General features: G+C 46.1%; 207 protein-coding genes, 4 tRNA genes, 3 rRNA genes, 9 pseudogenes and 3 riboswitches (2 of these 226 only partly in view). Of the genes and pseudogenes, 74 read left to right on the top strand and 149 right to left on the bottom strand.

Going from position 1 to position 230686, the window contains the following annotated elements:
- A protein-coding gene (locus tag QRX25_RS03805; protein ID WP_003155578.1) for a type 1 glutamine amidotransferase domain-containing protein crosses the window boundary here: on the bottom strand, positions 1-250 show its 5' end (the start). It extends 266 nt beyond the left edge of the window; the window shows 250 of its 516 coding nt (coding positions 1-250); the start codon lies at positions 248-250; the stop codon falls past the left edge of the window.
- Positions 251-470: 220 nt separating this feature from the next.
- On the opposite strand from QRX25_RS03805, the gene QRX25_RS03800 reads away from it, so the two are divergent.
- The 3 genes from QRX25_RS03800 to QRX25_RS03790 all read left to right on the top strand — a co-directional run bounded on the left by QRX25_RS03800 (position 471) and on the right by QRX25_RS03790 (position 6856).
- Positions 471-4763 (top strand): multifunctional 2',3'-cyclic-nucleotide 2'-phosphodiesterase/3'-nucleotidase/5'-nucleotidase, encoded by a 4293-nt coding sequence (locus QRX25_RS03800; RefSeq protein WP_212100647.1) that lies wholly within the window; start codon positions 471-473, stop codon positions 4761-4763.
- A 195-nt stretch (positions 4764-4958) separates the two neighbouring features.
- The gene (locus QRX25_RS03795; protein WP_212100644.1) at positions 4959-6098 is read left to right on the top strand and encodes a YibE/F family protein; all 1140 of its coding nucleotides are present in this window, start codon (positions 4959-4961) and stop codon (positions 6096-6098) included.
- On the top strand, positions 6095-6856 hold the full coding sequence (locus QRX25_RS03790; protein ID WP_013351379.1) for a YibE/F family protein: 762 nt from the start codon (positions 6095-6097) through the stop codon (positions 6854-6856). Before QRX25_RS03795 ends, QRX25_RS03790 begins: the two co-directional genes overlap by 4 nt.
- 35 nt (positions 6857-6891) lie before the next feature.
- On the opposite strand, the gene QRX25_RS03785 is transcribed toward QRX25_RS03790, so the two are convergent.
- The 4 genes from QRX25_RS03785 to treP all read right to left on the bottom strand — a co-directional run bounded on the left by QRX25_RS03785 (position 6892) and on the right by treP (position 11606).
- A complete protein-coding gene (locus QRX25_RS03785) occupies positions 6892-7557 on the bottom strand; it encodes an NAD(P)H-dependent oxidoreductase (RefSeq protein ID WP_065980936.1) in 666 nt (221 codons plus the stop codon).
- Positions 7558-7689: 132 nt separating this feature from the next.
- On the bottom strand, positions 7690-8406 hold the full coding sequence (treR, locus tag QRX25_RS03780; RefSeq protein ID WP_115998055.1) for a trehalose operon repressor: 717 nt from the start codon (positions 8404-8406) through the stop codon (positions 7690-7692).
- Between the two features lie 23 nt (positions 8407-8429).
- The gene (treC, locus tag QRX25_RS03775; RefSeq protein ID WP_212100640.1) at positions 8430-10115 is read right to left on the bottom strand and encodes an alpha,alpha-phosphotrehalase; all 1686 of its coding nucleotides are present in this window, start codon (positions 10113-10115) and stop codon (positions 8430-8432) included.
- Between the two features lie 75 nt (positions 10116-10190).
- Positions 10191-11606 (bottom strand): PTS system trehalose-specific EIIBC component, encoded by a 1416-nt coding sequence (gene treP, locus QRX25_RS03770; RefSeq protein ID WP_014469890.1) that lies wholly within the window; start codon positions 11604-11606, stop codon positions 10191-10193.
- A gap of 269 nt (positions 11607-11875) precedes the next feature.
- Here treP and QRX25_RS03765 point away from each other — a divergent pair, with 269 nt between their 5' ends.
- Genes QRX25_RS03765 through QRX25_RS03755 form a run of 3 tightly spaced genes read left to right on the top strand, consistent with a single transcriptional unit; the run spans position 11876 to position 12840 of the window.
- Entirely contained in the window at positions 11876-12136 is a 261-nt protein-coding gene (locus tag QRX25_RS03765) for a spore germination protein (RefSeq protein ID WP_007408496.1), read from the top strand.
- A 14-nt stretch (positions 12137-12150) separates the two neighbouring features.
- Positions 12151-12393, top strand: a complete 243-nt coding sequence (locus tag QRX25_RS03760) for a spore germination protein (RefSeq protein ID WP_013351373.1) — start codon at positions 12151-12153, stop codon at positions 12391-12393.
- 15 nt (positions 12394-12408) lie between these two features.
- Positions 12409-12840, top strand: coding sequence for an Hsp20/alpha crystallin family protein (locus tag QRX25_RS03755; protein WP_212100637.1), 432 nt, complete (start codon positions 12409-12411; stop codon positions 12838-12840).
- Positions 12841-12849: 9 nt separating this feature from the next.
- Here QRX25_RS03755 and QRX25_RS03750 read toward each other — a convergent pair whose 3' ends face one another.
- Complete coding sequence (locus tag QRX25_RS03750) at positions 12850-13227, bottom strand: DnaJ family domain-containing protein (RefSeq protein WP_065521592.1); 378 nt, start codon at positions 13225-13227, stop codon at positions 12850-12852.
- A gap of 245 nt (positions 13228-13472) precedes the next feature.
- Here QRX25_RS03750 and ltaS (QRX25_RS03745) point away from each other — a divergent pair, with 245 nt between their 5' ends.
- Complete coding sequence (ltaS, locus tag QRX25_RS03745; protein ID WP_115998057.1) at positions 13473-15410, top strand: lipoteichoic acid synthase; 1938 nt, start codon at positions 13473-13475, stop codon at positions 15408-15410.
- Positions 15411-15449: 39 nt separating this feature from the next.
- Here the strand turns inward: ltaS (QRX25_RS03745) and QRX25_RS03740 are convergent, their stop codons facing one another.
- Both QRX25_RS03740 and nagE read right to left on the bottom strand, forming a co-directional pair.
- Entirely contained in the window at positions 15450-15893 is a 444-nt protein-coding gene (locus tag QRX25_RS03740) for a YfmQ family protein (RefSeq protein ID WP_013351369.1), read from the bottom strand.
- 131 nt (positions 15894-16024) lie between these two features.
- Positions 16025-17398: an N-acetylglucosamine-specific PTS transporter subunit IIBC gene (gene nagE, locus QRX25_RS03735; RefSeq protein WP_115998058.1), complete on the bottom strand. Its 1374-nt coding sequence runs from the start codon at positions 17396-17398 to the stop codon at positions 16025-16027.
- A 164-nt stretch (positions 17399-17562) separates the two neighbouring features.
- On the opposite strand from nagE, the gene map reads away from it, so the two are divergent.
- The 4 genes from map to QRX25_RS03715 all read left to right on the top strand — a co-directional run bounded on the left by map (position 17563) and on the right by QRX25_RS03715 (position 19231).
- Positions 17563-18312 carry a type I methionyl aminopeptidase gene (gene map, locus QRX25_RS03730; RefSeq protein WP_115998059.1) on the top strand — a complete coding sequence of 250 codons (750 nt, stop codon included), beginning with the start codon at positions 17563-17565 and terminating at the stop codon, positions 18310-18312.
- Between the two features lie 56 nt (positions 18313-18368).
- Complete coding sequence (locus QRX25_RS03725; protein ID WP_003155607.1) at positions 18369-18680, top strand: DUF3243 domain-containing protein; 312 nt, start codon at positions 18369-18371, stop codon at positions 18678-18680.
- Positions 18681-18761: 81 nt separating this feature from the next.
- The gene (locus QRX25_RS03720) at positions 18762-18917 is read left to right on the top strand and encodes a hypothetical protein (protein ID WP_115998060.1); all 156 of its coding nucleotides are present in this window, start codon (positions 18762-18764) and stop codon (positions 18915-18917) included.
- 179 nt (positions 18918-19096) lie between these two features.
- Positions 19097-19231 carry a YflJ family protein gene (locus QRX25_RS03715; RefSeq protein ID WP_003155609.1) on the top strand — a complete coding sequence of 45 codons (135 nt, stop codon included), beginning with the start codon at positions 19097-19099 and terminating at the stop codon, positions 19229-19231.
- 38 nt (positions 19232-19269) lie between these two features.
- On the opposite strand, the gene QRX25_RS03710 is transcribed toward QRX25_RS03715, so the two are convergent.
- Positions 19270-19929, bottom strand: a complete 660-nt coding sequence (locus QRX25_RS03710) for an MOSC domain-containing protein (protein WP_212100634.1) — start codon at positions 19927-19929, stop codon at positions 19270-19272.
- 67 nt (positions 19930-19996) lie between these two features.
- Here QRX25_RS03710 and QRX25_RS03705 point away from each other — a divergent pair, with 67 nt between their 5' ends.
- A complete protein-coding gene (locus QRX25_RS03705) occupies positions 19997-20269 on the top strand; it encodes an acylphosphatase (protein ID WP_115998062.1) in 273 nt (90 codons plus the stop codon).
- Here QRX25_RS03705 and nosA read toward each other — a convergent pair.
- The 9 genes from nosA to QRX25_RS03660 all read right to left on the bottom strand — a co-directional run bounded on the left by nosA (position 20263) and on the right by QRX25_RS03660 (position 35224).
- Entirely contained in the window at positions 20263-21354 is a 1092-nt protein-coding gene (gene nosA, locus QRX25_RS03700; RefSeq protein ID WP_212100631.1) for a nitric oxide synthase oxygenase, read from the bottom strand. The genes QRX25_RS03705 and nosA overlap by 7 nt on opposite strands.
- Positions 21355-21477: 123 nt before the next feature.
- A complete protein-coding gene (locus QRX25_RS03695; RefSeq protein ID WP_212100628.1) occupies positions 21478-22272 on the bottom strand; it encodes an MBL fold metallo-hydrolase in 795 nt (264 codons plus the stop codon).
- Between the two features lie 51 nt (positions 22273-22323).
- Positions 22324-23622 (bottom strand): Mg(2+)/citrate complex secondary transporter CitM, encoded by a 1299-nt coding sequence (gene citM, locus QRX25_RS03690; protein ID WP_115998065.1) that lies wholly within the window; start codon positions 23620-23622, stop codon positions 22324-22326.
- Positions 23623-23817: 195 nt separating this feature from the next.
- Positions 23818-24780, bottom strand: coding sequence for a tripartite tricarboxylate transporter substrate binding protein (locus QRX25_RS03685; RefSeq protein ID WP_212100625.1), 963 nt, complete (start codon positions 24778-24780; stop codon positions 23818-23820).
- A gap of 12 nt (positions 24781-24792) precedes the next feature.
- Positions 24793-25473, bottom strand: a complete 681-nt coding sequence (locus QRX25_RS03680) for a response regulator (protein WP_014469885.1) — start codon at positions 25471-25473, stop codon at positions 24793-24795.
- Positions 25470-27074 (bottom strand): sensor histidine kinase, encoded by a 1605-nt coding sequence (locus QRX25_RS03675; protein WP_212100622.1) that lies wholly within the window; start codon positions 27072-27074, stop codon positions 25470-25472. The genes QRX25_RS03680 and QRX25_RS03675 overlap by 4 nt, the downstream gene beginning before the upstream one ends.
- Before the next feature lie 241 nt (positions 27075-27315).
- Complete coding sequence (locus tag QRX25_RS03670; RefSeq protein ID WP_115998068.1) at positions 27316-27969, bottom strand: class A sortase; 654 nt, start codon at positions 27967-27969, stop codon at positions 27316-27318.
- Between the two features lie 109 nt (positions 27970-28078).
- The gene (locus tag QRX25_RS03665; RefSeq protein WP_212100620.1) at positions 28079-33991 is read right to left on the bottom strand and encodes a SpaA isopeptide-forming pilin-related protein; all 5913 of its coding nucleotides are present in this window, start codon (positions 33989-33991) and stop codon (positions 28079-28081) included.
- A 156-nt stretch (positions 33992-34147) separates the two neighbouring features.
- Positions 34148-35224: a response regulator gene (locus QRX25_RS03660; protein ID WP_212100617.1), complete on the bottom strand. Its 1077-nt coding sequence runs from the start codon at positions 35222-35224 to the stop codon at positions 34148-34150.
- 247 nt (positions 35225-35471) lie between these two features.
- Between QRX25_RS03660 and QRX25_RS03655 the strand changes: the two are divergent.
- Both QRX25_RS03655 and QRX25_RS03650 read left to right on the top strand, forming a co-directional pair.
- A pseudogene (locus QRX25_RS03655) lies at positions 35472-37340 on the top strand (sensor histidine kinase); the annotation flags it as partial.
- Between the two features lie 72 nt (positions 37341-37412).
- Positions 37413-38489: a sensor histidine kinase gene (locus QRX25_RS03650; RefSeq protein WP_258415562.1), complete on the top strand. Its 1077-nt coding sequence runs from the start codon at positions 37413-37415 to the stop codon at positions 38487-38489.
- Positions 38490-38687: 198 nt separating this feature from the next.
- Here the strand turns inward: QRX25_RS03650 and QRX25_RS03645 are convergent.
- The 4 genes and pseudogenes from QRX25_RS03645 to QRX25_RS03630 form a co-directional block, all read right to left on the bottom strand.
- Positions 38688-39070, bottom strand: a pseudogene (locus tag QRX25_RS03645) (hypothetical protein); the annotation flags it as partial.
- Between the two features lie 105 nt (positions 39071-39175).
- A complete protein-coding gene (locus QRX25_RS03640) occupies positions 39176-40612 on the bottom strand; it encodes an anion permease (RefSeq protein WP_013351349.1) in 1437 nt (478 codons plus the stop codon).
- A gap of 124 nt (positions 40613-40736) precedes the next feature.
- On the bottom strand, positions 40737-42002 hold the full coding sequence (locus tag QRX25_RS03635) for a pectate lyase (RefSeq protein WP_065980917.1): 1266 nt from the start codon (positions 42000-42002) through the stop codon (positions 40737-40739).
- Positions 42003-42162: 160 nt separating this feature from the next.
- A complete protein-coding gene (locus QRX25_RS03630) occupies positions 42163-42510 on the bottom strand; it encodes a YflT domain-containing protein (protein ID WP_003155650.1) in 348 nt (115 codons plus the stop codon).
- A 191-nt stretch (positions 42511-42701) separates the two neighbouring features.
- On the opposite strand from QRX25_RS03630, the gene QRX25_RS03625 reads away from it, so the two are divergent.
- Positions 42702-43052: a DUF3212 family protein gene (locus QRX25_RS03625; protein ID WP_065982849.1), complete on the top strand. Its 351-nt coding sequence runs from the start codon at positions 42702-42704 to the stop codon at positions 43050-43052.
- 129 nt (positions 43053-43181) lie between these two features.
- Entirely contained in the window at positions 43182-44189 is a 1008-nt protein-coding gene (locus QRX25_RS03620) for an NADP-dependent oxidoreductase (RefSeq protein ID WP_212100614.1), read from the top strand.
- Between the two features lie 35 nt (positions 44190-44224).
- Here the strand turns inward: QRX25_RS03620 and QRX25_RS03615 are convergent, their stop codons facing one another.
- Positions 44225-45355, bottom strand: a complete 1131-nt coding sequence (locus tag QRX25_RS03615; protein WP_212100611.1) for a DEAD/DEAH box helicase — start codon at positions 45353-45355, stop codon at positions 44225-44227.
- A 170-nt stretch (positions 45356-45525) separates the two neighbouring features.
- Between QRX25_RS03615 and QRX25_RS03610 the strand changes: the two genes are divergently transcribed.
- A complete protein-coding gene (locus QRX25_RS03610) occupies positions 45526-47082 on the top strand; it encodes an ABC-F family ATP-binding cassette domain-containing protein (protein WP_071348518.1) in 1557 nt (518 codons plus the stop codon).
- Between the two features lie 43 nt (positions 47083-47125).
- On the opposite strand, the gene QRX25_RS03605 is transcribed toward QRX25_RS03610, so the two are convergent.
- Both QRX25_RS03605 and QRX25_RS03600 read right to left on the bottom strand, forming a co-directional pair.
- Positions 47126-48310: an MFS transporter gene (locus QRX25_RS03605; protein WP_013351342.1), complete on the bottom strand. Its 1185-nt coding sequence runs from the start codon at positions 48308-48310 to the stop codon at positions 47126-47128.
- A gap of 63 nt (positions 48311-48373) precedes the next feature.
- Positions 48374-48796: a MerR family transcriptional regulator gene (locus QRX25_RS03600; RefSeq protein WP_013351341.1), complete on the bottom strand. Its 423-nt coding sequence runs from the start codon at positions 48794-48796 to the stop codon at positions 48374-48376.
- A 137-nt stretch (positions 48797-48933) separates the two neighbouring features.
- On the opposite strand from QRX25_RS03600, the gene QRX25_RS03595 reads away from it, so the two are divergent.
- Entirely contained in the window at positions 48934-49107 is a 174-nt protein-coding gene (locus QRX25_RS03595; RefSeq protein WP_193551607.1) for a hypothetical protein, read from the top strand.
- Positions 49108-49158: 51 nt separating this feature from the next.
- Here the strand turns inward: QRX25_RS03595 and QRX25_RS03590 are convergent, their stop codons facing one another.
- The gene (locus QRX25_RS03590) at positions 49159-51048 is read right to left on the bottom strand and encodes an ABC-F family ATP-binding cassette domain-containing protein (protein ID WP_065980914.1); all 1890 of its coding nucleotides are present in this window, start codon (positions 51046-51048) and stop codon (positions 49159-49161) included.
- 158 nt (positions 51049-51206) lie between these two features.
- Here QRX25_RS03590 and QRX25_RS03585 point away from each other — a divergent pair, with 158 nt between their 5' ends.
- Positions 51207-52292 (top strand): glycosyltransferase, encoded by a 1086-nt coding sequence (locus tag QRX25_RS03585; protein WP_065980913.1) that lies wholly within the window; start codon positions 51207-51209, stop codon positions 52290-52292.
- Between the two features lie 28 nt (positions 52293-52320).
- On the opposite strand, the gene QRX25_RS03580 is transcribed toward QRX25_RS03585, so the two are convergent.
- The 3 genes from QRX25_RS03580 to yfmT all read right to left on the bottom strand — a co-directional run bounded on the left by QRX25_RS03580 (position 52321) and on the right by yfmT (position 55677).
- Positions 52321-53220: an SDR family oxidoreductase gene (locus QRX25_RS03580; RefSeq protein ID WP_212100607.1), complete on the bottom strand. Its 900-nt coding sequence runs from the start codon at positions 53218-53220 to the stop codon at positions 52321-52323.
- 129 nt (positions 53221-53349) lie between these two features.
- Complete coding sequence (locus tag QRX25_RS19805) at positions 53350-53754, bottom strand: methyl-accepting chemotaxis protein (protein ID WP_373418726.1); 405 nt, start codon at positions 53752-53754, stop codon at positions 53350-53352.
- A gap of 465 nt (positions 53755-54219) precedes the next feature.
- The gene (gene yfmT / locus QRX25_RS03570) at positions 54220-55677 is read right to left on the bottom strand and encodes a benzaldehyde dehydrogenase (protein WP_212100604.1); all 1458 of its coding nucleotides are present in this window, start codon (positions 55675-55677) and stop codon (positions 54220-54222) included.
- A 244-nt stretch (positions 55678-55921) separates the two neighbouring features.
- On the opposite strand from yfmT, the gene bcaP reads away from it, so the two are divergent.
- Positions 55922-57307, top strand: a complete 1386-nt coding sequence (gene bcaP, locus QRX25_RS03565) for a branched-chain amino acid transporter BcaP (RefSeq protein WP_212100601.1) — start codon at positions 55922-55924, stop codon at positions 57305-57307.
- A gap of 119 nt (positions 57308-57426) precedes the next feature.
- The gene (locus QRX25_RS03560; RefSeq protein ID WP_212100598.1) at positions 57427-58656 is read left to right on the top strand and encodes an MFS transporter; all 1230 of its coding nucleotides are present in this window, start codon (positions 57427-57429) and stop codon (positions 58654-58656) included.
- A gap of 28 nt (positions 58657-58684) precedes the next feature.
- Here QRX25_RS03560 and QRX25_RS03555 read toward each other — a convergent pair whose 3' ends face one another.
- The 7 genes from QRX25_RS03555 to QRX25_RS03525 all read right to left on the bottom strand — a co-directional run bounded on the left by QRX25_RS03555 (position 58685) and on the right by QRX25_RS03525 (position 69265).
- Complete coding sequence (locus QRX25_RS03555) at positions 58685-59623, bottom strand: putative nucleotide-diphospho-sugar transferase (RefSeq protein WP_212100595.1); 939 nt, start codon at positions 59621-59623, stop codon at positions 58685-58687.
- A 15-nt stretch (positions 59624-59638) separates the two neighbouring features.
- The gene (locus QRX25_RS03550; RefSeq protein ID WP_212100593.1) at positions 59639-60799 is read right to left on the bottom strand and encodes a glycosyltransferase family 2 protein; all 1161 of its coding nucleotides are present in this window, start codon (positions 60797-60799) and stop codon (positions 59639-59641) included.
- Positions 60800-60827: 28 nt separating this feature from the next.
- Positions 60828-61739, bottom strand: coding sequence for a putative nucleotide-diphospho-sugar transferase (locus QRX25_RS03545; protein WP_212100590.1), 912 nt, complete (start codon positions 61737-61739; stop codon positions 60828-60830).
- A gap of 24 nt (positions 61740-61763) precedes the next feature.
- Positions 61764-62732 (bottom strand): GDP-mannose 4,6-dehydratase, encoded by a 969-nt coding sequence (locus QRX25_RS03540; RefSeq protein WP_012117042.1) that lies wholly within the window; start codon positions 62730-62732, stop codon positions 61764-61766.
- Positions 62733-62738: 6 nt separating this feature from the next.
- Entirely contained in the window at positions 62739-63503 is a 765-nt protein-coding gene (gene rfbF / locus QRX25_RS03535) for a glucose-1-phosphate cytidylyltransferase (RefSeq protein ID WP_212100587.1), read from the bottom strand.
- Positions 63504-63722: 219 nt separating this feature from the next.
- Positions 63723-65651: a lipoteichoic acid synthase gene (ltaS, locus tag QRX25_RS03530; protein WP_212100584.1), complete on the bottom strand. Its 1929-nt coding sequence runs from the start codon at positions 65649-65651 to the stop codon at positions 63723-63725.
- 428 nt (positions 65652-66079) lie between these two features.
- A complete protein-coding gene (locus QRX25_RS03525; RefSeq protein ID WP_212100581.1) occupies positions 66080-69265 on the bottom strand; it encodes a bifunctional cytochrome P450/NADPH--P450 reductase in 3186 nt (1061 codons plus the stop codon).
- Positions 69266-69429: 164 nt separating this feature from the next.
- Between QRX25_RS03525 and QRX25_RS03520 the strand changes: the two genes are divergently transcribed.
- A complete protein-coding gene (locus QRX25_RS03520) occupies positions 69430-70500 on the top strand; it encodes a DUF3900 domain-containing protein (RefSeq protein WP_115998077.1) in 1071 nt (356 codons plus the stop codon).
- A 35-nt stretch (positions 70501-70535) separates the two neighbouring features.
- Here the strand turns inward: QRX25_RS03520 and QRX25_RS03515 are convergent, their stop codons facing one another.
- Positions 70536-71657, bottom strand: coding sequence for an FAD-dependent oxidoreductase (locus QRX25_RS03515; protein WP_212101641.1), 1122 nt, complete (start codon positions 71655-71657; stop codon positions 70536-70538).
- Positions 71658-71807: 150 nt separating this feature from the next.
- On the opposite strand from QRX25_RS03515, the gene QRX25_RS03510 reads away from it, so the two are divergent.
- The gene (locus QRX25_RS03510; RefSeq protein WP_212100578.1) at positions 71808-72320 is read left to right on the top strand and encodes a MarR family winged helix-turn-helix transcriptional regulator; all 513 of its coding nucleotides are present in this window, start codon (positions 71808-71810) and stop codon (positions 72318-72320) included.
- A 97-nt stretch (positions 72321-72417) separates the two neighbouring features.
- Here QRX25_RS03510 and yqgA read toward each other — a convergent pair whose 3' ends face one another.
- The 5 genes from yqgA to QRX25_RS03485 form a co-directional block, all read right to left on the bottom strand.
- Positions 72418-72771, bottom strand: a complete 354-nt coding sequence (gene yqgA, locus QRX25_RS03505; RefSeq protein WP_212100575.1) for a cell wall-binding protein YqgA — start codon at positions 72769-72771, stop codon at positions 72418-72420.
- 173 nt (positions 72772-72944) lie between these two features.
- Entirely contained in the window at positions 72945-73589 is a 645-nt protein-coding gene (locus tag QRX25_RS03500; protein ID WP_013351323.1) for a Bax inhibitor-1/YccA family protein, read from the bottom strand.
- A gap of 91 nt (positions 73590-73680) precedes the next feature.
- Positions 73681-73983 (bottom strand): FMN riboswitch-binding regulator RibR, encoded by a 303-nt coding sequence (gene ribR / locus QRX25_RS03495; protein ID WP_045507889.1) that lies wholly within the window; start codon positions 73981-73983, stop codon positions 73681-73683.
- A 29-nt stretch (positions 73984-74012) separates the two neighbouring features.
- A complete protein-coding gene (locus tag QRX25_RS03490; protein ID WP_065523198.1) occupies positions 74013-74189 on the bottom strand; it encodes a YezD family protein in 177 nt (58 codons plus the stop codon).
- Positions 74190-74478: 289 nt separating this feature from the next.
- Positions 74479-75345 (bottom strand): STAS domain-containing protein, encoded by an 867-nt coding sequence (locus tag QRX25_RS03485; protein WP_212100572.1) that lies wholly within the window; start codon positions 75343-75345, stop codon positions 74479-74481.
- A 161-nt stretch (positions 75346-75506) separates the two neighbouring features.
- On the opposite strand from QRX25_RS03485, the gene QRX25_RS03480 reads away from it, so the two are divergent.
- A complete protein-coding gene (locus QRX25_RS03480) occupies positions 75507-75869 on the top strand; it encodes a VOC family protein (protein ID WP_212100569.1) in 363 nt (120 codons plus the stop codon).
- Between the two features lie 84 nt (positions 75870-75953).
- Positions 75954-76280 (top strand): antibiotic biosynthesis monooxygenase family protein, encoded by a 327-nt coding sequence (locus tag QRX25_RS03475; protein ID WP_212100566.1) that lies wholly within the window; start codon positions 75954-75956, stop codon positions 76278-76280.
- Positions 76281-76312: 32 nt separating this feature from the next.
- On the opposite strand, the gene QRX25_RS03470 is transcribed toward QRX25_RS03475, so the two are convergent.
- The 9 genes from QRX25_RS03470 to QRX25_RS03430 form a co-directional block, all read right to left on the bottom strand.
- A complete protein-coding gene (locus tag QRX25_RS03470) occupies positions 76313-77002 on the bottom strand; it encodes a DUF421 domain-containing protein (RefSeq protein WP_065980898.1) in 690 nt (229 codons plus the stop codon).
- Positions 77003-77114: 112 nt separating this feature from the next.
- Positions 77115-77393 (bottom strand): YesK-like family protein, encoded by a 279-nt coding sequence (locus tag QRX25_RS03465; RefSeq protein ID WP_013351316.1) that lies wholly within the window; start codon positions 77391-77393, stop codon positions 77115-77117.
- 30 nt (positions 77394-77423) lie between these two features.
- Positions 77424-77957, bottom strand: a complete 534-nt coding sequence (locus QRX25_RS03460) for a GNAT family N-acetyltransferase (RefSeq protein ID WP_065980897.1) — start codon at positions 77955-77957, stop codon at positions 77424-77426.
- A gap of 88 nt (positions 77958-78045) precedes the next feature.
- Complete coding sequence (gene cotJC, locus QRX25_RS03455; RefSeq protein ID WP_065980896.1) at positions 78046-78615, bottom strand: spore coat protein CotJC; 570 nt, start codon at positions 78613-78615, stop codon at positions 78046-78048.
- 14 nt (positions 78616-78629) lie between these two features.
- On the bottom strand, positions 78630-78893 hold the full coding sequence (gene cotJB, locus QRX25_RS03450) for a spore coat protein CotJB (protein ID WP_013351313.1): 264 nt from the start codon (positions 78891-78893) through the stop codon (positions 78630-78632).
- Positions 78877-79125: a spore coat-associated protein CotJA gene (gene cotJA, locus QRX25_RS03445; protein ID WP_003155704.1), complete on the bottom strand. Its 249-nt coding sequence runs from the start codon at positions 79123-79125 to the stop codon at positions 78877-78879. Before cotJA ends, cotJB begins: the two co-directional genes overlap by 17 nt.
- 109 nt (positions 79126-79234) lie before the next feature.
- Positions 79235-80104, bottom strand: a complete 870-nt coding sequence (gene ant(6), locus QRX25_RS03440) for an aminoglycoside 6-adenylyltransferase (RefSeq protein WP_212100563.1) — start codon at positions 80102-80104, stop codon at positions 79235-79237.
- A gap of 198 nt (positions 80105-80302) precedes the next feature.
- Entirely contained in the window at positions 80303-80587 is a 285-nt protein-coding gene (locus tag QRX25_RS03435) for a hypothetical protein (protein WP_212100560.1), read from the bottom strand.
- Positions 80588-80766: 179 nt separating this feature from the next.
- The gene (locus QRX25_RS03430) at positions 80767-81486 is read right to left on the bottom strand and encodes a YebC/PmpR family DNA-binding transcriptional regulator (protein WP_014469866.1); all 720 of its coding nucleotides are present in this window, start codon (positions 81484-81486) and stop codon (positions 80767-80769) included.
- A 298-nt stretch (positions 81487-81784) separates the two neighbouring features.
- Here QRX25_RS03430 and QRX25_RS03425 point away from each other — a divergent pair, with 298 nt between their 5' ends.
- From QRX25_RS03425 to QRX25_RS03395, 7 genes and pseudogenes are all read left to right on the top strand, one after another.
- Complete coding sequence (locus QRX25_RS03425; RefSeq protein WP_212100558.1) at positions 81785-83665, top strand: ribonuclease YeeF family protein; 1881 nt, start codon at positions 81785-81787, stop codon at positions 83663-83665.
- A 5-nt stretch (positions 83666-83670) separates the two neighbouring features.
- Entirely contained in the window at positions 83671-83970 is a 300-nt protein-coding gene (locus QRX25_RS03420) for a contact-dependent growth inhibition system immunity protein (protein WP_212100555.1), read from the top strand.
- A gap of 147 nt (positions 83971-84117) precedes the next feature.
- A pseudogene (locus QRX25_RS03415) lies at positions 84118-84597 on the top strand (T7SS effector LXG polymorphic toxin); the annotation flags it as partial.
- A gap of 29 nt (positions 84598-84626) precedes the next feature.
- On the top strand, positions 84627-85025 hold the full coding sequence (locus QRX25_RS03410; RefSeq protein ID WP_212100553.1) for an immunity 22 family protein: 399 nt from the start codon (positions 84627-84629) through the stop codon (positions 85023-85025).
- A 267-nt stretch (positions 85026-85292) separates the two neighbouring features.
- Positions 85293-85916, top strand: a pseudogene (locus tag QRX25_RS03405) (DNA/RNA non-specific endonuclease); the annotation flags it as partial.
- A 6-nt stretch (positions 85917-85922) separates the two neighbouring features.
- Positions 85923-86396 (top strand): antitoxin YezG family protein, encoded by a 474-nt coding sequence (locus tag QRX25_RS03400; protein ID WP_212100550.1) that lies wholly within the window; start codon positions 85923-85925, stop codon positions 86394-86396.
- The gene (locus QRX25_RS03395; RefSeq protein WP_115998084.1) at positions 86386-86856 is read left to right on the top strand and encodes a TIGR01741 family protein; all 471 of its coding nucleotides are present in this window, start codon (positions 86386-86388) and stop codon (positions 86854-86856) included. The genes QRX25_RS03400 and QRX25_RS03395 overlap by 11 nt, the downstream gene beginning before the upstream one ends.
- Positions 86857-87233: 377 nt before the next feature.
- Here QRX25_RS03395 and QRX25_RS03390 read toward each other — a convergent pair whose 3' ends face one another.
- The 4 genes from QRX25_RS03390 to QRX25_RS03375 all read right to left on the bottom strand — a co-directional run bounded on the left by QRX25_RS03390 (position 87234) and on the right by QRX25_RS03375 (position 94228).
- The gene (locus QRX25_RS03390; protein WP_212100548.1) at positions 87234-88400 is read right to left on the bottom strand and encodes a hypothetical protein; all 1167 of its coding nucleotides are present in this window, start codon (positions 88398-88400) and stop codon (positions 87234-87236) included.
- Between the two features lie 95 nt (positions 88401-88495).
- The gene (rlmD, locus tag QRX25_RS03385) at positions 88496-89875 is read right to left on the bottom strand and encodes a 23S rRNA (uracil(1939)-C(5))-methyltransferase RlmD (protein ID WP_212100545.1); all 1380 of its coding nucleotides are present in this window, start codon (positions 89873-89875) and stop codon (positions 88496-88498) included.
- 145 nt (positions 89876-90020) lie between these two features.
- On the bottom strand, positions 90021-90932 hold the full coding sequence (locus QRX25_RS03380; RefSeq protein WP_061520231.1) for a diacylglycerol kinase: 912 nt from the start codon (positions 90930-90932) through the stop codon (positions 90021-90023).
- A 152-nt stretch (positions 90933-91084) separates the two neighbouring features.
- A complete protein-coding gene (locus tag QRX25_RS03375) occupies positions 91085-94228 on the bottom strand; it encodes an efflux RND transporter permease subunit (RefSeq protein ID WP_212101638.1) in 3144 nt (1047 codons plus the stop codon).
- 129 nt (positions 94229-94357) lie between these two features.
- Here QRX25_RS03375 and QRX25_RS03370 point away from each other — a divergent pair, with 129 nt between their 5' ends.
- Positions 94358-95212, top strand: a complete 855-nt coding sequence (locus QRX25_RS03370; RefSeq protein ID WP_212100542.1) for a TetR/AcrR family transcriptional regulator — start codon at positions 94358-94360, stop codon at positions 95210-95212.
- Positions 95213-95245: 33 nt separating this feature from the next.
- On the opposite strand, the gene gatB is transcribed toward QRX25_RS03370, so the two are convergent.
- Genes gatB through gatC form a run of 3 tightly spaced genes read right to left on the bottom strand, consistent with a single transcriptional unit; the run spans position 95246 to position 98452 of the window.
- Positions 95246-96676: an Asp-tRNA(Asn)/Glu-tRNA(Gln) amidotransferase subunit GatB gene (gene gatB / locus QRX25_RS03365; RefSeq protein WP_003155730.1), complete on the bottom strand. Its 1431-nt coding sequence runs from the start codon at positions 96674-96676 to the stop codon at positions 95246-95248.
- Between the two features lie 13 nt (positions 96677-96689).
- Positions 96690-98147 carry an Asp-tRNA(Asn)/Glu-tRNA(Gln) amidotransferase subunit GatA gene (gatA, locus tag QRX25_RS03360; RefSeq protein ID WP_065980886.1) on the bottom strand — a complete coding sequence of 486 codons (1458 nt, stop codon included), beginning with the start codon at positions 98145-98147 and terminating at the stop codon, positions 96690-96692.
- A gap of 14 nt (positions 98148-98161) precedes the next feature.
- Positions 98162-98452: an Asp-tRNA(Asn)/Glu-tRNA(Gln) amidotransferase subunit GatC gene (gene gatC / locus QRX25_RS03355; RefSeq protein ID WP_003155732.1), complete on the bottom strand. Its 291-nt coding sequence runs from the start codon at positions 98450-98452 to the stop codon at positions 98162-98164.
- 421 nt (positions 98453-98873) lie between these two features.
- On the opposite strand from gatC, the gene putP reads away from it, so the two are divergent.
- Both putP and QRX25_RS03345 read left to right on the top strand, forming a co-directional pair.
- Entirely contained in the window at positions 98874-100352 is a 1479-nt protein-coding gene (putP, locus tag QRX25_RS03350; protein WP_065523182.1) for a sodium/proline symporter PutP, read from the top strand.
- Positions 100353-100472: 120 nt separating this feature from the next.
- A complete protein-coding gene (locus QRX25_RS03345; protein ID WP_115998091.1) occupies positions 100473-101165 on the top strand; it encodes an MgtC/SapB family protein in 693 nt (230 codons plus the stop codon).
- A gap of 36 nt (positions 101166-101201) precedes the next feature.
- Here QRX25_RS03345 and QRX25_RS03340 read toward each other — a convergent pair whose 3' ends face one another.
- The 5 genes from QRX25_RS03340 to pcrB form a co-directional block, all read right to left on the bottom strand.
- The gene (locus QRX25_RS03340) at positions 101202-102197 is read right to left on the bottom strand and encodes a phosphotransferase enzyme family protein (RefSeq protein WP_115998092.1); all 996 of its coding nucleotides are present in this window, start codon (positions 102195-102197) and stop codon (positions 101202-101204) included.
- A 237-nt stretch (positions 102198-102434) separates the two neighbouring features.
- Positions 102435-103631, bottom strand: coding sequence for a CamS family sex pheromone protein (locus QRX25_RS03335; protein WP_013351295.1), 1197 nt, complete (start codon positions 103629-103631; stop codon positions 102435-102437).
- A gap of 15 nt (positions 103632-103646) precedes the next feature.
- The gene (ligA, locus tag QRX25_RS03330) at positions 103647-105653 is read right to left on the bottom strand and encodes an NAD-dependent DNA ligase LigA (RefSeq protein WP_115998093.1); all 2007 of its coding nucleotides are present in this window, start codon (positions 105651-105653) and stop codon (positions 103647-103649) included.
- 24 nt (positions 105654-105677) lie between these two features.
- The gene (pcrA, locus tag QRX25_RS03325; protein WP_115998094.1) at positions 105678-107897 is read right to left on the bottom strand and encodes a DNA helicase PcrA; all 2220 of its coding nucleotides are present in this window, start codon (positions 107895-107897) and stop codon (positions 105678-105680) included.
- 57 nt (positions 107898-107954) lie between these two features.
- On the bottom strand, positions 107955-108644 hold the full coding sequence (gene pcrB, locus QRX25_RS03320) for a heptaprenylglyceryl phosphate synthase (protein ID WP_013351292.1): 690 nt from the start codon (positions 108642-108644) through the stop codon (positions 107955-107957).
- Positions 108645-108839: 195 nt separating this feature from the next.
- Here pcrB and QRX25_RS03315 point away from each other — a divergent pair, with 195 nt between their 5' ends.
- Entirely contained in the window at positions 108840-110414 is a 1575-nt protein-coding gene (locus QRX25_RS03315; RefSeq protein ID WP_115998095.1) for an FMN-binding glutamate synthase family protein, read from the top strand.
- A gap of 36 nt (positions 110415-110450) precedes the next feature.
- Here the strand turns inward: QRX25_RS03315 and QRX25_RS03310 are convergent, their stop codons facing one another.
- The 3 genes from QRX25_RS03310 to QRX25_RS03300 are packed head-to-tail and all read right to left on the bottom strand — an operon-like array spanning position 110451 to position 113527.
- Positions 110451-110762: a YerC/YecD family TrpR-related protein gene (locus tag QRX25_RS03310; RefSeq protein ID WP_003155745.1), complete on the bottom strand. Its 312-nt coding sequence runs from the start codon at positions 110760-110762 to the stop codon at positions 110451-110453.
- Between the two features lie 2 nt (positions 110763-110764).
- Positions 110765-111760 (bottom strand): DUF3048 domain-containing protein, encoded by a 996-nt coding sequence (locus tag QRX25_RS03305; RefSeq protein WP_115998096.1) that lies wholly within the window; start codon positions 111758-111760, stop codon positions 110765-110767.
- Positions 111761-111784: 24 nt separating this feature from the next.
- Positions 111785-113527 (bottom strand): adenine deaminase, encoded by a 1743-nt coding sequence (locus QRX25_RS03300; RefSeq protein ID WP_115998097.1) that lies wholly within the window; start codon positions 113525-113527, stop codon positions 111785-111787.
- A 114-nt stretch (positions 113528-113641) separates the two neighbouring features.
- On the opposite strand from QRX25_RS03300, the gene QRX25_RS03295 reads away from it, so the two are divergent.
- A complete protein-coding gene (locus QRX25_RS03295) occupies positions 113642-113872 on the top strand; it encodes a YgaP family membrane protein (RefSeq protein ID WP_045508019.1) in 231 nt (76 codons plus the stop codon).
- A 21-nt stretch (positions 113873-113893) separates the two neighbouring features.
- On the opposite strand, the gene QRX25_RS03290 is transcribed toward QRX25_RS03295, so the two are convergent.
- Positions 113894-115132 (bottom strand): APC family permease, encoded by a 1239-nt coding sequence (locus QRX25_RS03290; RefSeq protein ID WP_065980876.1) that lies wholly within the window; start codon positions 115130-115132, stop codon positions 113894-113896.
- Positions 115133-115277: 145 nt separating this feature from the next.
- Between QRX25_RS03290 and QRX25_RS03285 the strand changes: the two genes are divergently transcribed.
- Positions 115278-115700 carry an Lrp/AsnC family transcriptional regulator gene (locus tag QRX25_RS03285; RefSeq protein ID WP_014471543.1) on the top strand — a complete coding sequence of 141 codons (423 nt, stop codon included), beginning with the start codon at positions 115278-115280 and terminating at the stop codon, positions 115698-115700.
- A 41-nt stretch (positions 115701-115741) separates the two neighbouring features.
- Here the strand turns inward: QRX25_RS03285 and purD are convergent, their stop codons facing one another.
- The 32 genes and pseudogenes from purD to QRX25_RS03125 form a co-directional block, all read right to left on the bottom strand.
- A complete protein-coding gene (purD, locus tag QRX25_RS03280) occupies positions 115742-117010 on the bottom strand; it encodes a phosphoribosylamine--glycine ligase (protein WP_065980875.1) in 1269 nt (422 codons plus the stop codon).
- Between the two features lie 14 nt (positions 117011-117024).
- Complete coding sequence (gene purH, locus QRX25_RS03275) at positions 117025-118563, bottom strand: bifunctional phosphoribosylaminoimidazolecarboxamide formyltransferase/IMP cyclohydrolase (RefSeq protein ID WP_065980874.1); 1539 nt, start codon at positions 118561-118563, stop codon at positions 117025-117027.
- A complete protein-coding gene (gene purN / locus QRX25_RS03270; RefSeq protein ID WP_115998099.1) occupies positions 118560-119147 on the bottom strand; it encodes a phosphoribosylglycinamide formyltransferase in 588 nt (195 codons plus the stop codon). The genes purH and purN overlap by 4 nt, the downstream gene beginning before the upstream one ends.
- The gene (purM, locus tag QRX25_RS03265) at positions 119144-120184 is read right to left on the bottom strand and encodes a phosphoribosylformylglycinamidine cyclo-ligase (RefSeq protein WP_013351282.1); all 1041 of its coding nucleotides are present in this window, start codon (positions 120182-120184) and stop codon (positions 119144-119146) included. Before purM ends, purN begins: the two co-directional genes overlap by 4 nt.
- Positions 120185-120275: 91 nt before the next feature.
- Positions 120276-121706 carry an amidophosphoribosyltransferase gene (gene purF, locus QRX25_RS03260; RefSeq protein ID WP_065980872.1) on the bottom strand — a complete coding sequence of 477 codons (1431 nt, stop codon included), beginning with the start codon at positions 121704-121706 and terminating at the stop codon, positions 120276-120278.
- On the bottom strand, positions 121682-123910 hold the full coding sequence (purL, locus tag QRX25_RS03255) for a phosphoribosylformylglycinamidine synthase subunit PurL (RefSeq protein WP_115998100.1): 2229 nt from the start codon (positions 123908-123910) through the stop codon (positions 121682-121684). Before purL ends, purF begins: the two co-directional genes overlap by 25 nt.
- Positions 123894-124577 carry a phosphoribosylformylglycinamidine synthase subunit PurQ gene (gene purQ, locus QRX25_RS03250; RefSeq protein ID WP_065980870.1) on the bottom strand — a complete coding sequence of 228 codons (684 nt, stop codon included), beginning with the start codon at positions 124575-124577 and terminating at the stop codon, positions 123894-123896. Before purQ ends, purL begins: the two co-directional genes overlap by 17 nt.
- A complete protein-coding gene (gene purS / locus QRX25_RS03245) occupies positions 124574-124828 on the bottom strand; it encodes a phosphoribosylformylglycinamidine synthase subunit PurS (RefSeq protein ID WP_013351278.1) in 255 nt (84 codons plus the stop codon). The genes purQ and purS overlap by 4 nt, the downstream gene beginning before the upstream one ends.
- Positions 124828-125547 (bottom strand): phosphoribosylaminoimidazolesuccinocarboxamide synthase, encoded by a 720-nt coding sequence (purC, locus tag QRX25_RS03240; protein ID WP_115998101.1) that lies wholly within the window; start codon positions 125545-125547, stop codon positions 124828-124830. The genes purS and purC overlap by 1 nt, the downstream gene beginning before the upstream one ends.
- Positions 125548-125622: 75 nt before the next feature.
- Positions 125623-126915 carry an adenylosuccinate lyase gene (gene purB, locus QRX25_RS03235; RefSeq protein ID WP_065980868.1) on the bottom strand — a complete coding sequence of 431 codons (1293 nt, stop codon included), beginning with the start codon at positions 126913-126915 and terminating at the stop codon, positions 125623-125625.
- Positions 126915-128096 carry a 5-(carboxyamino)imidazole ribonucleotide synthase gene (gene purK, locus QRX25_RS03230; protein WP_212100539.1) on the bottom strand — a complete coding sequence of 394 codons (1182 nt, stop codon included), beginning with the start codon at positions 128094-128096 and terminating at the stop codon, positions 126915-126917. The genes purB and purK overlap by 1 nt, the downstream gene beginning before the upstream one ends.
- On the bottom strand, positions 128050-128538 hold the full coding sequence (gene purE / locus QRX25_RS03225) for a 5-(carboxyamino)imidazole ribonucleotide mutase (protein ID WP_007609846.1): 489 nt from the start codon (positions 128536-128538) through the stop codon (positions 128050-128052). The genes purK and purE overlap by 47 nt, the downstream gene beginning before the upstream one ends.
- A gap of 129 nt (positions 128539-128667) precedes the next feature.
- A riboswitch (purine riboswitch) is annotated at positions 128668-128769 on the bottom strand.
- Positions 128770-128847: 78 nt separating this feature from the next.
- Positions 128848-129045 (bottom strand): NETI motif-containing protein, encoded by a 198-nt coding sequence (locus tag QRX25_RS03220; RefSeq protein ID WP_013351273.1) that lies wholly within the window; start codon positions 129043-129045, stop codon positions 128848-128850.
- On the bottom strand, positions 129042-129596 hold the full coding sequence (locus QRX25_RS03215; RefSeq protein ID WP_014469850.1) for a DUF2179 domain-containing protein: 555 nt from the start codon (positions 129594-129596) through the stop codon (positions 129042-129044). Before QRX25_RS03215 ends, QRX25_RS03220 begins: the two co-directional genes overlap by 4 nt.
- 140 nt (positions 129597-129736) lie before the next feature.
- On the bottom strand, positions 129737-129910 hold the full coding sequence (locus QRX25_RS03210; RefSeq protein ID WP_012116994.1) for a Fur-regulated basic protein FbpA: 174 nt from the start codon (positions 129908-129910) through the stop codon (positions 129737-129739).
- 137 nt (positions 129911-130047) lie between these two features.
- Entirely contained in the window at positions 130048-130830 is a 783-nt protein-coding gene (locus QRX25_RS03205) for a DUF6574 domain-containing protein (protein ID WP_212100536.1), read from the bottom strand.
- A gap of 196 nt (positions 130831-131026) precedes the next feature.
- The gene (locus QRX25_RS03200; RefSeq protein ID WP_003155780.1) at positions 131027-132349 is read right to left on the bottom strand and encodes an NCS2 family permease; all 1323 of its coding nucleotides are present in this window, start codon (positions 132347-132349) and stop codon (positions 131027-131029) included.
- 130 nt (positions 132350-132479) lie between these two features.
- Positions 132480-132581: riboswitch (purine riboswitch) on the bottom strand.
- Between the two features lie 123 nt (positions 132582-132704).
- Positions 132705-134147, bottom strand: a complete 1443-nt coding sequence (locus tag QRX25_RS03195) for a DUF4179 domain-containing protein (RefSeq protein ID WP_212100533.1) — start codon at positions 134145-134147, stop codon at positions 132705-132707.
- Positions 134129-134662 (bottom strand): sigma-70 family RNA polymerase sigma factor, encoded by a 534-nt coding sequence (locus QRX25_RS03190; protein ID WP_014469846.1) that lies wholly within the window; start codon positions 134660-134662, stop codon positions 134129-134131. Before QRX25_RS03190 ends, QRX25_RS03195 begins: the two co-directional genes overlap by 19 nt.
- 104 nt (positions 134663-134766) lie before the next feature.
- Entirely contained in the window at positions 134767-136308 is a 1542-nt protein-coding gene (guaA, locus tag QRX25_RS03185; protein WP_115998106.1) for a glutamine-hydrolyzing GMP synthase, read from the bottom strand.
- A 163-nt stretch (positions 136309-136471) separates the two neighbouring features.
- On the bottom strand, positions 136472-138679 hold the full coding sequence (locus QRX25_RS03180; RefSeq protein WP_065980862.1) for a DUF4129 domain-containing transglutaminase family protein: 2208 nt from the start codon (positions 138677-138679) through the stop codon (positions 136472-136474).
- An 18-nt stretch (positions 138680-138697) separates the two neighbouring features.
- Positions 138698-139882, bottom strand: a complete 1185-nt coding sequence (locus QRX25_RS03175) for a DUF58 domain-containing protein (protein ID WP_065980861.1) — start codon at positions 139880-139882, stop codon at positions 138698-138700.
- On the bottom strand, positions 139882-140844 hold the full coding sequence (locus tag QRX25_RS03170; RefSeq protein ID WP_065980860.1) for an AAA family ATPase: 963 nt from the start codon (positions 140842-140844) through the stop codon (positions 139882-139884). Before QRX25_RS03170 ends, QRX25_RS03175 begins: the two co-directional genes overlap by 1 nt.
- A gap of 91 nt (positions 140845-140935) precedes the next feature.
- Positions 140936-141348: pseudogene (locus QRX25_RS03165) on the bottom strand (cation diffusion facilitator family transporter); the annotation flags it as partial.
- 333 nt (positions 141349-141681) lie between these two features.
- Positions 141682-143166, bottom strand: a complete 1485-nt coding sequence (locus QRX25_RS03160; protein WP_249199320.1) for an ABC transporter substrate-binding protein — start codon at positions 143164-143166, stop codon at positions 141682-141684.
- Positions 143159-143878 carry an aspartate/glutamate racemase family protein gene (locus QRX25_RS03155; protein WP_212100527.1) on the bottom strand — a complete coding sequence of 240 codons (720 nt, stop codon included), beginning with the start codon at positions 143876-143878 and terminating at the stop codon, positions 143159-143161. Before QRX25_RS03155 ends, QRX25_RS03160 begins: the two co-directional genes overlap by 8 nt.
- 133 nt (positions 143879-144011) lie before the next feature.
- A complete protein-coding gene (locus tag QRX25_RS03150) occupies positions 144012-145037 on the bottom strand; it encodes a TauD/TfdA family dioxygenase (protein ID WP_115998109.1) in 1026 nt (341 codons plus the stop codon).
- Positions 145038-145102: 65 nt separating this feature from the next.
- Positions 145103-146347: an ATP-grasp domain-containing protein gene (locus tag QRX25_RS03145; protein WP_065980856.1), complete on the bottom strand. Its 1245-nt coding sequence runs from the start codon at positions 146345-146347 to the stop codon at positions 145103-145105.
- A 25-nt stretch (positions 146348-146372) separates the two neighbouring features.
- Positions 146373-147617, bottom strand: coding sequence for an MFS transporter (locus QRX25_RS03140; protein WP_065980855.1), 1245 nt, complete (start codon positions 147615-147617; stop codon positions 146373-146375).
- Positions 147604-148872, bottom strand: a complete 1269-nt coding sequence (locus QRX25_RS03135; RefSeq protein ID WP_115998111.1) for an ATP-grasp domain-containing protein — start codon at positions 148870-148872, stop codon at positions 147604-147606. The genes QRX25_RS03140 and QRX25_RS03135 overlap by 14 nt, the downstream gene beginning before the upstream one ends.
- Before the next feature lie 86 nt (positions 148873-148958).
- Entirely contained in the window at positions 148959-150005 is a 1047-nt protein-coding gene (locus QRX25_RS03130) for an amino acid--tRNA ligase-related protein (RefSeq protein WP_065980853.1), read from the bottom strand.
- A 196-nt stretch (positions 150006-150201) separates the two neighbouring features.
- Positions 150202-150675: pseudogene (locus QRX25_RS03125) on the bottom strand (cation diffusion facilitator family transporter); the annotation flags it as partial.
- Between the two features lie 377 nt (positions 150676-151052).
- Between QRX25_RS03125 and gabP the strand changes: the two are divergent.
- From gabP to QRX25_RS03105, 4 genes are all read left to right on the top strand, one after another.
- Complete coding sequence (gene gabP, locus QRX25_RS03120) at positions 151053-152438, top strand: GABA permease (RefSeq protein WP_212100524.1); 1386 nt, start codon at positions 151053-151055, stop codon at positions 152436-152438.
- 109 nt (positions 152439-152547) lie between these two features.
- Complete coding sequence (cotA, locus tag QRX25_RS03115; RefSeq protein WP_065980850.1) at positions 152548-154086, top strand: outer spore coat copper-dependent laccase CotA; 1539 nt, start codon at positions 152548-152550, stop codon at positions 154084-154086.
- 196 nt (positions 154087-154282) lie between these two features.
- A complete protein-coding gene (locus tag QRX25_RS03110; protein WP_065982847.1) occupies positions 154283-154492 on the top strand; it encodes a cold-shock protein in 210 nt (69 codons plus the stop codon).
- Between the two features lie 98 nt (positions 154493-154590).
- Entirely contained in the window at positions 154591-154716 is a 126-nt protein-coding gene (locus QRX25_RS03105; RefSeq protein WP_258415561.1) for a hypothetical protein, read from the top strand.
- Positions 154717-154746: 30 nt separating this feature from the next.
- Here QRX25_RS03105 and QRX25_RS03100 read toward each other — a convergent pair whose 3' ends face one another.
- Positions 154747-155793: a TolB family protein gene (locus QRX25_RS03100; protein ID WP_212100521.1), complete on the bottom strand. Its 1047-nt coding sequence runs from the start codon at positions 155791-155793 to the stop codon at positions 154747-154749.
- 64 nt (positions 155794-155857) lie between these two features.
- Positions 155858-156226, bottom strand: a complete 369-nt coding sequence (gene walM, locus QRX25_RS03095) for a cell wall metabolism protein WalM (RefSeq protein WP_007408877.1) — start codon at positions 156224-156226, stop codon at positions 155858-155860.
- Between the two features lie 362 nt (positions 156227-156588).
- On the opposite strand from walM, the gene QRX25_RS03090 reads away from it, so the two are divergent.
- From QRX25_RS03090 to QRX25_RS03075, 4 genes are all read left to right on the top strand, one after another.
- Positions 156589-157629 carry a 2,3-butanediol dehydrogenase gene (locus tag QRX25_RS03090; RefSeq protein ID WP_013351258.1) on the top strand — a complete coding sequence of 347 codons (1041 nt, stop codon included), beginning with the start codon at positions 156589-156591 and terminating at the stop codon, positions 157627-157629.
- Between the two features lie 188 nt (positions 157630-157817).
- Positions 157818-158315 (top strand): RNA polymerase sigma factor SigV, encoded by a 498-nt coding sequence (sigV, locus tag QRX25_RS03085; protein WP_065980848.1) that lies wholly within the window; start codon positions 157818-157820, stop codon positions 158313-158315.
- A complete protein-coding gene (rsiV, locus tag QRX25_RS03080; protein WP_065980847.1) occupies positions 158315-159175 on the top strand; it encodes an anti-sigma-V factor RsiV in 861 nt (286 codons plus the stop codon). The genes sigV and rsiV overlap by 1 nt, the downstream gene beginning before the upstream one ends.
- Positions 159176-159446: 271 nt before the next feature.
- The gene (locus QRX25_RS03075) at positions 159447-161378 is read left to right on the top strand and encodes an acyltransferase family protein (RefSeq protein ID WP_212100518.1); all 1932 of its coding nucleotides are present in this window, start codon (positions 159447-159449) and stop codon (positions 161376-161378) included.
- Between the two features lie 40 nt (positions 161379-161418).
- Here QRX25_RS03075 and QRX25_RS03070 read toward each other — a convergent pair whose 3' ends face one another.
- From QRX25_RS03070 to gutB, 8 genes are all read right to left on the bottom strand, one after another.
- A complete protein-coding gene (locus QRX25_RS03070) occupies positions 161419-162423 on the bottom strand; it encodes an SPFH domain-containing protein (RefSeq protein WP_212100515.1) in 1005 nt (334 codons plus the stop codon).
- Between the two features lie 26 nt (positions 162424-162449).
- On the bottom strand, positions 162450-163211 hold the full coding sequence (locus QRX25_RS03065; RefSeq protein WP_212101634.1) for a TPM domain-containing protein: 762 nt from the start codon (positions 163209-163211) through the stop codon (positions 162450-162452).
- The gene (locus QRX25_RS03060; RefSeq protein WP_212100512.1) at positions 163211-164236 is read right to left on the bottom strand and encodes a TFIIB-type zinc ribbon-containing protein; all 1026 of its coding nucleotides are present in this window, start codon (positions 164234-164236) and stop codon (positions 163211-163213) included. Before QRX25_RS03060 ends, QRX25_RS03065 begins: the two co-directional genes overlap by 1 nt.
- Before the next feature lie 49 nt (positions 164237-164285).
- Positions 164286-164972: a PspA/IM30 family protein gene (locus QRX25_RS03055; protein ID WP_212100509.1), complete on the bottom strand. Its 687-nt coding sequence runs from the start codon at positions 164970-164972 to the stop codon at positions 164286-164288.
- Between the two features lie 72 nt (positions 164973-165044).
- Entirely contained in the window at positions 165045-165404 is a 360-nt protein-coding gene (locus QRX25_RS03050) for a DUF4306 domain-containing protein (protein ID WP_115998119.1), read from the bottom strand.
- A gap of 232 nt (positions 165405-165636) precedes the next feature.
- Positions 165637-166599 (bottom strand): carbohydrate kinase family protein, encoded by a 963-nt coding sequence (locus tag QRX25_RS03045; protein WP_212100506.1) that lies wholly within the window; start codon positions 166597-166599, stop codon positions 165637-165639.
- Between the two features lie 60 nt (positions 166600-166659).
- The gene (locus QRX25_RS03040) at positions 166660-168036 is read right to left on the bottom strand and encodes an MFS transporter (protein WP_212101631.1); all 1377 of its coding nucleotides are present in this window, start codon (positions 168034-168036) and stop codon (positions 166660-166662) included.
- A gap of 73 nt (positions 168037-168109) precedes the next feature.
- The gene (gutB, locus tag QRX25_RS03035) at positions 168110-169171 is read right to left on the bottom strand and encodes a sorbitol/xylitol/iditol dehydrogenase GutB (RefSeq protein WP_212100503.1); all 1062 of its coding nucleotides are present in this window, start codon (positions 169169-169171) and stop codon (positions 168110-168112) included.
- Positions 169172-169372: 201 nt separating this feature from the next.
- Here gutB and QRX25_RS03030 point away from each other — a divergent pair, with 201 nt between their 5' ends.
- A complete protein-coding gene (locus QRX25_RS03030) occupies positions 169373-171859 on the top strand; it encodes a tetratricopeptide repeat protein (protein ID WP_212100500.1) in 2487 nt (828 codons plus the stop codon).
- A 103-nt stretch (positions 171860-171962) separates the two neighbouring features.
- Here QRX25_RS03030 and QRX25_RS03025 read toward each other — a convergent pair whose 3' ends face one another.
- The 4 genes and pseudogenes from QRX25_RS03025 to groES form a co-directional block, all read right to left on the bottom strand.
- On the bottom strand, positions 171963-172562 hold the full coding sequence (locus QRX25_RS03025; RefSeq protein WP_249199319.1) for an alpha/beta hydrolase family protein: 600 nt from the start codon (positions 172560-172562) through the stop codon (positions 171963-171965).
- A gap of 210 nt (positions 172563-172772) precedes the next feature.
- Positions 172773-173070 (bottom strand): annotated as a pseudogene (locus tag QRX25_RS03020) (hypothetical protein); the annotation flags it as partial.
- A gap of 586 nt (positions 173071-173656) precedes the next feature.
- Positions 173657-175291, bottom strand: coding sequence for a chaperonin GroEL (gene groL, locus QRX25_RS03015; protein WP_013351186.1), 1635 nt, complete (start codon positions 175289-175291; stop codon positions 173657-173659).
- 41 nt (positions 175292-175332) lie between these two features.
- Complete coding sequence (gene groES / locus QRX25_RS03010; protein ID WP_013351185.1) at positions 175333-175617, bottom strand: co-chaperone GroES; 285 nt, start codon at positions 175615-175617, stop codon at positions 175333-175335.
- A 236-nt stretch (positions 175618-175853) separates the two neighbouring features.
- Between groES and QRX25_RS03005 the strand changes: the two genes are divergently transcribed.
- On the top strand, positions 175854-176588 hold the full coding sequence (locus QRX25_RS03005; RefSeq protein ID WP_115998124.1) for a CPBP family intramembrane glutamic endopeptidase: 735 nt from the start codon (positions 175854-175856) through the stop codon (positions 176586-176588).
- Entirely contained in the window at positions 176585-176776 is a 192-nt protein-coding gene (locus QRX25_RS03000) for a YdiK family protein (protein ID WP_003155975.1), read from the top strand. Before QRX25_RS03005 ends, QRX25_RS03000 begins: the two co-directional genes overlap by 4 nt.
- A gap of 39 nt (positions 176777-176815) precedes the next feature.
- Here the strand turns inward: QRX25_RS03000 and tatC are convergent, their stop codons facing one another.
- Genes tatC through moaC form a run of 4 tightly spaced genes read right to left on the bottom strand, consistent with a single transcriptional unit; the run spans position 176816 to position 178929 of the window.
- Positions 176816-177577: a twin-arginine translocase subunit TatC gene (tatC, locus tag QRX25_RS02995; protein ID WP_088612253.1), complete on the bottom strand. Its 762-nt coding sequence runs from the start codon at positions 177575-177577 to the stop codon at positions 176816-176818.
- Between the two features lie 6 nt (positions 177578-177583).
- Entirely contained in the window at positions 177584-177754 is a 171-nt protein-coding gene (gene tatAY / locus QRX25_RS02990; RefSeq protein ID WP_003155981.1) for a sec-independent protein translocase protein TatAY, read from the bottom strand.
- A gap of 18 nt (positions 177755-177772) precedes the next feature.
- Positions 177773-178420 carry a redox-sensing transcriptional repressor Rex gene (locus tag QRX25_RS02985; RefSeq protein WP_013351182.1) on the bottom strand — a complete coding sequence of 216 codons (648 nt, stop codon included), beginning with the start codon at positions 178418-178420 and terminating at the stop codon, positions 177773-177775.
- On the bottom strand, positions 178417-178929 hold the full coding sequence (moaC, locus tag QRX25_RS02980) for a cyclic pyranopterin monophosphate synthase MoaC (RefSeq protein ID WP_003155986.1): 513 nt from the start codon (positions 178927-178929) through the stop codon (positions 178417-178419). The genes QRX25_RS02985 and moaC overlap by 4 nt, the downstream gene beginning before the upstream one ends.
- A 139-nt stretch (positions 178930-179068) precedes the next feature.
- Between moaC and QRX25_RS02975 the strand changes: the two genes are divergently transcribed.
- A complete protein-coding gene (locus tag QRX25_RS02975) occupies positions 179069-180997 on the top strand; it encodes an ABC-F family ATP-binding cassette domain-containing protein (protein WP_065980836.1) in 1929 nt (642 codons plus the stop codon).
- A gap of 223 nt (positions 180998-181220) precedes the next feature.
- Here QRX25_RS02975 and tsaD read toward each other — a convergent pair whose 3' ends face one another.
- The 14 genes from tsaD to QRX25_RS02905 form a co-directional block, all read right to left on the bottom strand.
- Positions 181221-182261: a tRNA (adenosine(37)-N6)-threonylcarbamoyltransferase complex transferase subunit TsaD gene (gene tsaD, locus QRX25_RS02970; protein ID WP_065980835.1), complete on the bottom strand. Its 1041-nt coding sequence runs from the start codon at positions 182259-182261 to the stop codon at positions 181221-181223.
- Positions 182254-182709, bottom strand: coding sequence for a ribosomal protein S18-alanine N-acetyltransferase (gene rimI, locus QRX25_RS02965; RefSeq protein WP_013351179.1), 456 nt, complete (start codon positions 182707-182709; stop codon positions 182254-182256). The genes tsaD and rimI overlap by 8 nt, the downstream gene beginning before the upstream one ends.
- A 10-nt stretch (positions 182710-182719) precedes the next feature.
- Complete coding sequence (gene tsaB / locus QRX25_RS02960) at positions 182720-183409, bottom strand: tRNA (adenosine(37)-N6)-threonylcarbamoyltransferase complex dimerization subunit type 1 TsaB (RefSeq protein WP_013351178.1); 690 nt, start codon at positions 183407-183409, stop codon at positions 182720-182722.
- Entirely contained in the window at positions 183390-183866 is a 477-nt protein-coding gene (gene tsaE, locus QRX25_RS02955; RefSeq protein WP_115998128.1) for a tRNA (adenosine(37)-N6)-threonylcarbamoyltransferase complex ATPase subunit type 1 TsaE, read from the bottom strand. Before tsaE ends, tsaB begins: the two co-directional genes overlap by 20 nt.
- 15 nt (positions 183867-183881) lie before the next feature.
- Complete coding sequence (gene thiL, locus QRX25_RS02950) at positions 183882-184859, bottom strand: thiamine-phosphate kinase (RefSeq protein WP_212100493.1); 978 nt, start codon at positions 184857-184859, stop codon at positions 183882-183884.
- A 184-nt stretch (positions 184860-185043) separates the two neighbouring features.
- Positions 185044-185120: transfer RNA gene (locus QRX25_RS02945), tRNA-Asp, on the bottom strand.
- A gap of 11 nt (positions 185121-185131) precedes the next feature.
- Positions 185132-185208 (bottom strand) — tRNA-Met (locus QRX25_RS02940).
- A 19-nt stretch (positions 185209-185227) separates the two neighbouring features.
- Positions 185228-185343 (bottom strand): 5S ribosomal RNA (gene rrf, locus QRX25_RS02935).
- 51 nt (positions 185344-185394) lie between these two features.
- A 23S ribosomal RNA gene (locus QRX25_RS02930) occupies positions 185395-188324 on the bottom strand.
- Positions 188325-188498: 174 nt separating this feature from the next.
- A 16S ribosomal RNA gene (locus tag QRX25_RS02925) occupies positions 188499-190048 on the bottom strand.
- Together the 16S, 23S and 5S rRNA genes with 4 tRNA genes alongside form the textbook arrangement of a ribosomal RNA operon.
- 161 nt (positions 190049-190209) lie before the next feature.
- A tRNA-Gly gene (locus QRX25_RS02920) sits at positions 190210-190283 on the bottom strand.
- 8 nt (positions 190284-190291) lie between these two features.
- Positions 190292-190368 (bottom strand) — tRNA-Arg (locus QRX25_RS02915).
- Between the two features lie 307 nt (positions 190369-190675).
- Entirely contained in the window at positions 190676-192094 is a 1419-nt protein-coding gene (locus tag QRX25_RS02910) for a sugar porter family MFS transporter (RefSeq protein ID WP_212100490.1), read from the bottom strand.
- Between the two features lie 426 nt (positions 192095-192520).
- On the bottom strand, positions 192521-193522 hold the full coding sequence (locus QRX25_RS02905) for an NADPH:quinone oxidoreductase family protein (RefSeq protein ID WP_212100487.1): 1002 nt from the start codon (positions 193520-193522) through the stop codon (positions 192521-192523).
- 128 nt (positions 193523-193650) lie between these two features.
- Here QRX25_RS02905 and QRX25_RS02900 point away from each other — a divergent pair, with 128 nt between their 5' ends.
- The 6 genes from QRX25_RS02900 (at position 193651) to QRX25_RS02875 (ending at position 198310) form a co-directional block, all read left to right on the top strand.
- On the top strand, positions 193651-194118 hold the full coding sequence (locus QRX25_RS02900; RefSeq protein ID WP_212100484.1) for an SRPBCC family protein: 468 nt from the start codon (positions 193651-193653) through the stop codon (positions 194116-194118).
- 113 nt (positions 194119-194231) lie between these two features.
- Positions 194232-195086, top strand: coding sequence for a manganese catalase family protein (locus QRX25_RS02895; RefSeq protein ID WP_013351172.1), 855 nt, complete (start codon positions 194232-194234; stop codon positions 195084-195086).
- A gap of 255 nt (positions 195087-195341) precedes the next feature.
- Positions 195342-196904 carry an APC family permease gene (locus tag QRX25_RS02890; RefSeq protein ID WP_115998134.1) on the top strand — a complete coding sequence of 521 codons (1563 nt, stop codon included), beginning with the start codon at positions 195342-195344 and terminating at the stop codon, positions 196902-196904.
- A 109-nt stretch (positions 196905-197013) separates the two neighbouring features.
- Positions 197014-197595, top strand: a complete 582-nt coding sequence (locus tag QRX25_RS02885) for a TetR/AcrR family transcriptional regulator (RefSeq protein ID WP_065980828.1) — start codon at positions 197014-197016, stop codon at positions 197593-197595.
- Between the two features lie 71 nt (positions 197596-197666).
- Positions 197667-197996, top strand: coding sequence for a DMT family transporter (locus QRX25_RS02880; protein WP_065980827.1), 330 nt, complete (start codon positions 197667-197669; stop codon positions 197994-197996).
- Entirely contained in the window at positions 197996-198310 is a 315-nt protein-coding gene (locus QRX25_RS02875) for a DMT family transporter (protein WP_212100482.1), read from the top strand. Before QRX25_RS02880 ends, QRX25_RS02875 begins: the two co-directional genes overlap by 1 nt.
- 52 nt (positions 198311-198362) lie before the next feature.
- On the opposite strand, the gene QRX25_RS02870 is transcribed toward QRX25_RS02875, so the two are convergent.
- The 3 genes and pseudogenes from QRX25_RS02870 to QRX25_RS02860 all read right to left on the bottom strand — a co-directional run bounded on the left by QRX25_RS02870 (position 198363) and on the right by QRX25_RS02860 (position 201049).
- Positions 198363-199577: a CynX/NimT family MFS transporter gene (locus QRX25_RS02870; protein WP_065980825.1), complete on the bottom strand. Its 1215-nt coding sequence runs from the start codon at positions 199575-199577 to the stop codon at positions 198363-198365.
- The gene (locus QRX25_RS02865; RefSeq protein WP_212100479.1) at positions 199567-200253 is read right to left on the bottom strand and encodes a FadR/GntR family transcriptional regulator; all 687 of its coding nucleotides are present in this window, start codon (positions 200251-200253) and stop codon (positions 199567-199569) included. Before QRX25_RS02865 ends, QRX25_RS02870 begins: the two co-directional genes overlap by 11 nt.
- Before the next feature lie 122 nt (positions 200254-200375).
- Positions 200376-201049, bottom strand: a pseudogene (locus QRX25_RS02860) (GntR family transcriptional regulator).
- A 121-nt stretch (positions 201050-201170) separates the two neighbouring features.
- A riboswitch (purine riboswitch) is annotated at positions 201171-201270 on the top strand.
- Between the two features lie 55 nt (positions 201271-201325).
- Here QRX25_RS02860 and QRX25_RS02855 point away from each other — a divergent pair.
- On the top strand, positions 201326-202486 hold the full coding sequence (locus tag QRX25_RS02855) for an MFS transporter (RefSeq protein WP_212100476.1): 1161 nt from the start codon (positions 201326-201328) through the stop codon (positions 202484-202486).
- A gap of 52 nt (positions 202487-202538) precedes the next feature.
- Here the strand turns inward: QRX25_RS02855 and QRX25_RS02850 are convergent, their stop codons facing one another.
- Positions 202539-203105: a YdhK family protein gene (locus tag QRX25_RS02850; RefSeq protein ID WP_065521820.1), complete on the bottom strand. Its 567-nt coding sequence runs from the start codon at positions 203103-203105 to the stop codon at positions 202539-202541.
- 205 nt (positions 203106-203310) lie between these two features.
- Between QRX25_RS02850 and QRX25_RS02845 the strand changes: the two genes are divergently transcribed.
- Positions 203311-203484 (top strand): hypothetical protein, encoded by a 174-nt coding sequence (locus QRX25_RS02845; RefSeq protein WP_212100473.1) that lies wholly within the window; start codon positions 203311-203313, stop codon positions 203482-203484.
- Positions 203485-203532: 48 nt separating this feature from the next.
- On the opposite strand, the gene QRX25_RS02840 is transcribed toward QRX25_RS02845, so the two are convergent.
- From QRX25_RS02840 to QRX25_RS02825, 4 genes are all read right to left on the bottom strand, one after another.
- Positions 203533-204891: a serine hydrolase domain-containing protein gene (locus tag QRX25_RS02840; RefSeq protein ID WP_212100470.1), complete on the bottom strand. Its 1359-nt coding sequence runs from the start codon at positions 204889-204891 to the stop codon at positions 203533-203535.
- 89 nt (positions 204892-204980) lie between these two features.
- Positions 204981-205250: a hypothetical protein gene (locus QRX25_RS02835; protein WP_212100467.1), complete on the bottom strand. Its 270-nt coding sequence runs from the start codon at positions 205248-205250 to the stop codon at positions 204981-204983.
- Between the two features lie 211 nt (positions 205251-205461).
- On the bottom strand, positions 205462-206655 hold the full coding sequence (locus QRX25_RS02830; protein ID WP_212100464.1) for a macrolide family glycosyltransferase: 1194 nt from the start codon (positions 206653-206655) through the stop codon (positions 205462-205464).
- Positions 206656-206798: 143 nt separating this feature from the next.
- On the bottom strand, positions 206799-207482 hold the full coding sequence (locus tag QRX25_RS02825) for a GntR family transcriptional regulator (protein ID WP_212100460.1): 684 nt from the start codon (positions 207480-207482) through the stop codon (positions 206799-206801).
- A 181-nt stretch (positions 207483-207663) separates the two neighbouring features.
- Here QRX25_RS02825 and QRX25_RS02820 point away from each other — a divergent pair, with 181 nt between their 5' ends.
- Together QRX25_RS02820 and QRX25_RS02815 are read left to right on the top strand one after the other, a co-directional pair.
- Entirely contained in the window at positions 207664-208719 is a 1056-nt protein-coding gene (locus tag QRX25_RS02820; RefSeq protein WP_212100457.1) for a tartrate dehydrogenase, read from the top strand.
- A gap of 21 nt (positions 208720-208740) precedes the next feature.
- The gene (locus QRX25_RS02815) at positions 208741-209646 is read left to right on the top strand and encodes an alpha/beta fold hydrolase (RefSeq protein ID WP_212100454.1); all 906 of its coding nucleotides are present in this window, start codon (positions 208741-208743) and stop codon (positions 209644-209646) included.
- A 129-nt stretch (positions 209647-209775) separates the two neighbouring features.
- On the opposite strand, the gene QRX25_RS02810 is transcribed toward QRX25_RS02815, so the two are convergent.
- The 3 genes from QRX25_RS02810 to QRX25_RS02800 all read right to left on the bottom strand — a co-directional run bounded on the left by QRX25_RS02810 (position 209776) and on the right by QRX25_RS02800 (position 212469).
- Positions 209776-210393 (bottom strand): NUDIX hydrolase, encoded by a 618-nt coding sequence (locus tag QRX25_RS02810; RefSeq protein WP_212100451.1) that lies wholly within the window; start codon positions 210391-210393, stop codon positions 209776-209778.
- A 175-nt stretch (positions 210394-210568) separates the two neighbouring features.
- Complete coding sequence (locus tag QRX25_RS02805; protein ID WP_212100448.1) at positions 210569-211441, bottom strand: DMT family transporter; 873 nt, start codon at positions 211439-211441, stop codon at positions 210569-210571.
- Between the two features lie 206 nt (positions 211442-211647).
- The gene (locus tag QRX25_RS02800; protein ID WP_212100446.1) at positions 211648-212469 is read right to left on the bottom strand and encodes a MerR family transcriptional regulator; all 822 of its coding nucleotides are present in this window, start codon (positions 212467-212469) and stop codon (positions 211648-211650) included.
- A 153-nt stretch (positions 212470-212622) separates the two neighbouring features.
- Here QRX25_RS02800 and bltD point away from each other — a divergent pair, with 153 nt between their 5' ends.
- Both bltD and QRX25_RS02790 read left to right on the top strand, forming a co-directional pair.
- The gene (gene bltD / locus QRX25_RS02795) at positions 212623-213081 is read left to right on the top strand and encodes a spermine/spermidine acetyltransferase (protein ID WP_212100443.1); all 459 of its coding nucleotides are present in this window, start codon (positions 212623-212625) and stop codon (positions 213079-213081) included.
- Between the two features lie 161 nt (positions 213082-213242).
- On the top strand, positions 213243-213986 hold the full coding sequence (locus QRX25_RS02790; protein WP_115998175.1) for a sulfite exporter TauE/SafE family protein: 744 nt from the start codon (positions 213243-213245) through the stop codon (positions 213984-213986).
- A gap of 41 nt (positions 213987-214027) precedes the next feature.
- Here the strand turns inward: QRX25_RS02790 and QRX25_RS02785 are convergent, their stop codons facing one another.
- Entirely contained in the window at positions 214028-214867 is an 840-nt protein-coding gene (locus QRX25_RS02785; RefSeq protein WP_212100440.1) for a helix-turn-helix transcriptional regulator, read from the bottom strand.
- A 108-nt stretch (positions 214868-214975) separates the two neighbouring features.
- Between QRX25_RS02785 and fabF the strand changes: the two genes are divergently transcribed.
- Positions 214976-216211: a beta-ketoacyl-ACP synthase II gene (gene fabF / locus QRX25_RS02780; RefSeq protein ID WP_212100437.1), complete on the top strand. Its 1236-nt coding sequence runs from the start codon at positions 214976-214978 to the stop codon at positions 216209-216211.
- Between the two features lie 27 nt (positions 216212-216238).
- On the opposite strand, the gene QRX25_RS02775 is transcribed toward fabF, so the two are convergent.
- The gene (locus QRX25_RS02775; RefSeq protein WP_212100435.1) at positions 216239-217450 is read right to left on the bottom strand and encodes a Bcr/CflA family efflux MFS transporter; all 1212 of its coding nucleotides are present in this window, start codon (positions 217448-217450) and stop codon (positions 216239-216241) included.
- 155 nt (positions 217451-217605) lie between these two features.
- A complete protein-coding gene (locus QRX25_RS02770; protein ID WP_115998149.1) occupies positions 217606-218739 on the bottom strand; it encodes a glycerol dehydrogenase in 1134 nt (377 codons plus the stop codon).
- Positions 218740-219028: 289 nt separating this feature from the next.
- Between QRX25_RS02770 and QRX25_RS02765 the strand changes: the two genes are divergently transcribed.
- The 4 genes from QRX25_RS02765 to QRX25_RS02750 all read left to right on the top strand — a co-directional run bounded on the left by QRX25_RS02765 (position 219029) and on the right by QRX25_RS02750 (position 223282).
- Positions 219029-219886: a YitT family protein gene (locus QRX25_RS02765; RefSeq protein ID WP_065980808.1), complete on the top strand. Its 858-nt coding sequence runs from the start codon at positions 219029-219031 to the stop codon at positions 219884-219886.
- Between the two features lie 112 nt (positions 219887-219998).
- A complete protein-coding gene (locus QRX25_RS02760) occupies positions 219999-220526 on the top strand; it encodes a GNAT family N-acetyltransferase (RefSeq protein ID WP_065980807.1) in 528 nt (175 codons plus the stop codon).
- Positions 220527-220801: 275 nt separating this feature from the next.
- Positions 220802-222433 carry a ribosomal protection-like ABC-F family protein gene (gene abc-f / locus QRX25_RS02755; protein ID WP_212100432.1) on the top strand — a complete coding sequence of 544 codons (1632 nt, stop codon included), beginning with the start codon at positions 220802-220804 and terminating at the stop codon, positions 222431-222433.
- 126 nt (positions 222434-222559) lie between these two features.
- Positions 222560-223282: a gamma-glutamyl-gamma-aminobutyrate hydrolase family protein gene (locus QRX25_RS02750; protein WP_212100429.1), complete on the top strand. Its 723-nt coding sequence runs from the start codon at positions 222560-222562 to the stop codon at positions 223280-223282.
- A gap of 122 nt (positions 223283-223404) precedes the next feature.
- On the opposite strand, the pseudogene QRX25_RS02745 reads toward QRX25_RS02750, so the two are convergent.
- A pseudogene (locus tag QRX25_RS02745) lies at positions 223405-223565 on the bottom strand (hypothetical protein); the annotation flags it as partial.
- Between the two features lie 100 nt (positions 223566-223665).
- On the opposite strand from QRX25_RS02745, the gene QRX25_RS02740 reads away from it, so the two are divergent.
- Genes QRX25_RS02740 through QRX25_RS02720 form a run of 5 tightly spaced genes read left to right on the top strand, consistent with a single transcriptional unit; the run spans position 223666 to position 225983 of the window.
- A complete protein-coding gene (locus tag QRX25_RS02740) occupies positions 223666-223911 on the top strand; it encodes a spore gernimation protein GerQ (protein ID WP_212100426.1) in 246 nt (81 codons plus the stop codon).
- 17 nt (positions 223912-223928) lie between these two features.
- Positions 223929-224297, top strand: coding sequence for a spore coat protein (locus tag QRX25_RS02735; protein WP_212100424.1), 369 nt, complete (start codon positions 223929-223931; stop codon positions 224295-224297).
- 18 nt (positions 224298-224315) lie between these two features.
- The gene (locus QRX25_RS02730; RefSeq protein WP_212100420.1) at positions 224316-225452 is read left to right on the top strand and encodes a zinc-dependent alcohol dehydrogenase; all 1137 of its coding nucleotides are present in this window, start codon (positions 224316-224318) and stop codon (positions 225450-225452) included.
- Positions 225453-225470: 18 nt separating this feature from the next.
- Positions 225471-225668, top strand: coding sequence for a hypothetical protein (locus QRX25_RS02725; RefSeq protein WP_045508236.1), 198 nt, complete (start codon positions 225471-225473; stop codon positions 225666-225668).
- A 15-nt stretch (positions 225669-225683) separates the two neighbouring features.
- Entirely contained in the window at positions 225684-225983 is a 300-nt protein-coding gene (locus tag QRX25_RS02720; RefSeq protein WP_065980803.1) for a spore coat protein, read from the top strand.
- 41 nt (positions 225984-226024) lie between these two features.
- Here QRX25_RS02720 and pdxR (QRX25_RS02715) read toward each other — a convergent pair whose 3' ends face one another.
- Complete coding sequence (gene pdxR, locus QRX25_RS02715; RefSeq protein ID WP_212100417.1) at positions 226025-227413, bottom strand: MocR-like pyridoxine biosynthesis transcription factor PdxR; 1389 nt, start codon at positions 227411-227413, stop codon at positions 226025-226027.
- Positions 227414-227561: 148 nt separating this feature from the next.
- Between pdxR (QRX25_RS02715) and QRX25_RS02710 the strand changes: the two genes are divergently transcribed.
- Positions 227562-228458 (top strand): DMT family transporter, encoded by an 897-nt coding sequence (locus tag QRX25_RS02710; RefSeq protein WP_065980801.1) that lies wholly within the window; start codon positions 227562-227564, stop codon positions 228456-228458.
- A 51-nt stretch (positions 228459-228509) separates the two neighbouring features.
- Here the strand turns inward: QRX25_RS02710 and QRX25_RS02705 are convergent, their stop codons facing one another.
- Together QRX25_RS02705 and QRX25_RS02700 are read right to left on the bottom strand one after the other, a co-directional pair.
- The gene (locus QRX25_RS02705; RefSeq protein WP_258415659.1) at positions 228510-228653 is read right to left on the bottom strand and encodes a hypothetical protein; all 144 of its coding nucleotides are present in this window, start codon (positions 228651-228653) and stop codon (positions 228510-228512) included.
- Between the two features lie 660 nt (positions 228654-229313).
- Positions 229314-229934, bottom strand: a complete 621-nt coding sequence (locus QRX25_RS02700) for an FMN-binding negative transcriptional regulator (RefSeq protein ID WP_115998156.1) — start codon at positions 229932-229934, stop codon at positions 229314-229316.
- Positions 229935-230052: 118 nt separating this feature from the next.
- On the opposite strand from QRX25_RS02700, the gene pdxR (QRX25_RS02695) reads away from it, so the two are divergent.
- Positions 230053-230686, top strand: the start of a protein-coding gene (gene pdxR, locus QRX25_RS02695; RefSeq protein WP_212100415.1) for a MocR-like pyridoxine biosynthesis transcription factor PdxR. 749 nt of this gene lie beyond the right edge of the window; only the first 634 of its 1383 coding nucleotides appear in the window; it begins with the start codon at positions 230053-230055; its stop codon lies beyond the right edge, outside the window.

Raw genomic sequence — 230686 nt, 5'->3', positions numbered from 1 at the left:
CATCCGCGCGCAGCATGTCAGGTGAGAATCCGCCCGGAATCAGCAATGCATCAAAGTCTTTCGGATTCACATCATCGATGGACGCATCCACTTTCACTTCCGCTTCCCCTTGTTTGCCTTTTACTGTTTTTCCTTTTTCCTGTTCAATCACTGTTAATTCATGACCTGCATCTTTAAAAGCTTTCGCAGGTTCAGTATACTCGACATCCTCGAAATAATCCGTTAATACAACTGCAATTTTTTTACCCATAGTTACTACCTCCTGCTTGATGAAGTCTACATAAATCCATGTACCCCAGCCAGACTAATATCAAACATAGGAGACACGTTTGCCGCCCATCCGTATTACATAGGTCATTATCCTCATTTTTCATCTTTTTACAAGAATCATCATGAAATCTATATAAACTTTCACAAAATATTCTTACAATGGTACTGCATGACAAAATTTGTTGAAAGGTGGAGAACAGGTGAGAATACAGAAAAGACGATGCAGCGTCAATATGACACTCCGTATTCTGCTGCCCCTAGTTATGATACTTAGTCTAATCCTCCCAACATCACCCATTAAAGCAGAAGAAAACAAATCCTCCAGTGTGAATCTCAGCATTTTAGCGACAACTGACGTTCACGCTAACATGATGGACTACGATTACTACAGCGACAAACCGACAACGGAATTTGGGCTCGCCCGAACGGCTCAGCTTATTGAGAAGCACAGGCGCGAAAACCCGAATACGCTGCTGGTCGATAACGGAGACCTGATCCAGGGGAATCCTCTCGGTGAATACGCCGTAAAATATGCGAAAAATGATATTATCTCAGGTGCAAAGACCCATCCGATCATTCAAGTAATGAATAGTCTGCACTATGATGCAGGAACGCTGGGCAATCATGAATTTAATTACGGGCTTGAATTTCTGGACGGGACGATCAAAGGCGCTGAATATCCGATCGTCAATGCCAATGTAAAAACATTAAGCGGCGAAAACCGCTATACGCCTTATGCCATAAAAGACAAAACCGTTACGGATGAAAACGGCGGAAAGCATCAGATAAAAGTCGGCTACATCGGCTTTGTTCCTCCCCAAATCATGACGTGGGATAAGAAAAATCTTGAGGGCCGCATTCAGGTCGAGGACATTGTGGAATCCGCAAAGAAAACCATTCCGAAGATGAAAGCTGAAGGAGCCGATATTGTCATCGCCCTCGCCCACAGCGGCATCGAAAAGAAAGCGCAGTCTTCCGGCGCGGAAAATGCCGTTTTTGATCTGGCAACGAAAGTCAGCGGAATTGACGCAATCGTATCCGGCCATCAGCACGGGCTGTTCCCTGATGCCGAATACAAAGGCGCTGATCAATTCGACGTCGATAAAGGCACGATTAACGGCATCCCCGTTGTCATGTCCAGCAGCTGGGGTAAATATGCGGGCGTCATCGACCTCCGGCTCCAGAAAACAGACGGCGCGTGGCATGTGGAAGATGCAAAAGGCAGCATCGAGCCGATTGCCGGCAATGTGACTTCGGAAAACGAAACCGTCGTCAATACCGTCAAAAAAGCGCATGAAGGCACGCTCCAATATATCAGAGAACCTGTCGGCCAGACAAAAGCCGATATCAACAGTTTCTTCGCCCAAGTCAAAGATGATCCGTCCATTCAAATCGTAACGGATGCGCAAAAATGGTACGCCGAAAATAAGATGAAGGATACGAAATATAAAGATCTGCCTATCCTCTCTGCGGGCGCCCCGTTTAAAGCCGGCGGGCGGAACGGTTCAAACTACTATACAAACATTTCCGCAGGCGACCTCGCCATCAAAAATATCGGCGATTTATACTTGTATGACAACACGGTTCAGATCGTCAAGCTGAACGGAAGCGAAGTGAAAGATTGGCTCGAAATGTCCGCGGGGCAGTTTAATCAGATCGACCAGGCAAAAGGCGGCAGCCAGGCCCTCTTAAATGAGGCCTACCGCTCCTACAATTTCGATGTCATTGATGGCGTCACCTATCAGGTCGATGTCACAAAACCGGCGAAATACAATGAAAACGGAACAGTCATTCATCCCGACGCAAGCCGGATCGTCAACCTTTCTTATCAAGGGAAGCCCGTCAGCGCCAAGCAGGAATTTCTGATCGTCACAAATAATTACCGCGCTTCAGGAGGCGGAGGGTTCCCTCACTTAAGCAATGATAAAATCGTATATTCATCAGCCGATGAAAACAGACAGGTCTTAATGGACTACATCATCCAGCAGAAAACGATTAATCCGCAGGCTGATCATAACTGGTCCATCCTTCCGGTCAAAGGGACGAACCTGACATTTGAATCCTCCTTGGCCGCAAAGCCGTTTGCCGACCGCGCAGATGACGTTGCCTATATCGGAGAATCAAAAAACGCGGGCTACGGTCAGTACAAGCTCCAGTTCAAGGATGATGAACCGGGCACAGATCCGCCGAAAGATGATCCGTGGAAGCTCACCGTTATGCATACAAACGACACGCACGCCCACCTTGATAACGCGGCGAGGCGGATGACGAAAATTAAAGAAATCAGGAGCGAAACCGACCGCAGCATTTTGCTTGATGCAGGAGACGTCTTCTCAGGCGATCTCTATTTCACAAAGTGGCAGGGACTGGCAGATTTAAAATTGATGAACAGCATGGGCTACGACGCAATGACCTTCGGAAACCATGAGTTTGATAAAGGACCTGGTGCTCTCGCCAGCTTCTTGAGCGGTAACGGAAGCGCGGCTGATCCGTCCGGAAAATATAATTTCCAAGCGCCTGATTTTCCGCTCGTCAGCGCGAATGTTGATGTGTCCAAAGAATCAAAGCTGAGTCCATTCATCAAAAAAGCAGACACATTTACGGCAGGGAAAAAGAAAAAAGCAGGCATCTATCCATACATTCTGCTTGATGTAAACGGAGAAAAAGTCGCCGTATTCGGGTTAACGACAGAAGATACGTCCGTCACGTCAAGCCCGGGAAAAAGTATAGTCTTTAATGATGCCTTCCAATCCGCGCAAGATACGGTAAAAGAGATACAGAACAAAGAACATGTCAATAAAATTATCGCTCTTACCCATATCGGGCATCAGCGTGATCTCGATCTTGCCAAAAAAGTAAAAGGCATCGACTTAGTCGTCGGCGGGCATACGCATACGCTTGTAGATAAGATGGAGATTGTCAAAAACGAAGAGCCGACTATCGTCGCACAAGCAAAAGAATACGGTGAGTACCTAGGCCGGGTTGATGTTGCATTTGACAAAAACGGCGTCGTCCTGCCGAAACAATCCTCTCTTCAGGCGCTGCCTGTGAACGAGCAGACGAAAGAAGACCCGGATCTGAAAAAAGAGCTTGATCCGTTTAAAAAAGAGCTCATCTCAGTCAAAAATGAAAAAGTCGGCTCAACGAAAGTCGCGCTTGACGGCCAGCGTGAGCATGTCCGCTCCAAAGAAACGAATCTCGGGAACTTCATCGCAGACGGCATGCTTCAAAAAGCGAAGGAAGCGGCCGGCGCCCAACTCGCGATCACAAACGGGGGCGGCATCCGCGCAGGCATCGATAAAGGAGACATCACACTCGGTGATGTACTGAATGTGATGCCGTTTGGCAACACGCTTTACGTCGCAGATTTAACCGGAAAACAGATCAAACAAGCTCTGGAACAAGGGCTAAGCGGAATTGAGGCTCAAGGCGGCGCCTTCCCTCAAGTTGCCGGTTTGACATACACGTTTACACTGAATGAAAAACCGGGACACCGCGTTCTTCAAGCTGCGGCCGTGCAGGATGACGGCAGCTTAAAGCCGATTTCTGATAAGGAAACATACAGAGTCGCCACAAGTAACTTTGTCGGCGAAGGCGGAGACGGATATTCCGTCTTTAACGAAGCAGCACATAAAGAAGACCTTGGCTTTGTCGACTATGAGGTCTTCATAGAGCAGCTTGAAAAAGCAGGAAAAGCGGTTGAACCGAAAGTTGACGGCCGCGCACAAGAAGTGTACCTGCCGACGAAACAAAAAAACGGCTCATGGACGCTTGAAGATGACAGCGCATTTGCCGTCTATGCCAAAAACGCCAACACTCCGATCGTTTATTACGACAAGAATGACGGCGCCAAAAAGCCGATTGACCTCAGCGTGACCAAAAAACAGATCGGACTGTTAAAGGACAGAACAACTGATTCTTCCCTTACGCTCCTGCATGACAAGTTCAGCATGAAAATGCCGATGGCAAACGCAGCCGCAGCTGATACAAGGTTCGGCGTATCGCCGAAAGGAAAAGTAAGCGGCTCGCTTTCAAATGTATACGATTTTACAATGAAGCAGAAAAACAAAGAAGTAAAAACATTCAAAGCGCCGGTAAAGCTCACCCTGCGCATTGAGAATACGAAAAAAGCGAAACAGCCGGGCATTTATCATGTAGACCGGAAAAAGAACGTCTTTACAAAAACAGACAACGGTTCGGTTTCACACGATCTCGTCACGGGCTATACAAATCATTTCAGTGAATACACCATATTAAATGCAAACACGAAGAGCGCGCCGCCGACAAACGGAGATCACGGCTCCGGAAAGCAGCCAAACGGACAAAATCCATCACCCGGCCCTGCGCAGGACGGAGTATCGCCGGGCGGCCTGCTTCCTGATACGGCCACAACTATGTATACCATCCTCCTTGCAGGGTTTCTCATCAGCGCGCTCGGAACAGCACTGTATCTGTATCAAAGAAGAAAAGCAAAAAAAGTGAACGAAGCATAAAAAAACCGCTTTTATCGGGCGGTTTCGCCCAAAAGCTCCCCTGATCTGTTATCAGGGGAGCTTTTCTGTCGGTCCCCTTCTGAGTCGACAGCCGTAAGTCCGAATGATAAAATATCGCACAGATGTACGATCTATGGTTTGACAATTCACGGCGGAGCCTGGCTTTCCCGGCGCCGCCTGTTTGGAGGACTTTTTTTGAAGATAACAGGAAACATACGAAACAGCATGACTTACAAAAAAAAGCTGTTTTACGTAATGACAGCACTTTGTTTTATCGGCTCGCTGATTTTCGTCAATCACAACGCTTCTTTTTATGAGCGCCCGATTGCCAAAGTGACGAAAACCACATTGGAACATCAATCTGACGTGCAGGACATGCATAAAAACAAAGATAGGATTTTCAATCAGAGGATCACAGCCAAACTTGAAAACGGCAGTCAGAAAGGACAGCTCATTCATTTGTCCAATCAGTATTCATCCTCCGGAGCGAATGATCAGAAATATTCAATCGGCGATGAAGTATTCGTTTCTATTGATAAAGGAAACACGCCAAATAAGGATATATCGGGAAGCATTATAGATAAAAAACGGGATAAACAGCTTTTGCTGATCGCTTGGATTTTCATATTCACCTTACTTATCGTCGGCAAAAAACAAGGCTTCTTTTCAATCATCAGCCTGATCTTTAACGCTGTTTTGTTGTCGTTTGCGCTAGATTTATACCGGAAGCACCCGAACATCGGGCTTATTTTCATCTGCGGTATCTGTATTCTCATCTTTACTGTCATATCATTGCTGCTTGTCAGCGGCTTTCACGCGAAAACATATGCGGCCATAACAGCGACGCTCGCAGGCACTTTTGTTTCCCTTCTGATTACGTATCTTGTGATGGCGGCTGCCGGAGAGAAAGGTCTCAGATATGAAGAAATGCAGTATTTAACCCGCCCTTATCACACGGTGTTTATGGCTGGGGTATTCATCGGATCGCTGGGAGCGGTCATGGATGTGGCCATTACCATGACGTCATCTGTCTTTGGGTTATATGAAGAAAACAAGAGTATCTCATTACAAGCGCTTAAACGGTCCGGGATGGAGATCGGAAAAGACATAATGGGGGCGATGACGAACATTCTGTTTTTTGCTTATATAAGCGGCTCTATTCCGATGATGCTTTTGTATCTGAAAAATGATTCACCGATAGGATTCACTCTTTCTATGAACATTTCCTTGGAAATAGCCAGAGCATTGGCCGGGGGAATCGGAATTGTTTTAACCATACCTGCCAGTCTGTATGCTTCTATCTTTTTCATTAAACGAAAGAAGGCAAGCTCATGAATGTCATCGTAATTCTTGCGGCGATTTTATTTCTATTGATGGTCATGATCGGCGGCAAAAAGGGAGCGAGATCATTTATTGCGTTATTTTTAAATTTCGGTGTTCTCTTTCTCACCATCATCTTAATGACAGACCCGCATATCAATCCGATTGTTTTAACATTGCTCTCTTCCGCCGTGATTTGCAGCATTACACTTTTTTATATTAACGGGGGAAACGTCAAAACCGTAACCGCCTTTATTTCTGCAATGCTGACAATTGTATTGCTGCTGTTTTTTATTATGGCCGTAACGAAACATACTTCGATTCAAGGATTCGGTGAAGAAGAACTGGGTGATATCGGCATATTCACTCTTTTTGTCGGGGTGGATTTTGTGAAGGTGACCGCTGCGATGATCATTATGGGCACGATAGGGGCGATTACCGATGTGGCGATTTCCATTACCTCGCCCATGAGAGAAATTCACAGCCATAATCCGTCCATGAACAGAAAAGATCTGTACAAATTCGGTTTAAGCATCGGGAGAGATATTTTAGGAACGAATACGAATACTTTATTCTTTGCTTTTTTCGGCAGCTATCTGGCTTTAATTATATGGTTTAAAGACTTATCATACTCTGCTGAAAAAATAGTGAACTCAAAAGTCTTCAGCGCAGAAGCCGTCACCATTCTTTGCGCCGGGATCGGGATCGGCTTGATCATTCCCGTTACGTCCTGGATCACCGCCTATTTTTTAGCGAAACAAAATAAACGTTAAAAGCTGCCGGGAAACTTCCGGCAGCTTTTTTTATCTTATACCCACTTCACAACGTCTTTTGAGGCAGATCTTGTTTTCGGGCGCGGTTCTCTGACACGGTACCCGAATGCGGCCATGACGGAGATGTCGAAACTTCCGTTTTCAAGAAGCCCTTCTTCTTCAAGAATCCGGTGAATTTCTTTGTAGTTGAAGCCTTCTATCGGGCAGGAATCAATGCCGATCTGCGCAGCGGCTGTCATCATATTGCCGAGGGCGATATATGTCTGCTTTGATGCCCAGTCAAACAGCGCACGATCTGATTCAAGCAGATTGAAATCATGTTTCTGGAATTCTTCCGTTTTGCTGATATAGCCTTCATACATATCATCCGGCATTTTTTTGACTTCCCGCAAGTGGTTTTTGACATAGTCGGCGTCAAAACGGATATCCTTTGCCGTCCGGGCAAGCAGAAGAACGAAGTGGCTTGCGGTCGGCAGCTGCTTTTGCGCGCCCCACGTGAACTCGCGAAGTTTTTCGCGAAGCTCCGGATTTTGGACAACGACAAATCTCCAAGGTTCAAGACCGAGTGAGCTTGGGGATAATCTTCCCGTTTCTAAAATGAATTCAAAATCGCTTTCTGAAATTTTTTTCTCAGGATCAAATTCCTTTGTGGCGTGTCTGAATTGATACGCTTCGATGATCTCGTGTTTTTTATCTGACATTCTGATCTCTCCTTTACAATCTCGTATGTACTATTGTAGCCAACATTTTTGAAAGTACCAGTACGCACATTTTTGTTGGATAGTATCCATTTTGATACTGACAAAAAAACGGACTGCCGCGGCAGTCCGTTTTTATTTTTCTCTTCTTGCAAAGTCAACGAAACGAAATTTATCGAGCCTGTGCCGGCTTTCCGTATATTGAAAGAGGCTGGTGTCCTCCAAAAACACACGGTTTTTCACGACCGCCATATGGCTGAATCCGCCGAGATCCAAATACTTCCGGTCTTCTTCCCCTGCCGGCTCCACGACAATTTCTTTTTGCGCGTAGCTGATTGACAGGCCGAGTTCTTCTTCGAGATACTCGTAAATCGAATCTTCGCAAATCGCCTTCGTCAAAAGAGGAACGTGCTTTTTCACAAAGTAATCCTTGTCCAAAATAATGTGTTCTCCGTCAATCCGCCTTGATCTGACGACTTCCCACACCTTTTCATCCGCCTTTGTGCCAAGCTCTTTTGCGGCTTCGGCGGGAGGCGGAATCAGCCCGAGACGGTGAACCGTCGTTTTCGTCTCTTTTCCGAGCGTTTCCGAAAGCTCCTTGAAGCTGACCAGGCCTGAGACGGGAAAACGCATTTTTTCTCTGTCTAATATGACGGAGCCTTTGCCTTTGATTTTCTGGATGTAGCCGTTTTGCGCCAGCATATTGAGCGCTTTGCGGACGGTTTCTCTTGATGTGCCGTATTGATCGCACAAATCATTTTCAGACGGAAGAACGTCTTCAGCCTTCCGCATGCCGCTTTCAATTTGCTGCACCATGTCTTTATAGATTGTGATGTATTTATTCACTTTCATTCATGACCACCCAGATTAGTGTATCACGCTTTGGTCAGATGATAAACGATCGATTCATACGGACGGAGCGTCAATCGTTCCGGCCGCCCTTCCCTCGGTTCATCATTCGTCAACAGCACCGTAAACTGCCAGCCGGCCATGTCTTCAAGCGGAACCGTAAAATCCGCTTCTTTTCCATAGAAGTTGTTGATGCATAGGAGTTTTTCATCCTTGCCGTGTCTCACGTACGCCAGAACCGACGGATCGTCTTCAGCAAGCAGTTCAAACGTTCCTTCGGTCACGATGTCATATTCCTTTCTGAGCCTGATGAGCTTCTGGTAATGGTAGAAAATTGAATCCGGGTCCCGCAAAGCCGCTTCTGCGTTAATGTCCCGATAATCATCCGCCGCGGGAATCCAAGGCGTTCCCGTCGTGAAACCGCCGTGCGGTTCGCTGTTCCATTGAACGGGAGTCCTTGAATTGTCTCTTGATTTCTCTTTTAAAATGGCGATAATGTCTTTTTCGGGCACGCCCTCTGCCTTCATCTTCTTGTAAATGTTCAGTGATTCGACATCACGGTATGAGCCGATGTCCTCGAATTTCGGATTGCCCATGCCGATCTCCTCGCCTTGATAAATGTAAGGCGTTCCCTGCATCATATGAATCGCCGACGCCAGCATTTTGGCTGATTTCGTCCGGTATACGCCGTCGTCTCCGTATCTGGATACGACCCGCGGCTGGTCATGGTTGCACCAGAATAAAGCATTCCAGCCTCCGCCTTTTTGCATCTCCGTCTGCCAAAACGCTAAAATCCGTTTCAGCTTCAGAAAATCAAACGGAGCGAGCGCCCACTTTTCACCATTCGGATAATCCACTTTTAAATGATGAAAGTTAAAGGTCATATCGAGTTCTTTACTTTTCGGGTTTGTGTACCGGATGCAGTGGTCAGCCGTTGTCGAGGACATTTCACCGACCGTCATGCTGTCATATTTCGAAAACACTTCCCGGTTCATCTCATGGAGAAATTCATGCACGCGCGGACCGTCCGTATAATAAGGACGCCCGTCATGTCCGTCTTTGGCATCAGGAAACGATTGGTCTTTAGAAATGAGATTGATCACATCAAGCCGGAAGCCGTCGATCCCTTTTTGGAACCAAAAATGCATCATGTCGTAAACCCGTTTTCTCATCTCTTCATTTTCCCAGTTCAAATCAGCCTGCGACACATCAAATAAATGCAGATAGTGCTGGCCTGACGCCGGATCAAGCTTCCAAGCGGAGCCGCCGAATTTTGATTCCCAGTTGTTCGGCGCCTGGCCGTCTTCCTTTCCGTCTTTCCAAATGTAAAAATCCCGATACGGACTGTCAGGTGACGAGACCGCTTCTTTGAACCACTTGTGCTCGACGGATGTATGGTTTACAACAAGATCCATGACGACTTTGATCCCTCTTTTGTGCGCTTCATCGAGAAGACGTTCAAAATCCTCCATTGTTCCGTATTCTTCATAAATGGTGCAGTAATCACGAATGTCATAACCATTGTCATTCTGCGGCGAATCGTAAATCGGCGTAAGCCAAATGACATCAATCAAAAGCTTCTGTAAATAATCAAGCTTCTCGATAATGCCGTTAAGATCGCCGATCCCGTTTCCCGTCGTATCATTAAAGCTCTTCGGATAAATTTGATACACCGCTGCCTTTTTCCACCATGGTGTGCTGTCTGTTTTCATTTTTCTTCACCGCCTGTAATCATTTGAATTGAAAGGGAAAAGGGACAGCCTGAATGAAGGCGTCCCGCAGGTTATCTATTTTTTCCGCTTCAGCCGCGCATACCCGTATGTTCCCGCAAACGGGAGAATCAGCACGATCAGCATTCCGAGCGCAAACGGACCCCAGTACCGGCTCATGATGGAGAAAATCCCCGGCACTCCGCCTACTCCGACTGAGCTTGCCAAAACGCCTTTAACGGAGATGTACATCCCTGCGATTCCCGAACTGATCATGGCGATCACAAACGGAAATTTGTAACGCAGATTCACGCCGAAAATCGCCGGCTCGGTAATGCCCAAATATGCGGAAATGCCGGCCGTCAGTGAAAGCCCCCGCTGTTTTTTATCTTTTGTAATCAGCATCATGGCCAAAGCCGCCGATCCTTGAGCAATATTTGACAAAGCGAGCATCGGCCATAAAAATGTGCCGCCGAGCTTTGAACCGATTAATTGAAGATCGACCGCCAGAAACGTATGATGCATTCCCGTAATCACAAGTGCCGAATACAGCCCCCCGTACAGCAGGCCGCCGATGGCGGAGAATTGGCCGAAAATGGCGATCAATCCCGCTGTCAGCGCGTTTCCGATCGCAAAAGTGATCGGACCGATGATGACAAACGACAGAAAACCGATGACCAGCAGCGTCACAGGCGCGACGACTAACAGCTGAATGCCTTCCGGCGTCCGTTTCGTTAAAAAGAGCTCAAGCCTGGCAAGTAAATAAGACGCCAGCAGAATCGGAAGCACCTGACCTTGATACCCCACTTTCTGCACCTCCAGGCCGAAGAGATTCCACACCGGAATATCGCCGCTCTGCTCGGCAGCCCCGTAGCCCCATGCATTCAACAGATCAGGATGCACAAGCATCAGCCCGAGCACGATGCCCAAAAGCGGGCTTCCTCCGAACCGCTTCACTGCTGACCAGCCGATTAAAGCCGGCAGAAAAGCGAAGGCCGTCCCCGCGATCAGATTAATCATATTGGCGAGATCCGCCCATTGCGGATACACTTGAACAATCGATTTTGTGCTGAAGAAAATGCCTTCCGCCGTTAAGATGTTGTTCAGGCCCATTAAAAGCCCGGCTGTGACGATCGCCGGAAGGATCGGAATAAAGATGTCCGCAAGCGTTTTCACAGCGCGCTGCAAAGGATTCATTTTTTGTGCTGCCGCCTTCTTTACGTCATCCTTTGACGCTTCGCCTATCCCCGTTTCCTTCACTAACTCCGCATATACTTTGTTGACCGTCCCCTGCCCGATCACGACCTGAAATTGTCCGTTTACCGCAAAAGAACCTTTGACAATGTCTATTGCATCAAGCATTTTCTGATTCACTTTGGTTTCATCTATTAACGCAAACCGCAAACGCGTAACACAATGAGTTGCCGCCTCAATATTTTCGATTCCGCCGACAGCTTCAGCGATCTGCCGCGCAGCCCGGTTAAACTCACCCATGCCAACCCCTCCGTAACCGTTTTCATTTTATCTTGCAAACTTGTATATACATGTTTATAACTCTATTGTAATGATGTATATACATGTCGTCAATCTATTTTTATAGCGCTTTCATCACAAATATACTGCGAAAGACCCTTAAACAAAAAAATCCCCGCCGGGACGGGGTCTTGATTACTTGTTTTTCCCGGAACATGTCCAGGCGGAATCACAACAGGGGCAGCAAAAGCATACAGTACTGTACAACTAAGTTAAAGAGGTGTGAAGAGATGCCATCCACTGTTATCAACCTGTACTATTTGAAGATTAACAGTATTTCTGGCAACGGATCTATAACGATTGGGGAAGCGGCATACAACAGTCCCACCACAAATAACAAATCACAAGGACTGAACTCTTCATTCGGCGATACGTCACCTATAGAATCGATGATGGAGAACTTGTTAAATGATCCTGATGTAAACGACCAGACAGCCATCGGAACCGCAGATACCGCAAATATTACGCCGGTGCCGCCCATTATAGATTAAAGGGGTTTTTATGAATGCCTTACCAAATTAACGTCGTCAATATAAAAGTAAACGGAGCAACGCAAAACGGAAACGTCGATATCGGTCAGACCGTACAAAACAGCCACACCGCCAACAGTAAACTTGTCGGCGCGAACTTTTCTTTAGGAGACTTTTCGCCGGCCGCCGGATGTTTGAATTCGGGCCATCTTGACCCTGACGTAAGCGACCAGGATCAAATCGCCAACCCGTCAATGCCGATCGCAAATCAAATATAGGGGAGCTATAGTGAAGTGGATATCGAAAAAATGAGAAAGTGGCTTGAGATTACGAACGAGCACAAGCCCAGCGACTTTTGGACCAATGTCCTGAAACGGAAATCTCCCGAAGATTTTTTCTCCTTACAAAAAAACACCCTGATTTATGATATCTATCAGGATGAACAGCACACATTTGTCATTGTGGAAATGCCCGGTGTTTACGAAGAAGAATTAACATTGAGGCTGCTGTCAAGAACACGGCTGCATATAAAAGGAAACATCACGCCCCTTTTTCCCAAGGACATGGGAATCTGCCAAAACCGGTATTATGGGGAAATTGATGAGACGATTGATCTTCCTGAACCGGCTGATCCCCATCTTTTACAGGCGCAGTGCGTCAACGGCCTGCTCCACATTTCCTATCCGCGTCTGATGGAACACATTCCTTTTCAGAAAAAAATATAAGGAGCCGGCTTACGGGCGGTTCAGCCGTCTGTACACTTTCTCCTTATAATGAGAAGATGCGGGTTTTGAGAACATGGCTTTCTCCTCCGTCAGCTTGTCGAGCCTGACTTGTTTTTCCGTCCGTTTGTTCCGCAGGTGATCCAGCTCCGTTTCATTGCGGCACTTGGCGATCAAATAATCGAGCGTCATCAGCTCTTTCTTCAGCGCGCCCTCATCCTCGGCGATCCCGGCATTTTTCAAGATACGGTAGCCCATTCTGAGCGACTCCGGAAGATGTGCGGCATCGTCTTTCGGCAGGGGCTTTCCCATTCCTTTGATGCCGGCGAATTCTCCATCCTTAATGGCGCGCTTGATTTTATCTTCAGCCACGATATGGGCAATATCCATCATTTGTCACCTCTTTTTTTCAATTGAACCGAGTCATATCACACGGAAATGCCGATCCCAGTTTGTGCCATTTTTATTTTTAAAGCTGTCATTCAACAGATAAACCGCCTTTGCGACAGCGTTTTTCGCCCTTTTTCCGATGAGCCTTTTCCACCTTTTCTATTTGCTGGTTTCATGGTATATTGATTACGTTCGTTTTTTCTATCGTTCCGTGTAAACCGTGATCGGAAAAAAGGAGTGTAACAATGAAAACATTTATAAAAGAAAGAGGACTTGCCTTCTTCTTGATAGCGGTCGTGTTATTGTGGGTGAAAACATATGCTGCTTATATTTTAAACTTTAACCTCGGCATAGACAACACGATCCAGAAAATATTGCTTTTTGTGAATCCGCTGAGCTCCAGCTTGTTCTTTCTTGGATTTGGACTTCTTTTCAAGAAAAAATTACAGCAGACAGCCATTATTGTGATTCATTTTTTATTGTCTTTTTTGCTTTATGCAAACATCGTCTATTATAGATTCTTTAATGATTTCATTACCATCCCGGTCATGATGCAGGCAAAAACAAACGGCGGCCAGCTCGGAGACAGCGCGTTTTCATTAATGAGATGGACAGACGCCTTCTACTTCCTGGATACCGTCATTTTGATTATTTTGGCCCTAAAGATGAAAAAACCGGCTGAAAAACCGGCGAAGAAATCATTCAGAATCGTTTTGGCTTCCGCCGTGCTTGTGTTCCTGATCAACCTGGCCGTCGCGGAATCCGACCGGCCTGAGCTTTTGACACGCTCATTTGACCGAAACTATCTGGTGAAATATTTGGGCACGTACAACTTCACGATTTACGATGCCGTGCAGAATGTGAAGTCAAACAGCCAGCGCGCGCTTGCCGATTCAAGCGATGTAACGGATGTGGAAAACTACATGAAGGCCAACTATGACGTGCCGAACAACGTCTATTTCGGAAAAGCCGAAGGAAAAAACGTCATCTACGTCTCATTAGAGTCTCTGCAGTCCTTTATCATTGATTACAAAATTAACGGCAAGGAAGTGACGCCGTTTTTAAACAAACTGGCGCATGACAATCAAACATTCTACTTTGATAACTTTTTCCACCAAACGGGACAAGGTAAAACATCAGATGCGGAATTTATGATGGAAAACTCTCTGTACCCGCTGTCGCAAGGTTCGGTTTTCGTCAATAAAGCGCAAAACACGCTTCAGTCCGTTCCTGCGATCTTAAAAGGCAAAAACTATACGTCTGCCGCTTTCCACGGTAATACGCAGACTTTCTGGAACCGTAACGAAATGTACAAAGCGGAAGGCATCGATAAGTTCTTCGATTCCGCTTATTATGACATGAGCGAAGAGAATACGAAAAACTACGGCATGAAAGACAAACCGTATTTCAAAGAGTCCATGCCGCTCTTAAAGAGCCTGCCGCAGCCGTTCTATACGAAGTTCATTACGCTGTCCAACCACTTCCCGTTCGGAATGGATAAAGAGGACACAGACTTCCCGACAGGAGACTTTGGCGATTCAGTCGTCAATAACTACTTCCAGTCCGCGAACTATCTGGATGAATCAATTGAACAGTTCTTTAATGATCTGAAAAAAGACGGTCTGTACGATAAGTCGATTATCGTGATGTACGGAGACCACTACGGCATCTCTGAAAACCATAATAAAGCGATGGCGAAAGTGCTCGGCAAAGATGAGATCACTGATTACGACAATGCCCAGCTTCAGCGGGTTCCGCTCTTTATCCACGCTCCTGGCGTGAAAGGCGGCCGTAATCATAAATTTGCCGGCGATGTCGATGTCGCGCCGACCGTTCTTCATCTGCTCGGCGTCGATACGAAAGATTATCTCATGTCAGGTTCTGATATCTTATCGAAAGAGCACAGAGAAGTGATTCCGTTCCGTAACGGCGACTTTATCTCACCGAACTATACGAAAGTGGCCGGCAAGTATTACGATACGAAAACCGGAAGACTTTTAGATGATTCAGAAGTCGATAAAAAAGAAGACTCTCTCGTCAAAACCGAGCTTGAAATGTCTGATAAGATCATCAACGGCGATCTGCTTCGCTTCTATCAGCCAAAAGGCTTCAAGAAAGTGGACCCGTCACAATTCGATTATACGAAGCGTGAAGATTCTTCAGCAGATGATCAAAAAGAATAAACAAAAGCCAGATCATATTATGATCTGGCTTTTTTATGTTCAGCTTCCGGCTGCGGCCATTGAGCGCTTTTGCAGGCTGTCGGAAAGAACCGAATAAGCGACGACTTTCTTTTTCTGCTGTTTGACGACATCTACATGATCTTCATAGCTGTATACAAACACTGTCACATCTTTTTTTCCTTTTCTTGTCTTAATGACAAGCGGGTCGGCTCCGTTTTGCGGATGAAGATAACGCTCTTCATCACCCGGGTATATATAATGCCGTTCTATAAACACAGCTTCGTTAAAATCATCAATCACCCGGCGTTTGTCTTCGCCTTCCAGACGTTTTCCGCCGAGGGATACGGCAGCGGACTCGTCACTGAGCTTTGAATGGGTTTCAAATTTGCGGAGAATCCATTCCACCGCTCCAGTAGGAAGGCATGTCAGTACAATCTTAATCAGGCTTATGACAACAATTGAAACAACTGCAATCCATGTCACCTTACATCATCTCCATACTTGTTCTACATGAATCTTAACACAGGAGGAAACGTTGTTTTTTGTACATTATGTGAAACCTGATAGATATGCAAAAAAATCCGGATCACATATATGATCCGAATTTTTTAAGTCTACTTCTGATCGTCACGGCGGACGGCCTCTCTCAGCTCCTCCGCGACAAATTCGACGTTCGGGCCGATAATGACCTGCGCCGTTTTATTCCCCGTTTTGATAACCCCTTTTGCTCCCGCTTTTTTAAGTGCCGCCTCATTAATAAGAGACGTATCATGCACGGTCAGTCTGAGACGGGTCGCACAGTGGTCAATCGTTTCGAGGTTTTGTCTGCCGCCTAGCCCCTTGAGCATGGCATGTTCTTCAACGGAACCAGCCGTATCTTCACTAAGCACTTCCTCTTCCTCGTCATCTTCCCGTCCCGGTGTTTTTAAGTTTAACGTTTTGATCAGCACGTAGAAGACGACAAAATAGAGCACCGCATAACAAATCCCGACAACGAGCAGCAAAAGCGGTTTTTCGGCAATGCCATAGCTGAGGAGATAATCTATCGCCCCCGCTGAGAACGAAAAACCTGACCTGATTCCGAGAACATTGACGATAAATAAAGAGAATCCGGTTAATAAAGCATGAACCCCGTACAGAAGCGGTGATAAAAACATAAATGCAAATTCAATCGGCTCTGTAATTCCGGTAATAAATGCCGTCAGCGCGAGTCCGATCATCATCCCGGCCGTCGCTTTGCGCTTACTTGGCTTAGCCGCTGCAATCATTGCCAGACATGCGGCCGGAAGCCCGAACATCATAATCGGGAAGAATCCCGTCATATAAGTCCCGGCCGTCGGATCTTTTGCAAAGAAGCGGGCCAGATCTCCCGTTTTTCCGTGAAAATCACCAAATTGGAACCAAAAAATATTATTCAGCACATGATGAAGACCGAATGGAATCAAAAGACGGTTAAAAATACCGAAAATCCCCGCGCCGATACCGCCAAGCCCGATCATCCATTCTCCGAATGATGTAATCACTGACTGAATCGGCGGCCACACAAAGCCGAAAATCCCGGCCAAGATAATGGTGATCAGCGCCGTTACAATCGGCACGAGCCTGCGTCCGCTGAAAAATCCGAGATATTCCGGCAGCTTCGTATCCTTAAAGCGGTTATACGTGTAACCCGCAATTAACCCCGCGATAATCCCTCCGAAAACAGCCATATTATTAGTCGAATTGATGGATTTTACAGCCGCCTCAAGCATTATATAGGAAATTGCTCCCGACAGAGCGGCGGCCCCGTTGCTGTCTTTTGAAATCCCGATCGCGATCCCGATCGCGAAAATCAGCGGCAGATGATCAAATACCGCTGTCCCCGCCGCATAAATGAACGGAATATTTAATAAGTCCTCCCTGCCGATGGCCAAAATAATACCCACGGCGGGCAGAACGGCAATCGGAAGCATAAAAGATTTTCCGAGTTTTTGCAAAAATTGAAGCATTTTACCCATCCCCCTTCTTTTTTCTTAAATATAACACATAAGTTATCTAGTGATCTATACCAATTTTCCTTCATTTATTCAGACACGGTTTGTTGGTTTTCTATTTATAAACCAGTTGTGGTAAGCTTGAATAAGATGAATAAAAATAGAAAGCGGGAATGACAATGATTGTAACAAACGATCAAGAATTAGAAGGCCTAAAAAAAATCGGCAGAATCGTCGCGCTGGCACGGGAAGAAATGAAGAAAAAAGCCGAGCCCGGCATGAGCACGAAAGATCTTGACCTGATTGGAAAGGCGGTGCTTGACGAATACGGAGCCGCTTCCGCTCCGGAGAAGGAATATGATTTCCCGGGCGTGACGTGCATCAGCGTAAATGACGAGGTCGCTCACGGCATTCCGAGCGCCTCTAAAATCCTAAAAGCGGGCGATCTTGTAAATATCGATATTTCGGCGGAGTTCGGCGGTTTTTACTCTGATACGGGTATTTCGTTTGTGCTTGGCGAAGGTGACGAACTCCTGCACAAGCTCTGCAATTGCGCAGCTTCTGCATTTGAAAAAGGGCTTGAACAGGCGAAAGCCGGCAAACGCCAGAACCAGATCGGCAGAGCCGTCTACCATGAAGCCCGCTCTAACGGCTTTACTGTCATTAAAACGCTGACGGGCCACGGAATCGGCAGAAACCTCCACGAAGCGCCGAACCACATCATGAATTACTACGATCCGTTTGATAACGCGCTTTTTAAAAACGGAACCGTGATCGCGCTTGAGCCGTTTATTTCCACGAAGGCCGAAACGATTGTTGAAGCGGGAGACGGCTGGACGTTTAAAACGCCGGATAAAAGCCTTGTCGCCCAAGTGGAGCATACCATCGTCATCACAAAAGACAAACCGATTATTTTAACTGCATTGTAATGTTTCATCTCCCTCCCAAACAGGTATACAACAACTAACCCGAAGGAGGGAGACGCATGAAAAAAGATAAAGAAAAAATCAAAATCGAAAACGAAATACACGCCATGCACGGCGTAACGAAGCAGCAGATTTTAGAGGATTTCGAGGAATTTAAGGCGTACCTTCACCAGAAAATTTCCGCCGGAAAAAAACTAGGCCTGGATGACAGCAAAATCATCAAAAGCGCCGCCATCCTCGGGGACTATCTCGCCAAGCACGAGGAGCCCCGCAATGCGGAAGAAAAACTATTACAAGAGCTGTGGGACATTGCGGATGACAATGAAAAACAGCATTTGGCCCAGCTGCTTGTCAAACTTGCCGGACACTGATACAGTGCCCGGCTTTTTATGTTCCGTTACAAGAGATGTGCTACACTGGACATATGTCTGTGAAAGGAGCCATTTTTCAACATGTGGTTTATTATCTTCGGGTTTATTTTCTTTATTGAAAGCATCATTCTCACCGTTTACGGGGTGAAGAAAAAGAAGGGGCTGCTGACTTATTTCGGCGTCGTATTCGGAATCATGACACTCGGCACGGTGCTGTTAAAATTGACCGGCCATTAAGCATGAAAAGACCGCCCTTTACATATATATGTAAGAAAGCTTTACATCTCTGAATCCAAAGGCTCAGTTTTTGCTTTACCCCTTTTCAGCGTCTTTTTATAGATGTTACAATGCCAAAAGTTTGGCAAAAACTGAAGAAACTCTCCCAAGCGGGAGAACGGAGAAAGGAGTTTTCTGACATGCATTATGGCAGTAAAGGCTGGTATGTAGAAGAGTTAAAGAAAAAAGGAATTACCCACTATGAAGGAAGAAAGCTTCAAAGCTTCAAAAAGTATTTCCTTGCCAATCTGCTCGAAACAAAGAAACAAGCATAACGTAAATCAGCCGTGCTGTCAGTCAGCACGGCTTTTTTCTATACATTCATCAGCCTGTCTCTTTTTTTAAGGAAGGATTCCCTCCAGCTTTCTGACAGCGCTTCTTCCCGCAGTACTTCTTCGATCGCCGCCAGATTGCCGGAATCACGGTATTTCACTTCATTCGCATACCAGACGGAAATGCTTTCTTTGCCTCTCGACAGACGCTTGAGAACCGGACGCGGATCGACATATCCCTCTTCAAGCACCCTGAAATAAAAGCCGGTAAAGCCGGTCTGCTGTACGCGGAGCACCATATCCTTGATGTCATATTTGAGCGCGAGTTTGACGCAGGGCTGGCGCGGCTGGCTCACTTGGACGACGGCTTCCCCCAGCTGAAACACGTCTCCGATCCACACGTCTTGCTCGGCCAGCCCTTTGACCGTTACATTCTCCCCGAACGCGGCGGCGGGAAGTTTTCTCTCAAGCGTTGTTTCCCAATATGAATAATGCTCGGCGGGATACACGCACACCGCTTTATCCGGGCCGCCGTGATGCTTCAGATCAGCTTGTCCGTCCCCTAAAAAATGGGTTTTATACAGCATGACGGGGGAATCCGCGGGCCGCTTTACGATGCCGGAATTGATTTGTCTGCCGGCAAATTCATGAATGGCTGGCTTTCCGATATTGATAGATAAGACAGAATAGTCTTGCGTCACCTCGTTCACATCCTTTGCGAAATATCATATTTATCCTTTATCATAGTAAGAAAAAGGTGGTTTTTCCATGCTTCAATATCGTATGGTTGCAGACGGCCGGGTTCAGGGCGTCGGTTTTCGCTACTTCGTTCAGACGGAAGCAGACAGACATAAGATCGCCGGATGGGTAAAAAACCGTGATGACGGCCGGGTTGAAATCCTTGCCGAGGGCCCTGAAGAGTCGCTGAAAAAATTTGCCGAAGCGGTCAGAAAAGGGAGCCCCTTCTCAAATGTCACAGGCGTAACGGTCGAAGAATCACGCCATCTGAAAGGGTACCGCACCTTTTCCATCAGTTACTGATAAGGCTTGTCCTGGTAAAAATAATTCGGCTTCACAATCGTATTGTCATATGATTTATGGAAAATGTGGGTGGAAGCAGGCGAGATCGGCGGAATCAGCCAGGTCCAGTCTCCCGTCAGCTTTCTGCCCGCGTCTTGTTCCTGCTCTTCAAAGCGCTTAAATTGATTCGCCGCCGTATGGTGATCTACGATACTGACACCGTGTTTTTTATATGAATAGAGCACTGCCTTATTCAGTTCCACCAGCACCTGATCTTTCCACAGATCTGTATTCAGGCTGGCGGAAATCCCCATGACCGACGCGATTTTTCTGAGCAAATCATACCGTTTTTCATCAGCAAGGTTCCTTGCGCCGATTTCCGTTCCCATATACCATCCGTTAAAAGGCGCCGCGTTGTACGACAGTCCGCCGATTTCAAGCTTCATATCAGCGATAATCGGAACCCCGTACCATTTGAGATTCAAATCGGCAAACTCTTCGATATCCGGATGGGAGATCGGCACTTCTTTCACGAGTGTCTGGGGCAGGTCATACCAAACCGGCTGCTCGTCCCCTTTCATTCGGAAAAGCAGCGGCAAAATATCAAAATCGGTCCGCTTTCCGCGCCAGCCGAGTTTTTCACAGACAGCCGTCAGCTCATATGATGCCGGATCGCCGATTCTTCCTTGTTCTGTCTCATACCCCGCGTAGCGGATGAGCTGGTGATTCCAGATTTCCACTTGTTTCTCCCCATTCTTCTCAGGAGGAAAAATCGTAATCGTCGGTTTAATTTTTCCGCCGTTCGTCGCGATTTCGATATGTTCAAATAATGCATCGCGCACCTCTTCTTTCGTGCTCACGCCGCGCCGGTCAATGACGTTCAGCGATTGCCAAAAGAGACGTCCGATACAGCGGTTGCTGTTGCGCCACGCCATTTTCGCCCCGTGTTCAAGCTCTTCCGCCGTATGGACGTAACTTCCCGTCCGATCTATCTCATCTTTTATCGCATGAAGACGCGCATTGATTTGCGATTCCATGCCGAGTTCCCGATAGCAGACATCAATAAAAGCTTTCGCCTCATCCCAGAGTAATTCCGTATGTTTCAAAAAACTCTCTCCTTCAATTTACATCTGCTTCCCATTGTATCGTTTTTAGAAGTGAACACAATGGTTTTTTTGTATCATACTGGAAAGCACAAAGAAAAAACACCTGTGATTTTCGCAGGTGTTTTACAAAACGGAATGCAGTTTTTCAGCCAATGTAAGCAAATCCTCACGGTAGTTTTTTCCCGTCATCGGAATTCCGTGACCCGTCAAAAGCGCTTCCGGCTCCAGTTCGGCCAGTTTCCGGACGGATGCTGCCGCAGTCTGCGTATCTGCTGTGAAATATGCCGGCGGGCCGTGAAGCTCTTGCTTTTGAATGACAACGTCCGCAAGCGATTCCTGTTCAACAGTGATGACGGCATCACCGGCAAGCAGAACGCGGTCTTTTTGCCGGAAAAAAGAAACATGGCCTGGAGTGTGGCCTGGCGTATGCACCCATTTCCATTCTTCAAGAAACGGAACGATGCCGTCTGAAGGCAGGGTCTGAACGGACGGAATTCGGATCGCATGGCGCGGAAACAGCGGCGACAGCTTTGCGACAAGACCTTTTTTCGCATCGGGCCTGGCAGGCGGATAATCCGCTTTTCCCGTGACGTACGGAAGCTCCTGTTCATGAATGTAAACCGGCACATCCCACATTTCAAGCAGCTCTTCAATCGCTCCGACATGGTCAAAATGGCCGTGCGTCAACATGACCGCCTTGAGCTGATACCCATCTCCGAACCGGCGTTTCATTTCTTCTATAATCATCTCCGCTGATTGCGGCATTCCCGCGTCAACCAGAATGATTTCTCTCGGAGCTGAGGGATTTTCGATAAAGTAAACATTCGCAATCTGCACGGTCAGTCCGTAAACACCGTCTGCCGCTTTAAAACCGACACCGCTTTTCAATGAAAAGAGCGGCATAAACGGATCACTCATCATGGCACCTCCTCTGATGCCTTTAGTGTGCGACGAAGCGGATGTTTTATGTTAAAAAATCGTGATTGAGCCGATGATAAGCGCAAAGGCCGTCATGACGATAACGGCAAGAACCGCCCATTTCATCGCAAATTTCTGGTGTTCATCAATGGTTACCCCGGCAAGCCCGACTAATAAATGCGTCGACGGCACGAGCGGGCTTAGCATATGAATCGGCTGGCCGATAATTGAAGCGCGTGCGATTTCCACCTTATCCACGCCGTATGCCACGGCAGTCTCAGACAAAATGGGGAGCACGCCGTAAAAATAGGCGTCGTTGGGCATCAGAAACGTAAAGATACCGCTCGTTAAGGCAACAATCGCCGGAATAAATCCCCCCATCTGCTCCGGGATAAGCGATACGAGGGAAATGGCCATTTCATCGACCATCTTCGTCCCCGTTAAAATTCCGGTAAACACGCCGGCTGCAAATATCATCGAACCGATCGCAAGCACATTGCTCGAATGGGCTGAAATGCGCTCCCTTTGATCGTTAAGCTTCGGATAATTAACAATCAGCGCGATACAAAACGCAATGATGAACAGCACGGTTAAATTCACTTTTCCCGATACTAAAAACCCGACTAAAGAAAGCGTTAACAGTAAATTGAACCACCACAGTCTCGGCCGCTTCCATTCATCTTCCACAGCCGCAGCCGTTTCATTTGTATGGGACGGCTGCTTTAATTCGATCACCCCAAGCCGTTTCCGTTCTATTCTTCCGAGCACATAAGCGGACACCATCATACATACCATGCCGCTGGCAATGACAGGAAGCATCGGCCCCGTCAGCTCTGCCGGGTCCACACCGAGTGCGCTTGCCGCACGCGGCGTCGCGCCGCCCCATGGGATCGTGTTCATGATCCCCATGCCGACACCGGCGATTCCCGCTAAAATAATCGGACGGATTCCGAGCATGATATACAAAGGCAGCATCGCGCTTGTTGTAATCATATACGTCGTCGACCCGTCACCGTCCAGCGCGACAAGCATGGTCAGCACGGCTGTTCCGACAACAATTTTGAGCGGATCGCCTTTGACCAGCTTTAAAATACGCGCAACCATCGGATCAAATAAACCGGCATCAATCATTATGCCGAAATATAGAATCGCAAACATAATCATGACTGCAATCGGCGCCACCTGTTCAATACCGGAGATCATCATCTCGCCGACCCGGTTAAAAGAAAAGCCGGCAATCAGCGCGAACGCGATCGGCGTCAACACAAGCGCCGTTAACACCGAAAGCCGTTTTGTCATGATCAGCACCATAAAAACAAACATCATAAGAAAGCCTAAGATTGCTAACACAGTATGTCCCCCTTATCATGAATACGCTTACATTTTAAAGGCCCGATTCCCCTTTATCTGCCTTTTTGCTAATCTTATGAGAATTGCATATTGAAGTAAATATTTTGGATTTTAAAGATTTTTAATTTTTTATAACCTTTTTGATCATTTTGTTCAGTTATAAATAAAAAAGCATTCCGCATGTCTGCGGAATCCTTATTTTTCGCTGCTCATCATCTCTTTATAAAACTCGGCCTGTTCTTCTAAAAAGCGTTTTGCGCCGCTGCTGTTTTTATAAAAGCTCTCCCAATCCCGTTTTTTCATCATTTGCTTCCACTCCGCGGATGAGGTAATCTGTTTCAAAGCCTGATCCCAATAAGCGATCTCGCCTTCGGTCATGTCTTTCGGCCCCATGATGCCTCTCCAGTGCGCAAAGACAAACGGCACTCCTTGCTCTTTCCAGGTCGGGACATCGCTGAAGCCGGAGAGCCTTTTGTCAGAAGTAACGGCCGCTAATGTGATTTTTCCCTTCTGATAGGCGTTTCTCGCTTCTGAAATGGTCATTGAGGCCGCATCTATATCGTGACTGATAAGCGCTTCAATAACCTCATTGCTGCTCCCGTATTGAAAAAAGCGGATATCAAACAGAGAAATTCCGGCCATTTCCGCGGCTCTCGCAAAGGAGAGCTGGTCATCATTTCCGAGACCTGGCGCAAATCCGATTTTTATGCCGCCCGGATGTGTTTTAATAGCACCGAGCAGCTGCTTCCCGCTTTTTATCTTTGAATCTTTCGGAAGAGCGACAGTCTGCCACTCTTTTGCGATAATGGCCAAGGGCGTAAAATCAGCTGCCTTCAGCCGGCTTTGGCCCAAGATTTCATTGCTTAACAGCAGGCTTGAATTCATACTGATGACATCCGTTTTTCGTTCATTCACGTATTTCCACCCGCTGTCTCCGCCTCCGCCGGGCTTATAGACGATCTTTACGGGCCGTCCCAAAATATGTTTCCGCTCTATTACTGATTGCAAAGCTTTTGCCGTTACATCCCAGCCCCCTTGAGGCGCTGCGGGTACGACAATCTCAATCGGTCCCCCGTCTGAGCGGATGCCCGCCATTTGCCGTCCGTCCAATGAAACCAGCGCCGCCAGCATAATAAGAAGCACTCCAAACCGCTTCATTTCTCCCATCCCTTATTCATGTGCTAAATAATATTTTCGTTCCGGCCTGCCGATAATGCCGTATTCTAATTCAGCGAGCGCTTCTTCCCGAGAAACGAGAAACTCGGCGTAGCGCCGCGCGGTTGTTCTGGAGGCGCCCATTTTTTCGCCCAGCTCTTCAGCCGTCATCCCCTTTTGGGCAGTCCTGAGCGCGTTTTTGATTTTTTGAAGTGTAATAGAGTTAATGCCTGTCGGCAGATCACTGAGCTGTTTTTGTTCTTTCTGACTGCTTCCGAAAAACATGTCGATTACGGACTGGCTCAGCTCCGGCTGTGAGTGCAGCCATTCTCTTTTTTCACGGTACTGCAAAAGCACGTCTGTAAATTTACGTGCCGAAACCGGCTTTATGACATAGTGGGAAACGCCTGATCTGAGCGCTTCCTGCAGCAGCCTTGTTTCAGCAGAAGCCGTAATAATAATGATATCAACGGAAGGAAAACGGCGGCGGATGAGCGGGAGCAGATCTGTTCCCAGCTCATCCGGCATATAAATATCCAATAGCAGCAGATCAGGCTGCTGTTTCTCAAGCAGAGATAAGGTGTCTTTTGCGTTGATTGCTTTGCCGATGACATTGAATCCATCCAGATGTTCGATAAATTTTTCATGGATTTGCGCTATTCGAAAGTCGTCCTCTGCAATCGCGATGTTAATCACACGGATTCCCCCTTTGGCCTTTCTTTCGGTATAAACACCGTAAATACGGCACCGCCGCTCTTTTGCTGGGAAATCTCTATCCATCCCTGCAATTCACTGACGGCTTCCTTCAGATTGGCTAAGCCGTATCCTCTCCTTGTCCCCTTTGAAGAGTATCCCTTTTCAAATATCGTTCCTGTTTTTTCCTGAGGCACGCCGTCCCCTGAGTCCGCCACTTCTATGACGATATCCCTGCCGATATCGGTCATAAAAAAGGCTACCTCTTTTTTCTCTTTTTCGGCGACGGCGTCAAAAGCGTTATCAATAAGATTTCCGATGATCGTAATGAGCTGAGATGAACCCACATGCTCCGGCAGCGACTCTAAAAAGCTGTTTTCATCTATCGAAAGCTTCACTTTTTTCTCAGAGGCTTTTCCCATTTTTCCTAATAGTATGGCCTGAACCCGCTGGGAATGAATGTTTTGAAAAAGGATTTCATGCTGTTCATTTTGGATGGCATACTCTTCTTTAATCAGTTCAATGGCTTCCTCGTATTCTCCCAGCTCTAACAGACCGAGTATCGCGTAAAGCTTATTTGAGAATTCATGCGTTTGCGCCCGCAGATCCTCCGAGTATTTTTTCATTTCGGTCAGCTTGTTAATCAGCTTTTTGAGCTCCGTCTTTTCGCGGAAGCTTATGACCGCTCCGTATACTTGCCCGGCCTGCCTCATTTCTTTCACGTTTAAGATGAATACTTTATCTCCGGCCCGCACCTCCACATTCGGCGGTAATTCTCCCCCTGCCAAAACCGGCATGAGCTTCGCGCCGGGCATGATTTCTTTTATATGCCTTCCGATCATCGGTTCCGGAAGATGCAGCATATCAGCCGCGGATAAATTCATCATTGTTACCGCGCCCTCTTTGTTTACGGCGATAATCCCTTCTTTAATCGCCAGGAGCATCGCATTTCGCTCCCGATACAGCGCCGCAATTTCATGCGGTTCAAGGCCGAGTGTATCTTTACGGATGCTTTTTGCGAGTGCCGCCGCTCCCCCGATGCCGATAAGAAACACCAAACATGCAAAATAGCCTAAATGCCGCAGATGCGCTTTCATATCTTTTTCTATCTTATCTTGTAAAAACTCGACTGTCACCGTTCCGACCACTTCGTTATGATTTTTTTCCTCCAAAATAACCGGTGCGCTTCCCCGGACGGCCTTTATTCCCTCGGAAACCGGAGATCCGCCGAACATGACGGTTTTATTTTGCAGATTTTGATCTTCTTTTGGGATTCTGCTGCGGTCCGAATGAAATACAACATGCCCTTTTTGGTCAGTAATGCTGACGGCGTGCGCACCTGCCTGTTCTTTCATTTGTTCAATGACGTCTAACTTTGTAAAAGCATCTTCGTCCGCAAGCCGGAATGCCTCTTTTACAGGCGGCATGTAAGAAATGGTTTTTGCTGTTTGCACCGCCAGCTGTTCAGCCTGCTTCTGGCCTTCATTTAATTGCTGAAAGGCAAATATAACGGTGAGCGTTCCGATGACAAGTATTAATAAAGCCGTGATTAATCCGGCTATTTTCATTTGCAGAGAGACATAAAACCGCTTCTCTTCCAACACAGCACCCGCCGTCCTTTCCTCCTAAAATGATACCACTTTTCAAATCCTTATTTTTCATTTTTAAGAATTTTCGTGATCTTTTTCTCTTGTAATTCCTGTAAAAAAGTGTGATAGGTATCATTTTACTCAAGAGAGTGAAGCAGGACGGACTTTTTATAACCGCTGCGCAAAAAAGAGACTGACAGAAGCCAGTCTCGCGAAGTTTAATTACTGACGTATATTCAGTTGACAGAATGATTCTCTATGATGGCTGAGATACATTTGAATGACCGGCAATATCAATCAACTTTCCTTTGACGGCCAGACGTCCTTCGGTATTTACCGCTTTGTCACATGTGATTAAAGTAATCTCTTTTTCTTTTGTCTCCTGAATTATGTTTGCTTCTATTTCTGAAATCATGCTTTTTGATGTTACAGAATAAATATAGTCTTTTCTAAAATCAGTAATTACGATTTGCGCGCCTTTTTTTATGTGTAAAAGAGGGCCGAACAATAGGTTCTTCTGCCTTAGATGGTGACCTGCCAACGGGTAGTTTCCCTCTCCCATTTTCTGATCCGGGCGCATAGTTGCCGCGCCGATCAGCAGGTTTTCATTGGTTGTGCCTTTTAAAATCGGGAGCTCCAAATTGATGCTGCTGATGGTGATCCGTCCGATTATCGGTTTCGATTTGCGGTTAAAACTTGACTGAACGGTTTCCCTAAAACCGGGAGGATGAACTGAATCAAATGCATAGTCCGCTTTTTTCATGTTGTTTTTCCGCGCCTGTTCTGCGGTCAATTCAGATTCACTATGGCTTTTACTGAGGTGCGCGATAAGGCAGCCTTTCATGAGAGGAGAGGTGACAAGAAGCAGCCCGGATAGAATCAGAACAGCAATGATCGATTTTTTAAACATGAAGAAAATTCCTTTCTTGTACATAATACGGGATGGGTACTTGTTGTGAAATGACTTTCGTTTTAAAAAAGCACCTGATCGATTCTTACATGATCAGGTGCGATAACGTCTATCTATTTCTTGCCTTCTTCTTTCTTGATACAAGAGCCGCGGCTCCGCCGGCTAATAGCAGCAGAATACCGGCCGTCACCTGCATCATACCGTCCGTATCACCGGTTTTCGGCAGGTTTTTTCCTGTATCCGGATGATTGGCTTTATCATTGGTATCAGGGTGATGCCCGCCTTGCTTCGTTTGATGATTCGGTGTGTCTTTCCCAGGTGCGGGATTTTTTAATTTCTTATTAGAAACGACAACTTCAACAGCTTTTGACTGTCCTTTTTCAATTGTGAATTCAATTGGTTTTTCATTCAGCTGATAGCCGTCAGGCGCTTTTGTTTCGATAAATCGGTACTGTCCCGGTGCTAATCCTTTCACCGTAAACTGTCCCTTTTTATCCGTTTTCCATAACGCCGGCCGATCTTCGCTGCTTCCGTCCGTGTTTACCGGATGTCCGCCGGTATCTGTTATCTTGAATTCAGCACCCTCTAACACCTTATTTTTATCGTCATGATCCACTTTTGTCAGTGTTACATCGCCAGGCGTTAATTTGTTTTTCGCACTGATTTCGATTGGTTTTATGTCGGTATTTGTAACCTTGAATGATATTGGCGTTTGATCCAAACTGTAAAGTTCAGGCGCTTTTGTTTCGATAAATTGATATTCGCCCGCTTTCAGTCCCCGCACAATAATCCGCCCGTGCTCATCTGTAGTCAGACCCTCTGTCAGCACTTTGCCGTTTGCATCTGTCAGTTTGAACTCTGCATCTTTCAGTACTTTCCGTTTGTCGTCCTGATCGAATTTTGTGAGAACAACACTGTTCTTGATGTTAATTGCAGTCAGGACAGCCTGATCCGGTTTTCCGTTGTTCTCAGCCTTAATCGTAAACGGCACAGGGGTCGTTGACAGCAGATAACCATCCGGTGCTTGTTTTTCAACAAATTGATAGCTTCCCGGTGCCAAACCGCCGGCGTCAATCTTGCCGCCTTCTTTTGTCATCAGATCATCTCTTACAGTTTTTCCATCACTGTCAGTGATTTTGAATACTGCACCGTCTAAAACGTTTCCGTCTTGATCCTTCTTGACCAGCCGGACTGAGCCTTTATAGTTGACGGCCGTTCCTGCGTCTGCCGGGTTTGGCTTTCCTTCCGCTGATTCTGAGATGGTAAACTCCACTTTCTCTGTATTTAACACATAACCGTCAGGCGCTTTTGTTTCGATGAAGGCGTAACGCCCCGGTGCAAGACCTGAAGTTTCTACTTTTCCGTCCTGATCTGAAACCAGATCTTTTTGAACTGTTTTTCCATCCTGATCGATAATCTGGAAGACTGCACCTTCAAGTTTCCGGCCTTCCGCATCTTCCTTCGTCAGCTGGACAGAGCCTTTGTAGTTGACGGCCGTTCCTGCGTCTGCCGGCTTCGGCTTTCCTTCCGCCGATTCTGAGATTGTAAACTCCACTTTCTCCGTATTTAACACATAACCGTCAGGCGCTTTTGTTTCGATGAAGGCGTAACGCCCCGGTGCAAGACCTGAAGTTTCTACTTTTCCGTCTTGATCTGAAACCAGCTCTTTTTGAACCGTTTTTCCATCCTGATCGATAATCTGGAAAACCGCACCTTCAAGTTTCCGGCCTTCCGCATCTTCCTTCGTCAGCCGGACTGAGCCTTTATAGTTGACGGCGGAGCCGGCGTCAGCCGACTCCGGCTTTCCTTCCGCTGATTCTGAGATGGTAAATTCTTTTTTCTCCGTGTTTAACACATAACCGTCAGGCGCTTTTGTTTCGATGAAGGCGTAATGTCCGGGTGCAAGTCCGGAAGTCTCTACTTTGCCGTCCTGATCTGAAACCAGATCTTTCTGAACCGTTTTTCCTTCCTTGTCGATGATTTTGAAGACTGCACCTTCAAGCTTCCGGCCTTCCGCATCTTCCTTCGTTAAAGCGGCTTTTCCTTGATAATTAACCATTGATCCCAATTCAACATCAGGCACTTGATTCTTTTCGTTCTTTGCGACTGAGAAGTGAATCGCTTTTGTGTTTACGATAAACCCTGAAGGAGCTTTCGTCTCCATCAGTCGATAGTACCCCGCTGGCAGACCGTTTATTTCAACCTTCCCGTTTTTATCGCTTTCAATATTACTTCTTATTAATGTATAGGTACCGTCGCTTGATTTTTTCTCCAGCTTAAATAAGGCACCCGCCAAAGGATTGTTGTTTTCGTCTTTTTTGATAAGCGTCACCTTACTTTTTTGATTTATCACTTTGTAGGAAGCACCCGCACCGGAGGATTTACTGTCGACCGTTACAGAGACCCCGTTTACATAAGCGTCGCTGATCGTGTAGCCGTCCGGAGCCTTTATTTCTTTCAGTACGTAGGTTCCGTAACGGATATTCCCAAACGTAAGTTTACCGGCTTCATCTGTTGTGCCTGAACGCAGCAGCTGCTTGCCGTCTTTAGACCATAATTGAAAATCTGCTCCCGGAAGAGATGCACCGTCTGATCCTGTTTTGGATATCGTCATGCTTCCCTTCTCTCCTGATCCTGAACCGCCGCCGCTTGAAATGGCGACAAGCACTGAGCTGTTATTCTCCTGGGTCTGCTCCTTAACATTTGTCCCTGATATTGATACTTTGTTGTTGACCTGACCGCTGCTGCCGGAAATATTAATGAGAGAACGATATTGTATGACATACGCACGGTCTATTTGTTTATAGCTGCCTGTAAAGGTGAGGACAAATGATTGTTCACCGGTGACATTGTCGGTTTTAACATCTAATTTATAGTCCTTATCTTTCTCAAGCTGCACATCACCCGCAGCAAGGTTTCCGCTGCTGTCTTTTATAACGCCGTTCTCATTATATTTTGCTTGATATACTTTAAAAGAACCTTCATCTATTATTTGGTTCTCATCCGGGGTGTCTTTGACTTTTACGTCATCCAGTGTCGATTGGCTGGCATTGACATTGATGTTCCAATCGATATAGTTCCCGCTCTGTTTGCCGCCTTTAGAAACCAGGTTTCCGCCGTTTGCGATTGATACTGAACCCGTCAACGTTCGGTCTGCATGGTCATCATTATAGTACTCTGCTTTGTTTGTGTATTGATTCTGTTTAATGACCTGACCTTTCAGTGACGTTTTGAATTCAATCAGATATGGTACAGAGTCATCTGTTTTAAGATGTACGGTTAATGTATTTTTGTTGCCGTCTGACGGCTCTTCCACTTCGTACTTTGAAGGATCCAGCGCCTCTCCTTCAGTAATGGAACCGTTTTTACTGATGGTGTACTTTTTGACGGCAACCGATCCGTGCAAAAATTGCTGACCATCTGTTATCGCATCTTTTATATAAGGATTCTTTGAAGGTTCGCCATTGTAATTGATGCCGACTTTCCATGTGATTTCTTTTGATACGGCGTTGTATGAGCCGTTTTTGAATCCGTTATGGGAAGTCTGATTGTTCGGTGTGAAGCCGCTTGATTCCTTATTTGTGCGTTTGCCGCCGTTTTTATCGGTCCATGTCGACTCCGCCGTATTCTTGATGTTTTCGTTAGAAAAGTCAGTGTTGAATTTTGTCGTATACGTGATCTTAAACTGACTGTTTGTTTCTGCGTAATCCCCGATCAATGCTATTGTAAAGCCTTGATTTCCGGGTTTTTTTGTTATTGTATAATCTGTTCCTTCTTTCAGCGTTTTGTTATCAGTCGTATCTTGCATGTTAAATGAATCATCAATGAGCGCCAGACCTCCGCTGGTGAATTGATCATCCAGAGTCCAGTCTTTCATTGTGTAACGGTTTTTATTAATTGTGATTGTCCAATCAACCGTCTTCTTCTCATAGTCTGCGTTTGAATAATTTTTGATCAGATTCTGCTGAATGGCTGTCCCCGGAGTTTCCTTTGATTCCCCCGTATCTGTAACTGCTGTGTTGGTGTATTTGACAGGACTGTCAATAATGACCCCATCGTTGACTTGAGATTGATAAATGATCTTATATGCTCCTGTGACAGTTTGCTTGAATTTGATCTCAAAGCCGTTCCCGTTATCAGTCAGCGTATAATCCCCGCCTTCTTTTAATGGGGCGCCTTCTTGTTCGCTGCCGTTTTGGCTGAATGTAATCGGAAGGACTTTCAAAGATCCGGGAACAAGGTGCAGATCGTCTGATCCGAACGTATCCTTGATGCCGGCTTTGGATTGATCAATCTTTTTCTCACCGTAATTGTACATAACAGCCCAGCTGAACGTTTGGGTTTCCCCTTTATAACCGGTCGAAGATTTTTCAATCATTTTTCCGTAGCCCGCCGTTACGGAGGCTTCCGCAGAAATCGGCTCCGCATTATCCCCGCTGAATGCCGCCTTGTTTGTCAGCTTGATATTTCCGCCTTTAGCAGGCTTTGCATCGTCATCAATAACTGTGTCATATATGAGCCGATAGGCTGAATCAATCGTCCCGGCGAATGTGACATTTCCGTTGTCATCGACGGTAAAGCCTGACGTTATCTCACTTCCTTGACTCACCGAGCCGTCAATATTCACATCAAGTTCATACACTTTCACAGAGCGGAAGGTCAAACCGTCCGGAAGACTTTCCGTCAATTTTGCATTTTTGACTTCTTCTTCCTTTTTATTAAGATCAACCGTCCACGTTACCTTTCCGGGGTTAATGCCTTTATCCAATGACCCTGATTTATCAATGGTTTTATTGACATTCGGTTTAAAATAAACCGTTACTTCCGGGGTATCAGAGTTAACCGGAAACTTAATCTTTTGTGTGGTTGACCCTTTTATTTCTTTCTGATTGAATTGGGTGTTTATATACAATGACCCTTTGACATTAAAATCTTCTTTTACCTCGCCGTTAAACGTCATGATGACATGGCCGCTCGTATTAATGGAAAAAGTTCCGTACGTAATGTCGCCGTTGGTCAATGGCTGGTTCGTAATGTCATTGTGCATGATAAATTCTTTAGGCAGATCAAATTCATATCGATCACCGTCGTTTATTGTTTTCCCCAGCTCATTCGGGATCGCCCATTGAATGGTGATATTCGCCGGAGAATTCGTATTCGCACGGTTGTTTTTGTCAAATGGTTTTCCTTTTTCATCCGTCAATTTCACATCAGTTAAAATATTTTGCGTAATCTGGCTTCCGCCTGATTGAAGGCTTTTAACAGCAGGTTTGCTTGAAATCACCATTTTTGATTGACTGCGCTTAGCAGAAGTGCTTGATTTCATTGTCTGTTCTTCCTTATCCCTGCTGTCTGCAGATGTTGACTTTTTCTCTGCTTCTTCCTGAGGCTCAGCAGGTTTTGAAGAGGTGTTTTTTTCTGTTTCGGAATTCGTTGTCTCATCTTTCTTCACAGGTATGATCACCTGCTGGGTCTTGCCGGCGTCCAGTTGAAAAAGAGCTTTTGCCATATTCGTTTCATCTGTTACGTCAGGTGTAAACTTCGCCGACAGTGTAATGGAGCCTTTGACATCATCGGCATCCGCCTTTGCCTTGTTCACTTTCACCTCAAGAGTACTGCTTTTTGCTTCAGCTTTATATATACCGATAACCCGATCAGCTGATTTCAGCTCACCTTCGATATCGTTATCTAATGTAAAACTTTCAGGGATCTTTAAGGTGATATTTCGGTCACTTGCATCTTCTTTGTTTTTCAGTGACCATTCGTATGTCAGTGTCACTTCATCTTTCGGTGTTAAAGCCGGCTCACTGCCTTTTGATCCGTCAACGGTCTGCTGTTTGCCGTCTTTGACCGTGACTGAATCAAAGAACCCGCTCTCGCTTAGTTGTGATCCGGAAGCCGCTGCGATCGGAGTAAAGCTGACAACTTGGCTGAAGATGAAAAACAGCGAGAAGCATGTGATCAATGCTGTCCTCAGCCTTTTGCTTTTTTGCGGGCTGAACGAAAAGTTCCTCACTCCCAATGTCTTATTCCTCCCCTTTTATATAGACTTACGTTCGAACAAGCCCGTAAGCATGGGATTCTCCTTATCCGAACCAAACTACATTGTATGAAATCGACCTATACAAATTCTGTACATAGGATCATTTCAGAAATAACGCAAAAAAAAAGACCGGCATCAGCCGGTCCAGTCCTTCAATTGTTTATAGCGTTCATATTCTTTTATCGCCTCTTCAACTTTTCCCAATTTATTAAATAACTGCAGTTTGTATTGTATAATTTTATCGTCACGGGGCTCTATTTTCTCGACCTGCAGGCAAACGTCCATTGCTTGATGCTCGTTCTTTTCTTGAATGAGAAAATCAATCAGTTCGTACGCTTTGCTGAGCCACAGATGGGCCAGACGTGTTTTTTCCTGCTCCGCCCACAGATAGCCATTCTCCATCAGATAATGGTTCTCATATGACATGACAATGTCCATGTGCCGGGTTAATGCAGCTTGACTGAGCGGGGGAGCTTCTTTTAATGTATTTTCCCAGTCAACTGTATCAACCTTTACCCCGGAAAGCCGAAGAATATATCCTGTATCGGTATTTTCTATGGATTGGCTGAAGGGCAGCTGACTGATTAATTTCCGTATCTGATATATTGTCGAGTAGAGCTGGGTGCTCGCTTTTGAAACCTCATAAGCAGGCCAAAACATCTCAATCAGCATGTCTTTACTGACCGTGCGCCCTTGATTAAGAAGTAAAAATGCATACAGTTCACGCGCTTTGGATGTTCTCCACTTGACTGTTATGTATGTTTTGACACCATTTAACGATTGATAAAAGTCCAGGTTTCCAAAACATTGTATAAAATAATCCGTCCCTGTATTTTCGTCTGCCGTCCTGAGCTTTTTATTCATTCGGATTCGCTCAACGGTTGTCAGCAGCCTGGCATTGTCAACCGGTTTTAAAAGATAATCAACAGCATTTAACTCAAATGCTTTTATAGCGAATTCATTATAAGCGGTGATAAAAATAACTTGAATATTTTCATTAATCGCCTGAATTGATTCAGCAAGCTCAATACCGTTTATCCCGGGCATTTCAATGTCAAGAAACACCGCATCAGCTGCTGACAGCCCCGAATACTCCAGAACGTCCGCCGGATCTTGAAACATTAAAATAGATTGAAAGGCGTTTGTCCGCTCAAGCATATGATTAAAATGAAGCAATGCCAGTTCCTCGTCATCCACAATTAACGCTTTCAAAACGCATCCCACCCGTCAATATAGATATCTGAAAATAATTCCAATTATACCACGCCCAACGCCCTATATAGTTGGATTCTTTTTCTTTCTCTTGTTGTTTTATGAAGTTTAGGATTACAATATTTATACATTGAATAGGATAATAGAATGACCCTGAATGGGATAAAGGAGTAATGATGTGAAAGAAAAATTTATTTCTATTTCGATTATTTGCGGCTACGCTGCCTTCTTTATCATTTTTATAGCCATGGATCATTTCTCCGGAACAACTCTCCCTAAAGCAGAACAGGGAGTGATCAACCTGAAGAATTGGGATTTTCATAAGGACGGGAATGTCCAGCTGAATGGGAAATGGTTTCTGTATCCAAATCAAATGCTGTCACCGCGGGATCTTCATTCAGAAAAAGGAAAAAAACCTGTACTCGTTGATGTCCCTGTCAATGTGAAGCTGTTCAGAAAAACAGCCGATATCGATTACGGAACATACAAACTGACAATCCGTTCAAATAAAGAGAATCAGATTTTCGGAATCAGCACATCTTTTATCTACAGTTCAAACCGCCTTTATCTTAATGGACAATTGATCGGACAGAGCGGCAGACCTTCAGAGAAAGCTGATTTTGAGGCTCAGAACAAACCGTATACTTGCTTTTTCATGCTTCACAAGGGTGATAATGAACTTGTCCTGCAATTTTCGAATTTCGGAAAAGTGCCTGGCTGGGGGATCGCAAAACCGATAACGTTTGGGACTCAAGAACAAATTATACGCGAAAATCAAATTTCCTTTCTTAATGATTCTATTATGATCACGGCTTTTTTCATTACCGGTTTATATTTTCTCGGCTTTTTTCTGCAAAGAACAAAGGCTAAACATTTATTGTTCTTTTCTGTGATGTGTCTGCTTTTTTCAGCGATTATTCTTATGATCGGAAAAGAAAGAATGATCTTTCTCATCTTTCCGTCTATATCGTTTTCATTGCTGAATTTGTTGCGCAGCACCTCTACCGTGCTTGTCAGCATTGCGGTTTTTCTCTATCTCTTTTATGCATACAGAGAAATTGTGTCAAAAACGACAATAACCATTTTAACTGCTTTTTCGGGGATCATCTTGGTCACTGATTTTGTGTCCGTAAGTTTTATTGACCACCTCTCTTACATTTTACATTCTGTCCTTGCCGTTATGACTCTGTTTTATATTACATATATTTTTACGATTGCTGCCATACGGAAGATAAAAGGAAGCATGTACCTTACACTGGCATCTGTTTCAATGAGCGCTTTTGTGATTCTTACGACTATTTCAGCTTACAGCGGCAGAACGGCTGTTTCTTTTAATTCGATTTATTCATTGCCGACAGTCATTGCTTTATTAGCAGTGGTTCTTCTGATGGCGCAGCAATTCGCCGGGGCTTTCCGGGACAATGAAGTCCTGTCACGTAAATTAGTCAAAATGAATCAACTGAAAGATGAATTTATCGCCAAAACTTCACACGAATTCAAAACGCCGCTGAACAGCATTATTAATATATGCCAGACGCTTGTAGCCGGCAGAAAAAAGAAGACGATAGAGGAAGAGCAAGAAAACATGCAGCTGATCATCCGGATGGGCTACAGACTTTCCAATCTCGTCAATGATATTCTTGATTTGGAAAAAATGAAGCAGGGTATGCTTAAGATTCGTCCGGTTCCTGTTGATGTGCATGCCGCAATATGCAGTGAGATGAACTTCTACCGGCTTTTGTCCAAACATAAAAATCTCGACATTCTTAATCATGTGCCGGACGATCTCCCCTTGGTGCTTGCAGATGAAAACCGATTTCGGCAAATCTTAACGAATCTTGTTGAAAATGCAATCAAGTACACATCCGAGGGGAAAATTATTCTTTCTGCTGAAAGCCTGAATAACAGCATGATTCAAATAACCGTGGCCGATACCGGCAGCGGCATTCCTGAGGGTGATCTTGAAACCATTTTTGATTCCTTTCAGCAAGCGGGAGGAAATAAGGAGGATGGAACAGGTTTAGGTTTAAGTATTGTGAAACAGCTCGTCAAGCTCCAAAACGGGGACATCTGGGCAGAGTCAGAAGAGGCGAAAGGTTCAGCATTTCATTTTACATTACCCGCCGCTCAAATTGATTCTTTACCGGAAGCAAAGATCGGACTTCCTAAATCGCAGCCCGGACAGAAAATGCCGGATATTTCTTTGAGAACGCCTTATCACTCAAAAAAAATCGATGCTCCGACAATTCTGATAGTCGACGATAACATCGAGGGTTTAAAAATTTTAACTGATATGCTTGAAGGTGTTCCTTATAACGTAATCGCAGTAACAAGCGGAAAAGAAGCGCTTCAAGCTGTCTCTTCCTCGAAGCTTGATTTGGTGATATTAGACTTGATGATGCCCGACATGACTGGATTTGAAGTCTGTACAAATATCCGCGAAAGATTCAGTATGGTCGAGCTGCCGGTTCTTATCGTTACGGCAGCCATAATCAGCCATGACAAATACAAGGCTTTTCATGTCGGTGCAAATGATATTTTACAGAAGCCTTATCATTACTCTGAATTCACCGCGCGTATTAAAAATTTAATTTTGATGAAGCATACGGCTCACCAAGCCACAAATTTGGAAATGGCATTTCTTCAGTCGCAGATCAAGCCTCACTTTCTTTACAATGTATTAAATACGATCATCGCGCTCAGCCATTTGGATATTGAAAAAGCACGGGAAACCACTGCTGCATTTACAAACTATTTAAGGATGAGTTTTGATTTTCAAAATACTTCGGACATCAGCTCATTCAAAAACGAACTTTCTATTATTACGTCGTATCTGGCTATCGAAAAAACACGCTTCGGCAAACGGCTGGAAATTCTTTTTGACATCGATGAGGACATGGACTTCAGCCTTCCGCCTTTAATGATACAGCCATTGGTGGAAAACGCCGTTCATCACGGGATCAGCAAGAAAAGAGGCGGCGGATGGGTAAAGCTGACGGCAAAAAAACAAAGTGAAAACACATATTTAATCAAAGTGGAGGATAATGGAACCGGCATCATGCCGGACATACAAAAAGATATCTTGTCTTCCCATGTTGACCGCAGTGTCGGCCTGAAAAATATCAATCGGCGGCTGAAGCATTTTTGCGGAAGTGAATTGACTATCGAGAGCACGCTGGATGCAGGCACCGCAGTTTCGATGATGATTCACATCACCGGCACAACGGATGATTCAGACTCACTAAAAACATCGTCATCTGTTTAAATACTGATTAACTTCAGGATGAAATACTTCTGCCGGCTGTCGGGAAATTCCCGTCAGCCTTTATTTACTCAGAAAGACGAAAAAACAAAAAAGCTTGAAGAAAAGTGATACCTTTTCCAAGCTTAGATGATTCACACCAATCTGGCCGTTTTCACTTGAGAAATTGCAACTCCCGCGCTTGCATATCCCGCCGCTGTGTTGATCCGCCGGGGCATCTATCACAGTGCTTAACACGTTTATCGGTGTTCCTTCTAACGGAATCGTCATTTGTTCTGCATTATTTTGAAAAGCGACAGCCGGAACCGCTCCCGGCGGCCCCTCAGGCCCCGGAGGACCGGGCGTACCTGCCTCCCCTTGCGGACCGCGGGAGCCGGCGGGGCCTCTTTTGCCTTCCGGACCTCACAGCTGGGGTGCGCACAAGGCAGATCGATTTTCATCTAAAGACGGAAACTGTTTTTTCGTCACTATTTCCGGCTGTTCATTATCACATAGTATTGTTCATACCAGCGTTTCATATGTCTGCTCATATATTTGTAAGGCTTCTGTTTCAATATCATGTATTGATTACGGCTGCTGCTCATATTATCACCCCGGCAATATTGTATTCCCGCTGAAGTCATCATGTGCTGAGCCTTCCCATTCCTTATAGAAACAAAAAAAGGCAGACCTGAGTCTGCCTTTTTCTTCTACCACAAACCTAAAACTTTCCACCATAATCCGCCGATTACAAGCCATGTCACAATATGGACGATCGACAGGATAAAGCCGATGGACCACCATTTACTTTGCGATATATAGCCCGCTCCGAAAAAGACCGGAGCCGCTCCTGAGCCGTAATGCGTCGTCGAACCGAAGAGGTTGCTGAAAAACGCCAGGCTGAGCGCTGCCAATAGCGGCGGCGCGCCCGCTGCCACGATTACGGCGAGAAATGCCGCGTACATGGCGCTGATATGCGCGGTTGCGCTCGCAAAGAAATAATGAGTGTAATAATATACGACAATTAAAATCATAAATGCCACAATCCATGAAAAACCGGAAACAGAAGATTTCATCATATTGCTGAACCAAGATACCATACCGAGTTCATTCAGGAAATTCGCCAGCATAACAAGCGCCGCGAACCAAGTCAGCGTATCCCATGCACCTTGTTCCTTTTTGATGTCCTCCCATGTTAATACCTGTGACAAAAGCAAAACGGATAATCCGATCAAAGCCGTTGTTGTTGCGTCGATATTTAAACTTCCTCCGAAAATCCACAGCGCAAGCACCAATAAAAAGACGATGACCATGGAGAGTTCGGATTTTTTAAACGGACCCATTTCTTTCAATTTTTCCGTTGCGATTTTAGCCGCGTCCGGTGTTTCTTTAATTTCCGGCGGGTACAGCTTATAAATGACGAGCGGCGTAATGATTAAGCTCGCCAATCCTGGTACAATGGCCGCGATTGCCCAGCTTGTCCATGTGATGTCCACCCCTGCGACATCATGGGCCAGCTTGGCGATCAGCGGATTCGCCGCCATTGCCGTCAAAAACATCGCAGAGGTAATCAAGTTTCCTTGAAAACCGGTCTTTAATAAGAAAGCGCCGATTTTCCGCTCTGTTCCGTCTGCCGGCGTTGATCCGAATGTTTCGGATAATGATCTGATAATAGGAAAAATAATGCCGCCCGCCCGTGCCGTGTTGCTCGGAATGGCAGGAGATAAAATTAAATCACTGAAAAGCAGTGAATAAGAAAGGCCGAGTGTTTTCTTCCCGAACCGTTGTACGAATACGTAAGAAATTCTGGCGCCGAGCCCGGTTTTGATAAACCCCCGGGAAATAAAAAAGGCGATGACAATCAGCCAGATTGTCTTGTTTCCAAATCCGCTTAACGTATCTTCAATAGACAGCGTTCCCGTTAACGCGGTGACTGCCAATGCAAAAATTGCAATTGCGCCCATTGGCAAGGGCTTGGAGATAAAGCCGATAATTGTTGCGACAAAAATAGCGAACAAATGCCATGCTTTAGGTTCAAGTCCGGACGGCGCGGGAATAAACCAAATGATTAATCCCACAGCAACAGTAATAAGCAATGGAATGATTTTTACCGCCTGCTGTTTTTTTGCGTCTTTTTCTGAAGCCATTACAGGTCTCCTCCTATTTTGTTATCTTCCATCCCCTATCCCATTTTACTACTTAACTAAGTTAATAAATGTTTTTGTTAATTAAAAAACACAAAGAAATATTTTCCTTTGTGTTTCTCGTTTCTTATTTTAATATTCCCGCACCGGCATTAGATATAACATCGGATTTTACATTTGATGATGAGCCGATGGAGCCGTGCAATGACGGTGTCCAGCCGACGGACTGACTTAATCCGTTGGCGGCTGACGCGTTAATGGCGGCGCCGTTTAAAAGCGTGCCGTCTTCATGAAGCGATTTTCCGCCGCTGAAAACGCTGATGACCTTATCAGCAGCCAGTCCCGGCACTTCAAAGACATTATTCTGGGCATATATTTTTGACGCATGTCCCGCTCCCCATGCATAGCTGAACGGGTATGCGGCGCTTTTCGAGCCTGCGTAAAAATTATTATAAATGTGAACCTGCCCGTACCGGACCCGCGGTGCGCGCTGGACGATGTTCTGGTAATAGTTATGGTGAATGGTCACCTTCAGTTTTCCTTCATCTGACGTCTTACTGTCGCTGTTTCCGATGACGGAGCTTTTGTCATGGTCATTATATTTATTATAGGATAATGTCACATAATTCGCCCCGTTGGCCATATCCGTCTGGCCGTCATGGTGCTGATATTTTCTCCCGTAATAGTAGGGAAAACCGCTGTCTGGATTCGATCCGTCATTAAAGGTGCAATGATCGATCCATATGTGCGTCGCCCCGTTAATGGTGATATTGTCATATTCCGAGTTCCAGTTGCCGCTGTCCCCGTCAGTCGGGTCCCATTGCGGAAAATAGTCATAAGCGTCTTGAAATTCAATGTTGCGGATGATGACATTGTCGACGCCGTTCTTAATATTAAAATTTCCGCCTGTTACTTTGGCATTTAAGCCTGAGCCGATGATGGTCGTATTTGAAGGGATATCAATCACGACCCGCGCTTTCTGGTTTTTTTGGGATCGCTGTCTGGCATCTTCCTGGGTGCCTGACGGCGCTTTTTTCCCCCATTTAGCCGGGTCGTACGCCTTCAGATATGCGTTTAGATCATATGCCGGATCTTTATAATCATTAAAGCCGAGCGTTTTATTGTTATCGTTTGTATTCATATTGATTGTGCCTTGTATGTAAATGATCTTCGGCGTGCTGTTGGCGCTTCCCCCTAATGCAGAAACAAGCTGCTTTCTGTTTGATACGGTGTATACATTGGATGAAGAGGCTTTCGCTCCCCCAGTTGTTCCGCCGGAAGCAGCTCCCCAGCCGTCATTTGTTCCTAACGTCTGCCGGCCTAGGTCAGCGGCATGGACACCCGCTGGGATCATACATAAACAAACCGCCAGCATAAATAGCATTTTTTTCATGAATTGTGCTCCTCCTGATTGACATTCCAATTTATTGAAATATTGTATCAAATCAGTTGAGAAACAGCACCGCAAATGTACTGAAAGTGCCTTTCGGTTTTATTGCGGAACCCGCAAAAAAAACCCCAAGGGACCGAAAACCCCTTGGGATCTGTTCAGCTTACGCCCATGATTTTACTTTTTCGTTATCCGTGACAAACAGAAGAACTTTTCCTTCATCTAAGCGCTTTTCAAATTGTGATGCTTCCTCCTCTGAAAAGCCGATTTCGTGAATTTTGTTGCGGAGCTCATCGCCTTTTTTATTAAACATATTGCCGACCGCATGTTTAATGCCCGTTTCTTTCGCTCCGATGGTATTGACATCCGTATTGTCGGCCAGGCGATCCGTTCTGTCGTCATCATGAGAAAGCACATATACGTCTTCTTTTGCGACACCCAATTGCTGAAGCTCTTTTACGTCCTGCATCAGTTTTTGATCATTTGTATATTCTCTTACTACTGGTTTCATTGATAAGTCCTCCCTTTTGTTTTTGTATATTGGATGTTTACCCGCTTCATCGAGTATCAAACAAAAGAAAGAGAGTTCCGTGAAAAATCAGGAAGATTGTCAGTGGATATTTTCTTCCGGGACATGTTACAGTAGGAGGAGCCACTTTTATCAGAAAAATAAAAACCTTTATGAGCCGATCAAGCAGGGAGGTGGTTCCTATTCATTATTTTTCACCGGAACAGCAATTTAACGCTTGGGTTGTCAGTGATTTAGTGAAGCAGGTATTCCGCCGGCATACCCGCTGCCCGGACGGAATAAAAGAGCTTACGGTCTTTGCTGAAAATACCTTTCATATTAATATCGATTTCGTTTTCTCTATTATTATAAATATCGGTGATATAGAATCCGTTCTGCCGAAAGAAATTGAGAATACGCTCGGTTCTTATCTGACCGCGCTTCGGCCTGTGATCACCACTGATATGCTTCATTCTTCTAAAACGAATGCCTATGAATATTTGGAACATGAGAAAAACACCGACATATATCGGTTATTCTTTTAAATGACGCTTATGAAGAAAGAAGGGCCCCAGCCCTTCTTTTTTTTATGCCGGCTGACGGTTTGATTTTGTATTCGGGAAATGGTTCGTGTTACATTTGGAACAAACACTCATGTTGAAGGAGGATTTAGGATGACGAAAAATCAGCAGCAGATTCAATTGGCAAGACGCCCCCAAGGCGTTCCCGTCCATGACGATTTCCGCTTTGAAACGATTGCCGTTCCCGAACCGAAAGACGGCGAAGTGCTTGTAAAAACGAGTTATGTTTCCGTTGATCCGTACATGCGCGGACGGATGCAGGATACAAAATCATATGTCGAGCCGTTCGCTTTAGATGAGGCCATAACAGGCGGAGTTATTGCCGAAGTTCTGACAGACGGAAATAAGCTGAAAAAAGGCGATGTTGTGATCGGGAATCTCGCGTGGCAGGAATATTCAGCCGTCAATGAGTCCGCCCTCCGCAAATTGGATACAGATATCGCACCCGCCCAGGCCTATCTCGGCATTTTAGGGATGACCGGACTGACCGCTTACTTCGGGCTGCTTGATATCGGCCGTCCAAAAAAAGGCGAAACCGTCGTCGTTTCAGGAGCTGCGGGCGCCGTCGGCTCAACAGTCGGACAGATTGCTAAAATCAAAGGCGCGCGTGTTGTCGGTATTGCCGGATCTGACGAAAAAATCGCGTATCTGAAAGAGGAGCTTCAATTTGATGAAGCCATTAACTACAAAACGGCAGATGATATTCAAAAAGCGCTTGAACATGCATGTCCTGACGGCATCGATGTCTATTTTGACAATGTCGGCGGACCGATTTCAGATGCGGTGATGAACCTGCTGAATGAATTCGCCCGCATTCCGGTATGCGGAGCGATCTCTTCATACAATACCGAAAGTGAAGAGGAAGACATGGGCCCCCGCGTACAGCCGAAGCTGATCAAAACAAAAGCGCTGATGCAGGGATTCATCGTCAGTGATTATTCTGACCGCTTTTCTGAAGGCGCGAAACAATTAGCCGAATGGCTGAAGGACGGAAAGCTTCATTATGAAGAAACGATTACGGAAGGATTCAGCAATATTCCTGACGCGTTCCTCGGCCTGTTTAAAGGAGAAAATAAAGGCAAACAGATCATCAAAGTATAAATCAAAAAACGGAGGGCTTTTTCGCCCTCCGTTTCTTATTTCTCAGATAGTCTTCCGCCTGAATAGACAGCCTCTTTCAGCTCAATTCCGAGTGACTTGGCCATTTTTTTCAGTTTGGATTCTTCCATCGGTGTGACAAGGCTGAGTACGGTTCCTTCTTTACCGGCACGCCCCGTCCGGCCCGATCTGTGGATATACCCATCTTCATTCGGTATGTCCGCGTGAATGACATACGGAAGATCATCGATATCGAGTCCGCGCGCCGCAATGTCAGTCGCCAGAAGCAGCGGAAATTCGCCCCGTTCAAACGCTGATAATATGTTTGCCCGCTCCATTTTTTTCGCTTCCCCGTGCAGAATGCCGAGATCCACATGGTGATACGCAAGTTTTTCCGCATAGACGCTTAAATTCCCGATATCTCTGACGAACACGAGCGCCTGCATGCCGTTCAGCCGTGACAGCTTTTGCAGCAGCTTCACTTTATCCCGCTGATCGCAGACGAGATATTGATGCGTGACCCGCGCCTTTTCCTCCGTATTCCGCTTCACTTTCAAAACGGCCGGCTCGTGTGCGATCTCATTCAGCACCTCTTCTGTCTCCGGCTGCAGCGTAGCTGAAAAGCTTAAAAGCTGGCGGTCTCTCAGCGTCGTTTTAATGATTTTTTTCATCGTTTCGCGGTGTTCCTTTGTCACAAGCTGATCAGCTTCGTCAAGAACGATCGTCTTGACTTCATGCATTTTGAGCTTTTTCGCCTGAATCAATTCAAACACCCTTCCCGGTGTGCCTGCAATGATATGCGGTTTATTTTTGAGCTTTTCCACCTGCTTTTTCACGTTTGCTCCGCCGATCAAAGACAAAGCGCGAAGATCAGAGCCTTTTTTCCAATCTTGAATCACTTGGAAAATCTGCATCACAAGCTCGCGGGACGGCGCTAAGATAATCACTTGCGGATGTTTTTGCTCCGGGTTGATCCGCTCCAAAACCGGAAGCGTGTACGCCAATGTTTTTCCCGTTCCCGTCGGGGATTCGGCGATGACGTCTTTTCCTTCCATGATCACCTGAGCGGCTTTTTCCTGAATGACGGTCGGCTCCTGAAAGCCTGACGCCTCCCAGTTTTCGGCGATAAATGGTTGTGTATGCTGTAAAAATGGCCATGTTTGGGTCATGTCGTTCTCCTCAATTCTTAAAATCTACTCCATAGTATCTCAAATGCACGTGCCAAACGCAATTTTCTTTTTCCTTCCAAGCCTTTTAACAAACGGTCTCCTCCTTTATAATCATAAATGAGAAAGACACATGATTAAACAGCGTGTCTGATAACGATAGAGGTGTAATGATGAGTATTTTATCCGTAAAAGATTTAAGCCACGGCTTTGGTGACCGTGCGCTTTTTAACAATGTATCGTTCCGTCTTTTAAAAGGGGAGCACGTCGGCTTAATCGGAGCAAACGGCGAAGGTAAATCAACGTTTATGAATATTATTACCGGAAAGCTTGAGCCTGATGAGGGAAAAGTGGAGTGGGCGAAAAACGTGCGCGTCGGCTATCTCGATCAGCATACCGTGCTTGAAAAAGGGAAAACGATCCGCGACGTGCTGAAGGATGCGTTCCATTACTTATTTGCGATGGAAGAAGAAATGAATGAGATTTACAACAAAATGGGCGAAGCGGATCCTGATGAGCTTGAGCAGCTGCTGGAAGATGTCGGTGTCATTCAGGATGCCCTGACGAATAATGACTTCTACGTCATTGACAGCAAAGTCGAAGAAATCGCCCGGGGTCTCGGGTTGCAGGATGTCGGACTTGACCGTGACGTCACTGACTTAAGCGGAGGACAGCGGACAAAAGTACTGCTTGCCAAACTGCTTTTGGAAAAGCCGGAAATCCTTCTGTTGGACGAACCGACCAACTACCTCGATGAGCAGCATATTGAATGGCTGAAACGCTATTTGCAGGAATATGAAAATGCGTTCATCTTAATTTCTCACGACATTCCGTTTTTAAACAGCGTGATCAATTTGATTTATCATGTGGAAAACCAAGAGCTGACGCGTTATGTCGGTGACTATCATCAATTCATGGAAGTATACGAAGTGAAAAAACAGCAGCTCGAAGCCGCCTATAAAAAACAGCAGCAGGAAGTGGCTGAGCTGAAGGATTTCGTCGCCCGAAACAAAGCGCGGGTCAGCACGAGAAACATGGCGATGTCCCGCCAGAAAAAGCTTGATAAGATGGATATGATTGAACTGGCGGCTGAAAAACCGAAACCGGAATTCCATTTTAAGCCTGCGAGAACGTCAGGCAAGCTGATTTTTGAAACGAAGGACTTAGTCATCGGCTACGATACTCCGCTGTCACGCCCGCTCAATCTCAAAATGGAACGCGGCCAGAAAATCGCCCTCTACGGCGCAAACGGCATCGGGAAAACGACGCTGTTAAAAAGCCTGCTCGGTGAAATTCAGCCGCTCTCAGGCACGGTGGAACGGGGCGAGCATCAATACACAGGCTATTTCGAGCAGGAAGTGAAAGAAACCAATAACAATACGTGTATCGAAGAAGTGTGGAGCGAATTTCCTTCCTTTACCCAATATGAAATCCGCGCTGCCCTCGCCAAATGCGGCCTGACGACCAAACATATTGAAAGCCGCGTCTCCGTTCTCAGCGGAGGAGAAAAAGCGAAGGTCAGACTGTGCAAGCTGATCAATTCAGAAACAAACCTGCTTGTGCTTGACGAGCCGACAAACCACCTGGATGTCGATGCGAAAGAAGAGCTGAAACGCGCGCTGAAAGAATACAAAGGCTCCATTCTGCTGATTTCCCACGAACCGGAGTTCTACATGGATATCGCGACGGAAACATGGAACTGTGAGTCTTGGACGACGAAAGTGCTGTAAATACAAAAAGGAACTCCCGCCTGTGCGGAAGTTCCTTTTTTTCTTAATGTCCGGCTTTTATACCGGCGAGATGTTTGCGTCCCAGAAGCAAGATCAGCATACCCGCCAGCACGACCGCGCCTCCTACAAGGTACGGCGTGTGGGCTGTAAAACGCTCTGACAGCATTCCCGCAATCCACGGCGCAATGGCTCCCCCGATGAACCGGACAGAGCTGTACGCAGAAGATGCGATGGAACGGTCGACAGGTGCGGAGCCCATGACGGCAGTCGTCATAATGGTGTTGACCATCCCGAGCACAGCGCCTGCGATGACGATGCAAGTAATGACAAGCGCCATGTGTTCTGTCCAAATGCCCATAATAAACAAAATCACGGCAAAAGAGATGAACAGAACGACGAGCGAACGGACGGTGCCGAGCGCTTTATGCAAGGCCGGTGCTGTAAATACAGACGTAACCGCAAGCAATAAACCCCAGCCGAAAAAGACATAGCCGAGACCGTGCTCATCCAGATCAAGCACAAACGGTGAATAGGCAAGCAAAATAAAGAAACCGAAGTTGTATAAAAACGCCGCCGACGCCATGGTCAGCAATCCTTTATACTTGAGCGCCTTCATTGCGTCAAATACACCGACGCGTTTTGCCGGTTTCGGCAGCTTCGGCAGCATGAGCGAAATCGCACAAAGTGCGATTAACATGAGGACAGACACTCCGAAGAACGGAGCGCGCCATGAGATGCTGCCAAGCTCTCCGCCTGCAAGCGGTCCGACGGAAATCCCCAGTCCGAGCGCGGCCTCATACAAAATAATGGCTTTGGCGCTGCCCCCGACGGACACTCCGACGATGACGGCAAGCGCGGTTGAAATAAAGAGAGCATTCCCGAGTCCCCAGCCGCCGCGATAGCCGACAAGCTGAGCGATTGAACCTGAGCTTCCGCCAAGGGCGGCGAACACGATGATAAAAATAAGTCCGAGAAGCAGTGTCCATTTTGCGCCGATCCGGCTGGAAATCGCCCCGGAGAAAAACATCATAAAACCTGTCACGAGCAAATAACTTGTAAACAGCAGCGATACTTCACTAGGTGAAGCATGTAATTGTGCGGCAATTGCCGGAAGAATCGGATCGACAAGTCCGATACCCATAAAGGAAATAACACAGGCAAACGCAACCGCCCAAACGGCTTTCGGCTGGCTGAATAAGCCTGTTTTCTGTTGTGATGATGTATCCATTTGATCAGGCCTCCTATTTAATCCATTAAAAGAAACGCTATATCCATAGCGTTTACAGCGAAATCATTCGATTGATTGAATGGCGCGGTCAGCTTTTTCTTTCATTCCGTTAAGGCGCTCTTTAAAATGCAGGAATGTGCTGATCTTTTCATCAATCATCTCAAGCTGGTGATTCAAAGCGTGCTGAATCTCTTCCAGCTTTTCTTTCCGTTCCTTCGGATCCAGTGACAACAAGTACCCCTCTTTGTTTAATTCCAGCTGACGGCTCATCTCCATAAACTGCTGAAGCTCCTGAAGGGAAAAACCGAGCACTTCTTTTGTGCTTGTTACTTTTTCAAGCTCCTCCATATCATCCTCAGAGTAAAGCCGGACGCCGCCTTCTGTCCTTTTAGGAGCAGGAATCAAACCAATCTCCTCGTAAAACCGAATGGTTCGTTTTGTCAATCCGCTTCGTTTCGCAACTTGATCAATCTTCATCCATTCCAAGGTGAATCCCCCTCTTGTCGTATCTGTTACTATTATACATCTTTTGAACCTTAACGTAAACGTAAACTTTTAAAGAGAAGACTTTGTAATATGTTATCATTGGAAATAGTTTCATATCACTGGAACGGGGAATTTCGATGCGATTTGTGTTTGACTTGGACGGAACCATTGTCTTTAAAGGAAAGCCTGTATGCAAAGGCATTTCGGACGCTTTGCCGGGATTGCAAAAAGACGGACATGAACAAGAACATATCGCTCAAAAAATAAATGAATTCTCTAAGCGGTATGTGCCGGCAGACATCTGTTTATGACAAAAAAGCCGGTATGACCCGCCATCTTCTCGGGGGCCATACTGGCTTTTCTTAATTCTCAAGTTCTTCTATCATCAGTGACAGTTCAGTCCAGCGTTCCATCGCCGCTTCAAGCTCTTCAGCCGTTTTTGCCTGTTCGGCCATCAGTTCTTGAATCTTACCGAAATCACTTCCCGCTTCGGCGATCTCCGCTTCCAGACGCTGATGCTTCTCTTCAAGACCGGCGATTTTGTCTTCGATGCCGTCCCATTCGATCTGATCCTTATACGAAAGCTTTTTGCGCTTTTTCTTCGGCTCTTCCTCCGCCTTTTTCTCTTCAGCCGGCTGTTTTACCGCCGTTTTCTTCGCTTTTGCATATTCCATGTATTCGCTGTACGAACCTTGGAAACGGGAAATGACGCCTTGCCCTTCAAATACGATCAGGCGGTCAACAACGCGGTCAAGGAAATAGCGGTCATGGGATACGGTGATAACGACGCCAGGAAACTGTTCGATATAATCTTCGAGCACGCTTAATGTTTCTGTGTCCAGATCATTGGTCGGCTCGTCTAAAAACAGCACATTCGGCTCCTGCATCAGTACATTCAGCAAGTACAGACGGCGCTTTTCCCCGCCCGACAGCTTTCTGATATACGTCTGCTGCATCGGGCGCGGGAACAGAAAGCGCTCAAGCATTTGTTCCGCGGTGATGATATCGCCCTCCGCCGTTTTGACGATTTCAGCCGTCTCTTTTATATATTCAATGACTTTCATATCACCGTTCATTTCACTGTGATCCTGGGTGTAGTAGCCGATCCGGACCGTCTGCCCGATGGTAATATTGCCGCTGTCAGGCTGAATTCGGCCGGCGAGGCTGTTTAATAGTGTTGTTTTCCCGATTCCGTTCGGCCCGATGATGCCGATTCTTTCCCCCGGGATGACCAGCTCGTTAAATTGGCTGATCAGCGCTTGGCCGTTATAAGTAATGGTGACGTTTTCCGCTTCGATCACCTGTTTTCCGAGACGGTGGGAGCCGATCGCGAAATCGAGCGATCCGGAGACTGCCGGCCCTTTTTGCTCCTTGAGCGCCTCTGCTCTGTCCACTCTCGCTTTTTGTTTTGTCGAGCGCGCTTTCGCCCCTCTTCTGAGCCATGCCAATTCGCGGCGCAGAAGATTTTGACGTTTTGTTTCTTTCTGCTCTGCGAGTGCTTCCCGTTCGGCCCGCTTTTCCAGAAATACTTCATAGTTTCCCTTATACGTATAAAGGCTGCCTCTTTCAAGCTCGTAAATTCTGTTCGTCACCCTGTTCAGAAAATATCTGTCGTGCGTGACAAGCATGACGGCGCCCGGATATTGCGATAAGTAGCCTTCCAGCCATTCAATCGTTTCATTGTCCAAATGGTTTGTCGGTTCATCCAAAATGAGCAGGTCAGCCGGCTGGATGACGTTTTTCGCAATCGCGACGCGCTTTTTCTGGCCGCCGGACAGCTCGCTGACATCCTTCATCAAATCGGTAACGCCAAGTTTTGTCAAAACCGTTTTGGCTAACGTATTCGCTTCCCACGCATCATTCGCGTCCATTCTGGCCTGCGCATCAAGCAGGTGCTTCTGGCGCTGTTCATTTTCAGGCTCTTCATTCAGCGCCTGAAGCGCTTTTTCATACTCTCTCATCGTTCTCATGACTGCCGAGTCGCCGGAATAAATATGTTCAAGCACGGTTTGTCCGGCAGGAAGCTCGGGGTCCTGATGCAAAAATTCAATATGCACGCTTCCTGACGCCGTAATCTCGCCTTCTTCCGTTGATTCAAGGCCGGCAATGGTTTTCAGAAGCGTTGACTTCCCCGTTCCGTTCGGGCCGATTAAACCGATTCTTTCATTCTCTTCAATATGAAAGGAGATGTGGTCGAATAATGTCTTATCTCCGTATGTTTTATAAAGGTTTTCCGCTTTTATGATGCTCATGGTTCCTATCAATCCTCACGTAAGTTCATGTGTTCATTTTAAATCAGGCGCTGGAATAAAACTAGTAAAAGGGCAGACAAATTTCTTGGAAGAGATCATTTTGTCCGAAGAATGTTTCCGCCTCTCCTTTTATACACTGGAGGTGAAGAGGTGATGACATGATCAGCGTCAGTTTGTGCGTTATTGTAAAAAATGAAGAGGAAGTGCTTGCGGGCTGTCTTGATTCCGTCAAAGACATTGCGGATGAAATGGTGATTGTCGATACGGGCTCAACCGACCGGACGAAAGAAATCGCGGCCCGTTATACGGATAAGATTTATGATTTTGAATGGGTCGATCACTTTGCAGCCGCCCGGAATTTTGCGTTTTCCAAAGCGGAAATGGATTATATTCTGTGGCTGGACGCCGACGATATTTTTTTGGAAAAGGACCGCGAAAAACTGATTGAACTGAAGGCGTCACTTTCAAAAGAAGTTGACGCGGTATCCATGTATTATCACGTCGGCTTTGATGATCGGGGAGAGGTCAGCTTCAGATACCGCCGCAACCGTCTCGTCAAGCGGGAAAAAGGGTTTCGCTGGATCGGAGCCGTGCATGAATATCTAGAAGTATACGGAAACATCATAGAAACCGAGATCGCCGTCACACACCGCAAATCCGAGAAGCAGCATTCGCCTCCCTCAGACCGCAACTTGAGGATTTACGAGAAAATGGCGGAAAACAGTGAAACGATGACACCCCGTGATTTATTTTACTTTGCGAATGAATTAAAAGATCATGGCCAGTATCAGCGCGCCATTACGTATTATCACCATTTTCTTTCCACAAAACAGTGCTGGATCGAAGATGAGATCAGAACATGCCAATACTTATCAGATTGCTACAGGGCGGTCGGCCATGAAGAGGCAGCCATGACGTCTCTTTTAAAATCATTTCTGATCGATTGCCCGCGGCCGGAGTTCTGCTGCAGGCTGGGTGACTTCTTTGCTGAGAAACGGCAATACCGGCAGGGCGTATTTTGGTATGAGCTCGCCCTATCCGCCAAAGGCAGCGATGCAGGCTTTACCCAGCTCGAGTTCTCCACCTGGTATCCCCATCTGCAGCTCTGCGTCTGCTACTGGCAGCTCGGCGACAGAGAAAAAGCGAAGATTCATAACGACAAATCCGCCGCCTACCACCCGTCACATCCGAGCGTACTGTATAATCAAAACGTGCTCGGCACATCACATCAAAAAAAGAGCTGACCCCGTATGAAGGGCAGCTCCTTATTGATTACGCTGTCGGAATTCCTCCGCTTACACTGTAAATTTGGGATGTCACATAGCTGGATTCTTCTGAGGCCAAAAAGACATAAATCCCCGCAAGCTCCGCCGGCTGGCCGGCACGATTTAATGGAACGGCCGGTGTTTCCTTGCCGAATTTCGGAATGTTTTCACCGGGCTGTCCTCCCGAAATCTGCAGCGGTGTCCAGATCGGCCCCGGCGCTACCGAGTTGACTCTGATTCCTTTATTCGCCAGCTGCTTTCCTAAGCCGACGGTAAAACCGATAATGGCATGTTTCGTCGCGGCATAATCCAATAGCATCGGGCTTGGATTATACCCTTCTACGGACGTTGTCGTGATAATAGACGCGCCTTTTGGCAAATACGGAAGCGCCGCCTTGACGAGCCAATACAGTGAAAATACATTGACTTCGAATGTTTGATAGATTTGTTCTGTGGCAAGATCGCTGATATCATCCACTGCCTGCTGTTTGCCGGCGACAAGAGCGAGCGTGTCAAGACCGCCAAGCTCTTGATACGCTTTTTCCGCCAATTCTCCGCAAAACGTTTCATCGCTTAAATCTCCCGGCAGCAGAACGGCTTTTCTTCCTTCTTTTTCAATTAACGCTTTTACTTCTTCGGCATCCGGCTGTTCCTCAGGCAGATAGTTAATGGCCACATCCGCCCCTTCCCGGGCATACGCGATTGCGGCAGCCCGGCCGATTCCCGAATCGCCTCCGGTAACAAGGGCTTTTCTTCCCTTCAGCTTCCCTGCTCCTTTGTAGCTTGTTTCACCGCAATCCGGCACAGGCTTCATCTCTTTCTGCAAACCGGGCGGTTCCTGATATTGTTTTGGAAATTCATCATGGTCATATTTCGTCTGCGGGTTGTGCAGATTTGCATCAGACATACAAAACTCTCCTTTATCATTGGTGATGTATTCGTATGTGTACCCTTGAGCATGACGGGTCAAACGTGTGAGGCGCAGTTTCCGAACGCTAAGATAAAACAAAAAAAGGAGCCCGTAAGCTCCCCTTTTTTATGAATCTCCGAGCACGTTTTCAGCCATTTTCGCTAAATGCTGGGCGCTACCCGAAATTTCCTGCATCGTTGCGGAAATTTGTTCAACCGCCGCCGCCTGGCCGTCTGTGTTCTGGTTGATGGATTCAATAGAATCCTCCAGCCCTTTCAGCAGGCTGTGGATTTTTTTCGTAATCTGGTCAATTTGGCCGACATTGTCTTTTGAATGAGTGGCAAGCTTGCGGATTTCGTCCGCCACAACGGAAAAGCCCTTGCCGGATTCTCCGGCTCTCGCGGCTTCAATAGCCGCATTTAAACCGAGCAGATTGCTTTGATCCGAGATGCCCTTGACTGTGACGGAGATGTCTGCGATTTCTCCCGCGCTTTCACTGACTTGTTTCGCCTGAGCGGAAATCCCGGACATCTGTGACGAAAAGCCGTTGATGGATTCTGAAATATCTGCGACGGCTGAAGCCGTCTGTTCCACGACAGCGGACAGGCTTTCAGCGACATCATGAAGCTTGGCTGATTTTTCAAGGCTGGTGCCGAGGCCGACGCCGCCGATGACTTTTCCGTTTTCATCGTGAAGCGGAATCGCTCTGGCAATCAGCGGAAATCCGAACAGCTCTTTCGGCACCATGCTTGTCTTCTTCTGATTCATGCGGATCGCGTCTGTAATGATATCCCCTTTTTGCAGCGGGTCGCCCGGCTTTACGTTAAGAGAAAACGTTTTAGCCGGAATGTTCACGATTAATTTTTCCGTATCATAAATCCCGATGGTGATGTCATCTTGGATCAGACTGTTTAAAAAAGGCGCAACTTTGACAAAAGCGTCAAGCAGGCTGTGCGTTTGCTGCTCCGTCTGTATACTCATTTCTTTCACTCCTTCTTAATATGGGAATTGCCGTTTTTCATGCTGAACCGAAATCCATTTCAGCGTGGTGAATTCTTCAAGGCTCCATTCGCCGTTCAGCCTGCCGAGACCTGATTGCTTCTCGCCGCCGAACGCGACGTTCGGTTCATCATTAATGGTCGTATCATTGACGTGAATCATGCCGGTTTCGATCCGCTTTGCAAACTCAACGCCCCGCTCAACGTTTGCCGTATGCACGGCTCCGCTTAAACCGAACGGTGTCGCGTTTGCGATGCTTACCGCTTCATCCTCCGTTTCAAACGGCATGATGCAGACAGCCGGACCGAACAGTTCCTCCTTCGCGATGCTCATCTCAGGCTTCACATCTTTTAAGACGACAGGTTCAGCGACCGTTCCGCTGAATCGGCCGGACAAGACCGGAACCGCTCCCTCTTCTATCGCCTTTTCAACAGACCGTTTTAAACCTTCCGCCTGTCTCTCATTGATTAAAGGCCCGATAACCGTATCAGGGTCCATCGGATCGCCGACTTTCAGCGATGACACTTTCGCTTCGTAAAGCTCTGTAAATTTGTCATATACAGATGTGTGAACGAGCACGCGGTTCGCCGACATGCAGATCTGGCCCTGATGCGTAAACCGGCTGAATACGGCCGCATTGACGGCGTATTCGAGATCAGCATCTTCAAGCACGATCAGCGCGCTGTTTCCGCCAAGCTCCAACAGCGGTTTTTTAAAGTGTTTAACCGCAAGCTGTCCGATATAACTGCCTACCCCTGTTGAACCTGTAAATGAGATAATCCGCGGTACGGGATGCTCGACAAAGCTGTCGCCGATCTCCCCGATATCCGTAACGATGACGTTCAGCAGCCCGTCCGGTACGCCGGCCGCTTCAAAAATTTTCGCGATAAGCGTGCCGCCGCAGATCGGTGTTTCTTCATGAGGCTTCAGCACAACGCCGTTTCCCGCACCGAGTGCCGGCGCCACTGATTTCATTGAAAGGAAAAACGGGAAATTAAACGGGCTGATCACCCCGACGACTCCGGCGGGTATTCTGTACAGCCTGTTTTCTTTTCCGTCAATCGTCGACGGGAGAATTTTCCCTTCCATCCGCACCGGAAATGTTGCGGCTTCTTTTATCATATTTTTAACAAGTCCGATTTCAAACTCTGCCTTCAGTCTTGTTCCGCCAAGTTCCTCCATGATTAAGTAAACAATCGCTTCTTCATGCTCTTCGATGAAAGATACCGCTTTTTCCAAAATGGCCCGCTTTTTAAAAGGGTTTACTTTGTCCCATTCTTGTTTTGCAAGAGCCGCGGCCCGGTACGCCGCATCCACATCATCAGGCGTCGCTTTTCGGAATGAGGTGATGACTTTCTGAGTATAAGGATTTCTGTCTTCCAATACGTTCCGGCTGCTTCCATCCCTCCATCGGCCGCCGATAAACTGCTTATTTAGTTCTTCATATTGAAACATGTAAACATCTCCCTTTCACCGAAACTTGAAAATAGTTAATGGGTCATTTTTTGTATCGGTCTTAACGTAAGAAAATTGAACTATTTCACGATAAAATTACTTTCCCTTCTTCACATCGACGCTTTTGAGCTTTGTCCTTTTAAAGTGGGAAATTCTTTAATTGACTGCGCGAAATTTCGACAATATAATACAAACGTCAGTGTATATAATGATGAGAATATTATGAATTTTCAGGAGGACCCATATGTCTTTACTATTTCGGAAAAAGCCGCTGGCCGACTTAAAGGCTCAGAGCAGACAGACCAGTCTGGCCCGCTCGCTAAGCGCTTTTGACTTGGTTTTACTCGGAATCGGCTGTGTTGTCGGCACAGGGATTTTTGTGATTACCGGGACCGTGGCCGCGACAGGCGCAGGGCCGGCTTTGATTCTATCATTTGTGCTCGCGGGGCTTGCCTGCGCGCTCGCCGCGTTTTGTTATGCGGAATTTTCTTCATCCATCCCGATTTCAGGCAGCGTCTATACGTACTCTTATGTCACTCTCGGGGAATGCCTCGCGTTTTTAATCGGATGGGACTTAATGCTTGAGTATGTCATCGCGCTCGCCGCCGTCGCAACCGGCTGGTCATCGTATTTCCAGTCTCTTCTTGCAGGCTTCGGGCTGCATCTTCCGGAGGCGCTGACTGCCGCACCCGGAAGCAAAGCGGGCGCCGTGTTTAATCTGCCGGCCGTTATCATTATTTTGGTTATTACCGCAATTGTTTCAAGGGGCGTGAAAGAAAGCACGCGCTTTAATAATGTCATTGTATTGATGAAAATTGCGATCATTCTGCTGTTTATCATCGTCGGTTTCGGCTACGTGAAACCGGAAAACTGGTCACCGTTTATGCCGTTCGGAATGAAAGGCGTCATCACGAGCGCCGCGACCGTTTTCTTCGCGTATCTCGGATTTGATGCCGTGTCAAACGCGTCAGAAGAAGTGAAAAATCCGCAGAAATCAATGCCGATCGGAATCATCGGCGCGCTCGCCATCTGCACCATCCTTTACATTACGGTGTCGCTCGTTCTGACGGGAATGCTTCCGTACACCAAATTAAATGTCGGAGATCCGGTATCTTTTGCGCTCCAATTTGTCGGCCAGAACAAAATAGCGGGCATTATCTCCGTCGGCGCGATTATCGGAATTACAACGGTAATGCTCGCTCTGCTTTACGCTCAGGTGCGCCTTACATTTGCGATGAGCAGAGACGGCCTTTTGCCCCGCATGTTTTCCAAGGTTCACCCGCGCTTTAAAACACCGTTTCAAAACACCTGGGTGACGGGGATGGTCGCTGCCGGGATCGCGGGTTTTATTGATTTGGGAACCTTGGCGCATCTCGTCAATATGGGCACTTTGGCGGCCTTTACGGTCATCTCCATCGCCGTCATCGTTTTAAGAAAGAAACATCCGGAAATCAAATCTTCCTTCCGTGTTCCTTTCGTGCCTATTGTGCCGATCATCAGCGCATGCTTATGCCTTTATCTCGCATGCAGCCTGCCGGGCGTGACATGGCTCTCCTTTGTCATCTGGATCGCCGCCGGGATCGTCGTTTATATGGTGTATTCGAGAAAACACAGTTTGTTAAACAAATAAAAAAAGGGAGGCTCTTTTTTCGGTTTGAGAAAGAAGAGCCTTTTTTGCTCTTGATAATCCATTCACCTTATGAATAATATGGTGTATGCTTCGCTTACATAAAAAGGAGGAGAATAACTGTGGCAATTGCCGCCCCGCTGAAAGAAAAACCTGTCAAACGTCCCGATACAACCATGTATTCCATTTTATTGATTATCGGGATCTGTCATTTGCTGAACGATTCGCTGCAAGCGGTGATTCCGGCGATGTTTCCTATTTTGGAACGTTCCATGAGCCTTACCTTTACACAGCTCGGAATTATCGCCTTTACGCTGAATATGGTGTCTTCCGTGATGCAGCCCGTCATCGGCTGGTATACGGATAAACGCCCGATGCCGTATGCTTTGCCGCTCGGACTCACCTCAAGCATGCTCGGCATTTTAGGCCTCGCGTTCGCCCCGTCTTTTCTGACGATTTTATGCTGTGTATTCTTTATCGGCCTTGGCTCCGCCGTCTTTCATCCTGAAGGATCGCGTGTCGCTTACATGGCCGCCGGCAATAAACGCGGCTTGGCGCAATCAATTTACCAGGTCGGCGGAAATACCGGCCAGGCGATGGCGCCATTGATTACCGCGCTGATTCTCGTTCCGCTCGGTCAATTCGGCTCTGTCTGGTTTACGCTTGTCGCTGCAATCGCTGTGCTGTTTCTCATTTATATCGCCAAATGGTACAAAGACCGCCTGATTCATTTGCGCGCCGCAAGTAAAAAATCGCCGGCCGCCGCTGTACAGACCGTGATTACAAAACCGATTATTCTTGCCCTTATCATGATTATCTTCTTAATTTTCGCACGCTCCTGGTATGTGAGCGCGATCGGCAACTTTTATACGTTCTATGCGATGAATGCTTATCATGTCAGCATTCAGCAGGCACAGAGCTACATCTTCGTCTTTTTATTTTTCGGCGCTGTGGGAACGTTTCTCGGCGGACCGCTTGCAGACCGTTTCGGAAAGCGGAACGTCATCATCGTTTCGATGATGGCATCGGCTCCCTTGACGATTTTCCTTCCGTTTGCAGGCCCTGTCATCGCTTATGGCGTACTGGCCCTGATCGGCGTTGTCCTGATGTCCAGCTTCTCCGTAACGGTTGTCTACGCGCAGGAGCTTGTTCCGGGTAAAATCGGCACGATGTCAGGGCTGACGGTCGGACTCGCCTTCGGAATGGGAGCGATCGGAGCCGTTGCGCTCGGCGCCCTCATTGATTCGGCGGGATTAACGCCGACCATGACAGCCGTCGCCTTTCTGCCCGTTTTAGGCCTGCTCGCTTTTGTCCTGCCGAGCGACAAAACCTTAAAAGAATGGCACTCATAAAAAAATCCCTGCCAAAAAGGCAGGGATTTTATGTTTCAACCGTATAAAAATGAGTGTCAGGAACCGCATATCTCGGAATAAACCCGTCTCTGAAATCAGGAAACGCTTTTTGAATTTCATCAATCCATTTTTTAATATTTTTAATATACGGCACGTAAATCAAGCTGACTGTCGCCTTGTCATCAATGTGATAGTACCAGCACAGATTGAATTCGTTCTCCGTGACGAGTGTAAAACCGGAAAAATGATAAAAAATCAGCGGGGTGTCATTGACATATACAGCTCCGTCACGCAGGCTGACTTCGTATTGCTCAATATTCCACAGCGCCGTATTCGCGCCGATCGACTCCGTGACATGGACGTGTTCACATTGCGCGGGCCACTTTTCAACATACCTTTGATCACCGTATGTCTTTTTTTCTTCATTCATCTCCACCGTACAATAAGAGATGCAATCCTGTCTCCATTGCCAGACCGCCCGGTACGCTTCTTCAGTATTCCGCGCGCCGACAAACCCGGTGTTGTACTGCCCGGTCAGCTTGTAATAGGACGCAAACCGTTTTGAATTGCGGTGATCCGTCAGAAAAAGAGAAGCATCCGGCTTTTCCGCAAACAGCCTATCCACATCTGAAAAGAAAAAGAGATCGGTATCCAAATGGGCAAAATATTCGGCTTCCTTATACTCCGTCATCACATGGAACAGAAATGCCGGCTTCAGCGTCCAGCAATATTCATGAAACGTCCGGCCGCCCTTTGCTTCAAGCAGCTCCGGATCCTCCATTTCATGGAGCTGAACCGCCGTGACATGCTCCCACGGCACCTGCTGAAGCAGTTCATACGCCTTCAGGTCGACACACAGCACATACAGATGAAAATCACGGCAATGCTCATGGAGAGAATGAATCATCGGCATCAGTTTAAAGATATGCGTTCTTGAAACAATGGTTGAAAAATGATATTTACTCACCATATCACATCCAGTTTATTTAAGATCCACATGCAGTAAATCAGCAATCAGCGCTTTGAACGCCCTGGCAAAGTGCGTGACGCCCAGCTTTTTTTCCGCTTTTGACAAAAGCTTTTGGACCTCCGGCAGATGAAAGCTGTTCACCGTGATGCGCGGGCTTTTCGTCTTCCAGTCCGGGTCGAGGTTGCGGTCTTTAACCACGTGCAGCAGCTCGAGAAAGATGTGCAGCAGGCTTTCATATTTCTCATAATCAAGCAGTTTTTCGATGTCTGCCATAATGCTGTTGGTCAACTCCGCATCAAATGGGCCGTTAAACGCGAGGTGCACGTCAAGCGAATGAATATCATTGTACTTGTCGCACATGTACGCGATATTCGTCCTGATGTCGTCAACGGAAGTACAGTTGCTTGGATGCTCCTGATGGACGCTCATGATATCGCGCCGCAGCTGAAACGCCAATCCCGACTGATGAAGCCTGATGCCGAGATCATAATCCTCAAAGCCGTATCTGACAATGCCTTCATCAAACAGGCCGAGATCTTCCACGTGCTGTCTTTTGACTGATGAATTGTTCGTAATGAAAAAACGCCACGGCAGACGGTAGCCTTTCAAATCGTCCCCGTATTTTCCCAAAATACTTTTCAGCGCGCGGATAAAATCGGTATCTAAGTCAAAGCATTGGTCTAGAAAGCTTCCGTCTCTGATCGCACTTTCATCAAGAAGCGGCTCTTTATCTCCCGGCAGTTCTTCATACAGTTCGGCGAGCTTTTCCTTATGCTCTTTTTCAAAACGGTCATAATAAAAGCTGTACAGCCGCTTCCAGAACATACCGCAAACGACAAGATCGTCCCGGTTCTCATGAGCCTTGATATGCTTAGCCACCAAATCCTTTTCGGCAAGCATGTCACTGTCATGGAAAATCAAAATATCGCCTCTGGCATTGCGAACCGCCTGATTCCGTCCGTAAGCGATCCCTCTGTTTTCTTTAATTCTCACAAAAATCAGCGAAAAATTCGCGTTGAATGATTCAAGCATGGATAAGGTTCCGTCTTCTGAACCGTTGTCAGCCACAATCACTTCGAACGGCTCTGTGCATTCCTGTTCATTCAGTGAGAGCAGGCTGTTATACAGCCTCTCCTTGGAATTATATGCGGGAACAATGACGCTTGCCTTCACTTTTTGTTCACTTCCTGTATATGGTCATTTATTTGTTATCATCCTCAGATGCAAAGCCGCTGAACTCCGGGCAAACGGCGCTGACCGTCCCGATCACCTGCTTCAGAATGTCCTGGTAAAGCTGATGGACAAACGGCAGGTCGGTCCGGGTCGTCTCGTGAATCTGCCGAATGTCGCCGGCTGTGACGATCCGATATCCGCTGAAATGATAGAAAATCAGCGGACTTCCGTCTTCGAGCACAAGGCGCCCGTCCTTCCATGAAAACGTATGCCGCCCGTAATTCCAATGGCCGATATTCACGCCGGGCGTGGCAATGTCACACACATTCGGGAACAGATCAGACATGTAATCCAAATAGCCTTGATCTCCGAATTTTCCTTCCCCCGGCGCATTTTTACATTCTTCCAGGCAGCGTTCTTTCCACCACTTGAGACAATCTGTGCCGGCCCGGTCGGTTTTGAAGCTGAGAAAACCGGAATTATACCGGCCTAAAAGACGCTGCAGCATGTCAATTTCCTGTTTTTCAAATGAGGGGATGACGATATCGCCCCGTGACAGAAGCACCGAACAATCCGGCTGATTTTCAAAAATCGGGCGCGGATCAGCGAAGAAAAACAAATCGGCATCAATGTACGTGACACGCTCTAAGTCCGGATGTCCGTCCAGTACGAATTCGAGAAATACCGGCTTCACCGTCCAGCAGTATTCGCTCTGATCCCTCGTCCGCTTCAGTTCAAGGAGCTCCTCATTTTCCAGTGCAGACACCTGAATCAAGGTGACATTATCCGGCCGCATTGCTTGAAGCACGTCATAGGTGTCTTGATCCATGCACAAAGTAAAAATGGGGGCGTCCGCCTGAACCTCTTTCAATGAGCCGAATAAAGCGATGGCCTGATACAGCCTTCCTTTTGATAAAACTGTGCAATATGCGCTTGTCACGTCTTTATCTCACCTCTATTTTTGTTACTTTTGAAAAAAGGCTTTATACCATTCAATCGTTTTTTCCAATCCTTCATCAATGGTATGCGCGGGTGTCCAGTTCAGAAGCTTCCTCGCCTTTTCCGCCGACAAATATTGATGCTTGATTTCGTGGCTTCCCTGGTTGAGCACCTTCGGCTTCAGATCACTGTCCATGGCCTTAAGAATTTTTTCTACCAGTTCCAGCACCGTCAGCTGAATTTCATTGCTGAAGTTGAACGCTTCTCCCGCAAGATTGAGCTCCTCCATCTTTTCCGCCAGCAAAAGGTATGCTTCGACCGCATCCTCGATATAAAAATAATCACGGATAAACGTGCCGTCGCTGCGGATTTCCGGCGCTTCACCGTTCAGCACGAGCTGAATCGTCTGCGGAATGATCCGGTTGAAATTCAAATCCCCGCCGCCGTACAAATTGCCGCAGCGCGTAATACAAACCGGAAGGCCGTACGTATTAAAATATGTGTGGCTTAACAGATCGGCACAGCTTTTTGACACATCATACGGATGTTTGCCTTGAAGAGGCATGTTTTCATCGTACGGCAGTGTCGGCTGGTCGCCGTATGCTTTATCACTGGAAGCGACGATCACACGCTTGATAAGCGGATGTCTGCGGCACGCTTCAAGGATGTTCCATGTGCCGAGAATATTGGCTTCAAAAGTGGAAATCGGATTGCGGTTTGCGACACCGACGATCGCCTGTGCGGCTAAATGAAAGACCGTGTCAATTTCATATTCGCCAAGCGCCCGCTCAATCACATCCAGATCTTCAAGCGCGCCCTGCACGATATTCATTTGCTTCACTTGTTCTCCCTGATACAGATTTGATTTGGGCACAGTGTCACGGACAAGTCCTGTCACATTGGCCCCCTGATCGATCAGTTCCTTCACCAAGCAGCTTCCTAAAAGACCTGTACATCCCGTCACAAACACATTTTTATTTTTCCAGAAACTCAAACCTGATCACCATACCTTCCATACATGTTGTCCTTGATCCCACATCTTGTTGATTTCCAGCAGGTTTTTATACGTATCGATCGCCGTCCAGAATCCGTAATGCGGGTATACAGCTAATTCGCCGTCTTTCGCCAGCTCCTTCAGCGGTTCTTCTTCAAACATGACATCCCTGTCTTTCGGCAGATAATCGAATACCTTCGGGCTGAGCACGAAGAATCCGCCGTTGATGATGCCGTCGCTTGAGGTTTTTTCAGAAAAGCTTTTCGCCATGCCGTCTTCGACTCTCAGCGTCCCGAATTGCGAGGTCTTCTCAATACCGGTGACAGTTGCCGCAGCCCCTTTTGATTGATGATAGCTGATCAGATGAAACATGTTGATGTTGGCCAGTCCGTCCCCGTACGTCATTAGAAAGGTTTCATCCCCGATGATGTCCTTTGCCTGTAAAAGCCGCCCCGCCGTCTGCGTGTGTTCCCCCGTGTCTAAAAAAGTAATTTTCCACGGCTCGGATTTTCCCAATATCCGCACTTCTCCGGTAGAGCTGTCCAGCGTCATGCTGTGATTCTTCCAATCATAATCTAAGAAATATTCCTTAATCATCTCTCCTTTGAAACCAAGAAGCAGGATAAATTCGTTCACGCCATAGTATTGATAGAGTTTCATAATATGCCATAGAATCGGTTTTCCGCCAATCATGGCGAGCGGTTTAGGACGTTCATTGGTGATTTCGCTCATTCTCGTTCCTTTTCCGCCGCAGAGAATGACTGCTTTCATCTCTACCCCTCTTCTCTGTGAATACTGGATTCGAAACCGCCCGTACAAGAGAAACCCAACCCGATAATTTGTCCGATTCTCTATTACCGGTTTCAAAATCTACTGTAAGATATGAGAGATTGGCGCCCTTTGTGATCAAAAGCTCTCCCTTTTTTCAGATTAGTAAAGATACACACAAAAAAAGAACCTTACGGAAGATATTCCGTAAGGTTCTTTCTATTATTTATTATCCTGATTGAGCTTTTCTTTGCCGTAATGATATTTTGATGGATCAACCGGCGTAAAGTCGCTCATTTTGTGGAATCTGAGCAGGTCTTTGTACATAACGCTGTCAGACAGCTTCAGCTGCTCTGTGACTCTGGCTTTCAGGTTTTTCGTTTCCTGATTGCCTTTCAGTTCTTTTCCTGTCTTCGTATCGTATACGACATTTGAAATGGAAGTATATTTCGGCGTGACATAATCTCCGTTACGGAACGTCACCGTGTCATCATGGTCTTTCGAGAAGAGATCGGTACCGAAATTAATATATTTCTTAGAATCGATGCCTTCTAAGTGAAGGATCGTCGGCATTACGTCCATTTCACCGCCGTACGTATGGTTCACTCCGCCTTTTTTGCCAGGGACGTGAATCATAAGCGGCACACGCTGGTTCTGCGCATTTTGATAAGGCGTAATTTCTTTGCCGAGAATTTCTTTCATCGCGCGGTTATGGTTTTCAGAGATTCCGTAGTGGTCTCCGTAAATCATAATCACCGAGTTGTCATATAAACCGGACGATTTCAGGTCTTTAAAGAACTCTTCAAGCGCTTCGTCGAGATAACGTGCGGTCTGGAAATAGTCATCCACAGTCGCGTCTCCCGTTTTCGCTTTTTCGATCGTTGCGTCTTTTTCATCAAGCGTAAACGGATAATGGTTCGTCAGCGTGAGCAAATGCGCATAGAACGGCTGTTTCAGCGATTGAAGCTTCGGAATGGATTCTTTAAAGAATGGTTTATCCTTCAGTCCCATATTGACAAGGTTGTCGTCAGACATATCGTATGTGCTGGCGTCAAAGAATTTGTCATAGCCGATATGTTTGTAAATCTGGTCACGGTTCCAGAATGATTTGTAGTCACCGTGTAAAACGGCGCTTGTATATCCTTCACTTTGGTCAAGGATAGCAGGGAGCGATTGATACGTATTTTCTCCTTTTGTCACGAAGGCTGACCCTTCAGGCAGCCCGAACAGGCTGTTATCCATCATCAGCTCTGCGTCAGATGTTTTACCTTGGCCTGTTTGGTGGAAAAAGTTATCAAAGTACGTCATGTCCTCTCCGCCGCGGGCGAGTTTATTCAGGAACGGCGTGACTTCTTTACCGTCAAGTTTGTAATTGATCAAAAACGATTGGAAACTCTCCAAGTGAATCTTAATGATGTTTTTGCCTTTAGCCTTGCCGAAATACTCGGCGTTCGGCTTCGCGTAATGCGACGATGTGTAGTTTTCAACACTCGTCAGGTCATCGCTGCTTGCATATGCCCGCTGCGTTTCCGTCTGTGCCGTCTGCACGCCGTCATAAATCGTGTAATTATAAAGGCCTAAGTATTTCACAATGTAGTTGCGGTCAAATGTTCTTGTCAACAGCTCCGGGCGGTCCTCTTCGGCAATCGCCAAGTTAACGAAGAACAAAACGATACCCGTAACGATAATTAATGACGTATAACGTTTTTTCAGCTTGAATTCCTTCAGCTCACGTCTCCACACCAGCAGTGCGATTAAAATAATAATGTCAACAAAGTATAAAATATCATGGCCGGACATAATACTGAAGATGCCGTCTCCCATATTTCCGACATTACCGGATTGCTTTAAGTTAGGGAATGTCAAGAAATCATCGAAGAATCGATAGAATAGGATATTTGCATACAAAATAAACGTCATGATGAAATCAATAATCACCATAATAATCGCTGATTTGCGGCCTTTCGCAAACAATGCCAGTCCTAAAAAGAAAATGGCGCTTGAGAACGGATTGATCACAAGCAGAAACTGCTGTGTCGGACCCTTCACCCCAAGGTTGAATTCAGCATGATAGGCTAAATACGTTTTGGCCCAAAACAAAATAATAGCCAGTACAAAAAAACTAAGTCTGTAAGAAAATAATTTCTTCATGGCAACCTCTACTTTCCTAAACACTTTAAATCTGTATTCTTACTTTTTGCTTCAATTCCTGCTTTCCGAGCAAAACGAAAGCATCACACAGCCCCATAAACACACCATTTTAAAAAACGATATATTTATCATTCGTGTCATGCCCATTGAACATCTTATCCCGCCAGCCATTAGACGCAGGATATCCGTTCTTCGTTTCACATTTTTTTCTGACATTAAAAGGATACCGTATCAGACCGGTCTCCAAAATATGAGATACCAAATATAAGAATAACACAAACTTGTAAAAACGAAAAATGAATATCAAAGACAGCCGCCCACCAGGCGGGCTGAAGTTATTGTATGCAAAGGGTTTGAAAAACTTGAAGGTTTTTTTCGGCTGATGCAAAAAAAGGACTGGAGTGATCCAGTCCTCATATGCGTAATTTTTAAATTCCCGCCCAGACATCTTTTGCATAAATGCCTTTTGTCTGGAGATCCAAAAGCCACTCTTGTGCTTGCCTTTCGTCTGTTCCGTGAACCGACTGATATGCTTTTTGCAGCGTTTCCTCTACATCAGGCGCCATCTTGCTTCCGTCGCCGCATACGTATAGATGCCCTCCCCTGTCAAGGATCGAAATTAAAGTTTCGGCATCTTCCGCCATTAAGTGCTGCACATACGTTTTCGGTACACCTTCTTTGCGGGAGAAAGCCGTATGAAGCGTCACGATTCCTTCTTTTTCATAAGCTTCAAGCTCATCACGGTAAATAAAATCATGATCGTTTCTGCATCCGAAGTAGAGATGAGCCTCCCCCAGTTCTTTTCCTTCTTCCTTTAATGCCGCCCGCGCCTGCAAAAATCCGCGGAACGGGGCGACTCCTGTGCCCGGACCGACCATAATAATCGGTTTTTCCGAATCTTCCGGAAGCCGGAATTTTGTTTCCGGCGTGCGGACAAACATCACGATACCATCGTCAGGACTGCGGTCCGCCAAATAGTTCGAAGCGACTCCGCGATACTCCCCCAAACCGCTGCGGGCGGGACCGCGAACGACGCCGACAGTAATTGAAGCCTGCCCGGGATGTTTCCGCGGCGAGCTTGAAATCGAATAATAACGCGGTTTCAGCGGACGCAAAAGCTCCAGAAATCGTTCAAACGGAAGCTCACACGCTTCATATTTTTCAAGGAGATCGAGCATTGAGACGCGCAATGTCAGGATTTGCTCCTGATAGACGCCCTCCTCAAGAAGACCTTCCAATTCATGTTTGTGCGGCGGGCAGACGGTATAAGCGGCCATTTCACGGATTTGAGCCCTTGATGCCGCTTCCTGCAATTCAACGCAGCTGCTCAGAAGATCGTGCAGCCTGACCGGCCGATCGAGCGGGAGATGAGCCGCGCTCTGTCCGCTGGCCGTCAGCAGCACTTGGTCGTTGCCGTTCAGATTGTACCGGCGGAGAACACGGCTGACCTGCTCTTTGCTGTTTACAGGCAGAACGCCGAGATGATCTCCTTCATTGTAAGCAGCCTCCTTCGGCAGAATGATTTCAATATGCCTTGTGCTTCTGCCGCTTTCCGGCGCTTGGAGCTCCCTGTTTTCCGCAACGGATGCGTAAACCGCTTCATACGTCTGTGCCAAGGGAGAGCCGCCAAGCCCGCTCACAAATTGAAGGCCCAGCGTACTCCGCTCTTTTTCGGCATTTTCATTCAGCTTGAGACCGAACGCTTTCATGGCGTCCGCCCACATGCTTTTTTTCCATTCATCAAGCTTTCCTTCAAAATCGCCGCTGACATCACCTTCGCCTCGTGAGGAAAAGCGTTCCGCCCCTTTTTCAGCAAGCTTTTCATCAATAAGTCTCGGAACGGCCTGATATGTCGCCGCCCAGTTATGATCACCGCAGCCGAAGACGGCATATCGGACGCCTTCCAATTCCCCTTGTTTGACTTCTTCAAGCCATTGAACGAATTGTCCGGCGTTACTCGGAGGCTTTCCGTTATAAGAGGACGTAATGACCAAGAGAGCTCCTTCTTTCGGCAATTTTCCGATCCGGTCATTCAAGGGTGCCGTTTCAGTCCGGACGCCGTGCATCCCGGCAGTATCGGCAAGCTCCCGCGCAACGCCTTCTGCGGTCCCCGTATCTGATCCGTACAGAATCAGAAGCGGACGGTTGTCAAGCCCGATAATGGAAGCGCCTTTTGTCTCCTGTTTTTCTTTTGTTACGTCTTCCGCTTTTTCAGCCGTTGTTGTGAAAGCCGCAGGAACGGCTTCTTTGCTCCGCGGCCGCACCCGGATATGAAAGTCGTCGGGCTTGAGCGTTAACGTCTGTTTAATATCCAGCTCATAATCGGTATGGTCTGTAAAGGTAAAATGCTGAAGAATCATCCCCAGTACAAGAGTCGCTTCATGCAGCGCGAACTGCATGCCGATACACGCCCGCTGACCGTTTCCGAACGGCTTGTACGCATGGTGGGGCACTTGATCAGGGTGTTCAAACCGCTCCGGATAAAATTCCTCCGCATTGTCTCCCCACGCGTCTTTATCACGATGAAGCTGAGGAATTAAGACGGAAATTCTGTCTTTTGTCGTGATCGGATATTTCCCGCCGATCACCGTATCCTCTTTCGCATAAAGACTGAACGCAGGCGCGGTCGGCCATAAGCGCAATGACTCCTGCAAAATCATCCGGATATAGGTAAGCTCCAGCACTTGTTTATACGAAGGAACGGGATCGGTCAATACCCGATCGGCTTCTTCATAAGCTTTTTCCAAAACGCGGGGATGCTTCAGCAGAAAGTAGATGGCAAATGAAAGCAGGCCGCTTGTCGTTTCATGTCCGGCAATTAAAAACGTGATGATTTGAAACCGGATATTTTCATCATCAAGTTTTTCTCCCGTCTCCGGGTCTTCAACATTCAGCATCCTGGCCAGCAGATCTTTTTCATCCCGGCCGCCGTCTGACCTGCGCTCTGCGATAATACTGTCTACCAACGAAAACATCGCCTGAATATCATGATGAAATTGGCGCTTCGTTCTGATCATGAGCTTATCCTGAACATCAAGACGCTGCATTTGGTGCATCGCTTCATCAAGTGCGCGCACCATGCTGTTAATAAACGGATGAGGCGTTTCTCTGTAATAGCTGTTAAACCGATAGTTAAAACCGCACAGTCCGATCGTATCGAGCGTCAGCCGGGTCATATCAGCAGGCACATCAACGGCCTCATCAGGATTCAGCCTTGCCCATTTTTGAATCAGCTGCACCGCGATATCAGTCATCATCGAATGATAATCTTTCATCGCGCGCTGGCTGAAGGTCGGCATCAGAATATTGTGCGCCTTTCGCCAGTTAGGCTCGTGCGTCCAGCTTGTAAACAGCCCGTCACCGGAAAACGCGCGGACTTTTTCCAAAGCCCCTTCAATACTTTTATCAAACCGCTCTTCGTCACAAACCTCTTTCACCAGTTCATGGCCGGACACGACGATAATGGTGCCCGCCGGTGTATGCAGCTGAAAAATGGGCCCCTGCTCTTTGGCCAGTTTGATAAGCGACATTGTGGGCTTGTCTTTATCAAGCAAAGGGAGATTGCCGAGCGGTCCGAACGTCTTCGGCTGCGGAATCGGACTTGTTTCCTTCATTTATAACACCCTTTCTTAAACATTGATGCGTTCCTTCCAACTACAGTGCCCTTTTCACCGGCCGATTATCCGCCAGGACGGATCAATCCTCTGATTGACGATCGATTACGGTTTTTTCTATACTGGAGAGGCTTGTCAAATACAGAAATAAGGTGAGTTCACATATGGATTTTGAAATCAAGTTTTTATCGTTTTATGTCATTCAAGTGGAAGGAAAAGACGATCAGGCAAACAAACAGTTCAAACATTTCCAGACGCTTGATACGGAAGAATTTGAAGAAAGCGAGCTGAAGGATTTTCTTGACGGGGAATTGAAGAAAATCGTCAAACGGAAAGCCGAACGGCATCCGCAATCAGAGCAGGTCCCCACTAAAATCGGCCATTTTATCACGGAGCCGGGTCATGAGCTTGATTCAAATCCGAATTACAACCTTTTCAACCGTGCCCGGCTTGCGGATACGAAGGAAGCATTTATAGAAGCAAGTGAACAGTTCGTCCGCACTTACCTCGATACAAGCGCCGTTCGCGGCGGTGTTTTCATCGTGGCGTCGGCCGTGCCCCGCAAGTATTTTGAGGACAAATTCGTTTTTATGATGAAATGCGATTTCGAGCCGAAGGTCGCCCGCATCTCAGACGCCGCGTCTCTCATTAAAAAAGTCGAAATGGCCATCACGACAAAAAATATGAAAAGCATTCAATATCCGTATATGCCGGAAGAAGGCATGACCGAAGAGCACGAGCTGAAAATCCATCAGGCCTCGCACGCCCGTTATTTCGAGGATTTTCTCAAATTTGTCGAATACGGCGAATCGATGCCGGAAATCATGAAAAACCAAGTCATGAACATGGTGCAGGAACACGTGTATGAAACCTTTGAAGAAAACAGCGAAGAGCTTCAGCAGTTTGAGCACGACATCGAAATTTGGGAAGCGAGTGAAAAGCGCGAAATTCAGGAGCGCCTCGACACCCATCAAGTCATCGAGGCATCCGCGCAGATCATTGAGCATACGCCTGAAGCCGAGCTGAAAATGAAAGTCGGAGAAACAGAGATTAAAGGACTGCTGGCTGATTTCGGCGAATCCATCCATCTCGCGAAAGTGAACGGACGCTATGTCGCGCTCATTGAAGCAGAAACGATTTCGTTTGAGAAAGGCAGTTCACCGGTGGAGTTTCACAAGCCTGAGGGGCTGCATGAGGTGATTGAGCGTATCCGGAATAAATCTGAACAAGACTGACAAAAGTCCAGACGCCATGTTCTGGACTTTCTTATTTAATAAGGCTCTTTGAGCAACCGATGGCATTCACCGATGATGTCTTGGACGACGGGCGTTCCCTTTATCTCGCGGCGGACGATTTCAGATGACAGATTCTGTATCTGTAAAGCCCGCTCCGCCCGTCTTTCGAAGTATGTTTGAAATGCAGTTTCATGGTTTTCATCATTTTGCAGTTCTTCACTAAGAACGATCGCGTCTTCAATCGCCATCGCCGCTCCCTGCGCCAATGTCGGCGCTCCTGCATGAACGGCATCCCCGCCCAGAACGACGCGGCCTCTGTGCCACGGTTCTTTGACCGCCATCTGCTCAATTTTATGAAACAAAACAGGATATTCCTTCGACATATGATCTGTCACAAACTTCACTCCCGGAAATCCGTGCAGCAGGTCTTTCACCCGTTCAAAACGTGTATCCTCGTCATCCGTACAGTCAGCGTCATACGGCCGGATGATAAATACGTATCCTGTTTTTTCGGACAGCGGCACGACACCGACCTGCGTCTGCCCCTTTTTATACATCAGTGTCGAATCATGAAAAAGCGGCTCGGGAAAAGAGATGAAAAATCTGTGCGCTCCCATGCCGAGGTACTCCGTTTTCACTTCTCTTTGCAGCATTTGATCACGGACAACAGAGCGGATGCCGTCAAAACCGGCGAGAATGTCAGCTGTCATCACGGTTCCGTCTGCAAAATGCACCGTTATTTCATCAGCCGTTTCTTCGTAAGACACGACTTTTTTTCCCAGTAAAATCGTGGCCCCCGCCGCTTCAGCATGCTTTCTGAGGATATCGTTTAACGTTTGCCGCAATATATTATTCCTCCCCGGCAATGAATCATCTAAAAACGCCTCACTCACTTTAAACAATAACGACCCGTTTTCATCATGCTGCTTCAGCCATTCCGTTTGAAAACCATTTTGGCAGCATTCTTCATACACACCGATTTCACGCAGCACCCCGAGCGCATTTTGAGGCTGGAGAATTCCCGCTCCGCTTTTACGCATTTCAGAAGCCGCCTCGCAAAGGGTCACTTCAAACCCCGCTCTCCCGAGAGAAATCGCTGCACACAGGCCGCCGATCCCACCGCCCGCTATGATGATCTTTTTCACTTCATGGTTCATCACGATACCGCCTTCTCTATTTATTTATTATTCATTAACTATTAGCCACCTTACTATATTGGCTGAAAAACTGTCAATCTTTATAGGTTGCCTTTTGAATCCGGCAAGCTTATACTTTGAATCACTAAAATGGTACGGAGGCTTACAAAAATGGAGTTGAGACATTTGCCGGATTACTCGCAGATTGCCGGACACGCTGAGATTTACGCCGATATGGATGCTGAATCATTGAAAACATTTTTGACGTTATTAGATATGTCGAAAAAAACGAATCAGGTCATGGAGCATTATTTCTCAAGTCACGGATTGTCCGAAGGGAAATTCAAAATTTTGATGTTTCTATTTGACGCGCCCGGCCACAGCCTGAGTCCTACGGAGCTGGCGAAAGAATCCAATGTCACCAAAGCGACCATCACCGGATTGATCGACGGACTCGCCCGGGACGGCTTTGTGAACCGCACGCGGCATACCGGTGACAGACGAAAAATCACCATCGAGCTCACAAAGGAAGGAAAAGAAAAGCTGATGATGTTTCTTCCCGGCCATTTCTCCAAAATTTCAGATGCCATGGAAAGCTTCACCGCAGAAGAAAAAGCGGAATTGACAAAAATGCTTGAAGTTCTATTTGATAAGCTTCTGCTGTTTTCCGGAGACAGAACATAAAGAAGTATCGTAAAACAGAGGAAAATGATGAAGGGTATACAAAAACAGCCTGCACATCTGATTTGTCCAGGCTGTTTCAGAAGAAATGATTAAAAGATTACTTTCTCTTCACTATAAATGCAGGTGTTTTAATACTGGAAGTTACATTTGTATATCGATTCTTAGTCTTCAATCTCACTCTCACGCTATTTGATCCTTTTTTTAACGATTTTTGATTTGAGAGTTTAAATATTTTTTTAGGTGTTGAATGACTGAAAGAACCTTTCTTTGTTTCATTAGCCACCCATTTTGAACCGTTCCAAACATCAATTATCATGGAATAATCAAATGTTGCGATTGTACCGCCCCCATATGATGCTACACAATCAATGGAAGTAGCTTTTTCAGAATAAGAATCCGCATCGGTACAAACTCTCAATACATATGTTGCGTAATCTGTACTACAAGGCATAATATCCTTCCCCTTTCAAATTTTTAAAACAGGTTTGTTAATAACAAACCCTCCGTTCACTTCTAGCTGGCAAACGTATGACAAAGGGAACCTCATAAGCTTGTAGGATTAAAATTCAAAACTCTTAGAATTAACAAAAGGCGCCCCTTTTAGAGGGCGCCTTTTCCGCGCGATTAATCATCACTGTTTAAAATTCCGAAAAACCGGAGCAGGTTAATAAACAAGTTGATAAAGTCGATATAAAGCGTCAATGCCATCAAAGGAATCAAATCCGCCGTGATGTCCCTGTGTTTGATCTGGTTCAGATCGTATAAGATGTACATTGAAAACACAATCGTGCCGATGACGGAATACGCCATCATGGCCGCGGAATTCAGCGGGCTGAAAATATTAAAGATCCCCACCGCGAGAAGCGCGATAACAGCGACAAGCAAGAAGGACCATAAAAACGACAAGTCCTTTTTCGTCTTAGCGCCGATCGTGCCGAGCACCGCAAAAATCACAAATGAAGAGCCGAATGCTTCCAATACGACATAGGCGCCCGCTGCGGACGCGTAATGGCTGATAATCGGAAACAGCGTCATTCCTGAAATGAAAGCGAATGTAAAGACAAACGCATATCCGACGGCTTTTTTTCGGCGCAGCCAAAACGCAGCGAAGATCATGATAACCTCTAAGACCGACAGCGGAAGCATCAATGCCGGCGGAATGAACTGGCCGGTATACAGGCCGATTGTCGCAACTAACAGCGTAAACACAAATACCGTTATAATGCGCTGCATAATAGATTGTTTGCTCTCATAAGCAGCAGTTTGCATGTCAAAAGTCCTCCCAAAAAATGATCGTGATAGGTCTATTATAAATAAAATGGGAGAAATTTGTATGATTTTAAGAAGATTTTAAGGATATTCAAGCCTGGCGTTTTGCTGCGCACTCCTGCATATTCATGAAATCATGCAGTTTTTTCGTCAATCCCCCGTGCCCGAATCGGATATTCCCCTTCTGTCCCGGCGTTTTCGCAAAATCGAGAAACGCCAGCACATAAAGACGCCTGACGGGAATGGGAATGATGCCCGCATCATAAAACCAGCCGTCAATTGTGTTCAGCACTCCTTTGTTAATGCCGTATTGCTTCGTGCACCAATGCAGAAAGCGCACTTCAGGCAAGTGCAGATACCGGCTCTCCCGGAAAGGAACAGTTGAATGCTTCATATGTACCGCCTCCTGTCATCGGCTGTTTTTTAAGATTGCTGTTTAGCTTCTTTGCTCTTCAGGGAAAAGCGGTATTTCTCCACCTTATCAATTTGTGTTACTTGGGAATTATGAACCGTAATCTGAACAGTCCCGAAATCGATGGTTTCCAGTGCACTGATAATCTTTTCAATCACATGCGGATCTACGTTTCCTTTGGACGTCATCATGCTCCCCCTTTATGTCTGGCCGTTCGTCTTTTGACAATGACTTTTCAATTCATACTATTCTGATAAGAAATATATACTTATACTATTATGTTTTATTTCAGAAATCAATAACAATTACACAATTTTTGGAACTGATTTCTCCACTCTTTTCCTGCTTAAAAAAAGAAAATCAGTTGACTGGCGGGCAATTGTACCGGCAGCGATGTGGCTGCCTAATTAAGTTTTTGAACATTTAAATTTCCCACCATTAAAAAAAGCGCCCCGCCTCTGGCCGGAGCACTTTTTCTCACACTTTTGTTTCTTCAATAATACATGTGACACCCATGCTGGCGAGCGCTTGCTCCAGGCTGCCGTAGGTTTGATACTCTGAAAAATCAAGCCCCAATTGGATTGAAGTCTGTGCCACATCAGGCCGAATGCCGGAAAATACGGTTCTGATGCCGAGGAGAAATAACGTTTTCGACAGCATGTACAATTGCTGCGCCACCATCGTATCGACAATGGGCACACCGGACAGATCAATCACAAGGTTGGTGATCCGTTTTGCGACACAGTTTTCCGGAACTGTCTCCAAAATCACGCGCGCCCGTTCCGTATCAATCGCACCGATGAGCGGCAAGGTGCCGATCGTATCCGCGATCAAAATAACCGGACAGCTCAATTCGGAAATAAGCTCCTGCTGAGATGACAGCCTCGCAATCATTAATATCTGATACTGTTCGGTAAAATCCGTCATCAGCTGATCAAATGAGCCGTTGACAAGGTGATTCCAGCGGCGGGCATCCTCGCTTGTTACGATGTCCTGATGCTCATCCATAAAACGGGTGACCGCTTCCCAAAAGACGGTTCTCGAATTGCCGATCGCCTCAACGACCTCATGAACCTGAGCGTCCTGCTCCACTCTGCTTTTTGCTACCTGTGCGGCCCATTTTTCTTTGTTCTGCTGAAAAACGGCCGGATCTTCCAGTAAAGCGCTTGCGATGGCCGTGTTCGTAAAGGTATGCTGCTCAATCAGCAGTTGTTTCTTTGCTTCACTTAATTGAACCTCGGAATAAAACCGCCCTTTCAGCTTCCGTCTCAGCCTGAGCCATTTTTCCGTCAGCTCGGCCGAATGTGTAATGATATAATCATGAAGTAATTGGTCTTTGTTCACTGCCGTCTCCTCTTTCAAGAATATGTACTTTTATAAATTATAAATCGGAATCGCCGTTCGTACTAGAGGAATTAAAAAAACCCGGCACATTAAAGCTTTTGGTTGCTTTTTTCGTTTGCGGGATACAATATAAATAGAAATGAAACAGGAGGTCGGTATGGATGATTAAAAAAATCGCGACAGTCGCCGTATACACTGATGATCAGCAAAAAGCGAAAACATTCTGGACGGAAAAAGCGGGGTTTGAAACCGTCGCTGAGCATCCGATGGGCCCGAACGCCTTTTGGCTTGAGGTAGCGCCTAAAGGAGCCGGCACTCATTTGGTTATCTATCCGAAAGCGATGATGAAAGGGGCCGAGCATATGAAGGCTTCTATCGTATTTGAGTGCGAAGATGTGTTTGCCGCGTACGAACAGATGATAAAGAACGGCATCACCTTTTTAGATGAACCGAAACAAATGGAATGGGGCACCTTCGTGCAATTTAAAGATGAGGATGGTCATGTTTTTCTCCTCAAGTCATAATCCGTCAGGCACTCTAATTGACTTTGAGAATCATTTTCACTTAAAATATTGGATAAAGCGTGAAAATGATTGGAGAGATGCCAGATGTTCGTGCAAATCAGAAAAATGACCGTAAAAGAAGGACATGCCGACAAAGTGATCGAACGCTTCAGCTCAGAAGGCGTGATCGAAAAACAGGAAGGTTTGATAGACGTAACGGTTCTGGAGAAAAAAGTCCGCCGCGGCGATGAAGAAGTCGTCGTGTTAATCCGCTGGGAGTCAGAAGACCATTGGAAGCAATGGGAAAAAAGCGAAGACCACATCGCGGCCCACAAAGCAAACCAAGGCAAGCCGAAACCCGAATATATGCTTGGTACGGATGTCGGTATGTATCATGTCAAAGCCGTTAAGACAGGCGTGCACGGAAAATAACAAAGAGCATTTGCCCCAGGGCAAAGCTCTTTTTATTTTTTCTCCTCATATGGAAGGACGAACAGCGGTTTATCATGCTTCCATTCCGCATAAAATACATCCTCTGTTCTTTTGATGTTCTGCTTTTTCAAGTCCTGAATCAGCTGTTCTTCCTCTACCCCTGCTTCTTTCAGATTTTCATACAGCACTTCACCGTCAATGATCAGTGTGACCGGTAAAGAGACCTGCTTCGGCTTGATTTGCATGTCGCCGTTTTTCGTCGTGTCATACGGAAATTTCGGCAGGACGCTGACCATCCCGTTTGTTTCTAAAATCGCGTATTCCGCTTCCTGTATGGAAAAGCAATTCGCCTGTCTGAGAAGGCTTTGCAGCTGATTAATATCCAGTTTATTCTTTTTCAGCACATCATATTTCAGTTTTCCTTTATGGATAACAATATTCGGCTCGCCTTCCAACAGCTTTCTGGAGCTTTTGACTTTCTGCGTAATCAGTTCGATGAAATAAATTAAAATACCCCATAACAGAGAAGCAAAAATGATTTCGACGATCCTGACGCCTTTATCATACACCGCATTTCCGACCAATTCTCCGAGGATGAGCGCGGAAATAAAATCAAACGGTGTAATCTGCGAGAATTGAGTTTTTCCTAGCAATTTTAGAATCACAAATAAAATACCCAAACCGCATACTAATTCCCAAGCCACTGTAAATAAATGTCCCATATCTGCACCTTCTTCTTAAAAGTCATTACCATTATGGACATTCGCCTGTTTTCTATACAGCGGCTGACAAACACAAAAAAACGCAGCCGAGGCTGCGTTTCTCTATTTCTGTTTAATGTTTTTGATTCGATCTCACGACCCTAACACACGCCTCAGCGGCATAACCGGCGGCCGCTCCGAAACCGGCAAACATCGCGGCAAGACCCAGGCCCATCCCTTCCCAGCCGCCGACACCGACCATACTGTAAACAACCGTACCAAATGCAGCAAGGCCGAGCACCGCCAAAAGACATTCGGGCCACATCTTTTTCGGCCATTTCTTACGGAGTAAAGCAGATATCCCAAAATTAAGACAGAACGCGGCCAGACAAATCAGATAAAAATACCACATGTCTTTTGCACCTCCGTCGTGAGGAGCTTTTTATTTGCTCATCTCTTTTTCAAACAAATGATAACCTGACGCCAATCCCTTTGATTCATATCCCATCCCGCTGTAAAACGACTGAAGCGCCTTGTTTTCGGACACGCAATCGAGCCGGATTTTCGTTTTTCCCGGACAAGACACCCCCGTCTCCGCCCATGTCATGATCGTCCGTCCGAGCCCGGCGCCTGCAAACCGCCTGTCAATCGCCAGCCGGTGCAGATACACGGACTCTCCGTGGCCCTCATCGCCCCAAAGACGTCTGTCCCACTCGCTTGCTTCGGGAAGCATCATGACGACGCCGGCCAGCTCTGCTTTCTGCCTGAATAAAAAAACATGGCCTTGGGCGATCGCCTCCCGCATATTGTGGGTATCTTCCCCTTGTAAAAGGCCGCTCCACTGGCTTGACCCTTTATCCCGAAGCCATTCTGCCGCTGACACGAGCAGATCCATGACCTCTTTTGCATCATCCTTCCGGGCGGGGATGACCCGGAATGCCCCCGCCGTCTTCTCTGTGATCGTAAATGGTGTCATAAAAGCCTCCTGTAATCAGAATATTCGACACCTTTATTATAGACCAAGCGCAGGACGGAAAAAAACAGCCGTCATGTTTGAGGGCCGTTTAAAAAATCTTCTTCTTATCACGTTCTTCTTTTAAAATCTCAACCGCTTCCCTGAAGCGCATGGAGTGAACGATTTCACGCTCACGCAGAAAACGGAGTGAATCATTCAGATCAGGGTCATCGGAAATATCAATAATCCATTGATACGTCGCTCTCGCCTTTTCTTCAGCCGCAATATCTTCATATAAATCAGCGATCGGATCTCCCTTCGCCTGTATGTAAGACGCTGTGAACGGAACTCCGGCCGCATTGTGATAAAACAGCGCGCTGTCATGGTTGACGTAATGATCGCTGAGCCCTGCATCACGCAGCTGCTGCGGGGTCGCATCTTTTGTCAGCTTATAAATCATCGTCGCAATCATTTCTAAATGCGCAAACTCCTCCGTGCCGATATCCGTCAATAGGCCGATCACTTTATCAGGAATCGTGTAGCGCTGGTTTAAATACCGGAGCGCTGCGGCTAATTCGCCGTCAGCCCCGCCGTATTGTTCAATCAAAAACTTAGCCAGCATCGGGTTGCATGTGCTCACTTTAACCGGATATTGCAGCTTTTTTTCATATATCCACATTTACAGATCCCTCCTTATACTTGCCATGGCCAAGGACCGCGGCTCCAATCCCACTGTGCGCCGACCTGACTCACGCCGAATTGCAGAAGCGGTCCGTACTCAGGCTCAAACCGCTTTCTCAGCTGCCTGGAGTACCGGGAATATTCATGAAACTGCTGAAGCGCGAGGCGGTCATGTGGATGCGTATCCAGATAAAGCGTCAGCTCCACCAGCACAAAGTCCGCCGCCTGGATTTGCTCCAGCAGCCGATAGTATTCATCATCAATCTTTTTCGCCATATTCGATTCCCCCCCGATAAGGATTATCATAGAAATCGTAAAGATCCTTCCAAAGGGTCCCTTTTCTCAATGCCTCCATCGGAGAAAACTGCTCCAAGTGATACGGCTGAAACCGCATATAAAGATGCGGCGGCGTTCTGTAGTATTTTCTCCCGATCGGCGGGCAGGGATCAAAGCGGCTGTGGAAGGGCTTATAAGATTTGACCGGTGTAAACGGCTGATTTTCTTTCATTACGATCCTCCTTTCCTAAACACATGACCTTAATAGGTATGAATCCGTATCAGCTTTTATGCTCCGCCTGCAATAAAAAAGCCCGTTAAGAACGGACTGAAGAAAAAAATCACAATGACAACTCTGATTGAAAACGCTGATAATGTGTCAACGTATATTCCGTAATTTGTTGATCATATTCAGGATATTCATATCTCAATAAAACAGCGACTGACTTTGAATATGATCTAAAGAGATCCTGGCAGTCAAACAATGCCTTCCACACGCTTTCATAAGTATTGCCGACATAAGTATTCAGCAGGATTTCCCAATCTTTCGCATTCATGTAATTTTGAATATACTTATAATTCTTCCCTACACTTAATGAAAACTGATTCTCTATCCCGATATTCCACGCAATCATACGCAAAACATTAGGCCTTAGAATGTCATTCATATGATCCAGCGCAAACAGTATTTCTTTACGCATTAATCCTTTAATAACATAGGTTGAAACCATCCAAAATTCATTGCAGCAATCATCAAACTCTCTGGGAGTCGGTTTCTTTATATGATATTGTTCATCACTTGCAATAATCTTGCGCTTGATCCGACCATCCTTGTCCAATAATATTTCCGCCAAACCATCACTCTGTGTAAAATAATGCTCTGTTTGATTTACAGGGATCAAGGTTAAGTCTATTTTATGATGATCTTTAAAAAGCATTAAGTAGGAAAACCAGCCGCCGAGCTCTGGAGGGAAAAGTTCCATATCTTCAGGTTTTTGCATCATCATTCTTTCGCCAAAATGACCCAGCCAGCTTTCGTCAGATGTGAAAGAGTCCATATCAGTCACAAAATAAGAAATATCATAGTCTTGAAATCTGTCCCTCGGAACATTTTTATTGGTTCTTGATCCTTCCAAGGTCACAAGCCGGATTCGCTCGTCCTTCATCGCAATATCAAGAATCAATTTCATCATCTCGTTTTCACTTCTCACATGTAAAACCTCCCACATAAAGAGAGCTTTTTAGGGATGCTGTAAACGGCGGTTAAAATTCATAGAAAGAAAAGGTTTGTGAGCTTGCTTATAATTTACAGAAGAGCCCTATATACTCGTGATTTTGCTCAATCGTAACACAGCTGCAAGAACATGAGAAGGGCACTCCTGCTGCTCAAGAGTGCCCTTCTCTTATGGTCAGATATATTGACTGTCCCGATGATGGAATGGGTAGCCTCCGCCATAGCCTCCGAAACCGTAGCCCGGGTAGCCGCCGCCGAAACCGTAGTGCGGATACCCTCCAAAGCCTCCGTAGCCGCCAAAACCGTAGCCCGGGTAGCCTCCGTAGCCGCCGCCGAAACCGTACCCCGGATAACCTCCGAAGCCTCCGTAGCCGCCAAAACCGTAGCCCGGGTAGCCGCCTCCGAAGCCGCCGTAGCCGCCGCCAAAGCCTCCGCCGTAAATCGGTCTTCTTTCATTCATGATTTATCGCTCCTTCACATAGGTTACAGTCCAGTTTATGACATCCGGAACGAAACGTATGGGCATCCGCCCATTTTTAACGAAATAATCAATAAACGCTTTACGGAGGAATGCGACACAGGGCGGCCGCATAGGCAAAATAAAAAGCCGGAACAAATGCCGTCCCGGCCTTTTCGTCTTTATTCGCCTAAATCTACATTGTGATAAACCTGCTGTACGTCTTCCAGGTCTTCCAGCACATCAATCAGCTTTTCAAATTGAGCTTTCGCATCTTCCGGAAGCTCGATTTCATTTTGCGCAAGCATCGTCAGCTCCGCAACTGTGAACTCTTCAACGCCGGCATTTTTGAATGCCTCCTGCACGGCATGGAATTGATCAGGCTCGGCATACACGATAACACTGTCATCCTCTTCCAAAATATCGCGAACGTCCACATCAGCTTCCATCAGCAATTCCAGCGCTTCATCAGCCGTCTTGCCTTCAACACCGATAACGGCGGTCGCATCAAACATGTAAGCGACAGACCCGCTCACACCCATATTTCCGCCGTTTTTCCCGAATGCGGCGCGCACTTCAGGCGCCGTGCGGTTTACGTTATTCGTTAACGCATCAACGATGATCATTGAACCGTTCGGCCCGAAACCTTCGTAACGCAGCTCGTCAAAGTTCTCCTCCGCGCCGCCTTTCGCCTTTTCAATCGCACGCTCAATAATATTTTTCGGCACACTGTACGTCTTCGCGCGCTCAAGCACCACTTTTAACGCCTGGTTCGATTCCGGATCAGGCTCGCCCTGTTTTGCCGCCACATAAATCTCACGGCCGAACTTCGCATAAATCCGGCTCGTATTTGCGTCCTTTGATGCTTTCTTTTCTTTAATATTGTTCCACTTACGGCCCATTTTGTTCCACTCTCTTTCACGAATTGAATCTGTATGATAAATACTCTGTTTCTATTATACCTCAGCGGTTGGGTTGTTTCGAGTGTAAGACTTTAGAAAAAGCAGGCACTCTTAAAATAACCGCGGTGCACTAAGCCGAATCTGAGGGTTACTGTCCAAAACATAAAAACCCTCCTTCCATACAGGAAGTAAGTCGCAAGCCAAAAGATTCATTTTATTCTCATTACCTATTTCCTACACTGTATATCCCGACTCACGTGGTAAAATTTTGATAACGAACAAAAGAAAGGATATGATCATGAAAGTTTTCGAAGCAAACACCCTCCTTGCCGCCGCCAAGCAGCGTGCGAGTGAATATAAAGAACTGCGCGGCCAGATGGTTAATCTGAAAAAAGCATTTCAAGGCATGGCTGATCTCGGTGACGGCGATTTCTCAGGCCGGGGCGCAGCTAACATCAAAGCCTTTTTCCAGGACCACTCCGGTGTCGCAGACAGCTGGATTGACCTGATCGATATGAAAATCGCATTTCTTACAAGCCTTCCCGGCAAAGTTGAAGACGCAGGTCTTTCCGAATCTCATGTAGAAGAATCATTTCTGGAGCACGAGCTCACCCACGCCCTCAGTAAATCAAAGGCGATTATGGAAGAGCAGAAAAAGGACATGCGCTCCATCCTCGGAGAAATCGAAGACATCATCTCGCTCGAATTGTTTTCAACCGAAAGCACAGATCATAAGCTTTCTTCAGCTGACAAAAAAAGAAGCGAAACCATACATAAACTCGGCAAGCTCGATCACGATCTAACGAAAGAATACACAGAAACCGAAGCGAACGAACAGTTCATCCAAGCTGACTTTCAGCAGCTTCAAAACGCAACAGGCAAAGGAAAAAGCGCCACGCCGCTTCACTACAACGCCAAGGCGTACCGAGAAAGCGACATCCATAAGAAAAAAGACGATATCGCAAGACATTCGGATGCTTATTTGACGATTAAAAAGGAAGAAGCGAAAGAGCGGGAAATCAAGGATCTGAAGAAAAAGCTGGCTGATGGTGTCACCGATCCGGATGAATACTTGGAGATTGCGAAGAAGATCGGCTATGAAAACCTTGAACCTTCTCAGGTACAATATGTTATACAGCTTGAACAAGCTAAACAGCTCGAAGAAGTCGGCGAAACGGCTTGGGATATCGTCAAAGGAATAGGCGTCGGCCTTTATGATGTCGGGAAAGATACAATAACAGGCGTCAAAGATCTGGCTGTCGGCGCGTGGGATTTTTACCATCTCTCTGATGAACAAAAAGTCGCTAAAACCATATCAGCTGTATTGAACACGCCCTCCTACGCAAAAATCATATGGACAAACCTAGCGGATTCATGGAATGATAAAATGGTTAACGGGGATGCGTATTCAAGATCCCATTACATCACCTACGCTATCGGGAGCATTGTCGGACTAAAAGGTTCTGGCTCAGCTGTAAAAGTAACAAGCAAGCTCGCGAAAACAGGTGCCGCCAAAGTGGATAACGTCTTGGAAGCCGGAGAAAAAGCAGCTGCAAAACATGTAAAAACCGGGATTGAAAAAGGACAAAACTACACCAATTCCTTTTTGAAAAATAAGTATGAACCCGCACTTGCCGGAATAGCACAGGATATTGAAAATACTCACAATGTGAAGAATACGCCTTTGTTGAAAAATATTATTGAAGGTCAAAAAGAGAGTGTGCTCAGTAAGTCTGTGACTTCTGGCAATAGCGGTATACATAGTGTTAAACAAGGAGACAGCAGCCCTCTCGCACCTGGCGGGGGTCTAGCTGCTCATGAAGCAAAAGGCGGACACCTTATAGAAAGACATGTTGGGAAGAGCGACCAAGAACTCATGAAAAGGCTTGAAAAAAGCAAAATGAGTAACAAGAAAATATCCGGATCATCCTCTTTTAAGGATAGAGCAACTGCAGAAAAGGTTGCTAATATTACTTTATCAGATAATAAAGATAAAATAGAAAAATGGTTAAATAGTGATGTAAAAAAACCTTTGGTACTCTCCTATAAAGGATCAGAAGTGTTAGGAAGAGGAATTACCAAAGGCACAGTCGAAATTTCTGACTTAACTAATGCTAAAATTATATTGAAAAAGAATAATGATGGTAGCTTTATATTAACAGGCTATCCTACGAGGTGAGATAAATGATTGAAACAAATATTTCTGAACCTGTATTTCAATTTTTAGGAGGCATTTTCCATCAAGATATAGACACTCCTGAGTCAGCACTTGAAGAATACTTAGAAGAAATACCTAAAAAGGAACAAGAAAACGATGTAGAAGCACTCAAAGCGTTTATAAATAGCGATTATTCAGATGAAGAAAAAAATAATTTTATAGACGAGTCTGCAGATGGTGTAGATATCAATAGTTACGGACTATCCCCAATACTATGGCTGGGACAAGTCATTCAAAAAATCGAAAAGAATATTGAGACTTTGTAACCCCCTCGAGTTTTTATGATTTTTCGGTATCTCACAAAGCCTAAAGCTGTTGTTTTTAGTTTTATGAAATGTTTGCATAATCCCTGATAAGTTCTCAATCTTTTCCTCTAAGACTGAAAGAATAACCCCAAAAGAAAGGATATGGTCATGAAAGTTTTCGAAGCAACCACCCCCTTGGCTGCCGCAAAACAGCGCGCGAGTGAATACAAAGAACTGCGCGGCCAGATGGTTAATCTGAAAAAAGCGTTTCAAGGCATTGCTGATCTTGGTGACAATGATTTCTCAGGCCGGGGAGCAAATAACATCAAAGCCTTTTTCTAGGACCACGCTGGCGTCACAGACAGCTGGCTTGATCTGATCGAGATGAAAATCGCGTTTCTTACAAGCCTTCCCGGCAAAGACGAAGATGCCGGACTTTCCAGTTCGCATGTGGAGGAATCATTTCTGGAACACGAGCTCACTCACGCCCTGAGTAAATCAAAGGCGATTATGGAAGAGCAGAAAAAGGATATGCGCTCCATACTCGGAGTGATCGAAGACATCATCTCGCTCGAATTGTTTTCAACCGAGAGCACAGATCAGAAGCTGTCTTCAGCTGACAAAGGTGGAGTGGAAGCCCTGCCAAAAGGATTGAGGATTAAATAATAGGAGGTTATATGGAACGCCAAAATTACGTATCATTATGGATCGGAAGTATAAAAGATAATGAATCATTAAGTAAATATGTTGAATTAGTTTACAATGAAGATGAAGGTGATTTTTTTCCTTCCCAATTTTTAATTGACTTTGATATAGATATCGATGATTTAGATGAAGATTTTATAGAAAAAGTTGCTCATGAAAATAATCGTAACAATTTACCTGCACTAATTGACGGCTGTTCATACGATAGTGTCATCTTACCTCGTTTCGAAGACATGGTAGGAGGTACCACACTCCCTGAACAAATCAATGCCGCTGTTCTTTTATATAATTTTGAATATGACGGCAGGGAGAAAGAAATAAACGCAAAAAACTATTCATTTAAATTTATTGGAGCAGTTTCCTATGTATAAAAGAAAAAATAATAATAAAAAATAATTCAGAATTACATTTTCATAATGTAGAGATTTTATTAGATGGTTATTCATACTACTTGGAAGAAGATAAAAAGTAGGATGACTAGAAGAAGGCTCTCTTTTTTTCAGAGGCCTTTTTTGTTTGCATGTAAAACCTAACTATAAATATCCATAGATAAACAAAAGGAGAGGCGTTCTCTCACAAACAAAGTAACTATAACTGGAGGTTATTCTTCACTATCATCCACTCTATGCACCGTCGAAGGAGTGCCTTACAACACAGTTAACAGCAAAAGTTTAAAAGAAGCACTACAAGCATTCGCCAAAGTGGTACTGCCGAAACCGTACGGAACTTCCGCAAGCGGCAGACGGACACCGGCACGCATGTACCGCCGGTAACGGTCAAATACGGCGAGCATTTTGCGAACTGGAACAGAAAGAAAGTATTGAAGCCGAATGTCATCTACAAAACAAAAGAAGGCTACACATACACCACCTGACAACTATGGTAGAATTACAAGTGTCAAAGCAGACTTGCAGCTGGAAGAAGCAAAACGCAACCAATATGCGCAGTCAAAAGCAGGTAAACCAGACCGTCTGACAGATGACGACGGAGGCCACCTAATCGCCACTCAATTCAAAGGCTCAGGCCAGTTCGACAATATCGTGCCGATGAACTCTCAGATTAATAGGAGCGGCGGGAAATGGTATAAGTTAGAACAGGCATGGTCGCAAGCGCTTAAAGAAGAGCCTCCAAAAAAGGTTACGATCACAATTGAAAATGTGTATGAGGGTGATTCGTTAAGACCCACTTTATTTGATATAACATATAAAATTGGAGAAGAAAGAACAAAGAGCATCACAATTAGAAACCAAATTGGAGGCTGAGTGAAAATGGAAACTACAAAAATGGAACAACTATATCAAAAGATTGCTGAAAAAATAAATGATATGATTCCCTCCGAATGGATGAGGGTTACTTTATATGCCGAAATTTTGGACGACTCCAGAGAAGTTTATTTTTTCTTTAACACACAAGAAGACGAAGAATATATTTATTCACACGATATTCCAGAACATTTTCAAGTAAGTAATCGAATTTACAAAAATATGCTACTAGACCTTCAAGATTTATTTGATGAATTAAGGGATGAATTTAAAAAGCAATCCTCAGATATTTGGACTAACCTCACACTAAATTTAGATAGAAACGGTGAATTCTCAATTGATTATGATTATGAAGATGTACTCGCTTCAAAATATACTGATACTGAGCGACAAGTAATTTGGGAATATAAGCACTTGGGAATTACGCCAATAAGCGAGAGCAGCAGAAAGTTCCTTGAACAATATCTAAATGAACAATGAAAAAATGGGTGAACTATATCAAAAGATTGCTGAACATCTAAATGAAATGATTCCATCTCAATGGGAAAAGATCGTTTTATATGCTGAAATACTTGATGACTCAGCGGATATATACTTTTATTTTACAACACCAAATAACAGTAATTATTTATTTTCTCATTATATACCTGAACACTTTGATGTGAGTGAAGAGATTTACGATCAACTGCTAATTGAACTTCAAGAGCTATTTGAAGAATTAAAAGAAGAATTTAAACTAGGCAACCAAGATATTTGGACTAATCTCACTTTAAAATTAGAAAACACCAGAAAGTTTTCAATTGATTATAATTATGATGATGTTTTATCATCTGAACTTGATGACCTTCAAAGACGAGATGTTTGGAAATATCAAAATTTAGGGATATCGCCTAAAGATGAGGACGACAAAGAATTTGTAATAAACTACTTCGGTCTATAAATTTAAAAATAGCTCAGCTCTCTCTGCTGGGCTATTTTTTTATAAACCCATCTAATATAAAAATTTAAACTATTATATGTATTGCCGTAATAATTTAAGCACACACGAAAAGCGACAACCTATTGTGAATTAATAAAATTCGGATTATAGAGCCAAATTTTCAGGTAAAGTGGCTCATTTAATCTTTTCATCTGCTGAGACCAAGATTGATAAACTTCTATATTTCCTCAAGAATTAAACGAGAATACCACATCGGAGAATTGCGTCAGTTACCAGTAGAAATAGGGACATCCATAACTTTACATTGTCTCTATTGTTACGACATACACGGACTTTCTTTTTGTTTAAAAATGGATTTGCCATAATCATACCCTCGACTATTCGGGAGCATTACTCCATTTATACAATACTTTCTCTGCAACATACTTGATAAGTGATATTTCCTTATCTATTATTTCATCATTAAGATTAGGTATGAAATTAACATCATTAGGTGCTTCTTTTGAATGAACCAACGAACACCTTATTAAATAAATCCGTTTTGCTACTGACTCAACAATTTCTGTAGCTTCCAAAGGAAAAAGTGCAGGGTATTTCTCCGAAGGTTTTGTATAGTGCTTACCCCTGCTCTTAATGTCGTCAAGCCATGTAACTACTTCTAATTCAGTTATTGAATTAGTTGCTATGTATTTTACTATTAAGAGTTCGTTTGGTTGAGGAAACCTCGCTTTCCTGACGGCTCTTGTAAAGAAAAATTCAATAACCTGATAATAAGCTAAGTATTTATGTCGTGGTATCTTAGTATAGTTAGCAAAGTTAAAATATCTTAGGGGGGTTTCCTCTAATTCAATATTACTTAAGCATAGTTTAGTATTAGACGTATGCCCTTTTAATTTACTTTCATTTTCAAATCTTGACATCTTGAAACCAAAGCCTAGATTAACATTACATTCAAACAAAATCTGTTCAATGAATTTGTAAAACTGCTCTGTATTTTCAAAAACTTTGTCATTCCAAACTTGTAGGGTAATATCCTTGCCATTGTTTCTCGCATGCTCTATTGCACCATAATCCTCTACAATATACTGGTCATAAAACGTGTGCCAAAAAAGGTCACTCATTTGACCAATATGTCCTATCACTTCACCATTCTTTTCTAATGTTATTCCGCCTGTTTGTACATAGTCATAGCCCTTAATTAACTTTTTCTTAGTTAATTCATCAGCAAATTCAATCAACACTTCATAATAATTACCACAATAAGCAGTTGAACTGTCATATCTAAAATAGCAATAAAACATTTCAGGAGTCATATATTTCATGACTTCATCGAACAAGTATCTATCCTTTGAAACAGTGATACTTGAAGACTCTTGTATCACTAGTTCAACTTGCTTAGCCAAAGAGTCTTTAAACTCAGCGTTCATTCCGACTCCGTAATAATTACTAAAAAAATGAATGTAATTCTCCGCTTTCCACGTTTTTATCCATTCCTTTAATCGCTCATCTTCAATATTTCTGTGTCCATATAAACCGCCGCCCATGTGTACCACTCCTAACTCATTTACATTATAATCCCCTACACAAACATAGAACCCTTCCACTATGTTGGAAGGGTTCTGACACTGTGACATCTCGTTTAATCTTTTCTCACTAGCAGTGAACAACACTCCACATGATTCGTATGCGGAAACATATCCACAGGCTGCACTTCGAGCGTCTGATACCCGCCGTCCTCAAGCACCCGCAGGTCTCTTGCAAGCGTGCCTGGATTACATGACACGTACACCACCCGCTTCGGTTTCATCTCGACGATCGTCCGCAGAAGCGCTTCGTCGCAGCCCTTTCTTGGCGGATCGACGACCAGCGTATCTGCCGTGATGCCTTCTTCGTACCACTTTGGAATCACGGTTTCGGCTTCTCCGACTGCGAATTCGGCGTTTGTGATGCCGTTCAGCTCAGCATTGCGTTTCGCGTCCTCAATTGCTTCCGGCACGATTTCGACGCCGTATACTTTTTTCGCCTGCTTCGCCAAGAAAAGAGAAATGGTTCCGATGCCGCAGTAGGCGTCGATGACGGTTTCTTCCCCTTGCAGCTCCGCGTACTCAAGCGCTTTGTCGTAGAGCACCTTTGTCTGTTCCGGGTTGACCTGATAGAACGATCTGGCGGAGATGGCGAATTTGACGTCTCCGATGAGGTCATAGATGTATTCTTCGCCCCAGATGACGTTTGTTTCGTTGCCGAAGATTACGTTTGTTTTGTTTGGGTTGATGTTTTGCACGATTGATTTGACGTGCGGAAATTGCGCCGTGATGTCTTCGATGATCTTCGCTTTGTGCGGAAAATCGCTTGTTCTTGTGATGAAGACGATCATCATTTCGCCTGTGACGACGCCGTATCTGACCATGATATGGCGGAGCCAGCCTTTGTGGCGTTCTTCGTTGTAGGCTTTGACGCCGTATGCTGCGCAGATGTCTTTAACCGCTTGGACGGCTTCGTCGTTTTTGGACTGCTGGATCAGGCAGGCGCTCATGTCGATGATGTCATGGCTTCTTTGCTGGTAGAATCCGGCGACGAGTCCGCCTTCTCTTTCCCCTACCGGCACCTGTGCTTTGTTTCTGTAGTTCCACGGGTCTTCCATGCCGAGTGTCGGGTGCACGGTGACATTGGACAGATCCAGCTTGCCGATCCGTTCTAAAACGTCTTTGACTTGTTTCTGTTTAAACAAGAGCTGGCCTTCGTAGGTCATGTGCTGAAGCTGGCAGCCTCCGCATTGCTTGTAGATCGGGCACGGGGCATCCGTTCTGTGCGGGCTTTCTTCCTTCAGCTCGATTAAGCGGCCGAAAGCGAAGCCTTTTTTGACGCGTGTCACTTTGATTTGCGCTTTTTCCTCGGGCAGGACATTCGGCACAAAGATCGGGAAGCCCTGAACCTTTGCGACGCCCGCTCCTTCGTGCGTCAAATCCTCAAATGTCACGTCATAGTATTCATTTTTTTCTACCGGGGGTTTCATTTTCATCTATAATCACCTCTAGTTTTACCAATAGCCTTGTTTCAGCGTGCTGGCAAACCTTCAAATCTGTCAGGCCTTCAAAGGTTTCCGATCACGCTGAAAAGATGACAAAATCCTAAAACGAATACTGTTTTAGGATTTTGTCCGCGTATTAATCATCCAGCTGTTCCGCTTTCTCCTTCGGCATGACGACGTGAATATGCCGGTACAGATTCACGAATTCGCCTGGCAGCATGCCGCCGTACTCACCGTCCAGGTTCAGCTGCATCTTTTCTGATACATTGACTTTCACGCGGTTCGCTTTTGTGTAAATAATGTGCTGATCATTAATATGATCGCCTCTGAGCGCCATGCTCGCGACTCTGATAAACTCCGCGAGATTGGCTTTTTTCAAAATAATTAAATCAAACATGCCGTCATTCAGGCTGGAATCAGGGGCCAGCTTCTCGAATCCGCCGACCGAGTTGGTCAGCGTTACTAAAAACAGCATGATTTCGCCTTGAAACAGCTTGCCGTCATATTCAATCTCGACTTCTGTCGGACGAAGTGAAGGCAGCATTTCCATTCCTTTTAAATAATAAGCAAGCTGGCCGAGCATCGTTTTCAGTTTGCTCGGCACATCATACGTCAGCTCCGTCAGACGGCCTCCGCCGGCGATGTTGATAAAGTACTGTCCGTTCACCTGGCCGATGTCGATCGGGCGGGCTACGCCGTTAATGACGGTATCAGCGGCATTCAGTATATTCTCTCTCGGAATGCCCAGCGCTCTGGCGAAGTCATTTGTCGTGCCGACCGGAATGATGCCAAGCGTCGGGCGTTTGTCTAACGGCGCAAGGCCGTTGACGACTTCATTAATCGTTCCGTCTCCGCCGGCTGCGATAATCAGGTCAAACTCCCGCAAAGCGGCTTCTTTTGCGGCATGAGTGGCATCTCCCGCGCATGTGGTGGCATGGGTGGAGGTTTCATAACCGGCTTGTTCAAATTTTTGCAGGACTTGGGCAAGATTTTTCTTAAAAAGCTCACGTCCTGAAGTCGGATTGTATATTATGCGTGCACGTTTCATTATCTCATCATCCTACTTAAGAGTATCCGATCCATTATTAACACTAACAACCTTTAATTATACTATGACTTGAGAAAATCGCAACAATATGTACAGGAATTGGCAGAAGAAAAAAGGCCCCGGCTCCATTTAAGGAGCCAAGGCCCGCTGTCTTACTCTTCTTCCGTTCCAGGTTTTTTCTTACGGAATTTCACCAATACTTCATATACGATCGGCACAATCAGAAGGGTAAGCAGAGTCGAACTGATTAAACCGCCGATAACGGTGACACCGAGCCCTTTAGAAATGACCTGGCTTCCGCCTTCGAAGCCCAATGCCAATGGAAGCAGGGCGCCGATTGTCGCGATCGCCGTCATCAGAATCGGACGCAATCTCGTAGAGCCGGCTTCAAGGAGCGCCTCTCTCGTCGATAAGCCTTCCGCTTCTTTATGGATGACGCGGTCAATTAAGACAATCGCATTTGTGACGACGATTCCGATCAGCATCAGCATACCGATCATGGCATTCAGGCTGACTGTCTCTCCGGATACATACAGTCCGACTAATGCGCCGATGACCGTAAACGGAAGCGAGAACAGAATCGCAAACGGCGCTAATGCTCCGCCGAACGTGATCACAAGAACGAGGTATACGATGGCGACTGCTGCAAGCATCGCTAAGCCGAGTTTCGTAAAGGAATCAGCAATATCCGCTGATACACCGCCGGTATCAATGGAGACATTGTCCGGCTTATCCAGTTTGTCAACTTTCTTTTGAACGGCTGATGACACCTTCGTGATGTTGTCAGAAGTGACAGTTGCCGTTACGTCAGCGTATACTTTGCCGTCGCGTCTGGAAATGGTATCAGATGTCGTGCCGTTTTTCACTTTCGCCACATCGCCGATTTTTACTTCTTGGCCTGCAGGCGATGTGATGGTTTTATCCTCTAATTCTTTTACACTCTTATACTGGTCTTTTTCAGTCTTGATATTCACGTCAAGCTCTTTGCCGTCTTTTTTCACAGTTGTCAAAGGAGACTGTGACGTTTGGGACATCAGGGCCTGGGAGATTTGCGAAGCCGTTAAGCCGAGCTTGCTGAGCTTCTCCTGGTCAGCGACGAACGTGTACTCATCATATGTGCTGGAAAGGCCTGAGTTTATGTCCTTCAGATCCTTCTGCTTTTTCATGATGCCTTCGATTTCTTTGACCGTGCCTTTAATATCAGACTCTGAATCTCCGTACACATAGTACGTTAATTCGTTGTTGTTGCCTGACGAACTGAAATTTTGCGTTTTCCATTCGCCGCGGCTGGATGTTTTTTTGATTTCTTTTAAGACATTGTCTTTTTCTTTGTCAAAATCAGGTGTGTCTTCCTCGTATTTCACGTAGAACAATGCGCCGTTTGAGCTTCCGCCGAGCGGGCTTTGCGAGCCTAATGAATACTGGACGGTATCGACATGTTTGCGTTTAAGCAGCATGTCTTCCGCTTTTTGCGCAGCTTTTTCAGCTTCGCTTTTCGTTTCGCCCGGTTCAGGCGTATATGTGAGCTGCATCGTTTTGTCCGCTTGCGCCGGCAGATAGCTCGCGCCGATAAGCGGTACGAGGAATAAACTGCCGACAAGCATCAGAACCGCGATGATGGATGTAATCCATTTATGGCTTAATGACCAATTCAGCACTTTTTTATAGAAATCGGCCAATCTGCCCGGCTTATGCTCTTTCGCTTTAACAGGCGCGCCTGTGAGCGATTTTTTGAATAAACTGTGCGCAAGCATCGGCACCAATGTGATGGAAATCAACAGTGATGCGGCAAGCGCAAAGACGATTGTTAATGCAAACGGCATAAACAGTTCACCGATCTGTCCGCCGACCATGGCAAGCGGCAGGAATACGGCAATGGTTACGATCGTTGATGACATGATCGGTTTAAACATTTCTTTCGTCGCTTCACGCACCAATTGCTTTCCGCGTAAAGGCTCATCTTTCAGCCTCATGCGGCGGTAAATGTTTTCGATAACGACAATGGAGTCATCGACTACCCGTCCGATGGCGACCGTCATCGCACCGAGCGTCATAATGTTTAAAGTGACATCAAGCTGATTCAGCACGAGAAGCGCAATCAGCAGTGACAGCGGGATGGAAACGATAGAAATCATCGTTGATTTAATATCTCTTAAGAATAAGAGAATGATTACGACCGCAAAGATCGCGCCGAAAATCGCTTTGCTTAACATCGTATCCACTGACTCTGTAATCGGCTCTGCCATATCAAGTGTCGAGCTGTACTTGAACCCTTTATGGTCTTTTTTGTATTGATTCAGTTCATCTTTAATCGCATCGGCCACTTCTACCGTGTTGGCGTCATTGGCTTTTACGATATTAATTCCGATGCTGTCCTTTCCGTTCGTGCGGGAAATGGATTCTGCTTTTTTCACATCTTTAATGTCGGCAATATCAGAAAGCTTGACCGTCGGAACCCCTGCAGCCGCGCTTTGCTGTGCCTGCTGAGCAGCCTGAGCGTCCGCCGCAGATGCCGCACCCGCGCCGCCCGCTTGACCTTGAGCCGCGGAAGAAGATGTGACCGGAATTCTCATATCTTTCAGATCTTTAATTGACGTAATATTTCCGTTAACAACAACTGATTTTTCCTTGTTGCCGAATGTGTATAATCCAAGCGGCGTATTGACGTCAGAGCCTTGGATCACTTTCTTGACGGTATCTTCATCAAGTCCGTACTCTTTCATTTTTTTGTCTTTGAAAGAGAATTCCACCTGCTCTTCCTGCTGTCCGGAAACTTGCACGGACGCAACGCCCTGGATGCCTTCAAGCTTAGGAACGAGAGTGTTTTCCACATTTTTGGTCAGATCTTCAAGCGAGCTTTTGCCGCTTGTCACACTGAGCGTCAAAATCGGGAAAGAGTTGATGCTGTAACGGGAAATGTCGGGTTTTTTCGCGTCGTCGGGAAGGCTGACATTATCCAGCGCTTCAGCGACTTCGGTTTTCGCCTTGTCCATATCCTTGTTGTAATCATATTCAATCATAACCGATGAGACGTTTTCAGAGGATGTGGACGATACGACGTTCACTCCTTCTAAATTCTGCACCGCTTGCTCGATCGGTTTTGTCACATCATCCGCAACTTGACTCGGAGCAGCTCCGGGATAAGTCGTATTTACTGAGAGGTAAGGCATGTTGACGTCCGGTATGGATTCCTGCTTCATATTCAGACCGGCATACAGCCCTGCTACAGTAACGATAATCGTCATCAGCCAAACTGCGAATTTGTTCTTCAGTACAAAGTTAATAATGTGGTTCATCATGTCCTCCGTTATTTTTTATTGACTGACTGGTCATTCTATATAATACTAAACGGTATAACTCAACATCGTCAACCGATAAGGCAGTAAATTTTTCTAAATTTTTCAAGGATTAAGGGGAAGCACGTCATGAACGAAAAAAAAGAGAAAATCATTAAAACAGGCATCCATTTATTTGCCAAAAAGGGGTTTTCTTCAACAACAATTCAGGAAATCGCCGGTGAGTGCGGGATCTCAAAAGGTGCTTTCTACCTTCATTTCAAATCAAAAGAAGACCTTTTGCTGTCAGCATGTGAGTATTACATCGGCATGTCTATGGAAGAAATAAAGAAAATCAAAACAGAACATCAGCATAAACCGCCTAAGGACGTATTCCAAAAACAAATTGCTTATCAATTCCGGGAATTTATGGAGCACAAGGATTTTATCATTCTCTTGCTGAGCGAAAAGGTCATTCCCGAAAATCAAAAGGTAAAACAGTATTTTCATGAGGCCAATATTCAATTTAACATGCTGTACCGGGATGCTCTGCTCTCCGTTTACGGAGATGCCGTCACACCGTTTCTGGCGGATGCATCCGTTATGGCGCAAGGAATTGTAAGCTCTTATATTCATTTCTTGATTTTCAATGAAAATACGGCATTTCAGACGGAAAATGTGGCGGCCTTTCTGATTGCCAGGATTGATGATCTGATTACGGGACTGATAAAAGACAATCCCGATCCGCTTATACCTGAGGATATCTTTACTCAGCCCACGGCGGACAGAGAAAAACTGCTCGCGGATATTCAAATGGCAAAAGCGCAGCAGGGGCTGCCTGAGGACGTTCTCGTATCGCTTGAAGTCATTGAAGAGGAATGCCAGAAGGAAGAGCCTCGAAAACCGATTATTAAAGGAATGCTGTCCAATTTGGCAGGCAGCGGAAATGAACAGATTGAAACACTGCGGGCTTCCATTGAAACCCATTTCAGCCTTACCATATAAAAAAAGCAGCGCCCTTACAGGCGGCTGCTTTTTTTATCGTTTTTTGATTTCTTCAAGTAAGATCTTGTTGACCATCGGCGGGTTGGCCTGTCCTTTTGAGGCTTTCATAATCTGCCCGACAAGGAAGCCGATCGCGCGGTCTTTTCCGTTTTTGAAGTCCTCAATTGACTGCGGGTTGCTGTCAAGCGCATCTGTCACCAGCTTCAGAAGCACGCTTTCGTCAGAAATCTGCACGAGGCCTTTTTCTTTGACGATTTTTTCAGCGTCGCCGCCTTTTTCAATTAATTCTTTGAAGACTTTTTTCGCGATTTTAGATGAAATAGTCCCTTTTTCAATCAGCTTAATCATGCCGGCAAGGCCTTCCGGAGTCAGCGCGACATCCTCAAGCTCTTTTTGTTCGGCGTTCAGGTAAGCTGACACTTCACCCATCAGCCAGTTTGATGCCTGTTTGGCTTCTGCGCCTTTATTGACCGTTTCTTCGAAGAAATCAGCCATTTCTTTCGTCAGCGTCAGCACCATTGCGTCATAAGCCGGCAGGCCGAGCTCTTCGATATAACGCTTGCGGCGCTCGTCCGGAAGCTCAGGAATGGTTGCTCTTACGCGTTCTTTCCATTCGTCATCAATGTAGAGCTCGACAAGGTCAGGCTCTGGGAAATAGCGATAGTCATCCGAACCCTCTTTGACACGCATCAAAATGGTTTTTTTCGTCGCTTCATCGTAGCGGCGCGTCTCCTGCTGAATGACTCCGCCTGACAGAAGCACCTGCTCTTGGCGTTTCTCTTCATGCTCAAGGCCTTTTTGCACGAACGCGAAGGAGTTCAGGTTTTTCAGCTCTGTTTTTGTGCCGAATTTCTCCTGGCCGATCGGACGAAGGGAAATGTTGGCATCACAGCGCAGTGAACCTTCTTCCATTTTACAGTCGGAAACGCCTGTGTATTGGATAATTGATTTCAGCTTTTCGAGGTATGCGTAAGCTTCCTCCGGTGTGCGGATATCCGGCTCAGATACAATCTCGACAAGCGGTGTGCCTTGGCGGTTGAAGTCAACGAGGGAATAGCCGTCGCCCGTATGCGTCAGTTTTCCCGCATCTTCTTCAAGGTGAAGACGGGTAATGCCGATTTTTTTCGTTTTTCCGCCGACTTCGATTTCGATCCAGCCGTTTTCGCCGATCGGCTTGTCAAATTGAGAAATTTGATATGCCTTCGGGTTGTCCGGGTAGAAATAGTTTTTCCGGTCAAACTTCGTATCCGTTGCGATTTCACAGTTCAATGCCATTGCGGCTTTCATCGCGAATTCGACCGCTTCTTTGTTTAAAACGGGCAGCACGCCGGGATAGCCGAGGTCGATGACGCTCGTTTGGGTATTCGCTTCCGCGCCGAATGGCGTCGGTGAGCTTGAGAAAATTTTAGATTTTGTTTTTAATTCCACATGGACTTCAAGTCCGATTACCGTTTCAAAGTTCACTTCATTTCACCCCTTACAGTTCAGGTTTCGCTTTATGATGATCTGTTGCCTGCTCAAAAGCATGAGCGACACGATATACAGTGCTTTCATCGAAGTGTTTTCCGATGATTTGCAGGCCGAGCGGCAGTCCGTCCGCAAATCCGCACGGCACGCTGATTCCCGGCACACCCGCGAGGTTGACAGGGATCGTTAAAATATCGTTGGCGTACATTGTGAGCGGATCGCTGGTTTTTTCGCCGATTTTGAATGCCGGTGTCGGTGTTGTCGGTCCGACGATGACATCGTATTTCTCAAATACGTCTTCAAAATCTTTTTTAATGAGCGTGCGCACTTTTTGCGCTTTTTTGTAATACGCGTCATAGTAGCCTGAGCTGAGCGCGAAGGTGCCGAGCATGATGCGGCGCTTCACTTCGTTGCCGAAGCCTTCAGAGCGTGTCTGTTTATAAAGATCGATCAGGTTGTCCGCATTGTCTGAGCGGTATCCGTAGCGGATGCCGTCAAAGCGCGCAAGGTTCGCGGATGCTTCGGATGATGACAGCAGATAATACGTTGCAAGCGCGTATTTGCTGTGCGGCAGAGATACTTCTTCCCATGTCGCTCCGAGTCCTTCAAGCACTTTTAAAGCGGCTAAAACGGATTCTTTCGCTTCTTTGCCGACGCCTTCTCCGAGATATTCTTTCGGTACGGCGATTTTTAAGCCTTTAATATCGCCCGTTAATGAAGAAAGAAAGTCCGGCACTTCGACATTGGCGCTCGTAGAGTCCATTTTGTCCGGACCTGAAATTGCCTGAAGCAGGAATGCGTTATCTTCCACGGTTCTTGTGATCGGTCCGATCTGGTCTAATGAAGACGCAAAAGCGACCAAACCGTAACGTGACACGCGTCCGTATGTAGGCTTTAATCCGACGACGCCGCAGAAAGAAGCAGGCTGGCGAATGGAGCCGCCCGTATCAGATCCGAGTGAAAACGGCACTTCGCCCGCTGCAACCGCAGCTGCGGAACCGCCGCTTGATCCGCCGGGAACCGTATCAAGATTCCAAGGGTTTTTCGTCGCTTTGTACGCGGAGTTTTCAGTAGAAGAACCCATCGCGAACTCGTCCATATTCAGCTTACCGATTGTGACGGCTTCAGCGGCTTGAAGGCGCTCCACTACCGTCGCATCGTAAATCGGATCGAAGTTTTCGAGGATTTTGCTTGAGCATGTTGTGCGAAGCCCTTTTGTCACAATGTTGTCTTTGACGCCGATCGGCATTCCGAAGAGAAGACCGTGTTCAGACCGTCCGTCAACCGCTTCGTCAAGCTCTTTCGCGTAAGCGCGGGCTCTCTCTTCATCAAGCTGCAAAAACGCCTGCACCTTATCATCCACGGATGCGATCCGTTTGTAAGATTCATCAACAAGATCGGAAATCTTGATGTCTTTTTTATGTATCATTTGTTTCAGTTCTGTGATTTTGTGATCAAATAATGACATACTGTCTCCCTCCTTTAATCCAGAATAGATGGCACACGGACATAGCCGTCTTTATGATCGGGAGCATTTTTCATGACATCCTCGACCGGAAGGCCTTTACCCGCTTCATCTTCTCTCATTACGTTTTTCATTTTCAGCACGTGTGTTGTCGGTTCCACGTTATCCGTGTCCACTTCATTAAGCTCCTCGGCAAACGAGATGATGCTGTCAAGCTGTTCTGTGAACATTTCAGCTTCTTCATCCGTAATGGCGAGTCTCGCCAAATGAGCGACATGCTTTACTTCTTCTATAGAAATTCGTGACATAAGATCCACCTCCGCATAATTCTCCGTTTCGTCATATAATACTGATCATATCAAAAACGAGCCCTCTAAAGCAACAAAACGCCGCCTTCTGAGGCATGATGAAACCCTCTCTATTTTATCCTAAATCGGGGAGAAAGAGAAACGAATTATATGTCAGAAAATTTTTACTTTTATAATTCATTGGTAGCGTTTTCATCTTTAAGCTGTTCTATGTTGGCGGGGATTTTTTCCTTGAATGGGCCGGGTTTCGAGAGTTGATTGATCGGGGATACTTTGTTAGGTTTAGTAACCATAGCCTGCACAAAATCATGCGATCCGCATGTAATGATGACTAAAGGCTCACCGCCGGCGCAAAATTCCGGCACTACTAATCTACAGAGGTGATGCAACATTTACTTGAAAGAAGAGAGGGTCCAAAAACGTGAGTATTGAATTAATTATATCTCTTGGGATTTATTTTGCTGCCATGCTGTTAATCGGCTGGTACGCATTCAGGAAGACAACGAATATCAATGATTACATGCTGGGCGGAAGAGGACTCGGCCCGTTCGTAACGGCGCTGTCCGCGGGTGCTGCAGATATGAGCGCATGGATGCTGATGGGGGTTCCCGGCGCAATGTTCGCAACGGGCTTATCAACCTTATGGCTGGCGCTCGGTTTGACGATCGGCGCGTATTCAAATTATCTGCTGCTTGCTCCGAGGCTGCGCGCGTATACGGAAGTTGCGGATGATGCGATTACGATTCCCGATTTCTTCGATAAACGGTTCCGCCATTCGTCATCATTGCTGAAAATTGTTTCCGCCGTGATTATTATGATCTTTTTCACACTGTACACATCGTCCGGAATGGTATCCGGAGGCAGGTTATTCGAATCGGCATTCGGCGCCGACTACAAATTCGGTTTATTTTTAACGGCCGGTGTTGTTGTGCTTTACACGCTGTTTGGCGGTTTCCTTGCTGTCAGCCTGACTGACTTCGTACAGGGAGCGATCATGTTTGCGGCATTAGTGCTTGTGCCGATCGTTGCTTTTACCCAGCTCGGGAGCGTTTCGACGACGATTGATTCGATCAACGCCGTAAACCCGAAACTATTGGATATCTTTAAAGGCGCGAGCGTCATTAGCATTATTTCTTATTTGGCATGGGGACTCGGTTATTACGGCCAGCCCCATATCATCGTACGATTTATGGCGATTAAAGAAGTGAAGGATTTAAAACCCGCCCGCAGAATCGGGATGAGCTGGATGGCTATTTCAGTTGTCGGTTCATTGCTTACCGGGATTATCGGGGTTGCTTATTCTCATCACTTCGGAGTCTCCGTAAAAGATCCGGAAACGATTTTCATTATTTTTTCTAAAATCTTATTCCATCCGCTGATTACGGGCTTCTTGCTGTCCGCGATTTTAGCGGCGATTATGAGTTCCATCTCGTCACAGCTTCTCGTAACGGCAAGCGCCATTACGGAAGATTTATACCGCGCCTTTTTCAGACGGGAAGCGAGCGATAAAGAATTGGTCATGACCGGACGCTTGTCGGTATTGATCGTGGCCGTTATCGCCATTTTGCTTTCCTTGAATCCGAACAGCACCATTCTTGACCTGGTCGGCTATGCGTGGGCAGGCTTCGGTTCGGCTATCGGCCCGGCGCTCTTGCTCAGTCTGTACTGGAAACGAATGAATGAATGGGGAGCGCTTGCGGCGATGATTACCGGAGCCGCGGCCGTTTTGATCTGGATTACGACAGGGCTTGCCGCTTCAACCGGCGTATACGAAATCATCCCGGGGTTCTTCCTCAGTCTGATTGCCGGTATTGCCGTCAGCCTGCTGACCAAAAAACCGGCCGATGCTTCTTATCAGCTGTTCAGCCGGATGGAAGCTCTTTTGAAAAACAAGAAATAGACAAAAAGCCGTCAGATCTTATCCCTGACGGCTTTTTTCTTGCGCACTTGTCCTGCTATAAATACTGTGAGAAAATCATATCAATTTACTATAAGAAAAACTGCGGAGGTGCTGTGTAAATTGAGCTGGCCTATCGATCCGGACATTTTATTAAAGCTGGGAATTGCCACGCTGATCGGCATGATCATCGGTCTTGAGCGTGAGTTGAAAAATAAACCGTTAGGACTGAAAACTTGTATCGTCATCGCCGTCAGCTCCTGTATGCTGACGATCGTCAGCATTAATGCGGCATATCACTTTCCGAAATATTACCGTATCATGATGGACCCGCTCCGCCTTCCCGCCCAAATCATTTCCGGTGTCGGTTTTATCGGTGCGGGCGTGATCTTGCGCAAAAGCAATGACGTCATTTCCGGTCTGACGACATCGGCTATCATTTGGGGCGCAGCCGGGCTGGGTCTGGCCACAGGCGCCGGCTTTTATAAGGAGGCGTTCGCAAGCCTCTTGTTTATCCTGATCAGCGTGGAATTTCTTCCGTGGCTGATCAGAAAAGTCGGCCCCAATCGCTTGAAGGAGAAAGATATCCGCGTGAGGATGTCTCTTTCCGACAAAGACAAAATGACCGAGATTTTAAAGGAAATGAAAAGCAAACAGCTCCGCATTCACTCGGTCCGGATTGACGATCTGCGTGAAACAGAAAATCCGATTATGGAAGTGAAGATCAGTGTCCATAAAAACCGCTACACCACTGACGTGTATTACGATATTAAAGAAATCCAGGGTGTCGTCGGAGTGAAGTGTGATACGTTATAAAAAACGCCGGGCTGGATTCAGCCGGCGTTTTTCTTTTTATACGAAGGAGGTAAAATTATATTCAGTAATCGGTGTTTCGTTTTCAATATCACGCCTGAAGCCTTTCAGCATCTCAAGCTCTTCATCCCCAAGTGAGTCAAGGTCAAACGCCTGATGCAATAATCCGTAGATCAGCATATGGCGCAGGCGGAGGAAATCCGGGATTTTCTCAAGCCATACGGGATCGAGATCATTTTCTTCCTTATATCCTTTCATAAAATGAGTCATAAACTCCTCCGTAAATGCAGCCTTGTCTTCATACGGGATGACCGGATACCACAAAATATTGTAAAGCAAAATGCTGATATCATTCACAAACCAATTGTAGCCGCTGTCATCAAAATCAAATGCAGTGATTTTTCCGTTGTCCCAGTTAAAATTGCCATGGTGCAAATCGGCGTGCACAAGGCCGTAGTTTTCCGGGTTCTTCGGCAATCGCCGCAGTTCTTCCATTAAAGCATCCGCCCGCTCGAATACGAGGTGCTGATCTTCGGGCACGTATTTTCTGAGCTTCAGCTGCTCCTCTTCATCCCATTCTTGCCTTTTATATTTCGGGTCGCTCAGACGGTAGCTTTTCGTCAGCCGATGCATGTTCCCCGTATACTTGCCAAGCTCATAAAACAGAGTCCCGTTCCAATCTGATTCCTCCACTTTGCGTCCGGGTGCTTTTTCATAAACTCTTAATAAAAACGCTCCGCCTTTTCCGTCCGGCACTTCTTCGACATCTCTGCCGTTTAATGAAGGAATCGGTTTTGCTGCCGAAAGCCCGCCCTTTGTCAGATGATGAAGCCATTCCATTTCTCCGAGAATATATTCCGGTGTTCTGCGGATCGTATGCGTAATTTTTAAGATATAAGCTTGATTATCTTTTACAATTTCGTATACGTAATTCTCTGCATCCGCAATAAATTGAAACTTTGTAAATCCGTATATTTCACCGGCTTTGGCCAGCACCTTATCTTCCTCAAAAATCGCTTGAATATCTTTATGCATGCTGATTCACCCTCTTCTTAACTTTTGTCGGTGACGTGAGTACTCAGCAAATGTCATTCATCAACATTCCTGCCCTTCTTTTGTTCATAGCAGATTAGTAAACTCCGCCTATAAACGAAATGTATTTTCCTGTTAATCCCTAATTATACAAATATCATAACATACCTCATCTCTCTCACCAACGATATACACAATAAAAAACCCTTGCTCATATAGAAATGAACAAGGGCATCTTGGTTAATCGTAAATATGGACGGTCGGTTCTTTGTCACCCGCATTGCGGACGATAAGCGCTTCCTGGCCGTCTGATGAGGTGATGTTGATTTCGACATCGACTGAGCCTTTTGAATAATAATCCATCAGCTCACCCGTTAAGTATTGGGTAAAGGCGATGACTTCGCTTTTCCCGTAAAATTGCATCGGGATTTCAATTTTCATTTTTCTCATTTCATCATTTTCGTACATCGCCGTTCCGACTACTCCGGTATAGTTCGGGAAGTAGCTGTCGATAGCATTTTTGAAGCGTTTAAACACTTCGGAATCGTCAGGGTATTTCTTTGCCGTGTCAGTATCAGCCGGATAGAACACGTACTTTTCTTTGACATCATCCCAGTTTGAAATGGTGGATGAGCCGGCTTTGACTTCTGTTTTCGCAATGTAATTCCCCGGTACGATTGATGTCTTCGGCGCTTGTTTATAAAGGGCGACGGTAATCGGCACATTTTTCAGGTTATCCATTTTCCGGAGACGGTTAACGACTTCCTGGGCGATTTCTTCACCATGACTGCGGATCGTTTTGTCGCTGAGCTCCACTTCCTGCTGCGGATCCCCTGTATTTTCGCGATAATAGTATACAGAGTTCAGAGCGAGACCGATCATGATACCGCCAAGCTGGATGCTATTTTTATCTTTTCTTACTAAGTAATCCTGCTCGAGCATAGACGCTAAGTAAATCGGGCTGTTTTCGTTTTTCTCTTTTGCCGATCCCGAGTTTGGCAGCACCGGATTTAAGCCGAGATTCTGGAAATTGGCGTCTGCCTTTTTCGCCTTTTTCAGATCACTGCCTTCTTTTTTGCGGTCAAGCCAGCTGAGTACCGTGTCCTCATCTAAATACTGGCCTTCCTGATACAAATAGTCATCCGTCGGGAACGTGTCTTGGGCGAGCCGCATCAGTCCCGTCTCGAATTCATCGATGTCCAGCCTCGTATTCAGCCGGTCCGCGGTCAGGCCGCGCGCTTTTCCGGCCTTAAACGGAAGCACCATCTTATAGTAGGAATCAGAGATATTATATTTCGGTATGATCGCTTTTTCAGAAGACTTTGCCGTTTTCTGAGTGATCTCTTCCTCTTTGTTTCCCCCGAAACTCGGCGAACAGGCTGACAGCATCAATACTGCCGCCGTTGCCGTCGCCGCCAATGCCAACATCTTTTTCAATAGAAAACACTCCTCTTATTTCTTTAGCTCTCCCAATAGCTGCGCTTCATTCCATACTTCAATGTTTAATTCCTGCGCTTTTGTCAGCTTGCTTCCGGCCGCTTCTCCGGCAATCAGCAAGTCTGTTTTTTTGCTGACAGATCCCGTCAGCTTTCCGCCGAGCGCTTCAATCTTCGCTTTGGCTTCATTTCTGGACAGCTCTTCAAGCTTTCCGGTTAACACGATGGTTTTGCCGGCAAAATAAGAGTCGCTGTCCTCCGCTTTTACTTTTTTCGGGCCTTTATAGAGTGTGTTCACACCGAGCTCTTCCAGTTCATTCAAAAGCTCAAGCATTTCTTCTTTACGGAAATAGGTGATAACGGCATCGGCCATCTTTTCACCGATTTCATCTACTGCCAGCAGCTCTTCTTCCGTGGCTTGTTTCAGATTTTCCAGGCTTTCAAAATGCATGGCGAGTGTTTTGGCCGCTTTTGAGCCGATAAAACGGATGCCGAGACCGAACAGCAGACGTTCCAACGAATTCTCTTTCGATTTTTGGATGGAGCTGATCAGATTATCAGTTGATTTTTCCCCCATCCGTTCAAGCCGGATGACCTGTTCTTTTGTCAGCTTATATAAATCAGCGACATTACGGACGAGATGTTCACGGAAAAGCTGTGTGATGACACGTTCTCCGAGTCCGTCAATATTCATCGCGTTGCGTGAAACAAAGTGAATCAGGCCTTCTCTGATTTGCGCCGGACATTCCGGATTGATGCAGCGCAGCGCGACTTCTCCTTCAATGCGCACAAGCTCGCTTTCGCATTCAGGGCAGACGGTCGGCATATTGAATTCTTTTTCTTCTCCGGTCCGCTGTTCAATTAAGACATTGACGACCTCAGGGATAATGTCGCCCGCTTTTTTAATGACCACTTTATCGAGAATGCGGATATCCTTCTCTTTAATTAAATCTTCGTTATGAAGGGATGCTCTTGAGACCGTCGTTCCCGCGACTTTTACCGGTTCCAGAACGGCAGTCGGCGTAATGACGCCCGTTCTTCCGACATTCAGTTCGATATCGAGAAGTTTTGTCACGACCTCTTCTGCCGGGAATTTATATGCAATCGCCCAGCGCGGGCTTTTTGCCGTATACCCGAGCTCTTCCTGCTGGTCGAGCGAATCGACTTTGATGACGATTCCGTCAATTTCATACGGGAGGTCGGCCCGCTTCGCCTGCAGCTCTTCGATCATTTCAATTACTTCATCTATCGTGGCGCATTGTTTCCGTTCCTGGTTTGTTTTAAAACCGAGCTCATCCAGAAAATCCAGGCCCTGACTCTGTGTTTCCACACCCATTTCGTCAAGCTCCGCTATACTGTAGACGAAGATGTCAAGATTTCGTTTCGCTGCAATTTTCGGATCGAGCTGTCTGAGTGAGCCCGCAGCAGCATTCCGGGGGTTGGCGAACGGCTCCTCTTCATGTTTCAGACGTTCTTCATTGAGCGCTTCAAATGACTGTTTCGGCATGAACGCCTCTCCGCGCACTTCTATGGAAAGGTTTCGTTTCATTTTCAGCGGAATGTTGCGGATCGTTTTTAAGTTTTCCGTAATATCTTCGCCTGTTGTTCCGTCTCCTCTTGTCGCGCCTCTGACGAAATAGCCGTCTTCATAACGGAGAGAAACAGCAAGACCGTCTATTTTCAGCTCCACATTGTAAGCGACGCCGTCACCGACAGCCTGACGGACGCGGCGGTCAAAATCGCGAAGATCATCATCGTTAAATGCGTTGCCGAGACTGAGCATCGGCGTGCCGTGCTGCACTTTTTGAAATGATTCAAGCACCGCTCCCCCGATCCGCTGTGTGGGCGAGTCAGGCGTTCTGAGCTCCGGGTGCTCTTCTTCTATGGCAATCAGCTCCTGCATCAGTCTGTCATACTCGGAATCCGGTACACTCGGTTCATCTAAGGTGTAATATTCGTAACTGTACTGATCGATGGTGCGGCGCAATTCATCTGCCCGGTGTTTCGCTGTTTCTTTGTCCATCATGTTCTTCCTTTCCTCTTCAGGTTACTGCTTTTCAATCGGCGCAAAGGCGGCCAGCAGCCGCTTCACGCCGACTGGGCTCGGGAACGCGATATCAAGCTCCGTGCTTTCGCCTTCTCCTTTTACGCTGACAACCGTTCCGGTGCCCCATTTTTTATGGCCCGCTTTATCGCCGACAGCCCAGCTGAGCGAGTCGCCGCCTGTTTTGTTCGCGTAGGAAACAGGACGGGATACGGGCCCGCGTTTCGGCTGCATTTTTCTTCCCGGCTGCATGCGCGGGCTTTTCTTCTCATTTAGGTTCTCCAATAAATCGCCAGGTATTTCCCTGATAAAGCGGGATTCCGGATTCATATTGGTGCGTCCGAATAGGGTGCGCATTTTGGCATTCGTTAAATACAGTTCTTCTTCCGCCCTCGTAATGCCTACATATGCGAGTCTGCGCTCTTCTTCCATCTCAGCTTCTTCCATCAGGGAGCGGCTGTGCGGGAACACGCCTTCTTCCATGCCCATTAAGAACACGACAGGAAATTCAAGCCCTTTAGCGGCGTGCAGTGTCATTAACGTGACGGCATCCTTTCCGCCCGATTCCTCTTCCTTCTGGTCGAGCTGGTCAATATCCGCAATCAGCGCCAAGTCGGTCAGAAACGCGACGAGAGACTTGTCTTCGCTTTTTTGTTCGAAGTTTTTCGTCACAGAAAGAAACTCGTCGATATTCTCAAGACGGCTCTGGGCTTCAATTGATTTTTCAGCCTTCAGCATTTCTCTGTATTCCGTTTTATCGAGAATTTCTTCCGTGAGTTCCGTAATGGACAGGTAATCCTGCATATTCGTCAGATTTTCAATCATCGCGCCAAAGCCGTCAAGCGCGTTTGCCGCTTTGGCGCTGACACCGATGAAATCAACCTGTTTGATCGCCTGGAACAGTGACATCCCGTTCATCGCCGCGTATGAAGCGATTTTTTCAAGCGAAGTGGCGCCGACGCCCCGCTTCGGCACATTGACGATCCTTGTAAAACTGATATCGTCGTCCGGGTTTGACACAAGGCGCAAATACGCGAGAATGTCTTTAATTTCTTTCCTGTCGTAGAACTTTGTTCCGCCGACGATATTGTAGTTCAGACCGGCTTTTAAAAGGGTTTCCTCAATCACACGGGACTGGGCGTTTGTCCGGTATAAAATCGCGATATCGGAAAGCTTCCGCCGGCCCGAGCTGTTCAGCTCATAAATTTTGCCCGCGACGAATTGGCCTTCGCCGAATTCATTGTCGCCGCTGTAATAAGAAAGCTTGACTCCTTCGTCATTCTCCGTCCACAAGTTTTTCGGCTTGCGGTTTGAGTTGTTTTTAATCACTTCGTTGGCCGCTTGCAGAATCCGCTTTGTGGAGCGGTAGTTTTGTTCGAGCAGAATGACGTTTGCGCTCGGGTAATCTTTTTCAAAAGAAAGGATATTCGCGATATCCGCCCCGCGCCATCTGTAAATGGACTGGTCGGAGTCACCGACGACGCAGATATTTTCAAGACGGGCAGCAAGCTGCTTAACAAGCAGGTATTGCGCTCTGTTCGTATCCTGATACTCGTCTACGTGAATGTACTGGAATTTGCGCTGGTAAAATTCAAGCACTTCCGGCACACGCTCGAAAAGCTTAATCGTCGTCATGATTAAATCATCAAAATCGAGCGATTGGTTTTTCAGCAGTTTTTTCTGGTAATCGGCATACACGTCACTCGTGACCTGATCATAGTAGCCGCCGGCCGTTTTTGCGAATTCCTCCGGTTCGATCAGCTCGTTTTTCGCACTGCTGATGGAGCCTAAAATACTTCTCGGATCAAACTTTTTCGGATCGATATTCCGCTCTTTCAAAATCCCTTTAATAACGGAGAGCTGATCAGCCGTATCAAGAATGGAGAAGTTGCGGTTGATGCCGATCCTGTCAATATCCCTGCGCAGTATCCGCACGCACATGCTGTGGAAGGTGGATATCCAGATTTCATCCGCGCCGGGCCCGAGAATGCTCTCGACCCGCTCCTTCATTTCTCTGGCGGCTTTATTTGTAAATGTGATCGCCAGAATATTCCATGGAGCCACGTGTTTTTCCGCCATTAAGTATGCGATTCTGTGCGTCAGCACACGTGTCTTTCCGCTTCCTGCTCCCGCCATCAGAAGCAGCGGACCGTCCGTCGTCTTAACCGCTTCCTGCTGAACGGGATTTAATCCGCTTAATAATTGATTGCTAATATAATTCATATCCGTTCACCGCCTATCAAACATATGTTCTATCATAAATCAAATTCGTCTGCTTGGCTACTTTGTCTTTACAGCCGCCACCGTTTTGAGCGCCTGATCAAAATCTTCATATACGGCATTTCCCACAACGATGACATCGGCATGGCGGCCGAACCGTTCTGCCGTTTCCGCGTCTTTAATGCCGCCTCCGTAAAACAGGACGGACTTGTCCAGCACAGCCTTCGTTTTCTCCACCGTTTCTATGTCCGCCAGCATTCCGCTGTATTCCAGATAAAAAATCGGTAGATGAAGCAAATGCTCCGCGACCCGCGCATAAGCGAGAATATCTTCTGTTTCTATATGTGTATCCGCCTCCGTCAAAGCAGCCGCTTTACAATCAGGGTTGACGATGCAATAGCCCTCCGTCACGATTTCCTCCATGGACATCAGCTCGCCGTATTCTTTCATCGCCTGATGGTGCATGCCGACAATCCAGTCCGCATTTTTGCTGTTGAGCACACTCGGAATGAAATAAAGATCAAACCCGGGCACAATGGAATCAATCGTCGATACCTCAAGTACGCACGGCACTAAAAACCGCCGCACCTTTGACATCAGTCTCAGCACATTGTCCTCGGTGATATTGTCGCTTCCTCCGATCACAATGGCGTCAGTCCCTGATTCACAAAGCCGTTCCAGCTGTTCATCCGGTAAATCTTTATTCGGATCGAGTTTAAAAACGTGCTTCCACTCGTTAACATCGTACATGCGTTTTCGTTCCTCCATTCGTTTCTTGCCATTTAAACATTATAACAAATTCATTTGGCCCGGAAAAACGGAAAAAGACGTCATTCATCTGATTCATAAAAAAAGATGGCGCTCCGGCGGACGGGAAACGGCCATGTTTGAAAACAGACAAAATGTGGAATGTCAAAGAGAAAAAAGGCAAGGAGTCTGATTTCAATGGAACAAGCCATTATCGTACTGATATGTATATTGATTTTTATTATTTTAGTTCCCGCCGTATTGCTGCTTTGGATATACATAAGAGACGAAAAACAGGAAGAACATTCAGTGCTGCGCAATTATCCCGTAGCGGGAAAACTGCGCTATATATTTGAAAAAATCGGACCTGAGCTGCGGCAGTATTTATTCAGCAATGATAACGAAGAACAGCCGTTTTCCCGGAGAGAATATGAACAGACGGTCATGTCGGGAAAGTATAAAAGCAGAATGATGGGCTTCGGATCAGAACGGGATTTCGATCAGCCGGGCTATTATATCCGGAACGCCCTCTTCCCGAAACAAAGGGAGGAGCTGCGCACAGATCAAACGCCGAAGATCGACACGATGGTATACAAGATTGACAAGGACAACCTGCTGAAGCGCAGCGAACATCGTGAAAAAGCAAAAGCGGATCCTTATTACCTGCACCCTGACGATGTACAAGTGATCGGCCGGGACACATGCAAGAAACCGTTTTATGTGAAAGGATTAATCGGACAATCAGCGATGAGCTACGGCTCACTTGGCGACCGGGCAATTACCGCCCTGTCAAAAGGGCTGCACCAGGCAGGAGGCACGTGGATGAATACAGGCGAAGGCGGCCTGTCTGAGTATCATCTGAAAGGCGGCGCGGATATTATCTGCCAAATCGGCCCCGGACTGTTCGGCGTCCGCACTGAAGAAGGAGAATTTTCGTGGGAAGAATTTAAGAAAAAAAGCCGTCTCGAACAAATTAAAGCCTTTGAATTAAAGCTTGCGCAAGGAGCGAAAGCAAGAGGCGGGCATATTGACGGTTCAAAGGTTACCGAAGAAATTGCCGCCATCAGAAATGTACAGCCCGGACAATCCATAGACAGCCCCAACCGTTTCAATGAATTCTCAAATGTTCCAGACATGCTTGATTTTATTGAGAAATTAAGGACTGTCGGTGAAAAACCGGTCGGCATCAAAATTGTTCCGGGCAGCCGAAAAGACCTTGAAGATCTTATTTCCTGTATGAGTTCATCAGGCAAGCATCCCGACTTTATTACGATTGACGGCAGTGAAGGGGGAACGGGTGCTTCCTTTCATGAGCTGGCGGATTCCGTCGGCCTGCCGATTCTGACCGGCCTCCCCCTTGTTGACGGCCTTTTGAAAACATACGGTATAAGAGATAAGCTGAAAATTTTCGCATCCGGAAAGCTGCTCACTCCCGATAAAATCGCCGTCGCCCTCGCGTTAGGCGCGGATTTTGTCAATATTGCCCGGGGAATGATGTTTTCAGTCGGCTGTATCCGCGCTCAAGTATGCCACACCAATCATTGTCCTGTCGGAGTGGCAACAACCGATCCAAAGCTTCAGCGCGCGCTCAGTATCGAAGACAAACAGCACCGCGTCTGCAACTACGTGCTCTCCTTGCGTGAAGGACTGTTTCACCTTGCCGCGGCGGCGGGCATCAGCTCACCGATTCATTTCTCAGCTGAACACATCGTATACCGAGAGGAAGACGGCAGCCTGAGGGAGCTTCCCGGCCTTATGAACCAGCACGCATAAAAAAAAACCGCCTGCCGTCATCGGCAGAGCGGTTTTTTACGTTGCTGAGGAGGATTCTCCTTTGTTGACACGGTCAAGCGCCATTTCATAGGCGTCGTTGCCGTAATTTAAGCAGCGCTTCACCCGGGAAATCGTTGCTGTTGAAGCACCCGTTTCGCTTTCTATTTTGTGATACGTATTTCCTTCACGGAGCATTCTTGCCACTTCCAAACGCTGCGCCAGCGATTGGATTTCATTAATCGTACAAAGATCATCAAAGAAACGATAGCATTCCTCCAGATCTTTCAGCGATAAAATAGATAAGAATAACTGGTCCAGTTCTTTTCCGCGTAATTTATCGATTTGCATCGTCAAACATCTTCTCCTTTACTAATGGAAGCTGCATCGAGATCAGGCACGATATTAATCCATGTCTTTCCTGGCACAAACGGAAGAATCTCACCGCCTTTTACGGGCAGAATACGTCCGTCTTTATATTCCCAGTCTGACTCAATAACATCGCCGTGCTGAAGCAGGAGACCCTTTCCCCCTGATTGAATATCGATGGCCCGCCTTCCATCTTTGTCTGTAATGCGATGGCCGGCTTCAACAATAAAAATGTTGTGCATGGCTAAAGGCTTTCCGGTCTCCCGGTCTGTCGCTTTCACACCATCAGAGCTTCTTGTATAAGCATCAGCTTTTTTATCATAATCGTATTCGACAAGATTTGTAACGTTTTGTGTTCCATAATCTATCCGAATATTGTAGGTATCGTTTCCGGGTTTTGCGTCTGATGTCTGAAATGGAAGCGGTTTTGTTTTTTCGTTCAGCTTGTATCCCTTTTGTTCCGCCGCCTTTCTGATATTGTCATAAGACGTGTAGGAATTGTGGGGAGGCTTGCTGAAATCGGCTCTCCAAAACAGGCTTCCGTCAAAATCCAAACCGTTTATATAATCGTAAGCTCCGGACTCCAGCTGCTTTTTAGCGCCGGGACTCCAGCCATGATGGACAAATATGCTGTTAAACCCGCTGCTGAGGGTGACAAAATATTCCCTCGCGCTCCGCACAGGCCCGACCGTTTCCGGCATCTCACTCTGAAAAATCGCGAGAAACCGCGTAATCCGGCCCTCCGCCAGCGCTTCGATGACAACATCCGCCTTTGACAGCCCGGATTGGGGCCTCGCCTTCGGATGATTGTTCACTGCGACTGCAATCGGACGGCGTTCTGCAAGCTTCCGCTCAGTTTTCAACCCTGTTAAAGGGGCTTCCGCCTCTTTCGGCTGCACCTGATCGGCATCATTCTGCCGGCAGGCGGCAAGCAGCAAAAACGCAAAATAAAGCATACAAACGGTTTTCCATCTTTTCATATGTCGGCTCCCTGCTTTTATATTTTAACGCATTATCGATGGAAAGAGTACAGTTTTTTTCATCACGTCGAATATTCCTCTCGGCGTAATGCGAATATAAGGCAGGTGTGTGCTCTGCAAAAAGAGCAGCGTATAGATCGGATCGCAGAATCGGTAGCCCCGCTCTTCCAGCAGAATCCTCAGTTTTTGTTCTTTCTCAAGCACCTCTTCATAATTCTCCGCAGATGCGGAACCATTTAAGGAGAGGGGGATTTCATGAAGAATTTTCCCGTTTTCGGCAAGTACGATTCCCCCGCCGATTTCTTTCATCCGTGAGAAAGCAAGCAGGATATCTTCCTTATTTTTTCCGACAGCGATAATATCTCCGGTTGTCGTGTAGGAACTGACAAAGCCCTGCACCCGCTCGGCAAAACCTTTCAGCATTGTATTGACCCGCCATTTTCCATGCTTATCGAGAAGCGTGAGATAGCTTTCATCATGATCAAAAGAAAGCTGGTCAACAGAATTATCAATCGCAATCATATACGGCTCCATAATGACCGCGTTGCGCATTTTCACACCCATCGGCATTGAAAACTGTAAATCATCCATCGTCATATCATATGAAAGCTCAAGAGGGACAAGACCGCCCTTTTTCCAATCCGTTTCTGTAAACGCCTTCATATTTCGGCCGTCTTCTCTCAGCAGTATGCCTTTGGATATCACCGTGACCGGATCCGGATTCATGGGGTCATCGAGAATGTTCAATGAGGCAAGCCGTCCAGGGCCGACTACACCGAGAAAGTCGTCCATCTGATAATACTTCGCGATATTAAAGGACGCCATATTGTAAGCGTCAATCGCCGGAACTCCTTCCTCCAGAGCGATTTTGATTAATTCATTCGTCATGCCGCCTTTATAAAAAAGCGGCGACGCCCCATCCGTCGTGTAAAAGAAATGATCATAATGCCGGAAGCCTTTTTGGTGGAGGTCCTGCAAAATCGTCCTCAAATCAGGGCGGATGGATGAATGCCTGAGCGACACATAGTAGCCCAATTCAAGCCGTCTCATCACCTCGTCGCCATTCATCGCCTCGTGATCGGAATCGGCGCCGAACAGTTTCATCTTCGTAAGTGTTTTCTCAGAAGCGCCGGGAAAATGCCCTTCGATCCGCTTGCGCAGTTTCTTTGTCGCCTGCATGCAATGAAGCATCAAGTCATCCCCGTCCATGAGCCGCGGCCAGCCGGTCAATTCTCCGCCTTGAATGACATCGGGGTGCTCAATCCATTGCTTGCGGACATCAAAAGAAAGAAGCTGGTCTTCATTCAGCACTTCAGTCTGCAGATCATATCTGGACCACCAGAAATATTGCACCGGCTGTTTTTTCAGTTCTTCTAATATGGTAAGCGCTTTCTTTTTTCCGCTGTGCAAAAGGAAAAACAAGTTATCATTAACAAACGTCGTTGTTCCGAATTGAGACACATATTCGGCGAGCGTTTGGGGATTATATATTTGAAAAGGATGTGTATGCGGTTCAATGTAACCTGGCACAATGTATTTTCCTTCACAATTTATGGTATGAATGTGCTCTGCTGCATCAGGAAGCTCATCACCGACATATACAATTCGGTCTCCGTAAATCCAGATATTTTTTTTCAGCCATTGTTTTAAAAAAGGATTTAAAACGAGAGCGTTCCGTAAGAGTAGCGTTGGAAGCAGCTTTGAGTCTACAACATCCGCCTGTGATCTGATGTCTTTATTTTTCCAGTTAAAGGTACGTTCGGACATTCACATACTCTCCTTCGCTTATATTAGACTCATCGTATCACATCCGCACAATTATCGCACGGTTAAAACGTTACAAATTATTGAAGATGAACAAAAAGTAAAGGAGCTGAAATAATGAAACCGAATATCAGTTTATTGAACGCCGTTATGCGAATCACTTGCGGCCTCACCATTTTGTCTGCCGCGTCAGCGAAATACACGAGAAAACCGTGGTGCAAAATGCATCTTTTCTGTATGATGATGGGCGCAATGAAAGCGGCGTCCGGCATCCTCCGCTTCTGTCCGGTAACGTATATGTTCCAGGCTGGAATGAATCAGGATGACAGCCGCCAGCAAGAAAAATAACAAGCCGTTTCGGCTTGTTATTTATTTTCTCCTATTATAAAAGTGTCCGGCAAGTCCGAGAAGGATCGGATAACAGAAAGCCCAGCCGCTGAAGCTGTAAATGCCGATACAAAGTCCGAGTGAGGCCAGCGCTGACCACCAGCCGATACCGAAGCGGCGCAGCAGCTTGAGCCCGGCCGCCATTGTAATGATGTATGAAGCGATAAATGCGGCACTCGGACCCTTCAGCAATACTTCAGGATTGAGCTGAAACACCCATTGAATCAAAAGCACCGTAAAAAATATGGCGCCGAGCGTCGTCAGCACACGCACAGGGGTGCGGTTTTTTTGATGCAGCCGGTCAAAGTATTTCGGAATATGCCCTTCCCGCGACATCGCATACACCATTCTTGAAAAGCCCGCAATATTGGCATGAACGGTGCTGAATGTAATAAACAGCGCCAGACATGCGGTTATGTATACTCCCGTCCGCCCCGTGCCGTTTGCCATCAGCAAATTGAGAGACGCGATGCCTTTTTCGTCTCCGTAAGCATGGGTTCCGACCGTAACATAAGCAGTCAGTGTATATAACAGCCCCACACACGCGGCGGCCGCAAACAGACTGATCGGAATATCCCTTTTCGGATGTTTAAACTCTTCGGCAAGCGGTGTAATCATTTCCCAGCCGACAAAGGAGAAAAAGATCATAACTGCGGCCGAGCCTGCGGCATGCCATCCGTGCGGGAGAAACGGATGAAAAGAGCCGGGCGTGACATGCGGCAGTGAAACAGCAACAGCCGCGGCTAACAACAATATAATCAAACAAATGATCAGGGTGCCGATCCCTGCGGATAGCTGAAGCCCTCTTAAATGAAGAAACAGGGATAAAGCAAGCATTGCAGACGCAATCAATGTAACGGCACCCGCACCCGCTCCGGTGACGCTTGTGATGTACTGAGCACCGGTCAGCGCGATAATCGGGACGCCGATCGGAACTGACCCAAGCATGATCCAGCCTGAAACCGCTCCGGCCTTTTTCTGAAAAGCAAGTTCTGCATATGCTGTAATCCCTCCCGCACTCGGCGCTTTCTGCACCAAGGCGGAGAGTGTCCCCACAATCGGAAAAGCCGCCAATGACATCAAAAGCCAAGCGGCGAGCGAAGCAGGCCCCGCGGTATCTGCCGCAACAGAAGGCAGAATTAAAATCCCGCACCCCAAAACAGCCCCTATCGTCAATGCGGTTCCCTGCACCCATGTGAGAGAGCGGCGCAGCGTATTCATGGTGATTCCCCCTTTTTGAAAAGCTGGCTTTATTATAAAGAAAGAAAACGGTCTTCCATATGTTACAATTAAGCAAAAACGGTTTCTTTCATTTAAAAATAAAGGAATTACAGGAAGATCACTTAAAATGAAAAGGGGCAGCCTTATGGACCAAACAGACTTACATATTTTATCGCATTTGCAGAAAAACGCCCGGCTGACAATGGTGGAGCTCGGCAAGCTTGTCGGGCTCAGCTCTCCAAGCGCCGCTGAACGGGTCAAAAAACTCGAAGAAAAAGGGGTGATCACGGGCTACGGCGCCAATATCAATTTTGAGAAACTGAATAAGCACGTAACGGCTTTTATCCTGATGGAACCGAGAAACTGCAAGCATTATGCCGCATTTGCCGGCAAGCATCCGGATGTCATAGAAAACCACAGAATCACCGGCATGTACAGCTACATCACAAAAGTCGTGACAGAATCCGTCCATACGCTGGAGGACTTTATCGATGAATGCATGTCACACGGCAAGCCGACAACCTTGGTCGTCCTGTCTTCCTCAGCCTTTGAAGGCGCCCTTACGTAAAAAGAAAACCCCCGCATCTTTCATGACGCGGGGGTTTTCCATTATCGCAGCGATGCTTTCAGCGCACGGACGCCGATATCGCTTCTGTAAAACAGGCCGGGTTTTGTCAGGCCGGAAACGGCACTGTACACTTTATCTCTCGCCGCTTCAAATGTCTCAGCAAATGCCGTGACATTGGCGACCCGGCCGCCGTTTGTGACAAATTGATCGCCGTCTTTTTTCGTTCCGGCATGAAAAACGGCGATTCCGTCTTCAGCGGATGTCAAACTGCCGATCGGTGTCCCTTTCGCATAGCCTTCAGGATAGCCCTCAGAAGCCAGCACAACGCTGACAGCGGCCGTATCCTTCCACCTTAGGTCAACATCCTTCTCATGAAGCAGATCCAAAAGCACCTGAATGAGGTCTGATTCCATTCTCGGCACCACAACCTGTGTTTCCGGATCACCGAAGCGCGCGTTGAATTCAATGACTTTTGATCCGTTTTCCGTCAGAATCAGCCCCGCGTACAGCACGCCCGTGAAGGAGCGTCCCTCTTTCACCATAGCTTTTGCCGCCGGCTTCACAATCGTTTCGACAGCGCTTTTGACGATGTCATCGGAAATGTGCGGCACCGGTGAGTAGGCGCCCATTCCGCCCGTATTCGGCCCTTTGTCTCCGTCGAAGGCGCGTTTATGGTCTTGGGCGATCACCATCGGATAGACGGTCTCCCCTTTCACAAACGCCATTAAGGAAAATTCTTCGCCGGCGAGGAATTCTTCAATGACCACGGATGCGCTCGCCTCGCCGAATTTCTCATCCTCGAGAAAATCGTGCAGGCATTCAATCGCTTCCTCTTCAGTCATCGCGACCGTCACACCTTTTCCGGCGGCAAGCCCGTCCGCTTTAATGACAATCGGCGCGCCTTTCTGCTGCACATATGCTTTCGCCTCTTCAAATGAAGTAAACGTCTCATACTCCGCCGTCGGTATACCGTATTTTTTCATTAAATCTTTCGCAAACTGTTTGCTTCCTTCAATGATTGCCGCTTGTTCGGACGGTCCGAAAACAAGGAGTCCGGCTTTTTCAAACTCGTCCGCTATCCCTTCAATGAGAGGAACCTCGGGGCCGATAATCGTCAGGCCGACATGATGTTCTTTCGCAAAGGCAATGAGTCCGGCATGATCGCTTTCTTCGATGCTGACCAGCGTCGCGCAGTCTGCCATACCGTCATTTCCGGGCGCAGCGTACACCGTGTCAGTAAGCGGACTTTGCGCCGCTTTCCAAGCCAATGTATGCTCTCTGCCGCCTTTACCGATAATCAATACATTCACGCTTCGTTCCTCCCTTAATGTTTGAAATGTCTGATGCCTGTGAAGACCATGGCAATGCCGTATTCATCCGCTTTTTTAATTGAATCTTCGTCCCGGACCGATCCGCCGGGCTGGATGATCGCCGTGACGCCCGCTTTTGCGGCTTCTTCGACCGTATCCGGCATCGGGAAAAACGCGTCTGATCCGAGCGCGCTGCCTTTTGCTTTTTCTCCGGCCTGCTCGATGGCGATTTTGGCCGAACCGACGCGATTCATCTGTCCTGCACCCACACCGACCGTCATATGGTCTTTTGTAAGAACGATTGCGTTCGATTTCACGTGTTTGACGACTTTCCAAGCCAGCTTCAGATCTTCCCACTCCTGCTCGCTCGGCTCTCTTTTTGTCGGAATGCTGATTTTTGCGTCATCAAATCCGTGCACGTCTAAATCTTGAATCAAAAGGCCGCCCTGTACGGAAGTCAGCTGTTTTTCTTTCTTCCCTGCTGCATTCACGTCAAGCGTGAGCAGACGAAGATTTTTCTTCGACGTCAGCACGTTCAGCGCTTCTTCACTGAAAGAAGGGGCGATTATGATTTCTAAAAAGATGCCGTGAAGGGCTTCGGCCGTTGCCTGATCAACTTCACGGTTCAGCGCGATGATGCCGCCGAAAATGGACGTTTTGTCCGCTTCATACGCTTTATTGAACGCTTCCTCAATTGAAGCTCCCGTACCGACTCCGCATGGGTTCATATGTTTAACGGCAACAGCAGCGGGTTCTGTAAATTCCCGGACGATTTGAACGGCCGCATCCGCGTCTTTAATGTTATTGTAAGAAAGCTCTTTGCCGTGAAGTTGTTTTGCCGCCGCAATGGAACCGGAGACAGGCAGTGCGCTTTGATAGAAAACAGCCTCTTGGTGAGGGTTTTCGCCGTAGCGGAGCGATTGTTTTTTCTCAAATGTAACGGTGAATTGCTCAGGGTCTTTCTCACCGGCCTCGTGTGTTAAGTAATCGGCGATTAATGCGTCGTATGCCGCGGTGTGGCGGAATACTTTGGCCGCAAGCTCGCGTTTTCTTTTAAGTGAAACGCCGCCGTGTTCTTTGATCTCATTGAGCACGGAGCTGTAATCGGCCGGGTCCGTGATGACCGTCACATCCTGATGGTTTTTCGATGCGGCGCGCAGCATGCCGGGACCGCCGATATCAATGTTTTCTATCGCTTCATCGTATGTTACGTCTTCTTTTGAAATCGTTTCTTTAAACGGATAAAGGTTGACGACCACAAGATCAATGGGTGCAATGCCGTGCTCATTGATCTGCGCCATATGCTCTTCATTGTCTCTTACAGCAAGCAGGCCGCCGTGAATATTAGGATGGAGCGTTTTTAACCGTCCGTCCATAATTTCAGGAAATCCGGTCACTTCCGAAATGCCGATGACATCCACACCGTTTTCCTGGAGAAGTTTTTTTGTTCCTCCGGTCGAAATGACTTCGACGCCGAGCTCTGTCAGTTCCTTTACGAAAGGTACAAGATTTGTTTTATCAGAAACACTGATTAGTGCGCGTTTGATTGTCATGCCTTTTCACCTCTGTTATTTAGTCCCAGCAGCTGTTTCACAACACTCGGATACCATTTGTGCTCAAGCTCGTGTATTGTATGTTCCATGTCTTCAAGCGTATCGTTTTCCTGTATCTCGAATGCTTTTTGCGCGATAATCGGTCCGGTGTCCATGCCTTCGTCAACGTAATGAACGGTAATGCCCGCCACTTTCACACCGGCACGATGCGCCTGTCCGACAGCGTCAATGCCCGGAAATGCCGGGAGAAGCGACGGATGTATATTGATAATCCTGCCTCCGTATGCTTCAAGCAGCGTATCTCCGATCAGTCTCATATAGCCGGCGAGAACGATTAATTCAACCCCGTGCAGACGAAGCTGTTCAATAATGGCCCGTTCAAAGGCGGCCTTGTTTTCAAAAGCTGACGGTTCAAAGGCGAATGACGGGATATGTAAAGCCTCCGCCCTTTCCACCGCCTTTGCATGAGGCTTGTCCGTCACGAGAAGCGATAGCTCCGCGTCCCACTTCTCTTCTCTCATGCGTTTGGCAATGGCCTCGAAGTTCGATCCGTTTCCTGAAGCAAATACCGCAAATTTTTTCATGAAAGTGCCGCACCGCCGAAAGAAATGCCTTCGCCGTGCTTGACCCGCCCGATCAAATAAGCCTTCTCGCCCTGAGCTTCAAGCGTGTCGATGACGTCTGTCAGGTTTTCTTCTTTAACAGCAAGGACAAAACCGATGCCCATGTTAAAGACGTTGAACATTTCTTCTTCTTTCAGCTTGCCGTGCTCCTGCAAAAACGGAAAAATCGGTGGGATCGGCCATGACCCGTGATCAATTTCCGCGCTCAATCCGTCCGGCAGCATCCGCGGAATGTTCTCGATGAATCCTCCGCCTGTCACATGCGCCATGCCGTCCACCTTACCGCTTTTTACCGCTTCAAGTACCGGCTTCACATATATTCTCGTCGGTTCCAGCAATTCTTCTCCGAGCGGCCGTGCGAAGGGTTCATAGACAGTATCCAAATCAAGTCCGCCGTCATCAAGAAGCACCTTTCTCACAAGGGAAAATCCGTTGCTGTGAAGGCCGCTTGAAGTAAGTCCGATTAAGAGATGCCCCTCTTCGATATGTTCACCGGTGACGATTTCGTCTTTTTCCGCGACACCGACTGAAAAGCCGGCAATATCGTATTCATCAGCCGTATAGAGCCCCGGCATTTCCGCCGTCTCACCGCCGATAAGCGCTGATCCTGACTGCTCGCAGCCATCTGCCACGCCCTGAACGATCTGCTCGATTTTTACCGGATCGGCCTTGCCGACTGCTAAATAATCAAGGAAAAACAGCGGCTCCGCTCCTTGGGCGAGCACATCATTTACACACATCGCCACCGCATCGACGCCGATCGTGTCATGCTTATCCATTGAAAAAGCGAGTTTCAGCTTGGTGCCGACACCGTCTGTTCCGGAAATTAAAACAGGCTTTTGATACGGGAGCTCTGACAGATCAAACATTCCGCCAAAACCGCCCAAGCTTCCCATAACGCCGAGCCTTTTCGTGCGCTCCACGTGTTTTTTCATTCGTTTGACGGCTTCATATCCGGCTTCGATGTCAACTCCGGCATTTTTATAAGCATCAGACATCCCTATCACTCCTTGTCAATTCGTTTCTCCTCAAAAGGCAGAAAGAGAAAGGCAGCCTGAAATCGCGCTGCCTTTATATCATTTTCAGACTTTATTTTGTCAGCACTGCTTCTTTTACGTGAGGAAGCACTGTATCCTGATAAATTTCCGTCGGATATTTGCCCGTAAAACAAGCGAGGCATTGTCCGCAATTGGTGTCTTCAAATTTCCGGCCGACTCCTTTTAACAATCCGTCTACACTTAAGAAAGAAAGCGTGTCGGCGCCGATAATCTGGCGGATTTCTTCGACTGAATGTGAGGAAGCGATCAGCTCCTCATGGGTCGATGTGTCGATGCCGTAGAAGCAAGGATGGGCGATCGGAGGCGAACTGATCTTTACATGCACCTCTGTCGCTCCCGCTTCTCGGAGCATTGTGACGATCCGGCGGCTTGTCGTCCCGCGCACGATGGAATCATCAACCATGACGACCCGTTTTCCTTCAACAACACCGCGGACGGCGGACAGCTTCATTCTTACTCCTTGCTCACGAAGAGCTTGGGACGGCTGGATAAACGTTCTGCCGACGTAACGATTTTTAATGAGACCGAGTTCGTACGGAATGCCCGTTGCCTCGGCATAGCCGATGGCCGCGGAAATACTGGAATCAGGCACGCCTGTGACGACATCCGCTTCAACCGCGGACTCCTGGGCAAGCATTTTCCCGAGGCTTTTCCGGGCGCTGTGCACGTTAATGCCGTCGATATTGCTGTCCGGACGAGAAAAATAGATATACTCCATGCTGCAGATAGAACGGTTGATATTCATGGAGAAACGCTCTGATTTCAAGCCTTCATCGTTTATGATAAGCATTTCGCCCGGTTCTACGTCACGAAGGTACGTCGCGCCGACCACATCAAATGCGCATGTTTCTGATGCGACGACGTAAGCGTCACCGAGCATGCCGAGTGAAAGCGGTCTGAGTCCGTTCGGGTCAAGCGCTACAATCATTTCTGTTTCTGTCATGATTAAAAAGGCGTAAGCGCCTTTCAGCATAGATAGCGAATTTTTGATCTGATCCTTCAGTGAAAAGTGGCCGCTGCGTTTAATCAGATGAGCCAGCACTTCCGTATCGGAGGAAGTCTGAAAGATGCTCCCTTGGTTTTCCAGCTGCTGCTTCAATTGTGTGGCATTGACCAGGTTGCCGTTATGGGCGAGCGCGAGACTGCCGTTGTTTTGCGAACGGAACAGGAGCGGCTGGACATTTTCATATCCGCTGCCACCGGCCGTCGCATAGCGGACGTGACCGATCGCGCCTTTGCCTTTCACTTTGCTCAGTTCGCCGTTTTGAAAAACCTCGGTAATAAGCCCCTGCCCTTTATGAGCCGTCAGTTTTTGGCCGTCGGTCGCCACGATGCCGGCACCCTCCTGCCCTCTGTGCTGCAGGCTGTGCAGACCGTAATACGTAATCTGCGGAGCCTCTTCATGACCCCAGATGCCAAACACACCGCATTCTTCATTCAGGCCTTTGATTTCAGCAAGCATGGAATAGCTCCTTTCCACGCGCGCTCAAGTTCTTTCGTTTGCGCGTGAACCAATTGTTGTCCTTCTTGGCTTCGGATCGTCAACTGTCCGTCCCCTGTCACTTCACCGATATGAATGGCATCTGCCGCAGCCGCTTCAAACGCCGCCTTGTTTTCTTCCTTTACGGAAACGACGAAGCGGGATTGAGACTCACTGAACAAAAGAGCCGCTTCATTAAATGCCGTGATGTTTGCGCCGAGTCCGTCTGTCGTCATGACGCTTTCTGCAATCGCCACAGCCAAGCCGCCTTCTGACACGTCATGCGCAGATTGGACCAGACCTTGTTTAATGGCGTTCAGAAGCGATTTTTGGCGGGCTTTTTCAACGTCAAGATCAATTTCAGGCGCTTTGCCATAGATTTTCCCTTCAGTCATTTTCTGAAGTTCACTTCCTGCATACTCAGGCTTCGTTTCACCGATGACGTAAATCAAGTCCCCCGCCGCTTTGACATGCTGTGTCGTAATATGAGCCGTATCTTCGATTAACCCGACCATACCGATGACTGGCGTCGGATAGATGGCCGTTCCATTCGATTCATTATAAAGTGATACGTTTCCGCCGATGACAGGTGTGCTGAGAACATTGCACGCCTCGCTGATGCCGTCGGCCGCTTTTTCGATCTGCCAGAAAATTTCAGGTTTTTCCGGGTTTCCGAAATTCAGATTATCCGTGACCGCAAGCGGCTCGGCACCGGAGCAAACGATGTTGCGCGCCGCTTCGGCAACGGCGATTTTCCCGCCTTCTTCAGGATCGAGATACAAATAGCGGGCGTTGCAATCCGTCGTCATTGCCAGCGCTTTTTTCGTACCGCGGATTCTGAGCACTCCCGCGTCAGAGCCCGGAGCCACCACCGTATTCGTGCGCACCATGTAATCATATTGATCGTACACCCACTCTTTGCTCGCAATTGTCGGCTGCTGCAGCAGGGCAAAAAGCGTCTCTGTCGCGTCTTTTACTTCAGGCGCGGGAACTTCAGTTTCCTGAAACTCGCGGTAGTACGCGGGTTCTGCTGACGGCTTATGATATACAGGGGCTTCTTCCGCCAGCGCATCAACAGGAAGCTCGCAAACAACCTCTCCGTTATGGCGGAGGCGGAGCATTTTATCATCCGTGACATGGCCCACGGAAACCGCTTCAAGATCATATTTATTAAAAATATCGACAATTTCCTGTTCACGTCCGCGTTCAATGACGAGAAGCATGCGTTCCTGAGACTCGGAAAGCATCATTTCGTAAGCGGTCATACCCGTTTCCCGCTGCGGAATGAGATCAAGGTTCATTTCAATACCGGAACCGGCTTTGCTTGCCATTTCAGCGCTTGAACTTGTCAGACCGGCCGCTCCCATATCCTGAATGCCGACTAACGCGTCACACTGGATGACTTCCAGGCAGGCTTCAAGAAGAAGCTTTTCCATGAAGGGATCGCCGACCTGCACCGCGGATCGTTTTTCTTCAGATGAATCTGACATTTCTTCTGATGCGAAAGTAGCACCGTGAATGCCGTCGCGTCCCGTCTTAGCGCCGACGTACATAACCGTGTTGCCGACGCCTTTCGCCTGGCCTTTTTTAATATCCTTATGATCAATTAGGCCGACGCACATGGCATTGACAAGCGGATTGCCCTCATAGCTTGCGTCAAACTGCACTTCTCCGCCGACCGTCGGAATGCCGATACAGTTTCCGTATCCCGCGATTCCCGCCACTACTTCTTCAAACAAGTACTTCACACGCGGTGAAGTGAGTTCACCAAATCGAAGAGAGTTTAATACAGCTATCGGACGGGCGCCCATTGAGAAAACGTCACGGATGATGCCGCCCACTCCCGTCGCAGCACCCTGGTATGGCTCAAGCGCTGACGGGTGGTTATGCGATTCAATTTTGAACACAACCGCCTGATTGTCACCGATGTCAACGATCCCCGCGCCTTCCCCGGGGCCTTGCAGCACGCGTTCTCCGCTTGTCGGAAATTTGCGTAAAATCGGCTTAGAATTTTTATAGCTGCAGTGCTCTGACCACATCACGGAAAAAATCCCGATTTCCGTGTAGTTTGGCAATCTTCCGATAATAGATTCAATGAGTGCGAACTCGTCATCACTGACACCCATTTGCTGATAGAGTTTCTCTTCTTTTATTTGTTCTTTACTTGGTTCAAGCAGTAGCGACATGAGTTTCCCTCCAATTTTTCACGATAGACTGGAACAATGTAAGACCGTCTGCGCTGCCGAGCAGGTCATCGACCGCGCGCTCCGGGTGAGGCATCATGCCTAATACGTTGCCTTTCTCATTCACGACGCCGGCAATGCCGCTGACGCTTCCGTTAATATCGCCGCCGTATGTGAAAGCGATTTGATTGTTTTCTTTTAATCTTTCAAGCGTTTCGTCATCACAGTAGAAATTGCCTTCGCCGTGGGCAACGGGGATCGTAATCGATTGTCCCTCTTTGTAGGAAGAAGTGAACATTGTTTCGCCGTTCTGCACGATTAATTCAACCGGGCGGCAAATGAATTTTAAATCTTTATTGCGTCTCATGGCGCCGGGCAGCAGTCCGAGCTCCTGCAGAATCTGGAATCCGTTGCAGACGCCAAGAACCGGTTTTCCTTCAGCAGCCGCTTTTTTCACGGCCGGCATGATGTTGGCGAATCTGGCGATGGCGCCGCATCTCAGATAGTCGCCGTAAGAAAAGCCGCCGGGGATGAGCACGCCGTCAAATCCGTCAAGGCTTGTTTCCTCGTGCCAGACATACTCGACTTCTTCGCCGAGTTCGTCCTTTACGGCGTGATACATATCAATATCGCAGTTAGAGCCGGGTAACACAATCACCGCAAATTTCACTGTGCGACAACCTCCTCAACTTCATATCGGTAGTCTTCAATGACTGTATTGGCAAGGAGCTTCTCACACATTTCTTTAACGAGTTCATCAAGATCGCGGTCTGATTTTTCCAGCGTCAGCTCCATGTATTTTCCGATGCGTACATCCTGCACTTCATTGTAGGTCATGCTGTGCAATGCATGCTGCACCGCGTTTCCTTGAGGATCAAGCACACTTTCTTTTAAGCTGACATAAACTTTCACTTTATACATTATGAATTGCCTCCCAGTCTTTTGAAAATCTCTTCATATGCGTCGGTTAAGCTTCCCAGGTTCCGTCTGAACAAATCTTTATCGAGCTTTTCGTTCGTGTCTTTGTCCCACAGACGGCACGTGTCAGGAGAAATCTCATCCGCTAAAAGCACCCGTCCTTCTGCGTCTAAGCCGAATTCCAGCTTAAAATCTATTAATCTGACACCGCAGTCTTCAAAAATATGCTGCAGCTCTTTATTCACCTGTCTTGTAATTGATTTGATCGTTTCCACCTGTTCGGATGAAGCCGCTTTTAACAGCCAAATATGATCTTCGGTTATGAGCGGATCACCGAGTGCGTCATCTTTATAGTAAAATTCGATAATCGGCTGCGGAAGCTCTGTTCCTTCCGGGATGCCGAGGCGTTTCGACATGCCCCCGGCGGCAATGTTTCTGACCACGACTTCAAGCGGAACGATGCTTACTTTTTTGATAAGCTGCTCTGATTCTGAAACACGCTCCACAAAATGGTTGTCAATTCCTTTGGCGTGCAGATGTTTGAAGATCAGGCTTGAAATTTCATTGTTCAGACGTCCCTTTCCAGTGATCTCCGCTTTTTTCTCGCCGTTAAAGGCTGTTGCGGAATCCTTGTAGACCACGCGGAGAATCTGTTCGTCTTCAGTTTGATAAATTCGTTTCGCTTTTCCTTCATAAAGAAGATTATTTTTCGCAATATTCACGGAAGGCCTCCTAACCCGAATGTTGGGAATATTCAATCTATAGCGGCTGAAGAAGCCGCCTCCGGCTGGCTTCTTCTATAAACCTAAACGATCAAAGATCAAGTCGACGTTTTTCAAATGATAATTGTAGTCAAAGCAATCGGCAATCTGTTCCGGTGTAAGACGGGACGTGATTTTTTCCTCCGCTTCGACAAGCTGACGGAACGGCACTTGTTTTTCCCACGCTTCCATCGCTTTCGGCTGAACCATATCATATGCTTCTTCACGAGGCAGACCCGTGTCAATTAAAGCGAGCAGCACGCGCTGAGAATAGATTAGACCCAGTGTGCGGTCCATGTTGCGTTTCATATTTTCCGGGAATACCGTTAAGTTTTTGACGATATTGCTGAAACGGTTCAGCATGTAATTCAGCGCGGTTGTCGCGTCAGGTAGAATGATGCGCTCAGCTGATGAATGAGAAATATCACGCTCATGCCATAACGGAACATTTTCGTACGCCGTCAGCATGTATCCGCGGATCACGCGCGCCATGCCCGTCATATTTTCAGACCCGATCGGATTCCGTTTATGAGGCATAGCTGATGAGCCTTTTTGTCCTTTTGCAAAAAACTCTTCCACTTCCCGTGTTTCACTTTTTTGCAGACCGCGGATTTCCACTGCGAATTTTTCAATGCTCGTCGCGATCAGGGCAAGTGCCGCCATGTAATCCGCATGACGGTCGCGCTGTAATGTCTGAGTAGAGATCGGCGCCGCTTTCAGGCCGAGTTTTTCACAGACATACTGCTCTACGAACGGATCAATATTTGCATATGTGCCGACCGCGCCGGAAAGCTTCCCGACTTCGATTCCTTCTTTTGCCTGCTTGAAACGTTCAAGGTTGCGTTTCATTTCTTCGTGCCACAGCGCGAGCTTCAGGCCGAATGTCGTCGGTTCTGCGTGTACGCCGTGCGTGCGGCCCATCATGACCGTGTATTTATGTTCTTTCGCTTTTTCTTTTATAATGTCAACAAATCTCTCAATGTCCTTGAGTAAAATCTCATTCGCTTGTTTTAATAGATAGGAAAGAGCGGTATCCACGACATCTGTTGACGTCAGGCCGTAGTGAACCCATTTTCTTTCTTCGCCTAACGATTCTGAAACCGCGCGTGTGAATGCCACGACGTCATGGCGCGTATCCTGCTCGATTTCCAAAATGCGGTTAATGTCGAAAGACGCGTTTTCGCGCATGACTTTGACGTCTTCTTTCGGAATGACGCCAAGTTCAGCCCAGGCTTCACAGGCTAAAATCTCGACTTCCAGCCATGCCTGGTATCTGTTTTCGTCCGTCCAGATCGCGGACATTTCAGGTCTTGAATAACGTTCGATCATTATGCTCGTCCTCCGTCTCTTTTCATCCATATGTTCGTGATGTCCTGAATCCATTTTTCATCAGGCTCCCGCAAAAATGTCATATGCCCCATTTTGCGGCCTTTTTTAATCTCATGTTTTCCGTACAGGTACAGTTTGGCTTCCTTTAAAAACTCCGGATGCTCCTCCGCCAGCTTCACTTCGTCACCGAGAAGATTCACCATCATTCCCGGTTTGAGCAGATCAGTTCTGCCGAGAGGAAGTCCGCAGACCGCTCTGATGTGCTGTTCGAACTGGCTCGTTTCACAAAGATCGAGCGTATAATGCCCTGAATTGTGAGGACGCGGCGCCAATTCATTAATCAAAAGGTCTCCGTCTTCCGTGACGAACATTTCCACCGCAAGCGGCCCGACGAGCTCCAGTTTCTCCGCGAGCTGAACGGCAAGCGCCTCTGCCCGCTTTTGAACCGTTTCCTCCGCTCTCGCGGGCACGATGCTTTGGAACAGAATATTATGGTGGTGGATATTTTCAGCAGCGGGAAAGGTTGAAATCTCTCCGTGCACCGATCTCGTCACGATAACGGAAAGCTCCATTCGGAATGACACCCAGCTTTCAAGTATGCACGCGCCGTTTTCTAACAGTGCGGCCGCTTCATCTGTCTGTCCTTTTTCCTTAATGACAAATTGGCCTTTGCCGTCATATCCGCCCCGGCATGTTTTCAGCACCGCCGGAAGTCCCAATGACTGAACGGCTTCCTCAAGCTCCCGTCTGCTGTTTACGATCCGATAAGGAGCGACCTGACATCCAGCTGACTGGATCGCCTTTTTTTCCGTTTCCCTGTTTTGGGTGATGAGCAGCAGCTCGCTTCCCTGGGGAAGATATGCATGTTCTTTGAGCCAGTTGAGCGCCTCGTAATCAATATTTTCAAATTCGTAGGTAATGATGTCACTGACTCCGGCCAATTTTTGAATCGCTTCACGGTCATTGTACTGGGCGGTAATCTCAATATCGGCGATCTGTCCGCATGGCGAGTCTTTTACGGGATCGACGACTGCGACTTTATACCCCATCTGTTTTGCGGCGACAGCCATCATTTTTCCGAGCTGTCCGCCTCCGATAATGCCGATGACGGCGCCGGGAAAAATCGTTTTTTTATCAGACAAGCTGATCACTGCTTTCCAGCACCGTTTGTTTTGTCGCATTTCTTCTCGCCTCTAGTTTATCCGCAATGTCATCGTCAAATGCCGACAAAATTTGCGCGGCTAACAGACCTGCGTTCACTGCGCCCGCTTTTCCGATCGCTGTCGTCGCGACCGGCACGCCGCCGGGCATCTGTACGATAGACAGAAGAGAATCAAGCCCGTTAAGCGATTTTGTCTGAACCGGAACACCGATCACCGGCAGTGTCGTTTTGGCCGCCGTCATTCCCGGCAGATGCGCCGCTCCTCCGGCTCCGGCAATAATGACTTTTAAGCCCCTGTCTCTGGCGCTTTCTGCATATTCAAACATCAAATCAGGCGTCCGATGCGCGGATACCACCTGTTTTTCATAAGGAATGTGAAGTTCGTCAAGTATGTCGCATGCATGTTTCATTGTCTCCCAATCGGAGGTGCTTCCCATGATGATTCCTGCTAGCGGCTGCATTCTGTTCCCACCTTCTCATGCTTTGTTTTTCAGAAAAAAAAGCCCGGCTCGTATTGCACTATGAGGAAGCAATACAAACCAGGCATGGCGCGTATCGGCAGTCGTTCGCTTCTGCGATATCCATGTCAGCTGTTTATCACTTTCCTGCATAGTCCGGCCGTTTACGGCAGCCGGGTAGAAACTTATGGGCCATATTCCCAAGATTATATGAGGTCGTGTTTTGATTTCATGTTTATCTTAACAACGGACTTGGATAATGTCAACGACATTATCGAACGATATAAAAATTCTTTCTTTTAATGTTCGTGTTTAGATCAATTTCCCTTCAAATACGATTTTTCTCCCGCAAGGAACGACTTGAATTGATCCATTTTCTTTCTTTTCTGTAAAGATCGGCTCTTCCATCCGCCGGACAGGCATATAGCCCTCTTCCTTCATTAAAGTGAGAATGGTATCGATCGTTTCATGTTCCGTTACTTCAAACCGTTTCTTTTTTGGCTTTGTCATTCCTTAATTCTCCTCTTCTTCACTGCTTTCACCCAGAATCCGCCGTGGATCGTTTTGGGCTCAAAGGCGATGATAAACGCTTTTTCATCAAGCGTTTTAATCGTATCATAAAGCTGAAGCTCATATTTGCGCGGCGTCAGAATCTGCATGGCGGTCCGGTCTCCTTCAAGTCCGCCCGCCACCCAGCTTGTGACCCCGTATCCTTTTTCCCGGAGCTGTTTCGGCAGGTCCAGATCAAGCTCTTTCGTAATGACGTTGACTGTAATATAGCCGAGCGCCAGTTTTTCTTCAATTTTCATACCCACTATGACGCCGAGGCCGTAGCCGAGCGCATAGGCAATGACATTTTGAATTTGATTCAGATTGCCGAGCACGAGACTCAAGCCGGTCACATACACAAGGATTTCAATTGTACTGATACCTGCGGCGAAATAGCGCTGCCCCTTTAAGGTAAGGATCATCCTGATCGTAAAAAAAGAGACATATATAATGTTAATGATGAGAATAATGAGAACCATACCTATACTGTTGGATAAAATCGTCTGCATCATTGATTCCCCCTCCTCTGATCTTTGAAAAAACTGACCGGGACGGCCGCGTCAATCTTTCAGGTTAAGGATAGTTTACCCTCTTTTGATCATTTTCAAAAGAAAAAAAAGCCCGCCCCGGAAGGCAGACTTTCAAACTCTTATCAGTGAAGCTCAGCTTTTTTCAATCGTTTGACGGCTTCATATTCCTTTTCTAGTTCACTCAGCGTATATCCGGACAGTTCCTGAACATGGTTTTGATAAAACCCTGAACGGATCAGCTTTGTCCTCAGATGCTGTTTTTTCCGATTAATGGCTTCTCGCAACAACGGGGCCATCCTCATCATCCTTTCCGAATCATAAAGATTAATGCCGTTTTCAACTTGCTGTTGCTCCCATCATATATCGGCCGGCTGCTCAAAACAACACGCTTTATTAGAAATATTTGTAAACATTGTGAAAGACAAATTTCGACTTATAAAGGAATCAGCGAGGCGGTAAAGTACTCTGAAATAAGCGGCCATGTCACAGCCGTAAAGGCGAGCATGATGATGACCGCCGCAGTAATACAGTACATCACGTCAGCCGCAGGCTTTTCAGCCGATTTGTACAGGATCTGCACAAACTGCACCATTGCCGAGGCGGCCAGAAACAATGTCAGCGCCGTAAACACCACAGTGATGACCGGCAGATTCAATATCGCGAAAATCATCCATACTATAGAGCAGGCGACAGCCGGAACCAAAAGCGAACCGACTCCCGCCGCCGCATCCCGCATCGTAATTTTCTGTTTCATCATATAGCGTGATACAAGCCAGACCGCGCCGGCCGCAGCGGCCAAAAAGACGAGCGAATACACGAGAACGACGGTAAAGCCGTCAAAAAACGTATGATGCCGTTCCCCGTATCCGAGCGGTCTCTGCTGGCTTGCCCTCAGCTGAAACCAATTTCCGATTGAGAAAAAGATACTGAATACAAGCATTGAAATAAGAGCATATTTAAAGCGGGAAAAGCCGTCTTCCCCAACGACCTTTACCGGTGATGTCAAAATGCGCAGCGCGAAACGGCAGTAACGTTTGACCGCAGCCCAAGCAGAAGCGAGTTTTTCCGTAAAAGCCGGAGCCGGGCGCCGTTCCTTTTCTTTTTTCTTTTGTTTTTGATAACGTCCCGCATTTCTGGACATTCTCGACAGCGGTTCTTCATCAGTTCCCTGATGCTGTTTTTCTTCTTCCAACGTTTCTTTTCTTTCTTCCGTCATGTCAGCAACTCCTATCAAAAAAATACGGCGGAATTTGTTAAACAAGAAAATAAAACACTTATATAAGGTACCGAAGCGTCCTTAAACAGTCAAGCGGTTTCTTCACCCGGACACCCACATGACGTTTTATCTTATGTATTGGTTTTACGGAATAGGACAAAAACAAAAAACCGGCTGTCTTCAGCCGGTTTTTCCGTTATTTCAAGAAGATGAAATACAGTATAAAGATAACGAACAGCCCGTACATAATCGGGTGAACGCTTTTTCCTTTTCCTTTGCAGATCATTGTAATCGGGTAGAAAATAAAGCCGATCGCAATCCCCGTCGCAATGCTGTACGTCAGCGGCATCATAATCATCGTTAAGAATGCCGGCACAGCCACCTCGAATTTATCCCAGGCGATTTTACCGAGCGGCGCCACCATCAGCGCGCCGACAATAATTAAAGCCGGAGCCGTCACATTCGTAGTGACAACTGACAGAAGCGGCGAGAAAAACATCGCCAGCAAAAAGAGAATGCCCGTCACAACAGCCGCGAATCCGGAACGCGCTCCCGCCGCAACGCCTGAGCTTGATTCAACATAAGAAGTCGTTGTAGACGTACCGAGCACCGCTCCGATAACGATTGAAGTTGAATCCGCAAGAAGCGCTCTCCCCGCACGCGGAAGTTTGTTTTCCTTCATCAGCCCTGCCTGTGTCGCCACAGCCACCAGCGTTCCGGCCGTATCGAAAAACCCGACGAACAGGAAAGTTAAAATGACAATCAGCATTTGGACGGAAAAGATATCCGGAAGGTGCATCCACGCCTGTCCGAAAGTCGGCGCAAGACTCGGCACACTGCCGACAATGTGCGTTGGAACCGGAATCAGCCCGCAGATCATGCCGGCAACCGCCGTCAGAAGCATTCCGATAAACACGCCGCCGTTTACGCGAAGTACCATCAGAATGACCGTCACAATGACACCGAAAACCGTCAGCAGCACAGGACCGCTGTGAATATTGCCGATAGACACCAAAGTCGATGAGTTCGCTTCAATAATGCCGGAACCTTGCAAACCGACAAACGTGATGAATAAACCGATACCAGCGCCGACCGCCAATTTCAGCTCGGGCGGAATTGCATTAATGATTTTTTCCCGCAATCCCGTCAGCGAAAGCGCCACGAAAATAATTCCGGAAATCAAAACGCCGGAAAGCGCAGCCTGCCAGGAAATTCCCATACCGAGTACGACAGAGAAAGCAAAAAACGCGTTTAACCCCATACCCGGCGCAATCGCGATCGGATACTTTGCTATCAGCCCCATTAAAATACAGCCGGCCGCAGACGCAAGGGCTGTAGCGGTGAACACCGCGCCCTGATCAATTTTTAATGCTTCCGGAAATCCCTTCACACCGTTTAAAGACAATGTCAGCGGATTGACGAACAGAATGTACGCCATTGACAAAAAGGTCGTTAAACCGCCGATGATTTCATTACGATAGCTTGTCCCCAGCTCATCAAACTGAAAAAATTGCTTCAAGCCAATTGCCTCCTTCATTCTCTCCCATTTATTCTGCCCGTTATCCGCCAAATAAAAAACGCCCCAAATACATTGGGACGCTTGACTACATACGTTCAGTCTGAATAAATAAGAATGGATTATTTATATCAAACGATTGAGATTGATCCGTAGTCAAGCCATTTACGGTAGCTTGGTAGAAACTTGCGGGCCATATCCCCGCCATTATACGATATCTGCATATTTGATTTCTGAGTCTATTGTATCAATACAATTTTGAAAACTCAATATAAAAAACGAACAATCCCGTTAAAAAAAATTAGTTTATTCGTTAATTGATCAAAAATGGAAGACGGCAAAAGCCGCCTCCCTGTCATCATTTTCCGTCCGCAGGCCGTACCGGAACCGCGAATGTGATCTTGCTGTCACCTGCTAAAGTGTTCATGGCCGTTTGATTGACATACAAAGCATATGAATCGAATGAGAAATCGCGCAATGAATAGTCATTATCAGATGAATCATCCAATTCAAAAACGGATTCCATTTCACCCGTTTTAAGATTCGTGACTTTCGCCTTATTCCCCTTGATATAATAGCCCTTTTCATATTTATCAACTGATGACCAAGTTTTCATTTTTTTCGTATTGCCGAGACCGATTGACTCACCGATATTCATCAGCTGATCTTCATCCGCCTTGCTTACATTAATTCCGCTGAATTGATAATTGACAATCACCCGCCTGCCTTGCTGTTTGATCTTTTTGATGGTGATGCCGACATGGTGATGTTTCGTTTCATAGCTGGCGGGCAGTTTTGTTTTCAGAGGGACGATTTCTCCCGGCTCTGATTCTGATTTTATATTACCCGTTATGAAAAGTGTTTTCGCTTTCGGGTCTATCAATTTGCTGAATTGAGTTTGGCCGCGTATTCTTTTCCCGCCGCCGGGAAGATTCTTTCTGCTGCCAAGGTCAATATTTGACATCGTCATTTCATAATGGTTTCCTGCATCATCCGTTGCTTCGTCAATCGAGATGGCATCATTTTTGGCTGCATCATGAAAGTCGACTGAATATAAGAGAGCCGATCCCATCGTTCCGTTTTCCGCCCGGATATCGAAAAAGCGGTATAATCCGTTATTTACATTGACGGCTTTCGTTCCTTCCAGGGAAACTGACTTTTGTTTTTTGATCGGGAGTGTAAAGCGCCAGTTTCCCGGGATCTCCTTGATTTTTGTAATGACAAGCGGAAGCTTATCACCGTCTTTCAGCTTTGAACCGTCCGTGAACAAGCGAAGCTGTCCTCCGTACCGACCGTCTTTCATTTTTTTCATATCAGTCCTGTCATAATCCTCAGATAATATATTCCGGGTATCTTTATAATCGACTTGAAAAGGAATACTCTCCTCATCTGATTTCAAATTGTCAACGATAAAGTTATAAACGAGCTGTCCGCTGTCGTAATATACACTTTTTACTGTCACCGTGATCCCACGTGATTCCGCTTTCTCGTTCAGTTTTGTCACCAGATTGCTTTTAAACAGCGCAGAACCTGCCTTATCCTGAAACAGACTGTAAATTTGTCCGGCAGCAGGAATGTTTCCCATAGCCGTATTAACGGAGGGCATGAACAAGCCTGAAGACAGATACAGAAAAAACAAAGCAGCAGCAACCGCGAAGCCGTTTATCAGTTTTCTTCCCCATCTCCGTCTGACGGCGCCTTCTTTTCCGGCACGGACAGCCGCGCTGTGTATCACGTTTTTCAATTCAGCTTTCGGCACATCAATGTCCTGATACAATTGCTTCATTTGATGCTTTTCCATATTTGTTTATCCTCCTTTTCCAGCTCTTGCTTCAATGCTTTTCTCGCCCTGTGCAGATGCGTTTTTACGGTGCCTTCCGCCATTCCGGTCTGTTCAGCGATCATGGAAATCGAAAAATCCTGAAAATAATAAAGCTGAATGGTCAGCTGTATATGTTCGTCAAGTGTTTCCAGAGCATTTCGAAGGTCTATGTATTCTTCAACGTTCTTGTTCTCCGCACATGTATCATGGTGCGGCTCAAACGGGATGACGTCACCGTGCTTTTTCCTCATCGCAAAAATCGTATTAAGCAAAATCCGGATCAGCCACGTTTTAAAATATTTCGGCTCCTTCAGCTGAGCGATATGAAGAAAAGCCTTGTAAGCCGTTTCCTGAACAGCGTCCAGTGTGTCTTCTTTGTGATGTAAATAGAGATAAGCTGTTTTATATAAAGTCTCCTGATGAGCTGTGATCAGTTTTTCAAAGGCTGAGGCATCACCTTTTTTCGCCTTTTTGATCAATCGTTCTTCCTTCACCTTATCCACCTCCTATGCTGTTAGATACGAATCGGGGCGAAACGGTTTCAAAAAGATGACAAAAAAAACGCCTCTTTATAAAAAGAGACGTTTTTTATCTTGATTTATTCCCACTCAATCGTTGCAGGCGGCTTGCTCGTAATGTCATACACGACGCGGTTGATGTGTTTCACTTCATTGACGATTCGTGTTGAGATCACTTCAAGCACATCCCAAGGGATACGCGCCCAGTCAGATGTCATGCCGTCGATTGAAGTTACGGCACGGATACCGATTGTGTAATCATACGTTCTCGCATCTCCCATGACGCCGACGCTGCGGATGTCAGGAAGAACCGTGAAGTACTGCCAGATGTCGCGCTCAAGGCCGTGGTTTGCCACTTCTTCACGCAGAATCGCGTCTGATTCACGAACGATTTCAAGTTTTTCTTCTGTTACTTCGCCGAGTACGCGGATGCCAAGACCAGGGCCCGGGAACGGCTGACGCCATACGATATGATCCGGAATGCCGAGCTCTGTGCCGAGCGCGCGCACTTCATCTTTGAAAAGGGTGTTCAGCGGTTCGATCAGTTCAAACTGCATATCTTCAGGAAGACCGCCGACATTGTGATGCGATTTGATCGTTTGCGCAGTTGCCGTTCCGCTTTCAATAATGTCTGTGTAAAGCGTTCCTTGCGCAAGGTAGTCGATTCCTTTCAGCTTGTCCGCTTCATCATCAAATACGTAAATGAATTCGTTGCCGATGATTTTGCGTTTTTGCTCAGGATCAGAAACACCTTTCAGCTTGTTTAAGAATCTGTCTTTCGCATCAACTTTAATGACATTCATATTAAAGCCTTCGCTGAACGTTTTCATGACGCCTTCCGCTTCGCCTTTACGGAGCAGCCCGTGGTCGACGAAAATACAAGTCAGCTGGTCGCCGATCGCTTTATGAATCAAAACGGCTACAACAGAAGAATCAACTCCGCCGCTCAAAGCGCAAAGCACTTGTTTGTCTCCGACTGTTTCGCGGATTTTTTGCATTTCGATTTCGATAAAGTTTTCCATTGACCATTCGCCTTTACATTCACAAGGGCCGAAGACAAAGTTTTTCAGAAGGTCATTTCCGTATTCTGAATGGCGGACTTCCGGATGGAACTGAACACCGTACCATTTTTTGTCTTTTTTACTCATCGCTGAGTTCGGGCAGTGATGGCTTGTCGCATCTACCGTAAACCCTTCCGGCACTTGTACGACTAAGTCGCCATGGCTCATCCATACCACTTGTTCTTCCGGAAGATCTTTGAACAGGTCAGGAGTTCCTTGAATCTGAATGTTCGCTTTTCCGTATTCGCGCTGGCTTGCCGCCTCGACTTTCCCTCCGAGGTAATGAGTCATCAGCTGCATACCGTAGCAGATGCCCAATACAGGAATATCGAGTTCAAAGATTTTTTCGTCACAGCGGAAAGATCCTTCATCATATACACTGTTCGGTCCGCCTGAAAGGATAATTCCTTTTGGATTCATTTCTTTGATTTCCTCAGCTGTCAACGTATGGGGATGCAGCTCGCTATATACGCCAAATTCACGGATCCGGCGGGTAATCAGCTGGTTATACTGACTGCCGAAATCAAGAACAAGAATCATTTCATTCACTAACTTCGTCATGGTTGTCACCTAATCTCCTCTAAGTTTTTGACACAGAAAAAACGGAGGACACACGTTCAGCCCTCTGTCGCGCAAGACTTGTCCGGAAGCCCGGCTTTTTAACGCTCCCGGGCTCCCATTTAACATTCATTTATTCTAACAACAGGACGATATGCGGTCAAGACTATCTTGTTTTAATTATATTTTCCCACAACTGTCCCGATTCATTCCAAAGCTCCGCTGCATTATCGCTGCGGTATAAAGCACGCTCATAGCGCAGGGTCAGCTTAGACATGTCGTTTGTATTATACGCCTCATCAATCCTCGCGGCAAAATCACGGAGCGTTTCTCCGTCTCCCCTGCTGAACCCTTTACGTTTTAGCTGGCGGAGCAGCGCGGCATATGCGTCGAAAAAGACGTCGTCATCCGCGCGCCGCTTCAATCTGGCTGCTGCAACGTGCGGAATCCAGCGCGCCCGCAGCACCCAGGCGAGCGCGGCCGCAGCTGAAAACACGAAGACGATAGCCGCATACGGCCACAGCTGTGCCGCGGTTTTATTGTGCATCACAGGATGCGGAGCCGCACTGTGCTCCCGCTTTTTCGGCGTTTCTTTTTTTTCGGGCTTTGTTTCCTGGCGCTGCTTGTCAGACGGTGTATCCGAATTCCCTGCTGAGCTTCCGCCGTCTTTTCCCGCTGTATGATTCTGCTCTGACGTAAACTCCGTCGGATTGGTGAAGCCTTTCGTCGGCTCAAACGTCACCCAGCCCTGATCCGGAAAATATACTTCTACCCACGAATGGGCGTTGTTGTTTGTGACTTCATAAAGCTGGCCGTTTTGATCGCCCGCGCCTTTATATTCTCCGGATGTATAGCCCTTCACCCAGCGGGCGGGAATTCCCGCAGATCGGAGCAGCACAGCCATTGCCGAAGAAAAGTTATCACAATATCCTCTTTTCGTTTCAAACAAAAATTGATCCACATAATCCTGGTCGTGCTCCGGAACGGCGACATCCTGTGTATCATACGAAAATGCGGAAGATCCCAGATAATCCTCGACCGCCTTCGCTTTATCGAACATATTATGATGATCCCGCGTCAGCCTGTCGGCAAGCTGTCTCACTCTTTCCGGAAGGGCGTCGGGAAGCTGCAGATACCGGTCATTGAATTGATTCTGCTCACGGTATCGTTTCACTTTCACTTTTTTGAGATCATTCAGTTTAAAGACGGGCGCGCGAAAAGTCACCGTGTACCGTCCCATATTGCGGATGTTGCCCACTTGTTCGCTGATCGGCGTGATTTGCTCAGTGTTTCCGTTCATTTCAAGCTGAATCGAGTGCTTCGGTTTAATATTGGAGACGCCGATCGGATACATGACGTGATTATAAAGATAATTCTCATCAATGGACACCTGCGCCGTATAACGTCTCGTCTGCACACTCCGGTCAAACCATATATCTTCCACATTGCCGCCGTTCAGTTTATAGGACATGCCCTGATCGGTCTCCACCCAGCCTTTCCCCGTGTATGTATCCTTCGTTTCCACCCGGAAGTACGCCCGCTCTTTTCCCTTCCATGTGAAAACCGGCGTATCGTCCTGCTGAAAAGGCCCGCCCAATGTTTCATCATGGTTGCCGTAGCCGATTTTGCTCTCAGCGGCGGGCACCTCTTTGTGATTTGTTATTTTTTTCAGAAACGGCACGGGGTCCGGCCAGTTCGGATCTGATTTCGGAGCCGCCAGACCGAATAGGACGGAAGCGCAGATAAACAGCGCCAGCGGCAGAAACCATTTGATGATCAACCTTTTTTTAAACGCTATGTGTTCCGTCAGGCGAATGCGCTCCATATACAAAAGCCCCATCATCAAAAAGCCGATAAAGACAATCCGGATGACGGCGTATGCGGCATCATAGGGAGTAAACGTATCAAGCACGGTGATATAGGCCACCGTCATGATAAAAAAGAATAATATTTTCCGCTGATAGATCACCCAGTAATGCAGCAAATACACGAGCAGCCATAAGAGCACAAAAAACAGCAATGTGCGGAATGACGGGTTCATATCATTCCATCTTCCGGTCCCGATGTGCCGGGCATTCTGCATCACGTCCCGCAAAAAAGAAGCGAGCCATTCCGGCTGAAAAACCGAACCTTTATAAAACAGCATGTGAATACTGATCAACGTAAACAGAATGCAGGACGGCACGGTGACGTACCACCTCATCCGGAAGAATGACAGCAGAAATGCCAAACCGATAAAAATGATGAAAAAACCGGTATGTTTTGTATCCGTAAAATTGTGCAGCGGCCTGAGCCATTCCCATAACAATAAAAAAGCGAGAAAATAAAACAGCAGCAGACTCAGCCTGCTTCCCTGGTTCTCGTCATGCGGCATGGCGCGCCACCTCTCTTTCTAAACAACATGGGACACCCGTTTGTCCCTGATCATTTGCACCTTGATATTCTTTTGAGCGAAGATGAGAGCGAGATTCCGTTCTTTTTCCGAAAGCACGGCATTCGTTTCTTTCGCCAAAAACACCGTCATGTCAAAAGGTCCTGCCTCAGCCTGTTTGAGAAGCTCTTCTGTAAGGCTGCCCGTCACGACGGCTATAAAAGCTTTGCGGACACGCGGATCTGCCAGCTCTTTTCTTAAGCGTCCGCCGGCATCAGCTTCTTCCGATTCTGAAACTGCAGCCAGGTAACGCAGCACATTTCTGAAATGCTGGTCTCCCTCCCGGACGGGAAAAACAGTCCGGTCGTTCCCCAATGAAATAAACCCCGCGGGAGATCCCTTCACAAGCGCCGTGTAAAGCAGGGATGCCGAGGCTGAGACCGCGGCTTCAAACGAAGGGGACGGCCTGCAGTCCAAAAGGAGAACCATATTCATACTCTGCAAGGGGTCAAATTCCTTCGTCATCAGCTCATTGCGCCGCGCCGATGTTTTCCAGTCGAGCGCGGAAAACCGGTCGCCCGGCTGATAATTTCTGACGCTCGCGGCCATTGCGGAGCGGTGAGTCTGAAACGGCGCGCCGGCACCCGCACCCTCTTCTCCCGATACGGCCTGCGTCTTATAATGTACAGACCCGTACGCCGGGAAAACTAAGACCGTATCCGTTACCGAAAACGATGCCGTCTTGTCCAAAAGCCCGAGAACATCTCCCGTCCGCACTCTTATCGTATGTAAACGATGCTCTCCGCGCGGCGCCTGCGGCAGCTCATATTGAAACGTCAGCTTTTTTTGAAACCACGGAAACACGAGCTGTTTCGCACAGCGCCTCTCGCCAAGCGTTTCCGGCATCACATCTTCAATGACCATATATGTCAGCGGAAACGGCAGGCGCCTCGTCAGCCTGATGGTGACAGACAGCCTGTCACCCGAGGTTAATTGAGCAGAAGAAATCTCACGCGTCACCCGAAACGCCCGCAGCGGATACACAGCGATCAGCCCGGCATAAACGGTAAACGGCAAAAACGCATAAAATAAAAACCAGCTCACAAATCCGCCCTGAAACATGGCATAAGAAAAGACCGCTGCCGTCAATACGGCCAAAATAAGCAGCTTCCAGCCGTATAGCAGCCAATGCACTTTCTTTCTCATTATCGGACCGACATCCTTTGAACGGGAACTTTTTCCGTCTGCATGATGTCTTCGATAACAGCTTCCGGTGTGACATCATTAAATTTCGCCTCGGCAGTTAAGATCATCCTGTGAGGCAGCGTATACGGAGCCAAATACTGGACGTCATCAGGAATGACGTAGTCGCGATCATGAAGCAGCGCGTACGCCTGCGCGGCTTTCATTAATGAAATCGAACCGCGCGGACTTACGCCCAAATGTACGGACGGATGCCGGCGGGTATGCTGAGTGATGCCGACGATATAGGCTTTAATACCATCATCCACCCGCACCTTCTCCAGCTTTTGCTGAAGACTGATAAATTGTTCTTTAGAAATGACGGGCTCGATTGTTTCAAGCGGATTCCGCCCTTCCTGAAGAGACAGAACCTTAAGCTCCTCCTCGGCAGTCGGATAGCCCATCTTCAGCTTAAATAAAAACCGGTCAAGCTGGGCTTCAGGAAGCGGATATGTTCCTTCATATTCAACCGGGTTTTGTGTGGCCATGACGAAAAACGGCTCAGCCAGCCGCATTGTCTTTCCGTCAATCGTGACATTTCCCTCTTCCATCGCCTCAAGCAAAGAAGACTGCGTTTTCGGAGAGGTTCTGTTAATTTCGTCGGCCAGCACGATATTCCCCATAATCGGTCCCGGGCGGTATTCAAATTCCATCGTTTTCGTATTATAAATAGAGACACCCGTCACATCTGACGGCAGAAGATCCGGCGTGAACTGAATCCTCTTAAAGTCAGCTCCGATCAGCTTGGCCAAAGCGCGGACCATCATCGTTTTTCCGACTCCCGGCACGTCTTCCAGCAGCACATGCCCTTTTGCGAGAATGGCGGCCAAGCTGAGTATGGCGATATCCCGTTTTCCTATGATGATGTTTTCAATATGCTCAACGGCTTTCTCCAGCAGCGGATGCAGCTCTTCTTTATAAGCCATTCTTCTCCTCCTAGTCATCTCTCAAATTTCAATTATCGTAACCTAACTTTACCACAAAATATAAACAGTATAAAAAAACGTTTCCAGCGAATTATTTCCAGTCCGAAATAGAAAAAAAGCTCCCTTTAGAAAGGAAGCTTTTTTTCAGCTGGAGAGGCTCCATATGAACGTGTGAATGGTCGATGGCATGTTCCTCTTTCATCTTTCGTTCTACCTCATTTGCGATATCATGACTCTCTTTTATATTCAGATCAGACGGCACTTCAATGACGACATCAATATGAACGGAGCTGCCCAGATATCTCGCTTTAATATCTTTTAAACGGCTGACGCCCGCAATCTGTTCAATCGTCTTTTTATAATCAGAAATGTCCGTTACATCGAAGCCATCTGTCAAAGAGTGGGATGATTCTTTTTAAAATATCCCAAAACGTTTTGCAAATAAGAAGACCGATCACACGCCGTGACTGTATCAATCCAAGCAAGGTGGAATTGCGCAGCCAAGTACAGTCTATCCTTTTTCAATAAGTAACTTATCTGTGTGTTATTAGAATTAAAAAGGCATAAAACCTTTACGTTAAAGGGTTTACGTCTTTTCTTTTCATGAATGTTTAAATTTACTCATTTTCTTATAGAGATTAATTAGGTATAAGCAATAGCCTCAATTTCTATTTAAAAACCAAAACGCAACTCATTAGTTGGTTCAATGGATTGAGCTGCCCGTTGTTAAAGAAATTTTTATAACATGGTCTACACGATCTCATAATTGATATCTGGTCTAAATAGTGGGCTAATGTGTACCGACCATTCTATTCTGATGGTTAGTTCACATTAGGATTACCTAGTTTCCAATGTTAATGTTTTTATATATTCATACGCAGGCTGATAAAATTGATGAAAAAAACTTTTTCCATCAATTTTGGATTTACGAAATAGATAAGATTCATAGGTTAAAGCTATAGGAAACACTAAGCTATTTTCTATAACTAATTCTTCTACTTTTCTATACATTTTATTTCTCTTATTAATATTAATTTCTTTTTTCGCATCTTTGAGGAGACCTCTAATATTAATAAGTGTTCCAGTATTAGCACGATAGATTTCTTTATCACTGCTAAAAAATAAAGATAAATCTTCCGGATCATTATAGTTAAAACTTGAGGAACTGACTAATATATGCTGCTGAGTATCTAAAAGGCTTTCATTTAAGGAAGAAAGTTCTGTTTTAACTACGTCGAAGCCTTTTGCACTCAATAAATTATATAGTTTGTTCTGCATTTTACGCAAATGAGAGTGTTCACTATAATTATTGTAAACAATTATACTTAGTTGAGGAATATACCCCCATCTCAAAAGATAACTTTCCTTAGCAACTTGAAAATTAAGATTTATTAATTCTTCCTCATAATTAGGCACATCTAAAATAGTTACAGGTAAAAAACTATGAGTAGGCGAGTATATTGACCTCTCCGTTTTCGGTATGCTAGATAATATATCTTCTTTGTTTAATGCTAAGTTAATTAAACTTCTTAATTCCTTCCACATTTTATCTTTATCATGTAAAACAAAATATTCTATAGCTATTGTGACGCTTATAGGGCTTTTCAAAATTTCAAACTCGTTTTCTGTTTGGTTTTCTACTTCGGTTAATAAATCAACTTGACTTACGTCTGTATATACCACAAACTGTAATTTATCAAAAGAATCGATTCTTTCCTCAAAGTAATCCTCATTCTTTTTTAAAGTCAAAACCTTAGAGTCTTCACTTAGGCTTTCGTAGCAGTAAGCACCTACTCCTATAGGGTTGTCTTTCCACACCCAGAGATCATTTTCTAAAAACTCTTCTCGTGGAACAATACTTAAGGCACTTCGAGTAAAGTATTTTAAAAAAAGCAAATTTAGATGTTTCAATTTTATTTTTAGTCTGTAATCATCAAAAACCTTTATGCCAGAACACATATTCGGAACATATCTATTTGTCTTACTTACCTCTTCATAACCTTCTATATCGGATAGTAATTCTGAAAAGGTGGATCTTGCCCCCTTCATCATTCCTCTACATAAAGAAAACTCAATATCTTGAGCTAAAGCCTTTCTGCCATTGTGAAAGTAAATATCTTTTCTAAGTACAAGGAGGTATTCATTATCACAATCGTTAATTTCCCATTGTTCAATAATATTAGGCAATAAATGCCCTTCTTTGGACATCTTAAATAATGGGGGAAAAAGAGCTCTACATATTTCATAATCACATGAATAAATATTAAAAGGAGAGATATTTTTAGAAATAGAGGAAACCCCCACTTTCAGGGTACTATTCATTCTTCTCACTCTCCAAGCCCTCTTCTATATATCTTTCTACTAGTCTTCTCGCTAATATCTGAGAAGAATCATATATCTTGAGTTTAGTATGATTAGTACAAAAAAATAAATCAGTACAAGCACAAACTACTTCATTTATCCCTTCTGTCAAAAGAGTATCTTCTATTGTTTTCCACTCATCCGTTACTTTTGAACAAACTCCTAATGTTTTAACTTTTAAAATTAATTCATCAACTTTTTTTTGATACTCATCGTTCCAAAATACATTTTTACCCTTTGAGTTTAGTTTTTCTTGATATAAATTACTTTCCACAGTTCCTCTTGTAGCAAGTAAGCTGACTTCATTTCCTTCATTTTCTAATTCATTTACTGTTTCATCAATTATATTTAATATAGGTATATGTGTCATTTGGCACAATTCTTTATAATATGAATGAACCACGTTACAAGGTATTGCTATAATCGAACAATTAGATCTGTTTAGTGAGTCAATTCCGACTTTTAATGCCTTTAACATCTTGTTATCATCAATTGTTTTTTTAGGATGAAAAGGGGTTGGCAGCGAATATATTATCATGTGGGGAAAATCATTATCGAACTTTGCTCCATATAAATTTTCACAGTAGTCTAGAACAGATTCTAAAAATGGACCTGTTGATCTCGGTCCCATCCCTGCAAGAATTCCAATTTTAAAAACCTCACTATTATTCATTCTGGTTCTCTCCTTGTTAATATCTTAGAGGTTAACAATTTAAATAAACCATACACTTAGTTAAACAATAAATTTTATTCTAAGTGTATGATTTAAGAAATTTATTAAGCTAACTGCATAAAACGACTGTAATTTAATTTAGTTTGAGTTCATATTTTAGAGGTATGCATACATGACTACCAGGGCTTCTGCTAAAACTGGATCGGCCTAGATCATTCACTGTAAACATTCTTTGAAGCCAGCGATCATTCCCATCATATTGTGGGGAAAAGGATGAGCGGGCGTGCGCTGCTAATCTGTTATCGATAATAATAAGGTCCCCAGGACAGAGGGGTACTTTTATAGAGACCTTACTTAATGCTTCTTTTAATAATTCCAATGCCCATTTTGCTTCTTCAGTTATTCCTTCCATTAAGGAACAATGTATAACCATTTCTGGTGCTTGAATGCTACCTGAAAGTACGGGTACTATCTTTGACAGGTCATCCGAATTAAATGAAGCAGGCGGGCTTAATTTATACAGAGGCTCTCTTAATGTTAATACTACTGAACTTGGTAGTAATTCTAACGCATTAACTATAGAAGCAGTTTCTGTTTGTGCTTCGTTTTTATGGTCTGAGCGTAAGCAATATAAAGCAAGGTGATCAGGTCTATATGGATGTATCGCGTCTTCAGTATGATAAGTGAAAAAAACTTCAGATCCAGAGTTTTCCAAACCACTTTCTTTCCCCTTAATCGGACAAATATCATGAATGAGTTGTCCATTTTTTTCATCAGCATACCCAATCGGCTCACCCATATAAAGCATGAATAGTACTAGACATAATTCACTAACAAATGAGATCTTATCCAAAGAAGGATTGCCATTATCCGGAGTCTGAGGTAAAATATCGTCTGTAGGTAAGTTTTTAAATAAAATCGTTCCTTCTCTGTTAGAATTTCGCTTAAAATTAATTAGAGCACTCTTCACTCTGTCTGGAAGATTATGTGAAACAAATTGTAATCTATTTAGGATAGAATTATTAATTTCATTTGGATTGAAATTAATTTCCTTTATTAAGTTCTCAATTAGTTCTTTTTCAGCCTGTGATATTTCTAAAACTACACCTTCACTCATACCTAGAGACGAACTTTTTTCTTCGGTAAGCAAGGTTGACAATTTAATCCTCCCCTTCTAAAACTTAAGTTAATAAATTATCTTATAAAATTATTTTTATTGTAATATTACTGTTTTACAAAGCTCTTATATTCATACTGATGTTCACTTATAGCATGCATTACATCTTTATAAACTCTATTTGATTCCCCTTTAAAGATGTATCTAGCCGGAATTTTCAGATATCCACCACTCCCATCCAGCACTTCTCCTTTACTCCGTAAATACTCTTCTACTAAAGTTGACAATTTCCCTTTAAATGAAGTGTTTTTTTCCATTAAACAAGGTAGCTCTGCTGGAAAAGGAATTAAGAGATAGCCTGAAGATACTCCTTCATCTAGTGACACAGTCGAAACTTCTTCCCCTAATTCAACTTTTAACTGATCAGTTACAGCATCTCTACCTATCAATAGGCTTACACATCTTGGTATATCCGCTCCTCCCATACGGGCTCCAATTTCCATAAAAATAGGTTCGATCTTGTCACTTTTCTCATCTACAATTAGTTCAAGATGAAACATAGTATTGTTTATTCCCAAGGCATGAACTGTCTTTTGTGTAAAGTCGATGAGCCCCTCATATAACATAGTCTCATTCATATCTATAGAAACCGCTCCCAATGGACTTTGTTGAAAGAATTTTATTGGTGGATTGATATACCTAAATGGAATACAAAATTTTAATTGATTATCCTTTACTAATCCATCAACGTGAAATACTGTTCCATCACAATATTCCTCGCATTCCAAGTCCTTAAATTCTATGTGTGGCAATATTTCTTCATACTCCTCTTGATTATGGAGAATATGAACTCCTTTACTAGCAGCCATTCTCCTAGGCTTTATGACAATAGGAAAGCCTACCTGCTTAATAAATTGTTCTAACTCCTCTACACTATCACATTTACTGAATTTAGGAGTTGTTAAGCCGGATTGGCTAACAATCTCTTTCATCTTTACCTTATCTCTGGCATATAGAGCCTGTTCAAAAGATAGACCCTCTAATCTCTTTTCATCTCTTAATTTCCCTGAATTCAATATATCCCATTCACTCAGAGCTATTAACCTATCTATACTTCCGCCCATTTTTTCAATCTTTTCAAATGCTGTACGAATGTTATCCAAAGAATTAATATCCTCAACAAGCTCTATAATAGAATTTTCTAAAATATTTTGAGATAAACCCTTATTACCTTCAACGTCAACAATATAACTCACTTTATATTCGTTATGGTTAATTATCTTTTCATAATTAGGTTTTTCAGAATCCCATCCTACTGACCAGCGATTAATAATACATATATGTTTAGTCATAATACTTGTCCCCTTTATCTCCATATTATAATTCTAAAACATCTTTGGCAGCATGACGTTTATTATAAAAATAATAAGTAAATATTGTGGAGTTGACTATAATCCAAAAAATCGAAACTCCTAATATTACTTCTTGTGGTCCTGTAATTTTAGTAAAGGTAGAAGTTATTAATCCAGCAAGGGGCAGGCTTAGACGATTAAAGAAGACAATAGTTCCCATACTCTTACCTAAATGATGTTTCGGTATTAACTTAACTCGTTCTGTTCTTAGAAATACATTAAAAATCCCTATTCCACAAACTAAAAGGGCGTAGCCGATAACATAAATGTAAAATTGATTGGCTATTCCCAAAACCACGCCAGATAATGTTAATAACACAATAGATGCTATGCCTATATTATTAATACTCTTGCTTTTTTTCAAAAATACAGGAATTAACAAAACCACTATAGATCCCGTGATCCCGCCAAACATCGCCAATAATGAATATTCTCTAGATGTTGCACCAAGAACCCCCTGGGCTACAGCTGGATTTAAAGCCATTACAGTCCCCATTACAAGATTAATAAGCATTGTTGCCAGTACCAACAACCGAAGAAAGAAATTTTTAGCTATAAACTTAAACCCATCCCCAATTGTTACTAGCACTCGTTTAAAGGACTTCGTTTCCCTAACAACCAGATTTTTAGCCTTATTGGGAAGACCCAGTACTCCGAAACCTGTCATTGCAAATGCGATACCAGTAATAATAAGAAAATCCATCTCTTTTATAAACAGGACCAATATACTTGCCAAAGCTGGTCCTATCACTTGGGAACTAAGCTCCAATCCTTGAATTAACGATTGGATGCGGGGAATATCGTTATTATCAAAGTTCCTCCCGATAGTTGTTTCTAATGTGACAAAGTTTAATGAGTTTAAAATAGCGAACAAAGATGCAGCAACTGAAAGTATAATAAATGTTTGGCTTGGCATATAGATTAATAATAAGAAACCTGATATGGAAACTAATGCTCGCAGGCTATCGCCGATAATATAAAGTTTCTTTTCTTTATATATATCTACAAGCACTCCTATAAAGGGGAGTAATAATACTGCCGGTAACCACTCTATAAGGAATGCTAATCCTGATTTGGACGCTTCTCCGGTGTATTGAAAAATTATTAATGGGATAGCAAATAGCAGAAGTTGTTCGGATACTGTTGATACAAATCTACACCCAAGGAACAAAATTAATTTAGATGTATAGATACTATTAGACTTTTTCAAGATAGTCTAAAGGCTCCTTTAATTCCATATTATAGTACACGGGTTTTATCCATCCGTTACGTAGAGTTTTTACTCTTATAGAATCTACATCTTTAATTACGTCTTCCTTTAGTCCAGAAAGCATTCCTAGCCAGCTCCAATTACTACTTCCCATAGCGGAAACTATGTCCCCTAAATTTTGGGCCTGTGTATGCTTAGATTTCATATTTTCCGCATACTTAATTTCAAGTACTCTATCTTGATTAGGAATTCCGTAAGCTATCCCTAAGCTATCCTTACATTCTCCTCCCCAAAAGGCCGTTGGAATTATCTCTTTTTCATTTAGGACTAACTCCATTGATTGCCGATAAATACTATGTGGTTCAATTCCGTATGAACAAGCTATAATCTCAGTAATATTTGCTCCGCCTGGCCTTCCAAAGTTACAATCTATCAGTTTAACTTGATTTTCTGAAACAATAAATTCAGTATGAAAAAATCCTCTGCTATATCCGCTCCTCTCGACTAGAATTTGAACAATCTTGCACAATTCTTTCTGAGCTATAGCTATAGAATTATAAGGGAATATGAATGACGATTCTGAATTCTCCATCTTTCTTCTGCCAGTTACTCCAATTGGAATTACTTTACTCTCTAAAACGTATCCCTCTAAGCTTACAAGTTCTCCGTCTATTATTTCTTGGACTACGTATTCGTCAGGGTGTAGATGCTTAGGTAAGGTTTTATCAAATAATTTTTCTATATTCTCAATATCATTTTCATCCTCTAATATACTTATACCTTTAGCACCAGCGGCAAAGGCTGGTTTTAGTATCAATCCATTCTGTGAAGCTGATAACATTTTTTTTATCTCTGAATAAGGAATCGCCCCTGTAGTGAAAGAAAGTGATAGAGGCGTAAATTCTGGGATAATGTTATTGACATAAGCCTTATCCTTAAGTAATTCAATTTTCGGATCGATTCCCTTTATATCTAAAGCCCCACATAATTTAGTGCAAATTTCTAATTTACTATCTAAAAAAGAGATAACTCCTGCAATGTCCTCTTTTGGAAAAGTTTTTATGATTTCATACAACTCTTCAAAAGAATTAGTATTACAATTAATAAACTTATAAGATGTAAGTTGGGAGAGGGCATCTCCTTCCTGACTATTTAAGTTTGTCAAGAACAGAACATTCAGATTCATTTCCTTTGCCGCTTTTACAATATATTCCGGACCAATCACAGAAGAATCAATAACAAATAAGGTTTTCACGTTTTTCTAATTCTCCCTTCTATACGACTCAAAAGAAAGAAAAGGGTTAGAAGTTAAATCCTTACCCTCTTCCCTATTAGAAGTTATTATTTTTGATTAATAGGACGTGTAATAGTCGTGTTTGGACCTGCATCATGATATTGAATGAAATCTAAAATACTTTCTGCGCCAGAGATAAACTTTAACAATCTCTCCAGTCCAATTCCAAATCCAGCTGTTTGGACTTGTGATTTATCTTTCCATTGAGCATATTCTGGATGATAAGAATTGCCTAGAGTTTTTGATTGGTTAATAATCTCCTCTCCGCTAGTTGGACGGATACCCCCAGTAGTTAGTTCACCATAGCCAAAAGGTAACATTAAATCGTAAGTTTGAAAAACACCTTTTGGACTTTCGTGATAAATTGAATCTCTAACTCCTGCTGGATAGTTATAAATCCAAAAAGGTGTGTCGAATTGGTTAGAGAGAAGTGCGTCTTCTTCTGAAGTAAGATCCCCTTCTGAGTCTTTAGATCGTCCTACTCTTTCTAAGGCTTCTTCAAATGTTATTCTCGGATATGAACCTTTTACCAGGCTCTCTGTGTTGCGTTGTGCCAAAGGAGTTAACGTCAAATTATCATTATTATCAATGAGAGATAAAATCTTATTGCCTGCTTCATAGAGAATCTTCTCCCCTAAATCGAAAACTTCTTCCATTTTCTCAGTTCTCCATTCAATTTCAAATTGAAAGAAGGAATAAATATGTTTTGCAGATAGCTCTTCCCCCTCCATCAATAATCGAAGGCATGGGGCAAGGCAATAAACCTTAGGTAAATATTCCGTTGCCATCTGTTTTTCTACAACATGACTAACACTCATATAATAGTACTGTTCACCTGCCACCTCAACTTTTGAGTTAGAGGAGGAGGCAAGATTCCCATTTTCTCTAATATTAGGTAAAGTTTTATCCCCTAGTACAATTACTGAATGCTTGGCACCTGGCTCATATCTTCTAGAAAAGGGAGTTGGAACAATTTCGTCAAACTTAAATAAATCCATTGAATTTCTCAACGACTTTAAAAGAGTTGAAGTCCATGCATAAGTTTCATTATAAGCGAGTTTTCTCGTGTCTAAATTTCCAATTTCAACCTTCATTTGTTACACCTTCCTATTCTGAATATTGGTAAATAACCATATGTAATCTTTTGATTTAATTACAAAAATAATAATAAATTGTATATTTGTAATTAAATGCATTTACAAAAAATAGATTATTATAACAAAATGATTCTGTCAATTAAAAATATCTGGAATTATCCAAATTATCTGTTCGCTCCCACAATTCCGGTAACGTGCTGATACTGACGAATGCCTCGAAATTTTATTATCAGCAGATGCAAGGAGCGTCTGGCTCTTCACTTTTTTGACCAGCCAAATATTGTACTGGCAGATGACAAGCATCAGGGCTGCATCGCCCGCTGTCGTCCAAGCTTCCGGCATCTCTTGTTTAGCAGAAAAAATAGATTCCAACAGCACTTGTAGTCCGACAACCATTACAATAAAGGATCCGATAAGCGATGCGATCGTTTCAGCCCGAAAGTGGCCGTGAATGGATGATCTACTTCAGGAGGTTTTTGAGAGATGCGAAGGCCGATTATCACAGCCACCGAAACAATAATGTCAGTTATTATCAAACCTCCGCAGTATGTGCTTCTGAGTGAAAAACATAACCGATGATCAGCTTCATTGCAGATAGAACAGGATAAGCAGCAATACTGACCAGTGTCCCGGATTCTCCCTTTTTCAGTTCATCATACCTCTCCATACCAAAAACTCCCCTCTACTCGCATTTTCCTATTATTGAGATACATAACTGAACCACAGTGGGTCTATAGAAACATGATTCACTTTCCACAGAAAAATAGTAATCATGGAACATTTGTGCACACAGGCAAATTATTTTTATTCACGAAACCCCTCTCATCCCAATCGTACCAAGGCTTCTTGCCGCTCTTCTTATATGGAATTATTTTCAATACCATTAAAACATATAAATCACAGAAAATTATTTCTTTTCCTTCCGCTGTACGAACGAGAAAAAATGTCATATTTTCTTACATCATTTTCAAAAGTCATATGTATTTATGATAAAATAAAACTTGTCGGAATATTCAGCATAAACAAATCAAAAGGAGGCAAAGAATGAATCAGCCTAATTCTTTATCGAAGGGATTAAAAACCCGGCATATGACAATGATTTCAATTGCCGGCGTGATCGGCGCCGGATTATTTGTCGGAAGCGGATCCGTCATTCATTCCACCGGACCCGGAGCGATTGTCTCCTATGCATTAGCAGGACTATTAGTGATTTTTATTATGAGGATGCTGGGGGAAATGTCCTCCGTCAACCCGACAAGCGGTTCGTTTTCACAGTATGCCCATGACGCCATCGGTCCGTGGGCCGGTTATACCATCGGATGGCTGTATTGGTTTTTCTGGGTCATCGTCATTGCCATTGAAGCAATTGCTGGCGCCGGAATCATGCAGTACTGGTTCCCCGGCATTCCGTTATGGCTGACGAGTCTGCTTCTGACCGTGCTGTTAACACTGACGAATATTTATTCAGTTAAATCGTTCGGCGAATTTGAATACTGGCTTTCCTTAGTGAAGGTGGCGACTATCGTTGTCTTCTTAATCGCGGGTTTTGCGTTTATTTTCGGCATCGTCCCCGGCAGCAAACCGGTCGGCCTTGAAAACCTGACGGGCAACGGCGGATTTCTCCCTAAAGGGCCAAGTTCCGTTCTGTTCGGCATCGTCGTCGTTATTTTTTCTTTCATGGGATCTGAAATCGTCGCAATCGCAGCTGGAGAAACGGCAAATCCGGTCGAATCCGTAACAAAAGCGACCCGCTCAGTCGTTTGGCGGATCATTATTTTTTACGTCGGCTCCATTACGGTTGTGGTCACGCTGCTTCCGTGGGATTCAGCCAATGTTCTGGAAAGCCCCTTCGTTGCCGTTTTAGGCCATATCGGGGTTCCCGCAGCCGCTCAGCTCATGAATTTCATCGTCCTGACAGCCGTTCTGTCCTGCCTGAACTCCGGGCTTTATACGACGTCACGGATGCTGTATTCACTGGCGGAGCGAAATGAAGCGCCGCGGCGGTTTATGAAACTGAGCAAAAGAGGCGTACCGGTTCAAGCCATTATCGCCGGCACCTTTTTCTCCTATATTGCCGTTGTGATGAACTACTTTTCTCCCGACTCCGTATTTTTGTTTCTGGTCAATTCATCAGGGGCGATCGCACTGCTCGTCTATCTCGTCATCGCAGTCTCACACTTGAGAATGAGAAAGAGAATTGAACGGACAAACCCTGAATCTCTTAAAATCAAAATGTGGTGCTACCCATACTTAACCTACCTGACGATCATCGCTATTTGCGCAATCTTGTTATCTATGCTGTTTATCAGTTCAATGCGGTCTGAATTTCTGCTGACAGGATTTATTACATTAGTGGTCCTCGCCTCATATGTATTCCACAAAAAACAAAAACCGAAAGAGAACGCTTCCGCAAGCCGGGTTGCGCAATAACCGCAAACACCCGCCCTCAAAAAAGGGCGGGTGTTTTTTTAACCAACCTGTTCCAGGCAGCATTAACTGTAGTACAGGATTTCAATAAATGATAAGGACAGGATGAATAATGGCACTTGAAAAATTTGCAGATGAACTGCCGATTATCGAAACACTGAAGCCGCAGAAGACATCAAACGGCAGCACGTATTACGAAGTCACGATGAAGGAATGCTTTCACAAGCTGCACCGTGATCTCCCGCCGACCCGGCTGTGGGGATATAACGGTTTGTTTCCCGGCCCGACGATCGACGTGAACCAAGATGAAAACGTCTATATTAAATGGATGAATGACCTGCCGGATAAGCATTTCCTCCCCGTGGACCATACCATTCACCATTCAGAAGGCGGCCATCAGGAACCCGACGTCAAAACCGTCGTCCATTTACACGGAGGAGCAACGCCGCCGGACAGCGACGGCTATCCGGAAGCCTGGTTCACACGGGATTTCAAGGAGAAGGGACCTTATTTTGAAAAAGAGGTATACCACTATCCAAACAAACAGCGCGGGGCGCTATTATGGTATCATGACCACGCCATGGCAATTACGAGGCTCAATGTGTACGCCGGGCTTGCCGGCATGTATATCATCCGCGAGCGAAAAGAAAAGCAGCTGAAGCTTCCCGCCGGAGAATACGACGTACCGCTTATGATTATGGACCGCACGTTAAATGACGACGGTTCCTTGTTTTATCCGAGCGGGCCCGATAATCCTTCCGAAACGCTGCCGAATCCTTCAATTGTCCCGTTTCTTTGCGGAAATACCATTCTCGTCAACGGCAAAGCGTGGCCGTATATGGAAGTCGAACCGCGGACATATCGTTTCCGTATCCTTAACGCCTCAAATACGAGAACATTTTCCCTCTCGCTCAATAATGGCGGCCGGTTTATCCAAATCGGTTCTGACGGCGGACTGCTCCCCCGTTCTGTCAAAACACAGTCCATCAGCTTAGCCCCGGCTGAGCGATATGATGTGCTCATTGATTTCTCCGCTTTTGACGGAGAACATATTATTTTAACGAACGGCACCGGCTGCGGGGGCGACGTCAATCCGGATACCGACGCCAATGTGATGCAATTCCGCGTCACAAAACCGCTGAAGGGAGAAGACACCAGCCGGAAGCCTAAATATCTGTCAGCCATGCCTGATGTGACCTCAAAAAGAATACACAATATCAGAACGCTTAAACTCACAAATACGCAAGACAAATACGGCCGGCCGGTTTTAACGCTTAATAACAAGCGCTGGCATGATCCCGTGACAGAAGCTCCGCAGCTCGGCTCAACGGAAATCTGGTCGATTATCAACCCGACGCGGGGAACCCATCCGATACACCTGCATTTGGTTTCCTTCCAAGTCCTTGACCGGCGTCCTTTTGACTTAGAACGTTATAACAAATTCGGCGACATTGTGTATACAGGCCCCGCCGTCCCGCCGCCTCCAAGTGAAAAAGGCTGGAAAGACACCGTGCAGGCGCACTCCGGAGAAGTCATCAGAATCGCGGCGACATTCGCCCCTTACAGCGGACGGTACGTATGGCATTGTCATATTTTAGAACATGAAGATTATGACATGATGAGACCGATGGACGTCACAGAAAAGCAGTAATCCCCCTTTTTGAGAAGGGGCTTTTTAATTTATACAAAAAGAAAAAATAAGGATCCGCTTTTTTGCATATACTGTAATAACAGGAAGACGGTGCACCCTCATTGGAAATATGGATAGAAAAAGGAATTAGGAGATTAGGGAAAAGTATGAGACAATGAAGGTGTGCACGAAAATTCATAAGGGAAGAAGTGACTTTATGTCTTACTACAACAAACGTAATCAGGAACCGCTGCCTAAAGAAGATGTCAGTACGTGGGAATGCACAAAAGAGGACTGTATTGGCTGGACCAGAAAGAATTTTGCCGGCAGTGATACCCCGACTTGCCCCCTTTGCGGCAGTAAAATGATCGACGGCGTCCGTTCGTTGGTGAATCTCCAAAACAACAGTCAAACGGCATCAAGTTAGACCTCCCTTTTACGAGTCTCAACATAGAGAAGGCCTCCATGTCTCATGAGAGGCCTTTGCGTTATCATGTCCTTTTATGATGCAACGGAGCAATGAACATGAAAAACGATCGGCAGAAAATGAACCTTGCCGCACAGTCATTCATCGAAACACTTCATTTTGCCGTTCCGATTCTCCGTTTTTTCAAATGGCTCGCCTCAGCCGCAGCCAGCTTTGTTCATTAAAAAACACCCAGCGGGCGCTGAGTGTTTTTTTCATGATTGGATAACGGAAAAACTGTTGATAATGCCATTGTCATTTTCCCAGACTTTTTCACATTTTTTCGTATCCAAATGATAAGCATAAATGGTTCTGACCTTCGCATTCCGTCCCGTTTCATCCTTCAGACGCTTAGCGCCTTTGGCTTCCGCCATGAAATAAATGATGCTGCCGTCTTTAGAAAACTGAGGCTGGGCATCAATCAGCGGAGTGAAATCCTTCCCGTTTGAGATAATCGTTTCATCTTTTTTCGTTTTGACATTCATCAGACGGATGGACGCTTTTTGTTCAGTCCCTTTTTGTGTATAAGATGTAAAGACAAGATTCTTGCCGTCCGGTGACATCGCGACGTCGCTGATAAACTGTTCAAGGTTTGTCAGATCCTGAAGGTTATCGCCCGCCCCTGCCGCAAACCGTATATTCGTCGGTTCAGGGTCAACCCCCTTCTCATTTGCCTCATCCGTTTTTTTATAATCCTCTTTCACGGAATAATGCAGAAGCGCAAAATCGTTTTGGCTGCGGTTATAAAAGAAGCCGCTCACACTGTCATCTTTCTCATCCGCCGCAGGGTACAGATTTTGATAACGTTTCGTTTTCAGATCAAAAGATGCGAGACGGAAAATATCTTCATCCGCTTTTCCGAGACGGAAATAAATGTGCGTCTTATCCTTGGATAAAAACAGACTGTCAGCGCTTGCCGATCCTTTATAAAGCACCGTCTTCCGTTTCGTCTTCAGATCAAGCTTATACAGACGCATCTCATTCTGATCATTATTACCGACATAATAGAGCACCTGATGGGCGTCATCCAGCGCAAACGCCGGATATGCCGAAAGCTTTTCCTCGTACAGCATACGGCCGTCTTCGTAATATTTCGTCATCAGATCTTTGTCTGTAATGGAAACAAGCAGCTTGTCATGGCCGCCGGAGACAACGGCTTTTCCGCCGCCGTCGCTTTTTCCTTTGATCAGTAAAACGGCCGCGATGACCGCCGCCGCCAGAACAGCGGCTGCGAGGATCCAGATCCATCGTTTCTTATTCATTATCAATCTCTCCGTCAATCAGAAAAAGCAAGAATAGTCTCCTTGCTTTTTCTGATGGTCTATTTTAATAGCTGTAATGTCCGGATACTCTTCCTTTGCTTAACGGATATCCGAGCGCTTTGAACGCTTTCGGGCTGACATCCAATACGGCATTCGGCAGACGGCCTACATCATTTTTGTATACTGTGATAACCTTTTTCGGTTTTGCTTTAGCATAAGCTCTGATTTTCGTTCCGTTTCTCGGAACGTCAAATCCTAATTTTGTCGCGCAATCCCAATGTCCCAGTTTTTTACCGGAAGATCCTTTTTTACCGACTCCATTATACCATGTAATATTTCCGTTCACTTTTTTAGCACTTGCATCAGAAGAGTAACTGATCGCTCCCAGCGTACTTCCTGCTAAAATCAATAATGCTAAGAATAACTTCTTCAAGCTTTCGTCCTCCTGATTCTTTATTCTAGGCAAAATTATACACCAAGATGACGATTATAATATTTCAATCACTTTACATGTTCATTACAACGCGACGGAGACACGCACACAATATTGACACAATTTCCAGTTCTATATAATCCCATGGTAAATTATACTACAAAATTTAAATCATAAGCGTTATAATATCCCTAGAGTATTTCTGCATTCAATATGGACTTTTTATAAGGCCTATTGATAGTTGCGTAATATGATATATTTTGAGAAATCAGGCTTTAGGAAGCACTTTTTTTCCTTTTAAACCGTGGTTCATATTGATCATGTACCTATACTCGTTTCCATCAGACTAGGAGTGATAATCAATGAAAGCGGCAAGATGGCACAATCAAAAAGACATTCGAATCGAAAACATTGATGAACCTAAAGCAGAACCGGGAAAAGTCAAAATTAAAGTCAAATGGTGCGGGATTTGCGGAAGCGACCTTCACGAATATCTGGGAGGTCCGATCTTTATACCGGTCGGCGAACCCCATCCGTTAACTAAAGAAACGGCGCCTGTCACAATGGGTCACGAATTCTCAGGAGAAGTTGTGGAAGTGGGCGAAGGCGTCAAAAATTACAGTGTCGGCGACCGTGTCGTCGTGGAACCGATTTTTGCCACACACGGACATCAGGGAGCCTATAACCTTGATGAACAAATGGGATTCTTAGGCTTAGCGGGAGGCGGCGGCGGATTTTCTGAATATGTGTCCGTTGACGAAGAATTGCTGTTTAAGCTTCCTGAAGAGCTTTCTTACGAACAGGGCGCGCTTGTTGAGCCGTCAGCGGTAGCGCTTTACGCCGTCCGTCAAAGCAAATTAAAAGCGGGCGACACTGCAGCCGTTTTTGGCTGCGGACCGATCGGGCTGCTTGTGATTGAAGCCCTGAAAGCAGCCGGTGCCACAGATATTTACGCGGTTGAACTTTCACCGGAACGTCAGGAAAAAGCGAAAGAACTCGGCGCTATCATCATCGATCCGTCAAAAACGGATGATGTCGTTGAAGAAATCGCAAAACGCACAAACGGCGGCGTTGATGTTTCTTATGAAGTGACAGGCGTCCCTGTCGTTCTCCGCCAAGCGATCCAGTCAACAAGCATTGCCGGTGAAACGGTTATCGTCAGCATCTGGGAAAAAGGAGCGGAAATCCATCCGAACGATATCGTCATCAAAGAACGTACCGTAAAAGGCATTATCGGGTACCGTGACATCTTCCCTTCCGTTCTCGCACTGATGAAAGAGGGCTACTTCTCAGCAGATAAGCTCGTCACGAAAAAAATCGTGCTCGACGATCTGATTGAAGAAGGCTTCGGCGCTTTAATCAAAGAGAAAAACCAAGTAAAAATCTTAGTAAAACCGAATTAAACCGTTCAGCAAAATAACCAGACACATCCAAAAAGAGCCGTTCAGGCTCTTTTTTTCGCTCCTTCGTCTTTCCTTCCTTTTCCTTTTAAAAATGATCCGCTCTGCGCAAACTATTTTTCACCCTGTTCCGTCTATCCATAGGTAACAGCCTATGATACGTATTTTGAAAAAAGGAGCCCTTTAAAGCAATGAAGAACGAAACAGCCAAAGCGTCGCTTGTGACGTGCATAACTGAGCGCAAAGAAGACTTTTACCGGCTGGCGTACAGTTATGTAAAGAACAAGGATGACGCGTTAGATATTGTTCAGGAATCAATTCAAAAAGCGCTGACATCAGTCGAATCCGTCAAAAACCCCGATGTGATAAAAAGCTGGTTTTATAAAATTTTAGTGCGTACGGCCATTGATTATCTTCGCAAACAGAAAAAACTTAAAGTGATGGACGATGAAACGATCGAGTTTTTAAGCCGCGGGAAGGAAGATCACTACAAAGACACGGACCTTCATGAAGCGCTTGACGACCTGCCGCATCAATATAAAACCATTATCACTCTGCGTTTCTTTGAAGACTTGAAATTAGAAGAGATCGCGGACATTACGGGGGAAAACATCAACACCGTCAAAACACGCCTTTACAGGGGGCTGAAGCTCATGCGCATTCAGCTGACGAAGGAGGATCTTTCTTAATGGAAAAGAGATTAGAACAATTAAGAGAAGAGTATAAAAGTGTGCCCATTCCTAAAGAACTGGACAGCATTGTCGAAAAAGCCCTTCAGCACAAACCGAAGAAAAAACGAATCGTGATGTGGCCGACATCCGCGGCAGTCGCTGCGGCCGTCTTATTTACCGCCGTAGTCAATATCAATCCGGATGCCGCACAAGCCATGTCTAAAATCCCCGTCATCGGCAAAGTCGTCCAAGCCATCACATTCGTGGAGATGAAAGAAGAAAAGAACCAATCAAGCATCGATGTGAAAACGCCCGCTCTGTCCGGCCTTTCCAATCATGAACTTGAAGACAGCATCAACCGGCATTATATGAAAGAAAGCAAAGAGCTCTACCGGGAATTTATGAAGGCGACTTCAAAAAGCAAAAAAGGCCACCTCAGTATCTACAGCGATTATGAAACCGTAACTGACACATCGGATCTGATCTCAGTCCGCCGTGATATCGAAAAAACCCAGGCTTCATCTTATACCCAGAGCCGATATATCACGATTGATAAAAAGAATGAGGCCGTGCTTACGTTAAAGAGCTTATTCAAAGATGACCGTTATATCAAAGTCATCAGCCAAAATATTAAAGAACAAATGAAAAAACAGATGAAAGAAGATCCGAATAAAATATACTGGGTCGAGGAAGATGATATGACGGAGCCTTTCAAATCCATTCATGCCGACCAGAATTTTTATATTACAGATCAGCACAAACTTGTCATCTCATTTGACGAATACGAAGTGGCACCCGGGTATATGGGCGTTACAGAATTTAAAATACCAACCTCCGTCATCTCAAAGCTGCTTGTCGGAGACCGCTACATCAGATAAAGAAAGAAAAAAATCCATGATATCCGCAGATCATGGATTTTTTCTTTTTCCCCGGCAACAGCCGCTTGCACAGGGGAACCCTTTCATATAACAGACGCCGGACGCGGGCCGAAAAGTTTAAGAAAATCACAACATTTCATTCATTTTTTCTGAAACAAAATCCCCTTCCGAATGCGTCTATCTAACGGAACAAATGGAAGACTGTACAGAAATCTGCCATAGCCATCCGCAAAACAGCGAGAATTTCCGCACACATTATTGGAGGAATACCATGTCAGACAAGTCACTGAATCATCGCTATATTCCCGGACTGGATGGACTTCGCGCCTTTGCCGTCCTCGCAGTTATCGCATATCACCTGAATTTTAATTGGGCCGACGGCGGTTTCATTGGTGTTGATATCTTTTTTGTTTTATCGGGGTATTTAATCACATCTATTATATTGCCTGCCAAAGGCAATGACATCACCCTTGATTTGCGTGATTTTTGGGTACGCCGGATCAGACGGCTTCTGCCGGCGGCTTATCTCATGATTATCACGACAGTCATTTGGGTCGTATTATTTAACAGCGAGCTCCTGCATACCGTACGCGGAGATGCGGTCTCCTCACTTTTTTACATAAGCAATTGGTGGTTTATCTTTCATAAACTTTCTTATTTCGACAGCTTCGGCTCCCCTTCGCCATTAAAAAACCTTTGGTCGCTGGCGATTGAAGAACAGTTTTATATCATATGGCCTTTCCTTTTGCTTGCGGGAATGTACATATGTAAAACACGGGCCCGGCTTGCGGCCGCGGTCACATTCATCGCGTTATGCTCCGCAGTCGTGATGAGTATGATGTATGTCCCCGGCGGAGATCCAAGCCGCGTTTATTACGGGACGGATACCCGATCATTTGAATTGCTTATCGGCTGCGCTTTAGCTTTAGTGTGGCCGATGAAACGATTATCTTCCAAACGGCTGCCGAGCAGCATGAAACACCTGCTTCACGGGACGGAGCTTGCCGCTTTCGCCGTGCTGTTGCTTTGCGTCTTTTACACGGATGAATATGAACCCTTCCTGTACAAGGGCGGCATGCTTTTGATCAGCATCACCGCAGCGGTCCTTGTCGCATGTATATGCCATCCGAGCAGCTTTTTGGGACATGTCCTTTCATGGAAACCGCTTCGCTGGATCGGAACGAGATCATACGGAATCTATCTTTGGCATTATCCGGTTATCGTGCTGAGCACACCCGTGCAGGAAATCGGAAATCCGATTTATTGGCATTGTGCCGTCAGAATCGGCGCCACTTTCATTCTGGCCGAACTTTCTCATCATTTCATTGAGAAGCCGATCCGCACTGCGGGCTTCAGGCCTTTTTTCCGCCGCGTGTTTTTGAACCGCTTTCTGGAATGGAAGACGTCCTCTGTGATCAGCAGAATGTCGCTCGGCCTCATTCTTGCCGCCATCTTCTTATTTGCGGGCGGGCTGTCAGGAATAGCCGAGGAGAAAAAACAGCCGAAATGGACATACGCGCAAAGCGAGCAGCAAGAAACAGCCGCCTCTTCACATAAAACGGCTGATCACGATAAACCGGCAAAAGAAGATGACAGCAAGAAAAAACACGGCAGCGAAAAAACGGATGCCGCATCAGATAAAAACAAGAAAGAATCAACAGGCAAATCAGTTACGAAGAAAAACGAAGACAAAAAAGAGCAAACATCTCAAAAAACGGCTGATTCAAAACAAACACAGCCTCAGAAAGAAGTGCTGGCCATCGGTGACTCCGTGATGCTGGACATTGCGTCATACCTGCGGCAGTCCCTCCCTCATGTCACCATCGACGGAAAGGTAGGAAGACAAGTCTCTCAAGCACTCCAGCTCACATCGGAATACGCGTCATTTAATCAGCCGAACAAAGCGGTCATCATCGAGTTAGGGACGAACGGCTATTTCACAAACAGCCAGATTGAATCACTGATCAGCTCCTTTTCAAAAGCTGATATCTATCTTGTCAATACGCGTGTGCCGCGGCAGTGGGAAAGCAAAGTAAACGAGTCATTGCGCCTGCAGGCCGATTCACGCAAGAATGTGACCCTTGTCGATTGGCATGCAAAAGCATTGCAGCACCCTGAATACTTCACACCGGACGGCGTCCATCTCATACCTGAGGGGTCAAAAGCGCTGACATCCCTCATCGTCCAAACCATGAAATCTTGACAAAAAAAGAGGCCTCAAAAGGCCTCTTTTTCGTATATCATCAGGCAAGCTTCTGTCCGCAATTCGGGCAAAAATTGGCGCCTTCCGTTTTCGTTCCGCAGTTCGGACAGAATTTCGGCTTAGCCGCTCCTTCTGAGCCATTTGCCGATGCCGTTCCCTGATTCTGCTGATTTTGACTTTGCTGCGGCTGGTTCTGCTGATTTTGATTCATTTGGTTCATCATTTGATTTGCCATATTCATTCCCATCATCATGCCGGCCATGTCGGAGGCTGTGCCGCTTCCGCTCATTTTGCCGGATGACATTCCGTCCGTCATGGAAATCTGCTGATAGCGGTTCACATCGCCCACCATGCCGTAAGAAGCGTTTTTCGTAATCATATCCTGAACTTCCTGCGGATAGTTAAAGCTCATGATATTGAAGCCCGTAATTGACATCCCGTCTCCGATCAGCTGCATATCAAGATCTTCTTGAATCCCTTTTCCGATTTCAAATGAATTTGACTGCAGATTGAACATGTCTTTTCCTTCTCTGGTGATCCATTTCATCAAAAGCTGATCGAGAATAGACGTAATCCGGATTTTAATATCCTCCACTAAATAGCTGTCTTTGACACCCGCAATCTTATCAATCAATCCGATGTAGTCAATGACCTTGAAGTTAAATGTGCCGTTTGCTCGGATCGGCATACCGCCCGGCATTCCCGCAGCCGGAATATTGATAGCGTTTTTTGTGCCCCACTTCACGGTGAACTCCTTCGTATTCACAAACAGCACTTCCGCCCGCATGCCGCTATTAAAACCAAACTTAAACCCTTTTAACGTCGATAGAAACGGAATAATTTCTGACTCGATATCATAATCGCCGTCATCACGGAAGATTCCTTCAATCTTCCCGTTGTGTAAAAAGATGGCATCCTGTCCCGGCCGGATGATCAGACGGCTGCCTTTTTTAATTTCGCGGTTGTTCCATTTATAGAAAACCATGTCGTCTCTGAATTCTTCCCATTCCACCACATTCGCTAACTGATTTCTGAAAAAACCCATGTATGCTCAAATCCTTTACGTAAAATTTAAAAACTTCCCTTGCTTCCGCTGTAAGACGTGCCGCCCCTCGTGACTCCGCCGTCATTGTCATTATCTTTATCAGGCTTTCTTTCTCTTGTAACGTCCGTCCGGATATATGTGTCGTGCTGGTCCAGCACTTCAGACGTATCGTGATCCATATACGTGCTGCCGGTGACGGTGACCCTGCCGCCGGAATTGTACACCATCACAGTGACGGCGATTCCGGCTGCGGCTGCGGCGATAATCAGCTGAAACCACCACGTAAGCAGCAGATTGTCAGACTTGTTCTCAGGGTTTTTCCCCATATCTTTGTAGGACATTTTAATATAAGTCTCAAACGCCTTTTCGTAATGGCCTGCTGAAATGTCTGACGAAATCGTATTCCTGATCGTATTCAGCCGGCTGCTGTTCAAATACGTCTCCGCCTTTTTGTATCCGGAGATAAATACTTCCCGATCCTTCATATCAATGGTCAATATCGCCGTGCTTCCGTGAAAATGACTGTCATAAAAATCACCGGCGTACTGCGCGATGTCCTTACCGCCCGTTCCGTTTGCGGTAAGAATAATAAAATCGGTATGGCGCTTTGCCCCCAGCTTCCCCGCCAATTCCTCGAGTTTCTTTGTTTCATCCTTCGTTAATAAATGAGCATTGTCATAAACATATTGCTTCTGTTCAGCAGCAGACGCTGATGTATGTAAAGAAAAAGACAGCATCAGAAAAAGGACGAAACAAAAGAGACACGCTTTTTTCGTCAATACTTTCATCAAAAACCGCCTCCTATCATAAGTGAGACGAGTCTTAAAGCTAAAAACGCACCGGCTGTAATGCCGCCGAACCACGCGGCCACTTTTCCGGCGCTGATCGGCGGTTTGCCGACAACCTTGCCCGTCTGCCCGTTCATCGCAAAAATGTGCTCAGTCCGCTCATAATCATAGCTGACCATCCAGACCGGAAGAAGCACGTAAAAACTGCTGATTTTATCCGTCTGAATCTTTTCATCCGTAATGTCAGCCGTCGTATAGCCGGAGAAGGTGGATCTGATATAAGAATCAATATAATGGCTGATTTTATCCTTCGCCCGCGGAAAGAGATCGTCATCGGTATAATTGTACTTTTCCGCTATATATCCCGCCAAATAGGCTGTATTAAACTCCTTCAGCTCACTGTAAGAATAAGGCTCCAATTTGTCCATTAATTCATCATTCATTTTTTCTGAAGCGTCGACCGGAATTTTGAGATAATCAAGATTAATATCGCGGTACGCACTGTAATACTCGGTCTCCGTCACCCGGTATTCTCCATCATCATAGCGATGCACTCTCGTACAAACGGCATTGACCTGAACCTTGCTGTTTAAGTCAAACATCCAAAACGGCACGTACATACCGGTTATGTTCTTCACCCGATCGGCATTCATAAATCCCTTCGGTGTCAGGCGGCCGTTTCCGCACCACTTTTTAAAAGCACTCATGGCCTCTTCTTTGCTGATCGTAAAAGGAATCACCATGGAAGGCGCGAGATTTCCCGATAATCGATCGGCGAGAACGGCTGCGCCTCCGCAAAAACCGCACATCGTTGCAGTCGTCTCCGCCTCAGTCATTAATACCGCGCCGCAGTTCTCACAGTGATACTCCTTCGCCTCATTTTCAGAAAATCTGGTCGTAATATACTCTTTAGGCAGGCTTTCTATCTGGTCCTGCCGCCCGCAGCTGCGGCATGTCAGCTTGCCGGATGAACTGTCAAAGACCATATCATCGCCGCAGTTCGGGCATTTATAAGAAATGATCATTCTGTTTCTCTCACTTTCTCTTTATATCGGACAAAGCTCAGCCCGCTGTCTATTGATCTTTACTGAAAAGCATTTTCTGCTTGAGCGCCGCCAGTTCATCATCGACACTGCTTTGATTGCTGTCATATTTAGCCGTCAGCTCGTCAATATCGTCTTTCGGAGACGCGTTCAGCTCCGCCATCGCATTGGCTTGATCAAGCGCCCGGTTGACCTTGTCTTCCATTCTATCGAAAGCTGTCATCGATTGGCCCGCATTTGAAACAGAGGATCCCAGTTTGTTCATTTTCTCCTGTGTTTTTGCCACAGACCACTTCGCTTTAATGGCATTTCGCCGCGACTCAAGCTCCCCGATATCGGCAACAAGCTTGTCATGCATGCTGCGCATTTGAGACGCATTGGAAGAAGCAAGCTGATAAGCCGTTTGCAGCTCAGTCAGCCTTGATTCAACGGCTGCTTTCCTTTCCAGAAATGTCCGCGCATCAGCTTCATTTCCGGCCTGTAAAGCTTTCATCGCGTAGCTTTCCATCTTTTCGGCCTCAGCCTGGCATTCCGTTAACGCTTTTTTCGCCCGCTGTTCCTCAGCCATGACAGAAGCCGTCTCCGCCTTCACTTTTCCTAAATCACTGTTCAGATTCCGCAAATATTGATCAACCATTTTTTCAGGGTTCTCAGCTTTATCCAGCAACGCATTAATATTGCTTGACATAATGTCTTTAAATCTTCCTAAAATACTCATTTTTCATTTTCCTCCCAAAATTAAATAGTAACAAGTTCACAGTTATATATACTGGTTTTTTTCAAAAAAGTTTCATTTTCTCTTGAATTTATGTATAAATATATGAAAAAAGTCTCGTTCAGCCCATTTGTGCCGGCGGATATTCTTTATGACCAAATACAATGAAAACAAAAAATAAATAAACATCCCGATCATCAAACCGCTCACTAACGGATAATGCTTCGCAGAATACACAAAGAAATCCAGCTGCGATATCTGTTCGGGACTTGTGATCGTATCCGTATTATTCAGCAGCTTTGAAAATTTAGCCGTATAATTCCAATCAAACGAATCAGAAACAAGCTCACTCCCCTGATACCAATTCACAGCGGCGAGGCAGAAAAAACAAAAAACAGAAAACGCGCATTGCACGATAAGAAAAACATTTTTCATGTAAAGCATTCCTCCGCAGTTCAATTTCTTATGCCGTCACACTATACATGACGGCAGCAGCAGAAACTTGGTTTTACTTCGATTTTATAAAAACATTATTGTATGTACTTCACATTGGTTCAATTTACTGGATATCCCTATAAAGTATACCGTATATCAGAATGGGTTTCAGACCTAAATAAAAAGGATGCTTCCCGAAGTCCGATGACTTTCAAGAAACATCCCCGATATTTTACAGAGAGACTTCAACCTCTTTTAAGCTAGGCAAAGCATCGATCGCACCGATTTTAGTGCACACGAGCGCCCCTGCCTTATTGGCAAATGACACAATATCACGCAGCTTCGCAAAATCTTCAGCTGCCGTCTGAATTTCATCCGTGCGTGCCAGCTGATACAGCGCCGCGCCGACAAACGCGTCTCCCGCTCCCGTTGAGTCTATTGATGTCACCGGAATGCTCGGAATGATATCAAGATCCTTCCCATTTGAAAGAAGGGTCCCGCTTTTCCCGAGTGTCACCGCCACAATGCCGGCCCCGATCTCATGAAGGATTGCAACACCTTCTTTATGATCTTTCGCACCGCTGATGATCTCAAGCTCCTCGTCACTGACTTTCACAAAATCACTTACAGTAATTGCTTTTTTGGCGGTGCTTATAAACTCTGAAACTCTTCCCTTCCATAAATCCTCGCGGTAGTTAGGATCGAAGGAAACAAACTGTTCATTGTCTTTCGCAATCGACATCAGCCGTAAATAGGCCGTGCAAAACGGATCTGATAACAATGCCGTCGCTGAGCCGAAATGAAGGATTTTCGCATCGTTTACCTTTTCCAGATCAATATCCTCCAAAGTAAACAAAGCATCCGCTCCTCTGTTAAAAACAAAGTCGCGCTCCCCATTTTGTTTTAATGAAACAAACGCAAGCGTTGTAGGGGCTTTCTCATCCATGACGAGCATAGAAGTATCGACGTGTACGGCGTCTAAAGTCTGCTTCAGAAAGTACCCAAACGGATCCTTGCCTGTTTTTCCGCTGAAAGCCGCGTCTCCGCCCAGCTTCGCGATGGCCGCTGACACATTCGCCGGTGCGCCGCCTGCACTTTTTAAGAAATTGCGTCCTTCCGTCAAATCAACATCCACATCGGTACAAAAGAAATCAATTAACAATTCTCCAATACAAATAACAGATTGGCTTCCCACATTATCACACTCATTTGTCAGTTCTCGATTATAGTTTCAGTATAGTGCTTTTACGTATACTTATCTTGCAGCCCTTTGCTCCAGTTCAGACATCATCAGCTTATATTTTTTTTCAGTTAAAGGATAAAGAGAAATGAGAATAATAGACAGCAGAATGAACAATCCCGGAATGAGCGCATTCATATTTTTAATCGCATTCAATGACGATGCCGTCTGATCGGTATTCGCGGCATACCCGGCGATTCCGAGATAAACGGCCGAAAATGACCCGGCTAACGCGACTCCGAGCTTATTGATAAAGCTCATGCTCGATATCACCACGCCATCAGCCCGGACTCCGGTTTTCCATTCCGCATAATCAACACAATCGGCGACCATTCCCCAAGCGAGGGTATTCAAAGGCGTCGTGAAAAATCCAGAAACGAAAAGCCAAAAGAAAATAAGCGGAAGCGAAGAATACGATGTAAACTGAAGGCCCGCGTAAGAAATAAGCGATAGCGCCGCCGTGATCATCATGACTTGTTTTCTGCCCCGCTTCTCAGAAAAGAAAGGAATAAACAGATTGCTGATCAGCGCTGCCCCGAAAAACAACACGGTTCCTAAAAACACAAATTCCTTATGATTGACGTTATACGTAAAATAGTACACCATCGTGCTGAGTTTAATGTTAAACCCGATCGCAAACGCCAAAAATGAAGAAACCAAAATGAGCAAAGGCTTGTTTCGGAACAAAACAGATAATGTTTTTTTCATTCCTTGTTTTTTTCTTTTTTCAGGCTGAATCCGCTCCCGTACAGTAAAGAAACTGAACAGATTCAAAGCGATGCTCACCGCCGCATAGATAAGCGCCGTCATCTGGAATCCAAACGCCTGGTTTGTCCCGCCGATGGCATCCGCAAGCGGTGTCGCACAGGAGATCGATAACAGAATTCCGATATAAACCAAAATCATCCGGGTCGTCGTCAGCACCGTCCGTTCTTCCACGGAATTCGTCATCCGTCCCGTTAAGCTGTTGACCGGAATCGTCTGCATGCTAAAGGACATCCCAAGCAGAATATAGGTGATGTACGCATAGACCATGTTCCCCGTCTCGCCGAAATGAGGGGTCGTAAAACATAAGAACGTAAATAACGCAAAAGGAAACGCCACCCACAGCAAATACGGCCTTGCCTTTCCCCATCTTGTATTCGTCTTGTCTAAAATCACGCCCATAATCGGGTCAAAAATAGCGTCCAACACTCTTACGATCAGAAACAAAGCTGCTATCACCGCAGGCTTAATGCCGCCGACGTCTGTATAGTAGAATAATAAGTATGCGTTTACAAATTGAAAGATAATATTGTACGACATATCGCCGAATCCGTATCCGATCCGTTCAATCCAGGTCAGGCCGTGATGTTTCGTCTTTACTGCCGCCGCTTTTTCTGTTTCAATCATCATATCCCACCCCAAGAATCCGTTTTCATTTCCAGTAAACAAGAGGGAGAATGCAAAGATCCTCCCCATTCACTCAGCGATTTGGATACACCATCACTTTTAAGCATTCATTTTTAAATTGGAATGCCCGTTCCATCGCCTCTTGTGTCTGCTCCAGTGAATACTGATCCGTTACAAGATGCTTCGTGTCCACAATGCCGGAAGCGAGAAATTCAATTCCCTTCGGATACGTATTGGCATAACGGAAGATCCCGTATATATCAATCTCGTTATCTGCAATAAACGGCACATTGAGCGGGATTTCGTTCTGAGAAGGCAAACCGACAATCGCCAATTTTCCGCCCCGGCGCACGGAAGCCAGTGCGGATTGCAATGCCGCCGGATTCCCCGCTGTTTCCCAAGCAGCATCAACGCCTCTGCCATTTGTGATCGTTTTGATTTCTTCACCGGCATCCTGTTCCCGGATATTAATGACGTGCGTCGCTCCCATTTTCTTCGCGGCATCTAACCGCAGCGGCTCCAAGTCGGTCACAATGATTGTGCTTGCCCCGTATGCTTTCGCTGCCGCAACGGCCATTAACCCAACAGGGCCCATTCCCATGATCGCAATCGTTGCCCCGGGCTGAAGCTTCGTTCTCACGGCCGCATGAATGCCGACAGAAAACGGTTCAATCAAAGCCGCATCTTCATAGGAAAGAGAATCCGGAATCGAAAAAACAAAGTCCTGACGCATTTTGATATATTGGACAAACGCGCCGTCAACCGGCGGTGTCGCCAAAAACTGCACATCCGGACAAAGATTATAACGCCCTTCCTTGCACGCCTCACATCGTCCGCACGTAACACCAGGTTCGACAGCGACACGGTCTCCCACCTTGAATTGATCGACAGACGATCCGACCGCGGCAATTTCTCCCGCGCATTCATGACCGAGGATAAATGGTTTTTCCACTATATAATTGCCTATTCTGCCATTTGTATAGTAATGCAGATCCGATCCGCAAATTCCGACAGCCATCACCTTTATCAGCACTTCATCATGATTGATGTCAGGGACGGGCAATGTTTCGATTTTGATTTCTCTCGTGTTATGCATAACTGCCGCTTTCATGTTTTGAGGCACTTTGTGAGTCATTTGGCAAATTCCTTTCTCTGCTCTGAAATGTAAGTGCATACATTTTTGTTTTCTCTGTTACTGCCACCATTTTAACTTCTTTTCAAGACGTTCAACAGCCTTTCCTGCTGTATAAAAGGACAGCCGCACTGTACTTTTTATTTTTTCATATACAAAAAACACTGAATTGATAAAATAGTACTAATAGGAGGTGCAGGCTAAATGGCTGAACTAGAAAACCGGATACAATTTGCAGAACTGCTGGCACCTGCTGTCAAATCGCTGAAACTTCATCCTGATTACAAAGTCAAAAGGACAAAAAACGTAAAAGCAGGACAGACTTATATAGACAAAATTGCACTCAGATTAGGCGTTTCCTCTAACACGATCAAAAGCTGGATCGGACAGATGGGCGCAAACTATATCCCCGGACGAATGGACGACGGAAAACTGTTCGGAATGATCTGGATCATTATAGAAAAGACTGACATGGGTCCTGAATGGCTGACCGGCCTTCTGGAAACCACCACCATTCCCGTCATCAAACCCGCATTGCCCGTTTGGACAGCGTCCTGTCTAAAAAAAGCAAAAATACTCCGGAAAGACGGATCATTCGGAGCGCCGAGTGATGAAGATGTTGAAAAGGCAGTGAAGCGGCTGTTTCAGGACAGCCCCGGCATTGAAACGAATGCGCTTACAGAACAGCCCGTCACACATAACCTGCCGTCACGCCGGACCGGGAACTTTATCGGCCGCGGCTTTGACATGGAAGCGATCCGGCAATGGATGCTGTCTCCGTCACCGGTCTGTTTAATCACCGGCTGGGCGGGCATGGGAAAAACGACAACCGCTCTTGAAGCGGCCTATTCGTGTATCGGAGGTTCTTCAGATTGGCCGGCATTCAGCAGCATCATCTGGATCAGCGCTGACTGGAAAGGATTGAGCTTCAGCGATTTTTTAAACACGATCGCCTATCAGCTCGGACGCACCGAACAAATCGACAAATCAATCAACGAGAAACGATTCGTCGTCCGCAATGCATTAGCCGCTCATTCAAACGAAAAACCAGTACTGCTGATCATTGACAGCATCGATATGGCGGAGCGTGACATTCATGAATTTATCCTCGGTCTTCCGCAAGGCGTAAAAGTCCTCCTTACGGCACGGGAAAACGTAAAACAAACATACCGGGACGGCCTCGGAGAAATGGCGGCCATCCAGCTGAGCGGCCTTGAGCAAACGGATGCCCTTGAATTTTTTCAGCAAGAAGTGCACCGCTGTCTGCAAACATGCAACCTCCCGCAAAAACGGGAAAAGCTGGAACAGCTGTTGCAGCTATCGCCTGTCCTTAAGAATGAATTCATCTCGGCAGCCGCCGGCAACCCGAAGGCGATGGCACTCAGCATCGCTTACATGTCGGACGACGACATCCCCGCTCCGCAGCTCATTCAAGAACTTAAACAAGCGGGCTACTCATTATTGGAATTGTTTGAGGTTCTCTTTGGCCGCACATGGGACAGATGTCATGAAGACACACGGAAACTCTGGCAGACGCTTTGCTTTTTCGCTAAGCCCCCTGATGAGAAAAGTTTAGCGGCAGCGGCCGGATTAGACGCCCGCCGTTTTCATTTCGCTATTGAACAAATGCGGTCATATGCCCTGATTCAGCCGGAACGAAACGAAGGAAGAACACAGTACTCAGCGCATCAAACAGTTGTTGCTTACGGAGAACAGCACTTATCCGAACATCATGATTTTGAAAAAGAAGCCCGCAGCCGCTGGGCGCATTATTATATTGATTATGCGGAAACCCATATAAAACGGGAACAGCCCAATTCTGTCTATTGGAGCTATCTGCTGGGACGGAATTTAGAGCAAATGAAAAAGGAATGGCCGAATATCCTAAAGGTCATCGAATGGTCAAGCGAAACCGGACAACATGAAATCCTGATCGAACTCATCACCCGTATCAGTCATTTTTTTAGCAGAATCAACCTGCCCCTGCGAATCGAATACGGATTAAAAGCCGCCGATGCCGCCCGTCAATCAGGCGAACACACGCGGGAAGCATACTTTCGGATCGACACGGCAGGCTGGGCGCTGATGGAAGTCAATGATTTAGACGGAGCTTTGCAGCAGGTAGAAGCCGGACTGAAGATTCTTGAACAATCAGGCGGGTCGGATCACGACTTGAAAGTATGGGGGCTCGCCCTTCAATCGAGGCTGCTGTTAAAAACCGGAGACCCGGAAAAAGCGGCAGCAATGCTGGACGACATCAAAGATCAGCCCGTCTCCCCCATTATCCGGCACAGGGTTCTTCTGGTCCGCGGCGACCTGAGTTTCGCCCGTTCTCACTACGAAGAAGCCATCACTTTATACGAAGCGGCAAACACAACCAGCGCCGCATACGGCGGCGAAAAAACGATAGAAGCCTATTTCAATTTGGGCATGGCTTACGTGAAGTGTGATCAGCTCGAAAAAGCGGAAAAAGCCTTTGAACAAATGCTCTATGACAAACATAACGCCAATCAAGTTGAGCTGATCTATTACTATTACGGAATGGCACAGCTGATGTACCGAAAAGGAGAAAAACGGAAAGCAATGGAATCGAATCAGAAGGCAATTCGTCTGATTGATTCGTGGGAGCCTGGGATTGGGATTCGGGGAGAGGTGGAAGAACTGGCAATGGTGATTAAAGAAAACGACTAGTACTCTGTCTGCAATCTGACTCAGTTTCTTTATTAATAAATAGAAAAGGCCAACTCAAGTCGCAGTTGGCCTTTAAGGTCTACAGATGTACTGAACCAGGTTTTCACGTATGTATTCTTTCTCGTATAAAGGAAAGCGTATCATTTGCCAGCTTTTTGCGACAAAGAACAATACCGGAATGACCACAATTGTAGAGGTATCTTGTGGGTTTCCCCCAGCTTTCCCATAAGTAATCTGCATCTTTTAAGTCAATATATTGATCGTGCTTAGCAGAAATCAGCAGTATGTTATCTTTATTAACTTTCGGCAAGGCTTGACTAGGATCTGTGATATCCCAATATTTTATTAAATCTTCATAGGCCACACCATTTTGTTCTAATTCTTTTCTTATGTATTTACCTGGGGTTGTATTCCATATCGAATAAGAAAGGCGATTGGCATAAAAGATTGATACCACTACATCAATTTGAGAATCTAAGGTAGCAATTAGATTAGTAACCCATCCCCCTAAGCTTACTCCCACTATGATAACAGGGCCTTTTTTATTTGCTTTTATCCAGTGAATTAACGCACGTAAATCTACAATAGCCTGTCTTGTCGACTCAACTGTACGATCAATATTTGCACTAATCATCAACTCGCCACTATACAGTGAACTTTCCGGTTCTCTTTCGAAATGGTATGGAAGAGAATAATAATACATGTTCCAACCTAAATCGTTCATTATACGATTGTGAAATATTTTTTTGATCCTATTGTACGAATCCATGCGCCAGCCGTGTACAAAGATGACATTGGGTTGATCTATATCATTTTCATTTAAAAAAACCTCCCCTTTTAAAGTATCATTAACGAGATTCCCCGTTCGAATTAAGGATTCATAACGAAATGTTCCAACCCTATAATTTTTTTTAGATTCATTCAAATCAATTGAAACATCAGCTATATTCGCACTGTAAAATTCCTCTCTATCATCTATGTCGGCTGTAAAAGCAGCAGAAAAATGTTTATCTTTGCTTCTTTTTCTATGTAAATCATATAAAGCCAAACGATCTATCATTTTTGAGAAATGCACTATTACGTCCTCCTTGATAATCATAAAAAACTAATATCAGAGTTGATTATTGGATTGTCTGTCTTCATAGAGTCGGGACGGATGTTATCAAGAATCTAACTCCATCAACAGTGAATTTTTGGGGGTCGGATATCATTTCTATTGCTTTAACATAAAAGACTAGTTTCTAATCTCAAGGAAAAAATTGTCTTTTAGCAGCTAAAAAAAGCAGCACAAATAGACATTTTAAAAGGATTTCTCTTTGACAGTGCTTTCCTTGGGGAAACCGTCTAAGAGAGTTGGTGACACTATTTATTTAGATAACTGTAGCTTTTTTTGTCGTATGAGAGGATACCAATATAGTCTTCTGTCTACAATAGAGAGAGAGGTAACAGAGGTTTGGACAAATAATTTTCAAACCCTTTTTATTATCATAACAGAAATGCAGTTTACTGAAGTTATCGTAAGGCGTTGTCAAAGAAGACGTAAACAGGTACCTGAGCCGGTGGAATTTTGTATTTTGGTCAATTGAATAGTTCAAATCGGGATTATCAAAACTATTGAAAAATCGATATAGAATAATGCTGAAAAAATCAAACTACAAAAGACAAAAAAAAGAAGCTTCTCACAAGTTCGGTGAACTTATGAGAAGCCTCGAAAATTTATAGATGGCATCCAAGAGGGCATCAAAAATGACGTCCGTTGCCGACAAACCCTTGTAAATCAAGGGTTTTTTGTCGGTTTTACATCATGCCGCCCATACCGCCCATGCCGCCCATGTCAGGCATTCCTGCGCCGCCGGCATTTTCTTCTGGTTTGTCAGCAACAACCGCTTCAGTTGTTAGGAGCATTGCTGCTACAGAAGCTGCGTTTTGAAGTGCAGAACGTGTAACTTTTGTCGGGTCAACGATACCTTTTTCGATCATGTTTACCCATTCGCCAGTTGCAGCGTTGAAGCCTACGCCGATTTCTTCGTTTTTCAGGCGCTCAACGATGACAGATCCTTCAAGACCCGCGTTGTGCGCGATTTGACGGATTGGCTCTTCAAGCGCGCGAAGCACGATGTTGATACCTGTTTGCGCATCGCCTTCAGCTTCAACTGCAGCGACTTTGTTATATACGTTGACAAGCGCTGTACCACCGCCGGATACGATGCCTTCTTCAACAGCTGCGCGAGTTGAGTTGAGGGCGTCTTCGATGCGAAGTTTACGCTCTTTCAGCTCAGTTTCAGTCGCAGCGCCGACTTTGATGACAGCTACGCCGCCGGCAAGTTTCGCAAGACGCTCTTGTAATTTTTCTCTGTCGAATTCAGAAGTTGTTTCTTCCACTTGAGCGCGGATTTGGTTGACGCGTGCAGCGATTTTTTCAGTATCGCCGGCGCCTTCTACGATTGTTGTGTTTTCTTTCGTTACCACAACTTTAGAAGCGCGTCCCAATTGTCCGATTTCAGTAGATTTCAGGTCAAGACCTAAATCTTCTGTGATTACTTCTCCGCCAGTAAGAACAGAGATGTCTTCAAGCATTGCTTTACGGCGGTCACCGAAGCCAGGAGCTTTAACGGCAACAGCGTTGAATGTGCCGCGAAGTTTGTTGACAACGAGTGTAGCAAGAGCTTCACCTTCAACATCTTCAGCGATCAGAAGCAATGGTTTTCCTTGCTGTACAACTTGCTCAAGCACAGGAAGGATTTCTTGAATGTTTGTGATTTTTTTGTCTGTGATTAAGATGTAAGGATTATCAAGAACCGCTTCCATCTTATCAGAGTCAGTCACCATGTAAGGAGACGCATATCCGCGGTCGAATTGCATACCTTCAACAACTTCAAGCTCAGTTGTGAAGCCTTTAGACTCTTCGATTGTGATAACGCCGTCGTTACCTACGCGCTCCATTGCTTCAGCGATAAGGCTTCCGACTTCCTCATCAGCAGCAGAGATCGCAGCAACCTGAGCGATAGACTCTTTGCCTTCGATCGGCTTAGAAATTTCTTTTAAGTTTTCGATTGCCACGGTTACGGCTTGTTCCATACCTTTACGCACGCCGACAGGATTAGCTCCCGCAGTTACGTTTTTAAGGCCTTCGCGGATCATAGCTTGCGCAAGCACAGTCGCAGTCGTCGTACCGTCACCGGCAACGTCGTTTGTTTTGCTGGCTACTTCAGCTACAAGCTTCGCACCCATGTTTTCAAACGCATCTTCAAGTTCAATTTCTTTTGCGATTGTCACACCGTCATTTGTAATTAACGGAGAACCGAATTTTTTCTCCAGAACCACGTTGCGTCCTTTTGGCCCTAAAGTTACTTTTACAGCGTCAGCAAGCGCATCGACACCGCGAAGCATAGCGCGGCGTGCTTCTTCACTAAACTTAATATCTTTTGCCATGTTAACGAAACCTCCTCGAATTTTTAAAAGTATTTATTTGCTTAGCCGATTACAGCTAAAATGTCGCTTTCACGTAAGATTAAGTATTCAGCACCTTCGTATTTCACTTCAGTACCGGCGTATTTTGAGAAGATAATGCGGTCGCCCTCTTTTACTTCTAAAGCAACGCGCTCTCCGCTTTCCAACACGCGACCTGAACCAGCTGCCACGATTTTGCCTTCTTGCGGCTTTTCTTTTGCAGAATCCGGTAATACGATTCCGCTGGCAGTTTTTTCTTCAGATTCTACGAGTTCAATGACAACGCGATCACCTAATGGCTTTAACAATGAAATAACCTCCTCAATAGTATGAATATGTAATTTTAGCACTCAGCTCTAAAGAGTGCTAACACATTTATTATAATAAAGAATCTCACTTCCAATTTCAAGTCATAAGAATAAAAAATTTTCACGCTTACATGATTCTCTCTTACACCGATTTTCTCCTTTTTTCACGTCAAGTTCACTTGTGTTACAATAAGAACAAATAAGTTGATTTTATAGGATAAAGGAGTACATATCATTTGAGAAAACAGTATTGGTATATCATTTTGACATATGTTATCATGCAGCTTTCTGCATTGATCGGCATTCCTTTAATGTACAGATTCGGCTATGCGGGCGGGCAGCCTACGAATGCGAATCTCACCATGGCTCAGGGGATTTATTCCGTCGTAAGCTTTTTTATCTGCCTGATTATCGTTCTCCTGATTTTGAGAACCGCGCCGAAGCAGACATTAAGAAATGGGAAGAAAGCATCCGCCGGCATGTCCATTCTTTGGGCGGTCGCGGGAATATGGCTCGCTTTATTTTCTCAGGGAATCGCCGGGATGATTGAGCAGTATGTCTTTCACGTGAACAGCGGTTCGGAAAACACGAAAGCCATTCTCAACATTATTAAAGCCATGCCGCTCATGATTATCGTTTCTTCTATCGTCGGTCCGATTCTCGAAGAAATCATTTTCCGGAAGATCATCTTCGGCGTATTATATGAAAAAACGAATTTCTTTATCGCCGGACTGATCAGTTCCGTCGTTTTCGGCATTGTGCACCAGGACCTCACACACCTGCTGCTTTACACGGCTATGGGCTTTACCTTTGCGTTCTTGTATGTGCAGACGAAACGGATTATTGTGCCGATATTCGCTCATGTCATGATGAATACCATTGTCGTGGTCATGCAGCTCGGCCCCGCCCAAAAATATATTGAACAGCATAGTGAGCAAATGCAATTAATTATTGGAGGATTGTTTGTATGAGGAACCCAATGACTTGGGGCTTGATTTATTTCGCAGTCGGCTGTATCTTTACGTATTTGGCCGCAAGCTCGCCGGGAAGCATGTGGTCTTTTTATTCCATATTGCTGATGGTTTTCGCCGCTTATAATATCAGCATCTCGTTTAAAATGTTCGCTTTCTCATTTAAAGTGAAGAAAAATCAAAAATAAAAGAAAAAGCCATTTCTCATCATTGAGAAATGGCTTTTTTTATGCTGATACATCCTGGTCAGATTCGCTGCTGCCGGTCTGCCTTTTCCGATACGCCGCTTTTGAGATAAGAATACTGATCTCGTATAAAATGCAAAGCGGAATCGTAATCATCAAGTGAGACAGCAGCTCAGGCGGCGCAATCATCGCGGCGATCACAAGCAGCACAAAATACGCGTACTTCCTGATTTTCGATAAAAACATCGGCGTTATAACACCGAGCCTCGTCAAAAACATGATCAGCACCGGCATCTGAAACAGCAGCCCGAACGGAATCGTCAGCTGCAGCAGAAAATGAAAGTACTCGCTGATTCCGATCACCTGATTGACATCCAAGTCATTCGAAACCCGCTTCATAAAATCAACGACCAGCGGAAATAAAATATAATAAGAAAATGACACACCGCTGACAAACAGCACGATTGAAATCGGAATATAGCTGAGTGTTACTTTGCGCTCCTTCTCATACAGCCCCGGACTGACAAACGCCCAAATCTGATATAGAATAATCGGCGAAGTCAAAATGATGCCGATAATAAACGCGAACTGCAAAAAGATAAACAGCGGATCCGTCAGGTTAAAAGCATTAAGGGTGAGCTCTTTTACTTCATCGGCTTTTTGAAGATACACAATGATAGGTTTTGCCAGAAAAAAGCCGGCAATAAAGAAAACCGTAAAGGATAACGCCACAATCAGCAATCGTTTCCGAAGTTCGGCAATATGCTCCACAAGCGTCATTTGATTCACTCTCATACGTGTCATCCTATCTTACTGTTCTTCTTTCTTTTTTTCCTCTTCTTCACCGGCTAATCCTTTAGTAGCGTTCTTAAATTCACGAAGCGTGTCCCCCGCAGCTTTTCCTAATTCGGGAAGCTTCTTCGGACCGAAAATAATCACCGCCACCACACCGATAACCGCCAGGCTTCCAGGACCGATCATGTGCAGCTCCTCCTTTCGTTATTCAATTTCTTCCAAAACAGAATAATGCTTTAAGAAATAAACCAATGATTGAAGCTCTACAGCTAAATCTATATGATGAATTCGAATGTGATCCGGCACATTCAAACGGGCCGGCGTAAAGTTAAGGATTCCCTTGATTCCGAGCGCCACGAGCCGGTCGGTGATTGACTGGGCGGCAACCGCCGGAACGGTGAGAATCGCCACGGGTTCATCCTTAATGTGAAGCTCTAAATCATCAAGATCAAAGACAGGCACACCGCCTACCTCAGTTCCTATTTTACTCTGATTCACATCAAAAGCCATAGATATTTTTGTGTTATTATTTTTTGTGAAATTATAGTGAAGAAACGCCGTCCCTAAATTCCCGACACCGATCAAAATGACGTTCGTCGTTTCATCCTGATCCAGTGTTTTTCTGAAAAATGACAGCAGGTAATCCACATTATAGCCGTATCCTTTTTTGCCGAGCGCCCCGAAATAGGAAAAATCCCGGCGGATCGTGGCCGAATCGACTTTTACCGCATCGCTCAGTTCGGCTGAGGAAACACGCTGCTTTCCTGACGCGTGTAAATTCTTTAAAAAGCGATAATAAAGCGGCAGCCTTTTTGCCGTCGCCTGCGGAATTTTTGATTGATCCTTGTTCATGATTGGTCCTCCACTTTATACTCAGATGCATCTCTTTTAAAATCACCGTTTTTGCCGCCCGTTTTTTCCATGAGGCAGGTCGGGCCGATGACCATTCCTTTATCCAGCGCCTTGCACATGTCATAAACGGTCAATGCGCAGACTGAAGCGGAAGTTAGCGCTTCCATTTCCACACCTGTACTCCCTTTCGTTTTTACGCTTGCCTGTATATGAAGAACGGCTTCGGAATCCTTTTCCTCCCAGCCGAATGAAATGTCTACGCTGCTTAAAGAAAGCGGGTGGCACATCGGGATAATCGCTGACGTCTGCTTTGCAGCCATAATTCCTGCCACCTGTGCGACAGCCAGCACGTCTCCTTTTCCGATCTCCCGGTTTTTGATTCTGCTGTACACGTCATGCTTCATGTGTACGCTGGATATCGCAGCGGCAGTACGGACTGTTGAAGATTTATCGCTTATATCCACCATGCGGGCACGGCCTTCTTCATTAAAATGAGAAAATCCATTCATATTTAAACTCTCCTTACTTCTGATCATACACTATTTTCTCCCTGATGTCTTATCCTATAATGTTCCAATTCTGATGTATTGTTTGCTGACAGCAGGTTGATAAGCTACACTTAACTTATTATAACAGAGGTGAAATAATATGATGATCTTACAAATTAATCAGCTATCCAAATCTTTTGGCGCTGATCCTATTTTAAACAATATAAAGCTTGAAGTCAGATCCCGGGATCGCATCGCCATTGTAGGCAGAAACGGCGCCGGCAAATCAACTCTCCTTAAAATTATCGCAGGTCACCTTTCATATGAAAAGGGTGAATTAATCAAACCGAAAGAATTAACGATGGGATACCTTGCCCAGCACACAGGCATGGAATCTCAGCTTACCATAAAAGAAGAATTGCTGAGTGTTTTTGATTTCCTGAAAGCAATGGAAAAAGAAATGCGCTCTATTGAAGAAAAGATGGCCACTGCCGCCCCGGCGGAGCTTGAGACGCTGATGAAAACCTATGACAGGCTTCAGCAGGACTTCAAGAATAAAGGCGGCTATCAATATGAAGCGGATGTCCGGTCTGTCCTTCACGGCCTCGGCTTCGGCAAATTTGACGATTCCGTGAAAGTACAAAGCTTGAGCGGCGGTCAGAAAACAAGACTTGCGCTTGGAAAGCTGCTTTTGACCCAGCCTGATCTGCTTATTTTGGATGAACCGACGAACCATCTCGACATCGACACGCTCACATGGCTTGAGCATTATTTACAGGGATATTCAGGCGCCATCCTGATCGTCTCCCACGACAGATACTTTCTTGATAAAGTGGTCAGCCAAGTGTACGAGGTCTCACGGACAGAAAGCAAAAAATACCTCGGCAACTACAGCGCCTATTTAGAGCAAAAAGCCGAGCAGTACGAGAAAGACCTGAAGCTGTATGAAAAACAGCAGGACGAAATCGCCAAGCTTCAAGATTTTGTCGACCGCAATCTGGCCAGAGCATCAACAACAAAAAGAGCCCAGAGCAGACGAAAACAGCTTGAACGGATGGACGTCATGGCAAAGCCGCTCGGTGATGAAAAATCAGCGGCCTTCCGTTTTGAAATTACAAAACAGAGCGGCAACGACGTGCTTCGCGTACAGGATGTCTCCATCAGCTACGACGGCCAGCCTCCGCTCTTGAAAAACCTGACCTTCGGCGTTACAAGAGGCGAAAGCGCCGCCCTTGTCGGACCCAACGGAATCGGCAAGTCAACCTTGCTGAAAACCATTATGAACATGCTCAGTCCGGAATCCGGGTCGATCTCGTACGGTTCCAATGTCACAATCGGCTATTACGATCAGGAGCAGGCTGAACTGACCTCGTCCAAACGCGTTTTGGACGAGCTATGGGATGAATATCCGGACATGCCGGAAAAAGAGATCAGAACATGCCTCGGCAACTTTCTGTTCAGCGGAGACGATGTCCTGAAACCGGTCCGTTCTTTAAGCGGCGGTGAGAAAGCAAGAGTCGCGCTTGCCAAGCTGATGCTTCAAAAAGCAAACTTTCTCATCCTTGATGAACCGACAAACCACCTTGACCTGGACAGTAAAGAAGTGCTGGAAAACGCCCTGATCGACTATCCGGGCACACTGTTATTTGTATCGCATGACCGCTACTTTATTAACAGGATCGCCACAAGGGTGCTGGAGTTGTCTCCGGATCATGCAGAAGAATATTTGGGTGACTATGACTATTACACCGAGAAAAAAGCCCAGCAGCTGGAACTGGAAGAAATGAAGCGGCAGGAAAAAGAGCAAGCACAGCCTGCCGGCAAGGTCAAACAAGACACGAAAAGAACATATGAAGAAGAAAAAGAATGGAAGAAGAAAGAACGTCAGCGCCTGAGACGCATTGAAGAAATCGAAGCGGCCGTCTCATCCGCCGAAGAGAAAATCAGCGCCAATGAGGAGCTGCTGTGCGACCCTGAGGTGTATCAGGATCATGAAAAGGTACAGACCATTCACGCTGAGAACGAGGCACTGAATCAAGAGCTGGAACAATTACTAGCGGAATGGGAAGAACTCTCATCAGAAGAATAGTAAAAGTCAAGCACCTCTTTAAGGGGTGCTTTTTTATCCACAGCTTTCTTCCTTGTCAGCCATTTAAGTAAGCGCTTTATACACACTATCCACAAAATTTTCTGACTTTATCCACTTTACTCACAACTCGCAACCCCTTATCCAGTCTGGATTTCTGAATATATTCACAAACCTGTGGATATGTTAAAATTATCTGTTAATAAGTCAAAAAAAGCCTCACGTTTTACAACGTGAGACGATCAAAAGACATTAATTCCAAACCGGGCTGTCCGTTCATATCATATGAACCCCGAATCCCCTTTTCAAAAGCAACAGTTCCGGCAGCCGCAATCATCGCTGCATTGTCCGTGCATAATGAAAGCGGCGGGATGATAAGTTCAGGATCTCCCGCATGGCTGAATTCCTGCTGCAGCGCGGTTCTCAATCCCTTGTTCGCGGCTACGCCCCCTGCAAGCAGGACTTGTTTAACCCCATATTCTTTCGCGGCCTTAGAGGTTTTTGCCGTCAGTACATCAATGACACTCTGCTGAAAGCTCGCGGCAAGATCCTCAGGGGGAATCACCTCATTTTTTTGCGAGGCGTTATGAAGCGTGTTAATAACGGCTGACTTCAAGCCGCTGAAGCTGAAATTGTAAGATCCTTCTTCCAGCCACGCGCGCGGAAGCGGAATAGAGTCCGTTCCCACAGCAGCCAGCTTATCAATCTGCGGCCCTCCTGGATAAGGAAGCCCCATCGTTCTTGCCACTTTGTCGTAAGCTTCACCTGCTGCATCGTCCAGCGTTTCACCGATAACATCGAAGGAACCGTGCTCTTTCATATAAACCAATTCTGTATGTCCGCCCGACACAACCAAAGCAAGCGCCGGGAACTGAAGCTCTCCTATCAGCCTGTTTGCATAAATATGGCCGGCAATATGATGAACGCCGACTAACGGAATTTGATGGGCGAAGCTTAACGCCTTTGCCGCATTGACACCGATTAAAAGGGCCCCGACAAGTCCCGGTCCTTCCGTTACGGCAATCGCGTCAAGGTCATCAAAGCCCAACTCCGCTTGTAAAAGAGCTTCCTCAATCACAAGGGTAATCTGCTCCACATGATGTCTGGACGCAATTTCAGGAACGACCCCGCCGAACCGTTTATGGCTTTCAATTTGAGAAGCGACAACGTTTGAAATGATGTCTTTCCCGTTTTTTACGACTGAAGCCGCTGTTTCATCACAGCTTGTTTCGATTCCTAATACATAAATATCTTTTTTTTCACTCATGTAATGTCACCCACATTAATAACGCATCTTCCCCGTTATCTGTATAGTATTGTTTTCTGATTCCTCCGGCCTGAAGACCGAATTTTTTATATAAGGATTGGGCGGGATGATTTGATACCCTGACTTCGAGAGAGAGCCTTCTTGCCTTTTTTTCTCTGCACAATTCTATCGCAGAGCCAAACAGCGCTTCTCCCAATGATTGGCCCCGGTATTCCGGCTTAATGGCTATATTCGTAATCTGCGCGTCATCTATAATAATCCAGATTCCGCAATACCCGGCCAGACAGCCGTCCTTTTCAATGACAAGGTAGTGCGCATACGGATTTTCCAAAAGCTCATGATAAAATGAATCCTTCGTCCACGGAGAAGTGAAGGATGCTGTTTCAATTTCATAAATTTGATCAATATCTTCCGGCCGCATGCTTCGAATCGCCGTTTTCGTTTTCATCCCCATCACCCTATTTTTGAGATTCCATCCATTTCGCTTCAGCCTCTGCCAGACGCAAATAATCCGGAACAAGGCTGTGGACATCCGCTTCTTCTTTTTCCAAGCCTAAAAACGCCAGCTCTGACGGCCGCGGATTATGCTGCGCAGCCGTTCCTATCACTGCTTGAGAAGCCAATTCATGTTTAATGGTTTCTTCATGAATGGCTGTATCGTGCCCTAAAAATAAAACCGGAGACGCTTTTTCTCTCAGCATGCCGAGCCAATCAGTCAAAAGCACATTCTGATCAGGAAGAACGGATTGTAATCGGCCGTCCTGATATTCATAAAGACCCGTATACACTTGTCCGCGACGGGCATCAAATAACGGGCAGATCAGCCCTTGAAAGTGCCGTCCGTTAGCCGCCAGCACCTCCAGGCTCGATACAGCGGAAATCGGAAGCTTCAGCGACCAGGCCAATGTCTTCGCCAGCGTCACACCGATTCTGACACCTGTGTACGATCCCGGCCCCTTCGCCACTACTATTTTCGTAAGGTCCTGCGGTGTTAAACCGCAATCCGCCAGCAATGAATTAACAGCAGGCATCGCCCGCACGGAATGATTCTTTTTTAAATATGTAATATACTCCGCCATCACCGTCTTCTCACGAACGAGCGCGGCACCCAGCGTGTAATTTGACGTATCAATTGCCAGTATTGTCATGTTTACTTATCTCCTCACAAAGCGTTTCATACCGTGTTCCGCAAGCCGTAAAGGTAATGTCCCTTTCCTCATCACCGGCTCTCGTGATGACGATCTGCAGCCGTTCGGCAGGCAGCTGCTCCTGAATTAAATGAGCCCATTCAATTAAACAGACGCCTTGTCCCTCAAAGTATTCTTCAAGTCCCAAGTCTTCGCTTTCATCCTCCATGCGATAAACATCCATATGATATAGAGGAAGCGAACCGTCATGGTATTCTTTTATAATTGTAAAAGTCGGGCTGTTTACCACTCTCGTGATTCCCAGACCTTCGGCAAAACCCTTTGTAAAAGTCGTTTTTCCCGCGCCTAAGTCGCCTTCCAGTGTCAGAATGTCTCCCGGCTTTGCCAAAGAAGCGGCGAGCTTGGCAACGGCTTTTGTTTCTTCGGGGTTTTTCGTTCTCCATTGTAATGTCTTCAAAGTGAGTCACCCGTCTTATTTAAAATGATTGTATCCTTTTTTCTCAAGGACGATTTGTCTCTGATCATTGGCTGTCAAAAGAACACTTGCTTCCTTCCGTTCAGAAACTGCTCCAATCTTCGCAATCGGAATACCTGATTGAGTGCAGTAATCAAGCAAAGAAGCCCAATCTTGCTGAGATACCGTTCCAACCAATTCAAAATCTTCACCGCCGAATAACACCCATTTCTCCCACTGAGGATCCGCCTCGGGTAAATCCGGATGCACGGGCAGAAGCTGTTCTTCAATTTCTATCGTAACTGAACTTGACTCAGCTATTTCATGAAGTTCACTGGCCAATCCGTCACTGATATCATTCAGAGCCGCGCGCTGAAGCTGAGAGCAAAAGCGGCCGACCTGGACCCTAGGAACGGGCCGTTTATGTTTTTGGATAAAATAATCACTCGTGTGAAAAGCAGAGGGAGGTGTTTCTCCCAATAAAAGAGACAGCCCAGCTGCGGACGAACCGATATCTCCCGTAACAAAAACAACATCCTCTGGTCTTGCCGAGCTTCGCAGACAAGCGCGATCCTTTTCGACTTCTCCGATGACAGTAACGGTAATAACGGCTTGACCGGAAGCGGAGACGGTATCTCCTCCGATCAAATCCATCCGGTATAGTTTCGCCAGTTCCGCCATCCCTTCATACATTGCCTGGACATCAGCTTTCTGCCAGCAAGAAGGAACCGCAAGAGATACCAGATAAAACTTCGGAATGCCTCCCATCGCCGCCACATCACTAATGTTAACAGCAAGCGCCTTATAACCGATATCTTGAGGAGAGGAATACTCTGATTTAAAATGGACATCCTCCACCATCGTATCAAGGCAGACAATTTGCTGCATATGAGATGACGCTGTATAAACCGCACCATCATCACCGATCCCTACATTGACGGAAGGATGATAATGCGTATGCGGCGTAATACTGTGAATCAAATCAAACTCGTCCATGTTTCTCCCGTCTCCCTTTCTGACGCTCTTGTGAAATACAGCTCTTTCTAGTGTATCGGATTATGTTTCAATATCCAAGACTTTAACGATATAAAAGAAAGCTTGGTTAGATACCAAGCTGCCAGCATTTAAAAGAAAACACAAAAAAAAAACGAAAACATGATCGTTTCGTTTACAATGAAAATGGCGGTCCGGACGGGACTCGAACCCGCGACCTCCTGCGTGACAGGCAGGCATTCTAACCAACTGAACTACCGGACCATTTTTATTTTTGGTTGCGGGGGCAGGATTTGAACCTGCGACCTTCGGGTTATGAGCCCGACGAGCTACCGAACTGCTCCACCCCGCGATGGTAAAATTTTAGAAAAGCTTGGCGGCGTCCTACTCTCACAGGGGGAAACCCCCGACTACCATCGGCGCTGAAGAGCTTAACTTCCGTGTTCGGCATGGGAACGGGTGTGACCTCTTCGCTATCGCCACCAAACTATTGAGAGTGTTCTCTCAAAACTAGATAACAGGAAGCATACATTCAAAATTGGTTAAGTCCTCGATCGATTAGTATCTGTCAGCTCCATGTGTCGCCACACTTCCACCTCAGACCTATCAACCTGATCATCTTTCAGGGATCTTACTTCCTTGCGGAATGGGAAATCTCATCTTGAGGGGGGCTTCATGCTTAGATGCTTTCAGCACTTATCCCGTCCGCACATAGCTACCCAGCGATGCCCTTGGCAGAACAACTGGTACACCAGCGGTGCGTCCATCCCGGTCCTCTCGTACTAAGGACAGCTCCTCTCAAATTTCCTGCGCCCGCGACGGATAGGGACCGAACTGTCTCACGACGTTCTGAACCCAGCTCGCGTACCGCTTTAATGGGCGAACAGCCCAACCCTTGGGACCGACTACAGCCCCAGGATGCGATGAGCCGACATCGAGGTGCCAAACCTCCCCGTCGATGTGGACTCTTGGGGGAGATAAGCCTGTTATCCCCGGGGTAGCTTTTATCCGTTGAGCGATGGCCCTTCCATGCGGAACCACCGGATCACTAAGCCCGACTTTCGTCCCTGCTCGACTTGTAGGTCTCGCAGTCAAGCTCCCTTGTGCCTTTACACTCTGCGAATGATTTCCAACCATTCTGAGGGAACCTTTGGGCGCCTCCGTTACCTTTTAGGAGGCGACCGCCCCAGTCAAACTGCCCACCTGACACTGTCTCCCCGCCCGATAAGGGCGGCGGGTTAGAAGGTCAATACAGCCAGGGTAGTATCCCACCGATGCCTCCACCGAAGCTGGCGCTCCGGTTTCCAAGGCTCCTACCTATCCTGTACAAGCTGTACCAACATTCAATATCAGGCTGCAGTAAAGCTCCACGGGGTCTTTCCGTCCTGTCGCGGGTAACCTGCATCTTCACAGGTACTATAATTTCACCGAGTCTCTCGTTGAGACAGTGCCCAGATCGTTGCGCCTTTCGTGCGGGTCGGAACTTACCCGACAAGGAATTTCGCTACCTTAGGACCGTTATAGTTACGGCCGCCGTTTACTGGGGCTTCAATTCGCACCTTCGCTTACGCTAAGCGCTCCTCTTAACCTTCCAGCACCGGGCAGGCGTCAGCCCCTATACTTCGCCTTACGGCTTCGCAGAGACCTGTGTTTTTGCTAAACAGTCGCCTGGGCCTATTCACTGCGGCTCTCTCGGGCTTGCACCCTAACAGAGCACCCCTTCTCCCGAAGTTACGGGGTCATTTTGCCGAGTTCCTTAACGAGAGTTCTCTCGATCACCTTAGGATTCTCTCCTCGCCTACCTGTGTCGGTTTGCGGTACGGGCACCTCTCACCTCGCTAGAGGCTTTTCTTGGCAGTGTGGAATCAGGAACTTCGCTACTATAATTCGCTCGCCATCACAGCTCAGCCTTCACGGGAAACGGATTTGCCTATTTCCCAGCCTAACTGCTTGGACGCGGATATCCAATACCGCGCTTACCCTATCCTCCTGCGTCCCCCCATTGCTCAAATGGTGAGGAGGTGGTACAGGAATATCAACCTGTTATCCATCGCCTACGCCTTTCGGCCTCGGCTTAGGTCCCGACTAACCCTGAGCGGACGAGCCTTCCTCAGGAAACCTTAGGCATTCGGTGGAGGGGATTCTCACCCCTCTTTCGCTACTCATACCGGCATTCTCACTTCTAAGCGCTCCACAAGTCCTTCCGGTCTTGCTTCACAGCCCTTAGAACGCTCTCCTACCACTGTTCGAAGAACAGTCCGCAGCTTCGGTGATACGTTTAGCCCCGGTACATTTTCGGCGCAGAGTCACTCGACCAGTGAGCTATTACGCACTCTTTAAATGGTGGCTGCTTCTAAGCCAACATCCTGGTTGTCTAAGCAACTCCACATCCTTTTCCACTTAACGTATACTTTGGGACCTTAGCTGGCGGTCTGGGCTGTTTCCCTTTCGACTACGGATCTTATCACTCGCAGTCTGACTCCCAAGGATAAGTCATCGGCATTCGGAGTTTGACTGAATTCGGTAACCCGGTAGGGGCCCCTAGTCCAATCAGTGCTCTACCTCCGAGACTCTTACCTTGAGGCTAGCCCTAAAGCTATTTCGGAGAGAACCAGCTATCTCCAGGTTCGATTGGCATTTCACCCCTACCCACACCTCATCCCCGCACTTTTCAACGTGCGTGGGTTCGGGCCTCCATTCAGTGTTACCTGAACTTCACCCTGGACATGGGTAGATCACCTGGTTTCGGGTCTACGACCACGTACTCAATTCGCCCTATTCAGACTCGCTTTCGCTGCGGCTCCGCATCTTCTGCTTAACCTTGCACGGGATCGTAACTCGCCGGTTCATTCTACAAAAGGCACGCCATCACCCGTTAACGGGCTCTGACTACTTGTAGGCACACGGTTTCAGGATCTCTTTCACTCCCCTTCCGGGGTGCTTTTCACCTTTCCCTCACGGTACTGGTTCACTATCGGTCACTAGGGAGTATTTAGCCTTGGGAGATGGTCCTCCCGGATTCCGACGGAATTTCACGTGTTCCGCCGTACTCAGGATCCACTCAGGAGAGAACGAAGTTTTGACTACAGGGCTGTTACCTCCTATGGCGGGCCTTTCCAGACCTCTTCATCTACCTCGTTCCTTTGTAACTCCGTACAGAGTGTCCTACAACCCCAAGAGGCAAGCCTCTTGGTTTGGGCTGGTCCCGTTTCGCTCGCCGCTACTCAGGGAATCGCATTTGCTTTCTCTTCCTCCGGGTACTTAGATGTTTCAGTTCCCCGGGTCTGCCTTCTCATATCCTATGTATTCAGATATGGATACCACTCCATTACGAGTGGTGGGTTTCCCCATTCGGAAATCTCCGGATCAAAGCTTGCTTACAGCTCCCCGAAGCATATCGGTGTTCGTCCCGTCCTTCATCGGCTCCTAGTGCCAAGGCATCCACCGTGCGCCCTTTCTAACTTAACCGTTAAAAAGAATCACTACGTGATATCTTGCATTACAATTGAATGTGAATTACTTCTGTTATCTAGTTTTCAAAGAACAACATCTCGAAGAATCGAATGATCCTTCAAAACTAAACAAGACAGGGAACGTTCTGTTTATAAGACCCAAGGTCTTATATTCCGTTAAAATCCTTAGAAAGGAGGTGATCCAGCCGCACCTTCCGATACGGCTACCTTGTTACGACTTCACCCCAATCATCTGTCCCACCTTCGGCGGCTGGCTCCAAAAAGGTTACCTCACCGACTTCGGGTGTTACAAACTCTCGTGGTGTGACGGGCGGTGTGTACAAGGCCCGGGAACGTATTCACCGCGGCATGCTGATCCGCGATTACTAGCGATTCCAGCTTCACGCAGTCGAGTTGCAGACTGCGATCCGAACTGAGAACAGATTTGTGGGATTGGCTTAACCTCGCGGTCTCGCTGCCCTTTGTTCTGCCCATTGTAGCACGTGTGTAGCCCAGGTCATAAGGGGCATGATGATTTGACGTCATCCCCACCTTCCTCCGGTTTGTCACCGGCAGTCACCTTAGAGTGCCCAACTGAATGCTGGCAACTAAGATCAAGGGTTGCGCTCGTTGCGGGACTTAACCCAACATCTCACGACACGAGCTGACGACAACCATGCACCACCTGTCACTCTGCCCCCGAAGGGGACGTCCTATCTCTAGGATTGTCAGAGGATGTCAAGACCTGGTAAGGTTCTTCGCGTTGCTTCGAATTAAACCACATGCTCCACCGCTTGTGCGGGCCCCCGTCAATTCCTTTGAGTTTCAGTCTTGCGACCGTACTCCCCAGGCGGAGTGCTTAATGCGTTAGCTGCAGCACTAAGGGGCGGAAACCCCCTAACACTTAGCACTCATCGTTTACGGCGTGGACTACCAGGGTATCTAATCCTGTTCGCTCCCCACGCTTTCGCTCCTCAGCGTCAGTTACAGACCAGAGAGTCGCCTTCGCCACTGGTGTTCCTCCACATCTCTACGCATTTCACCGCTACACGTGGAATTCCACTCTCCTCTTCTGCACTCAAGTTCCCCAGTTTCCAATGACCCTCCCCGGTTGAGCCGGGGGCTTTCACATCAGACTTAAGAAACCGCCTGCGAGCCCTTTACGCCCAATAATTCCGGACAACGCTTGCCACCTACGTATTACCGCGGCTGCTGGCACGTAGTTAGCCGTGGCTTTCTGGTTAGGTACCGTCAAGGTGCCGCCCTATTTGAACGGCACTTGTTCTTCCCTAACAACAGAGCTTTACGATCCGAAAACCTTCATCACTCACGCGGCGTTGCTCCGTCAGACTTTCGTCCATTGCGGAAGATTCCCTACTGCTGCCTCCCGTAGGAGTCTGGGCCGTGTCTCAGTCCCAGTGTGGCCGATCACCCTCTCAGGTCGGCTACGCATCGTCGCCTTGGTGAGCCGTTACCTCACCAACTAGCTAATGCGCCGCGGGTCCATCTGTAAGTGGTAGCCGAAGCCACCTTTTATGTCTGAACCATGCGGTTCAAACAAGCATCCGGTATTAGCCCCGGTTTCCCGGAGTTATCCCAGTCTTACAGGCAGGTTACCCACGTGTTACTCACCCGTCCGCCGCTAACATCAGGGAGCAAGCTCCCATCTGTCCGCTCGACTTGCATGTATTAGGCACGCCGCCAGCGTTCGTCCTGAGCCAGGATCAAACTCTCCGATAATGGATCACAGACTAAGTTCACTGCATCCTGCAGTAACGTCTGTGTGATCTGCGTCGTGCAGACCTTAGTTTGACTGACTACGCACATCGCTGTGCGATTTATTTAAAACTTTGAATTAACAGGTACGTTTTGTCTTGTTTAGTTTTCAAAGATCATTATAATGGAGCGGGTGATGAGAATCGAACTCACGACATCAGCTTGGAAGGCTGAGGTTTTACCACTAAACTACACCCGCATTTAAATTGGCGCGCCCGAGAGGAGTCGAACCCCTAACCTTTTGATCCGTAGTCAAACGCTCTATCCAATTGAGCTACGGGCGCTTATCAGGCGACTTAACTATCATACTATCAATCAGTTATGATGTCAAGTGTTTTTTTATTTTGTTTCGAAGTCTTTTTCTCGACCTCATTTATTATACACGCTTATGAGAATTTGTAAAGTCTTTTTTAAAAAAGATTATTTTCTCGTTTGGCGTTACCGCTTTGTTCATCAGCGACGTTTAATAATATACCACGCCCTTCAAAACACGTCAACACTTTTACACAACTTTTTTCTCGCTTATTATTTCCATCTATATAATAAAAGAATGAAAAAGCAGGATCCCTAAAAACCCTGCTTCTCTCCTGATTACCCGCTTACCTCGGCTTCAGCGGATTTTCGATCTGTTTTTTCATAGGCGCGGAAATTTTGTTCAAGCTGTTCGAGCGAAAGACCTTTTGTTTCCGGCAGGAACCTTTTTACGAATATGACGGACGCTATCCCTAACAGGACAAAGATGAAGAAGGTTGCAGACAATCCGATGTTCGCGAGCAGAACCGGGAAAGTCAAACCGACCAGGAAGTTCACGATCCAGAGGCAGAAGACAGTGACTCCCATACCGAGCCCCCGCAATCGAAGCGGGAATATCTCCGACAGCATCAGCCAGGTCACCGGAGAGACAGCTCCCTGCTGAAACGCAAGGAAAGTGACGGTTAATGCAAGAACTACATAAGGAAGTGCAGGCGATCCTTTCAGCATGACAGACAGAATCCCGATCAGCAGCAGCACGACAGTCGTTCCGATCAGCCCCGTCATCAGCATCGGGCGGCGGCCGACTTTGCCGAGAAGCCATATGCCAACAAAGGTCGCGAGCACAGAAATTACACCGTTAGCAATATTGCCGATTAATGCGGCTTTTGTTTCGAAGCCGGCATCTTTTAAAATTTGAGTTCCATAGTACATAATTGAATTTACGCCGGTGAGCTGCTGCACTACCGCAATTCCGATTCCGATAAACACAATGCGGCGCACCCACGGGACGGCAAGGTCCTTAAATGTCGCCTGCTCCATCTCCGCTTCCTTATGAAAAGCAGATTCAATCTCAGCAAGCTCAGACTTTGCTTTCTCTTCATTGCGTATTCTCCGGAGTACGCGCAGAGCATCTTCTTTTCTTCCTTTAGAAACCAACCAGCGCGGACTCTCAGGAACTTTAAGCATGCCGAAAAACAAGAATACCGCCGGAAGCGCCGCGATAACAAGCATGTATCGCCAGGCATGAGAGGTATCACCGAGCACATTGCCGATAATAGCATTACACGTAAAGGCAAGCAGCTGGCCCATTACAATCATCAGTTCATTTTGGGTAACCATTCTCCCGCGGCTTTCCGCCGGAGACATTTCAGCTAAGTATGCCGGAACTGTTACGGACGCTCCCCCGACAGCAAGCCCCAGCAGAAAGCGAGAAATAATCATAACCGATACGTTAGGCGCCAGCGTACATCCGAGCGTCGCCACAAAGAACAAAACGGCAAGGATAAGGATATTTTTACGTCTGCCGTTATAATCCGACAGCCGACCGCCGAACACCGCGCCGATCGCAGCGCCCAAGAGCAGGGAGCTTGCCACCATGCCCTCGGTCAGAGCCGTAAGATTAAGCTGGTCAGCTTCTGCCATAAACGGCAGCGCTCCATTAATTACACCTGTATCGTAGCCGAAAAGGAGTCCTCCGAACGTCGATATTAAAATGATGATCCTCAAAAATGAATACTGGCTGCTATTTTTATTCATCCTCAAATCCTCCTAGCTTTTACGCTGATATAATATCCGAATATTCAGTTATCTATATTTACACCTATAACGTCTGCACACATGCTCCGACCGCACAAAACAGTTCTATATGAAGAAATAAATATGAAAGCGTTATCATTTATGATTAATATTCACTTCCTTTCCGCAAAATTGTTATTTTATAGTTACTTTTTAGTGAAGTTATAATGATGTTATTGGCACTTATGTTATTATCATAATTTTAAAAGCGCTTTCAGTCAATAAATATTTCAGAAAATTATATAATTTATCTAAATATGATCTATATATAATCATTTTATGTTTCTAATCAGTTCATCTTTATAACTTATTCAATATTTAACCTCACTTTTAACCAATAAATGATTATATATTAAAAACCCCCAACTAATGTTGAGGGTTTTTGCTTTATTCTTCATTCAATTTAACGATTGTTCTTCCCCTCGCTTCTCCCTTTAAAAGAGCAGGAAGCGTGTCCGGCAGCTTCTCAAGTGTAATTTCCTTTTGAATAAAGGCCTCCAGATCTGCAGGCTTGAAATCATCAGCTAAACGCTGCCATGTTTTCTTTCTTATTTCCATTGGACAGAATACGGAATCGATTCCCAAGAGACTGACGCCGCGCAATATAAACGGGAATACAGTAGCCGGGAGTTTCGTTCCGGCTGTCAGTCCGCTCACTGCCACTGCCCCGCCGTACTGAATCTGACTGAGAACTGACGCAAGCGGTTCACCTCCGACCGGATCGACGGCAGCTGCCCATTTTTGTTTTTGCATCGGTTTTAACGTGCCATTATAAACCTCGTCGCGGTGAATAACCGTCTTCGCTCCGAGACTTTTCAAATAGGCGCTTTCTTCTTCTTTTCCCGTACTGGCCTCAACGTCAAAACCTAAGGAAGAAAGAATGGAAACCGCAAAGCTTCCGACACCCCCTGTTGCTCCCGTCACCAGGACTTTCCCTTTTTCAGGGGCGGCATGGTTTTCTTCAAGCCGCTGAACGGACAGCGCAGCCGTGAAACCGGCGGTTCCGATCGTCATGGCTTCTTTAAGTGTCAAACCATCAGGCAAAGGGACAACCCAATCTGCCGGAATGCGGGCCATCCCGCTATAGCCGCCGAAGTGGGAAACACCTATGCCGTAGCTTGTCGCAATAACTTTGTCCCCTTCTGTGAATCGGTCGTCATCTGAGGAAACAACGATTCCCGCTAAATCAATTCCCGGCACGAAAGGATACGACGTTACAATCTTGCCGTCCGGAATGGCGGCCAAGCTGTCTTTATAATTCACGCCTGAATAGCAAACCTTAATCAGCACTTCGCCCTCGGGAAGGTCCTGAACAGCCAGCTGCCGTACGCTTACTGAAAACCGGTCTTCACGTTGATCGACTACTAGCGCTTTAAATTGATCTGTCATCACTACGTCTCCCTTAAAATGAATTGAATTGCTTTGAAAAAGCATAAAATAAGTTTGATTTGTTTTCAAATGTCCTGCCCTGTGTAGTATGATCAAAAGAAAAAACAGCGAAAGAGTGGTTACACAGCATGTCTGATAAACAAAACAATGATAACAATAACAGCAACAGCGGTAATCAAACATTACCGGACATTATTCATACCGCCGTTTTGAAGGCGCCGATACAAGTTGTCTGGGATACGGTCTCCACTGCGGACGGACTGTCTCTCTGGTTTATGCCGAATGATTTCACACCTCAGGAAGACAGTGAGTTTCAGCTGGAATCCCCATTCGGTCCATCTCCGTGCAAGCTGTTGGATATCGAGGCGCCGTACCGTCTTTCTTTTTCGTGGGATACGGAGGGCTGGATCGTTTCTTTTGTCTTAAAAGAAACGGAAAGCGGAGATACGGAATTCACTCTCATTCACGGCGGATGGAAAGAGCCGGATGCCGTCATCAATAAAGTCAATCGAAAAAGCTCTGAGATTCACAGTACAATGGATCAAGGATGGAACGGGCTTGTCAACACGAAACTCCGTGGAGCGGTCGAAGCTTAAAACAAAGGGACGGGATACACTTTCCGTCCCTTTGTTTGCTGCCGATACATAAAAAGTGACTTTACAAAGACAATAACAGAAGAACCGAAAACTTATTTCAGGGGGCGCTGTTTATGTATTATTACAAAGAAGAGCTGATCAATATCATTAAACCGGACAAGCCGGACCCGGCCGCAGCCAAGGTGCTTCAGGAAATTTTAGGCGGGCATTACGGGGAAATGCGGACGATGATGCAATACTTTTTCCAAAGCTCTAATTTCAGAGGAAAAGAAAAGCAGTTCCGTGACCTGCTCCGCGGTGTATTTTTAGAAGAAATTGCACACGTTGAGCTCGTCCAGAATACGATTAATGCACTGCTCGACGAAAGCGGCGCTGAGGGTGCCGGAAATCAGGCAGCAGATCAGGCGCCGATAGATGAAGCGGTGAAGCATGCCAATCCGCATCATTATATTATCGGGGCGCAAAGTTCCCTGCCTGCAGATGCCAGCGGCAACCCATGGAATGGCTCTTGGGTCTACAATCACGGTAATCTGATTGCCGACTTATTGGACAATGTCGTGCTGGAATCAACCGGTGTTCTGCAAAAAACGCGTATTTATGAAATGAGTTCAAATCAGACGTTCAGAGAAACACTCGGTTTCCTGATTGTCCGTGACAACGCCCATCAAAATGCTTTTACAAAAGCGCTGGAAACACTGGGTGTTGAATGGGGGAAATTATTCCCCGTGCCGAATTATGATATTGAAAAATATCCGGAATGCCGGAAATTCGTTGAGATGGGTTATCATAATACCCAATTTAATTTCAGGCTGGACCCGACACGGATCGGGGAAATTCTGCAGGGAACGACGCCGAGCCGAAACGGCGGCGAATTAAGTGTGTCTGAACCGCCTAAAGGCTTCCCTGTGCCGGAGCTTCCTGAGCTTCCGAATGAGCACAGCCCCGGACTGAAAGATATGAACTTGTAATAAAAAACGCCTGCTTCGGTCGGGCGTTTTTTTAATTTTTATAAAAATGAAGTTTAAACGCGGTCAAAACAGGGAATATATGCGGGGAGATCTTGAGATACGGCCGTTTCAAGTCACGCCATTATGATTTGAGCACATTGCTGTACATACCATCAACTCGAAAGTTGTCCTAATTTTCCAGCCGGCCGGCTGGGTATGTTCGAATGATAATGGGAATTATGTAAATAGAACAATGTCTTTTTAAGGAGGCAGCGAATGTCTAAGCAAGGAAACTTCCAGAAATCCATATCACTATTTGATCTTATTTTAATCGGCATGGGAGCCATATTCGGTTCGGCATGGCTGTTTGCCGTCAGTAACGTCGCCTCTAAAGCTGGTCCATCAGGCGCTTTTTCCTGGCTGATCGGCGGAGGAATTATCTTATTGATCGGCTTGGTTTATGCGGAACTGGGCGCCGCTCTGCCGCGAACCGGAGGGATTATCCGGTATCCCGTTTATTCACACGGACATCTCGTCGGATATTTAATTTCCTTTGTCACCATTGTGGCATACACGAGCCTTATTTCTATAGAAGTCACGGCAGTCCGCCAATACGTGGCGTATTGGTTTCCCGGTTTGACCGTAAAAGGCTCCGATTCGCCGACAATTGCCGGGTGGATATTGCAATTTGCGCTGCTCTGCCTGTTCTTTCTCCTCAATTACTGGAGTGTCAAAACCTTTGCGAAAGCAAACTTCATTATTTCGATTTTTAAATATGTCGTTCCGATTACGGTTATTGTGGTACTGATTTTTCATTTTCACCCAGGCAATATGACCGTTCACGGATTTGCGCCTTTTGGTTTCACCGGAATTCAGGCCGCGATTTCCACAGGCGGTGTCATGTTTGCCTATCTCGGGCTGCATCCTATTGTAGCTGTCGCAAGTGAAGTACAGAATCCGAAGCGCAACATTCCGATCGCATTAATTGTCTGTATTATTGTTTCTACCATTATTTACACCGTGCTGCAGGTCACTTTTATCGGGGCGATTCCGGGAGACACACTGAAGCACGGATGGCCGGCTATCGGGCAGGAATTCTCCCTTCCGTTCAAAGATATCGCCGTTTTGCTCGGTTTAGGGTGGCTGGCGACATTGGTTATTTTAGATGCGATTTTATCACCGGGCGGCAACGGAAATATCTTTATGAATACGACTTCACGTCTCGTCTATGCCTGGGCCAGAAACGGAACATTATTCAGCATCTTTTCTAAAGTCAATAAAGAAACCGGAACACCGCGTGCCTCTCTTTGGCTCTCGTTCGGTCTGGCTGTTTTTTGGACGCTGCCGTTCCCTTCCTGGAACGCTCTCGTCAACGTATGCTCCGTCGCATTGATTCTGTCTTATGCGATTGCGCCGATTTCTTCAGCGGCGCTGAGGGTGAACGCGAAGGATATTAACAGACCGTTTTATTTAAAAGGTATGAGCATCATCGGACCGCTGTCGTTTATTTTTACTTCTTATATTGTATATTGGTCCGGCTGGCGCACTGTTTCCTGGCTTCTCGGTTCTCAAATTGTCATGTTTCTGGTCTACCTCTGTTTCAGTAAATATGCCCCTAAAGATGATGTCAGCATACGGCAGCAACTGAAATCAGCCTGGTGGATCGTCGGTTTTTATGTCATGATGCTGATTTTCTCCTATATCGGCTCGTTCGGCCATGGATTGGGCATTATCAGCAATCCGCTTGACCTGATTCTGATCGCCATCGGTTCGCTCGGCATTTATTACTGGGCAAAATATACAGGGCTGCCGAAGGCTATAATCGACAATGATAAATGACCGGAAAGAAGCACGATCTTCTTTCCGGTATTTTTATTGTTAAGGATGACAAAAAAATAATAATATGTTAAAATGAATGACAGTCATTCATAAAGGAGGAACCCCTCTATTGGCAAAACAAAGCTCGGGAAAATATGAAAAGATCCTGCAAGCCGCGATTGAAGTCATTTCTGAAAAAGGATTAGACAAAGCATCCATTTCAGAAATCGTCAAAAAAGCCGGAACGGCCCAAGGTACGTTTTATTTATATTTTTCTTCTAAAAACGCACTGATATCAGCGATTGCAGAAAACCTGCTCGACCTTACGGTGGACAGAATTAAAGGGAAAACGGACGGCACGGAAGATTTTTGGACGATACTGGACATTTTGGTTGATGAGACATTTCACATCACCCGGCTTCATAAAGACATTATTGTCCTCTGTTATTCCGGTCTTGCCATCGATCACTCAATGGAAAAATGGGAGGCCATTTATCAGCCTTATTATTCTTGGCTGGAAGACGTGATCAATAAGGCCATTGAGCAGAATGTGGTCATCAGCGGCATTCATGTTAGATGGACGGCCAGAACGATTATCAACGTTGTCGAGAACGCAGCTGAACGGTTTTATATCGGCTGTGAACAGGATGTCGATCTCGAAGTGTATAAAAAAGAAATATTCAGCTTTCTTAAAAGAAGCTTGCAGAAATGATTGGCAGAGACCGATCATTTTTGACCGCCATAAAAATGACTGACATTCATTCATAATTGAGGTGACTGTAAATGTATTGGCTGCTTGTACTGATAGCCGGACTGTTAGAAGTGATTTGGGCGTCTGCCCTGAAGCATGCGGATTCGCTCATTGATTGGATTGGTATTTTCCTTCTGATTGCCGTCAGCTTTCTGATGTTGATCCGCTCTTACAAAAAAATCCCCATGGCTGCCGCATATACCGTTTTTGTCGGAATAGGCACCGTCGGCACATATGTAACGGGCGTTATTTTAGGAGAACCTTTTTCAATCGGGCAGATATTCTTTTTGGCTTTGCTGTTGTCCGGCATTTTAGGAATGAAGGTATTTACGAAAGAAAATAAAACAAGGGGTGAACAATAATGGCTTGGCTGCTGTTATTTATTGCCGGAGCGGAAGAAGTTGTAGCGGCCGTTGCCATGAAACATATTGACGGCTTTAAAAAGAAGTGGCCGCTGATTATCATGACAACAGGCTTTATGCTTTCATTCTTTTGCCTTTCTGAAGCGATGCAGATCCTTCCCACAGGTGTTGCGTATGCGGCTTGGACCGGCATGGGAAGCATCGGCGTTTCGGCCGTAGGCATACTCTGGTTTAAAGAAAAATTCAATCTGTCACAATTGGTTTCTCTGGGGCTTATCCTCATCGGTGTCATCGGCTTAAAACTGACGACATGATGGCCGGAGCAGCTTTTCAGATAAAAAAAAGGACCCGAAGCGGGTCCTTTTTTTATGCTGTTTTGATCTGTTCTGCTTTTCCCGCTCCGACTCCGAAAATAAAGATCAGAACGGAGACTGCGATCAGCATGAATAACGGAACCGTCCAGCCGTGCGTGATGTCATGCAGCAGGCCGAATACGAGCGGTCCGAAGGCGGCAAGCAAGTATCCGAATGACTGGGCCATGCCGGAAAGCGCCGCGGCTTCATGAACATGCCGGGTCCGCAGGCTGAAAAACATCATCGCCAGACTGAACGCACAGCCTCCCGCAATTCCGATCAAAATGACCCATAGCGGAGTAAGAGACGGACTTCCGCAAAGAACACCGGCAATGCCGATGAGGAAAAATAAGGCCGTCAGTCCGGCGAGGGCGCGCTGATTTTTCATTTTAGCGGCAGCGATCGGCACGATAAAGGTAATCGGCAGGAGTGAGAACTGCATTAACGAAAGCATCCATCCTGCCCTGCTTGAGCTGAGTCCATTCTGCTGAAGAATTTCCGGCAGCCAAGCGATGACTGTGTAAAAAATAAGGGATTGCAGCCCCATGAACATTGTCACCTTCCAAGCCAGCGGGGACCGCAGCAGACTGCTTTTCTTCCCTCCGTCTGTCCCCGGCGTGCGGACGGGCAGTTCGCGTCCCCTCATTTGCGGAATCCACATGACGAACGCTATTAAAGAAAGAATGCTCCAACAGCCGAGCGCGCCTTTCCAGCCCAATCCAGCTGAGGAGGCGATCGGTACGCTGATGCCGGATGCAATCGCGCCGCATAGATTCATAGAAACCGAGTAGACGCCGGTCATGACGCCTAAATTTCCTGGAAACTTATGTTTAATGAGGCTCGGCAGCAGTACGTTGCATACGGCAATCGACAATCCCAACAGGATCGTTCCGAAAAAGAGAGTGCCGATCCCGGCGATTGAGCGCAGCAGGATACCGGCTGTCAGGATAATTAATGATGACAGTAAGACAAGTTCGGTTCCGAAGCGCCGGGACAATAAAGGAACAAACGGTGACAGACATGCAAAGGCCAAAAGCGGCACTGTGGTAATGGTGCCGGCAGCCGCATTGGTCATTCCGAGGCTGTCCCGAATTGAGGAAACCAGCGGTCCGACCGATGTCAGAGGCGCTCTGAGATTGGCCCCTATCAATATTACTCCGATGATCAGCAAGATCAGTTTCTTACGCTGACTTGCTTGTAACATTTGATGTTCGTCTTCAATTTTCATGTTCATCCTCCATGTGTATTGTATCTTTAAATCCTGTGATGTATTGATTGACAGCCTCCATGGCCTGATCCGGTTTCTGTCCGGCAATCGCAGCGGCAAGCTGGCTGTGGATCCTGATATCAGGGGTGATTTCTAAAAGATTATGGACTGACGCACAAAGCGCCTCCGTCATATGTTCGTATAGATCAGAAAGCATATTGTTATGGGCCGCCTGTACAATTGTTTTGTGCAGCTTAATGTCGGCTTCGGCATACCGTTTTCGATCTTCGTTTTGCAGGGCCGCTTCACATTCATCCAGACACGCCTTCAGTGCTTCCAAGTCTTCATCAGTACGCCTTTGGGCCGCCAATCGTGCGGCTTCTCTTTCAAGCGCGTATCTGACTTCTAATGTTTCAAGCAAATTTGATTTTTTTATGTGACGGTAAAATGCCGCTCCGAGGACACTGGATGAGCTGACATACGTACCGCTCCCCTGCCTTGTCTGAAGCAGGCCGGCATGTACGAGCGCCCGGATGGCCTCACGCAGCGTGTTTCGGCTCACATCAAACTGCTTCATTAAATCCAGCTCAGGGGGAATACGCGTCCCGACCGGCCATTTATCCGATTGAATTAACGATTCAATTTGCGCCACCACTTGTTCTACGAGCGACAGTCTGCTTGTTTTGGATATATCCATCAAAACACCTCTATAATTTGTAGGATGATTCTATCATTGGATAATATAACATAAAATCGGCGAATGTGTAAATCAGGCGCAACGAAAAAAGAGTGAGTTTTTTCTCTCACTCTTCGGCGCTTTTATGAACGTTTTATATTGACTGAGGCCACGACAAACTTGTCATGGCGGTGGCGGGGAAAATGAATATTCAAAGGGAGTGCCGTTATCCAAAAAGCCTGCATGCTCGACTTCCAGTATCGGGTCATCCGCCCGGCAGCCGAGATATTGTTGATCCATATCATCCGACTTGCACTCTCTGATTTTTCTGTGTGTGCCTGCGATTTTGAGCTGCAGCTCTCGCGTAATATGGTCGTAAGTGGAATGGTTGAGCACCTCATCGTTAATGCCGGGTATAAGGCTCGCCGGCATGTACGTTTTTTCAAGAACGTACGGTTCGCCTTCGACGATTCTCATTCTCACTACATAATAGACAGGAGTCTTTTCGTCGATGGCAAATGCGCTGCGGCATCTTGGGAGGGGAACTGCACTTCAAACCGGATGACCTTGCTTTTGACGTCTTTGCCTTTTAACAAATTGCTCAAGCCGAGAATTTCGTTGCTGACTACGTGAACGTGCTCGTCCTGCATGGCTGATTGAATAATAAACGTGCCGTGCCCTCTTTTTCTGAAAAGCATCCCTTAAGTGTGTCGAGCGCCCGCTTCATCGTCATCCGGCTGCACCCGAACTCAAGTGCGAGCGTCTTTTCCTCCGGCTGTGTAATGTTTGATCTGTATTGACTCCTTACGGTTATCATAAATTTTTTCCTTGCTTCATCAATGACGTTACAGCCGCCGTTATTAAAATTGAAAGGATTTCCTCGAATTTTCTATGGAATCTCTCTCACTATTATGGTAGAATTTTTTGCAGAAACGGACACAAACGAATATTGCATACATTGTATAACCTCAATGATATGGTTTGAGGGTGTCTACCAGGAACCGTAAAATCCTGATTACAAAAAACTGTCCCGCACACTTTTTGTAATCAGGATTTTTTATTTTCTAAAAAATAAAAAAAGGAGTATCTGTACATGAATTTCAAAGTATTTCTGCTTGCAGCATCTACTATTGCAGTCGGATTGGTTGAATTAATTGTGGGCGGTATTCTTCCGCAAATCGCTTCCGACTTAGACATATCCATCGTCAGCGCGGGGCAGCTGATCAGCGTGTTCGCGCTCGGTTACGCGGTATCAGGCCCGCTGCTTTTGGCAGTGACGGCAAAAGCTGAACGAAAGCGGCTTTATTTAATCGCACTCTTTGTCTTCTTCCTAAGTAATCTGATCGCTTATTTCAGTCCCAATTTCGCCGTGCTTATGGTGTCACGGGTGCTCGCTTCCATGAGCACAGGGCTGATTGTCGTCCTTTCTTTAACGATTGCTCCTAAAATCGTGGCGCCGGAATACAGAGCGCGGGCGATCGGCATCATTTTCATGGGCTTCAGCTCCGCAATCGCTTTAGGCGTGCCTGTCGGCATTATCATCAGCAATGCCTTCGGATGGCGCGTGCTGTTTTTGGGAATCGGCGTATTATCTCTGGTTTCCATGCTGATTATCAGCGTCTTTTTTGAAAAAATACCTGCTGAAAAAATGATTCCGTTTCGTGAGCAGATTAAAACGATCGGGAACGCCAAGATTGCCAGCGCGCATCTTGTCACCTTATTTACATTGGCGGGGCATTACACACTCTATGCCTACTTTGCGCCTTTTTTGGAAACAACGCTTCATTTGAGTTCCGTATGGGTCAGTGTATGCTACTTTTTGTTCGGTCTGTCAGCGGTATGCGGCGGCCCGTTCGGAGGCTGGCTGTATGACCGTTTAGGATCATTTAAAAGCATCATGCTTGTGACCGTTTCTTTCGCTTTGATCCTGTTTATCCTTCCGCTGTCAACGGTTTCTTTAATCGTTTTCCTGCCTGCGATGGTCATTTGGGGATTGCTCAGCTGGAGCCTTGCGCCGGCGCAGCAAAGCTATTTGATCAAAATCGCGCCTGAGTCTTCCGACATTCAGCAAAGCTTCAATACCTCCGCTTTGCAAATCGGCATTGCGCTCGGGTCAGCCATCGGCGGCTTCGTGATCGGACAAACGGGTTCTGTCGTAGCAACCTCTTGGTGCGGCGGTTTGATTGTCATTATCGCAGTCGGCTTAGCCGTATTCTCTTTAACGAGACCCGCTTTGAAAAGCAAATCCGCATAAGTGTGAGACCGCAAAAAAGCCGAAGGAGTTCCTTCGGCTTTTGCGGTCTTTTTTATTTGGCGGCAGTAAGCTCGTCTTCTGTCACCCATTTATGGTTGGTTACTTTTTTGCCCCCATCAGTTGGTGTATAGTCAACCATGTAAACGGTTGTCTTTTTGGCTGAATCAATGACGGCTTCAGCACCCTTCATGCCTTTCATATGGGCTGCCTCGATGACTGCCTTGTCACCCGGCTTTAACGTTTTATCACCAGCGCCCTTTAATTCTTCCTGGATGACCCATTTATGATCTTCAACGCGCTTTCCTCCCGTTTCCGGAGTGTAAGATACACTGTAAACCGTTGTATCATAAGCACCTTTTACGGTCCCTTGCGCATTTTTCATGCCTTTCATATGAGAAGCTAAAATCATGACGTCACTGCCAACTTTATAAGTCGGATTTTCGGCCTTCTTTAAACCCTTCGGCACCTCGGATGAACCTGAGTGATTCATGTCTTCGTGTGAGTGCGTTTCTTTGTCTTTCGCTTTTTCACTTCCTCCTGAAGATTGGCTGTTGCATCCGGCAAGCGCCAGAACGGGAATCAGGAGAAACATGCTGAATAAAAATAGTCGCGCTTTCATTTCAATTAACTCCTTTGCTTTTTTGATATTTTTGTGTTTCCCTTTCGGTTCCTCAGTAAAACAAAAGATGAATTGCGGACTGTCATTTCTCCTAATTCTTCAAATCTCTCTTTATTGCCTGTCGTCAGGTGAAATTGTTCACAAAATGTACACATTAGTAGAAATGCAGTATAATTCAATTATCAGATAATAGGGGGAACACATCATGAAAACGAAGGTTTTTGCGGTGGTATTGGGCGCTGTTTTAATGATTGCGGGTTTTCTTTTGGCAGAAGTTTCACTTTATATGGAATACATCACAATGCTCGGAGCAATGATTTTTTCTTCTATATTTATGTCAGAGCCGAAAAGAAAATTTCGCATAATCAAAGGGGTTTGACTTTTCTGTTACCGCCGTCTTCAGGACGGCGGTTTTTCTGTATGTCACTCAGTCTATTCGCAGGGCTGTTTCTTCTGTGGCGTCCTGATATAAAACGAAATGTGAGGCTGTTTGTACTTTATCACCTGCAAATTCAATTTCAATCGGCAGCGCCCTGACAAAATAACGGGTTTCGGTCATTGGGAATAATTCGAATGGTGTTTGTCCGTCTATTGTAATATACAATCGGTTTTCTTTTACCGTCACCGCTGCATGTGTATCATCCTGAAATGAATAATTACCGATAAATCTGCTGTAAACCGCGGGATCGATGTCTGCTTTTTTCTGATCCGCAGGACGTTTCGGAATCACATATGGCTGATCAAATAAGATGTTTACAGCCGCTTCGATCACAGCTTGTTCAAATTGATTCGATTGTTCCATGTTGCTGAGATAAATCAGAGTTTTATTCTGATCAATATACCGAAGCATCAAACTGGAATATCCCGGCCAGCCTCCGTCGTGGCTGATTATCTTCCCTTTTTGGGGGCTGTTTCGGATCATCCAGCCAAATCCATATCCAAATTGCTCTTCTTCATTCCAATAGCCGGGTGTAAACGCTTGATCTTTAGATTCCTCGCTTATAATTTCTTCCGTATAAAGAGCCTGATCAAACAGATATAAATCCCTTATCGCAGAATTAACGGTTCCGTCACCTTGAATCCCGTCAAGAAAGACGACATAATCGGTTTCCTCAAGTTCATCCGGCAGCACATACTCTTCGGAATGAACATCATAGACATAGCCATATGCATAGTTCGGAATGGTTTCTTTGCTCAATCTTCTGTTATAAATCCGCGTACTGCTCATACGAAGGGGATGAAATACGGCTTGTTTCATAAATTCAGCAAAACTCATGCCTGATACAATTTCAATAATAACCGCTAACACAACATACCCCGTATTACTGTAAAGCCAGCCCTTATTCGGCGGGAAATAAACATCCGGCTTATACTGTTTGAGCATATTCATAACATCTTGATTAACGGCAATTCTGTTCCGGTCCCAATGTTTTAAGAACAACTCTATATAGTCCGGCAACCCTGACGTATGATGAAGTAAATGCCGAATGGTAATGCCCGGGTAAGGAAAATCAGGAAGCCACCGCTCTATCATATCGTCATAGCGCAACTTCCCTTCTTGCTCTAAAATGATAACACCCAGAGCTGTAAACGGCTTCGATACTGAAGCCAATTCAAAGACCGATTGGTCATTCAGCATCCTGTTTGTTTCCAGTTCTGCAGTTCCGAATGAACCCTGATATAAAATGCGGCCGTTTTCTGCTGCTAATACAGCTCCGTTTATTTCATGTCTTCCGTCTAATGTGCTGAAAAGCTGTTCAAAAGCTTGTTTTTTCTTATCGTTCATTCGCTTCCCCCCTTCAAAAACTGATTCTCTCTTTTATACGGATACCTGCTTTATAGGTTTCAATATTTTTCCTTTTCAATGAGATTCTTTTATTCACACCATACAGTGCAGGCTTCGAATTCAACATGCTTCTCGTCTTTCTTTGCCCCGGCAATTTCCATGGTTGAAAACATCGTACAGACGACAGCTTTGTATTCGTCCATGACGGTTTGAATTTCAATCAGGAACCGTTCGGATGAAGCCGCATATTCCATTACGTACTCTTTCATTTTCCCGATAATATCATCTGCCTGACGGCTGAACCCGGCCGCCTCCAAGTCACTCTCAAACTGGTTTTTGTTGATCATATGAATATGCATTTTTAAAAGCCCCTTTCAGCAGCGTGTTTGTGATTATATCCACTGTAAAGGACAGGCTTGGATAAACTTTTAATAAAATATGAACAAAATATGAATTGGCTCATCCGCCTAACGGGCGGTGAAACTTGCAAATGAAGAGCATCATATCATCTGAAAGCCATTATAAAAAGCCTGTTTCCCCTTTGGCGGAGGAAACAGGCTTTTTCATGTTTTAATGAGCATTTTTCGTTTCAATAAACCGGTCGATCCGGGCCAGGACATCCTTCATGTCCATGCATTCTTTAAAGCTTTCATTGATAGCTTGAATGCCTTGTTTGTATTTCCCGTTGTGAAGGACTTCTTCTGCGGCAAGCTTTAACTTTTCAGCGCTTACTTCATCTTTTTGCACTGTAAACCCCGCATTCAATTCAGTCAGGCGGCCCGCAACCATCGGCTGATCTTTATCATGCGGGATGACGACCAGCGGCACTTGATAATGAATGCCTTCATTTACACTGTTCATTCCGCCATGTGTAACAAACACGTCTGCCTGCTCCAGCACTTCAAGCTGCGGCACGTATGGAGCGATGATAAAGTTTTCGGGCGCCTGTTTGATTTTCGACAGATCGGCTTTTTCCCCGGCGGCAATGACAACCTTGCCTTCAAAATCTGAGAACGCGTCGATGCACAGATTAAAAAACGCTTCCGTGTTCCCGAGCACCGTTCCCATTGAGATATAAATGACTTTTTCATTCTTTAAAGAGTCAATCGGGAAGGCGGCGTTCCCTTTTCTCTTCGGAAAACTCGGACCGATAAATAAATACTCATCTCCGAATGTCTCGCTTTCGGGCTGAAAATATCTGCTTGTATAGACGACGTTCAGTTCACCCGTGTTGTTCATAAACTGAACCAGGCTGTCAGGAGCAACGCCGTATTTGTCTTTCATCTCGGCCAACAGTTCTTCACATTCCCTGTCCGGCTTAAACGGCACGCCTGATTCCGGATGGAGCGGCAGTATTTTCAGACGGTCTTCATTGAACAGGAAGGATGCTGAAGAAGAGATGCCGGGGATATTGAGATAATCTCTCACCAGCTCTCCCGCACCGAATTTATCATAATAGACGGCGTCGAATTGAATGTCCTCAGCCAGACGCTGCACAATATGTAAAATCTCCAGTGACGTTTTGATATGAACCTTTAAAAACGCAAGTATACCGGACGGACTGCCGGGATCAATGGGTGTCATTCTGAGCAGATCGCGGTGAAGATGGACCTCCGCCCCTACTCCTTCCAGCCTGCTTTTGTATTTTTCCGTTGAGATATAATGAACGTGATCGCCCCGTTCACTGAAGGCCTTTGTCACACCCAGAGTCGGATTTACGTGTCCTTCTGCGGGAAAATTGATCATTAGAATATGTTTAGCCATTTTTCAAACTCCTTTGCCATTTTCGCCCTTTTTTCATATCCATCATAAATGATGCGAAAAAAATCATGCAAGGAACATCCGTCTGGTCTTTATGGCGATTTAATGACACCAACAAAAAAAGACAAGGCTTTTCACCTTGTCTATCATGACGATTCGTCTGTTTCTTCCGCTTTCAGCACGCCTTTCAGATGTTCTACATCATGCTGGAGATGCTCCGTCATATATTGCACGGCTTTTGCTTTGTCGCCCTTTTTTATTTCTTCAAAGACTTTCCGGTGCTCATGCAGGATAACCTCCGCACGGTCATCTCCTTTAAAATTAAGAACTCTGCAAAAATGAATCAGCACATTGACATGGTCAAGCAGCTTGGCCAGCTGGCTGTTGCGGCTGAAATCCACAAGGAGCTGATGAAATGTTTCGTTCAAGGAAATAATCTCAGTCTCTTTGACGCCTTTATGAATGGCTTCTTCCGTCTCCCGCAGCTGCTGTTCAATACGTTCAATTTCGCTCTCATCCGCTTCATCAATGACGAGTTCGACCGCCAGTGATTCAAGTGATATTCTGATTTTGTAAATCTCTTCAACATCCTTAACGGACAACGAATAGATGACAAAGCCGTTTCGATCGTCTGCCGTCAGCAGCCCGTCCTTTTCAAGGAGCCGCATGGCTTCTCTGATCGGTGATCGGCTGACTCCGAAATCCTTGGCCAGCTGTGTTTCATTCAGCCGTTCGCCCGGTTTAAACACCCCGTCGAATATCATTTTTTTCAATTGAGAATAAAATTGCAGATAATACGGGGTGGGCTTATCTAATTTAAAATTATCCATCTTTCCTACCTCTTCATACAATTTAGGCCTTATTGTTACCAAGATCATATAACAGTTTATCTATGGAAGCAACATTCCCGAGCTTGTCAGCCCAGCAAAAGTGGCGTAATATGGAATTATTATGAACGACGGTCGACGGTCTTCCGTAAACCGAAACAATTCATTCAGAGGTGATGGAAACATGAAAACATACAAGATTGCCAGCATACCGGGAGACGGCGTGGGAAAAGAAGTAGTCCCGCAAGCGGAGCGGGTTTTGAATGCAATCGCCGAATTACATGGGGGCATTGCATTTGATTTTACTTCTTTCCCGTGGAGCTGCGAGTATTATTTGGAGCACGGAACCATGATGCCGGATGATGGATTACAAACGTTACAACACTTTGATGCTTTGTTTTTGGGAGCGGTGGGGAATCAAAAACTCGTCCCCGACCATGTTTCGCTGTGGGGGCTGCTCATCAAGATACGCCGGGAATTTGAACAGGTGATTAATGTGCGGCCGGCCAAGCTCCTGCCGGGAATCACCTCCCCTCTCGTGAACCCGAAGGATTTTGATCTGTTAGTCGTCCGCGAAAACAGTGAAGGCGAGTACAGCTCTGTCGGCGGCAGAATCTATCAGGGCGAAGACGAAATCGCCATTCAAAACGCGGTCTTTTCCCGCAGAGGAACGGAAAGAGTGATGCGGTATGCCTTTGAACTGGCGGCAAATCGGCGGAAACATGTCACAAGCGCGACGAAATCTAACGGTATTGTACACTCTATGCCGTTCTGGGACGACATCTTTAAAGAGGTCAGCCGGGATTACGCCGGGATTGAGACAGATTCGCAGCACATCGATGCACTGGCGGCCTTTTTTGTCACTCATCCGGAGCGCTTCGATGTCATTGTCGCTTCAAATCTGTTCGGAGATGTGCTGACAGATATCGGCGCGGCGATTATGGGAAGCGTCGGAATCGCTCCCGCGGCCAACATCAATGTAAACGGAAAATATCCTTCTATGTTTGAGCCTGTTCACGGCTCCGCTCCGGATATTGTCGGAAAAGGAATTGCCAATCCTATAGGGCAAATATGGACGGCGAAATTAATGCTCGATTCATTCGGAGAAGAGGAACTGGGCAATCATCTCTTACAATCAATTGAAACGGTCACAAACAGCGGCGTCCTGACCCCTGATGTCGGCGGAAAGCATTCAACGGAAGACGTCACCTCCGCTATTATTTCTCAAATAAAAAAATAACATTTTATGAGGAGAGAGAAAATGGATTCTTTTCGTGAACAATTTGAAAAGCATGTGACTCATGATTCGATTGAGGTAAATGGCATCCGCCTTCATTACGTCTTTGCGGGAAAGGAGGATGCTCCCCCCGTCATCCTCCTGCACGGTTTTCCGCAAAGCTGGGTGACGTGGCGTTATGTAATTCCGACGCTTGCCGCTTCTCATAGAGTCATCGCTGTTGATCTGAGAGGCTACGGCGATTCTGAAAAGCCGAGCGGCATAAACGGCTATGATAACAAAACGATGGCAAGCGATATACAAGGTCTGATGCGCCGCCTGCATATACAAAAAGCGTTAATTGCCGGGCATGACAGAGGCGCAAGGGTAGCAAGGCGGCTGGCTTTAGATGCTCCGGAGCTGGCGGCAGGCCTTGTGCTCATTGACATTATGCCGACTGAATACGTCTATGATTCTCTGACGGCAGCTGAAGCGGCAAAAAAATACTGGCACTGGACATTTCAAGTCGTTCCCCACCTGCCGGAAGAATTAATAAAAGGAAAAGAAGAGGAATATCTTAGATTTTTATTAAGCAGAGGCGACGGGCTTTTTGACCTGCTGACATCAGACGGCGCCTGGGACCGATACTTAGCCGCCTGGAAGCAGCCCGGCTCTGTCCAAGCTGCGCTTAATGACTACAGAGCCGCTTATCAAATTGATTTGCCGAGATATCGTTCAGAAAAGGAATCACAGAAAAAACTGGATGTTCCCACGCTTTTGCTGTGGGGAGAAAAAGGGAACTTAGCCGGTCTTCCCGTGCTTGACATATGGAGAGAATCAATTCGTGAAGTCAGCGGATATGAGGTAAAAGGCTGCGGCCATTATGTCCCCGAGGAAAAACCGACAGAAACCGCCCGCAGGATTATCGATTTTTCAAAAACGGTTTTTTAAGGGGCGCACCATACCGAAACAAGGAGACTCTTAAAACCCGGCCTGATGATTTACCTTCTCTATCACAGGCCGGATCATTCATAAGTGAAATGGTTCTGAACCAGCCCCCTCTTTTTCCTGCTTGCAGCCTTAATCAAAATAAACGGGTTTGTCCGGATGTTTGAGATATGCAAACATCCTTTCAATCTGACTTTCCGTATTGCGGGCGGCAGATAGCGGAGGCAGTTCCGTTTCCGCAAAAAAAGCAGCCGCGCTTGTTTCCGTTCCCTCTCTGAGCTGTCCGCCGATGATCTCACATTTGATAAACACTTTGTAAACGTGGGCGGCGGACGGCGGATGGGGATGGCAATTCTTATCCATTACAGCTAACAGTTTGACCGGCTTTACGTCGATTCCCGATTCCTCTTTTACTTCTTTGACAGCAGCTTCGCCCGGAGAGATCCCGATATCAGCCCATCCGCCCGGCAGCGCCCATCTGCCGTCGCTTTTCTCTTTTACCATTAATATACTCTGATCTTTAAAAACTGCCGCTCTGATATCAACTTTCGGAGTGGGATAGCCCGTATCACCGGCGAATACGTCTTTTATGATCCGTTTCTCGATGCCTGTATAATGCGCCATGATATCCACGCTTATTTTTCTTATTTCTTCAAATCTCTCAATATCATATATGTCTTTGGAATAAGTCAGCCCCGCTTGCGCCGCGGATTGAAGCTGTTTTGCCCATTCAAGCCATTTTGGCTCCATTATTTTCACCGCCTTACTTTGATTGACGGACTCCCGAGGACCCGGGTATTGCACTGCACTTTGAGAGTACCGTGCTCATGATCCGTTCTGCTCCTTTTTTCTGGGTATGGCGGGACGAATCCTGCCATTACATCAGAAAAAAGCCATTCTGCAATGAATGGCTTTTTTTCAGACACTATTTTTCTTTAATAACGAGCACGACGCCTGCAGCAATAAGAGCCGTCCCGATACAGAAGGTTCCTCCGATCGTCTCCCCCAGCAGCAGCCAGCCGAGCAATGTCCCGGAGAGCGGCTGAAAGAAGAAAAACAGACCTCCGCTTGCCGCATTCAGCAATTGCAATCCGCGGTTCCACAGCATGAACGCGCAGGCCGTTGAAATCACACCCAGATATAAAAGTCCGCCCCATATCTCAGGCCGGGCAAGCTGGGACAACGGAATCTCCTGAAGCGGGCCCGCTGTAAACGGGGTCAGAATGACAAATGCGACGCAAATGGAATAGGTTGTGACGACAAGCGGTGAGTAACGGCCGGGAACCCGTTTAATCAGCACGGACATCAAAGCCCATGTCAGCGCCGCAGCCAGAAGCGAGAGGCCGCCGAGCTGGCCCGACATATTGATATCTCCGTTCCCTACGATGAGCAATACCCCGATGGTCGCCAGTCCTACCGATATTCCTTTTTTCAGCGTTAACCGTTCTTTCAGAATCAGACGGGCAAATACAACCATAAATGCGGGGGTGGATGCCGTAATGATCGCCCCCATTTGCGCGGTTGATAATTTCGTGCCAATTTCCTGCGTGACGATCGAAATCGTGTTGCCGATCAGCCCGATCGCAGCAATCAGTAATAGATCACGTTTATGAACTTTCCAGGATTGACGTGTAAACAAACTGAGAAGTAAAAGCGCCAGAAGCGCGACCGCATATCTCAGCCATACCAGTTCAAGCGGCGGAATGACCGCTACCACAACTTTTACGACGACATACATACCGCCCCAGATACTGGCGGCCAATGCCAAATAAATCGAACCGAACAACGTATTTTTCAATTTGATGCACCCTCCGTTATCATATTAAGCCATGTGACATGCCCTAACGGAGAGAAGCGCAGTCACTTTCCTCCATTAAGGGCGGAGAAGTGCTGCCGGTACATCATGTTCAAATAAAGGCGCCAAAAACATATCGTTTTTCACCTCAATTTCAATCTGATTTTTCTCATTATACAAGGTTTGTTAAAAGGCGTAAATGATCAGCTTTATGTACCGCGGACTTGCAGCTGGATTCTTGTGATTTGATTGTCAAACCCATCCGCCACAACTTCATCGAGCATGTATTCTTCATATGCATAATCCCCCATTTCCAGCCCATACTCTTCAATGAACTGCATGATTCTGCGGTAAGCCGCTTCCGCTTCATCTCCTATTTGGTACCCGACCGCATAAAGCCCTTTCGGCTTGATATGGAGGTCTTTATTCACTATGCCTTTTTCTGTCTTGATATAAAAATGAGTGTAGTTGTAGAATTCTTTTTTCAGAATCTGCTCCCGCGCAAACAGACCGCCGACCGGGTGCCCCTGATCAAGTTCATGTACTTGCCTATAGCGGATCAATTCGGAAAGAGCGGCGGTGTATTGCCGTTCAGGCAGATCGAGTACGGAACGCCCTATCATAAGCGGTTCTTCATCTAAGTGCTGCAGAGAGACGGAGGAAAAGTCCGTCTCCAAGGCCTGTTCGGTCAGTTTCACCTTTGTCTGAATCATCCTTTGCAGGTGTTCGAGCTTTTTGATTTTGCTTTCGATTTCTGAGGATTTCTCTTTTAAGAGCGTGATGACATCCTCGGGGGTTTTGTCTGTTAAGAGCGGTTTGATACGCTTTAAGGGTATGCCGACCTCCTTAAACAGACTGATGACCTGGAACAGCTCGAATTGATGATAGGAATAATATCTGTATCCGTTCGCTTTTTTGATTTCCGGAGAGAGCAGGCCGATCTCGTCATAATGGAACAGGGTTTGTTTTTTTACGTGGCAGAGTTTTGCAAATTCACCTGTTGTAAAGTATTTTCTGACGTCTTCGCTCATAATACCTCCTTGACTATACGGTAACCATATCCTTTATGATGTTCATTGTATCTGAGAGAAGGCTGACTCACAAATCAGCTTACCTATGGACGGACGCTTACGGCAATCGAAGCTTTTACCGTCTCAGAAAAAAGCGGAAGAGGAGTATTAAGTATGACTATTGAAATCAGACCAGTCACGGAAGAAAACCGTGCTGATATACTGGCGCTTCATGTAAGCGAAAGCCAGACTTCTTTTATTGAAACCACGGAAAAGTGTTTACAAGATGCTGAGGATTGCCGGCATTATCAGCCGGCCGGTCTTTATTTTAACGGAGAATTGGTCGGCTTTGCCATGTACGGATGGTTTCCGGAATATGATGAGGAAAACCAAAACGGCAGAGTGTGGCTTGACCGTTTTTTCATTGATGAACGATATCAGGGACGCGGATTGGGCAAACTGATGCTTGATGCCCTTATCCGGCACCTCGCTCGATTATATGATTGCAGACGGATTTATTTAAGTCTGTTTGAAGATAACGTGCACGCATTGCGCCTTTATCAAAGATTCGGCTTTATATTCAATGGAGAGCTGGACTTCAACGGGGAAAAAGTGATGGTCAAAGAGCTGTAGACTCTCTGTATAAAAGCCATTCGTCTTCTTGCCAATACCTTAAATTTGAGGTAACATAAAGGTATTGAACGACGGTCGACGGACGACCAATGTCGATTGTTAAAACCTGATACAGCGGATCGGAACATTGTGGATCAGGCGTCTAAATGGAGGAGAAGATTGTGCTTATTATACTCGTTATGTTTCTTCTCGGGATTATTCTCGGGTTTATCGGCGCAGGGGGAGCCGGTTTTGTCATTGCGCTTTTAACCATACTTTTTCACGTACCGATTCATACGGCTTTGGGCACTTCCCTTGCCGGAATGGCTTTCACAAGTTTATCGGGGGCTTTCAGCCACTACCGTGAAGGCAATATTCAGATAAAAATCGGTCTCATCGTCGGCGTTTTTGCGGCATTCGGTTCGTTTTTCGGGGCCAGGCTCACTTCTCTTATTCCCGCAGATTTGCTGCATTACTTGACGGCGGGCATGCTGTTTTTATCTGCTCTGCTTATTTTGGTCCGGTTATTTATTTTAAAAGAAACACAAGAAGACTCCGGACGGCAAAGCAACCTGAACATATGGGTGAAAGCCGTTGTGCTCGGTATCATCGCAGGGATCTTGTCCGGAACGTTCGGCATCGGTTCTGCCCCCTTCATCCAAATCGGCTTAATGATTCTTTTGCGCTTATCCATCCGCCAGTCGGTCGGCACCACCATGCTTGTCATTATCCCGCTTGCAGTCGGCGGAGGACTCGGTTATGTGACGGAAGGATTTGTCGATTATATGCTGTTGGTCAAAGTGCTGATCGGAACGATGTGCGGCGCATATGTCGGAGCGAAATTCACCAATCTCGTGCCGAAAGTCATTCTGAAATCAGCCATCTTTTTAACACCGGCCATCGCCGGTCTGATGCTTTTATTTTAAATTGATACGGGAGGCAGCCGCCTCCCGTTTTTTTCTGTTCTTTACCGGTTTTCGATGAGCTTTTTCAGCTTTGCCTCCGTTTCAGTATGATCTACCGGCGTATACACACTGCAGCGCAGGTCACTGTTGCCCTGAACCTGAAAGGAAGTCAGGTTAAAGACCATTTTTCCCGCCTTCGCGTGGCGGAACTCAATTAATACTTCGGGAGCCGAGCTGACTTCGCTCTCATTCCACAGCGTATGAAACTCTGAATACGTCTGCTCCATTTCTTCTATAAACTGAGAATACCACGTATCCGCGACATACTGGCCGTAATACGTTCTGAAAATGGCGATGAACCCTTTCACAAAATGCTCCCAATTCACGGCTAGACTTCTTAATTCTTTTCTGGAAAACAATAGCTCTATGAGATTCCGCTTTTCAGGAGGAATTTGCTCAAAATCCAAAAACACGTGAGCCGCCGCCCGGTTCCACCCTACGATATGGCACCGCCTGTCCGAGATAATGGTGGGACAATAACGGAGCTCCTGCAGGATTTTTGAAAGGGACGGGCTGATGATCGCTTCTTCCCCCGCGGTAAACGGCTGCTTCACGCCCTCATCAATGGCAAGCGCGTACAAATAATTTCTCTCATCTTTATTCAGCTGAAGCGCATCGGAAACGGCGTCCAATACGGCTGCTGACACTTTAATGTCCCTGCCCTGCTCCAGCCACGTATACCACGTGGTGCTTACGCCGGCTAACTGTGCGACTTCTTCTCTTCTGAGTCCCGGCGTTCTTCTCCGTGTGCCCATCGGCAGCCCGGCCATCTGCGGAGAAATTTTGGCCCGCTGCGTTTTTAAAAACTCAGAAAGAGCCTGCAATCTTGCTTCTGGTATCATTCTGACTCTCTCCTTTCTTACCCTGGTACTTATTATACTAGGATAATCAACAACTTGTAATAGGATAATTGCGAGTTACAATAAATACATACCGAAGGAGGAATGACCATGAAAAGAGTTGTGATCACCGGAATGGGAGTGATTTCACCTCTCGGCAATGATGTGCATACATTTTGGAAACACCTGACGGAAGGAAAATCAGGAATCTCTTTCATAGATTCGTTTGATGTCTCCGGCTCCAAGACGAAAATAGCCGGCACCGTCCGCGATTTCGACGCAGAAGAAAGATGGGGCAGAAAAGAAGCGAGAAAGCTTGACCGTTTCAGCCAGTTTGCTTTAGCGGCAGCGGAACAGGCGCTGGAAAGCTCCGGAATTCAGCTCGAGCAAATGGACCGTGAACGCCTCGGCGTGTACGTCGGCTCCGGAATCGGCGGCATCACGACCTTGATTGACAATGTCCATGCCTTAAACGAACGGGGAGCGCGAAAAGTGAGCCCGAGCCTTGTCCCTATGATGATTTCAAATGCGGCCGCCGCTCAAATCAGTATCAAATTAGGCGCGCTCGGTCCCTCACTTTCTCCCATCACTGCGTGTTCTATCGGCAATACATCGATCGGGGAAGCATTTAACGCCATTCGGAATGATGACGCAGATATCATGTTTGCCGGGGGTGCGGAGGCGGCGATTACAAACCTGTCATTAGCCAGCTTCGGCAATGCCCACGCACTGTCAGCGAGAAATGAAGACCCCGCCGCGGCAAGCCGGCCGTTTGACGCGGATCGCGATGGATTTGTCATGAGTGAAGGCGCGGGTATTGTAGTATTAGAGTCATTGGATAGCGCAATCAGCCGAAATGCTCCGATCCTCTGTGAGGTGCTCGGCTACGGCGCAAGCTCGGACGCGTATCACATGGTAGCCACCCATCCTGAAGGAACGGGCGCATACTTGGCGATGAAAAACGCTTTGAAAAAGGCGAAGGTGTCAGCGGAAGACATTGATGTCGTAAGCGCCCATGCGACAAGCACTAAAGCCGGAGATCTTTCTGAAACATTGGCAATCAAGAAATTATTCGGGGAGCTTGCCTATGACATTCCGGTCACGGCAAACAAGTCAATGCTCGGCCATATGCTTGGGGCGGCAGGCGGAGTTGAAGCCATCGCTCTGACAGAAAGCCTGAGACACGGCATCATCCCCCCGACGATCAACCTGCAGAACCCTGATTCAACATGTGATTTGGACTATGTATCAGACGGGCCCCGTCAGCAATCTTTAACGATCGGCCTCTCCAATTCATTCGGCTTTGGAGGACATAACTCAGCGATCGTCCTGAAGAAATATGAATAGCGGGCACAAAAAAAGGAGTGAATCATTTCACTCCTTTTTTGCTTTCTCCTGTTTTGTTGTTAAGGTGAAAAAAGCGATGGAACCGATAACGGATGTTGTAAACATGATCAGACCCATCGGCACGGCCGTCGCTTCATTCATTCCCACAAGCGGCGACACGATGGAACCGAGAAGAAGCGGAAGCATGCCGAGCAGTGCGCTTGCGCTTCCCGCGCGGTGTCCCTGCTTTTCCATCGCCAGTGTAAAGGTGCTTGTCAGCGTCATGCCGATCGTAATCATATAAATAAAAATTGAGATCACCAGTGCCGCCAGCGGCCCGTGAATGATCGTCATGACAAGCAGAACGGCTGTCGCCGTCATCGCTGTAATGACACCAATCCTCAGCAGGCTTTTTTCATGAATGATTCCGCCGAAACGCCCGATGATAAAGCTTCCTGTAATGATCGCCAAGCCGTTTATGCCGAATAAAACACTAAAGACCTGAGGCGATACTCCGTAAATATCCTGATACACAAAAGGCGTCCCGGAGACATACGCGAAGCTCCCGCCGTGGATAAAACCGACCGTCAGCGCATAGCCGATAAATGACCGATCTTTCAGCAGGCTCCCCATTGTCCGCACGGAATTTCCGATAGAGCTCGGGACCCGCTTTTCCGGCGGCAGGGTTTCTTTCAGCTTGAGCGCAATGATGAGAACAAGCAAAAACCCGATAACGGTTAAAAAGAGAAAAATCGTATGCCATGAAGCAAACGGGAGCAGTAAAATCGCGCCTCCCGTCATTGGCGCCACCATCGGCGCGACGGCGGTAATGACCATTAACAGCGAGAAAAATTTAGAAAGCTCCCTCCCCGTAAAGACATCTCTGACGATCGCACGGGACAGAACGAGTCCTGCCGAAGCGGTGAACCCTTGAAGAAAACGGGCAATCACTAATGTTGTAATGTTCGGCGCAAGCGCGCAAAACAGAGAAAACAAGGCAAATAAAAAAATACATAGTAATAACGGTCTTCTTCTTCCCTGCGCGTCACTTAACGGGCCGACAACAACCTGTCCGATTGTCAATCCGATCAGACACGCGGTTAAACTGAGCTGGACAAGCGAAGCGCGGGCGCTTAAATCTTCGGCGATTTCAGGAAAACTCGGCAGATACATATCTATATTCAGAGGCCCCAGTATCGCAAGCATGCCGAGAAGAAAAGCCAGCGCAAGCCGCTCCTTGCCGGTCGGATTATGCAGCATATCGTTCCCACCTTTCCTTTGTCAATCTCTCAAAACATTTGTATATTGTATCATAATTTTTTCTTTATTTTTTAAAGTTTTCAAGGGCGGCAGGAAGACATAAAAAAACCAAGGGCCGTAACAGCCCTTGGTCTCCGATCTCGCGGTGAAACGTTTTACGCATGCTTTTCTTTAAACGCTTTTGCGTATTGGTCGGCCGCTATAATGGCATCTGCCACGTCATCAGCCGTGACATCAAAAGCGGCATGTATCGTTTCTTCTTCAATGGTTGCGGCTTCTGCCACTTTCATAATGTCCTCTTTAGACGCGTCTTTTAATTTGATGTCTTCAAGTGTGACAGGCAGCCCCAAGCTGATATAAAACGCGATATACCGCTCAATTTCTTCAAGCGAACGTTTTTCCAGCGCTAATTGAACGAGTGTGCCGAATGCCACTTTTTCACCGTGAGTCAAGTGATGGATTTCTCCTTCAAGCGCGGTGAAGCCGTTGTGAATGGCATGTGCCGCAGCCAAGCCGCCGCTTTCAAATCCCAGTCCGCTCAGAAGTGTATTGGCTTCAACCACCGCTTCCAATGGAGGAGTGACGACTTTCGCTTTCACGGATTCATAGGCGAGATGTCCATATTTGAATAGTACTTCTTCACATTTTTCCGCGATGGCTTCTCCTGCGATTGTAGGAATTCCGCCCGCCATCGTTTTACCGCCATTGGCGATGACACTGCGCGCCTCTATCCACGTCGCCATCGCATCGGCAATACCTGATGCTAAAAAACGCGGCGGGGCTTCCGCGACGATTTTCGTATCGACCAGAACCAGGTCAGGATTCTTATGGTAGAAACGATAGTTTTCAAACGCGCCTTGTTCTGAATAAACGACAGACAGTCCGCTTGTCGGAGCATCCGTTGAAGCGGCCGTCGGCACGATAACGGTGTAGCCGTTTATTTCATCTGATACGGCTTTGGCGGTATCAAGCGTTTTACCGCCGCCGACTCCGATCACAATGGACGCGCCCGCTTTTTCTGCGATGTCCGCAATTCTTTTCATTTCTTCCTGGGAAGCTTCTCCGTTGAAAACTGCCTCTTCAAACGAAATATTGCTTTTCTTTAATTCAGCCGTCACTTTGTGACCAGCGATATCCCATACGGTTTTGTCGGCAATGACGACAGCTTTGTCACCAACGCCCTCCAGATGTCCGCCGATTGTTTCAATTGCGTTTTTTCCTTGCACATATTTGGCCGGACTGATAAAAATTCTTTCCAATGTCATCATCCCTTCTTTGATGTCTTCCATGCATTTCTCTTAATGATAGAGCAGAAATGAAAACTCTTCTGATATAATTCCTCTTTTTTATTTAATTCAAACCTCATTTGCATATTTGCATAATAGAAAAATCAATATTCACAGCATTGACAAGATGTGAAGGTGTCTATATAATCTTCGATATTGAAGCTGATCATTCTTTACTGAATGAACAAACGAGATTGTGAATGATTCGTCTTAAAAATTATTTAGTTCTGCTGGATAATTTTTGAGGCGTTTTTGTTTTTTATATATTTTTGACTGCGGAGGAGGTTTGCACATGAAGAACATTTGCAAGGATATACTGATGATTATGGCCGGAGCCTTTCTTATCGCGGCGTCCGTGGAATTTTTCGTCATCCCGAATCACTTAGGAGACGGCAGCACCGTGGGAATCGCTCTTGTTTTATATTATCTTTTCCATATACCTGCGAGTATTACAACTTTGGTTGTAAATTTGATTTTTATCGGACTGGCTTATAAATTTTTAACGAAAAAGACGATTTTATACACGATACTCGGTACGGGAATGACTTCTGTTTTTCTCAGCATCGTCAGCTTTATTCCGTTCGGGGTTCACGACATGGTGCTCGGGATCGTGTTCGGCGCTCTGCTGATGGGAGCGGGGCTGGCTTTAATCTTTATCGCTGACGGATCTACCGGCGGGACCACGCTTTTAGCGTATTTATTAAATTACACAAAGGGTTTTAACATCTCCAAAAGCATGTTTTATATGGATTGTGTCATTATTTTCGCATCCGTTTTAGCGATCGGCATCAATCATACGCTGTATACGTTTATATTCGTTTATCTGTGTGCCAAAATCGTCGATATTGTCATTGAGGGTTTCCATAATAAAAAAGCCCTAACCATTATGTCTGACCAATACGAAGAAATCGCCAAAGCGATCACCTCCGAATACGGCAACGCGGCGACGATTTTTTACGGGTACGGGTATTACGGCAGCAAAGACAAGCGCATTATATATGTCGTCATTAAAAAGAACGAATTACTGAAAATCAAAAAACATGTTCAAAAAATTGATCCGAAATCATTTATCGTTATTCATGAAGTAAAAGAAGCTGTCGGAGGGCAATTCGGCTTTACAAACCTGCCCGCCGCCGCGAATGAGAAATAACCGCCTGCAGTTATCTGCAGGCTTTTTTATATTCGTCCCTTCCCCGCTCAAAGGTTTTTACACTTTTTGATTGAAGTAGTAAATGAAATCTTTTTTGATGGGAGAACATAATATGAATATCAAAACCGACAGGCTCGTGATCCGGACATTTGAACCGGAAGATTGGAAAGATGTCTATGAGTACACCTCAAATCTGAATGTCATGAAGTATATACCGGAGGGTGTCTTTACCGAAGAAGATGCCAAGAAATTCGTTATGGATAACAGCGGTGAAGATGCCGAGATGTTCCCTGTTGTATTGAAGGATGGAAAAACGGTCATTGGCCACATTGCTTTTTTTAAGTATTTTGGTGACCATACGTATGAAATCGGATGGGTGTTTCACCCTGATTATCAGGGCAAAGGATATGCTTCAGAGGCTGCAAGCGCCTTGCTGGGATTCGGGTTTAAAACGATGAAATTACACCGGATCATTGCGACATGCCAGCCGGAAAACATGGCCTCGCACCGGGTGATGGAAAAGATCGGAATGCGGCGGGAAGGCTTTTTCAAAAAATGCATCCCCCATGATAATGACTGGTGGGATGAATATTATTATGCCGTTTTAGAAGAAGAGTGGGAGGCCACACATCTGGAATAAAAAGGCTTATACCTTTTGCTTTTACGGGTAAGTGTGTGCTACACTGTTTGTAACAAATACGAAGGGACGATGGGTGGACAATGATTAACTAATCTTATTTTGACCGTTTGAAATCAAATATTTCAAATCAGAAAAAATAGGATTAGTCTGCCCATTTTCTATACGATACAAAAGCTATGTAAAAATAGCTTATTTGATCATGCACAGGTACGGCTAATCCTTCCAAATCAATTGGGAGGATTTTTTTTGTCCTCCCTTAAAGCGAGGGATTGCATATGAAAGAAATATTAAAATTAACCGGAATCAGTTATGAAATCAACAGTGTTCCCCTTTTTGAACAGATCAGCGCGAGTGTTCAGCAGGGAGAGATTATCGGTGTCATCGGCAAAAACGGCGCGGGCAAATCTTTATTGCTGCAATTGATCTGCAATCAAACAGCACCCTCACAAGGACAGATCCAGATGATGCAAGATGTGAACATCTATATGGTCGAACAAGAAACGGAAGCTTATGATTCCGGCCAGCCGGAGCCTGCGGAGGCAGCATTATTAGAAAAATGGAACGTGCCCGCCCGAGCCTTTTCCCAATTAAGCGGCGGAGAAAAACTGAAAGCCCGTCTTGCCAAAGGGTTCTCCTCCTCAAGCGGCCTTTTGTTATTAGATGAGCCGACGAACCACCTTGATCAGCGCAGTTTAGAAATCCTGCAAAATCAGATCAAGAACTATAAAGGCACCATTATTTTTGTTTCCCATGACCGTGCTTTTTTGGATGCAGCGGCGACCAAAATCTGGGCCATCGAAGGAAAGAAGCTCATTGAGCATAAAGGGAATTATTCAAGCTATATGGAAGTCCGCAAACAGAGAAGACTGACACAGCAGCGGAATTATGAGAATCAGCAGAATATGATCGCACGGATTGAAGCTCAAATGAACGAGCTGAACGCCTGGTCAAAAAAAGCCCACGCCCAATCAACGAAAATAGAAGGCTTTAAAGAATACCACCGCGTAAAAGCAAAACGTACGGACGCTCAGATTAAATCAAAGCAGAAGCGTCTTGAAAAAGAGCTTGAAAAAGCGAAACCAGAACCGGTTGAGGCTGAGTATGAAGTCCGCTTTTCCATTGAACACCGCAAAAAAGCGGGAAAGCGTTTTTTAGAAGTAAGTGATGTCACAAAATCGTATGACGGCCGAACGCTGTTCAAAAATGTGAATTTCACCGTTATGCACGGTGAAAAGATTGCCATTACAGGCCCGAACGGCACCGGGAAAACAACATTATTGAAGGTCATCCTCGGTCAGGAAAAAGCTCAGGGCGGCAGCATATGGATGTCTCCGTCTGCAAACGTCGGATATTTAACACAGGAAGTATTTGACCTCCCGCTTGACAAAACCCCCGAACAGCTTTTTTACAAAGAAACGTTCGAAGCAAGGGGAAACGTGCAAGCCCTCATGAAGCATTTAGGATTTACTGCAGCGCAATGGACGGAGCCTATCGGCAAGATGAGCATGGGAGAGCGGGTCAAATGCAAGCTGATGGCATTTATTCTGGAGGAAAAAGATGTGCTGGTTCTCGATGAGCCGACCAACCACCTTGACCTGCCGTCACGCGAGCAGCTTGAAGACACATTGGCTCAATACGACGGAACGCTCATTATCGTATCGCACGATCGTTACTTTCTCGAAAAAACAACGGACATCCGGCTTGATATCTCAAACCGCAGCGTCCGAAAACAATGGAAAGAATCCCCCGCCGCCAGAGATGATATTGAAGAATTACGACTAAAGCTCGAAACCGAACGGCAGGAAGTCCTCGGAAAGCTCTGCTTCATGACTCCGGCTGATAAACAATATTCTGAGCTTGATCAAAAATTCAAAGAGCTGACGGAAGAGATCAAGAAATTGAAATGAGTACAAAAAAACCCGTGATCCTCACGGGTTTTTTTTGGAAAGTTTACGTAAGAAAAGAATAATTTCAAACTGATTTGTACAACCTACGTTCAGATTTATTATGAGCATGGTTCAGGAGGGCGAAGAATGGCCAAACGCATTGGAATTACGGGAAACATCATGGCTGATCAATCCGGTCCTTTCCCGGGTTATAATCGGGCGTATGCCAATAATGATTATATTCAGTCTGCTGCCGAGGCCGGCGGCGTGCCGTTTATTTTGCCGGTGATTCAAGAGACGGAGCTTTTAAAGGAACAGGTCTCTCAGGTTGACGGCATCATTATGACCGGCGGCCAGGATATAGACCCGCTGCTTTACGGCGAAGAACCTTTACAGGCTTTGAGAAAGACCTTTCCTGATCGGGACGCCTATGAGAAGGAGCTGATTCAAACGGCGATTGCTATGGAGAAGCCGATTCTGGCAATCTGCCGCGGGATGCATATGTTAAACGTCACTTTCGGGGGCACTTTATATCAGGACCTGTCACACGCTTCGTTTGCTGAGATCAAGCATGATCAAGAAAAAGATCCTCCGTTAAAAACCCATCATGTTTCTTTTGAAAAAGGGACCCGTCTTCATTCCTTGTTTGGCGATTCAGCGCGCGTGAATTCATTCCATCACCAGATCATAAAAGAGACAGCTCCATCGTTTAAGGCTGCGGCTTATGCGAAAGACGGGGTTATTGAAGCAATTGAACGGACGGGTGAGTTATTTGTCGTCGGCGTGCAATGGCATCCTGAAATGCTGACAAAAAAACATGAAGACATGAAAAAGCTTTTCTCACTGTTTATGGATGCGGTCAGCACATAAAAAAAGCAGATCAAAAATGATCTGCTTTTTTATTTTGTATTCAATTCTGTTCTTTCGGTTTCTCCGGCGTTTTGCCTTGTGTCAGTTTAGGACCTTCTATATCAACGTTTGGGATGATTTTATCCGGCCGCTATCACGACAGGTCCGCTATGTTTTAATCATGAATGGCTTGTACCGGATTTTTTGTTTTGGCATATTCTTCTCTCATTCCCAGCCCAAAAAGAATACCGATCGCCGCCAAAATTGGCGGGAAAGTGAGAATCGGGCCTTTTTCCGGGATGCGCGGCGCTTTTCGATCCTGATAAACAAAATTTGTAAGACTAGATCCCTTTTCTCAGGGAAAATTAACTGCGTATTTCCAGAAAGGGAGGTTACAGACGATTATGGATAAGCGTGAATTAGCGGCTCACGAATCGCTCGACTTACATGAAATAATTAACTTCAAGACGCTTTGTGTAGCGAAATCCAAGCTCATGCAAGGGCTTGTGTTTGATCAGGATCTGAAAGCGTTAATGGAAAAAGATGTTCAGCAGGCCTCTCAAGATCTGGCTGATCTGCAGACGGTTTATGAACGTGCACCTTTTCAGGCTCCAGTTCCTCAAAACCGGCCGACACCGATCATCAACTGAAAGGAAGGTAAGCACCATTGAATCATGACCAATTAGATCCAATCAATTCATTACATGTCCCTGAACTCGCAGATATGACATTCGCAATGGATTTTCTCATACGCGCCAAAGAAGGCGTCAGAAATACCGCCGTCGCTTTAACGGAAACCGCTTCACCTGATGTAAGGGCTTTGCTGCGCAAACAGCTCATGCAAGGAATCGCGATGCACCAGGACATTACAGACTTGATGGTCAGTAAAAAGTGGTTTCACCCGCATGATCTGAGCGAACAGTATAAATTGGATCAGCTTTCAGCGAAAAATACCCTCATGGTCGGAAACATGAACCTGTTTCCCGTTGAAACAAACAGAAAAGGAATGTTTGACCGTACACCTGATGAACATTAACACTGGAGGTATTACAGCATGAAGGCCGTAACGTATCAAGGAGTTAAAAACGTTGTAGTCAAAGACGTGCCTGACCCGAAAATTGAAAAACATGATGACATGATTATAAAAGTCACAAGTACGGCAATTTGCGGGTCAGATTTACATTTAATCCACGGACTCATCCCGAACTTGCAGGAAGACTACATCATCGGGCATGAACCGATGGGCATCGTGGAAGAAGTCGGCCCCGGCGTGACAAAAGTCAAAAAAGGCGACCGTGTCATTATACCTTTTAATATCGCCTGCGGAGAATGCACTTATTGCAAAAATCACCTGGAAAGCCAGTGTGATCAATCAAATGAAAACGCCGATATGGGCGCTTATTTCGGCTATTCAGGGAGTACCGGCGGCTATCCGGGCGGCCAGGCGGAATATTTACGCGTCCCTTTTGCGAACTTTACCCATTTTAAAGTCCCCGAAACGTGTGAAGAACCTGATGAGAAATTGAGTGTTATTTCCGATGCGATGACAACCGGCTTTTGGAGCGTTGACAATGCCGGCGTAAAAGAAGGCGATACAGTCATCGTTCTCGGCTGCGGACCCGTAGGCCTGTTCGCTCAAAAATTCTGCTGGTTAAAAGGAGCGAAACGCGTAATCGCTGTAGACTATGTCAACTACCGTCTCCAGCATGCCAAACGGACGAATAAAGTGGAAATCGTTAACTTCGAAGACCACGAAAATACGGGAAGCTATCTGAAAGAAATCACCAAAGGCGGCGCGGATGTTGTCATTGACGCCGTCGGCATGGACGGAAAAATGACAGACATGGAGTTCCTCGCAAGCGGATTAAAGCTTCATGGCGGGGCCATGAGCGCTTTGGTCATTGCCTCCCAAGCGGTGCGAAAAGGAGGAACGATTCAGATTACGGGTGTGTACGGCGGCAGATATAACGGTTTTCCCCTTGGCGATATCATGCAGCGGAACGTCAATATCCGCTCAGGACAAGCTCCGGTCATCCACTATATGCCGTATATGTTTGAATTGGTATCAACCGGCAAAATTGATCCGGGCGATGTTGTAAGCCACGTCATTCCGCTCAGCGAAGCGAAACACGGCTATGAGATGTTTGACACGAAAACAGATGATTGCATAAAAGTTGTACTCAAACCTTAGAGAACGGAGGCTACAGAAATGGCCCGCGCCTTACATGAATTACTCGAAATTCAGGAGATGACTTCTTTTAAATCACTTTGTCTGACGAAATCCAAAACCATGAAAGCGCTGGTATCCGATCCGCAGCTGAAAGAAATCATGCAGCAGGATGTGGATACATCAACAAGGCAATTACAGGAATTTGCTTCGATTTTATCTGATGCACAGCATGAATGAGGAGATGATTGACGAATGAATCCGATTATTGAATACCTGACAGGCATGAATGCACTGACAGACCAAATTGTCGCAATGGATTTATTGAATTCTGCAAAAAGCGGAGTCAGAAACTATGCGATGGCGGCGACGGAAGCAGGAACGCCAGAAGTGAAAGCGATCCTCACCCGGCACTTAGAAGAAGCCCTTGACATGCACGAGCAAATCTCAAGCTATATGATGGAAAAAGGCTGGTATCATCCGTGGAACACAAACGAACAAATCCAGCTCAATTTACAAAATATTGATACGGCGCTCCGCCTGCCCACTCTATGAATGTTTGCTGCTGAGGATGCCGCTGTCCTCAGCAATCTTTTTTACAGCGCCCAGGCGGCTCTCAGTTTTTTTATGCCGTCTTGTATATCCGTTTCAGAAACTCCCGCGAACCCGAGGGAAACTGTTTTCGCAGGGAGCTGTTTTTGATAGGTATGAGACACGGGATAGATTACGACTCCTTGTTCCTTTGCTTTTTCAATCAGCTCTTTTTCACTAAAAGGCAGCTTAACGTCCAGTAAAATCCGCAGACCGGAATTTTCTCCGCGAATCCTTACATATTGTCCCAGCTCGCGCCGCACGGCCTCTAATAATACGGCTCTTTTTTTCCGGTACAGCTTTCTCATTCTGTTGATATGTTTCTGCCACTCCCCGCTTTTGATAAATTGGGCCAGCGTCAGCTGACTGTGGCAGGAGACGGTCTGTTTATATAAAGAAGCGATTTGCCTGCCTTTTTCGATAAGCGGCAAAGGGAGAATCATATAGCTGATGCGCAGCGAGGGTAGCAGAGATTGAGAAAACGTCCCCATATAAATGACACGGTGATGCTGATCAAGCCCTTGCAATGAAGGGATCGGCCGGCCGGTGTATCTGAATTCTCCGTCATAATCGTCTTCTATAATGAACGACTGGTGTTCCGCCGCCCATTTCAGCAGCTGAATCCTTCTGTTTACCGGCATAATCGTCCCTAACGTAAATTGATGAGAAGGCGTGACATACACTAGACGCGGCCGCTCTTCCTGCAGCTTCCGAATACAGACCCCTTCATCATCAACGGGTATCGGTATGATATTCATATGATTGGCTTCAAAAATCTCCCTCGCTCTCGGGTAACCCGGGTCTTCATATCCGATGGAACTATTCGATTCAAATACGTTGCACAGCATTTGCAAAAGAATAGGGTTTCCGGCGCCTACTATGACTTGTTCAGGAAGGCAATTCACGCCGCGCGATTGATATAAATACTCTGAAATGATCGTTCTCAGCTCAGCCTCGCCCAAATCATCCCCGGGCCGATACAGCTCATGCCCATATTGATCTAAGCTTGTGACCATGCTTTTGCGCCATGCCGAAAAAGGAAAATGCACGGCATCCACAGTGCCGTAATGGAAATCAATCCATTGCGGATCTTCCTTCGTCTTTCTTTGAACGGGTGAAGCGCCCGGCTTCTTCACATAGACAGCTTCTGAATCATAATCGGCAAACCATCCGCTTCTCGGCTTACTGACAATATAGCCTTCGGCGGCAAGCTGTTCATAGGCCCGTTCTACAGTCGTCTGACTGACAGAAAGCTGACTCGACAAAAGCCTTTTTGAAGGAAGCTTCAGTCCTTTAGGAATACGGCCCTGATGCATATTCTCCTTAAAATGCCGATAAAGCTGCTGATAAAGCGGAATATCCAGATCTCTATTTAAAAATGGCGTAATATCCATTTCTGCCTCCCCCAAACTGGCATTCTTCTTTTTATAAAAACTGGCCATTTGTATAAGGCCAATTTCAGTTTATAGTCATTATAAACTTTGAAAATCGGTTTAGAAACACAAACCGGATAAAGCAAATTTTATGTTGGAGTGATTGAAAATGAACAAAGCCACAAACGGCTGGATCAACGGATTTATCGGCGTGCTTATTTTCAGCGGTTCGCTTCCCGCGACCCGCTTGGCTGTAGCGGACTTTGATCCGGTATTTCTCACTGTATGCCGCGCCGCGATAGCCGGTATATTGGCAGGTGCTCTGCTCCTCATCTTTAAGGAGAAACGCCCGGCCAAAAGCGACATCATCTCACTATTAACAGTAGCGTTCGGAGTTATAATCGGTTTTCCGCTGCTTACAGCCTTAGCGCTTCAGTACGTCACTTCCGCACATGCCATTGTCTACATTGGGCTTCTCCCGCTTGCGACGGCGATCTTCGGCGTACTGCGCGGAGGCGAACGGCCCAGTCCGGCCTTTTGGATTTTCTCGGCTGCCGGCAGCATCCTCGTAGCCGGTTATGCTCTGCTTCAAGGAGGAGAATCCTCTCCGCTCGGTGATACGTACATGATCGCTTCGATTATCGTATGCGGTCTCGGTTATGCTGAAGGCGCTCGTCTCTCCCGGCGGCTGGGCAACTGGCAGGTGATCTCTTGGGCACTTGTTTTATCGCTTCCCCTTATGTTCATACTGTCTATCTGCTTTATTCCGCACTCATGGTCAAACATCGGCGCGCCTGCACTGCTAAGTCTCGCATATGTGTCCTTATTCAGCATGCTGATCGGGTTCGTATTCTGGTATCGGGGACTCGCCCAAGGCGGTATCGCGGCGGTCGGACAGCTGCAGCTGCTGCAGCCTTTCTTCGGCCTGTTACTGGCCGCTATGATTCTGCACGAAAGAGTAGGATGGGGACTTGCAGCGGTGAATGTCGGCGTTATCGCTTGCGTGGCAGCCGCCCGGCGGTTTTCGAGTAAGACAGTTCATTCAGAAAATGCCGTAACCAAGTAAAATCATTCGTCACCAACAGTAAAAAAAGATACCGGGAAACTGGTATCTTCTTTATTTATAAAGGCTTTGCTGCTTTTGCTTCAGGCCGTTCCATCTTCTCACCCTTAAGATCGTAATAGCTATAAACGAAACGATGACTAACACAAAGCCTGACAATATTAAGATAGGGATATTTGAAATCAATACAGTTAACATGTATGCAGAATACTTTAACCCCGCCGCTGCCGGACAAATCATTCCCAATGCCAAAAACTTATAATTGTACGCCTCCAATAATACTCAAAGTGGCCGTCTTTTCATTCTGCACGCCCTGCTCACTTAGTCTGATCCGTGAGACTGTACTCGACTTTAGGGACTTGCGCTTGTCCGTTTCTCGCCTTTCCGCAACGGCAAAACCATGCCATAATGTGATAAGAAATAATGATGCACGATAGGCAGGTAAACACATGAAGAGACTCTTAACTAAACATCTTTTATTAGCTCTGGTTTCGACCGTTTGCTTTTTAATGATCTTTTATGTGAGTTTAAAAATGACACAGGAAAATCCACCGCCGTTGTCTGATCGGTTTTATCTTTTTATTTATATGTACATAGCAGCCGGTTATTTGGCGGTCGGTCTTATGTTAGCTTGTATGACTGAAGTCTTGAACAAACGCTGGGAATTCAATAAAACGTCTTCCATTCTATTGAAACTTATCGTTTACTTATCCATAACGTATGCTATTTCTCGTTCTTTCTTCATTTTATTGGCACCGTTGATTTATTTGCTGTTTGAGTCGTTATTCATCCCGAGAAAAGCTTGATAACCAGAAAAAAAACATACCGCATTCTGCCGGTATGTTTTTGAGTTTCGTTTCAGTTTTTTTCAGTAATCCGTTTGATGTTTTCTTCCATCAGGCCGGAAATGAGCTGTTCATTTGTATGAGGAATCTGTTTGAGCTGTTGTACGACCAGCTCCTGTCTTGCGGCTGATTGATTTTGGCCCAGCTTTGCTTTCCCCTCTATTTTGCTGACTTTGATTTTAAAGCCTTTTACCCCTTTGTTCAAGCCTGCCAGCAATTTCGCATCAACATCCTCTAATTTATACGGGCTGTCGGGGCTTTCGTATTTCAATACGAGATCACTCATCGAATGCACGGTTTCTTCTTTATTTAAAAGCTCCGCCTCTCCGTAAACATGAACCGCCACGTAATTCCATGTAGGAACATCCTGATTCGTCTCATACCATTTGGGCGAGATATAACAATGAGGCCCTTGAAAAACGGCTAACACGCTTTGGCCTTCAATCTCTTTCCATTGCGGGTTCGCCAGTGCAAAATGACCGTACAAGTAATGGTTATCCTTGCTCATCATCAATGGCAGGTGGGTTGCGTATGGCATGCCTCCTGCCGTTGAAAACAATGTTGCGAAACCATAGTCTTTGATGACATTACTCGCTTCAGCTTCACTAAGCTGAAATGGAGCGGGGATAAACATAAAAATTCTCCTCTCTGAACATGGATTTGATAAAGTGCTTTCCGCTATAATAAGGTATCGACTGACATTTAAAAAGGTACAGATTCGGATAAATACACATGTCAGAGGAGAACATCTGATGAAAAATATAATTTTCGCTTTCAGAAGCGACGCCCCGAAATATAAACAAATTTACGAGCAATTTAAGTCATTGATTGAGCAGGGAAATATCCAGGCAAATGAGCGGCTGCCATCCATTCGGGAGCTGGCGGATTCCTTGCTGGTAAGCCGCAATACAACGCTGATGGCCTATGATCTCCTTTTAGCGGAGGGATACATTCGCGGCGAAACACGCAAAGGATATTTTGCAAACGAAGTAGAACCCTCTTTATTTCAACAAGAAAATGATATTGTTCAAGCTGAGAAAACAGAATCGCCGCAGCCGGTCTCGGTTGATTTTCGCGCCGGAGCCGTCGATCAAAAGCATTTCCCTCTGAAAACATGGAGAAAATTATACAATCAAGTTTTGACATCAGAGAAAAGCTTCCTTTACGGTGACCCGTTCGGCGAGTTGGACCTGCGTGAACAAATTGCCGCTTATCTCTTGGAATCCCGCGGGGTGAAAACAGACGCGGATTCCATTATCATCGGCAGCAGCACACAGCAGATGCTGATTTATCTCAGCCGGATTCTGAAAGAAGATTTTTCCGGAATTATCGTTGAAAACCCGGGATTTGACGGTGCCAGAGAGGCATTTCAATTTCATGGGCTGT

The sequence above is a fragment of the Bacillus sp. L381 genome, from assembly GCF_030284525.1.
Classification (GTDB): domain Bacteria; phylum Bacillota; class Bacilli; order Bacillales; family Bacillaceae; genus Bacillus; species Bacillus amyloliquefaciens.
Note: the sequence above shows the minus strand (reverse complement) of the source record. Positions and strands in the feature narration are given on the sequence as shown.

What these genes read in the sequence shown, in the direction of transcription:
- purF (WP_065980872.1), bottom strand. Translation starts at nt 121,706, where the DNA reads ATGCTTGCTGAAATCAAAGGCCTGAATGAAGAATGCGGTGTGTTTGGC.
- QRX25_RS03065 (WP_212101634.1), bottom strand. Translation starts at nt 163,211, where the DNA reads ATGAAAGTATTGACGAAAAAAGCGTGTCTCTTTTGTTTCGTCCTTTTT.
- purH (WP_065980874.1), bottom strand. Translation starts at nt 118,563, where the DNA reads ATGACAATCAAACGCGCACTAATCAGTGTTTCTGATAAAACAAATCTT.
- QRX25_RS02810 (WP_212100451.1), bottom strand. Translation starts at nt 210,393, where the DNA reads ATGGAGCCAAAATGGCTTGAATGGGCAAAACAGCTTCAATCCGCGGCG.
- QRX25_RS03315 (WP_115998095.1), top strand. Translation starts at nt 108,840, where the DNA reads ATGGAACAAGCCATTATCGTACTGATATGTATATTGATTTTTATTATT.
- pcrB (WP_013351292.1), bottom strand. Translation starts at nt 108,644, where the DNA reads ATGTACGATGTTAACGAGTGGAAGCACGTTTTTAAACTCGATCCGAAT.
- guaA (WP_115998106.1), bottom strand. Translation starts at nt 136,308, where the DNA reads ATGACGAAGTTAGTGAATGAAATGATTCTTGTTCTTGATTTCGGCAGT.
- QRX25_RS03380 (WP_061520231.1), bottom strand. Translation starts at nt 90,932, where the DNA reads ATGAAACGTGCACGCATAATATACAATCCGACTTCAGGACGTGAGCTT.
- QRX25_RS03620 (WP_212100614.1), top strand. Translation starts at nt 43,182, where the DNA reads ATGACGAAAAATCAGCAGCAGATTCAATTGGCAAGACGCCCCCAAGGC.
- QRX25_RS02760 (WP_065980807.1), top strand. Translation starts at nt 219,999, where the DNA reads ATGAATATCAAAACCGACAGGCTCGTGATCCGGACATTTGAACCGGAA.
- QRX25_RS03460 (WP_065980897.1), bottom strand. Translation starts at nt 77,957, where the DNA reads ATGACACCATTTACGATCACAGAGAAGACGGCGGGGGCATTCCGGGTC.
- QRX25_RS02730 (WP_212100420.1), top strand. Translation starts at nt 224,316, where the DNA reads ATGAAGGCCGTAACGTATCAAGGAGTTAAAAACGTTGTAGTCAAAGAC.
- QRX25_RS02910 (WP_212100490.1), bottom strand. Translation starts at nt 192,094, where the DNA reads ATGAATAAAAATAGCAGCCAGTATTCATTTTTGAGGATCATCATTTTA.
- abc-f (WP_212100432.1), top strand. Translation starts at nt 220,802, where the DNA reads ATGAAAGAAATATTAAAATTAACCGGAATCAGTTATGAAATCAACAGT.
- yqgA (WP_212100575.1), bottom strand. Translation starts at nt 72,771, where the DNA reads ATGCCTTGTAGTACAGATTACGCAACATATGTATTGAGAGTTTGTACC.
- QRX25_RS03500 (WP_013351323.1), bottom strand. Translation starts at nt 73,589, where the DNA reads ATGCAAACTGCTGCTTATGAGAGCAAACAATCTATTATGCAGCGCATT.
- QRX25_RS03290 (WP_065980876.1), bottom strand. Translation starts at nt 115,132, where the DNA reads ATGAATACGCTGCGCCGCTCTCTCACATGGGTGCAGGGAACCGCATTG.
- QRX25_RS03375 (WP_212101638.1), bottom strand. Translation starts at nt 94,228, where the DNA reads ATGAACCACATTATTAACTTTGTACTGAAGAACAAATTCGCAGTTTGG.
- QRX25_RS02725 (WP_045508236.1), top strand. Translation starts at nt 225,471, where the DNA reads ATGGCCCGCGCCTTACATGAATTACTCGAAATTCAGGAGATGACTTCT.
- QRX25_RS03310 (WP_003155745.1), bottom strand. Translation starts at nt 110,762, where the DNA reads ATGCAAATCGATAAATTACGCGGAAAAGAACTGGACCAGTTATTCTTA.
- QRX25_RS03340 (WP_115998092.1), bottom strand. Translation starts at nt 102,197, where the DNA reads ATGCATAAAGATATTCAAGCGATTTTTGAGGAAGATAAGGTGCTGGCC.
- QRX25_RS02830 (WP_212100464.1), bottom strand. Translation starts at nt 206,655, where the DNA reads ATGGCTAAACATATTCTAATGATCAATTTTCCCGCAGAAGGACACGTA.
- bltD (WP_212100443.1), top strand. Translation starts at nt 212,623, where the DNA reads ATGACTATTGAAATCAGACCAGTCACGGAAGAAAACCGTGCTGATATA.
- ligA (WP_115998093.1), bottom strand. Translation starts at nt 105,653, where the DNA reads ATGGACAAAGAAACAGCGAAACACCGGGCAGATGAATTGCGCCGCACC.
- QRX25_RS02775 (WP_212100435.1), bottom strand. Translation starts at nt 217,450, where the DNA reads ATGCTGCATAATCCGACCGGCAAGGAGCGGCTTGCGCTGGCTTTTCTT.
- QRX25_RS03025 (WP_249199319.1), bottom strand. Translation starts at nt 172,562, where the DNA reads ATGTATTATTATTCTCTTCCATACCATTTCGAAAGAGAACCGGAAAGT.
- QRX25_RS03305 (WP_115998096.1), bottom strand. Translation starts at nt 111,760, where the DNA reads ATGAAAAGATGGAAAACCGTTTGTATGCTTTATTTTGCGTTTTTGCTG.
- QRX25_RS03060 (WP_212100512.1), bottom strand. Translation starts at nt 164,236, where the DNA reads ATGATCATTTCTTATAAATGCCCGAACTGCGGCGATGATATGGTCTTT.
- QRX25_RS03220 (WP_013351273.1), bottom strand. Translation starts at nt 129,045, where the DNA reads ATGACAAAGCCAAAAAAGAAACGGTTTGAAGTAACGGAACATGAAACG.
- QRX25_RS02875 (WP_212100482.1), top strand. Translation starts at nt 197,996, where the DNA reads ATGGCTTGGCTGCTGTTATTTATTGCCGGAGCGGAAGAAGTTGTAGCG.
- tsaB (WP_013351178.1), bottom strand. Translation starts at nt 183,409, where the DNA reads ATGACAATACTGGCAATTGATACGTCAAATTACACGCTGGGTGCCGCG.
- QRX25_RS02820 (WP_212100457.1), top strand. Translation starts at nt 207,664, where the DNA reads ATGAAAACATACAAGATTGCCAGCATACCGGGAGACGGCGTGGGAAAA.
- rimI (WP_013351179.1), bottom strand. Translation starts at nt 182,709, where the DNA reads ATGAAAACGAAAACGGCGATTCGAAGCATGCGGCCGGAAGATATTGAT.
- QRX25_RS02870 (WP_065980825.1), bottom strand. Translation starts at nt 199,577, where the DNA reads ATGAAAATTGAAGACGAACATCAAATGTTACAAGCAAGTCAGCGTAAG.
- rlmD (WP_212100545.1), bottom strand. Translation starts at nt 89,875, where the DNA reads ATGAAAATGAAACCCCCGGTAGAAAAAAATGAATACTATGACGTGACA.
- QRX25_RS03160 (WP_249199320.1), bottom strand. Translation starts at nt 143,166, where the DNA reads ATGAATAGTACCCTGAAAGTGGGGGTTTCCTCTATTTCTAAAAATATC.
- QRX25_RS03650 (WP_258415562.1), top strand. Translation starts at nt 37,413, where the DNA reads ATGCCGGATATTTCTTTGAGAACGCCTTATCACTCAAAAAAAATCGAT.
- QRX25_RS02895 (WP_013351172.1), top strand. Translation starts at nt 194,232, where the DNA reads ATGTATTATTACAAAGAAGAGCTGATCAATATCATTAAACCGGACAAG.
- QRX25_RS03435 (WP_212100560.1), bottom strand. Translation starts at nt 80,587, where the DNA reads ATGAATGAAAGAAGACCGATTTACGGCGGAGGCTTTGGCGGCGGCTAC.
- QRX25_RS02720 (WP_065980803.1), top strand. Translation starts at nt 225,684, where the DNA reads ATGAATCCGATTATTGAATACCTGACAGGCATGAATGCACTGACAGAC.
- QRX25_RS02845 (WP_212100473.1), top strand. Translation starts at nt 203,311, where the DNA reads ATGAAAACGAAGGTTTTTGCGGTGGTATTGGGCGCTGTTTTAATGATT.
- moaC (WP_003155986.1), bottom strand. Translation starts at nt 178,929, where the DNA reads ATGAATGGATTTTCTCATTTTAATGAAGAAGGCCGTGCCCGCATGGTG.
- QRX25_RS02985 (WP_013351182.1), bottom strand. Translation starts at nt 178,420, where the DNA reads ATGAACAAGGATCAATCAAAAATTCCGCAGGCGACGGCAAAAAGGCTG.
- QRX25_RS03605 (WP_013351342.1), bottom strand. Translation starts at nt 48,310, where the DNA reads ATGGATACATCATCACAACAGAAAACAGGCTTATTCAGCCAGCCGAAA.
- QRX25_RS03585 (WP_065980913.1), top strand. Translation starts at nt 51,207, where the DNA reads ATGATCAGCGTCAGTTTGTGCGTTATTGTAAAAAATGAAGAGGAAGTG.
- QRX25_RS02835 (WP_212100467.1), bottom strand. Translation starts at nt 205,250, where the DNA reads ATGCATATTCATATGATCAACAAAAACCAGTTTGAGAGTGACTTGGAG.
- sigV (WP_065980848.1), top strand. Translation starts at nt 157,818, where the DNA reads ATGAAGAACGAAACAGCCAAAGCGTCGCTTGTGACGTGCATAACTGAG.
- QRX25_RS03765 (WP_007408496.1), top strand. Translation starts at nt 11,876, where the DNA reads ATGCCATCCACTGTTATCAACCTGTACTATTTGAAGATTAACAGTATT.
- cotA (WP_065980850.1), top strand. Translation starts at nt 152,548, where the DNA reads ATGGCACTTGAAAAATTTGCAGATGAACTGCCGATTATCGAAACACTG.
- purM (WP_013351282.1), bottom strand. Translation starts at nt 120,184, where the DNA reads ATGTCTGATGCTTATAAAAATGCCGGAGTTGACATCGAAGCCGGATAT.
- QRX25_RS02880 (WP_065980827.1), top strand. Translation starts at nt 197,667, where the DNA reads ATGTATTGGCTGCTTGTACTGATAGCCGGACTGTTAGAAGTGATTTGG.
- QRX25_RS02890 (WP_115998134.1), top strand. Translation starts at nt 195,342, where the DNA reads ATGTCTAAGCAAGGAAACTTCCAGAAATCCATATCACTATTTGATCTT.
- QRX25_RS03075 (WP_212100518.1), top strand. Translation starts at nt 159,447, where the DNA reads ATGTCAGACAAGTCACTGAATCATCGCTATATTCCCGGACTGGATGGA.
- QRX25_RS03425 (WP_212100558.1), top strand. Translation starts at nt 81,785, where the DNA reads ATGAAAGTTTTCGAAGCAAACACCCTCCTTGCCGCCGCCAAGCAGCGT.
- QRX25_RS03170 (WP_065980860.1), bottom strand. Translation starts at nt 140,844, where the DNA reads ATGGCTTATAAAGAAGAGCTGCATCCGCTGCTGGAGAAAGCCGTTGAG.
- QRX25_RS03295 (WP_045508019.1), top strand. Translation starts at nt 113,642, where the DNA reads ATGAAACCGAATATCAGTTTATTGAACGCCGTTATGCGAATCACTTGC.
- QRX25_RS03490 (WP_065523198.1), bottom strand. Translation starts at nt 74,189, where the DNA reads ATGACGTCCAAAGGAAACGTAGATCCGCATGTGATTGAAAAGATTATC.
- QRX25_RS03000 (WP_003155975.1), top strand. Translation starts at nt 176,585, where the DNA reads ATGAGGAACCCAATGACTTGGGGCTTGATTTATTTCGCAGTCGGCTGT.
- QRX25_RS02700 (WP_115998156.1), bottom strand. Translation starts at nt 229,934, where the DNA reads ATGTTTATCCCCGCTCCATTTCAGCTTAGTGAAGCTGAAGCGAGTAAT.
- QRX25_RS02710 (WP_065980801.1), top strand. Translation starts at nt 227,562, where the DNA reads ATGAACAAAGCCACAAACGGCTGGATCAACGGATTTATCGGCGTGCTT.
- pcrA (WP_115998094.1), bottom strand. Translation starts at nt 107,897, where the DNA reads ATGAATTATATTAGCAATCAATTATTAAGCGGATTAAATCCCGTTCAG.
- QRX25_RS03055 (WP_212100509.1), bottom strand. Translation starts at nt 164,972, where the DNA reads ATGAGTATTTTAGGAAGATTTAAAGACATTATGTCAAGCAATATTAAT.
- QRX25_RS02865 (WP_212100479.1), bottom strand. Translation starts at nt 200,253, where the DNA reads ATGGATATATCCAAAACAAGCAGACTGTCGCTCGTAGAACAAGTGGTG.
- QRX25_RS03090 (WP_013351258.1), top strand. Translation starts at nt 156,589, where the DNA reads ATGAAAGCGGCAAGATGGCACAATCAAAAAGACATTCGAATCGAAAAC.
- QRX25_RS03300 (WP_115998097.1), bottom strand. Translation starts at nt 113,527, where the DNA reads ATGTCCGAACGTACCTTTAACTGGAAAAATAAAGACATCAGATCACAG.
- ltaS (WP_212100584.1), bottom strand. Translation starts at nt 65,651, where the DNA reads ATGAAGAAATTATTTTCTTACAGACTTAGTTTTTTTGTACTGGCTATT.
- gutB (WP_212100503.1), bottom strand. Translation starts at nt 169,171, where the DNA reads ATGACTCACAAAGTGCCTCAAAACATGAAAGCGGCAGTTATGCATAAC.
- cotJC (WP_065980896.1), bottom strand. Translation starts at nt 78,615, where the DNA reads ATGTGGATATATGAAAAAAAGCTGCAATATCCGGTTAAAGTGAGCACA.
- QRX25_RS03635 (WP_065980917.1), bottom strand. Translation starts at nt 42,002, where the DNA reads ATGAAAAAAATGCTATTTATGCTGGCGGTTTGTTTATGTATGATCCCA.
- QRX25_RS03410 (WP_212100553.1), top strand. Translation starts at nt 84,627, where the DNA reads ATGGAACGCCAAAATTACGTATCATTATGGATCGGAAGTATAAAAGAT.
- QRX25_RS03285 (WP_014471543.1), top strand. Translation starts at nt 115,278, where the DNA reads ATGGACCAAACAGACTTACATATTTTATCGCATTTGCAGAAAAACGCC.
- QRX25_RS03430 (WP_014469866.1), bottom strand. Translation starts at nt 81,486, where the DNA reads ATGGGCCGTAAGTGGAACAATATTAAAGAAAAGAAAGCATCAAAGGAC.
- QRX25_RS02770 (WP_115998149.1), bottom strand. Translation starts at nt 218,739, where the DNA reads ATGGAAGACATCAAAGAAGGGATGATGACATTGGAAAGAATTTTTATC.
- treC (WP_212100640.1), bottom strand. Translation starts at nt 10,115, where the DNA reads ATGAAAACAGACAGCACACCATGGTGGAAAAAGGCAGCGGTGTATCAA.
- QRX25_RS03470 (WP_065980898.1), bottom strand. Translation starts at nt 77,002, where the DNA reads ATGGGACATTTATTTACAGTGGCTTGGGAATTAGTATGCGGTTTGGGT.
- QRX25_RS03030 (WP_212100500.1), top strand. Translation starts at nt 169,373, where the DNA reads ATGGCTGAACTAGAAAACCGGATACAATTTGCAGAACTGCTGGCACCT.
- QRX25_RS03685 (WP_212100625.1), bottom strand. Translation starts at nt 24,780, where the DNA reads ATGAAGCGGTTTGGAGTGCTTCTTATTATGCTGGCGGCGCTGGTTTCA.
- treP (WP_014469890.1), bottom strand. Translation starts at nt 11,606, where the DNA reads ATGGGTGAGTTTAACCGGGCTGCGCGGCAGATCGCTGAAGCTGTCGGC.
- QRX25_RS02825 (WP_212100460.1), bottom strand. Translation starts at nt 207,482, where the DNA reads ATGGATAATTTTAAATTAGATAAGCCCACCCCGTATTATCTGCAATTT.
- QRX25_RS03590 (WP_065980914.1), bottom strand. Translation starts at nt 51,048, where the DNA reads ATGAGCATCATAAAAGCGGAAAACCTTTATAAAACATACGGAGATAAG.
- QRX25_RS03210 (WP_012116994.1), bottom strand. Translation starts at nt 129,910, where the DNA reads ATGGCCCCGTTGTTGCGAGAAGCCATTAATCGGAAAAAACAGCATCTG.
- QRX25_RS02850 (WP_065521820.1), bottom strand. Translation starts at nt 203,105, where the DNA reads ATGAAAGCGCGACTATTTTTATTCAGCATGTTTCTCCTGATTCCCGTT.
- QRX25_RS03640 (WP_013351349.1), bottom strand. Translation starts at nt 40,612, where the DNA reads ATGGCTTCAGAAAAAGACGCAAAAAAACAGCAGGCGGTAAAAATCATT.
- QRX25_RS03715 (WP_003155609.1), top strand. Translation starts at nt 19,097, where the DNA reads ATGCATTATGGCAGTAAAGGCTGGTATGTAGAAGAGTTAAAGAAAAAA.
- yfmT (WP_212100604.1), bottom strand. Translation starts at nt 55,677, where the DNA reads ATGTTTCAATATGAAGAACTAAATAAGCAGTTTATCGGCGGCCGATGG.
- QRX25_RS03390 (WP_212100548.1), bottom strand. Translation starts at nt 88,400, where the DNA reads ATGGGCGGCGGTTTATATGGACACAGAAATATTGAAGATGAGCGATTA.
- QRX25_RS03695 (WP_212100628.1), bottom strand. Translation starts at nt 22,272, where the DNA reads ATGAGTGATCCGTTTATGCCGCTCTTTTCATTGAAAAGCGGTGTCGGT.
- QRX25_RS03615 (WP_212100611.1), bottom strand. Translation starts at nt 45,355, where the DNA reads ATGACCCAAACATGGCCATTTTTACAGCATACACAACCATTTATCGCC.
- QRX25_RS03580 (WP_212100607.1), bottom strand. Translation starts at nt 53,220, where the DNA reads ATGTCTGATGCAAATCTGCACAACCCGCAGACGAAATATGACCATGAT.
- QRX25_RS03395 (WP_115998084.1), top strand. Translation starts at nt 86,386, where the DNA reads ATGAACAATGAAAAAATGGGTGAACTATATCAAAAGATTGCTGAACAT.
- QRX25_RS03595 (WP_193551607.1), top strand. Translation starts at nt 48,934, where the DNA reads ATGCGATTTGTGTTTGACTTGGACGGAACCATTGTCTTTAAAGGAAAG.
- QRX25_RS03180 (WP_065980862.1), bottom strand. Translation starts at nt 138,679, where the DNA reads ATGCCGCATGACGAGAACCAGGGAAGCAGGCTGAGTCTGCTGCTGTTT.
- QRX25_RS02800 (WP_212100446.1), bottom strand. Translation starts at nt 212,469, where the DNA reads ATGAGCGAAGACGTCAGAAAATACTTTACAACAGGTGAATTTGCAAAA.
- QRX25_RS03040 (WP_212101631.1), bottom strand. Translation starts at nt 168,036, where the DNA reads ATGATTGAAACAGAAAAAGCGGCGGCAGTAAAGACGAAACATCACGGC.
- ltaS (WP_115998057.1), top strand. Translation starts at nt 13,473, where the DNA reads ATGAAAACATTTATAAAAGAAAGAGGACTTGCCTTCTTCTTGATAGCG.
- QRX25_RS03510 (WP_212100578.1), top strand. Translation starts at nt 71,808, where the DNA reads ATGGAGTTGAGACATTTGCCGGATTACTCGCAGATTGCCGGACACGCT.
- purN (WP_115998099.1), bottom strand. Translation starts at nt 119,147, where the DNA reads ATGAAAAAATTTGCGGTATTTGCTTCAGGAAACGGATCGAACTTCGAG.
- QRX25_RS03610 (WP_071348518.1), top strand. Translation starts at nt 45,526, where the DNA reads ATGAGTATTTTATCCGTAAAAGATTTAAGCCACGGCTTTGGTGACCGT.
- QRX25_RS02765 (WP_065980808.1), top strand. Translation starts at nt 219,029, where the DNA reads ATGAAGAACATTTGCAAGGATATACTGATGATTATGGCCGGAGCCTTT.
- QRX25_RS02740 (WP_212100426.1), top strand. Translation starts at nt 223,666, where the DNA reads ATGGATAAGCGTGAATTAGCGGCTCACGAATCGCTCGACTTACATGAA.
- pdxR (WP_212100417.1), bottom strand. Translation starts at nt 227,413, where the DNA reads ATGGATATTACGCCATTTTTAAATAGAGATCTGGATATTCCGCTTTAT.
- QRX25_RS02905 (WP_212100487.1), bottom strand. Translation starts at nt 193,522, where the DNA reads ATGACAGATCAATTTAAAGCGCTAGTAGTCGATCAACGTGAAGACCGG.
- QRX25_RS02815 (WP_212100454.1), top strand. Translation starts at nt 208,741, where the DNA reads ATGGATTCTTTTCGTGAACAATTTGAAAAGCATGTGACTCATGATTCG.
- QRX25_RS03480 (WP_212100569.1), top strand. Translation starts at nt 75,507, where the DNA reads ATGATTAAAAAAATCGCGACAGTCGCCGTATACACTGATGATCAGCAA.
- QRX25_RS03725 (WP_003155607.1), top strand. Translation starts at nt 18,369, where the DNA reads ATGAAAAAAGATAAAGAAAAAATCAAAATCGAAAACGAAATACACGCC.
- purK (WP_212100539.1), bottom strand. Translation starts at nt 128,096, where the DNA reads ATGCGACAAAACAAACGGTGCTGGAAAGCAGTGATCAGCTTGTCTGAT.
- QRX25_RS03760 (WP_013351373.1), top strand. Translation starts at nt 12,151, where the DNA reads ATGCCTTACCAAATTAACGTCGTCAATATAAAAGTAAACGGAGCAACG.
- QRX25_RS03750 (WP_065521592.1), bottom strand. Translation starts at nt 13,227, where the DNA reads ATGGATATTGCCCATATCGTGGCTGAAGATAAAATCAAGCGCGCCATT.
- purE (WP_007609846.1), bottom strand. Translation starts at nt 128,538, where the DNA reads ATGCAGCCGCTAGCAGGAATCATCATGGGAAGCACCTCCGATTGGGAG.
- gatC (WP_003155732.1), bottom strand. Translation starts at nt 98,452, where the DNA reads ATGTCACGAATTTCTATAGAAGAAGTAAAGCATGTCGCTCATTTGGCG.
- QRX25_RS03525 (WP_212100581.1), bottom strand. Translation starts at nt 69,265, where the DNA reads ATGAAGGAAACAAGTCCGATTCCGCAGCCGAAGACGTTCGGACCGCTC.
- tatAY (WP_003155981.1), bottom strand. Translation starts at nt 177,754, where the DNA reads ATGATCGGTCCTGGAAGCCTGGCGGTTATCGGTGTGGTGGCGGTGATT.
- treR (WP_115998055.1), bottom strand. Translation starts at nt 8,406, where the DNA reads ATGAAAGTGAATAAATACATCACAATCTATAAAGACATGGTGCAGCAA.
- gabP (WP_212100524.1), top strand. Translation starts at nt 151,053, where the DNA reads ATGAATCAGCCTAATTCTTTATCGAAGGGATTAAAAACCCGGCATATG.
- QRX25_RS03465 (WP_013351316.1), bottom strand. Translation starts at nt 77,393, where the DNA reads ATGTGGTATTTTTATCTGATTTGTCTGGCCGCGTTCTGTCTTAATTTT.
- QRX25_RS03515 (WP_212101641.1), bottom strand. Translation starts at nt 71,657, where the DNA reads ATGAACCATGAAGTGAAAAAGATCATCATAGCGGGCGGTGGGATCGGC.
- QRX25_RS03070 (WP_212100515.1), bottom strand. Translation starts at nt 162,423, where the DNA reads ATGGGTTTTTTCAGAAATCAGTTAGCGAATGTGGTGGAATGGGAAGAA.
- QRX25_RS03110 (WP_065982847.1), top strand. Translation starts at nt 154,283, where the DNA reads ATGTCTTACTACAACAAACGTAATCAGGAACCGCTGCCTAAAGAAGAT.
- purS (WP_013351278.1), bottom strand. Translation starts at nt 124,828, where the DNA reads ATGTATAAAGTGAAAGTTTATGTCAGCTTAAAAGAAAGTGTGCTTGAT.
- tatC (WP_088612253.1), bottom strand. Translation starts at nt 177,577, where the DNA reads ATGACACGTATGAGAGTGAATCAAATGACGCTTGTGGAGCATATTGCC.
- QRX25_RS03155 (WP_212100527.1), bottom strand. Translation starts at nt 143,878, where the DNA reads ATGAATAATAGTGAGGTTTTTAAAATTGGAATTCTTGCAGGGATGGGA.
- bcaP (WP_212100601.1), top strand. Translation starts at nt 55,922, where the DNA reads ATGTCTTTACTATTTCGGAAAAAGCCGCTGGCCGACTTAAAGGCTCAG.
- nagE (WP_115998058.1), bottom strand. Translation starts at nt 17,398, where the DNA reads ATGCTTCAATTTTTGCAAAAACTCGGAAAATCTTTTATGCTTCCGATT.
- QRX25_RS03105 (WP_258415561.1), top strand. Translation starts at nt 154,591, where the DNA reads ATGAAAAACGATCGGCAGAAAATGAACCTTGCCGCACAGTCATTCATC.
- QRX25_RS03100 (WP_212100521.1), bottom strand. Translation starts at nt 155,793, where the DNA reads ATGAATAAGAAACGATGGATCTGGATCCTCGCAGCCGCTGTTCTGGCG.
- QRX25_RS03420 (WP_212100555.1), top strand. Translation starts at nt 83,671, where the DNA reads ATGATTGAAACAAATATTTCTGAACCTGTATTTCAATTTTTAGGAGGC.
- QRX25_RS03790 (WP_013351379.1), top strand. Translation starts at nt 6,095, where the DNA reads ATGAATGTCATCGTAATTCTTGCGGCGATTTTATTTCTATTGATGGTC.
- gatA (WP_065980886.1), bottom strand. Translation starts at nt 98,147, where the DNA reads ATGTCATTATTTGATCACAAAATCACAGAACTGAAACAAATGATACAT.
- QRX25_RS03175 (WP_065980861.1), bottom strand. Translation starts at nt 139,882, where the DNA reads ATGAGAAAGAAAGTGCATTGGCTGCTATACGGCTGGAAGCTGCTTATT.
- cotJA (WP_003155704.1), bottom strand. Translation starts at nt 79,125, where the DNA reads ATGAAAGAAAATCAGCCGTTTACACCGGTCAAATCTTATAAGCCCTTC.
- cotJB (WP_013351313.1), bottom strand. Translation starts at nt 78,893, where the DNA reads ATGGCGAAAAAGATTGATGATGAATACTATCGGCTGCTGGAGCAAATC.
- thiL (WP_212100493.1), bottom strand. Translation starts at nt 184,859, where the DNA reads ATGGACGAGTTTGATTTGATTCACAGTATTACGCCGCATACGCATTAT.
- purL (WP_115998100.1), bottom strand. Translation starts at nt 123,910, where the DNA reads ATGTCGCTACTGCTTGAACCAAGTAAAGAACAAATAAAAGAAGAGAAA.
- tsaD (WP_065980835.1), bottom strand. Translation starts at nt 182,261, where the DNA reads ATGAGTGAAAAAAAAGATATTTATGTATTAGGAATCGAAACAAGCTGT.
- QRX25_RS03370 (WP_212100542.1), top strand. Translation starts at nt 94,358, where the DNA reads ATGAACGAAAAAAAAGAGAAAATCATTAAAACAGGCATCCATTTATTT.
- QRX25_RS03785 (WP_065980936.1), bottom strand. Translation starts at nt 7,557, where the DNA reads ATGTCAGATAAAAAACACGAGATCATCGAAGCGTATCAATTCAGACAC.
- QRX25_RS03215 (WP_014469850.1), bottom strand. Translation starts at nt 129,596, where the DNA reads ATGATGCAGACGATTTTATCCAACAGTATAGGTATGGTTCTCATTATT.
- QRX25_RS03705 (WP_115998062.1), top strand. Translation starts at nt 19,997, where the DNA reads ATGCTTCAATATCGTATGGTTGCAGACGGCCGGGTTCAGGGCGTCGGT.
- QRX25_RS03630 (WP_003155650.1), bottom strand. Translation starts at nt 42,510, where the DNA reads ATGAAACCAGTAGTAAGAGAATATACAAATGATCAAAAACTGATGCAG.
- rsiV (WP_065980847.1), top strand. Translation starts at nt 158,315, where the DNA reads ATGGAAAAGAGATTAGAACAATTAAGAGAAGAGTATAAAAGTGTGCCC.
- QRX25_RS03130 (WP_065980853.1), bottom strand. Translation starts at nt 150,005, where the DNA reads ATGAAGGTTGAAATTGGAAATTTAGACACGAGAAAACTCGCTTATAAT.
- QRX25_RS02900 (WP_212100484.1), top strand. Translation starts at nt 193,651, where the DNA reads ATGTCTGATAAACAAAACAATGATAACAATAACAGCAACAGCGGTAAT.
- QRX25_RS02785 (WP_212100440.1), bottom strand. Translation starts at nt 214,867, where the DNA reads ATGATACCAGAAGCAAGATTGCAGGCTCTTTCTGAGTTTTTAAAAACG.
- QRX25_RS03520 (WP_115998077.1), top strand. Translation starts at nt 69,430, where the DNA reads ATGGATTTTGAAATCAAGTTTTTATCGTTTTATGTCATTCAAGTGGAA.
- rfbF (WP_212100587.1), bottom strand. Translation starts at nt 63,503, where the DNA reads ATGAAAGCAGTCATTCTCTGCGGCGGAAAAGGAACGAGAATGAGCGAA.
- QRX25_RS03475 (WP_212100566.1), top strand. Translation starts at nt 75,954, where the DNA reads ATGTTCGTGCAAATCAGAAAAATGACCGTAAAAGAAGGACATGCCGAC.
- QRX25_RS19805 (WP_373418726.1), bottom strand. Translation starts at nt 53,754, where the DNA reads ATGTCCGGGATTTCCGCTCAGGCGAAACAAGTCAGTGAAAGCGCGGGA.
- QRX25_RS03205 (WP_212100536.1), bottom strand. Translation starts at nt 130,830, where the DNA reads ATGACGGAAGAAAGAAAAGAAACGTTGGAAGAAGAAAAACAGCATCAG.
- QRX25_RS02840 (WP_212100470.1), bottom strand. Translation starts at nt 204,891, where the DNA reads ATGAACGATAAGAAAAAACAAGCTTTTGAACAGCTTTTCAGCACATTA.
- groL (WP_013351186.1), bottom strand. Translation starts at nt 175,291, where the DNA reads ATGGCAAAAGATATTAAGTTTAGTGAAGAAGCACGCCGCGCTATGCTT.
- purB (WP_065980868.1), bottom strand. Translation starts at nt 126,915, where the DNA reads ATGATCGAACGTTATTCAAGACCTGAAATGTCCGCGATCTGGACGGAC.
- QRX25_RS03720 (WP_115998060.1), top strand. Translation starts at nt 18,762, where the DNA reads ATGTGGTTTATTATCTTCGGGTTTATTTTCTTTATTGAAAGCATCATT.
- QRX25_RS03195 (WP_212100533.1), bottom strand. Translation starts at nt 134,147, where the DNA reads ATGGAAAAGCATCAAATGAAGCAATTGTATCAGGACATTGATGTGCCG.
- QRX25_RS03670 (WP_115998068.1), bottom strand. Translation starts at nt 27,969, where the DNA reads ATGTTTAAAAAATCGATCATTGCTGTTCTGATTCTATCCGGGCTGCTT.
- QRX25_RS02975 (WP_065980836.1), top strand. Translation starts at nt 179,069, where the DNA reads ATGATGATCTTACAAATTAATCAGCTATCCAAATCTTTTGGCGCTGAT.
- QRX25_RS02855 (WP_212100476.1), top strand. Translation starts at nt 201,326, where the DNA reads ATGAATTTCAAAGTATTTCTGCTTGCAGCATCTACTATTGCAGTCGGA.
- fabF (WP_212100437.1), top strand. Translation starts at nt 214,976, where the DNA reads ATGAAAAGAGTTGTGATCACCGGAATGGGAGTGATTTCACCTCTCGGC.
- QRX25_RS03050 (WP_115998119.1), bottom strand. Translation starts at nt 165,404, where the DNA reads ATGAAAAATGTTTTTCTTATCGTGCAATGCGCGTTTTCTGTTTTTTGT.
- ribR (WP_045507889.1), bottom strand. Translation starts at nt 73,983, where the DNA reads ATGAAGCATTCAACTGTTCCTTTCCGGGAGAGCCGGTATCTGCACTTG.
- QRX25_RS03400 (WP_212100550.1), top strand. Translation starts at nt 85,923, where the DNA reads ATGGAAACTACAAAAATGGAACAACTATATCAAAAGATTGCTGAAAAA.
- map (WP_115998059.1), top strand. Translation starts at nt 17,563, where the DNA reads ATGATTGTAACAAACGATCAAGAATTAGAAGGCCTAAAAAAAATCGGC.
- QRX25_RS02750 (WP_212100429.1), top strand. Translation starts at nt 222,560, where the DNA reads ATGGCCAAACGCATTGGAATTACGGGAAACATCATGGCTGATCAATCC.
- QRX25_RS02705 (WP_258415659.1), bottom strand. Translation starts at nt 228,653, where the DNA reads ATGTTAACTGTATTGATTTCAAATATCCCTATCTTAATATTGTCAGGC.
- QRX25_RS03145 (WP_065980856.1), bottom strand. Translation starts at nt 146,347, where the DNA reads ATGACTAAACATATATGTATTATTAATCGCTGGTCAGTAGGATGGGAT.